Genomic DNA, 227,950 nt, shown 5'->3' with positions numbered 1-227,950 from the left:
TCTTCATCAAGGGAGTAAGTGAGTAGGGGAATAAGGGAGTATGTTGGCAAAAACCTGTTCCCCTACTCACTTACTCCCTTACTGCCCTATTGCCTTACCTGATCCTCGGCAGCTGTTCCCACTGGTGGAACGGCGGCGGTGAGGAAAGCTGCCATTCCAGCGTCGTCGCGCCTTCGCCCCATGGATTGGCTCCCGCCTCGCGCTTCTTGGCGAATGCCTCGAACACACCGTAGAGGAAGATCAGCACCGCGAAGCCGGAGATGTAGGAACCGTAGGACGATACCAGATTCCAGCCGGCGAACGCATCCGGATAATCGATATAACGGCGCGGCATGCCCGAAAGTCCCAGGAAATGCTGCGGGAAGAAGACCAGGTTCACGCCGATGAAAGTGACCCAGAAATGCAGCTTGCCGACGAATTCGTTGTACATGTAGCCCGACATCTTCGGGAACCAGTAGTACCAGCCGGCGAAGATGGCGAAGACGGCGCCGAGCGACAGCACATAATGGAAGTGCGCGACGACATAATAGGTGTCATGCAGGGCGCGGTCGAGCCCGGCATTGGCGAGCTGGACGCCCGTGACGCCGCCGACGGTGAAGAGGAAGATGAAGCCGATTGCCCAGACCATCGGTGTGCGGAAGGTCAGCGAGCCGCCCCACATGGTTGCGATCCAGGAGAAGATCTTGATGCCCGTCGGAATCGCAATCACCATCGTCGCGAAGACGAAATAGCGCTGCGTGTCGAGCGAGAGGCCAACCGTATACATATGGTGGGCCCAGACGATAAAGCCGACGACGCCGATGGCGACCATCGCATAGGCCATGCCCAGATATCCGAACACCGGCTTGCGCGAGAAGGTCGAGATGATGTGGCTGACGATGCCGAAGCCCGGCAGGATGAGAATATAGACTTCCGGATGGCCGAAGAACCAGAACAGGTGCTGGAACAGGATCGGATCGCCGCCGCCATCAGGCGCGAAGAAGGTCGTGCCGAAATTGCGGTCGGTGAGCAGCATGGTGATGGCGCCCGCCAATACGGGGAGCGACAGCAGCAGCAGGAAGGCGGTGATCAGCACGGACCATGCGAAGAGCGGCATCTTGTGCAGCGTCATGCCGGGGGCGCGCATGTTGAGGATCGTGGTGATGAAATTGATCGCGCCGAGGATCGACGAGGCACCGGCGATATGCAGGCCGAGGATGACGAAATCCATCGCCGGTCCGGGCTGGCCGGATGTCGAGAACGGCGGATACATCGTCCAGCCGCCGCCCGCTCCCCATGCGCCGGCGGGGCCCGGCACGAACATGGAGATGATGACGAGCAGCAGCGCCGGGGGCAGCAGCCAGAATGAAACGTTGTTCATGCGCGGAAACGCCATATCAGGCGCGCCGATCATGAGCGGGATCATCCAGTTGGCGAAGCCGCCGATCAGCGCGGGCATGACCATGAAGAAGATCATGACCAGCGCGTGCGCCGTGGTGAACACGTTGAACATCTGCTTGCCGGCATCAAGCGCCGCGTCGGCACTGACGCCGTACACCATGGAGGCGAGGCCCTGGAAAATCTGGATGCCGGGCTCCTGCAGCTCGGCTCGCATGGCGATCGACAGCGCGCCGCCGATGATGCCCGACATGATCGCGAAGATCAGGTAGAGCGTGCCGATATCCTTGTGGTTCGTCGAATAGACCCAGCGGACCCAGCCATGCGGCTTGTGGTCGTCGTGGGCCGCGTGAGCAGCAGTGCCTGCCATGAGATCGCTCCCGTTTTCTCTATTTAAAGGGAGTAGGGGAATAGGGGAGTAAGGGAATATGTTTTTTGCCCCCTTACTCCCCTACTCCCTTATTCCCCTATTCCCTTCTATGACAGCCGGATCAGTTGCCGGCCACAGTCACGTTCTTGTTCGCCTCGACGGAGGCCATCAAAGCCTTGTTGGCGCCCTGCAGATCGTTGCGGGCAGCCGCCAGCCAGGTGTTGTACTGGTCCGGAGAGACGACGCGCACGGCGATGGGCATGAAGGCATGGTCCTTGCCGCAAAGCTCCGAGCACTGGCCGTAGTAAAGGCCGGGCTTGTCGGCCTTGAACCAGGTTTCGTTGATGCGGCCGGGGACGGCGTCCATCTTGACGCCGAAAGCGGGCATCGCCCAGGAGTGGATGACATCGGCGCCCGTCACCAGAAGGCGAACCGTCGTATCGATGGGAACCACCACCTCGTTATCCACAGCCAGAAGGCGCGGATAGACAGCGCGATCTTCCTTGCCGGCGCCGGCGCGGTCGGCATCCTGCAGCAGCAGCGAATCGAAGGTCACAGGGTTGTCGACCTGATATTCATAGCCCCAGTACCACTGGTAGCCCGTCGCCTTGACGGTCAGACCCGGCTCATCGGGAGAATATTGCGCGGTCAGAAGCTGGAAGGAAGGGATGGCAAGGAACAGAAGCACGATCACCGGGCCGACGGTCCAGACGATTTCGACCAGCGTGTTGTGGCTGACCTTGGACGGCTCGGGATTGGCGCCGGCGCGATAGCGCGCGATGCACCAGAGCAGAAGCAGAAGGACGAGAACCGTTATCGGGACGATGAACCAGAGCGTATAGCGCTCGAACCAATGGATCTGCTGGGCAATGCCGGTGGCCGCATCCTGAAACCGGTATTCCCAGGGCTTCGGCTGGTCCGCATGGGCGGCCTGGCTGGTAAAGAGCACCGCGAGAGCGCTCCCCAAAGCACTCATCGACGTGACAATATTCTTATTCACCTGGATATCTCCCGATTGCAGGCCTTGCTTCCATATCGTCTCGCTGGGCGCCACTCCTCACGCCCAGTTTACCTTGCCGTGTTCAAACCACACATTATCCCGCGCCGCAAGGAAGGCGAACATGATCCCATGCGGCATTTTTGCGCGTTTTGTTGTGCATGAGGATGGCGGGACTTGCCCTCCCCCTTGCGGGGAGGGTCGGCGCGGAGCGCCGGGGTGGGGTGGTGAAGGATAGAGTACAATCGTCACCACCCCCATCCGCCCGCTCCGCGGGCACCTTCCCCGCAAGGGGGAAGGAAATGCATCAGCCCATAATCCAGCCATGTTTTGCCCGCACGGGCTAATCAAGTGTCTTCTTTCCATACCCGGCGCAGCGCGTTAACGTCTCAAGTGATTCGACCTGGAGCTTTCATGACCCTTCGTACCTTTGTCCTGCGTCTTGCTGCGGCCGCAACGCTTCTCACGGCGATCGCGCCGATAACTGCTTTCGCCCAACAGAATCAGCCAGCCACCGCAGCCGCGCCGCAGCAGAAGGGCACCATGCGCTCGCAGCATGGCGCATGGTCTATCCTGTGCGATACGCCGGCGGGCGCCAAGACAGAGCAATGCGCCCTGATCCAGAACGTGGTTGCCGCCGACCGGCCGGAAGTGGGCCTCTCGGTGGTGGTGCTGAAGACGGCGGATAACAAGGCGCGCATCCTGCGCGTTCTGGCGCCGCTCGGCGTGCTGCTTCCCAACGGGCTCGGCCTCAATGTGGACGGCAAGGATATCGGCCGCGCCTATTTCGTGCGCTGCTTCGAGGATGGCTGCTATGCGGAAGTGATCCTGGAAGATCAGCTGATCCAGACCCTGCGCACCGGCAAGGCCGCCACCTTCATCGTCTTCCAGACGCCGGAGGAAGGCATCGGCATTCCGGTAGAGTTGAACGGGTTCGGCGAAGGGTTCGACAAGCTGCCCTAAGCTTGGCACCCTCCTTCCCCCTTGCGGGGAAGGTGCCCGCGAAGCGGGCGGATGGGGGTGGAGACGATTGCGCTCCATCCTTCACCACCCCCACCCCGGCGCTCCGCGCCGACCCTCCCCGCAAGGGGGAGGGTTGCCCCAACCGTCCCAACACCTTACATCCGCTCACAACGACAAGAACGGATGAGCCCCATGAAAAGCCTGATCGACAGTTTCGACGTCTCCCCCGACGATATCCGCAAGACCGTGGCTGATAGCCTCAGGGGCAGCGACGACGGGGAACTCTTCGTCGAATATCGCGAGGCGGAATCGCTCGTTTTCGACAATGGGCGGCTGAAGACCGGCTCTTTCAACCAGGAACAGGGTTTCGGCCTGCGCGCGGTTGCGGGCGAAGCGGTGGGCTATGCCCATGCGGGCGAACTTTCTCTCGCCGCGCTGAAGCGGGCGGCGGATGCGGCCTCGGCGGTCGCGACGGGTCATTCCGGCGTCTATGCCGCCCCTCCCCCCGGCACCAATCGCAGCCTTTACGGCGACGAGAACCCGCTCGGCAGCCCCGGCTTCGAAGCCAAGGTGAAGCTGCTGCAGGAAATCGACGCTTATTTGCGCGCCAAGGACCCGAAGGTCCGGCAGGTGTCCGTGTCGCTCGGCGCATCGTGGCAGCATGTGGAGATCCTGCGCGCCGACGGTCATTTCGTGCGCGACATCCGCCCGCAGGTGCGCCTTTCAGTTTCCGTGGTGGCGGGCAATGGCGATCGGCAGGAATCGGGCTCCTACAGCATGGGCGGGCGCAAGGGTTTCGGCGATTTCATCGCCAGCGACAGCTGGCGCCATGCCGCCGACGAGGCGCTGCGCCAGGCATTGGTCAATCTTGAAGCGATCCCCGCCCCCGCCGGCACCTTCGACATCGTGCTGGCCAATGGCTGGCCGGGCGTGATGCTGCATGAGGCGGTGGGGCATGGGTTGGAAGGCGATTTCAACCGCAAGAAGACCTCCGCCTTCGCCGGACTTCTCGGACAACAGGTCGCGGCCAAGGGCGTCACCGTGGTCGATGACGGAACATTGGCTGAGCGGCGCGGATCGCTGACGGTCGATGATGAGGGCACCCCCTCCAACCATACGGTGCTGATCGAGGACGGCAAGCTCGTCGGCTATATGCAGGACAGGCAGAACGCCCGGCTGATGGGCATGAAGCCGACTGGCAACGGACGGCGCGAATCCTACGCCCATGTGCCGATGCCGCGCATGACCAACACCTATATGCTCTCCGGTGACAAGACACCGGAAGAGATCATCGCTTCGGTCAAGAACGGCATCTACGCCGTTTCCTTCGGCGGCGGGCAAGTGGATATCACGTCGGGCAAATTCGTGTTCGGCTGCACCGAGGCCTACATGATCGAAAACGGCAGGATCGGCGCGCCGCTGAAGGGCGCGATGCTGATCGGCAACGGCCCGGACGCCATGCACCGCGTTTCGATGGTCGGCAACGACATGAAGCTCGACACCGGCACCGGCAATTGCGGCAAGGGCGGCCAATGGGTGCCAGTCGGCGTCGGCCAGCCGCATCTGCGCATGGATCAGATGACGGTGGGCGGCACGGCGGTTTGAGGGGCGGCTGTATAAGTAAAACCAGAAATTACATATACCGGGTGCGCGCCAGATTTTCACAGCCTCTTAAGGTTACAGACAAAAAGCCGTTTACTGTCTGTAACCTTTGTGTTACAGACAATAATCCGATTTTTGTCTGTAACGATATGAAGCCGATATCACCGACCATCCAGACGCTCTATCAGGATCTCGTCCAGCAGGTGCACGCTGCGAACGAGCGCGCTGGCTCGCTATATACCAGAAGCATCAAGAACATTGACTATGTCTATTTGAAACGTACGGTTGGCAGCGCACGTCGCGACATATTCATCGGGCGGGCGGATGCCCCAGAAGTACAAGCTCGCACAGAACAGATCCGGCAAGAAGCGATCCGCGCCAAGGAACGCCGCAAGATCGTCAGCACGCTTAAAGCGGCAGGTGTTCCAGTTCCCACCTATGCGCTGGGCGCCGTTCTGGATGCCGTGGCGGATGCCAGCCTTTTAAGGCAAGCCGTCGTTGTCGGTACAGCCGCCTACCAGTGTTTTTCGCCGATTGTCGGATTTTCGCTGCCCTCGGCGGCCTTGATGACCCAGGATGCCGATTTGGCTACGGCGTCGCTTGCTTTGGCAGGCGACGATACAACCGAAACCATGGAAACCATCCTTCAACGCGCCGATCCAACTTTCAAGCCAATACCTGGGCTCAGCCCAAAGGCGCCGCCTTCAAGCTTTCGCGCTGCAAGTGGTTTTGTGGTCGATCTTTTGACGCCCCAGTTGCGGCGCAACGATACCAATCCGATGCCGCTACAGAATCTTCATGCGGGCGCCGTACCCCTTCAACATCTGCGCTGGCTTATTACCGATCCTATACCAGCCTGTGCGCTATACGCTTCCGGCATCCCTCTCCGGGTTCCGATGCCCGCACGTTTTGCAATACACAAATTAATTCTCGCCCAGAAAAGAACCGGAGATCGGTCGAAACGGACCAAGGATCTTCTGCAGGCCAAAGCACTTATCGAGGCACTTCAATTTTCCGATCCATGGGCATTGGCCGATGCCTATGAAGAAGCTTGCGCACAAGGCATCGGTTGGCGACAACCGATCGAAAGGTCGCTACAAGAGCTGAAAATCAATGCCGCACCGTCCGCATCCTTCGGATGATGCGAGTTATACATTTTTTGCAAATTATGTATAACCGCCCTTCCTCTACCGTCCCTTCGACAACAGCGCCACCGCCTCCACATGCGATGACCAGAGGAACTGATCGATCGGGACCACCTTGTCGATGCGGTAGCCGCCTTCGACGAGGATCGCGAGATCGCGGGCGAGCGTTACCGGGTTGCAGGAGATGGCGGCGACTTTTGCGACGGTTGATTTGGCGATTTCCTTTGCCTGCGCCTCGGCCCCGGCGCGCGGCGGATCGAAGACGAGGCCGTCGAAGCGGTTGAGTTCCTTCATCGTCAGCGGGCGGCGGAAGAGGTCGCGACGCTCCATCGTGATCGGCTTCAGCCCTTGCGTGTTGCGCGCGGCGTGATCGAGCGCGGCGAGCGCGGCGGCATCGCTTTCCACTGCGTGGACGGCCATCTTTTCTGCCATGCGGAATGTGAAAGCGCCGGAGCCGCAAAAGAGATCGGCGGCGCGTTTGGTCCTGGCGAGATGGCTCATCACCAGCGCAGCCATGGTTTCTTCCGCCTCGACAGTCGCCTGCAGGAAGCCGCCCGGCGGCACCTGAACCGCGACCTTGCCGAAATGCATGAGCGGCTTCTTCGGCTCAAGGATGATTTCGCCTTCGCATGTGAGGCGGGCGAAGCCCTTTTCCAGCATGAATGCCGTCAACGCCCGGCGCTTACCCGCCTCGGGCAATCCGCAGCCCGTGGCGGCGATGTCGAGACCGGATGCCGTTGATGTCACCGTCAATTTGAAGGGCTTGGTTCCCGTTGCAACCAGCGTTGCCAATTGGCGCAAATCGCCGAGACGGCCGACTATGGCGGGCACCGTTACCGGGCATTCGTGGATATCGATGATCTCGTGGCTCTGGTGGCGGTTAAAGCCGAAGAGCATGCCCTGCTCCGACCGGCGCGCGGCAAAGACGGCGCGGCGGCGCGTGTGGGGCAAGCAGGGCACCAGCGGCTCCAGCACGAAATCGAGCCGGCGTCCCGTCAGCGCATCGTTTACCAGACCGCGCTTCCAGGCTTGATAGGCATCCGCCTCCCAATGCTGGAGCGCGCAGCCGCCGCAGGCCTCGAAATGGTCGCAGGCGGGGTCGATGCGCTCAGGCGAGGCCTCGATGAGCGCCATCAGTGTGCCGCGGTTCTTCTCGCGCGCGATGTTCGCCACCTCGCCCGGCAGGGTGAACGGCACGAAAACCTGGCCATCCGGCAGATTGGCGACGCCATCGCCGCCCGCGCCCATCGAAGTTATCGTCACGCGCGTGGTCATTGGTCTTTTATCCCTGCTAGAAGAAATTCGCGGTTGCCATCGCCGCCTTCGATTGGTGACGGGCAAAGCCCCAACACGCGCCAGCCGGGCATCGTGCCAAGCCATGCCGCCAGATCGTCCGCCACGCGCTCGCTTATTGCGGGATCGCGCAGCAGGCCGCCCTTGCCTATCGCCTCACGCCCGGCCTCGAATTGCGGCTTTACCAAAAGAACGCAGTGGCTGCCCGGCTCGGCCAGCGCCAGCGCGGGCGGCAGCGCCAGCTTCAGCGATATGAAGCTGACATCCGATACGACGAGGTCGATCTTATGGCCTTGGAGGTGGCTTGCATTGAGCGTGCGGGCGTTGAGGCCTTCGTGATTGGTTATGCGGAGATCATCGCGCAGGCTTTGATCCAATTGGTCATGCCCGACATCGACGGCAATAACATGCGCCGCGCCATGTGTCAGCAGAACCTGTGTAAAGCCCCCAGTCGAGGCGCCGATATCGAGCGCCGTGCGCCCTTTTGCATCGATAGCGAAATGGTCCAGTCCGGCGATGAGTTTCAGAGCGGCGCGCGAGACATAGGCGCTTGCGGGGTCATCGACCACGATCTGCGCATCGATGGAAACGGACATGCCCGGCTTCGTGGCCGGTTTGCCATCAACCTGAACAGTACCCCGCGCGACAGCATCCCGCGCCCGCGAGCGGGTGGCGAAAAGGCCGCGATCGACGAGGAGTTGATCGAGGCGGGGGCGGGAGGGGGTGGGGTTATCGTGCATCGCGTTTTCATGAAGGAGTGGGAGATGAAGGGCAAGCGGGGAATGTCTTGATGGAAACGCTGCCGCGACTCGCGCCTTCCCTCCCCCCTGCGGGGGTCCGAAGGACGGGCGAGACCCGTGGCTCGCCCCGGCAAGTGGCCCGAAGGGTCGGGTGGGGGTGGTAACGTTTGCGCAATGGTCTCCAGCAGAGGTGTAAGCGTCACCACCCCCATCCGCCCGCTCCGCGGGCACCTTCCCCGCAAGGGGGAAGGAGGGCGCATCCCCTCCTATGCCCGCGACGGCGCGGCAATCCGTTCCTGCCCCAGCGCCGCAAACACTGCCTGCACTATCCCCGCGCTGTCCAGCCCGGCGCGCTTGTACATCGCCTCCGGCTTGGCATGGTCGAGATAGACATCCGGCAGCGTCAGCGGGCGCACGCGCAGGCCGCCGTCGAGCAGTCCGTCATGCGCCAGGAAATGCAGGACATGGGAGGCGAAGCCGCCGATGGCTCCCTCTTCGACTGTAACGAGCACTTCGTGTTCGCGCGCGAGGCGGCGGATCAGGTCCTCATCGAGCGGCTTGGCGAAGCGAGCATCGGCAACGGTGGTGGACAGACCCGCGGCATCCAGTTCCTCGGCGGCGGCAAGGCATTCAGCCAAGCGCGTGCCGAAGGAAAGGAGCGCGACCTTGGTGCCTTGCCTGACGATGCGACCCTTGCCGATGGCAAGCACCTCACCCCGCTCGGGCATCTCGACGCCGACGCCCTCGCCGCGCGGATAGCGGAACGAGATCGGGCCTTCGTCATATTCGGCCGCCGTGCGCACCATGTGGCGCAGTTCCGCCTCATCGGACGCGGCCATCACCACGAAGCCGGGCAATGCGGCAAGGAAGCCGGTATCGAACGAACCGGCATGGGTGGCGCCATCGGCGCCGACAAGCCCCGCGCGATCGATGGGGAAACGCACCGGGAGGTTCTGTATCGACACATCATGCACGACCTGGTCGTAACCGCGCTGCAGGAAGGTGGAATAGATCGCCGCAAAAGGCTTCAGCCCTTCGCTCGCCAGCCCCGCCGCGAAGGTGACGGCGTGCTGCTCGGCAATGCCGACATCGAAGGTGCGGTCCGGGAAGACCTCGCCGAAGAGATCAAGCCCGGTACCGCCCGGCATCGCCGCCGTGACCGCGACGATGCGCTCGTCATGCCGAGCTTCCTCAATAAGGCTCGTCGCGAAAACTTTGGTGTAGCCCGGAGCGTTGGCCGGCGCCTTGGCCTGCGCGCCGGTGATCACATCGAATTTGTTGACGCCGTGATATTTGTCGGCGGCGGCTTCTGCCGGGGGATAGCCCTTGCCCTTTTGCGTGATGACATGGATCAGCACCGGGCCGTCTATCATATCGCGGACATTTTTCAGGACAGGCAGCAGATGTTCGAGATTATGCCCGTCGATGGGGCCGACGTAATAGAAGCCCAACTCCTCAAAGAGCGTTCCGCCCGTCCAGAAGCCGCGGGCATATTCCTCCGAAAGCCGCGCCTTTTCCTGCAGAAATTTCGGCAGGCGCTGGGTCAGCTGCTTCGCCGTCTCGCGCAGCGTGCGATAGGTGGGGCCGGAAACGAGGCGCGCGAGATAGGCGCTCATCGCGCCCGTGGGCGGCGCAATGGACATGTCGTTGTCGTTGAGGATGACGATCAACCGGGCATCGAGCGCGCCGGCATTGTTCATGGCCTCATAGGCCATGCCCGCCGACATGGCGCCATCGCCTATGACTGAAATGACGTTGCGCTTGACGCCGGTCAGCTCGCTCGCCACGGCCATGCCGAGCCCGGCGGAAATGGAGGTGGAAGAATGCGCCGCGCCGAAGGGGTCGTAGTCGCTTTCGGAGCGCTTGGTGAAGCCGGAAAGCCCACCCTCCTGCCGCAGCGTGCGGATGCGGTCGCGCCGCCCGGTCAGGATCTTGTGCGGATAGGCCTGATGGCCGACATCCCAGATGACGCGGTCATGCGGCGTGTCGAAGACATGGTGCAGCGCGACCGTGAGCTCGACCACGCCAAGACCCGCGCCCAGATGCCCACCGGTGATCGAGACAGCATCTATCAACTCGGCGCGTAGCTCGGCAGCCAGTTGCGGCAGATCGCTTTCAGGCAGCTTGCGCAATTCGGCCGGCGTCGGCGCACGATCAAGCAGCGGCGTCACGGGTCTCGATGTCAATCTGGTCTCCCTTTGTAAGACGGTAAGGCAGTAGGGCAATATGTATTGCTAAATGGGCTGGCAAGCCAATTAAAACGTACTTCCCCACTGCCCTGCCCTATTCCCCCTTCGCAATCCCCACAAGTGCGGCGATTCTATAACGCAACCAGCAGGCTGGGAAGCCGAACCGAAAAGCCTTTTTTAATATCCGATTTACGCTCTTTCCTAAAATGGATTGCGCTCGCATATCAATGTATGCACCTTTTGCGTGTATTATTTATATAAATACACGTAGCAATATATTCACTCCCAACGCTGAAAGGCGACAATTATGTCAACAACCGCGACTTTTCTTCCCGATCCGACCAATCCGCTTACGAAGCTCTATCAGGGCCAGAAGCTGCTGGTTACGGTGAATTTAACTTCAACGACTCCTCTTTCCAATGGTATGTTCGTGAGGCTCATCAACCTCGGAGGGGGATTTCTCTATGATCAAAGCGCCGCTCAGCCCAATTATGCCAATCCGAGGCCGATAACTGTAAATCCCAACGACAACAAAACTGCTTACGTGGAGTTTGTCCTGGATGTTGTGCCGAATGCGCCTACGAATTCGGCCACGAACCTGACGTTCACTGCCTACTCGGACTCCCCGGGAATCGGGCTGCCAAGAACAACCGCGAACTATAAAATTCTGGCTCCCCGGATCAATCCCACCTTCGTGGGTCCAACTCCAGGGACGGTGCCAATACCGCCGACGACTTTACCTACCCCCCTCACGCCGGCTGAAGGCCCCGGATATACAGTTTTCGTGTCAACCACGATGACGGATGACACCAACACCCCTGTCCAGTATTGCGTCATAGACTGGGACCAGTATGTCCCCGTTGTACCGAAGCTTTACACAACCGAGGTTTATACCTATCTGAATAGTACCGACACTGTACCGATCCAAGACAATCCCAGATTCTACTGGCCGAATGGCCCTCTTAGCTATGGTCCCGACGGTCATCAGTTCATCCGCACGATAACCGGCAGCGACGGCGTCGCGCGCCTCTATCTGGTTGGAGACAATCAAAACCCGCAAGGGGGAGCCGCCAGCGGCAACATCCAAACATGGAATTGGTATGATTTCGCCTCTGGTGCCGGACCATTTTCCGTCGGCTAGTTCCATGCACTGGCTCGTTTAAAACATTGGCTCATTTAAAACAGAGCGCAATCAAGTTGGGCATCCCAAAACGAACCACCCCCTCGATGGATTTTTCACCGAGGGGGTGGTTATCTCCAGACCTGTTAAATTAGCCTAGCTCTGGAACATCTTCGCGACGTCCTGCTCGCTCGGTATCTGGCCGTTCTGCGTCAGCTTGTCGACGACGCCGGGCAACGCCTGCGAGAGTTGCGTCAGGAGATCAGGTTCGCTCAGGCCGGATTTCTGCGCCAGATCGCTGACTGTCTGCGGCCCGAGGGCCTGGCCGAGATGCGAAGGATCGATTGGCGCGTTCGGGCCGTTGCCGACCCAGGAACTCACCGCATCGCCATGGCCGGCATTGCTCAGCTTGTTCAGCAGGCCGCTCAGGCCGCCGCCCGAACCGGCAGCTTGCCCGTCCGATGTATCCGAAGAAGAAGCGGAGCTGCCGCCGCTCAACATATGACCGACGAAAAGCGCGCCAAGGGCGAGGATCAAGGGTTTCGCGAGCCCGCCGCCCGGAACCGCCTGGCCCGATGCACCGTCAAATAGTCCCATAGGAATCTCTCCTTAAAATAATTACCCGTCCATATACTTATAGTTATCAATACAACAGTATTTGGCAAGCATGTCTCCTTGCCAAATACGTCACAGTATGAAAATATATTTAATGTTATGCATAGGAGAGGGTTCCAAATGGGCTTTTTAAGCTGGATACTACTTGGTCTTATTGCCGGTTTCATCGGAAGCAAGATCGTGAACAAGAGCGGTCAGGGCATGTTTCTCGACATCGCTCTTGGCATTTTCGGAGCGATTATCGGGGGACTGGTGTTCAGTCTTTTCGGGGCAACAGGTATCACCGGTTTCAACATTTACAGCCTTATCGTTGCAGTGATCGGCTCGGTTGCGGTGCTTTGGATATATCATGCAATCACCGGCCGCAGCAGCATCGGGTAGCGTGATTCTTGACATGGCGTAGACTGCCCTATGCGTTCCAAACGGACGCATGGGGCTTTTTTTTGTCGCGTTCTTTTTTGTTTGTCGGTTTCAGGGGGAGCGGGGACCCGTGCATCTGATCCACTCTTATATTGTCACCTATGGCGCAATTGCGCTCTTCGTCATCATCTACTTCGAATCGCTCGGCGCGCCGCTGCCTGGAGAAAGCGCGCTCATCGCCGGTTCAATCCTGGCGCTGCATGGCGATTTGAATCTCTATCATATGCTGATTGCCGTATTCTGCGGCGCGGTGCTTGGCGACAGCACGGGCTATCTGATCGGCCATTTCGGCGGGGTCAAACTCATTGCCCGCTATGGCTACCTGGTGCGCCTGACGCCCGAACGACTGCAGGAATTTGAGAACATCTTCAAGAAAAAAGGGCCATATATCGTTGCCACCGCGCGGTTCGTGCCCATCTTGCGGCAGTTGAACGGCATTGTCGCCGGCTCGTTGAAGATGCCATGGCCGCATTTTTTCATCGCCAACGCAGCCGGCGCGGCGGCCTGGACATTGCTATGGGGCGCTGGACCCTATTTCTTCAGCGGGTTTTTTCATCCGATTTATGAGAAGATGAGGGAGTAAGCAGTGAGCGATAAGCAGTGAGCTAATTACATTACTGCTTACTGCTTACTGCTTACCGTTTACTGCTCACCGTCCAACGGCTCTACCCCCACCGGCTGTCCATCCCGTCCGAGCCTGATCTTCTCGACCTTGTCTTCAGCCGCCTTCAGCAGCGTGTCGCAATGCTTCTTCAGCGCTTCGCCGCGCTCATAGATGCGGATCGACTGGTCGAGCGGCACATCGCCACGTTCCAGATCCTCCACGATCCGTTCAAGCTGTTCCAGCGCCTGCTCGAAGCTCATCGCGGCGATGTCGGCATTGGCTTTGTCGTCGACCATGATTCACCCTTTCATCAAACGGGTAATATGCGCTGCGGCGGACCCAGACAAGCCCTGAAGATCATAGCCGCCTTCGAGAACGCTGACGAGACGGTTGTTTGCAAACCGCCCTGCCCTGTCCATCAGCTTGCCCGTCGCCCAATCGAAATCGCTTTCGTCGAGATTAAGCTCAGCCAGAGGATCGCGGTGGTGCGCGTCGAAGCCGGCGGAGATGATGATGAGATCAGGCCGGAAATCATCGAGCGCCGGCAGCACCCGGCTGGTGAAAGCCTCGCGGAACTCACGACCACCCCCGCCTGAAGACAGCGGCGCGTTGACGATATTGCCGACGCCGGTCTCGTCCTTTGCTCCAGTGCCGGGATAAAGCGGCATCTGGTGTGTCGAGCAATAGAGCACGGTCGGGTCGGCCTCAAAGATATCCTGCGTACCGTTGCCATGGTGCACGTCCCAATCGACGATGGCGACCCGCTCGGCGCCATGCTTGCGCTGGGCATGGCGGGCGGCGATGGCGGCGTTGTTGAAGAGGCAGAAGCCCATGGCCTTATCGCGCTCGGCGTGGTGGCCGGGCGGGCGCGAGGCGACAAACACATTGTCCGCCTCGCCCTTGAAGACCGTATCGATGGCGGCATTGGCCGCGCCGATGGCGGTCAGCGCCGCGTCCCAGCTCTTCGGACTGACGAAGGTATCTTCATCGATCCGCATTAGTTCCAGCTGTTCGCTTTCCTTGGGGATCGCCGCCTTGATCCGCTCCACGAGGCTTTCGCTATGGGCGTAAAGGATCGTCGCCTCGTCACCCATCGGCGCTTCCACCCGATCGAGACGATAGAACTCCTCGCCTTCGATGGCGCCGTGAAGCGCGCGCAGGCGATCCGGCCGCTCGGGATGACCGGGCGGCGTCAGATGCTCGAGGTAGATGGGGTGCCAGTAGAGCCGGGTTGTCATGGTGGGGATATTAGGGCGCGATGCAGAAAAGTGTAAGGGAATTTTGCGCGATCACCCTCCCTCCCCCCTTGCGGGGAAGGAGACGCCCAGCCCTCACAAAATCTCCGTCTTCACAATCCTGATCCCGAACCCTTCCAGCCCGACATAATGGCGCTCGCGGGAAGCCAGCAGGCGGATGGAGGCGATGCCGAGATCTTTCAGGATTTGCGCGCCAAGGCCGATCTGCCGCCATTCTTCCTCGCGGGCGCGGGCTTCGGCGTGGTCTTCCTTCTCTCCGGGAATCGCGTCGCGGGCGCGGGCATCGCTTTTCTCCTGGCGGACGCCGACGGAGCCTTCGCGCAGATATACGAGCACACCGCGCTTGGCCTCGGCCATGCGCCTCAGGATCGCGTCCACGCTGCACTCACCGCCGAATACATCGGCCAACACGTCCTCGCGCTGGAGGCGGACGGGCACATCCTCGCCATCGCGGATATCGCCGAAGACGATGGCGACGTGCTGCATCGGCTCCCAGGGCAGCTGGTAAGTATAGGCCTTGGCCGGACCGGCGGAGGTTTCGACAGATGTCTCGCTCAGCCGTTCGACCAGCGTTTCCTTGCGCTGGCGATAGGCGATCAAATCGGCGACGGTCACCGTTTGCAGCCCGTGCTGCCCGGCAAAATCGTTTATCTGCGGACCGCGCATGACGGAGCCATCATCGTTGACCAGTTCGCAGATGACCCCGATGGGCGGCAGGCTGGCAAGCTTGCAGAGATCGACCGCTGCCTCGGTATGCCCCGAACGCATCAGCACGCCGCCCTCGCGGGCAACGAGCGGAAAAATATGGCCGGGGCGGGTGAAATCGGACGCGCCGGCGTTGGGATTGGCGAGGTTACGCACTGTCAGCGTGCGATCGTCGGCGGAGATGCCGGTCGTGGTGCCATGCTTGTAATCAACTGTAACGGTGAAGGCAGTGGTATGCGCGGAGTCGTTTTCCGCCACCATAGGCGCCAGATTGAGACGTTTGGCCTCTTCGCGCGGCATGGGCGCGCAGACGATGCCGGACGTATGGCGGACGATGAAGGCCATCTTTTCCGGCGTGCAATGCACCGCCGCGACGATCAGATCGCCCTCGTTCTCACGCCCATCGTCATCCGTGACGACCACGATCTCGCCGCGTTCGAAAGCGCGGATCGCGTCCACGACTCGTTTTTGATCGAAGGCCATGTGGGTACCTTGTAGTGAATGGTGAATGGGAAAATGGTGACGAGTGAAACGGGCAGAGTGAATAGCGAATGTTCCATTCACTATTCACCATTCACCCCTTCCCCGTCTGGCCGCGATGTCTCAGATAATGATCGGCGATGGCGCAGGCGACCATCGCCTCGCCGATGGGAACGGCGCGGATGCCGACGCAGGGGTCATGCCGCCCCTTGGTCATGATATCCACTTCCTTGCCATCGGCATCGATGCTTTTGCGCGGCGTCAGGATCGATGAGGTCGGCTTGACGGCGAAACGGGCGACGACAGGCGCGCCCGTGGCGATGCCGCCAAGGATGCCGCCCGCATGGTTGGAGAGGAACACTGGCTTGCCGTCTGGTCCCATGCGCATCTCGTCGGCGTTTTCCTCGCCGGTCAGGCGCGCGGCCTCGAAGCCATTGCCGATTTCCACGCCCTTCACGGCATTGATCGACATCAGATAGCTGGCGATATCCTGGTCGAGCTTGGCGTAAATCGGCGCGCCAAGGCCGGCCGGAACGCCCTCCGCGACGATCTCGATGATCGCGCCCACGGACGAGCCCGCCTTGCGCAGGCCGTCGAGATAGGTGGCGAAGGTTTCGACCGAACCGGCATCGGGCGTGAAGAACGGGTTGTTGTCCACCTCATTCCAGTCCCAGCGCGAACGGTCGATATCGTGGATGCCCATGGCGACGAGCGCGCCGCGCACTTCGAGACCCGGCACGACCTTGCGGGCGATGGCCCCTGCGGCGACTCGCGCCGCCGTCTCACGCGCCGACGAGCGGCCGCCGCCGCGATAATCGCGGATGCCGTATTTGACGTCATAGGTATAATCGGCATGGCCGGGGCGATATTGGCGGGCGATCTCGCCATAATCCTTGGAGCGCTGATCGGTGTTCTCGATCATCATCGAAATCGGCGTGCCGGTGGAAACCATGGTCACGCCATCATCTTCCAGCAGCACGCCGGAGAGAACCCGCACCTGATCGGCCTCGCGGCGCTGGGTGGTGTATTTGGATTGGCCGGGCTTGCGCTTGTCGAGATAGGACTGAATCTCCGCCTCGCTGAAGCGGATGCCGGGCGGGCAGCCATCGATGACGCAGCCCAGCGCGATGCCATGGCTTTCGCCCCAGGTGGTAACGCGAAACAGATGGCCGAACGTATTGTGAGACATGGCAAAACCCTTCGGGCAAAGAGAACCGGGTTTTATTGGGGTTTTGGCCGCCGGTCAAATCCGTGCCGCGTCCGTTCGAGGAAATTCCTTGGTATAAAGCAATTTCCATATTTCTTTTGACATATTCCGCTGACTATTCTTCACTGGAGTCTGTGAATCCTTATCAGGGGAAGACCGTCATGCGCATTCTCATTACCCTGTTCTTCATTCTTTCCACTCTCTTTTCATCCGTCGTCATGGCCGATGACGTCCAGGGCAAGATCACCCGCATCGACGAAGAAAACAACACGATCACGCTCGATGACGATGAAATCTATAAGCTGCCGGGCGAATTCGACTATAGCGCCATCAACGAAGGCATGAAGGTCGCAGTTTCATTCGATGTGGTGGACAAGGACAAGTTCATCACTGATATCGAAGAGGCGGATTAGGCTATCAAAGGCTCAAACTACATGGTCCGAATCGCGATCAATTGAAGCCGCCCATCCGCCGGCCGATGCCTTCCGCGAGCAGAGTGGTCACGAGCATATTGAGTGACACACCTTCACGCTCGGCTCTGCGAGCCAGCGCGGCATGAAGCGATTTCGGAACACGTTGACGCCATTGCCCGCCGTAGACCTCACCGCTTGCAGGAATGGGGCGACCGAGTTCCTGCAAGGTGTCCAGATAGGATTTCAAGGCATCCACGCCTTCTTTCATAGCCTCTTCCGGGGTCTCCCCGTCCGCTATGCAGCCAGGATATTCAGGAAATTCAATAAGGTAGCCTCCCCCTTCCTCTTCCGAGAGAGGGCGCATTTCAAAGCGGGGCAACGACATTTCAATCGCCATCGTCTTCTCCTATGCGGTCGATGTCTTTCCTGCTGGCCAGTATTTTCAGAGCCTGTCAGACCTCAATGAAACGCCGATAAGTGATGGCGCATAGTTCTGCCGTCATTCTCGGGCTTGTCCCGAGAATCTGCCATAAGAAAACGATAAGCGATTACCGTCCTGACAGATTAGGCCACGGTAGATTCTCGGGACAAGCCCGAGAATGACGGCGTGCACTGTAAAGGTTCAATGATACCTAGGGCGCGCAGTGGGCAAAACGAAATGAAGTGTTTCAGAGCCAGGTCAGCCGGCCATTCTCAAGCCGCAGCAATTGGTCCTGCGGGATGGATAGATTGGCTGCCTCGTGGCCGGGCATCTTCTCGATGAGATAGAACAGCGTGCGGATGCAGCCGCCATGGGTGACGCAGACCGTCGGCTGTTTCACATGTTTCAGCCAGTCTCCCACGCGGTCCGCCAGCATCATGTAGCTTTCCGCCGTCTCGCCGGGCGGCACGAAATTCCACTTGTCGCGGGCGCGCGCCTCGACGAGGTCGCGGCGCTCCTGAGCGATATCGTCGAGCATGTAGCCCTGCCAATCGCCGAAATTGACTTCCATCAGCTCGGGATCGGTGCGGTAGTCGTAGGGGTCGAGGCCCATCCGGGCGCGGATGCGCTCCATGGTTTCGCGCGTCCGCCTCAGCGGACTGGCGACGAAATCGAAGCCTGCCCCCTTGCCGATCAGCGATTTCAGCTTGTCGCCATTGCGGTCCGCCTGGGCGCGGCCATTGGCGTTGATATCGATATCGATCTGCCCCTGGATGCGCTGCGACACGTTCCAGTCCGTCTCGCCGTGACGCGAGAAATAGATAAGTTTCCCTGCCACCGCGCGAGCTCCGCTATTCCTTGACCACGGATATATCCGGCGCATCGACGGCTTTCATGCCGACGACGTGATAACCGGAGTCCGCATGATGCACCTCGCCCGTCACCGAACGCGACAGATCGGAGAGGAAATAGAGGCCGACATCGCCCACTTCCTCGATCGTCACCGTGCGGCGTAGCGGCGCGTTATATTCGTTCCACTTCAGGATATAGCGGAAATCGCCGATGCCGGAGGCCGCCAAAGTCTTGATCGGCCCGGCGGAAATGGCGTTGACGCGGATGTTCTGGGGCCCGAGATCAACGGCGAGATATTTGACGCTCGCCTCAAGCGCAGCCTTTGCAACGCCCATGACGTTATAGTTAGGCATCACCTTCTCGGCGCCGTAATAGGTCAGCGTCAGGATCGAGCCGCCACCGGCCATCAGCTTTTCGGCGCGCTTGGCGATGGCCGTCAGCGAATAGACCGAGATCAGCATCGTCTTGCAGAAATTGGCTTCCGACGTATCGACATAGCGCCCGGTCAGTTCCTCCTTGTCGGAGAAGCCGATGGCATGGACGACGAAATCCAGCTTACCCCACTCTTTCTCGAGCGCGTCGAAGACGGCGTCGATGGTGGCGGCGTCAGAGACGTCGCAATGGCCACAGACGAAAGCGCCCAGTTCCTCGGCCAGCGGCTCTACGCGCTTCTTCAGCGCATCGCCCTGATAGGTGAACGCAAGCTCCGCGCCTGCGTCATGCGCAGCCTTGGCGATGCCCCACGCGATGGAGCGATTGTTCGCGACACCGAGGATCAGGCCGCGTTTTCCCTGCAACAAACCAGATTTGGCGGTCATTATTTTACCCGACCCTCGTCAAAATTGTTCTGAAGCGACATAAGCGCCCTATCGCACAGGCTTGAACAGGCTTCAAGCGGAGCGAGCAAAAAAGCCGGATTTATCAGAAACTTGATATATCTATTTGTAACTTGGGCTCTAAATTTGGAGGTCGCATGATCTTATCCGAAAAGTCTACAACTTTTCGGGACCATGCTCATGCCGCCCGCTGCTTCTCCATCAAGGCCTCCAGTTCCGGATCGCCGCCCTCGGGAAGCATCACGCGGACATGCACGAAGAGATCGGCGCGCTCACCCGCTTTCACCGGCAGGCCCTTACCCTTCAACCGCAGGACGCGGTCGGAGCTTGACCATGCCGGAACCTTGACCGCCACCCTGCCATCCAGCGTTTCCACCTCGATGCGGGCGCCCAGCACCGCATCGGCAAGCGAAACCGGCAGATCGAGGTGCAGATCGCGGCCTTTCAGCTCGAAGCGCGGGTGATTCCGGATATGAATCGTCACCATTGCGTCGCCCGGCGTTCCGCCAGGCATCGCGTCGCCCTGCCCTTTCAGGCGGATTGTCTGGCCGTCCTCGACATATTTCGGCAGCTTGATCGCCAGCCGTTTGCCATTGGGGAAGACCGCCTCGACCTTTTCCGCGCCGACCGCCTGCTCAAGCGAGATTTCGATGGAGGCCATGAGATCGGCGCCCTTGGCCGGGCGCGCGCGGGCTCTGGCACCACCAGCGCCGCCGCCAAAAAGATCGTTCAGGATGTCTTCCGCCCCGGCAAACCCGCCCTGGCTGAAGCTTCCGCCCGGCCCGGTACGGAACTCGAAACCGCGACCGCCAGCCCGGCGCGCGTAATCGGCAAAGGGATCGCCCGTACCGCCTGCGCCGCCCGGATGGAACCCCTGCGGATTGAACCCCGCAAACGCGGGCTTGCCTTCCGCATCGATCTCACCGCGGTCGAACTGCGCCCGGCGCTCCTTGTCGCCCACTATGTCATAGGCCTGGCTCGCCTCGGCGAAGCGTTCCTTCGCCTTGGGATCATCCGGGTTCTGGTCGGGATGAAACTTCTTGGCGAGCTTGCGGTATGCCGATTTTATCTCTTCGGGCTTCGCCGTCTTGGCGACGCCCAGCACGCTATAGGGATCGCGCATCATGTTCCTCTTTGCCGAAGAAAACAGCCGGAAAACTCAAAAATCGTCTCTCATATGCGTATTTTCCGGCGGAACTTCCAGATTTGCCGTGGAGAATCCGCTGCTTAGAGTTACTTTGACTGACGCAGCGCCAAGCGCCCTCGCCCTTCGAGGCTTCGTTTCGCTTTGCTTCACTACGCACCTCAGGATGAGGGCTACTGAAACGCCGGCGCTCTTCCATCCTCATGGTGAGGTGCGAGCGTAGCGAGCCTCGAACCACGAGGATGGAGGGAGGATAGTTCGCCACCGTTTCCAACTCAAAGCGGCGCGAATGATTTCAACATCCATGCGCCGTCCTTCTCCAAGCAGGTTTCGCCGCGATAGAGCGAGACGCCGTCAAAAGCCTCGCGCGAGGTCTGGAAGCGGCGGCAGAGCCCGGTATCCGTCTTGCTCTCCGCCACGGTTGTGATGGTGCCCTGGCTGCCCGTCTCCGGGTTGGCCCAGGGAATCGGCGTTTCGCCCCATTTGCGGAAGTCGAGCGCGGAAATGACATTGCGGACAGTCGCCTGATCGGACAGCTTGCCCTTGTCGGGCTCGCCCTGTTGCGCGGCTGAAACGGACCCGGTAATGGTCGCATCGTCGGGAACTGCATCCTCGATACTGAAACCCTTCATGGCACAACCGCTCAGGGCACCAAGCATCAACACCGCTGACAGGCGGATGGCTGAGAACTGTCGGGCGGTGCGCGCATTTTTAGATGCCAATGCCTTTCCCTTTTGCTTGAGCACGGTCCAAAAAAGTTGCAGACTTTTTGGATAAGGTCATGCTGAAATTTGCTGACGAGGCGGAACTATGAGCGATATCGAGTTAACAAGCAGTGACTTTACGCAGGCGCAAGAGCCGTTTCAACTCTTCGCCGAGTGGCTTTCGGACGCGGCGAAATCAGAACCGAACGATGCAAACGCTCTAGCGCTCGCGACGGTCGATGAAAACGGCATGCCCAACGCCAGAATGGTGCTTTTGAAGGACTTTGACGAGCGCGGGTTTACCTTTTACACAAATTATGAAAGCCAGAAAGGGCGCGAGATACTGGCTTCGCAAAAGGCCGCCATGTGCTTCCACTGGAAATCGCTGCGCAGGCAGGTGCGGATACGTGGGCCGGTGGAGCAGGTGAGCGATTCGGAGGCCGATGCCTACTACGCCTCGCGCCCGCGCGGCAGCCGCATCGGCGCCTGGGCCTCGAAGCAATCGCGCCCGCTGGAAGGCCGCTTTGCGCTGGAAAAGGCCGTCGCCGAATATACGGCGCGCCATGCCATCGGCGAGATTCCTCGCCCGCCGCATTGGTCCGGCTTCCGGCTACGCCCCGTCTCGATCGAGTTCTGGCATGACCGTCCTTTTCGGCTGCACGATCGGGTGGTGTTTACGCGGGAGACGTCCGAGGGGGGGTGGGAGAAGGCGCGGCTTTATCCGTGAGGCAGTGAGCAGTGAGCAGTGAGCAGTGAGCAGTTTCCCACACTATCTCACTGTTCACTATCTCACTGTTCACTATCTCACTGTTCACTATCTCACTGTTCACTATCTCACTGTTCACTAAACCACTGGCTTCAATGCCACCCATAACGTCCCGAGCACCAGCCCCAGGAAAATCAGCCAGCCGACCATATTGTTCGACTTGAACAGCCGGAGGCATTCGGACGGATTGTCGATATCGAGTGTGGCGATCTGGCGATACATATGCGCGCCGGCGGCGAGCAGGCCGGCGATTGCCGGGAACGGCACATCCGCCGTGGCGAAGGCGGCGAGGAATAGCCCCAGCGCGCCGCCATAAAGCACGAGCAGCGCTTCCTTCGTCCGGGTGCCAAACAGGCGGGCGGTGGAGCGGACGCCGACCAGCGCGTCGTCCTCCTTGTCCTGATGCGCGTAAATCGTGTCGTAGCCGATAGTCCAGAGGATCGCGCCGGCGTAAAGCAGGAGCGGCGGGAGGGCCAAGCTTCCCTTGTCGGCGGCCCAGCCCATGAGCGCGCCCCAGGAGAAAGCGAGTCCCAGCACCAGTTGCGGCCAGTTGGTGATCCGCTTCATGAAGGGATAGGCCGCGACGATCAGGAGCGAACTGACGCCAAGCACAATTGTGAACAGGTTGAACTGCAGGAGCACGGCGAGGCCGATAAGCGCCTGCAGGACGAGGAATATCTTTGCCTGGCGGCGCGTCACCTGCCCTGACGGCAGCGGGCGCGAGCGGGTGCGGGCCACCTTGTCGTCGATCTCCTGATCGATGAGGTCATTATAGGTGCAGCCCGCGCCGCGCATGGCGATTGCGCCGATGAGGAACAGGACGAGATGCCATGGCGAAGGGATGAGCGACCAGTCGCTTACCCCAGGCCTGGTGGCTCCCGCCGCCGCGACCAGCGCGACCGACCACCAGCAGGGCCAGAGCAGCAATTGCCAGCCGATCGGCCTGTCCCATCGCGCCAGCTGCGCATAGGGCCACAGCCTTTGCGGCAATGCGCGGTAGACCCAATGGCCGGAGGGCGCATCCATGACGCGGCCTTGTGCATTGCGCGACTGAATCGTTCCGTGTAGTTCGTCCTGCGCCATGACGGTTCCTTCAATTTCGACCATTTCCTATTCTTCTAACGTAGATGGAGCAAGGCCCATGAAAGTCCTGTTGATCGGTTCAGGCGGACGCGAGCACGCGCTGGCATGGAAAATCGCGGCCTCTCCGGTTCTGGAACAACTCTATTGCGCGCCGGGCAATCCGGGCATTGCCGAGGTCGCGACCTGCGTTGCGCTCGATGTTGCCGATCATGCTGATGTCATCGCCTTCTGCAAGGAAAATGCCATCGATCTCGTCGTCGTCGGCCCGGAAGCGCCGCTCGTTGCCGGCATTGCCGACGATCTGCGGGCGGCTGGCATCAAGGTGTTCGGCCCTTCCAAGGCGGCGGCGCAGCTTGAGGGCTCCAAGGGCTTCACCAAGGATCTCTGCGCCCGCTTCGACATCCCGACCGGGGCCTATGGCCGCTTCAACAATGCGCCGAAGGCGAAAGCCTATATCCGCGAGCAAGGCGCGCCCATCGTCGTCAAGGCGGATGGGCTTGCCGCAGGCAAGGGCGTGGTGGTCGCCATGACGCTGGACGAGGCGCTCGATGCGGTCGATGCCTGCTTCGAGGGCGCGTTCGGTTCCGCCGGGGCGGAGGTGGTGGTCGAGGAATATCTCGACGGCGAGGAAGCAAGCTTCTTCTGCATCTGCGACGGCAAGACGGCGCTGCCCTTCGGCACCGCGCAGGACCACAAGCGCGTGGGCGACGGCGATACCGGCGCCAATACCGGCGGCATGGGCGCCTATTCGCCCGCGCCCGTGATGACGCCGGAAATGGTGGATCGCACCATGCGCGAGCTGATCGAACCGACCATGCGCGGCATGGCGGAAATCGGCGCGCCTTTCTCCGGCGTCCTCTTCGCCGGGCTGATGATCACGAAGGATGGCCCGAAGCTCATCGAATACAACACCCGTTTCGGCGATCCGGAATGCCAGGTGCTGATGACGCGGCTGAAGGACGACCTGCTGCTCCTGCTCAACGCCGCCGCCGATGGGATGCTCGACCAGATCTCGATCCGCTGGAGCGATGATCCCGCGCTGACCGTGGTGATGGCGGCGAAGGGCTATCCGGCCTCGCCGGAAAAAGGCAGCGTGATCAAGGGGCTGGATGAGGCTTTGAGCCTGCCCGATGTGCAGGTTTTCCATGCAGGCACGGCGATGAAGGACGGCGAACTCGTCGCCAATGGCGGTCGTGTGCTCAATGTCACCGCTACGGGCAAGACGGTGGCGGAAGCGCAGGCCAAGGCATATGCCGGCGTTAACGCCATCGATTGGCCCGGCGGCTTCTGCCGGTCAGATATCGGCTGGCGGGCGGTGGAGCGGGAGAAGGCGGACAGCTGACGCTTAGATTTTGTCAGAACAGCCTCGCTCTGGCCGTCATTCTCGGGCTTGTCCCGAGAATCTACCGAGGGTTGATCAGTCAGGACGGTAATCGCTTATCTTTTTCTTATGGTAGATTCTCGGGACAAGCCCGAGAATGACGATAGGACAATTGACGTTTACGTAATGAGCCGATAGCTCTTTTCCTGGAACGACCGGAGGAGAATTCATGTATCGCGCGCCCATCAAGGATATTGCCCATACGCTGAAGCAGGTTGCCGGGCTGGACGAAGCGCTTGAGGAAAAGCGCTTTGGCGAGCTTTCCGCCGATCTTGTCGATGCCATTCTGGAGGAGGCGGCGAAATTTGCCGGTGAGCGGATCGCGCCCCTGGCTGAAACCGGCGACAAGCATGGCACGAAGCTGCAGGATGGCGTCGTCACCACCGCGCCGGGCTGGAAGGAACTCTACACCGACTGGGCCGCGGGCGGCTGGAATGCGCTGACGGGCGATGAGGCCTATGGCGGCCAGGGGCTGCCGGCGATGCTTTCCGTCGCCGTATCGGAGATGTGGAACGCCGGTTCCGTCGCCTTCGCGCTGGCGCCGACGCTCACAATGGGCGCGGTCGAAGCGCTGGAAAAACATGCTTCCGATGAGTTGAAGGCGCTTTACCTGCCAAAGCTCATCTCCGGTGAGTGGACCGGCACGATGAATTTGACGGAGCCGCAAGCGGGCTCCGATCTTGGCGCACTCAAGGCGCGCGCGACGCGCAATGGCGACGACACATACAGCCTCTTCGGCCAGAAGATTTTCATCACCTATGGCGAGCACGACATGACGGACAATATCGTCCATCTGGTGCTGGCAAGGCTGCCCGACGCGCCCGCGGGGACAAAGGGCATATCGCTGTTTCTCGTACCGAAGTTCCTGGTAAATCCCGATGGCTCGCTTGGACCGCGCAATGAGGTGTTCTGCGCCGGCATCGAGCACAAGCTCGGCATTCACGCCTCCCCCACCTGCACCATGATCTATGGCGACGGCACATCCGGCGAAGGCGCGAAGGGCTGGCTGGTGGGCGAGGAAAATCACGGCCTCGCCTGCATGTTCACGATGATGAACAATGCCCGGCTGCTTGTCGGCATCCAGGGCGTGGCGGTGGCGGAAGCGGCCTACCAGAAGGCGCTGGCGTTTGCCCGCGAACGGCGGCAGGGCCGCGCGCCAGGGGCTAAGGCCGGCGGCGAGATGAGCCCGATCATCGAGCACCCCGATATCCAGCGCACGCTGCTGACCATGAAGGGGCTGACGCAAGGCGCGCGGGCCATCGCCTATGCCTGCGCCCATGCGCTGGACATGGCGCGCGTGAGCGAAGGCGACGAGGCCCGTCATTGGGCCGACCGCGCCAGCCTGTTGACCCCGGTGGCGAAGGCTTTCGGCACGGATGTCGGAATGGAGGCCGCTTCGCTCGGCATTCAGGTGCATGGCGGCATGGGCTTTATCGAGGAGACCGGCGCGGCGCGGCTCTGGCGTGACGTGCGCATCACGCCGATCTATGAAGGCACCAACGGCATTCAGGCGATCGATCTGGTGCAGCGGAAGCTGCCGCTTGGCAATGGCGAGCATGTGAAGGGCTATATCGCGGAACTCGTCGCCATTGCCTATCAGGCGGCAGCGAGCAATCGCCCGGAACTGGGCGAAACCGCCAAGTGCCTTTCGGCAGCGCTTGCCGATCTCGAAGAGGCGACGCTGTACCTGCAAAAGGCCTTGGCCGAAGGGCAACTTGCCGAAGCGCTTTGCGGCGCGACGCCTTATCTGAGGCTTTTCGGACTTGCCGCCGGGGGCGCTTATCTTGCCAAGGGCGCGCTTGCCGACGGTGATGCCGCGCGTTCCGCGATTTGCCGTTTCTATGCGGAAAATCTCCTGAACGAAACGACGGCGTTGAAACATCGCGTCATGCATGGTGCTGAGAGCCTCATGGCCGCCGGTGCGGCATTGCAGGATTGAACTCCTCCCTCCCCCTTGCGGGGAGGGTGGCCCGAAGGGTCGGGTGGGGGTGGAGACGTCTGTGTTACGATCTTTGTTGTAAGCGCGCACGTCACCACCCCCATCCGCCCGCTAACGCGGGCGTTCGTCGCTGGAAAAGCCAAATCGTTGGCTTTTCCTCGGCCTGCGGCCGAACGCTCCTCAACCCCGCAAGGGGGAAGGAGGGCGCAATAGCCGGAATCGACGCATTAAGGAGTGAACTCGAGTGTCCGAACACATCATCATCGAACGCATCAAATCGGTACAGGTCATTCGCATTGCGCGTCCCGAAAAAAAGAATGCACTCACCCGCGCCATGTATGCGGCGATGGCCGAGGCGCTACGCACGGGTGACTCCGATGAGACTATTCGGGTGCATGTTTTTCTAGGTCAGCCCGGCGCATTTTGCGCCGGCAACGACATGCAGGATTTCATGGTGGCGGCGAGCGGCGGCTCGCTTGGAGCCGAAATTCTGGATTTTCTCCATGCGCTATCAACCGCGAAGAAGCCGGTCGTCTCCGGCGTGGACGGCCTCGCCATCGGCATCGGCACCACGATGCATCTTCATTGCGACCTGACCTTCGCCACGCCGCAATCCCTGTTTCGCACGCCTTTTGTCGATCTGGGGCTCGTTCCGGAGGCCGGGTCGAGCCTCCTCGCGCCCCGCTTGATGGGTCACCAGAAGGCCTTCGCGCTGCTGGCGCTGGGGGAAGGGTTTTCGGCAGATGCTGCCAAAGAGGCAGGGATCGTTTACCGCATCGTCGAGCCGGCGGAACTGGAATCCGCCGTGCTGGAAGCGGCGCAAGCCATCGCCGCCCGCCCGCCGGAGGCAATGCAAATCACCAAGGCGCTACTGCGCGGCCCAGATGAGCCGGTCAGCGAGCGCATCGCGCGGGAGGCAAAACATTTCGGTGAACGTCTCACCTCGCAGGAAGCCCGCGAGGCGGTGATGGCATTTTTGACGAAGGGCAAGGCAGTAAGGCAATAGGGCAGTAGGGCAGTATGTTAAAAAGAACACATATTGCCCTACTCACTTACTGCCCTACTGCCCTAATCTTACCTCCGCGCAATAATCTCCGCGCCTGAGATCACCAGCCGGACACCCAGCGTCCCGGTCTTGCGGCGCGCCAGGAAGCGCGGGCGGCGGCGGCGGGGTTCCTGGCCCTGGCGGCGCGGCTGGGGCGTGGAGACGCCGACAGGGCCAGTGCTTTCGTCCAGCGGACGGGCGACGCCGTCTTCCTCCACCAGCATCATCGGCAGGTTGAAAGCCGCGGACCAGGCGCGCCAGTCGGCGGCCACATCGTCGAGATCATGCGCAACGAGCAGCGGAACAGAAAGCTGCGGGTCCGTGTGCATCAGTTCCAGCGTCACGGTGATCTCGCCAAATTCATCCTCCACCGCGCGGGCCGTGACGCCCTGGAAGGCGCGGGCGGGCAGCGCGATGGACATTGGTATCCCGCTTTCCGGCAAGATGCGCCGGATCACCGCGCCACGCTCGTTGATGGTGAAGGTGATGTCACCCTCCTCATCGCGCGTGGCATAGGTCACCACCTGCGGAAAATGAAATGGATCCAGCCGCAATTCGCGGCCCGCCCATACTGGCTTAAGCCCTTGGTTCATCATGTTCTAGACGCCTCTGTCTCTCCTGAGAGCCGGTATTCCGGTCTCCCTGCCGTTCAGGAGCCGGTGTTCCGGTCTCCCGTCTTTTTCGGGCCGTTTCCGGCCTCGTTGGAGATGACAATAGGCCCGCTTTATTACCGTCGAGCTTAATTAGTTAGGTTAAATTTTCCTGATTTGGCAGATGGTTAGCAGAGTGGAACTATTGGGGTAAGGTTTTGGAAAGAAACTGCTTAACACTTTTATTAAACTTGCTCTAATGTCACGAAATCGAGAGCGGAAGCAGCATGCGTCAGGAGCCAGCCCTGACGCGCTGGCGAAGATGGGCTGCGCCAGCGCAGGCGAGCGCCTCGCCTTCGAACGGAGTGAAAATGATGAGCATAGCCATCAGGATCACGCTGACGATAAAGAAAACCCGCACGGGCTGGCAAGCTATCGTGCGGGTCCAATTCTTTATCTAGCGAAACGAACCGGGGGAGAAATCTCCCGGTTCACTCTGGTAATTTACTACGAGCCATGCGTAATTTCAAGATCAGCCTACGCACCACGCGTCGTTTCCAAATTCCACCGAACCAAAGCTCAAATCACCTTGCCCGGATTCATAATCCCCGCCGGATCGAAAGCGGCCTTTATCTTCTTCATCAGCGCCAGCGCCACCGGGTTCTTGAAATGCTTGAGCTCCTCGCGCTTCAACTGGCCGATGCCATGCTCGGCGGAAATCGACCCGCCATAGCTTGCGACAATCGTATGAATACGATGGTTGAGTTCACCCCAGCGGACGAGGAAGGCCTGCTTATCGGCCCCTACCGGCTGCGAGATGTTATAATGCAGATTGCCGTCGCCCATGTGGCCGAAGCAGACGATGCGGGCGCCTGGGATCATCTCCAGAACCGCCCTGCCCGCCTCATCGATGAAAGCGGGGATGGAGGCGACCGGCACGGAGATATCGTGCTTGATCGAGCCGCCTTCCGGCTTCTGCGCCCACGACATCTCCTCGCGCATTTTCCAAAACATCTTTTCCTGCGCCACACTTTCGGCAATTGCGGCGTCCTGCACGAGGTCGGCTTCATAGGCCTCGGTCAGGATCGTCTCAAGGATGGCGCGAGCGTCGTCGGATGAGCGCGAGGAGGAAATGTCGATCAGCGCATACCATTCATGCGGGCTTTCCAGCGGATCGCGCACGCCCTCGACGTGTTTGGCGGTGAATTCGACGCCGATGCGCGGCATCAGCTCGAAACCGGTCAGCGCGGGGCCGGCATGTTCGGTGGCAAGGCCCAGGAGCTTCAACGCATCGGCTGGGGTCTTCAGACCCGCATAGGCGACGCCCTTGCCCTTCGGCTGCGGATAGAGTTTCAGCACCGCCGCGGTGATGACGCCAAGCGTGCCTTCCGCGCCGATGAAGAGGTCCTTCAGATCGTAGCCGGTGTTGTCCTTCTTGACGTAGCGCAAATCCTCAAGGATTTCACCGGTCGGCAGCACCACCTCCAGCCCAAGGCAGAGCTCGCGCATATTGCCATAGGCGAGAACCGCCGTGCCGCCGGCATTGGAGGAGAGATTGCCGCCGATCTGGCAGGAGCCTTCCGCGCCGAGCGACAACGGAAAGAGCAGACCCACCTCCGCCGCCGCGTCCTGCAGGTTTTTCAGCACGACGCCGGTCTCCACCGTCGCCAGATTGCCTGCTGTGTCGATGGAGCGGATGCGGTTCATGCGCGACAGGGACAGGATGATGGCGCGGCCGGTTTCATCCGGCTGCTGTGCCCCGACAAGGCCCGTATTGCCGCCCTGCGGCACGATGGGCGTGCCGGTTTCGGTGGCGAGTTTCAGGATTTGCGCGATTTCCTCAGTCGAGCCGGGACGCAATACCAGCGCGGCGCGCCCGTGATAGAGGTCGCGCTGTTCGATGAGATAGGGCGCGATATCGCCGGGTGTGTGCAATGCGTTCTTTTCGCCAACAATGGCGGCAAAGCGGTCGAGTACGGTCTTATCGGGACTTGCCGGCTGTATCGTCATGGCGTTTGCTTTCTCTTTCCGGTGCGGAGATCACCCCCCTCTGTCCTGCCGGACATCTCCCCCTCAAGGGGGGAGATTGGCCTTCATTAATGGCGGCTTCCATCCTGCAACGCCGGCAATTAGCGGCGGCGCTTATGACAGCCTGATCTCCCCCCTTGAGGGGGAGATGCCCGGCAGGGCAGAGGGGGGTGTTCGTATCGGGCTTTCATCTAAAACTATTCCCTCGGAGAGGCGGCGCGGGCGAGCCGGTCGTTGATCGCCTCGCCCAGCCCTTCATGCGGGATCGGCTCGACGGCGATGGTGGCGACGCCTGCCGCATCGAGCCGCTTCATATAATCGAAAAGATGCACCGCCGCCTCGCGTAGGTTTCCCGTCTCGCTCAAATTGAGCTGATAGGAGACGTTTTCCGCGTCTTGGGCCCGGATAGGCCCGAAAGCGAGCAGCGCCTCGCCGGGTTGGACTTCGCGCACGTCAAGGCGCATGGCGGCGCGTGGTGCGTAGTGCGAAGCGAGCATCCCCGGCGCCTGAATGGCGGCGCGCTGGTCGAGACGCTTGAGCGGCATACCGGTCAGCGCCTCGATCTCTTCCGCCGCCAATCCGCCGGGGCGAAGCAGGGATATGGTATCACCCTCGACCTTGACGATGGTCGATTCCAGCCCGACCGGGCATGGACCGCCATCGAGGATCAGATCCACCTTCGCGCCCAGATCATCAGCCACGGCTTCCGCCGTCGTGGCGCTGATGCGGCCGGATGTGTTGGCGCTGGGGCCGGCAAGCGGGCGATCGAGCATGGTGATCACGTCTCTCGCCACGCCTTGCGGCATGCGGAGCGCCAGTGTGGAAAGTCCCGCCGTTACCAGCGGATGCACCGGCGCGTTTTCCTTGATGGGCAGAACAAGCGTCAGCGGACCCGGCCAGAAGGCATCGATCAGGCGGCGTGACAGCGGATCGATCTCGACGTAGCGCTCGGCCATGGCGATGCTCGATACATGGCAAATCAACGGATTGAAGCGCGGACGGCCCTTGGCCTCGAAAATGCGCGCCACCGCCTCGCCATTGGTGGCATCGGCGGCAAGCCCGTAGACCGTCTCGGTGGGGATGGCGACCAACCCGCCCTCGCCCAGAACCTTGACTCCACGGGCCAGCGCCTCGCCGTCTATTTTCGAGATATCCGCCAAATCCATTCTCCTTCGGGCAAAAGGCCTACACAAGGGAATTACAAGGCGCAAGCATTGCGCGGGATCGTTAAAATTCGAGCGGTTGTCGAGACGGGATCGCAAGGTCCGGATGCTAGGGTTTCCCTGGTTTTAGACGCATGATCTTATCCAAAAAGTCTGCAACTTTTAGGGATCATGCTCTGATTATGCGGGGAGTGAATGATGTTATCTCGATTCATCGCGATTTTTGTTCTGGCGCCGGGCTTCATCGCGCCGGCTTATGCGGGTTCCATAGAGACGCCGACGGAGCCGCGACAGGTTCGTTCCATCGATTATGTCGGCTATGACGGCGTGGATACGGCGGGAAATCCGATCTGCCGGGTGTGCGAAGCGGACAAGGCGGCGGGGGCGGCACGGCGCATGGCGCTGGAGGAGCGGCGCAAGCGGGCGCGGGCTTATATGGCGCGGATGCAGGGACAGACGGCGGGGCCTGTGGATACGATGCCGGTCGGCGCGCTGACGGACGAGGCGCTGGGGGATGTAAAGCTACGGACGAGGGTGGAGTAGCCCCAAGTTAATTCAGGTCGGTGGGGCACTTCACCCCCCTCTGGCTTGCCAGCCATCTCCCCCTCAAGGGGGGAGATTAGCCTGCATCGATGAAGGTACTTATTCTGCAACGCTGGCGATTGGCACCGGCATTCATGAAAGCTTAATCTCCCCCCTTGAGGGGGAGATGGCTGGCAAGCCAGAGGGGGGTGAAGTGCCCCACCGACCTGGCCAGTCGCTCACCCGGCAATCTTCGAAAAATCCGCCACCTTACCCGTCGCCTCGCGAATACGCGCTAACAGCGCCAGGCGGTTGGCCCGGACCTTCTCATTCTCATCATTCACGAGCACTTTCTCAAAGAAAGCATCGACCGGCCCGCGCAGTTTGGCGAGCGCCAGCATGGCGCCGGAGAAATCTTCCCGTTCAATCGCCTCGCCCGCATCCTTTTCAGCCTCACCGATAGCGGCAAAAAGCGCCCTTTCCTCGTCTTCGCTGAAGAGCGCGGGATCGACGCTATCGGCCACCCGTGTGCCCTTCTTTTCCTCGGCGGCGAGGATGTTGGCGGCGCGCTTGGTGCCGGCGAGGAGGTTTTTACCGTCCTCGGTGTTGATGAAATAGATCAGCGCCTCGACCCGGCGGGCGATGAGCAGCAGATTATCGGCATCGGGCGACAGCACCGCATCGATGGCATCGTAGCGCGCGCCTTCGTCCTTGAGGTAGACCTTCAAGCGGTCGTGGAAGAATGACAGGAGGTCGGCACTCGAAGCTGATAGAGCTCGCAAACTACCAATTGGTACAAAATTTTCGCGTGTTTTATCTTGCCGCTCAATCAAAGCGAAATCGTTGTTCCACCCATAATTGAAATCAACATCGTTCATCGTCTCTGGGTTGAAATTAGAGCGAAGTGCTAGATAGTGCTCTTGGAAAGAGCCAAATAGCAAACTTGCTGCTCTTTCTGTTATCTCAGCCAAAGGCAACCGCACATCATTCTCCAGCACCAGCCGGATTACACCCAACGCCGCGCGGCGCAGCGCGAACGGGTCCTTCGAGCCGGTCGGCTTTTCGTCGATAGCCCAGAACCCTACCAGCGTGTCGAGCTTGTCTGCCAAGGCAACCGCAATCGATACGGGATCGCGCGGCACGGCATCCGATGGGCCTTGCGGCTTGTAGTGCTCTTCGATGGCGGCGGCGACGGAGGGATGTTCCCCCTGCAACAGCGCATATTTGCGGCCCATGCCGCCCTGCAATTCGGGGAATTCGCCTACCACTTCGGTTGTCAAATCCGCCTTGGCGAGCAATGCCGCGCGTTCCGCCAAGTCGGGGTCAGCGCCGACGAGCGGGGCGATTTCCTGCGCCAGCCGGCGGATGCGTTCGATGCGTTCGCCTTGTGTGCCGAGCTTGGCGTGGAAGGTGACGCCAAGCGCATCCAGCCGCGCCATGCGCTGGTCGAGCGGCTTTTTGAGATCGAGGGCGAATTTTCCCGCCGAGGCTTCAAGCTTTTCCACATCGGGCAAATCAGCCTGATCGGTCTTCCAGAAATAGAGCGCGTCGGAAAGGCGGGCGCGGACTACCTTGCCGTTGCCATGAGCGATTTCCTTGCCACCATCCTTCGCCTCGATATTTGAGATGAGGATGAAGCGGTTGGAGAGCCTGTCGGTTTCGCCCTGCTTGCGGGTGACGAAGCATTTCTGGTTGGTGCGGATGGTCAGGCGGATCACTTCGGGCGGGATGGCGAGGAATTCTTCCTCGAACGCGCCCATCAGCACCACCGGCCATTCGACAAGGCCGGAAACCTCTTCCAGCAGCCCCTCATCCTCGACCAGTTCGAGGCCGGAGGCGAATGCCAGATTGCGGGCGTCGTCCGATATCATTTCCTTGCGCCGGTCGGCGTCGAGCACGACCTTCACCTTGTCGAGCTTGGTGACGTAATCATCGAAGCGGCGCACGGTGATCGGCTTGCCATCGCTCATGAAGCGGTGGCCGTAGGTGACATTGCCGGAGCGGATGCCGTCTACCGCGAAATCGACCACCACGGGCTCTTCGGTTTCGGGGCCGAAGGTGCAGAGGATCGATTGCAGGGGGCGCACCCAGCGCAATGAGCCGGGCTTGCTTGAGGCCGCGCCCCAGCGCATCGATTTCGGCCAAGGGAAATCGCGGATCACCCTTGGCATCAGCTCGGCGATGATCTCTTCCGCCGCACGGCCCGGCTTGACGATATGGGCGACGTAGAAATCGCCCTTCTTCGGGTCGCTGTGGACATGGGCCTGCGAAACGTCGGTCAGGCCAGCCTTGCGCAGAAAGCCCTGAACGGCCTGATCCGGCGCGGTTACGGATGGCCCTTTGATATCCTCTTGCACATCCTTGGAACGGATGGTCAGGCCCCTGATATCGAGCGCCAGCCTGCGCGGCGTCCAGTATTCGCGCGCGGCCTCATAGGTCAGTCCTGCCTCGACCAACCCATCGGTAACGAGCTTCTTCAAATCGCCTGCAGCCTTGCGCTGCATGCGAGCAGGTATCTCTTCGGAGCGTAGTTCAAGAAGAAGATCAGGCATCACGCAGCCTCGTTTTTATAGTTGAAGCCGCCCGCATCGGTCTTGAGGAACGCCTCGCCGCATTGGCGGGCGAGGTTGCGCACACGCAGGATGTAGCTCTGGCGCTCGGTGACGGAGATGACGCCGCGGGCATCGAGAAGGTTGAAGGCGTGGGAGGCCTTGATGCACTGGTCATAGGCCGGGAAAACCATCTTATGGAGCGATGCATTCGCACCCGCCGCCGGCGCGCCGGCTTTCAGCAGCGCCTCGCATTCGCGCTCGGCATCCTCGAAATGCCGGAGCAGCACATCCGTATTGGCGTGTTCGAAATTGTGCCTCGAATATTCCTGCTCGGCCTGCAGGAAGACGTCGCCATAGGTGACCTTTTCGTCGCCTTCCAGCCCGTTGAAGTTCAGATCATAGACGTTATCGACGCCCTGCACATACATGGCGAGGCGTTCCAGCCCATAGGTCAGTTCGCCGGAAACCGGTGAGCATTCGATGCCGCAGACCTGTTGAAAGTAAGTGAACTGCGACACTTCCATGCCGTCGCACCAGCATTCCCAGCCGAGGCCCCAGGCTCCCAGCGTCGGGCTTTCCCAATCGTCCTCGACGAAGCGGATATCGTGGAGCAGCGGATCGAGGCCGATGGCCTTGAGCGAACCCAGATAAAGCTCCTGCAGGTTCGGCGGCGACGGCTTTATGATCACCTGATATTGATAATAATGCTGCAGCCGGTTGGGGTTTTCGCCATAGCGTCCATCCTTCGGGCGGCGCGATGGCTGGACATAGGCCGCCTTCCATGGCTTCGGCCCCAGCGAGCGCAGCGTTGTTGCCGGATGGAATGTGCCGGCGCCGACTTCCATGTCGTAGGGCTGGAGAATGATGCAGCCGTGCTGCGCCCAATAATTATGGAGCGTCAGGATCAGCCCCTGAAAGGAGCGGGTCGGATGCATGTGGTCGGGTAGCGTGGCGGACATGGGGCGCCCTCATGGGAATTCAGGATGCCACGTCGTAGTTTGTCGGGATTGCGGGGTCAAGGGTTGCGGCGGTGGCGGGCGTTGGTGCGCTTCATCCCACCCCCCTCTGCCCTGCCGGGCATCTCCCCCTCGCGGGGGGAGATTGGCTGACATGAACTATGCTGCTCATCTTTCAACGTCTGCGATTGGTACCAATCGTCATGAAGGCGTAATCTCCCCCCGCGAGGGGGAGATGGCTGGCAAGCCAGAGGGGGGTGGGATGACAAGCACCCACACCTGCGCCCTACTCCTTCACCTCCGCCTTGCGCGTAGCATCGGCGGGGAGCCCGGTTTTCAGCTTTTCCTCGATCTTCGCCAGTTCTTCCGGCTCTGGCTTCGCGGTGATCGCGTGGTGCCATTGGAAGGTCGCCTCCAGCTTGCGGCCCGCGCGCCAGTAGGCATCGCCCAGATGGTCGTTAATCGTCGCATCCTCGGGGCGCAGCTTTACCGCCTTTTCCAGCTCGGTGACCGCCTCGTTATAGCGGCCGAGGCGATAATAGGCCCAGCCCAGCGAATCGACGATATAGCCATCCTGCGGGCGCAGCTCGACCGCCTTGCGGATCATGTCGAGTGCTTCCTCAAGGTTCTTGTTCATGTCCACCCAGGAATAGCCCAGATAGTTCAGCACCTGCGGCTGGTCCGGATAGAGTTTCAGCGCCTCGCGAAAGTTCGGCTCGGCTTTGTCCCATTCCTTGAGGCGTTCATAGGCGATGCCGCGCTGATAGAAGAGGCCCCAATCGTCCTGCTCCGGCGTGCCGATCGTCTTGACCGCCGCGTCATAGGTTTCAGCCGCGTTGCGGAAATCCTTTTTCTGGGCGTAAACCGCGCCTAGCGCCAGATAGGAGCGGACGTCGGACTTGTCCTGATCGACCAGCACCTTCAAATGCTTGATCGCCTCGTCGGTCTTGTCGGTCTCGGCGAGATTGAGGCCCAGCTGCATTTCCGCGTCGCGGCGATAGACCGAGTCCTTCGGAACAAGGCTGTAATATTCAATGGCCTTTTGCGGCTGCTGCAGCTTGGCGGCGATATCGCCCAGCTGGAACAGCGTGGCATCGTCATTGGGACGTAGCGGCAAGGACATCTGGAGATAGAGCTTGGCGAAAGCCTCCGCGCCGCCGCGGTTGATCGCGGTTCCCAGCGTATAGAGCACCTCAGCCGCGCCCTGTTGCGGCGTGGCTACGAGGGGCTTCAACCTGTCACCCTTTTCCAGCTTCGCCCTGAACTCGCGCAGCGCCAACCGGCCGGAAAGCAGTTCCTGCGCCTGATCGAGCAGTTCTATCGCGCCCTGCCGATCGCCATTGCGCGCCTTGAAAGAGGCATAGGCTTCGACGATGCGCTCATAAGTATCGGGCGCAGCGCCGCCGCCGGAACGGTCGTCAAAGGCTTCCTGATAGAATTTGGCCGCGGTCTTCTTATCGCCCGCCGCATCGCTCATGAGCGCGGCGTTGTACACCTTGAACAGATTGTACCAATCCGGCCCTTCCAGCTTTTCGATCTTATCCAGCGCATCCCTGGTCTTGCCTTCGCCTGATATCGCCCAGGCGGACATCAGTCCGGACGATAGTCGGTCCATATCCGATTGGAGCGAAAGCATCAGGAGCGGACCGGCCTTGCGGTATTGCTTTTTCGCGATGGCATCGATGGCGAGCGCGACGCGGGAGAAACGCTCCACCTCCGGCACGTTCTTCAGCTCTTCCGCCAGCGGCAGCGCATCGGCGAACTTGCCGTCCGTCAGAAGCGTGATGAGCAGATCCTGCTTCATCGACTGGTTAGCCGGATCGAAAGCCAGCGCCTGGCGATAATAAGAGACGGCAGCGCTCAAATCATTATCGCTCTCGGCAATCCGGCCCGCGAGATAAGCGCCGGCGAACGAACCCGCGCGGAGGGGAACCAGCGCATCGTTGGCGCGGGCAAGCGCCTCGGACGCCGGCAGCGCCATGCTGGCGGTTGCGGCAAGAAGTAAGCCAGAGAGGGGACCGTAAATCGGGCTCAGCCGCATTCCGCTATTCCTTTTCAATCGTTCGAAATATTATCACCGACAATATTCGCAGCATGACCATTTAAACAAGGCACAAGGAAGATCAGAAGGGCTAGTTCACCCGGCTGATGCAGAAATCGATCACGTCGAGAAGCGCGTTCTTTTCCGGCGTCTGCGGCAGGGGCGCCAGCGCATCGCGGGCGATCTCGCCGAAATGGCGGGCGCGCTGCACCGTATCGCTAATGGCGCCATAACGCGTCATCAGGCCGATTGCCTTTTCAAGCGAGGCATCGTCGCTCGCCCCCTCCTCGATCGCCTTTTTCCAGAAGGCACGCTCCGCAGCTGTTCCTCTGCGATAGCTTAGAAGCAGCGGCATGGTGATCTTTCCCTCGCGGAAATCGTCACCAATATTCTTGCCCAGATCGCGGGCGCTGCCGCCATAATCGAGCGCATCATCGACGAGCTGGAAGGCAAGGCCGAGATTGAGACCGTAGGAGCGCAGCGCCACGCGATCCGCGCGAGCCGCGCCGGCGATGATCGGGCCGACTTCGGCGGCGGCGGAGAAGAGCGCCGCGGTCTTGGCCTTGATGACGGCGAGATATTCATCTTCCGTCGTTTCCATGTTCTTGGCGGCAGCAAGCTGCATCACCTCGCCCTCGGCAATGATGGAGGCGGAGGTTGCCAGCACATCCAACGCATCGAGCGAGCCGACATCGACCATCATCTTGAAGGCCTGGCCCAAAAGAAAATCGCCCACGAGAACGCTTGCCTGGTTGCCCCAGATCATGCGCGCGGTGCTTTTGCCGCGCCGCAGATCGCTTTCATCCACCACATCGTCGTGCAGGAGCGTGGCGGTATGCATGAACTCCACGCTGGTGGCGAGCTTGACATGGCCATCGCCTTTGTAGCCGCACATGCGCGCGGCTGCCAGCGTCAGCATCGGACGCAGGCGCTTGCCGCCGGACGAGATCAGATGATTCGCCACTTCCGGGATCATCTCAACATCCGATCCCGCCTTGGACAGGATCAGCTCGTTGACGCGGCCCATATCGGCTTTCGTCAGGTCGATCAGCGGCTGGATCGATCCTTCATGCTTTTTCTTCTCGTCGAGGCTGAGAACCACACCCAATGCTGCACTCCCTGGAACGGCGACCGCTCCATGCTGATTACCCGCATGACCTTATCCGAAAAGTCTGCAACTTTTCGGGATCATGCTGTTGTTTTCCGCATGACCTTATCCGAAAAGTCTGCAACTTTTCGGGATCATGCTGTTGCTTTGCGCATGACCTTATCCGAAAAGTCTGCAACTTTTCGGGATCATGCTAGTCAAATTTGCCGCCACATTATTGGAGCGGGCCTTCATGCTCAAGCCGCAAATGGTCACAATCCGTTCCGCCCACAGAACCTGATCTTGCCAACATCGGCACAAACTGCATTCTATAGATATGATCGAGATGATGCGAACCAACGACCTTGTTCTGATTTCCTTTGCCGAGGCGCTTTTGACGGAAGCGGGCATCGGCCATTTCGTCGCCGATTCGAACATGAGCATCATCGAGGGATCGCTGGGCGTCCTCCCTCGCCGGCTGATGGTGGACAAGCAGGAAGCAAGGCGCGCTCATCGAATTCTTACCGATGCCGGCCTGGAGCATGAATTGCGGCCTACCGCACGTCCAATTGGACGCGCGGGGGATACGGTATGAGCATTCTGCCAGAATCCGAAACCCTCGACGCGTTTCATCGCGGCGCGTTCCATCTCGTGCAGCCTGCGCTCAAGGGCCACCGGGCCGGTGTCGATGCCATGGTTCTGGCAAGCGCCGTGCCGGACGGTTTTTCCGGAAGACTGGCGGATCTGGGCGCCGGAGCAGGCGCGGCGGGGCTTGCAGTGGCGGCGCGCTGCCCGGCTTCAACCGTGACGCTGGTGGAGCGCTCTGCTTTCATGGCCGGTTTCGCCCGAAAGACGCTGGCTCATCCGCTCAACGCCGATATTTCGCGGCGCGTGAGCCTTGTCGAAGCCGATGTGACGCTGACGGGACGGGCGCGTGTGGCCGCCGGTCTGCCCGACAATGCCTTCGATTTCGCGATCATGAACCCGCCCTTCAATGCGGAAGGCGACCGGCAAACGCCTGATGCCGTGAAGGCGGAGGCGCATGTGATGCCGAAGGATATGTTCGAGCAATGGATCAGGACGGCGGCGGCAATGGTCAAGCCCGGCGGCGGCATAGCCATTATCGCGCGGCCAATCTCGATCGGGGAAATTCTAACCGCGCTCTCAGGGCGTTTCGGTGGCCTGACGCTTGTTCCCGTCCAACCGCGTGGCCATGAGGCGGCGATCCGCATCGTGGTGCGGGGCGCACTCGGAAGCCGCGCCAGGCTGACGCTCGCGCCCGCGCTGGTGCTGCATGGGGAAACAGGGAATGCTTTCACGGAACGCACTGAGGCCATCGGCAACGGTCTAAAAGGGCTATTATAGGGCGTGGCGGTTTCCCGTTTCACCCGATCTGTGATAGTTCCGGCCTGCGAACACTCGGATATCGCCGCCGCGTGACGATCGGGTTCGAGGTGGCGGCTGATGTCGTGAATATCATTGGCGTTTTTTATGGCGGCCAGGACTATGAAGCAGCCTTGCAGGACAATGAAGAATAGAGTGCACCCATGAACATAGCCTTGAACCGCCCGCCCTCCGTCCTGCGCCGTTTTCTGGAAAGCGAGGCTTCCGGCGGCATTGTATTGATGTTTTCCGCCGCGCTGGCGCTTCTCGTCGCCAACTCGCCCTTCGCCGAGACGTATTTTCATACGCTTCACGTCAAGATCGGGGGCTTAAGCGTTCTGCACTGGATCAATGACGCGCTGATGGTTCTCTTTTTCCTGCTCGTCGGGCTGGAAATCAAACGCGAGTTCCTCGACGGGCAATTGGCGAGCTGGTCCAACCGGATGCTGCCGGGTATTGCGGCGGCGGGCGGCGTGGCGGTTCCGGCGCTCATCTATTTCTACATGAACGCCTCCAATCCCGGGACCATTCGCGGCTGGGCTATCCCATCGGCGACCGACATCGCCTTCGCGCTTGGCGTCATCTCGCTTCTGGGATCACGCGTGCCCACGAGCCTCAAGGTTTTTCTGGCGACCCTCGCCATTCTGGATGATCTCGCGGCGGTGGCGATCATCGCGGTCTTTTATACCTCGGATATCGCCCTGCCCTATCTGGGCGCCGCCGCAGTCGCGACGCTGGTGCTCATCGCCTTCAACCGCATGGGTGTGATGAAGCTCCTGCCCTATCTGATCGTCGGGTTCATTCTCTGGTATCTCGTGCTGCGCTCCGGCGTCCACGCGACGGTCGCCGGCGTCATCCTGGCGATGACCATCCCGCTCAAGCCTGCTCCAAGCAGGCCTGACGACATGACCTCGCCGCTGCACAAGCTGGAGCACGCGCTCTCAGGCTGGGTGTCGTTCCTCATCGTGCCGATCTTCGGCTTCGCCAATGCGGGCGTATCGTTTTTCGGGCTCGATACCTCGATTTTCCGGGATACGCTGACGCTCGGCATCGCGCTTGGCCTGTTCCTGGGCAAGCAGATCGGCGTTTTCGGCGCCGCGTGGCTTTCGATCAAGCTGAGATTGACCGCCATGCCGATGAACGCAAGCTGGATGCAGCTTTACGGCGTCGCGCTGCTTTGCGGCATCGGCTTCACCATGAGCCTATTTATCGGCCTGCTTTCATTTCCATCCGAGCATTTGCAGGATGCGACGAAGATCGGCGTACTCACCGGGTCCGTGCTTTCGGCCATTTGCGGCTATCTGCTACTGCGGTTCTGCGGAAGAAAGACAACGATAGGGCAGTAGAAAGATCATTGAGCACAGGCAGAAAAGCAATATAAACATAATGCCTTATTGCCATACTGCCCTACTGCCCTTTGTTTCGGAGATCGCCCGTGGAGTTTCAACTGGAGTTGCGAATGCCAAAGTTTCTTACTCGGCTCGTACCGCGCCGTTTCCGGGGAAGCAGCGTGGAAATTCCCGTGGTGCGCCTCAATGGCACGATCATGCCGGAAAGCGGCGGCATGTTCCGCTCCGCCTCGCTGTCGCTCGCGTCCGTGGCCGCCGTGCTGGACAAGGCTTTCAGCGACAAGGCGGCCCCGGCGGTGGCGATTTCCATCAACTCGCCGGGCGGATCGCCGGTGCAGTCGCGGCTGATCTACCGGCGCATCCGCGACCTGGCGGAGGAAAAGAACAAGAAGGTTCATGTCTTCGTCGAGGATGTGGCGGCATCGGGCGGCTACATGATCGCCATCGCGGGCGATGAAATCATCGCGGATCCATCTTCCATCGTCGGTTCCATCGGCGTGGTTTCCGCCGGATTCGGCTTTGAGGAACTGATCAAGAAGATCGGCGTGGAGCGGCGCGTGTTCACGGCGGGCAGGAACAAAATGATGCTTGACCCGTTCCTTCCGGAAAAGAAGGACGACGTCGAGCATCTCAAGGCCCTGCAGATCGAGGTGCACGAAACCTTCATCGATATCGTCAAGGAGCGGCGCGGAGCAAAACTCACCGACGATCCAGACCTCTTCACCGGGCTTTTCTGGACGGGGGTAAAGGCAAAATCGCTGGGGCTTGTCGATGGGCTTGGCGACATGCGCTCGCATTTGCGTTCCATCTATGGGCCGAAGACCGAACTGAACCTGATCGAGCCGTCGCGGAGTATGTTCGGCTTGCGCGCCTCCCCCGCCGGGCTTCACAAATCCGACACATTGGCGCAAGCTGCGGCAGGTGCTACGCAGGGGCTGATTTCAGCCATCGAAGAAAAGACGCTCTGGTCGCGCTACGGGCTGTGATTACCGGCGCAAGCCAAGTTTCAGGGATTTGAGGCCAAGGATAGAAGGCAATGCCGTCAGTCATCTTTTTCATCGTCGTCATTCTGGCAGGCTGGTACGGCTACCGCGCCTTCAAGCGGGAGGCCGCGCGGGTTTCGCAAGAGGTGCGTCAGGCCGAAAAGGAAGCGCAGAACCGGGCCAACGGCACCTTGGTGCAGGATCCTAAGACGGGTGAATATCGTCTGCGCAAGGATTGAGATCTGTGCTTGATGCCCCCTCCGTCGGTCCTACCGGTTTCCGGTTAAAGCCTTTCACATCCCTTCACCCCCGTCCTTCGAGGCTCGCTTCGCTCGCACCTCAGGATGAGGGTGAAGGGCGGCGGCGCTCCAGTAGCCCTCATCCTGAGGTGCGGAGTGGAGCGAAGCGAAACGGAGCCTCGAAGGACGAGGGCGCTTGGCGGGGCACCGGTCCATGAACCATCACGCCCCTGCAAGCGAAACCATCTCCCTCCTGGCCCCCGCCAAGATCAATCTGGCGCTGCATGTCACAGGCCGGCGCGATGATGGCTATCACTTCATTGAAAGCCTTGTGGCGTTTACCGCGTTCGGTGACCGGATCGATGTTTCGCCTGATTCCGAGGACCATTTCACGATGACCGGCCCGTTCGCCGCTGCCGTGCCGGCGGATGGCGCTAATCTCGTGCTCAAGGCTCGCGATGCGCTGCGAACACGATTTCCCGGACATGCGACTCCGGTCGAGATCAGGCTGGAAAAGAACCTGCCTATCGCATCCGGCATCGGCGGCGGATCGAGCGACGCGGCGGCGACGCTGATCGCGCTCAACAGATTGTGGGGGCTCGGCCTCGACATGCCGGCGCTAAACGAAATCGGTCTGGCGCTCGGCGCCGACGTGCCGATGTGCCTGCATGGCCAACATTCCCGCTCTCCCCTCATCGCCCGCGGTATCGGCGAGGCGCTCGATGCCCTGCGCCGGTTTCCCCGTCTGCCGATCGTGCTTGCCAATGACGGCACGGGGCTTTCGACGCCGCAGGTATTTCAGGCGCTCGCACGGCGGGATAACCCGCCGCTGCCCTCCCCGCCTGAGTTTGCCACCATCGAGGCGGTTTGCAGCTATCTCAAGCAGACCCGCAATGACCTCTACGCCGCATCGCTGACGCTTGCGCCTGCCCTCTCCCATATGCTCGATCTTTTCACTGAAACCGGCGCTTCCTTCGCGCGGATGTCGGGATCGGGCGCGACCTGCTTTGCGGTTTTCCCGGACAATGCGGCAGCGGAAGCAGCGGCGGCATTTATCAAACAGCGTCACCCGCAATGGTTCGCGGTGGCAACAGAGACGAGGTCCTGAGCGCAATGGCGGCTGAAAAACGTCCCTTCATGCCCATCGGCATCGCGGTGTTGACGGTCTCCGACACCCGGACGCTGGCCGACGACAAATCCGGGGACACCCTCGCCGGGCGCATAGCCGAGGCAGGTCACACGCTCGCCGCCCGCGATATCGTGCCCGACGATATGGGACAAATCCGCGACAAAGTGCTGTTCTGGTCGCGCGATCCACAGATCGACGTCATCATTACCACCGGCGGCACCGGCTTTACCGGGCGCGATGTGACACCGGAAGCGCTGGAGCCTATCTTCGACAAGCGCATGGACGGTTTTTCGGCGGTCTTCCACCGCATATCGTACGAGAAGATCGGCACGTCCACCATTCAGTCGCGGGCGACGGGCGGCGTCGTCAACGCGACCTTCGTCTTCGTGCTGCCGGGCTCACCCGGCGCCTGCCGCGATGCCTGGGACCACATTCTACGGCTCCAGCTCGATTATCGCCACATGCCCTGCAATTTCGTGGAAATCATGCCGCGGCTGGGGGAACATTTGAGAAGAAGAGTGAGCAGTGAACGGTGAGCAGTGAGCTGGCAATTCTTCTGCTCACTGCTCACCGTTCACTGCTCACTATTTCCGCCTTTAATTGCCGCATTGCGAGGCCACGCGCCAGATCGCTTGCGCCATAACCCGGCTTCATGAGCGCGATTGCCTGGCGCTTCGATATCAGCAGACCGTCGCCCAGCGGATCATTGCCGCCGAAAATCCGCTTTAGAAATGGCGGCCTGTTGATGCGCGAACGCGTGAAGCGAGCCGGTCCCGGCGACACCTCGACATGGTCCCGCACCGCCTCGGTCCAGCCTTCGAACAAGCGGGAACCCGGCTCCAGCAACAGGAGCCATTCGCCCCTCGCTTGGCCGAGCGCATCGGCAAACACCCCGTTTTCAAGGAAAACACAGCCTGCCGCATCGGCGATTTCGCGCGTGTGATCGCTCGACCCGTGATCGACGATAATGACGTCCCGAACCAGTCCCACCACCGCGCCATTGACCAGCCCCGCCAGGGTGCGGGCCAAGGCTTCCTCGTCGTTTCTGGTTTCAATGACCACGGATACCATGACTTTCGCTTAATACATGTATGTGGAAAATGCCACATTTCCTTCATATAAATTAGTTCCCTTTTTGTTTCAAAAAGTTCTTGCTTCGTTCCAAATCTCCGCATAGGTATGGATTCATCTCAGGGTGATCGTTCACGCATCGCCAACAGGAGAAGACAATGGATGCCATTCACCATGCCGACAGGGCAGCGTTTTCGGAAGGCCGGGCGGAACAGGCCAATGCGCTGATCGAGGACGCGGGCTTGCGCATCGACCACGGGCGGCGGCGCGGGCGTGGCGCGGGCATCAACCCGACCGGGCGCTTCGAGCCGACGACCCGGCATGTCTTCGACGACGGCTGGAATTCGCTGGAGGAGCTGCCGCCCTTCCAAACCGACGTGCAGATCGAAAAACCGCGTACTATCATCACGCGCAACGATTCTCCCGATATCAGCTTCGACCGCTCGATCAATCCCTATCGCGGCTGCGAGCATGGATGCATCTATTGTTTCGCCCGTCCGACCCACAGTTATATGGGTTTGTCTGCGGGGCTTGATTTCGAAGCGAAGCTCTTCGCCAAGCCGGACGCGCCGCATCTTCTGGAGCGTGAGCTGTCGAAGCCGGGCTATATGCCGAAGACGATTGCCATCGGCACGAACACCGACCCCTATCAGCCGATCGAGAAGAAATGGCGCATCATGCGCGAAGTTCTCGAAGTGCTGGAAGCGGCCAATCATCCCGTCGGCATCGTCACCAAATCCGCCATGGTAACGCGCGATATGGATATTCTCGCCCGCATGGCCGAAAAGGGTCTAGCCAAGGTGGCGCTCTCGGTCACGACGCTCGATGCAAAGCTCGCCCGCACCATGGAGCCGCGCGCGTCGACGCCGACGCGGCGGCTGGAGGCGATCCGCGCGCTTACCGAGGCGGGCATTCCGACGGCAGTGATGATGGGGCCGGTCATTCCGGGCATCAACGATCATGAGATCGAGCGTATCCTCGATTCAGGCCATGCGATGGGCGCCAAGAGCGCGGGCTATGTTCTCCTGCGCCTGCCGCTGGAAGTGGCGCCCCTCTTCAAGGACTGGCTGTTGCGAAATTATCCTGATCGCTACCGCCATGTGATGTCGCTCGTGCGCTCCATGCGCGGCGGCAAGGATTACGATGCCGAATGGGGCAAGCGGATGCGCGGTGAAGGCCCTTATGCCTGGCAAATCGGCCGCCGTTTCGAAATCGCCGCCAAGCGGCTCGGCATGAACGGGCAGCGTGAGAAGCTAAGAACCGATCTCTTCACGCGGCCGACGAAGTATGGAACCCAGCTCTCGCTTTTTTGATCCATGAAAGGGAACCTTGCAGCGCCATCAATGATTTTAAGGCCCGGACCTAAACCTTTGATTTCCCATCAGGCGCCCGAGCCCCGCGCCTGAAGGTCTCCTGCCCTTCCCCTCGGCAGGAGGTCTTGCGGAGAATCGGTAGCAATGCGACTGTCGCCGCACAATGACTCGCGCGCTTACCGATTCTCCGCTTCTCTTCGATATTCCGCTCATCCCGGATTTTTCCTCCGAGCTGCGCCTTATGAAAAGAGGCGTGCGGCCTATTGCCGGCCTGGACGAGGCGGGACGCGGGCCGCTGGCCGGGCCGGTCGTGGCGGCGGCGGTGATTCTTGACGCGGAACGTTTGCCGAAAGGGCTTGACGATTCCAAACGGCTGACGGCGGCAGCGCGTGAAAAGCTCTTCGAGATCATTCTTGCAAAAGCGCTCGCCGTATCGGTGGCGAGCCTCAGCGCGCCAAGCATCGACCGATCGGATATCCGCAAGGCATCGCTGGAAGCCATGCGGCGGGCGGCGGCAGGGCTGACGCTCGCGCCCTCACATGCGCTGATCGATGGCTGCGATGTGCCTTGGGGTCTTCCCTGCGAGGGCAGCGCGCTTGTAAAGGGCGACCAGCGCTCGATTTCCATTGCCGCGGCCTCGATCGTCGCCAAGGTCACCCGCGACCGGATTATGCGACGCGCCGCCACTTTGCATCAGCATTACGGATTTGAAGCGCATGTGGGCTACGCCACCGAGCAGCACCGGGTGGCGATTGAAATCCACGGCCCCCTGCGCGGCCTGCACCGCTTCACCTTCTCGCCAATCAAGGGACGTTTTCCGGCGGAGTGAATTACAGGTCGAGTTGTGAATGCGAACCGAGCCGCGCGAGGATCAGTCTATCTTCACCAATGAGGCGATAGATCAGCACCAGATCGGGCCTTATATGGCAATCCCGATAGTCCTTCCAATTGCTGGTAAGCGCATGGTCGCGATGACGCGGTTCCAGCGGCGTATCGGTTGCCAGCGCCTCGATGATTTTCCGGACATCCGTGTTAAGAAGCTTGCGGTGCGGCCCGCTCGCTATCCGTTTAAAATCGCGTTTGAACGCCGTTGTACGCTCAATCTTCCGCATTGAGGTCATCGAACAGGGCATCGACAGAATCGAACTGCTTGAGATCGCCGCGCTCGACCTCGGCGAAGGCTGCCAGTGTTTCCGCGTTCGGTTGGAATAGCGCCGACGGAATAGCCTTGTCCTGCGCAATACGGGTCATCAGCACCCGTACGACATCGCTGACCGTCAGGCCAGAAGCCTGGATGACCTGATTGGCTGCATCCTGAATGTCGCCCGGCACACGCGCCTGAACCATACGGCTGGTAGCCATAGTGCCATCCTTCTATGTGTATTTCACTGCAATACATATAGAGATAAGGCGCTCGTTTGTCCAGTTCGCCAACAACATACCCCAAACAAAAACGCCGCCTTGCGGCAGCGTTTAGAGCGGTATGCAATTAAGTTGAATCGGGGCATACCGCTTTAAGTCTTTGATTTAGCGGCACGATCTTATCCGAAAAGTCTGCAACTTTTCGGAATCATGCTCTAATTTATCCGGCAAGATGGGACCAGCTCAGTTGAGTCGCGACCCAACCTCGTCGACCGATTTCTTGAACAGTTCGTTCGCGGTCTTCGGGTCGAGCTTGCCGGCGATGAGCTTGCCTGCGGCGGCCACCGCGATATCCACGGCGGAGGAGCGCACCGCATTGACCGCTTCCGTCTCAGCCTGGGCGATCTTCTGCTCGGCAAGCTTGTTGCGGCGGACAACGTAGTCGTCCATCTTCTGCTTGGCGTCCTGGAGAAGCAAGGCAGCCTCGCGCTCAGCGGCGGTCAGGATATCCGCTGCCTCCTTTTCGGCCTCCCGGCGCTTTTGCTGATACTCAGCCAGCAGCGCCTGGGCTTCCTCACGCAGGCGGCGGGCATCGTCCAGTTCCTTGCCGATGCGCTCGGCACGCTCGTCCAATGAGCGGGCGAGCATTCCCGGCACCTTCATATAGACGACGATGCCGATGAAGATCACAAGAGCGATGAAAGCCCAAAATGTAGCGTCCATGTGGTGCTCCTTCAGCTTGCCGCTTTGACCGCGGCGGATACGGACGCCTTGTCCGCAATGCCGCCAACGAGATGTTCAACGATATCAGCGGCTGTGCCCTCGGCAATGCTGCCGACATCCTGCATGGCCTTTTCCTTGATCGCGGCAATGCGCGCTTCGGCTTCGGCAAGCTTCGCCTCAAGCGAAGCCTCAACCGTTGCCCGCTCGGCATCCGCCTTCGTCTTGGCCTCGTCGCGCGCCTTGCCCGCAATGCGACCGGCCTTCATGCGCGCCTCGGCCAGCTCCTGCTCGTAAGCCGCGATGGCATTATCGGCATCTTCCTTCATGCGGCCGGCATGGTCGAGATCCTGCTCGATCTGCCCACGCCGGGCCTCGATCACCCCGCCAAGACGGGGCAGAGCCACGCGTGACAGGAAGAGATAGAAGGCGCCGAAGGTGATGGCCAGCCACAGAAGCTGGGAGGCGTAATAAGTGGAATCGAACGGAGGAAACACGCCGGTGTGGCCGGCATCGTGCGGCACGCCCGTTTCGGTGTGCAAGGTCTCAGGCGCCGCTCCGGGCGCACCATGTTCAACCGCCTGGGTTTCAGCCGGCTGAGAGTGGGTTTCGCTTTGGGCAAACGCCGCGGACACGAACATCCATCATCCCCTTATAAAACTTTTATAGGCATGACCTTATCCAAAAAGTCTGCAACTTTTTGGGATCATGCGCTAACGCCGACGGCGGCAACACCAAGAGGTTCCCGCGCGCCGGCGATTTTCAGGTTCGTCGATTTAGACGGCGCATAATCTTGTCCGAAAAGTCTGCAACTTTTCGGGATCATGCTTTAGACGGCGAACAGAAGCAGAAGCGCGATGAGCAGCGAGAAGATGCCCAGAGCTTCCGTCACGGCGAAGCCGAACACCAGGCGGCCGAACTGGCTGTCAGCGGCGGACGGGTTGCGCAGGGCGCCGGAGAGATAGCTGCCGAAGATGTTGCCGAGGCCGAGGGCCGTACCGGCCATACCGAAACAGGCGAGACCGGCGCCGATGTACTTTGCTGCGATGGGATCCATGATTAGCTCCTTTTGGATAATAGCGCGGATTTTTTGTTCTGACGGTCGCCCGCCGGTTTGAACTTCTTAAACCGTCCTCAGTGCCCTTAAACCGCATGATCTTGTCTGAAAAGTCTACAACTTTTCAGGATCATGCTCAGTGCCCCGGATGTACCGCGTCGTTGATGTACATGCAGGTGAGAACGGTGAAAACATAGGCCTGGAGGAAAGCGACCAGGAATTCGAGAGCGGTGATCGCGACCGTCATCAGAAGCGGCAGAACCGCGCCGCCGATGCCCCAGACGCTGCCAAGGGCGGAGAGCGTAACCACGAAGCCCGCGAAAACCTTGAGCGTGATGTGGCCGGCCAGCATGTTGGCGAAAAGACGAACCGAGAGGCTGACGGGGCGCGAGAGGAAGGAGATGATCTCGATCAAAACCACCAGCGGCACGATGACAGCGGGAACGCCGCTCGGCACGAAAAGCTTGAGAAAACCGAAACCGTGCTTCCAGAAGCCGTAAATAATGACCACGCCGATGACGAGAAGCGCCAGGGCAAAAGTGACGATGATCTGGCTCGTCACCGTATAGAAATACGGGAAAAGGCCGAGAAAATTGGCGACCAGCACAAACATGAACAGCGAAAAGACGAAGGGGAAGAACTTCATCCCCTGCTGCCCCGCCGACCCGCGCAAGGCCCCCGCCACGAACTCATAGGCCATTTCGGAAACCGACTGCAACCGGGATGGCACAAGGCCACGGTTCATCGAGGATAAATAGAGAAAGGCGGAGGCGGCCACGACCGTCAGCACCATATAGGCCGAGACATTGGTAAAGGACAAATCCAACCCGCCGGCATGGATGGGAATCCACCTGGCGACCTGAAACTGATGGATCGGATCGTTAGCCACCTTAACCTCGTCTGTCGTCCCTGCCCGAAGGCGTTTCAGTGTCCGGCCCTTGAGGGCCTTTTTTGTTTTCGCCCGGCGCTCGCCCGGGCTGAATGCCGCCTTCGGCGACATGCCCCATGGAGCGCAGAATATTGAGCACGCCGGCGCCGAAACCGAGGAGAAGGAAGACGATCAACCCCCACGGCGACGTTCCGGCGAAGCGGTCGATCACCCAACCGATCACCGCGCCGACCAGAATACCGGCGATGAACTCGCTCGACAGTTTCATGGCCTCCGCGACCCCGGCGGATGTATCCGGCCGCTCTTCCGGAGAGCTTGACTTCTTCCGCACACCCTTTTTGGCCAATTCGGCTTCAAGACGGCGGCGGCGTTCATCCAGCTCTTCGGGAAGCAGGTCCGGCTCTACACCGCCCGCGCGAGATTTGCGATCCGGCCGATCGGGCTTCTTTCCCGTTGCCATAACGCCTCCTGACACGCGTTGGTGCAAGGCTTCAGCCCCGCTTCAAAGTCGCGCGCAACATATTGTCAGGCCGCCTGCTAGTCAAGGCGCTGCAACTATCCCTTTCAAAGGATTTTTCTTATTTCAAATCAGAGATTTAAGAGAAATTACACTCCAAAGTCCCGGCAATTGTCCACGACAGTGCGCCAATGAGGCGCAGACAATTGCTGGATGATCTATGGATTGCGGAGGATTATCGGGCGGTATGGGCCGCAATAAGGCCATCCCAGGCGGCCATGGCGGAATCGGCGACCTGCAAAAGCACCTCTCGCGTAGCGCCATCGCGCGCCTGAAACGACATGCCCTGCTGCACGGTCATGTAGAACGAAGCCAGCGCGCCGCAATCCAGCCTTTCCGGTAATTCACCCTCCTTGACCGCACGCTCGAGTCTTGCCTGCAAGACGCACAGATTGCCCAAGCGATGCTCTCGCAGCATCCGCATGGAGCGGCTATTATCATCATCCTCGTGCAGGATGCCGAGGACAACCAGACATCCGCGGGGCTTGTTGCCCGAAGTGTAGGATAGCGCGCTCGACCGCAGGAGATACTCCACACCAGCCTTTGCCGTCGGCGAATGCGCTATGCCCTCCCACAGGCTCGCGCCGCGCGCGGTGTAGAGATCGACCGCCTCGCGGAACAGCGCCTCCTTGCAGCCGAATGCGGCATAGAGGCTGGGCGAGTTGATGCCCATGGCCTTGGTCAGATCCGCGATTGCCGCGCCATCATAGCCCTTCTCCTCGAACACCTCCATGGCGCGTTCGAGTGCTGCATCCCGGTCAAACCCGCGCGGACGGCCCCTTTCGGACATGTGCATTCCTTTCTGTATTACCCGATACATAAATCGCTTGACGCCGCCGGGCAAGCCTGAAATGTTTCTGTATCGATCAATACAGAAAGGATTCGATATGAGTGGGTTACAAGGAAAAGTGGCTTTGGTGACAGGTGGAAGCCGCGGAATGGGCGCTGCGATCGCGCGAAGGCTGGCGGCGGATGGGGCCGATGTGGCGCTGACCTATGCGCGTTCGCCGGAAAAGGCGACGAGCGTTGCCGCGGATATCCAGAAGATAGGCCGGCGCGCGCTGGCGATTCAGGCTGACAACAGGGATGCGGCGGCAATCGAGGCGGCTGTGGCGAAGACCGTGGAAGAGCTCGGGCGGCTCGACATTCTTGTCAACAATGCCGGTATTTTTTCGGTCGCGCCGATCGAGGACGTGACACTTGAAGCCTATGACGAGATGATGGCGATCAACACACGCGCCGTTTTCGTCGCGATCAAGGCGGTGGTCCCGCACCTGCCGGAGGGCGGACGGATCATCACCATCAGCAGCAATCTCGCCGAGCAGGTGCCCTTTGCCGGGGTAAGTCTCTATGCCGCGAGCAAGGCAGCGCTCACCGGGCTCACCAAGGGCGTCGCGCGCGATTTGGGGCCAAAGAGGATCACCGTCAATCTGGTCCAGCCCGGCTCAACCGATACGGACATGAACCCCGCCGACTCGGACCACGCGGACGCACAGCGCGAGCGGATGGCCATCCAAAGCTATTCGACCCCGCAGGATGTCGCCGGTCTGGTGGCATGGCTTGCGAGCGAGGAGGCCCGCTTCGTGACCGGGGCGACGCTTGTGATTGATAGCGGGGCGAATATTTAGGGCAGTAGGGCAGTAGGGCAGTAGGAAAGATTTACCGGGCGGCGAAGGCAATACATATTGCCCTACTGCCTTATTGCCCTACTCCCTGAACTCAACTCCAGCCGCCCCCTTGGGTGCGATAGAAGATATGCAGGCCGATCTTCTTGACGCGTTCCATGGCGGAGGCCCAGCGCGGTTTGACATAGGCCGCATGATAGTGCGTGGCGGAGCCGACTTCCGGCAGCCAGATCTGGCCGGAGGATACGGCTTTCGCCACTTCCTGCGCGGTGCTCCAATGTTCCGGCTCGGTCACGCGCTGGCGGCGGCCGTCACAGGCGAACGAGAACTGGCAGCGATTGCGCCAGTTGTCGTTCTGATAGACCACGCCGCAGACGGTTTTTGGAAAGGCCGGGTTGCGGACGCGGTTGAGTATGACCTGCGCGACCGCTGCCTGCCCTTTGATAGACTCTCCGCGCGCCTCGAAATAGATGCCTTCTGCGAGGCACTTCTGCTCCTTCGCGGTGAAGACCTGCGCCGGCAGCGGTGCCGCCGCCCAGGAATGATCCCCAGGCTTGAGCGGCGGCGTGAAGCGGCCTCCGCTTCCGTCTCTCAGGATGCTCGCGAAAGGCGAGACCTTGGTATAGTCCGGCTCGACCGGTGCATAGCCCGTTGCCAGAATATCAGGATTGCCGTTGTTGATAAGCTTCGCCAATTGAACCGGCATAGCGGGCGCGGGTTTCGGCGGCGCGGCCTTGTGGAAGGCGAGCGCAATGTCGATCTCCTTGCGCCGTGACTTCGACGGCACGAAAGCCATCTTCACTTGCCGGGCCTCGACGGGCTGCAGCAACATGCTGGAGCGTTGCAACACCGAGCCGGCATTGAAGGATTTCGGCGGCGCCTTGGGCAAAACCGAGACGAGACGCCCCCCCTTATCTGCTCGGTTGACGCGGCTTTCATCAGGGTTCGGATCGTTTATGCCAAGCTTTTCACCCTGCCCGCTTCCCGAGGCGAAAGCGACGCGCGCCCTGCCCGCCACATCAATGCCGCCGGTCGTAAACGACGGATCAACGAAGGGCTTTTCCGCGCGGTGAACCGAGCCGGCGGCAACCAGGCTCGCCATATCCTGATGGGCGGCAACTGTAGGATTGAAAAAATAGATCGCCGCACCCAGAAGGGCGGGAGCGGCCAGGCCATGGGTTTCCCGCAAAGTAAAATGGCGCCGTTCCAAAGACGACAAGACCGGACGGACGAACAAGGTCCGCAAAGACGCAAGGCGCACCTGACACTCCACTCGAAACACGCTGACCGAATGGTGTGACAATGAAGCATTAACCTTGATGGATTCTTAACGACCGGATGGCAACGGGAGCGCATGCCTCTTTTCTTCGCTCTGTAAAATATGGATATTATGGATATTACGGAAATCGACCGGCTGACGCGTGGCGGCAAATAACAGGGAAATACGATGATCGGCTATATAATGGTGGGAACCAACGATCTCACGCGCTCGCTCGCGTTCTATGATCCGATCTTGGAGGCGATGGGGCTTGAGCAATGCTGGCGGGATGATCTTTCCGCATCCTGGGGCAAAAGGAATGATGAAACCATTCCCCGTTTTTTCACCGGCTATCCTTTCGACGGAAAAGCCGCCTGTGTCGGCAATGGCGGCATGACTGCGTTTCAATTAAAAAATGCCGCGACTATTGACCGGCTTTACGATTTGGCGATGCAGAATGGCGGCAGCGACGAAGGCAAGCCCGGCTTCCGCCCGCAATATGGAGAGGGATTCTACGGCGCTTATGTCCGCGACCCCGACGGCAACAAGATTGCTTTTGTTTGTTTTGATGTGAGAATAGCGGGTTGATATATTTGCGCGAGGGCTACCCCCCTCTGCCCTGCCGGGCATCTCCCCCTCAAGGGGGGAGATTACGCCTTCATATACGCCCGGCACCAATCGCCGGTGCTGCAGAAAAAAGGCCGAGGGCAGTGTCAGCTAATCTCCCCCCTTGAGGGGGAGATGCCCGGCAGGGCAGAGGGGGATAGGCCTTGCGATTCCGTCAAACATGAATCGCGCTAACGCTTCTTCTTCGCCCGCCCGGCAAACGGATTGTCCGATGTCCTCAGTGACAGCCGGATAGGAACGCCGGGCATGTCAAAGGTCGTACGCAATCCGTTGATCATATAGCGCAGGTAGGATTGCGGCATGGCGTCCGGCCTGGAGCAGGAGATGACGAAGCCCGGCGGGCGCGTTTTTACCTGCGTCATGTATTTGATCTTGAGCCGGCGACCCGAAACAGCGGGGGGCGGGTGATGCGTGAGGATGCCTTCCAGCCAGCGATTGAGCTTGCCGGTCGAGATGCGGCGGTTCCATATCTCATGGGTGGAAAGGACATTTTCCATGAGTTTGTCGATACCCTGCCCGGTTTCGCCCGAAAGCGTGACCGCACGAATGCCGCGGATCTGGGGCAGCAGCCGCTCGGTCTTCTCGCGCAGTTCCGCCAGAACTTCCTGGCGGTTCTCGATCAAATCCCATTTGTTGAAGGCGAGAACCGGGGCGCGGCCTTCGCGCACCACGAGATCGACGATCTGCAGATCCTGCTTCTCGAAGGGGATCGTGGCATCGAACACGATGATGACGATTTCCGCGAAGCGGATGGCGCGAAGGCCGTCGGCGACCGACAGCTTTTCCAGCTTTTCCTGTACGCGCGATTTGCGCCGCAGCCCCGCCGTATCGAACAGCTTGATGCGGCGGCCGTGCCATTCCCAGTCGACCGAGATCGAATCCCGTGTGATGCCCGCTTCCGGGCCGGTCAACAGGCGATCTTCGCCCACCATGCTGTTGATCAGCGTCGACTTGCCGGCATTGGGGCGCCCGACAATGGCAATGCGCAGCGGCTTCGAGGTGTCGTAGGCCGGAATGTCGTCGGCATCAGGATCGTCGATGTCATCGCCGATCAATACCGTATCCGGCATGGAAATGGCGGGGCGATCCTCGGCTTCCTCGTCATCCTCATCCGGGCCGAAGGCAAGCTCCTTGCCTATCGCCTCAACGATCGCATCGCGCAGGTCGGGAATCCCCTGCCCGTGCTCGGCGGAAAGCGCGCAAGGCTCACCAAGGCCAAGCCGGTATGCATCGTAGAGACCCGCTTCCGCACCGCGGGCTTCGGATTTATTGGCCACGAGAACGACGGGCTTTCCGGATTTGCGAACCAGATCCGAGAATGTAATATCGGCGGGCGTGATGCCGGCCTTGGCATCGATCATGAACAGGATCACATCGGCTTCGGCGATGGCGATTTCTGTCTGGGCGCGCATCCGGCCTTCCAGCGTCTCGCTGCCCACCTCTTCAAGACCGGCGGTATCGACCACCTGGAATCTCAAATCATAGAGCTTGCCGTCATGCACGCGACGGTCGCGGGTGACGCCGGGCGTATCATCGACAAGCGCAAGCTTCTGCCCGGCAAGCCGATTGAAAAGCGTAGATTTGCCGACGTTCGGGCGCCCGATAATGGCGAGTGTAAAACTCATGATGGTCTTTCTCACGCAAGTCCGGACGGAAAACCGGTTCCCACTTTTCCTGGACTTGCTTATTTGGTCGCCACAGTACCGTGGATCAGATCGAGCATGACATTGGCGCGCTGGCTGATATCGGCGGGTGCGCCGGAATCATCGGCCAGCTGCTGGAAGAGGCGCAGTGCATCGTCTGTGCGACCGGCCTTCCAGGCCGCAAGGCCCAGCACTTCCCGCGCGGAAAACCGCATCGGGTCGCCATCCGCGGTGATCGGCTCGACGCGCTTGGCGACATCGTCATAAGAGCCGGTATCGACCAGGATAAAAGCGGCGCGCAAGCGCGCGATATCCTGGATGGCGGGAGGCACCGAATTGTCGGCTGCGATCTTATCGAAGGCGGCGACGGCGCCCGCGGAATCACCTTTCTGGAAGATCAGCGTTGCCGCGCGCATCCGCGCCAGCACGGGATATTCGCCGTAGCCATCCTTTTCCAGCGCACTCAACGCGGCAAGCGCCTCGTCGTTCTTGCCCTGATCCGCCAGATCGAGTGCGGACAAATATTTGTCGCCGGATGTCGATGCCTGCGAAGCGCTCCAATGACGATAGACTACCATTCCCGCGGTGCCGACCACGATAGCGACGGCGGCACCGATGAGCAGAGGACCGAACCGTCGCCAGACGGCCTTCGCCCTATCGGAGCGGATTTCCTCATTTACCTCGCGGAAGAAGCTATCGTCTGCCATGGACCCTGCCGTCAATGATGATTTTTCCCATTGCCCGCCACTCTCGGCGCACAACCTATTCATGTGCTTTTAGTAGGAATCTGGGCCGGATGTAAGGCCCGATATTACAAATAACAGCGAGATCATGAGCTTATCGAGTCCGACCCTTGCCACATTCAGGCCAACTTTTCTGGATCATGCTCCAGCCCCTGTTATAACCGCATGATCTTATTCGAAAAGCCTGCAACTTTTCGGGATCGTGCTTCATCTGGAATTCATGCGCATTTTTTCCCGTTCCATTATTACAGCCATTTTCGCTTTCCTGCCCTTGGGATCCGCTTTTGCCACGCAGTCAAACGGCGGCAAGCCATCGCCGCAATATGTGCTGATTTCTTTTGACGGCGCACATGACAACAAGCTCTGGCAGCGGAGCCGCACGCTGGGGCGGAAGACCGGCGCCCGCTTCACTTATTTTCTCTCCTGCGTGTTCCTGATCGAGCGCTCTGAGCGGGCGCGTTATCACCCGCCGCGCATGGCGGCCGGCCGCTCCAATGTGGGCTTTGCCTCCAGCCGCGAAGAAATCGCGGAACGGCTCGACAATATCTGGGGCGCTCATCTGGAAGGCCATGAGATGGCCAGCCATGGCTGCGGCCATTTCGACGGGACGGACTGGAGCACTGCGGACTGGGACCAGGAGCTGAAAGCATTCCGCCGGATCGTCGCGGACGGATATTCGGCGAACGGCATCTTCGGCGAACCGCAAGGCTGGCGCGCGCTTGCCGAACAAGGCATCACCGGTTTTCGCGCGCCTTATCTCGCCACAGGCAAGCCGGTGCAGGAAGCGCTCAAGGCCAACGGTTTCCGCTATCAGGCAAGCGGCGTGACCCAAGGACCGGAACTGCCGCAGCGCGACGGCGAGCTTGCGAGTTTCGGCCTGCCGATGATCCCGGAAGGGCCAATGCCGCGCCCGGTCATCGCCATGGATTACAATCTCTACGTCCGCCATTCAGCCGGTTTTGAGAAGCCATCGCGCTCCCGGGAATTCGAGGAGCGAACCTACCAGGCATTCAAGGCGGCCTTCGACAAGCAATATGCGGGCAGCCGCATTCCGCTGCAGCTTGGCTTCCATTTCGTGGCGATGAATGCCGGCGCCTATTGGCGGGCGCTGGAGCGCTTCGCCGGCGAGACCTGCACCAAGCCGGACGTGCGGTGCGTCACCTATAGCGAATATCTGGCGAATACCGCCCCGGCGGAGCGGCACGCCGAGCAATAAGCGTTTGCTCCCATCAGATCGCGGCGGGCTGCGTTTCGAGATATTCCTGATCGATTTGCGGCAGCGGCTCGCCATCAATGGCCGCCTCGAACGCGCGCAACCGCTTGTAGATCGAGAGGAGCTCGACGATGGTGGACCATGAATTGGCCAGATATTGAAACGAACCGCTGACCTGACTGAAGACATTTTGTATCTGGTTCAGCAACCCCAAGGTCAGCCGCCCCATCGCGATCGCGGGGATAAGGATAACGAGGGCAAAAATATTGTCGGCCTGGAGATAGAGAATCCGGGCGATATTGAAATAGGTATAGTGGAAATAGAGGCGGAAATAATTGCGCCGCACATTATCGAACAATTCCGCCAGCGTTATGGGATGGGCCCGCTCCGCATAGTCTTCGCCATAGACCAGTTCCTTGCGGTAGGCCGCTTCGACGCGCTGGTTCTTGAAATCCAGGCCCGGCAGCTTGATCCCGACCAGCGCAAGAAAAGTCGTTCCGAAAAGCGACCATAGAATAGCGGCAACCACCAGCGCATGCGGCACCGTGCCAATCAACGGCAGCGCAGTGACCTGCTTGGAGAATGTAAACAGAACGGGCAGGAAGGCAATCAGCGTCATGACCGAGTTGACCAGATTGAGACCGAGGCTTTCCACCGTGGTGGAAAATCGCATGGTATCTTCCTGCACACGCTGCGAGGCGCCTTCAATATTCCGCAGCTTATCCCAATGGCTTATATAATATTCATTCATGGCGGTGCGCCAGCGGAAGATATAATGGCTGGTAAGGAAAAGCGTGAGGACGGCGATCGTCACAGCCACGAAGGCGATGCCGGCAAAACTAAGCAGGCTCTCATATAGCTGCGGCGCAGTTACAGACCCGGTTTTTGCCAATGCCTCCTGAATGAGATTGTAGAACGGCCCATACCACGCATTGACCGCCACGCTGACCTGTACCTGAAAATAGGTGGCGAAAAGGAGCACCGCCGATCCGAAGATCGACCAGCGTCGCCATTTATGCGGCGCGTAAAGGGCCCAGAAGGCATAGAAGGCGCCTGCGGTCACCGCAAAATAGATATAGAACCACAGGAACGGCGCGGACCAGAAAACCGACACGCCGATAATCGGCGCGCTACCCGGCGCTGCCGGCGGCAGGCCGAACCGGGCGCCCAGCCCCTCGCCGCCAAAGAACCAGGCGAAGACCGCAAGCAGACTCCAGAGAATAGCGGAACTGAAGAACAGCTTCGGCTTGGGGAAAAAGGAAACGAACACGGCATACCCATTCACTGATCGGCGGCCCCTCCCGGCCGGGATAGCAGCAAGACGCAGCGAACCGGAAATTAAGTTGCATAACATTTTCGGGAGATCCGCCCCTCTCCCAATTTGGCGGCGCTCTACGCTTGCGCCACGCGCCGGCTCTGATATCCGGCGAAGAGCGCTATCGCTGCGGCAAGCACGAGGGTGGCGGCGGCCAGAAGGCTTGCCGACCGGAACGAACCCGAGACGCTCGCCATATAGCCCGCCACCAGCGGACCGACGATCTGCCCTATGCCGAAGCAGGCCGTCATCGTCGCCATCGCCCGGCGGGGTGATAGCGGCGCAAGCGACCGCCCCGCTTGAAGCCCATAAGCGGTGATGACCATGAAGGTGCCCCCCAACAGAACTCCGGCCGCCAGCGGTCCCACCGGCAATGGCAGCATGACACTCACGGCCACGCCCGCCGCCTCAATGAAACAGGCGATGGCGAAGCCGGCGAACAGGCCGATGCTGCGAACGACGGACGATCCGAGCCAGATCGATATCGCCGCAGTCAGCCCGGTCGCCACCCAGACGGCGGCTTCCAGCCCCTGCCCGCCATGGCCGTTACGGACGATTGCGATCAGGAAGGTTGCCGTTATGACATAGCCGAAACCAAAAATGCCATAGGCCAGCGCAAGCGCCAGAAAGGCTGGCGAGCGCGGCAGCGGCGGCTCGCGCAATTGCGACCCATTGCGCAGCGGACCTTCCTTGATCAGCGGCACAACAGCCAGTAGCCCGCCGAATGAGAGCAGCCCCGCGCCGATCCATTCGGCGCGCCAGCCGAGATTAAGGTTTCCGATAAGCGCAACGAACAGCGCCGAAAACGCTATCCCAAAGCCGACGCCCCCGAAATGCCAGGCGTGCAGATCGTCCCGCTTCATCGCCGCCAGATGGCTGAATACGATGGTTGTGCACATGAGCATGGCGAAGGCGCTGGCGATGCCGGCGAGGAAGCGGACCGCCGCGAAGGCCCAGACGCTATCGGTCAGCCCCATGGCGAGGCAAAGCGCGGCGCTTGCGGCCAGCCCGCCGAAGACAACCAAGCGCTCGATGCCCGCCGCCCAGCCATAGCCGGCAACGACCGCCCCGATGAGATAGCCGACATAATTTGCCGAAGCGATGAAGCCTGCATCGGCGGGCGATATATTCAGCCCCGCCATCATGCCGGGAAGGATCGGCGTATAGATGAAACGTCCGATCCCCATGGCCACAGCCATGGTGACGAAACCGCCGAGAGCGAAACGGAAAGCGCTGTGCGAAGAGGTCTGCATGCGGCGCACAATAGAAGCGCGATGCATTGGCACAATTGAATTTATTTGATGGATTTATCGGATTTGCCGAAGGTTACTTTGCATCGTGAAAAATGATGCCGACCGTATGCCTGATGCCGGAACGAAGCCGGCTGACGCCATGGCGCATGTTGACCCGGTAGTCGCCTCGCGTTCCCGCCACCGGACGATTGTGCACGGCGAAGATCACGGCATCGCCCTGCCTGAGCGGCACCACCTCGGCCCGGCTCTGCATGCGCGGGCGCTGCTCGGTGAGCACGAATTCGCCGCCGGTGAAATCCCTCCCCGGCTCGGAAAGCAGGATCGCCACCTGCAGCGGAAACGCCAGATCGCCGTAAAGATCCTGATGCAGGCAATTGAAATCTCCGGGCACATATTGGAGGAGCAGCGGCGTCGGACGAAGCTGGCCCGCCTCGTGGCAGGCCTTTAGAAAATCCGCGTGTTGCGCGGGATAGCGCGTATCGTCGTTCAAGCGCTCGTTCCAGCGATTGGCTATGGGTGCCAAGCGCGGATAAAGCGCGGTGCGAAGACCGGCTATAATATCCGGCAATGGATATTTGAAGTAGCGATACTCGCCCTTGCCAAAACCATGCCGCGCCATGTGAACATGGCTGCGGAAATGCTCCTCATGGGGATAGAGTGCGGCGATTGCCCGGCATTCTTCGGGCGTGAGCAGCTTCTCGATGGCCGTCGAGCCATGTTGATCGAGGTCGGCGCCAAGCGATACCCAGTCATACCGGCTGATGCGCTTCTGCGCTACCGCGGAGGCGGGTTCATGAAATGGGGCGATAGCGGAATTCATCTTTTCATCCTCGGATGTTGATTTTTCCTGCTATCGCATCGGCTGATTATCGGCACTCCGATGCTTGCTTTCAAATCCGGTTTGGATGGTTATTCCTCAGGACGGATCATCCCCTCGCCCCTTACGCGGATGGTGGGGGCATCGTCGAGTTGCGGCTCGGTCTGGCTTGAGGAAAATGGCGGGCCCTCGGGCTGGGGCGGCTCCTGCGGGTTGGGAGCACCTCCTGCGGTCAGCACCTCGCGCATCAGCGCCTTGGCTTTTGCAACGAATGCATCGCGCATATCGGGCTCGGCCGGTTCCCCCATGCCGAACCCTTCATAGAGCGTAACCGCCACAAAGGTTTTGCCCCGACGGCGAAATTCCACCGTGTAGGCACCAACGCGACCGTCAGTACCGACGATCGCAGGTCTTATCCGGGTTTCAAAATCCTGCATTTCCGCCTGCCTCGCTTCGGAAAACGAAACTCGCCAAGCGGAAATTGGTTCCCCTAACCCACTCAGATCGGGCGCGGGTAATCGCGGTGGATAGCCGCGATTTCAGCCAGATCATCTGCCGTAAGAATAATATCGGCGGCGGCTATATCGGCCTTCAACTGATCGAGCGAGGTTGCGCCGATGATGACCGATGTCATGAATGGTCGCGACAGGCTGAAGGCAATGGCGAGGTCGGCGGGGTCAAGCCCGTGTTCGCGAGCGAGATCGACATAGCGCCTCACCGCCGGCTCGGAATGGCTGCTTTTGCGCCAGAAGCCATCCTTGGCAACAGTGGCGCGCGATCCCGCCGGGATTTTTCCATCCAGATATTTGCCGGTCAACACACCCGCCGCCAAGGTGGAATAGGCAAGCAGCCCGACATCTTCATGATGGCACAGCTCGGCCATGTCGAGATCGAAATGACGCTGCAGCAGGCCATATTCATTCTGAAGCGAGGCCATGCGCGGCAGGCCCTTCTGTTCGGCCAGTCGAAGCCACTGCATGGTGCCCCAGGCGGTCTCGTTGGAGAGGCCGACATGACGGATCTTACCTTCCTTCACCAGAGCACCGAGGCTTTCCAGCACCTCTTCCATCCGGGCGAGGACTTCCGCCCGGTCGGTCTGCGTCGGGTCATAATTCCAGGAATTGCCGAAATTATAATGCGGGCGCGCGGGCCAATGGATCTGATAGAGATCGATGTAATCGGTCTGGAGGCGCTTCAAGCTGCCTTCGAGGGCAATCCGCACGGTTTTGGCGTTCGGCGCGCTGCCGTCGCGAATCCAGTGCTGTCCGCCACCGCCGGCGATCTTGGTGGCGAGAACGATCTTGTCGCGCTTGCCCGGCCTCTTCAACCAATTGCCGATATAGGTTTCCGTCTTGCCGTAAGTCTCCGGGCCGATCGGTACGGCATAGGCTTCCGCCGTATCGATGAAATTGATGCCCGCATCGATGGCGTAATCGAGCTGCGCATGCGCCTCGGCTTCCGTGTTCTGCACACCCCAGGTCATGGTGCCCAGGCAGATTTCGGTGACATTGATGCCGGTACGGCCAAGCGGTTTCATTTTCATGAGATCATCCGGTTCGATATGGGGAAACTTTTACGGTAGGAAATTGAGCGGCGCACTTTAACGCGCTCTACGAAAGATGCGAGCCGCTCACGAAGATTTTTCGGAAGCCTTTGTATCGCCGCATGATCTTGTCCGAAAAGTCTGCAACTTTTCGGGATCATGCTTCAGAACGACGCGCCGCAATTTCGGCGCCGTGCTTCTTGCCCCAGTTCGCCAGCGGTTCGAGGGCGTTGTCGAGCGAGATGCCCAGTTCGGTTGCGGAATATTCCACTCGCGGCGGCATCTCGTGAAACACTTCCCTGCGGATCAGCCCGTCCGCTTCCATCTCGCGCAAATGCTGGATCAGCATTTTCTCACTGACATCAGGCACCAGCCGTTTCAACTCGCCGAACCGGCGCGGCTGCAGATGCAGCAGCCACAGCAGCAGCCCCTTCCATTTACCGGCAATCACCTCGAAGGCCGGCCCCAACCCGCAGCTCTCAGGCTTGACTTTCTTTCCCATGAAAACCCCAATTCTTACCTAAAGGTGGGTATCCTACATTATTGTAAGTACTTGATAAATATTCGATATTCGCCAATTTGCCAGAATGGAGCGGCGGCGATTAAGTCAAACACTTAAACGACCGCCCTTTCTTATCCCAGAGATTTTTCATGGAGTTAAAAAATGGAACCTGTGCTTTTCTACGGTGTGCCGCATGGCTGCTCCTTCGGGTCGATCGTGGCGCTGGAATGGCTCGGCCAGCCCTACCGCCTCGTGCGCATCGATATGCTTTCGAAGCCCGATAGCGATATATTTCGCCGCGTAACCCCGCTCGGAGCCACGCCGGCGCTTCTTCTTGATGATGGCGAGGCGCTGACGGAGAGCTTTGCGATCCTGCACAACATCGCCAAGCGCGATCTTGGCCGAAAGCTGGGCTTCGCGCAGGACACGCGGGAATTCGACCGGTTGAACCGGATGCTCTCCTTCCTGCATACGGATTTTCACTCGGCCTTCGTACTGGCCTGGAATGCCTACAAGCTTGCCGAAGATGATCCGAACCGGGAGGTTTTGCGGGCAATGGCGAGGGAGAAGGCGGCCCGCTGCTACCGCTATCTCCAGGAACTGATCTCCAGCCGCGAATGGCTCGTGGGCGAGGACAAGACCGTGGCGGACGCCTATTTCATCGGCATTGCCCGGTGGGGCGAGGACCTTGGCCTCTTCGATCTCAAGGCCGAGTATCCGCGCCTTCATGAATTCCAGCAGAAGCTGGAAGCGGACAAGGCCGTGATTTTCGCCCACGCCATCGAGGAAGGCTGGCCGGCGCAATCGAGCGGCGGGTTCCTGGGGCATATCGAACTCGACGCACTCAGCCCGCGTCTGGCGGCCTAGAGCTGCCCCTCACCCTTACCCTCTCCCCGTAAAGAACGGGGAGAGGGAGGCATAGACCTTGCCGCTCCGCCCTTCTCCCCGTTCCTTTACGGGGAGAAGGTGCCGGCAGGCGGATGAGGGGCATCCAGTCAGATCAGCATTTAATTTATGCAACCAGCCTGCCCATGGCCTCTGGTTGCGCGTAAGCCTTGCCGAAGCGGTTCGCCAGGAACGCATCAAGCGGGATTTCTTCCTGTTTGACGAAGCCCTTTTGCGGCAAATCGCCATTCGCCAGCATATCGAGCACCGCGCAGATGGCCGACGCAGTGGTGATCTGGATGGCGCTGCGTGTCATCATGCCGATGCGGCGGCTATAGATCTTGTTGGCATAGGTCTCCTGCATCAGGCGGCCGTTCCTGCGTCCGCTGACGGTGACGAAGACGATAACGACATCCTGCAACGTCGCAGGCAGCGCATTTTCCAGAATATCCTTCAGCACGTCGCGGCGATAACGCAAGCCCAGATCGTTGAGCAGCGCCTTCATGACCGCGGCGTGGCCTGGATAACGGATGGTGCGGTAATTAAGCGTGCGCACCCTGCCCTTCAGGGTCTCGCATAGGGTACCAAGGCCGCCGGAGGTGTTGAATGCCTCGTAGATCACGCCATCGAGCGAGAATTCCTCGCGCTCCTCAAGTGGCGGCACCTCAATCACTTCGCCCTCGACGATGGCCTCGCAGGGCTCGCAATATTCATTGATGACGCCGTCGGTGCTCCAGGTCAGGTTATAATTGAGCGCATTGGAGGGGTATTGCGGCAACGCGCCGACCCTCATCCGCACGCTATCGAGCGTATCGAAGCGCGAAGCCAGATCGTTGGCGACGATGGAGATGAAGCCCGGCGCCAGGCCGCATTGCGGGATGAAAGCAGTCGTAGCGGTGGCCGCCAGTTCCCTGACCCGGCGGGTGCTCGCCACATCTTCGGTCAGATCGAGATAATGGACGCCCGTTGCGGCAGCCGCTTCGGCGATGCGCGTAGTGAGATGAAAGGGGGCGGCGCTTAGAACGGCGAATTTACCCGCGAGAACCGCCTTCAGCGCGGTTTCATCTTCAATATCGACGCATTGCGTCCTGATCACGCCGGTCGCTTCCATCGTATCGAGGTGCTGCTGCGATCGGTCGACGACCGTGACGAGGTAATCGCCCGTATTCCCCAGGAGATCGGCGATGGCGGCTCCGATCTTTCCTGCGCCGACGACGACAATCTCTTTCTCTTTCATGACATTCCCCTTTGTGAAACTTGTAATGGCAGAAGATTCGCCGGTTTCGTCGTCGGATAGAAGCCTCTGTTATGACGAAATCACCCTGTCATTTTAGCGAAACGACGCCTATATATGGCATTATGACGACAGATGCCGATCACCAGCTTCTCGCCCTCCTGCGCGAGAACGCCCGCGCCTCGACAGCCGAACTCGCGCGCCGGCTTGGCGTGTCGCGCACGACCGTGCAAAGCCGCATTGAACGGCTGGAGCATCGCGGCGTCATCAAGGGCTATACGGTGCGGCTTGCCCCAGAGCACGAGCGCAATCTGGTCAAGGCGCATGTGCTGGTGACGGCGCTTCCGAAGCTCGCCCCAAGGGTGGAAAGCGCATTGCGCGGCATGATGGCGGTCCGGACGCTGCACTCCGTCAGCGGAAATTTCGACATGATCGTCATCATCGAAGCGCCGTCGATCCGGGAGCTGGATGTGGTGCTGGACGCCATCGGCGCGCTCGAAGGGGTGGAGCGGACGATGTCTTCGATTATTTTGTCGACGCGGATTGAGAGGTAGCGCTAAACTTGCCAAGGAAAGTCGCCATATCATATGATGCCTCGTAGTTTGACGCGAGACTCAAGATATGGCGAAGCAACAAGACAAGCGCCTCGGCAAGACGATCTCTGGCGGTATGCGCAATGGCATCCCGCTCCTGTCGCCATGCCCCGGCGTACCGCCTATTACGCTTGAGACAGTCAATACATTGCGCGATGAATTGCCCGGATGATTAAGGGAGCGCGTTTTTTTACGCACACTCCCCTATTCCTTAATTCAGCCCCAGTGTGCCCCTCAGCGTCGAGAGATCTTCCGCTAGCGTCGTTACCGGGCCGGCCAGCGCCTTGCGGTCGTCGTCGGTCAGCTTGTCATAAGTCTCGAAGCCGTCCGCCGTCCTGTATTTGGCGAGAATACCATCGACGGTGGCGAAATTGGCGTCCACCTTCTTGAGCAAATCCGGATTTTCCTTCCCGACCAGCGGCTTGAACAGCGTGACGATTTCCTGCGCGCCGTCGACATTGGCCTGGAAGTCCCAGAGATCGGTGTGGCTGTAGCGGTCCTCCTCGCCGGAAATCTTGCTGGCGGCGACTTCTTCCATCAGCGCCGCGGCGCCGCCCACCACCTTTTCCGGAGGGACGGTCAGATCCTTGACCCGCTTTTGCAGTTCCAGCACATCGGCATAGAGCTTGTCGGCAATGGGAGCCAGGCCCTCCGTCGAATTCTGGGCAAAGAGCCCATATTCCAGACGATGGAAACCGATGAAATCCGCCGATTTCTCCCCTGCCTCATGATCGTCGGCTCGGGAATCGATCGAGGCGTCGAGATCAGCGAACAATTCGGCGATCGGCTCCACCTTTTCATAAGGCATCCGCGAAGGCGCATAGAGCGCCTTGGCCTTTGCCAGATCGCCCGCCTTGACGGCGTCGGTGAAAGCCTTGGTGTCCTTGACCAGGAGATCCAGGTTCTGCTGGACATAGACCTTGTAGTCGGCGATCGGCTGGACCAGATCGAGCGGCGAGACCTCCGCGCGGGCGGGACTGAGGGCGGCGGTGAGCGCCAATATGGCGACTGATGCGAGCATATGTGGTTTCATGTGTGTCCTCTCCTTGAGTGTACTAAAAAAGAAACGCTGGCGGAACAGCGCGCGTGCCGGATAGGCTAGCGCCCTCCCTCCCCCTTGCGGGGAGGGTGACCCGAAGGGTCGGGTGGGGGTGGCGACGTTTGCGCAAGGTCGCCGGCAGATGCGCAAACGTCACCACCCCCATCCGCCCGCTAAGCGGGCACCTTCCCCGCAAGGGGGAAGGAGGGCGCTCACATAACTCATGCCGTCGCTTCCAGAAGCGTCCGACCAAGATAATCCTTCTCATCCTTCACACCAGGCAATGCGAAGAAGAAGCCGCCGCCGACGGGTTTGATATATTCCTCCAGCGGTTCGCCATCGAGCCGCTTCTGGACGGTGATGAAACCCTTTTCCAGATCGGCCTGGAAGGCGATGAACAAGAGACCCATCTCCAATTGGCCGGACTTGCTGATGCCGTTGGAATAGTTGAACGGGCGGCGCAGGATGAGGTGCTGTTCGGCGGTCTTGTCGCGTGGATTGGCAAGCCGGATATGCGCGTCGAGCGGCGTGACCTTGCCGTCTGGATCGGCGGCATAGTTGGGCACGTCGGCCTCCGTCTTGCCATCGAATGGCGCGCCGCTCTCCTTCCTGCGACCGAAGATCGTTTCCTGCTCCTGCAGCGGCGTGCGGTCCCAGCGCTCGACGAAATTGCGGATGATGCGAACCACCTGGTAGGTGCCGCCCGCCGCCCAGTCCGGCTCGCCGCTTCCCGGTTGCACCCAGACGACCCGGCTCATCAATGCGTTGTCGCCAGCGTCCGGATTGGCGGAGCCATCGCGGAAGCCCAGGAAATTACGCGCGCTTTCATCCGCCCGCTTAGGCGGCTGCACCGGCACGGTGCCCTCCTGCTTCCAGCGCAAGAGAAGCAGGCTCGGAGTGTTTTTCACTATATCGCGCAAAGCGTGAATATTGGTGTCGGGGGTGTTGGAACAGAACTGTATGAGGAGATCGCCGTGGCAAAGTTCCTTCTCCAGCGCGTCATTGGGAAACCGCTTCATGCGGGTGAGGCGCAATGGCTTCGCCGGCTTCAGGCCGAAACGATTATCGAACAGACTATCGCCCAGCGCCACCGTCACCGTCAGATTGTCGGGGATGATATCCGGCCCCAATATGCCGGAATCGGGCGGCGGAAACTTGGGATCGAGTTGCGACGCCTTGCCGCCCTGCATGAGGAAAGCGATGCGCTCGGTCAGCGTATGCAGCAATTTTTCCAATTCGCTCCGGTCACGCGCCAGCACATCGAATGATGCGATCATGCCTGCGGCCGGGCGCGGCGTGAGGATGCCGGGCTGATGCGGTCCATAGAAGGGCTGGCGTTCCTGCGTCTTGTCGCTTTCCGGGGCGTTGGTGACGGCGTCACCAGGAAGTTCCGAGGCGGCCAGCGCTTGAGCGGCGGCGGACGCGGCCTGCGGCATGAAGGGACAGCCGGCGGCGGCGATAGCGCCTACGCCCGCGCCTAGCAGCAGCCTGCGGCGGCCTGGAGAGATCGGCGCGTTTCGGTCATGCGATTTGTTATCTTCTTCCATCAATTCAGTCTCATCAATCCAGTCCAAGGGCGTCGCGCAGCTTGCCAAGATCGGCAGCAAGGGTCGCGGCTTCCTTCTTCAATTGCGCCTTGTCGGCTTCGTTAAGCTTGTCATAGGCGGTGAATCCCTCTCCTGCCCTCATCGTATTCATCGTCGCGTCGAGCGCCTTGAAATCCTTGTCGATCGCCGCGACCTGAACGCCATTTGCCTTCATCGCCACCGGGCGGATGAGATCGACAATCTCCCGCACGCCGGCGAGATTGGCCGCGAATGAATCGAGGTCGGTATGCGCATAACGGTCCTGCTCGTGGCCCGGCGCCTGCGTGGCGAAGCGGTTGATGAGCGAGGCCGAGCCGCCGATCATCTTTTGCGGCGGAATGCGCATGTCATGGATGCGGCCCTGCAGGCTCGCGACATCGGCGACGAGTTTGTCGGCGACGGGTGCCAGCCCTTGCGTGCTGTTTTGCGCAAAAAGCCCGTACTCGATGCGGTGGAGCCCGCCGAAGGCCGGATCGGCCTCATGCTTTTCGAAATAATCGGCGCGAGCATCGATTGCAGTGTCGAGGTCGGAGAAAACCTCCGACACCGGCGCGATGCGGGCATAAGCCGCGCGGGCGGGCTCATAAAGCCGCTTCGCCTCATCGAGATTGCCGGATTTGATGGCGGCGGCCAGATCACCCACGGCCTTGGCCAGATCGCCGGTTTGCGCTGCCAGATAGAGCTTGTATTCAGCCAGCGCGCCGATGAAGGCCATAAGCTGCGGACGGGCGCTATCTGCGGAACCTGCCGCCGATGGCGTGACGATCAGCTTGCCGCGCGGATTGCTGAGAAGGCCGCAGGTCATCTGGTATTCACCGGGCTCCAAGCGGGTGGTGAGCCTCTGGCTGAAGCCCGGCGCGATGTTCTCGCGCTCGTCCACCACCATCACGCCATCGAGAATTTCCCATTCGACCGCCCGTTCGGAACGATTGACGATCTCGAAGGTAGCGCGGCCAGCGGGCACGCTCAGCTCATTGGGGTTGCAGGACTTGTCCGTGATGGTGACACGCGCCGTATCGCCTGATGTCACGCGGCGTTCCTCGTTCGCCCGTTTCGACGCATAGTAGAAGGCGACACCGGCGCCGATGAGCAGCACCAGCGCCAGCCCCAGACCGGCGCGGATGATGAGTCGCGGCATGGGATCGATGGTCTTCTTTTCCGACATTTTCGCCTGACCTTTTATGAACCTTGGCCTACGCGCGCCGCTTTCGGCGCGCCGGAAGGCGGAGCCAGGAAGAAGACGAGCGCGGGGATGATGAACGCCACATAGGCCGTAAGTTCGCTCACCGTCGGCGTGTCGATATAGCCGAACATGCCTGACAGCAGCGAACCGAGCGGGCTATCGAGCGGCAGGAGATTGCTCATGTCGAAGACGACTGTTTGCAGATGATTCCATAGCCCCGCCTCATGCAGCGCCTTGACGGAATTGGCGAGGATGCCGGCGGCGACGAAGAGAATGAAAACGCCCGTCCAGCGGAAGAAGCGGCGCAGATTGAGTTTCAACCCGCCGATATAGATGCCATAGCCGATGGCGATGGCGGCGATGACGCCCAGAAGCGCGCCGAGCGGACCGGCCATGCCATCGCTCTGCTGGAAGGCGGCGAGCAGGAAGAAAACGGACTCCAATCCTTCACGCGCGACGGCGAAAAACACCATGAGAATCAGGCCCAGCCCCCTGTTGGTGGAGGTCTCAAAGGCGGCATCGATGGATTGGTGCAATTCGGCCTTGATGGAGCGGGCCGCCTTGCGCATCCAGAACACCATCGACGTCAACACGCCCACGGCGACAATGCCGATCACCGCCTCGAAAAGCTCTTGAGTCTTCTGCGGAAACTCCGCGCTCGCGAACTGCAAGGCGGCGCCTACGGCAAGTGACAGGGCAAGCGCCAGGAGAATGCCGATCCAGACGACCGGCATCCACGCGCCGCGCCCCGTCTGCCGCAAATAGCTCGCTATGATGCCGACGATCAGGGCAGCTTCCACGCCTTCACGCAGCATGATGAGAAAAGGTACGAACATTCGATCCAATCCAAGCCGTATTAGAGCGGCAGCGCGCCCTTTCATCTCGTGGCGCACAAAACCTTCGTTATTTTCTCATCTTTTAGCGAGGCCGGCTGTGCTTGCCAAGAAAATTGCGCGCGGTTTGTTCAAACCTAATGTGATCGGGAGTTTATCTAGATTTGATCGGGTCAAACAACATTTGGTACAGCTAATATAACCCGCCGATGCCTTCAGTATTGCCCGAAAGGTGACGGCAGCGGACCAGACCGCGCTGCACAAAAATTTTTCACCTGAAGGCTTGAAGATGACAAAACCCTTCGCCATATCAGGGCAGCTTGCAGGCGCGTCTCCTCCCATTGCGCGCGGCAAGTGTTCCCCTCTGGAGGTTTTGCCCATATGGGCACCTTCATAACTTGAAGCCGGGCTTTTCCAAGTCCGGCTTTTTTTTGCCTTGAAATTTCCCGATGCCGCAGTTTGCAGCCCTATTGCGCCGCAACACCCATTGCGCGAGAGCGATGATGACAAAAAGATGTCCGAAAACAGTGGCTTCTCAGCATTTCCTGCAAGGCAGCCATGCAAATTTGTCTCTGCACATTTTTGCGATGCGGGAATATATCTAGCTTCCAAGAAAACAAATAAATAAATCTAGGTGAGAGAAATGAACCTGATCCGCTCCTACAACAATTGGCGCCGTTACCGCGCCACCGTGAATGAACTGAGCCGCCTGTCGAACCGCGAGCTGAATGATCTCGGCATCCTCCCCGCCGAAATCCCCTACGTCGCCCGCAAGGCCGTCGCCCGCTAAGGCGCGCAAGGATGCGCGGCCTTGCGTCCAGGGTCGCGCTCATGATTTTCAGAGATATCGCCGGGGTCCCTCCTCCTCCCAGATCCCCGCGATAAAAGACCGGCTCCTCCTCCTCCCAAGCCGGTCTTTGCAAAATAGCACCCGCCGCACCTCCTCCCGCGGCGGGTGTTGTTTTTTGAGGTATCGCTATCCCCTTTCCGACATCGGGTCTCCGACGATTGGCGTGAACCCTCCATAGATCATGCGCTTGCCATCGAAGGGCATGCCGCCGTCGGGCATTTTCATGCCCGGATCTTCCATGACTTTCTTGTTGCCCTCATCGCGCACCGCGCGCGAGGGCCAGACAATCCAGGAAAAGCACACGATCTCATCCGGTTGACACTTCACCGCCATGGGAAACGAGGTGACTTCACCGTCCGGCACGTCATCGCCCCAGCATTCGACAACACTCAACGCGCCATGCTTCTTGAAGATTACCGCCGCGTCCTCAGCGAGCTTTCTAAAGGCCTCGCGGTTTGCCTTCGGTACCGCCAAAACAAAACCATCGATGTATGACATGATCTCTCCTTCTCCATGATGTTGCGGTTTGCGGCGCTGAAGTTAACGCTCATCCCGTGCTTCGCGAAGTAAAACCTCTGATGGAGTATGTTTTCGCCCGGCAGTCAGCTTGCGCAATTCTGCAGCCAGCTCATCGAAAGTCGCTGTCTTTTCCTCAATCGCCTGCCGCAGGGCTTCAATGCGCTTATCGAGAGACATCATAGCTTCAACTCTTGGCACCGTTTCGAACAATAGCATTATTGATTCCCACCAACAAAATTACCACCTTTCATTCAACTGAACCATTCAACGCCTGATGCGTTTGAATTATTGAAATACCAGTTTCGGAGGTGTGACATGCCCGCGAAATCACAAAGCCAGCAGGAAGCAGCCGCCGTTGCCCTTGCCGCCAAGCGCGGCGACAAAAAGGTGAGCGAGCTGAAAGGCGCGTCGAAGTCGATGTATGAATCAATGACGGAGAAAGAACTCGAGGAGTTCGCCTCAACCAAGCGCAAGGGCCTGCCTGACCACGTCAAACACTAGATCTGGAGCCTCAAGAGGTTGTCCCTTCGGTCCGGGTCGGGAAAGCTGAGGTTGTAGCGACAACCGCCATTTTATTCATCGGGCGCGGGGTTGCCGAAAAACCCGACTCAGCGCAGGGAACGACGCCGGGCGCATCGGAGGATGCGCCCGGCTTTTATCGTTGGGCGGTACGAGGTTCGCAAAAATAGCTTCGATCTATTTGCTTCGCTGCGACGCCAATGCATCTTGATATTAATTAATTTATATACCAAAATAATTTAAATTTAACTTCCAGTAGAATCAACTTCAAGAAGAGAGAATACATGGCTAGACTTGCAGGTACCCCGCGTGAAAAGTTTGTTGCTTTTACGCTGACTGTTCTGGCGCTGGTCGCAACGGCCGGAAGCGCGCTGGTGCTTACCGGCACGAAGCCGGCTCCGGCGCAAGCCGAGGGACCGAGCGCGCTTTCCGAAACGTTCGGGGACTGGATGGTCAATTGCCAGCCCGCAGCCGATACCAAAAAGCGCGTTTGCCAGATGACGCAGGAGCAAGTCGACGGCAAAACGGGGCAAAGGGTGCTGATGATCGCGCTGGGCGTCCCCGACACCAAGACCGGCGTCGCATCCTCCACGCTGGTGCTGCCCTTTGGGCTCGATTTTTCAAAGGGTATCGGGATCAAGGTCGACGACACGGATCTTGCCCGGGCCAATGTCAGCACATGCGTACCGCAAGGCTGCATCGCACCGCTTAGCTTCGATGGTAAAGCTTTGGCCGCACTGGCAAAAGGCAAGCAGGCCGTCATCAACATGACCGCGTTCAACGGCGGCAAGGATGTGACCGGCAATCTCTCGCTCAAGGGCTTTTCCGCCGCCTCGACGCGACTCGCAGCATTGGCGGCATCGTAAAATTAGTAAGATAGTGAACAGTAAACAGTGAGATAGATTTTGCTATCTCACTGTTTACTATTTCACTGTTCACTTTTTCGCTTCGTCTGGTCGTCCATCAACTCATACCACATGGCGTTGAGGACGGCGAAGGCCACTGCCAAAGGCAGTCCTAGAAGCCAGGAAAAATACCACATCGTTTGGTCTCCTATTTTTAAGGCAGTAGGGCAGTAAGGCAGTAGGGCAATATGTTGTTTGTCCTAAAACATACTGCCCTACTGCCCTACTCCCCTCAATACGAATGGCTGTTCTTATCCAGCACGCCCGCCTCGTCCACCTTGCCCCACAGCACATGGTAGACCCAGCTCGTATAGGCGAGGATCAGAGGCAGGAAGATTGCCGTGCACACCAGCATGATGAACAGCGTCACATGGCTGGAGGACGAATCCCACACAGTGAGGCTCGACTTCGGATCGATCGACGACGGCAGGATGAATGGAAACATCGAGACGCCCACCGAGGAAATGATGCCGAAAATGGCAAGTTTTCCGATGAGGAGCGGCAGGATTTCCGCCTTGCTGCGCAGCGCGAAGAAGACGCCGAGCGGACCGAGCACACCCAGCGCCGGCGCAATCATCAGCCAGGGATGAGCGGCGTAATTGACGAACCAGGCGCCATGCTCCGCCACGACCGTCTTCAACAGCGGATCGGACGGGCCGGAGGGATCGATCGGGCTGGTAATGCGGTAGCCGCCGATATGCGTCCATAGCACCGCGCCCGCCACGAGATAGAACAGGATGGTGAGAAGCGCGGCGATGCTACCGAAACGGCGCGCCCGCCCCGAGACAACGCCGCTCGTCTTCAGCGCCAGCCAGGCGCTGCCATGCATGGCGAGCATCATGACCGACAAGAGACCGCAGAGCAGCGCATAGGGATTGAGAAGGCCCAGGAACGAGCCTTCATAGATGATGCGCATATCCTCATCGAAGCGGAACGGAACGCCTTGCAGCACATTGCCGACGGCGACGCCGAAGATGAGCGCCGGCACGAAGCCGCCGATGAACAGCGCCCAGTCCCAGGTCGAGCGCCAGCCCTTATGCTCGCGCTTGCTGCGATATTTGAAGCCGACGGGACGCATGATCAGCGCTGCCAGGATCAGGAACATGGCGAGGTAGAAGCCGGAAAAGGACACCGCGTAGAGCGGCGGCCAGGCGGCGAAAATGGCGCCGCCGCCAAGGATGAGCCAGACCTGATTGCCTTCCCAGACCGGGCCGACCGTGTTGATGACGACGCGGCGTTCGACATCGCTCCGGCCCACGAAGGGCAGAAGCATGCCGACGCCGAGATCGAAACCATCCATGGCGGCGAAGCCGATGAGCAGCACACCCAAGAGAACCCACCAGATGAGGCGCAGGGTTCCATAGTCGATCAATTCACTGAGGATCATGATTTCTTACTCCGCCGCAACGAGATGGGGTGAAACGAGGATCGCTTCGGGATCGCGGTCAGGTTCCGGACCGTGCTTGATGGCCTTGATCATCAGGCCCATCTCGACGATGAAGAGCACGGTGTAGATGGCCACGAAGCCAGCGATGGTCGCCAGCACGCTTGCCGCGCCGAGATCGGAGACGGCGACCGCCGTCGGCAGGACGCCTTCGATGATCCAGGGCTGGCGGCCGAATTCCGCGACGAACCAGCCCGCCTCGATGGCGATCCAAGGCAGCGGGATGGCCCAGAGCGCGACGCGCAGCAGCCATGGATGACGGTCGAGCGAGCGGCGCGCCGAGAGGACGAAGAAGGTGCCCGTCAGCAGGATCAGGAACATGCCGATGCCCACCATGATGCGGAAAGACCAGAACAGCGGGAAGACCTGCGGCACCGTATCGTTGGCGGCCTTGGTGATCTCAGCCGGCGTCGCCTTGCCCGGATCGTCGACATAGCGCTTCAGAAGCAGCGCATAGCCGAGCCATTTTGAATTGTCCTCGAAGGCCGCGCGCGTCTCGGGCGAGACCTCGGTCTCCCTGCCTGCCGCGCGGATCTTCTGAAGCGCGTCATAGGCAACGATGCCTTTTACGATGTGTTCCCGCGCGGCCATTACCTGCTGGTTGATGCCGGGGATCTGGGTATCGAGCGAGCGGGTGCCGATCATGCCCATGACCCATGGGATATGCACGGCATAATGCGTTTCGCGCGCCTGCTGGTCGGGGAAGCCGAAGGCGGTGAAGGCGGCGGGGGCTGGCTCGGTGTTCCACATCGCCTCGATCGCCGCCAGCTTCATCTTCTGATGCTCGGTCGAGAGATAGCCGCTCTCGTCCCCCAGCACGACGACCGACAGCGAGGCGGCGAGGCCGAAGGAGGCGGCGACCGTCATCGAGCGCTTGGCGAGTTCGCTGTGTCGACCTTTCAGAAGATACCAGGACGAGACGCCCAGCACGAAGACCGATGCCGCGACATAGCCCGCCGAGACGGTATGGACGAATTTGGCCTGCGCGACGGGATTGGTCACCACGGCGAAGAAGTCGGTGATCTCCATGCGCATGGTCTGGGGATTGAATCTGGCTCCGACCGGGTTCTGCATCCAGCCATTGGCGATGAGGATCCAGAGCGCCGAGAAGTTGGAGCCGGCGGCGACGCAATAGGTGGCGACGAGATGGCCGACCTTGGAAAGCCTATCCCAGCCGAAGAAGAACAGGCCGACGAAGGTCGCCTCCAGGAAGAAGGCCATCAATCCTTCGATGGCGAGCGGCGCGCCGAAGATATCGCCGACATAGTGGCTGTAATAGCTCCAGTTCATGCCGAACTGGAATTCCATGACGATGCCGGTGGCGACGCCCATGACGAAGTTGATGCCGAAGAGCGAGCCCCAGAACTTGGTCATCTGGCGCCAGATCTTGCGCCCCGTCATGACATAGACGGTTTCCATGATCGCCAGCAGGACCGAGAGGCCGAGCGTCAGCGGCACGAAGAGGAAGTGATAAAGCGCCGTTATCGCAAATTGCAGGCGTGACAGCGTGACAATGTCGAATTCCATCGGGTTTTTCGCCGGGTCCGCCGGCGCTCCTTCTTAGTTTTTCGCAAGTCCGGACGGAAAACCGCTTCACACTTTTCCTGGACTTGCTTTGTGCGGTTCACTCCTCCCGCAAACTCGAAATCATGTGCCGGAAGGCCGGATCAGCCCTCCCGGCTATTGCGACAACCCTTCCCTTCTCCAGCATGACAATGCGATCGGCGCGCTCCGCCTCGCGCCGCTTGTGCGTGGCAATGACAAGCGCGCGGCCTTGCGCCTTGCGTTCCAGACGGGTCAGCACGTCCCGCGCGGTCGCCGCGTCCAGCCCCTCGGTCGGCTCATCGAGCAGCCAGAGCGGCGTGTCGCGCAGGAATAGCCGGGCGAGCGCCAGACGGCGGGACTGCCCCCCCGAAAGACCGAGGCCCCCCTCCCCCAAACGGGTGCCAAGGCCATGCGGGAGCGCCGTTATCGTCTCGCTAAGTCCCGCATCTTCCAGCGCCGCCCACAGAGCGCCATCGTCCGCGGCGGGATTGGCGAGCATGAGATTTGCCCGTACCGTGTCTTGGAAAAGCTCGGTGCGCTGGGTGATGAGTGTTGCCGGAAGCGCTTCGACAATGCCGGTTACGGGCGCGATTTCACCGGAGAGCAAACCAAGAAGCGTCGATTTTCCCGCTCCGCTTATACCCGCCAAGGCGAGCTTTTCGCCTTGACGAAGGTCAAGAAAGATATCGCGCAGCACGGGCTTGCCAGAGCCATGATGGCAGGCAGTAGCCGCGGCAAGGCGGCCGGCCGTGTGGGCTCCAAAATGCCCCTCACCCTTACCCTCTCCCCGCAGGCGGGGAGAGGGAGACATCAGCGTTTGCGCCTCTTTTTTCGTCCCCTGCACCTGGCAGCGAGGAGAAGCGGCTACGTTTATGTCCCCCTCGCCCCGTTTACGGGGAGAGGGTAAGGGTGAGGGGCAATTTGCGCGCTCATCCGCGCCAAGACGCGGCCCAAGCCTTTGCGCGGCCAGCGCGGTGCGGCCAAGCTCCATCGCGCCGCGCCGCAAGGCGGCGAAGGGCTCCATCGCGGCCATTGCCACGAGAAGGCCGAGAGCCGCGACTGGTGCGCCGATCATGCCTTTTTGTGCGAGCGCCGCCATGGCGATAAGCGTGCCGGCGAGTAGCAATGCACCGCCCAGGCCAAAGCCAAAGGCGACGCCCGCGTCGATCCGGTTGAGCCGGTCATCGGCTTCGGCAAGCTTATTGTCGGCATAGGCAATAGTTTCCGCCTTCGCGCCAAGGCGTCCAGTCAAGACAAGTTCCGTTTGGCCGGCGACGAGATCGATGGTGCGCGCACGCAGCGCTTCAACCGCCTTGGCGCGGCGGCGCATCGGCTTTTGCGCGATAATGGCCGCGATGATCGGAAGGCCAAGCCCCACCAGCAGAAGCGAGATAGCTATGGCAAGCCCCAGGAACGGCGACATAAAATAAAAGGTAAGGCCTGCCGCGATGGCCGTAACAAATGCGGCACCCGCCGGCACCAGAACCCGGAGATAGAGCGAATCCAGCGCGTCGATATCGGCGGTCAGGCGGAACAGGAGCCGTGCCGGGCGCATGAGGAGATCGTGCGCGGCGGCGGGCGCGGCCCAGGCGCGGAACAGCTTTTCCCTTAAAGACGCCAGCACGGCCAGCGTCGCATCATGGGTGACGAGTCGCTCGCCATAGCGCGCGCCGGTGCGGGCCAGCGCCAGGAAGCGGATGCCTGCGGCGGGCGCGAAGACATCGAAGGTGAACGCCGTTGCGGCGGATAACCCTGCTATAGCCGTGGCGGTGATGAACCAGCCGGACAATCCCAGCAGCGCGATGCCGGCCAGAACCGTGGTGGCGGCGAGGACCGCACCGCCAAGCATCATGCCGCGACGCTCACGGTAGAAAAGCGCCAGGATGGGGCGCAGATGACGCAAGGTGTGCATCGATCAGGCCCTTCCCGTATTCTCGAAATCGAGCCGGACGATCCGGTCCATGCGGGCTGCCAGCGCCTGGTCATGGGTGGCGACGATCAATGTCCGGCCTTGCGCCAGCGTCAGCAGGCTTTCGTTAACCTTCGCCGCCGTTTGCTCGTCCAGATGCGCGGTGGGTTCATCGGCCAGAATAATGGCGGCTTGCGTGTTGAAGGCCGCGCGGGCAATGGCCAGACGCAACGCCTCGCCACCGGAAAGGCCGATGCCGTTTTCTCCGAGCGATGCGCGGGCCTCAATGACATCGGTGAGCGCGGCCACTTCCAGCGCCGCCTGAACCTGCGCCTTGCTTCCCCCTCGCCCGAGCGTGACATTGGTTTCAACCGAGCCGGCGAAGACATGCGGCTTCTGCCCCACCCAGGCCATGCGCTCCCGCAACTCCGCCGCAGTGTCGGGAAGAAGCGGCACATTGCCTATCGTGAGGTGGCCTTCTTCAGCGGTGACAAGCCCCGCCATCAGCGCCAGCAGGCTCGACTTGCCGCAGCCGCTCGGGCCGAACAGGGCGATGTGCTCGCCGGGCGCGATGGAGAGGTTGAAGTCGTCGAAGAGCAAATTGTCACTGCCGGCATGGCGGAAGCGGAGGTTGGAAAGCTCAACAGCCAGTGGAGCATACCCCTCATCCAACCGCGCCGCGCCCTCCTTCCCCCTTGCGGGGAAGGTGCCCGCGGAGCGGGCGGATGGGGATGGCGACGGTTGCGCTCGATTCTGAACCACCCCCACCCCCGCCCTCCCCGCAAGGGGGATGGAGCGCGAAGCGTAGATCAACGGCGCGCCGTCCTCACCCAGCGCCTCGAGTGCCTTCATCGCCGCCTCGCCCGAGGCGCGGTCGTGCCAGACGGCGGAGAGATCGCGCAGGGGTTCGAAGAAGGCGGGCGCCAGGAGGAGAATGAAGAAGCCATCGGAAAGCGAAAGCTTGTCGCCCCATGCGCCGAAATCGAGCGACCCCAGGAGATGAAAGCCGATATAGACGGCGACCATGGCGACGCCCAAGGCGGAGAAGAGTTCCAAGACTGCCGACGAGAGAAAGGCTATGCGCAGGACGGCCATCGTGCGCTTGCGCAAGCCTTCCGCATTGTCGCGCAGGCGGCGGGCGGTCAGATCGACGGCGTCGAAAGCGCGGATGGTGGCGAGGCCGCGCAGGCGGTCGAGCAGGAAGCCGTTCATGCCGCCGAGTTCCGCCAGTTGCGCCTCGCTCGCCGCCTTCGCGCGCCAGCCGATGAGCGCCATGAAGACCGGGATGAGCGGCGCCGCAAGCAGCAGAACCAGCGCCGCCACCCAGGAGAACCACAGGACCGCCGCGAGGAAGACCAACGGCACCACCGTCACGCGCAGCCGCACCGGCTGAAAACGCGCCAGATAGGGAATGATCGCCTCCGCCTGTTCGGCGATGACGCTGGCAGCCATGCCCGATGCCGGGCGCCCGCTATCGAGCGGGGATCTGGAGCCGAGCGCGGCGACCGCGCGTTCACGCATAAGGCCAAGGGTTTGCCGCGCCGCCTTGAAGGCGATCCGGCTTCCGGCAGCATCGAGCGCGGCGCGCAGAATGCCGAAGCCGAAGACCGCGGCGGCGATCAAGATGATCCGCCGCATCGCGCCGTCATTCATGATGATGCCCAGCGCATAGGCGAGAAGCCCCGCTTGCGGCAGCCAGAGCAAGGCGGCAACGGCTTGTAGCGCCGCGCCCGCCCTGGGAGACGATTTTCGAGAGGTTGCTGTTTTGATGGAATCGCCAAGCGCACCCCCCTCTGCCCTGCCGGGCATCTCCCCCTCAAGGGGGGAGATTACGCCTTCATGAACGCTCGGCACCAATCGCAAATGTCGCAGAATGGATGCGGAGAGCCGTGTCAGCCGATCTCCCCCCTTGAGGGGGAGATGCCCGGCTGGGCAGAGGGGGGTACTGCCCAGCAAACGTTTCCAAGCAACAGTGGTCACTCGATTTCACCCTCATGCCTGCGCGACTTCCGTCCTTTGCCGAACGAGACAATCTTGTCCTTCGTCTCCAAGAGGCGCGTCACCTTCGCGCCAAGCGCCAGCAGGGTCGCCAGCCGGTCAGTTTCAAGCTTTTTCACGTCGTCGTACCAATTGGTCAGCTGTTCGATGAGGCCGTACATGTCGGACATGCGGCTTTGCGCATATTGCTCGGTCTCGCTGGCGGGACGCTGCATCAGGATTTCGCGCAGCACGGTCATGGTGGGGTCGATTTCACGCTTCTTGCGCTCCTCCGCCAACGTGCGCAGGATCTGCCAGACATCGTCAGGCGTGGTGAAGAAATCGCGCCGGTCATCCGGCAAGTGCTTGAGCAGGACGAGATTCCAGCCCTGCAATTCGCGCAGGCCCATCGACACGTTGGAGCGCGAAACGCCCAGCGCCTCGACGATCTGGTCGGCGCAAAGCGGCTCCGGCGAGACGTAGAGCAGCGCATAGATCTGCCCGACCGTGCGGTTGATGCCCCAACGGCTGCCCATTTCACCGAAATGCAGCACAAAGGACTGAACGATGGGAAGAAGCTCCATAACACTCTCTTCTGAATTTTCAGTAATTTCTGAAATTACAGTACGTGTGAATTTTTCCCGGATCAAGCGGATTGCGAAAAGGTCGGGGTGGGTTGCGGCGCCACGCCGCATGGGGGATGATTCCGCAGCCGGACGGACACGCCGCTGCGATCCCCTTCTCCTGGACTTTTCTAGTATTTTAGAGCCGGGAGATATCGCCGTCGCGACGTTGCTGACAAATCACGGGTGTTCACGATTGGCAGAAGCCGATACGCCGCCCGCTGCTCGTTTGAGAACTGCTCCACTCATGATAAATCCCCAAGCTACCCATTTCCACGATAACGCGAGTGCCGGGAATCGCAAGGCAGGCCTATCCGCTTCGTTTGCGCCTCTTTCGAACCCTTGCGCGCTTCTCCGGTGGATCGCGATGAAGCGCGGCGCGGGTGAGCAGCATCAGCGTTACCGGCGTGGTGATCATGATGAAAATGCCAAGCAGCACGTCGTGCAAGGCGAGCCTTCCATCCCGCGCGCTGAAGAAGATGATCGACGCCGTGAGGACACCGCCCGCGCCCAGGCTCGTGCCCATGGCCGGGGCGTGGAGACGCTCGTAGAATGTCTTGAAGCGCAAAAGGCCGATCGCGCCCATCAGCATGAACGCCGCGCCGGCAAGGAGGAGGAGGCTTATCAGAAGCGCCGCCCAGAGCGGCAGGCCGGCCACATCGTTCATTCGATCACCTCCCCGCGCATGAGGAACTTGGCCGCGGCCAGCGTGGAAACGAAGCTCAGGAGAGCGATGATGAGCGCCGCCTCGAAGTAAAGCGTGCTGCCGGTCCTGATCCCGAACGTGACCAGGAGGAGCATGGCGCCGATATAAAATGCATCCATGGCAAGGACACGGTCTTCCGCGCGGGGACCGAGGATGAGCCGGACGACGGCAAGCGCCATAGCCGTGACGAGCATCAGCTGGGCAATCAAAAGCGACCAGAAGAGAATGACCACGCTCATTCGCCGATCTCCCCGAATATTTCCCGCAAAGGCTGCTCATAGCGCTTCTTGATCAGTTCGCGCCAATAGCGCCTGTCATGCATGTCAAGCACATGCAGCAGCAGTTCGCCGCTGCGGGCATTATATTCGATCCATGCGGTGCCCGGCATCGCGGTGAGGATCACGGCCAGCGCGCTGAGCCCTGTGGGATCGCGCAAGGCAAGGCGAATGCGCAGGAAGGCCGACCTGGGGCGTTTTCCCGGAATAAGAATCAGGCGCGCGGCGTCGATATTGGAGCCTATGACGTCGATGAAAACCCGGACGAAAAGCACCGGGATCATACGCCAGCACCTGATGCGCGGCTTGGAGGGTTTGAGCGCCCGCATGGACCATGACGCGAAAATGGCGACGAACCATCCAAGCGCGAACTGCCCGGCGGAAACGCCATTGAGCAATAGCCACATGACCAGCAGCGACAGCGACAAAAGCGGATATGGCAAAAGTCGCGTCATGGGCCTGCGTCCTTTACCCGCGCAGCATCCATAACGCTGCCGATATAGTCCCTGGGCGCATGGAGCGACTGCGCCGTTTCCTGCATGTAAGCCATCATCGGCCCCGCCCCCGCCATCAGCGCAAGGCAGAGCATGAGCAACCCGGCGACGGGCGCGATTTCGACCAGCAGCACGCGCGGCACGTCGCCATCGGGGGATGCCCAGAAGATGCGGATGCCCATGCGCGTGAGCGCAATGAGCGCCGCCAGCCCGGCGATGGCGATCAGCGCGATGAGCGCCCATGCGCTACCGGATACGGGCAAGGGGTGCCCCAGCCCCTTCGGGTTAAGGATGGAAGCGATCAGGAGAAACTTGGCGACGAAGCCCGAGAAAGGCGGCATCCCGATCAAGACAATGGCGCAAATGGAGAAGCAGGCGCCAAGAATGGCGAGCGTGGCCGGAATGGCCAGCCCCACCTCCTCTTCAATCGCCTCTTCATCGTCCTCGCCGTAGAGCTCCATCGTCACGGCAAGCATATTGGCGGCGGTATCCTGGCTGCGCCCGATAAGCTCTGCCAGCAGGAAAAAGGCGGCGACGGCAAAGGTGGAGGATGCCATGTAATAAAGCGCCGCGCCGGTCGTCTGCGTTCCTCCAATGCCGATGGCGGCAATGAGCGTGCCGGATGAAACAAGGACAAAATAGCCCGCGAGCCGGTCCATCGCCTGCGACGCCAGCACGCCGATGAGGCCGAAAGCCAGTGTCGCCATGCCGCCAGCGATGAGCCATCCGCCACCGAAACCGGCGAAAGCGCCGGCGCCGGAGAGCAGAAGCGACAGTCGCAGAAGCAGATAAATACCGACCTTGCTCAGGATTGCGAACATGGCCGCAACGGGCGCGGCGGCGGCGGCATAGGCGGGGACCAGCCAGAAGCCGAGCGGCCACATGCCGGCCTTGACCAGAAAGGCGACGCCCAGAATGGCTGCGCCCGCCTCGACGAACACGCGATCCCCCGGCGCAACCAGCGGAAGCTGCCTTGCGAGGTCGGCCATGTTGAGGGTGCCGGTGATGCCGTAAAGCAGGCTGACGCCGATCAGGAACAGCGCCGAGGCAGCCAAATTGAAGGCGATATAATGCAGCCCTGCCCGGACGCGCCTGGGGCCTGATCCGTGGAGAACGAGGCCATAGGAGGCCGCCAGCATCACCTCGAAGAATACGAACAGGTTGAAGAGATCGCCTGTCAGGAACGCGCCGTTCAGCCCCACCAGCAAGAACTGGAAGATGGTATGAAAATGCGGTCCGGCGCGATGCCAACGCGCCAGGGCGAAGACGAGCGAGGCGATGGCGAGGATGGCGGTCAATACCAGCATCAGGGCCGAAAGCCGGTCGAGCACCAGAACGATGCCGAATGGCGCGGGCCAATTGCCCAGGAGATAGACGCTCGCCGCCGGGGCGACCGCGCCGGCCAAGACCAACAACGCGACCGCAACGCCCAACAGCAAAATAGCGGAGGCAAGGCTGGTTACGGCTTTCAGTGTATGCCGGCGCTCGTCGAAAAGCAGCATCAGCGCACCCGCCACAAACGGCAACACGATCGGCGCGATAATGAGATTGTGGAGCCAGGGGGCCGTCATCGCTGCTCCCTGCCGTCGACATGATCCGTCCCCGTCAGCCCGCGAGAGGCGAGCAGGACCACCAGGAAAAGCGCTGTCATGGCAAAGCCGATGACGATTGCCGTCAACACCAACGCCTGCGGCAGCGGATCGGCATATAGGCCGGGCTCGCCGACGCCCGGATGGCGCAGCACCGGCGGGGCATTCACCCGAAGCCGCCCCATGGCGAAAATGAACAGGTTGACGGCATAGGAGATGAGCGACAGGCCTGTGATGACCTGAAAGGTGCGAGGCCTGAGCAGCAGCCATATGCCCGATGCGGTGAGAATGCCGATCGCGAGGGCGACGACGAGTTCCATCAGCGCTCCTCCCCCGAAACGGCCCGATGCCTGCGGATCGACTGGTGCGCGAGCGCGATCAGCACCAGCACCGTGGCGCCGATGACAAGCAGGAACACGCCCAGATCGAACAGGAGCGCGCTCGCCATTGGCACCTTTCCGATGAGTGGCAAATTGGCATATTCGAAACGCGAGGTGAGAAACGGGTAGCCGAACGCCCAGGACCCCATGCCGGTAGACGCTGCGATGAGAAGACCTGTCGCGATCCAGCGTAGCGGCAGGATGCGCATATGGCTCTCGACCCAGCGGGTACCGGCGGCCAGATATTGCAGGATAAAGCCTATCGCCAGCGCGACGCCCGCCGCGAAGCCGCCGCCCGGCAGATCATGCCCGCGCAAAAACAAGTAGATGGCGAAAACGACGATGACGGGGAAAAGCCATTGCATGATGACGGAGGGGACGGCGAGATAATCGCTCAGCGTATCACCCGGCCGGCGATCCGCTCGGGCCTCGTCACTGGCATCCTGGATGTGCTGCTGGAGGGGCGCGCCGATGCTTTCCGCCGCGGGGCGGAAGCGGCGCAGAAGGGCGAAGACGCTCAAGGCCACGACGCCAAGCACGGCGATTTCGCCGAACGTGTCCAGGCCGCGAAAATCCACCAGAATGACATTGACGACATTCCTTCCGCCGCCTTCCGTATAGGCGTATCGGACGAAGTAATCGCCGATATTGCGCGTATCCGGCCTGGTCATGACCGCGTATGCGAGAAAGGCCATGCCCCCTCCGCCTGCGACCGCCAGAAGAAAATCGCGAAGGCGCCTCATGCGGGGGCCGGTCTCCATCGGCATCTTTTCCAGCCCTTCCGGACGCTTCGGCAGCCAGCGGAGGCCGAGCAGGATGAGAACCATCGTCACGATCTCAACCAGAAGCTGGGTCATGGCAAGGTCCGGCGCGGATGCCCATGCGAAGGTGATGCAGACGACGAGGCCGGCGCAGCCGAGCATGACCAGCGCCGCCAGGCGATGGAACGTGGCGTTCATCGCCGCTCCCACGGCGCAAATGCCGCCGAGCAGCCAGAGCGCCACGAACACCGGATCGACAGGGAGCATCGGCACCGTGCCTGCGGATGCATCCGCATGATAGAAGGGCAAAGCGCCCGCGACGACCCCGATAAGAACCAGCAGCCGCAATTGCGGCTGGAGGCGGCGCGTGCCGGCCCAGGATCTGGCAAGGCGCGCCCAGCGCCAGGATATCGTGACGAGGACGCGGTCAAAAATGCGTCTGCCGCTGATATGGCGGAACCAGGGAGGCCCGTTTTCGCTGGTTGCCAGATAATTTTCGAGCAGGAAATAGAGCGCCACCCCGACCGCCAGCGCGATCGCACTCATCAGCATCGGCAGGTTGAACCCGTGCCAGATGGCGAGGCTATAGGGCGGCGTTTCGATGCCCAGAACGCCGATTGCCGCCGTGCGCAGATATGGACCGACCGAGCGGGCGGGAAAAATGCCGATGACAAGGCAGGCGAGCACCAGGAATGCGATCGGAATATACATCCAGTGCGGCGGCTCGTGCGGATCGCGCGGCAGATCGCGTCGCGGCGGCCCGAAGAAAACGCAATGAATGAAGCGTGTGGAATAAGCGACGCTGAATATGCCGGCGAGGATGGCGAGATAAGGGGTGACGATATCGAGAATGTTGTCACGGTGGGTTTCGACGGCCTCGGCAAAAAACATCTCCTTGGAGATGAACCCATTCAACAGCGGCACGCCGGCCATCGCCGCGCTCGCCACCATGGCAAGCGTCGCAGTGATGGGCATGAAGCGGAAAAGGCCGCCCAGACGCCGCATGTCGCGCGTGCCGGTCTCATGATCGATGATGCCGGCGGCCATGAACAGCGAGGCCTTGAAAATGGCATGGTTGAACATGTGAAAGATGGCGGCGACGGCGGCGAGCGGGCTGCCTAGGCTCAGGAGCACGGTGATGAGGCCGAGATGGCTGATCGTCGAATAGGCGAGAAGGCCCTTGAGGTCCTGCTGAAAAAGGGCGAACCAGGCGCCCAGTATCAACGACGCAAGGCCGGCTATTCCAAGAATCCAGAACCATTCCCGCGTGCCGGAGAAAACCGGCCAGAGCTGCGCGAGAAGAAATACGCCGGCCATCACCAGCGTCGCCGAATGGAGGTAGGCCGAGACGGGCGTTGGCGCGGACATGGCATTGGGCAGCCAGAACTGGAACGGAAACTGCGCGCTTTTGGTGAGCGCGCCGAGCAATATCAGGAGTATCACCGGCAGGAAGAGAGGATTGCGACGAATGATACCGCTGGAGGCCAGCACCTGATCCAATTCGTAACTGCCGACGATATGGCCGATAATCAGGATGCCGAGCAAAAGCGCGATGCCGCCCACCCCGGTGACGATCAACGCCATGCGCGCGCCATCACGCGCGCCTGCATTCTGATACCAGTAGCCGATGAGCAGAAAGGAAAAAATGCCGGTCAGCTCCCAGAAGATCGCAAGCAGGACCAGGTTTCCCGAAAGCACCAGGCCCAGCATCGAGCCCATGAAGGCAAGGAAAAAGCAGAAGAAGCGCGGCACGGGATCGGCGGGCGACATATAATAGCGCGCATAGATGATGACGAGCAGGCCCATGCCCGTCACCAGGATGGCAAACATCCAGGCGAAGCCGTCCATCCGCAGCCCGAAATTCAGCCCGTAAGCCGGTAGCCACGCGATCTCCTCACGCACCACTCCGCCACCGGCAACGCCCGAATAGAGCAGAACGGCGAGGCTCAGGGCAGCAATCGCGACCGCACTTGCGAAAATAGCCTCGACATTATGGGCGTTCGACCGAAAGAAGGCGACGACAATGCTGCCTGCGAAAGGGATAAATACCAGCAGAAGCAACAGGCCGCCATTGGTTATCATCCGCCGTCACGCCTTTCTGAGTGAGATAGTGAGTAGTGAGCAGTCCGATAGTAAAAAAATAACTGTCCGCCGTGCAATACTTACCAGCACACTGCTTGCTGCTCACTGTCCTCCCTATTCACTACCTTACTTTTAAATGGAGCCAAAATGAGAAAGATCATCGTAGGCGCGTTTACCAGCCTCGACGGCGTGATGCAGGCGCCGGGCGGGCCGGAGGAAGACCCGACCGGCAATTTCAAATTCGGCGGCTGGGTGCCGCATTATTTCGACAAGACACTGGAGGATATGGTCGGGGAAATGTTCTCCAAGCCGTTCGATTTGCTGCTTGGGCGCAAGACCTACGATATCTTCGCCGCGCATTGGCCCTATGCGCCGGAGGGCGATGCAATCGGCCCGTTGTTCAACCGCATCAACAAATATGTCGCTACCCGTAACCCCAATCTGAAGCTCGACTGGCAGAACAGCCACGTCTTGCGCCCCGATGCGGTCAGCGCCGTCAAGGCGCTGAAGGACGGCGACGGGCCGGACCTGCTCACGCAAGGCTCGACAGATTTTCTCAAGACGCTGTTTCAGTACAATCTCGTCGATGAGATCAATGTCGCGGTCTTCCCGCTTATCCTCGGCCAGGGAAAGCGGCTGTTCGGCGACGGCGCGTTCCCGCATGGCTGGAAGCTCGTCAGCTCGAAGGCGTCGGATAACGGCGTGACCATCAACAAATATGCCCGCGGCGGCGAGATCGTCACCGGGTCGTTCGCATTCGATGAGCCGACCGAGGCGGAATTGGAGCGGCGGCGAAATTTGACATGACATGAGCGATAGCGAACAGGACCACCGCGTCGCTCACGGAATGTTGTCAAACTGACATATGCGTCCGCTAATGAACGTTATCTGACATTTTGAATGTCCGAATACGATCATTAGCAGTGGGGCATATTATGCGGAAAAATAACAGCAATTTCATGACAGCCGCCAGAATCGGCGCGGCTGTCGGAGCCTTTGTGGCTGGGACTTCGCTCGCACAGGCGCAGGAGACCGGTAAAAAAAGCCATTCCCTGACGATCATGGGCTTCAATATCTGGAATGTCAGGAATGACTCGAAGATATGGGACCCCGCCGAACTGGCGAAGGGCAATTTCGTTTACAACAAAACGATGCAGGATCTCCTGCGCGGGGTCGCCCCGGATGTTCTCGTCATGCCGGAGCTTTACAACAACAGCGAGACGAAGACTCAGCCAAACGTCATCGGAGACCATGTCCGGAACACGCTCGATATCCTGAACGGCCTTCCGGGCAAGTCCGGCAGCTATCAGAAGAATCCGGATTTTGGCGACCGCGAGGGCAGCGGCATGGTTTTCGCGGGCGGAAACACGCAGAATCTAGGCGGCAACACAGTCCGCGTGAACCCCGGCAACGGCTTCTCGGATGTCGTCATAGAAGGCCGTCATTTCAACTATCAGGATGAAGCAAGCAGCCGGACGGCACAGGCCAAGGAACTGGTTGAAGCCGCCCGGGGCCGCGCCCTTCCGACGATCACGGTCGGCGATTTCAATGCAGGCGATCTTTCGGAGCGCGGCCTGCTCAGCATCGACGCCCAGATTCAGGTCATCCAGGAGGGCAGCGACAGCCCGCTCTACAGCTCTCTTGCCGAGCAATACATGAAAGCCGGTGACGAGGCCAAGGCCCGGCAGGTGATCGAGGAAGCCTACCCGGGCAAGGATTTCGACAGCCTGACCTGGAAGGAAAAGGGCGACGCCCTGAAAGCCGCCTATCTGGCGGGCAAGGATATCGGCCTCAAGGACGAAACCTATGCGGTGGCAAGCAACCAGCCCCTGACGTTGAATATCCTCAAAAAACAGTACCAGTTGATGCAGCTCGATCGTAATCGCGAATTGTTCAAACCCAGCCAGATGGGCGACGGGCGCGCCACCTGGACGAGCGATGGCGAGGACGCCACGAATACCTGGACGAGCTGGGACCGCGTGAATATCGACCATATCATGGTGTCCCGCCCCTATGCGAAATGGGTGGGCCTTGCCGACAACGGAAAATGGTCCGGCACGCTCACCGAAGGGGCGAGCCTGCCGGGCGGCGGCTCCCTTTCCGACCACGAGCCGGTGGCGCAAGAGCTGATCTGGAACGGCCCACGCGTGGAAGAGATGGAAGGCGGCAAGGTGCGGCTCACCTTCGACAACGGGGCCAGCGGCTTCGACGGCGCGGGCGAGTTCAAGCTTTCGCGCAACAATAAGCGCACGGATGCGTTTCTAGGACAATTGTCCGATGAAAACGTGCAGCCGATTTACCAGAACCCGGATTTCGTTCCACAAGGAAAAAAAGAAATCACGCAGGACGAGTTGGCTGTGATGGTTTCCTACGCGATCTATGACCGGCACGATATCACCAAGTATCTCGCTGAATTGAAGCCATTCATTCCCAAGGACAAGATGGAGGCTTTCAATCAACGCCTGGCCGGATTGCTCGTTGGAGCTGACACTGGCAACGGAGCTTTCCGCAAGGTTATCGACGATTATTTCCAGGCGCATCGCGACGAATTCCCTGACATCAGCGACTACACCAAGATGAGCTGGAAGCAATGGGGTTATATCCTCATAGACCATTTGAAGACGGACCTGACGTTCAATACGGTTGCGCCGGATATCGACCCTGACGTTCTGGAAGCAATCAAGAAAAACTGGAACGAACTGCGTGCCACGCTCGGCCTCGATGACCCGGCCACGCGGGCTCGCCTCTCCCAACTCACCGGCATCGATTTCGAGAACGATCCCAACGCGCCGCTGAAGCTGCAGCTCGCTTGCCTCGACAAGCAACAGCTGTCGCTGCAGGGCGCCAGGGAGATGTGCGTCGATGATCACAGCCGCTTCAAGGATATCGTGATCGCCGACGGCAAGACCGTGGCGATCGATGAGAGCGAGGCGCTGGGTTCAACCGACGGCACCATCACGCTCGCCGATGGCGGCATCCGCACGGCGGGGCCGGATGACAAATGGGCAAGCTGGGTTGATCCGGTGACCAAGATCGACAAGGCCGTCCGGCTCGAGGGTCTGGGCTGGATTGATATCTCGCATCCCACCGTTCCGGTCGCGATGATGCAGGCGATTTCCGGGAAGGGAACGCTCGAAAAGCGGGGCGCGGGTACGCTCAACCTCATGGCCGCCAACAGCTATACCGGCGGCACGATCGTCACGGCGGGCACATTGCGCGCCGGTGTGGCGGGCGCATTCGTTGACAATACGGCCTATGCGGCCAATGGCGGCGTGCTCGATCTCAATGGCTTCGATCTCACCATGTCGTTCCTGACCGGCGCGGGCGGGACGGTTAGAACCGGCGGCGCAGCGCTCGATATCGGCACGCTCGCGCCGGGAGGCGACGGCATCGGCACGCTGACAATCGATGGCGATCTCACACTCAAGGCTGGTTCAACCTATCTTGCCGATATCGCGCCTGATGGCAAGAGCGACAAGGTGGCGGTGACGGGGAAGGCAGCGCTCGAAGGGGGAAATGTCTATATCTCCAAGCTCGCCGGCACTTACATGCCGGGGCAGCGCTATACGATCCTGACGGCCGATGGCGGCATTACCGGCACGTTCGGCAATCTTAGCCAGAACATGCCGTTCGTCGATCTCGGCCTCACCTACGATCCGCGCAATGTCTATCTCGACATCGCCCGCAATGATGTCGCCTTCGCAGGCGTCGGCGAGACGCGCAACCAGAAGGCAACCGCCGCAGCCATCGAGGCGCTGGGCGCCGGCAATAAGGTGTTCGACACCGTGGTGCTGCAGGACAGCGAAGCGGATGCGCGCATGGCCTTCGACCAGCTTTCGGGCGAAATCCATGCTTCGGCAAAAACCGCGCTCATCAACGACAGCCGGCTCATCCGCGATGCGGTCAATGACCGGCTCAGGGCGGCCTTCGATGATGTGGCGGCAAGCGATGTGCCGGTCATGAGCTTCGGCCCGGATGCCAAGCCGCTTGTGAAGGGCGACGCGCCCACCATGGCGGCGTGGGGGAAGGCCTTCGGCACCTGGAGCGAGACGGAAGGCGACGGCAATGCCGCCAGTCTCGACCAGTCGACCGGCGGCTTCGTCACCGGCTTCGACGCGGCGGTGGCGGGCGACTGGCGTCTCGGCGCGATGGCCGGCTACAGCCGCACCAGCTTCGATGCAAAAGGTTCCGGCAACAGCGATAATTACCATGCCGGCGTCTATGGCGGAGCAAAGTTCGATGCGCTCTCGTTCCGCTCCGGCCTTGCCTATAGCTGGCATACCATCGAGACGTCGCGCTCGGTCGCCTTCCCCGGTTTCGAGGACAAACTCAAGGCCGATTACGATGCCGGAACGTTCCAGGCCTTCGGCGAGCTGGGCTATCGGATCGACATGGAGCGCTTCGCCTTCGAGCCTTTCGCAAACCTCGCCCATGTGCGGTTGAAGACGGACGGCTTTAGCGAAAAGGGCGGCGCGGCGGCGTTGACGGCGGAAAGCGAGACGACGGGCACCACCTTCACAACGCTGGGTCTTAGGGCCTCCGCGCCGTTCACGCTCGGCACCGTGGACGCGGAAGCGCGCGGCACCATGGGCTGGCAGCACGCCTATGGCGATACGGCGCCGGTCTCGACGCTGGCCTTCGATGGCGGCAACGCCTTCACCATCGCCGGCGCGCCTTTGGCTGAGGATACCGGCCTTGTGGAAGCCGGATTCGACGTCAAGCTCAGCAAGCGCACCACGCTGGGCATGAGCTATACGGGCCAGTTCGGCTCGGAAGTGAAGCAGAATGGGGTGGATGCGCGGTTTAGTGTGAAGTTCTGATGGTGTGACTGTCTGAAGGTAAAGTCCGGGCGCTCAAAAGGCGTCCGGGCTTTTTCGCTGTATATCGGATGCTGCGGGAGGGCCAGCTAGACTTAATCATTCCCAATCACTATGATTAGTTTTGAATCGGCGAGGTTTTTTGATGGAAACAAAAGTCTTAACGGCTCACGTGCCGCGACCGCTGGCGGAGAAAGTGGATGAAATCGCTGCCCGGTTGGAACGCTCCCGCGGCTGGGTTGTCAAGCAGGCGCTGTCTGCCTGGGTTGACCAGGAGGAAGAGCGCCGGCGCATGACGCTGGAGGCTCTGGCGAACGTGGACGAGGGCCAATTTATCGATCACCAAGCCGTCGAAACCTGGGCCGCCAGCCTCGATAGCGATAAGCCTCTGAAGCGGCCCCTATGATGGAAATCAAATGGACGACCGAGGCGGTTTCGGACCTCGGTCGCCTGCATGATTTTCTCGCACCGGTCAATCGCTTGGCTGCAGCGCGGACAGTCCAATCATTGACTGCCGCGCCAAAGCGCCTGCTCGAACACCCGCGTCTTGGCGAACGGCTTGAGGAATTCGAGCCCCGAGAAATCCGGCGAATTCTCGTTGGCCATTATGGGATACGCTATGAAATCCGGCAGTTGACGATCTACGTATTGCGCATTTGGCATACGCGCGAAGATCGCTCCAACCCTCCGAGATGACGTTCCATCACATTCGGCGGATGGGTGCCGGATACCTAGCGACCGTCTCGTCCAGGGTCAGAAGCGTAATGCCTTCCACGATTGATTGAGCGATGAGGAGCCGGTCAAAAGGATCTTTGTGAATGGGTGGCAACCCATCCACCGCGACAGCGTGCTCACTTGTAACGGGGAGTTCGAGATAGCCGTTATCGATTAGGCCCCGGCGCAGCAGACGGGGATCAATGGTAAAGTCCGCACGGCCAAGTCCGCGTTTGATGGCCACTTCCCAAAGGCTCGCAGCGCTAAACAGAAGTTCATTGTCGAGGTTTTCGATTTCGGAGCGCGCCGCAGGCGGCAGTTTTTTGGATTTCGCAACAGCCCAAAGCAACAGATGCGTGTCCAGTAGAAACTTCATTCCTTGCCGCCGAATAGTTCCTCGATATCCTCACGCCCCATATCATCGAAATCGTCCGGAATGGAAAAATGACCATCCAAGAACCCGACACGACGGGTTTCACTGGTGGCGGGGGCATTGATGGCGACGACCTTCACCATAGGCTTCCCCGATTTGGCGATGATGAAAGGCTCGCCTTTAGCTGCTTTATCTATGAGGCGCGAAAGATGCGTCTTGGCCTCGTGGATATTGACGGTCTGCATGGTATGATCCTGACTTAGTTTGCTAAACTTAGTCTATTTTTTGCCCGTTATCAAGTGTGTTAACAACAGCAGCACCAAGAGGCTATATCCCCTCCCCCTCCTTCACCAGCGCCGCTTCCTGCGTCAGCGTGGCGATGAAGCGCTTGGTGCGTTCGTGCTCGGGATTGCTGAAAAGTTGCCGCGCGGGGCCTTTTTCCACCACCACGCCACCATCGAGGAAGACCGCTTCATGGGCGGTCGTCTTGGCCAGCCGCAGATCGTGCGTGGCGATGACCATGGTGGTGCCTTCGCTCGCCAGTTTGCTCAGCACATCCACCACTTCCTGCGCCAGTTCCGGGTCAAGCGCCGAAGTCGGCTCATCGCACAGCAGGACCTTAGGTGACATGGCGAGCGCGCGGGCGATGGCGACGCGCTGCTGCTGGCCGCCGGAGAGCGTTGACGGCCAGGCATCGGCCTTGTGCGCCATCCCGACCTTTTCGAGCAGCATCATCGCATGTTCGCGGGCGCGGGCGACCGGCCATTTCAGTACGGCAACCGGGCCTTCCATGACGTTTTCTATCGCGGTGCGATGCGGGAAAAGCTGGAAATTCTGGAAAACCATGCCGGTCTGGCGGCGAATGCGCTGGATATCGGCGGTGGCGGGGCGCTTGCCCGGCTGGAAATCGATCCGGTCGTTACCAATGCGCAATTCGCCTGAGGTCGGGATTTCGAGCAGGTTGATGCAGCGCAGGAGGGTGCTCTTCCCCCCGCCGGAAGGGCCGACCAGAGCGGTGACGCTCCCCTCGTTCATGGCGAGGGTCACCCCTTTCAGAACGGTCAGGTCGCCGAAATTCTTTACGATATTTTCCAAGCCGATCATGACCGCGCCTCAATGAAACCGCCATAGCGCCCCAGCCGCTTTTCGAGCCGGACCTGCAGATGGGAAAGAACAGAACTCATCGCCAGATAGATGATCGCGGCCTCGATATAGAGGATCAGCGGCTCATAGGTGGTGGCGACGATGCGCTGCGCCGCCATGAACAGCTCCGGCACGGTGATGGCGGCGGCGAGCGACGTGTCCTTGACCAGCGAGATGAAGGTATTGGAAAGCGGCGGCACGGCGACGCGCGCGGCCTGCGGCAGAACCGTGCGGCGCATGGCCTGCGACCACGTCATGCCGATGGAATAGGCCGCTTCCCACTGGCCCTTCGGCACCGAGCTGATCGCGGCACGGATGATTTCCGACGTATAGGCGCCGACATTCAGCGTGAAGCCGATGAGCGCGGCGGGAAAGGCGTTCAGCACGATGCCGGCGGCGGGCAGGCCATAGAAGATCAGGAAAAGCTGCACCAGCAGCGGGGTGCCCCTGATAATCCAGACATAGAAGCGCACGAGCGCTACCAGCGGGCGCGGCCCGAACAGGCGGATGAGCGCGACGACCAGCCCCAGGGCAAGCCCCAGGGCGAAGGAAAGGAGCGTCAAGGGGGCGGTAAACCACAAGGCCGCCGACAAGAGCGGCCCGAGCGATTCCAGCATGAGCTGTAGCCAGTTAGGCAAGGACGTGATCTCCAGTGCTCCGTAGAACGGCTCCTGATGGAATCGCTCCCTATATTAATCTGAACCGTGTTCCGGTGGTAATGTCGAGGCATGGATTCCTGTGACAAGCACAGGAATGACGGATTTGGATATATCGCTACCCCAGACGATTGGCCATTTACAGCCAAACTGTCGTCATTCCTGTGCTTGTCACAGGAATCCATGCCTCTACGCTGCCACAGCCTCTACATAGAAAAACCGACCAGTCCATAAAACCGGCCGGTCTCTCATGCGCAAACCCGAACTTACTTCGAAACGTCCTGTCCGAAATATTTATCGGAAATTTTCTGGTACGTGCCGTCGGCCTTGATCGCCTTGATCGCCTCATTGAGGGCGGCGAGCAGTTCCGGCTGGTTCTTGTTGATGATCACGCCGGAATAATCCGCATTGGCCTCGGTGGCGACGATCTTCACATTGGCATCGGGCTTGTGCTTCTTGAAGTCGAGGAAGGAGAGGCTGTCATTGACGGTCGCATCGGCGCGGCCGTTGAGAACGAGCTGGATCGACTGGTCGAATCCATCCGTACCGACGAGCTCGGCGCCGTTGGACGACGCCAACTTGCCGAAATTGCTGGTCAGCGACTGCGCCGCCTTCTTGCCCTTCAGATCGGCGAAGCTCTTGATATCGGTGTTATCGCCGCTGACGATCAGGACCGCCTTGGAGGCGATGTACGGATCGGAGAAATCATATTTCTTCTTGCGCTCGTCGGTGATGCCCACCTGGTTGATGACGGCATCGTAGCGGTCGGCATCAAGACCTGCGATAAGCCCGTCCCAGCGGCCTTCCAGGAACTGCGCCTTGACGCCAAGCTGCTTGGCGATCGCCTCGCCGATCTCCACGTCGAAACCGACGAGCTTGCCCGTATCGTCATGATAGGTGAAGGGCGCATAGGTGCCTTCGGTGCCGATGCGGAAAACGCCCGAAGATTTGATCTGGGCGAGATCGGCGGCGGAAGCGGGAGAGAGCACCAGAACTTGCAAGGCGCCGGCGACGAGCAGCGAAATCAAGCGTTTCATAATTTGCGATCCTGAGAATTTCGGCTTGTGAGGAGCCGGTTCAATTGCATGGAACCCAGAAGATGACAAAACCATAGCAGGAAGGAAACGCGAATGGTTTTCTAATCACACCAAAAATTGGAATTTGAATCGCTTTACTTGTTTAATTAGAGAAAAAATTTCTCCACTCCGCGATGAGGCGGTGACATGGCGGAAAAACCTGTTCGAGAATTCCCAGCAGAATGGGCATGGAACCCGCCGGATGGCAAATCGTTCTTTCGATAAACCAACCCTAAAAAGGAGAATTGAGATGAACTGGGATCAAATCGCAGGGCAATGGAAACAGGTTCGGGGCAAGGTCCGCGAACAATGGGGCGACCTTACAGACGACGACATCGACCGCATCGCGGGCAACCGCGATCAGCTGGTTGGCCGGATTCAGGAGCGTTACGGAATAGCCAAGGAAGCGGCCCGGCAGCAGGTGGACGACTGGTCGAAATCCCAGCAGTGGCTGTGAGCCTATTCAGACGGTCAGGCCGCGAGGATCGTCTCCGCTTCCATCATATCAAGGCCGAGCGCTTCCGCCACGGGGCGATTGGTGATGCGGCCCTTATGCACATTGAGGCCGTTGCGCAGATGCGGGTTGTCGACCAGCGCCTTGATGCCGCGATCCGCCAGTTGCAGCCCGTATTGCAGCGTGGCGTTGTTGAGCGCCTGGGTCGACGTAACCGGCACGGCGCCCGGCATATTGGCGACGCAATAATGGATGATGCCGTCGACCTCGTAGATCGGCTCGGAATGGGTCGTCGCGTGGGATGTTTCGAAGCATCCGCCCTGGTCGATGGCGACATCAACGATGACGGCGCCCTTTTTCATGCCTGATAGCATTTCACGCGTGACGAGCTTGGGCGCCGCCGCGCCGGGAACCAGCACGGCCCCGACAACGAGGTCGGCTGAGAAAATTTCCTCGTCCAGCGCTTCGATGGTTGAGTAACGGGTGTGGACGCGGCCACGGAAGAGGTCATCGAGTACGCGCAGCCGCGGGATTGAGCGGTCGAGAATGGTGACGTCGGCGCCAAGACCAGTCGCCATCATGGCCGCATTGATGCCGACGACCCCGCCGCCGATGATCGTAACCTTGCCGGGGAGAACGCCCGGCACGCCGCCCAGCAGGATACCGCGCCCGCCATTGGCCCTCTGCAGAGCCGTCGCGCCGGCCTGTATCGCAAGCCGTCCGGCGACCTCGGACATCGGAGCGAGCAGCGGCAGGCCGCCATGGTCATCGGTCACGGTTTCATAGGCGATTGCGGTGACGCCCGATGCGAGCAGCCCCTTGGCCTGTTCGGGATCGGGAGCCAGGTGCAGGTAGGTATAGAGTATCTGCCCTTCGCGCAGTTGCGCCCACTCCGATGGCTGCGGCTCCTTGACCTTCACGATCATGTCGGACTGCTTGAAGATTTCTTCGGCGCTCCTGACCACCTTTGCGCCCGCCGCCTTGTAGGCATCATCGTCGGCACCAATTCCCGCTCCGGCACCGGACTGGACGATGACCTCATGGCCATGCGCAACATATTCGCGCACGGCCCCCGGCGTGAGGCCGACGCGATATTCATGATCCTTGATTTCCTTGGGGCAGCCGACGCGCATCACGTCTTCTCCTTGTCGTTCTTCAGAGGGATTTCCTGATTAGAAAGATAGGAGCAGCGGCGGAAGTTTCCAATAATGCGCGCTGGGCATGAACTAGCCCCTCACCCTTACCCTCTCCCCGCAAGCGGGGCGAGGGGGACGTCGACGTTGCCGCTTCTTCCTTCTCCCCGTATGCGGGGAGAAGGTGCCGGCAGGCGGATGAGGGGCATTCCGAGCCACCGCTTCCGTCAGATGCCCTGGCCGCCGGACACTTCGATGCGCTGGGCATTGATCCAGCGATTATCCTGCGTGAGCAAGCTTGCGATCATAGGGCCGATATCTGCAGGCACGCCCACCCGTCCAAGCGCCGTCATTTCGGCGAAGAGCTTGTTAAAATCCGGCGTATCGCGAACGGCGCCGCCGAAGAAATCGGTTTCGATCGCCCCCGGCGCCACCGTGTTGACGGCGATGCCGCGGCTGCCCAGTTCCTTCGCCATGTAGCGGCTCAGCACCTCGATAGCGCCCTTCACCGCCGCATAGGCGGACCAGCCGGGCGCGGTAATCCGGGTCAGTCCGGTGGACAGATTGACGATGCGGCCACCATCCGCGATCAGCGGCAACAGCGCCTGCGTCAGGAAGAACACGCCCTTGAAATGAACGTCGACCAGCCGGTCGAACTGTTCTTCGGTGGTTTCGCCGATGAGGGCGAAATCGCCATGGCCGGCATTGTTGACCAGATGGTCGAATGTCTCGCGGCCCCAAGTTTCGCGCAGCGCGACGCGCAGGCGCTCGGCAAAGGGCGCGAAGGCGGCGACATCGCTCATGTCCAATTGGAAGGCGAGCGCCCGGCGGCCCATGGCCTCGATTTCCGCGACGACGCTATCGGCATCCTCACGCCGGCTTTGATAGGTGATGATGACATCGCCGCCGCCGCGCGCAATGCTGAGCGCGGTGTTGCGGCCAAGGCCGCGGCTGGCGCCGGTGATGAGAGCAATTTTGGTCATGCTGGAACTCCTGTCGAGCATGATCCCAAAAAGTTGCAGACTTTTTGGATAAGATCATGCGGTTGGAAAAGAATGCAGGACTCCTATCGACCATGCGCGCCGCGCTTTGTTGCCGAAACCTCGCCATTCCTTGCCTAATCCTCCAAAGCAGGTGCATTGCCGGCAGCGGTGGGGTAAGCTTGTTTCATGACCATGCTGCTCGATACCGCTCGCCGCTATGCCGAAACCCATGCCGACAGCGCCGGCATCGCGCGAACGCCGATCCCCGGTTTGATGCTCGTGCGGGCCACCATCCCAAGCGGCCTCGAATACGCGGTTTCCCGCCCCCTCGCCTGCCTCGTGCTGCAGGGAGCCAAGCATGTCGCGATGGGAGCGCAGGCATTTGCATTTTCCGCCGGGGATTCATTGCTGATCGCGGCTGACGTGCCGACGGTGAGCCAGATCACGCGGGCGAGCCCCGTCGCGCCCTATCTCTCGCTGGTGCTGGAGCTCGATCCGGCTGTTATCGCGGATCTGATGGCGGAGATGAAGGCCGTGCCCGAACAAGCCGGCATGTCGCCCGTGCAGGTGGAGCCGACCGAGGCGGACGTTGCCGACGCGGCGTTGCGCCTGATGCGGCTTATCGACCGCCCGGCATCCATTCCGGTATTGCAGGCACAATTGGTGCGCGAGATGCACTATTGGCTGCTGGCCGGACGGCATGGAGCGGCCATCCGGCGCCTTGGGTGGCCGGATGGCCATGTGCAGCGCGTGGCGCGCGCGGTTGCAATGCTGCGGGCCGAATTCGCTCAGCCTTTGCGGATCGAGCGTCTGGCGGCGGTGGCCGGGATGAGCCCCTCCTCCTTCCACCAGCATTTTCGCGCCGTGACGTCTCTTTCACCGCTGCAATTCCAGAAGCAATTGCGCCTGATCGAGGCAAGGCGGCTGATGCTGGCTGAGCAGATGCCGGCAAGCAGCGCGGCCTTCACCGTCGGCTATGAGAGCGTGCCGCAATTCACCCGCGAATATGCCCGCATGTTCGGCCTGCCGCCGGTGCGCGATAAAAGGGAAGCGAAAGCCACGATGGCGACTGTGGCTTGAGCCATCAAGCCGTAAGGCGCTCATCCCATGCCGAGGCCGTGTCCTGAACGAAATGGCCCGGCGATACTTCCTGGTAAGTCCGCTTGGGCGGCACGTAGTCGAAGGGGCGCAGCGGGCTTTTGATTTCCTCGCTTAAAAGTGGGCGCGCCATGGCGCGGCGCGACGGATCGGGGATCGGCACGGCTGAAATCAGGCGCCTCGTATAGGGGTGTTGGGGATTGTCGAAGATGGCGGCGCGTGGGCCGATTTCGACGATTTCACCCAAATACATGACGGCGACGCGATGGCTCATGCGCTCCACCACCGCCATGTCGTGCGAAATGAACAGATAGGAAAGCCCGTGCTTCTCCTGAAGATCGAGCAGCAGGTTGGAAACCTGCGCCTTGACCGAGACGTCCAGCGCCGACACAGCCTCGTCCGCGACGATGAGTTTCGGCTCCAGCGCGAGAGCGCGCGCGATGGAAATGCGCTGGCGTTGGCCGCCGGAGAATTCATGCGGATAACGATCAGCGACTGCCCCTGAAAGCCCGACTTGCTCAAGAAGCGCGGCCACCCGCTCCCGCGCCTCGCGCTTGCCCGCCAAGCCGTGGGAAAGCATCGGCTCGGCAATGGCGGAACCGATGGTGATGCGCGGGTTGAGCGAGGCGAACGGGTCCTGGAAGATCATCTGCGCGTGACGGCGAATGGCCCGCAGCTCTTTCGTGCCAGCCGATGCCACATCCTGTCCATCGATGACAACAGAGCCGGCGCTGGCATTCACCAGCCTCAGAACCGCGCGGCCCGTTGTCGATTTTCCGCAGCCGGATTCGCCCACCAGCGACAGCGTCTCGCCGGGCTTCAGATCGAAGGACACGTCCTCTACCGCATGGACGCGCCCGTTCGGTGCGTCGAATCTGACGGCGAGATTGGCGACTTTCAGGATTGGGGCGCTCGTCTGCGCGACATCCTCCATTTCGCGACCGTCAACGGCCTCGCCGGTTTTCGCATCGACTTCCGGGAAGCGTCGGGGCGCTTTTGCCTCTCCCATCGTTCCAAGACGCGGGATCGAGGCGAGCAGCGATTTGGTGTAGACTTCCTTTGGCGCGGCAAATATCTGCCCCGTGGGTCCGCTTTCGATCATATCGCCCCGGAACATCACCACCGTGCGGTCGGCGACCTCAGCCACCACGCCCATGTCATGGGTGATGAACAGGACGCCCATGTTCTCTTCCCGCTGCAATTCGCGGATCAGGTAGAGGATTTCCGCCTGAATGGTCACGTCGAGCGCCGTTGTCGGCTCGTCGGCGATGAGGAGCTTGGGCCGGCAGGCGAGCGCCATGGCAATCATCACGCGCTGGCGCATGCCGCCAGAAAATTTGTGCGGATACTCATTGAGCCGCGCCTTCGCGGCGGGAATGCGAACACGCTCCATCAGCCGGACGGCCTCGGCTTCCGCCGCGCTCCATGAAAGGTGCTGGTGGATGACCAGCGCCTCGGCGATCTGGTTGCCGATGGTGAAGACAGGATTGAGGGAGGTCATCGGCTCCTGGAAGATCATGCCGATGGAGCCGCCGCGAACCGACCGCATCTCGGCTTCGGAGGCTTTGAGCAGATCCTTGCCTTCAAGCAGAATGCGCCCCTCGCACCGGGCTTTGCCTGAAGGCAGGAGGCGCAAGGCGGAAAGCGCGGTCACGCTTTTGCCCGAGCCGGATTCGCCGACGATGGCGACGGTTTCGCCGGCATTCACGCTCAGGCTGATATCGCGGATGACGGCGCGCCAGCCTTCAGCCGTCTTGAACGAGGTGGTCAGATTCTCGATTGCCAGTACGGGTGCCATGGTCAGCTTTCCTTCGCAAGGCGCGGATCGACCAGATCGCGCAGGCCGTCACCCAGCAATTGCAGCGAGAGGACCGAGAAGACGATTGCCAAGCCCGGAAACACCATCAGCCAGGGGGCATTGTTCATGTATTCGCGCCCGGAGGCGAGCATGGTGCCCCAGGTCGGCATATCGGCGGAAACACCGACGCCCAGGAACGACAGGCTTGCTTCCGCCAGCATGGCGGAGGCGAAGACGAATGTCGCCTGCACGAGGATCGGCGACGCCAGGTTGAGCAGCACATGGCGGGTGAGGATCTGCCAGGTGGGCAGGCCCATCGCGACAGCGGCTTCGATATAGGGTAGCTCCCTCAGAACGAGGGTAGACCCCCTGACGATACGGGCCAGACGGGGGGCATAGGTGATGCCCAGCGCGAGGATGACCGTAGCAAGCGACGGCCCCAGCGCCGCGACCAGCGCAATGGCCAGAAGGATATCCGGAAAGGACATCATCGCATCGAGCAGGCGCGAGATCGGCGCATCGAGCCTGCGGAAATATCCGGCGGCGACGCCAAGCACGATGCCCAGCACGGTGGAAATACAGACCACGCCCAGGCTGACGAGCAGCGAGGCCCGCCCGGCGAAGATCGCGCGGGAGAAGATGTCCCGGCCGAATTCGTCCGTGCCGAAGATGTGAGACAGTGACGGCCCCTTGAGCTTGTTCACGATCGAAAGCTTGTTCGGCGCGTAAGGTGCGATCCATGGCGCAAGAAGGGCAGCCAGCACGACGGCGGCAAGAATGATCGCTCCGGCCAAAATGGCGCGATTGCCGAAAAGACGCCTGAGGCTTGCGGCATAGGGCAGCGTGAGAGAGCTTAACGTCACAGGCGCACCCTCGGATCGGCAAGCATATAGAGAATATCCACGATGAAGTTGATGAGCACATAGATCGCCGCGACGACCAGCAGTGCGCCCTGGATCACAGGATAATCGCGGCGCAGGACCGCCGAGACCACCAGGTTGCCGATGCCGGGCAGGCCGAACACGGTTTCCGTGACAACCGCGCCAGCAATCAGCATGGCGATGGAGAGACCGATGACGGTGATGATCGGGACCATCGCGTTCTTCAGCGCGTGCTTGAGAATGACCCGGCGCTCAGTCGCGCCCTTGGCGCGGGCGGTGCGGACATAATCTTCGCCAAGGACGTCGAGCATCGCCGCGCGGGTAAAGCGGATGATCAGCGCCGAATTGACGACGCCAAGCGCCACCGCAGGCAGAACGAGGTGATGCAGCCTTTCAAGAAAAGACGTGTCGGGACCGCCATAGCCGGAGGCCGGGAACCAGCCCTGTCCCACCGCCAGGGTCTGGATGAGCAGGAGGCCGAGCCAGAAGCTCGGCACGCTCGCCGCCACCATGGTGAGCGTGACGACGATCTGGTCAAAGAGCGTACCGCGGCGTACGGCAGAGAATATGCCCACCGGCAGCGCAATCGTCACCGCGATGAGGATAGAGAACAGCGTCAGGAAGAAGGTGGGCTCCGCCCGCGCCGCCAGAGCTTGCGTCACGGACTGGCCGAGGAAGATCGACTGGCCGAGATCGCCCTTCAATATGCCCAGCAGAAACTGGAAATATTGCACCAGAAGCGGCGCATCGAGCCCCATCTTGGTGCGGAGTTGCGCGATATCCTGCGGCGTAGCATCCGACCCCAGCATGACCGCAGCCGGATCGCCCGGCGTCACCCGGACGATGACGAAAACGACCGTCGCGACAAGGGCAAGCACAACCACCATGCCGCCAAGCCGTTTCAACAGCGCCAGAGCGAGCTTGGTCATGGTTTTGGAGCTTTCAGATTATGGAAAACGAAGGCACCCCCCTCTGCCTTGCCAGGCATCTCCCCCTCAAGGGGGGAGATTGGCTGACATATCCCTCCGCCATCATTCTGCAACATCTGTGATTGGTGCCGAACATAGATGAAGGCGTAATCTCCCCCCTTGAGGGGGAGATGTCCGGCAGGACAGAGGGGGGTAAATAGCGCCAACGCTTCCATTTGATATTTCAGCGCCTCACTTCGGCGTCACATTCCAGAAATGCGGCCAGTAGGTCGGCATATAGCCTGAAACCCCTGTCGCAACGCCGGTCAGCGCATTGAAGTTGCCGGCCTTGAACAGCGGGGCGTCGTCATAGATGACGGTCTGGATGCCTTCCCATGCCTTGAACTTCGCCTCGTCGCTCGTCGCGTCCATATAGGCTGCAACCGCCTTGGCTTTCTGATCCGACACGTACCAGCCCGGATAGGTATCGGTGATGGTGTTGATCGTGGTCGGATCGCCAGGGAAATTGGAATGGGTGATGAAGATATCCCATTGCTTCGGGTCGGCGCGGCGGGTGGTGAGCGTCGCCCAATCGACCACCTGCAGATCGACCTTGAAGCCGGCGGCTTCGAGATAGGCCTTGGCCACTTCGCCGATCTTGTAATGAAACTCGTACTGGCGGCTGGTCATCAGGCGGATCGGCGTGCCGTCATATCCGGCCTCCGCAATCAGCTTCGCCGCCGTTTCCGGGTCGCCCTCGCCGTAGCGCACAACGCCTGCTTCCGTGTGCCAGAAGGACCCCTTGGGGAAGATCGAGCCATCGACCGAGAAGAAACGCTTGTCGGAAAACGCCGCCAGCATCATGTCGGATGGGTTGAGCGCGGACTGAACGGCCTGGCGCAATGCCTTCTTGGTCAGCAAGCCTTCCTTCATGTTCATGTTGAGCGAAGCCCATCCGGCATTCTCATAAATGACGGGCTTGGCCTTGCCGCTCGCCTCGACGCGCTCGAAAGCGCTGACCGGCAGGGAATCGGCAAAATCGAACTGGCCGGAAATCAGGCCCTCGACGCGGGTATTGGCATCAGGCACCGGCACGAAGCGGATTTCCTTGGCGATGGCTTCCCGCTTACCGGCATAGTTGCTGGGTTCGCCGTCCGGCGACTTGTAGTCTTCGAAGCGCACAAGCTGCGTATACTGGTCTGGCTTGCGCTCCTTCAGCGCATAGGGGCCGGTGCCGACGAATTCGGTGAGCGTATCGGCGATCTTTTCGGAAGGCAGGATGATGGAGGCCTGCGACAGCGTGGCGAGCAGCGGCGCGTAACGCGACTTCAGCTTGATGGTGACGGCATGGTCGCCGTCCTCAGCGATGCTGTCCACGACGCCGGCCACCTGCTTGCCCTTGGAATTCACCGCCATCCAGCGCGTGAGCGAGGCCACCACATCCTTGGCGTCGAAATCGCTGCCGTCGTGGAATTTCACGCCTTCACGAAGCGGGATGCGATAGGTCAGCCCGTCTTCGGAAATCGTGGGCTGGCTTGCGGCCAGCAACGGAACGGACTTCCATTTGATGTCATAAGTGAAAAGCGTCTCGAAAATGTGCTGGTCGATCATCAGCACGATGTCGGTCGGCGTCTGCATCGCATCCAATGTCGGCGGCTCGCCGATGGTCGCCACCGTCAGCACGCCATCGGTCTTGGCTTGCGCGATGGCGAGGCTGCTCGTGCCGGCCATTGCGGCCAATGTCATCAAGAAAAGAGCATTTTTCATTTTTCATTCCCCTTTTTGTTTTGACGATTCATGACTCTAATCCCAGCGGATCGGCGACGCGCGGCCATAGTTCAAGGCTCGCCTTGCGGTAGGGCGTTGTCGCCGGGTCAACTGGATAAGACGTGGGCGCGGCGATATAGACGATCTCGGAAGCGACCGGCTGGAAGCCTGCATGGAAATGGTTGGTCGACTTGACCAGAAGAAACGCCTTGGCGGCGAAATCGATGCCCTGATTGGAAAAGATATCCGGCTCGTAGGTCTGCGTGCGGCTGGTGATCAGCACGATATCGATGGAGGTTCCAAGCGGGCGAACCACCGCCGCGCGGCCCAGCGTCACGCGGCTGTTGCGGAAGCTCTGCCAGCCGGTCTCGAAGACATGCGTCACGACGACACGCAGGTCGAGCGGCGCACCGCCATGCGGGCTGGACTTGCCGCCGAGGCGCAAATCAAGTTCCGCCCCCTCGCCCGCCGCATGGCAGAACGTGACGGCAATCGGGTCCCAGATCGTCGCGACGGCAATATTGTCAAGGCCGCGCTCCATCATCCGGCGCAGGATATGGGTGGCGTCACCGGCCACGCCGCCGCCGGGATTGTCCCAGACATCGGCGATGACGACAGGCCTGTCGGGATTCGCGGCGCAGACCGCGATTGCGTGATCGAGCCCGCCTTCGGTATCGAACATCGGCATGGCCGTGTGCCTGCGCATGCCGTAGAGTTCATGGCCAAGCGATTGCGCCAAAGCATCGCCCCTGGCCTTGTCGTTATCGGTCACCACGACGATGCGGGTGCCCATATCAGGCACGTCACCGGCCATGAAGCCGTGAATGACCGAAATCGAAAGGATGCCGTCCTTGCCCTCCATCGCCTTGAGGCGATCGACGAAGGATCGCATCGGTTCGCGGCTGGTCGGGTAGATGGTGATCATCCGGCAATCGAAAACCGATATCTCCGGCTTGATTTCACCCCTCAGCGCACGCAGCGCCAGTTCCACCACATGCTCGCCGCGCTCCTCGAAATCCGTGTGCGGAAATTCCAGAAACGCCGCCATGAGATCGAGATTGGCGACGCGAAGCGCCGTCAGATGGCTGTGCGGGTCGAATTCCGCCGCAATCAGCACATCCGGCCCGACAAGCGCCCGGACGCGGGAGAGGAAATCGCCTTCCGGGTCGTCATAACCTTGCGCCGCCATGGCGCCATGCAGGCCGAGGACAACGCCATCGACGGGCATGGCGGCTTCAAGTTCGCCAAGGATCCGGTCGCGGAGCGTTTCATAGGTCTGCCGCTGGATGAGACCGGCCGGTTCCGCCCAGCACGAGGTGCCCTCGATCACGGTAAAACCCCCCGCCCGCCCGCGGCGGCGCAGGATCGGTACGACGGAGGAGCACAGCGTCGGGGTATCCGGGTGCTCGCCCGGCTCCGCATAGAAAGCCGCCTTGAATGCATCGATATCCGTTGGAACGGGAGAGAATGTGTTGGTTTCCGTCGCGAGCGACGCCGTGAAAATGCGCATGCGGGTCTGAATTTCCAATTTTGTTCGGGCCAGCAGCCCACCGAAATCGGGGGAGATTTTCGGTGGGCTGCGGCCCGCAACGGCTTTGGCCCATAAGGCGCAAGTAGCCGCTATCTTCATTTCGAGAAGAGTTATCCGTTTGAGCTGTTCCCTATATCGCCGCTTCGAACGATGTAATTTATTTTCTCGATAATGCGATATGGGTAGCCAAAGTCAACGAAGATTCCGGTGTGCGACAATTTTTCTGTAAATGATTTACGTATGTAGCGCCCTCCTTCCCCCTTGCGGGGAAGGTGCCTGCGGAGCAGGCGGATGGGGGTGGTGACGATTGTGTTCAATACTGAACCACCCCCACCCCGGACCTACGGTCCGCCCCTCCCGCAAGGGCAGGGCAATCGCATATGACGCGGCTTGCCCCTCACCCTTACCCTCTCCCCGTAAAGACGGGGAGAGGGAGACGCCAGCGTTGCCACCTCTTCCTTCTCCCCGCGTGCGGGGAGAAGGTGCCGGCAGGCGGATGAGGGGCTTTTCAGTGCCATATGCAATTGCCCTGACCCGCGCGGGGGGGGGGGGGGGGGGGGGGGGGTAAGGCAGTCACCAGACGGTCCCGCGCGCATCGACGATTTCAACCCGCGTCACGATGCCATTGCGGTGAAACACCATGCGGTCGAAGAGATTGCTCACGACGCATGTGTGATTGGGGACGATTTTGACCATCTGGCCGACGTCGGGAAAAGCAATCCGGCAATCCTTGAGATCAACCGTTGCATGTTCCTCCGATAGCGAGACGATGCGGGCGCCTTCGAAGCCTTCGATCATGCCGTAATCGCTGAAGCCGAGCAGGTCGGAGGTCAGCGCCTTCGAACCGGCATCGAGGATAGCGCGATCCGGTGCGGGCTTTGAGACGACGGTGGCAAGAATGTGCATCGCCAGATCATCGGTTGTGCAATGGCCTGATCGCACCATGCTGCGGTCGTTATAGACATAGGTTCCGGCGCGGTGCTCGGTCGCTGATGGCACGAGATGCGCCGAGAACAAATCCGGTGATCCGCCATTGGAGCGGATGGGGCAGTCCATGCCCTTCGCCGCGAGCAACTCCATGGTGCGGACGATGAACGTCTCCACCGCAGCGGCCCCGCCGATCGCCGGATAGGTCAGGATGCCGGCGAAGCGCAAGCCCGGCGCGGCGGCTATCTTTTGCGCAAGTATCGCGGCTGCTTCCGGCGTCTGCACACCGCAGCGCTTGCCCCCCGTATCGCACTCAACCAGCACGGCAAGCGGCTTCGCCGGATCGAACGTTGCCGCAAGCCCTTGAACGACCGCCTCGCTATCCGCCACCACGGAAAGCCGCGCCACCCGCTCGTGCAGTTCCCGCAGGCGCTTGAGCTTCGCCGCGCCAAGGATGTTGTAGGTGATCAGGATGTCCTCAAACCCTGCATCGGCAAAAACTTCCGCCTCGCTGACTTTCTGGCAATTGATGCCGACCGCGCCCGCCGCCAGTTGCTGACGAGCGACGGCGGCGATCTTGTGGGTCTTGATATGAGGGCGGAACGCCTTGCCGTGTTGGTTGAAATAGGCCTGCGCTTTCGCGATGTTGGCGGCGAGCCGGTCCTCATCGATAACCGGCATGGGGGTGACGACCTGATCGAGCGGCGTGCCGGCTTCCGGCCAAGGATAGTTCATGGGGTGACACCTCCTGGTATTATGGGTATGGGAAAATACCCCAAGAAATTTATTTTCATAGAATGCACTCATGGATCTTTTTCACGCTCTTTCCGACGAAGACGGCAAGTTTTCCGGCCTTGAAAAGAAGCTCGCGCAGCTCGTGCTCGATGACGTGGATTTCGCCGTCAATTCCTCGATCCTCGATCTTGCCGAACGCGCCGGGGTTTCGCCCCCGACGGTGACGCGCTTCTGCCGCAGGCTGGGATGCCAAGGGTATTCGGATTTCAAGGTCCAACTCGCCAAGATGACCTATGTCGGCCTGCGCTATCTGAAGCCCGAAACGCCGACGGCGACGCCCGCGGAAGTGGCCGAGGATATCGTCACCAAGGCGCAGAACGCGCTGTTCCAGCTTCACCGCCAGCTCGACATCGATGTGCTGGACAAGGCGGCTCATCTCCTGCGCGGCGCGGAGTTCATCCAGGCTTTCGGCGCAAGCGGCAATTCGGCGATGATCGTCAACGAGCTGCACAACAGGCTTTTCCGGCTGGGTTGCCGCATCAATGCCTCCAATGACCACAATATGAACATGATGCTCTCCGCCGCGGCTGGGCCGGGCACCGTCGTGTTCGGTTCGTCCTTCACCGGGCGGGATCAGGGCCTTGTTCACTGCCTCGAACTCGCCCGGCAACGGGTCATTCCCACCATCGTCATCACCCAGAGCAATTCGCCGGTTGCCCGCGCGGCGGATGTGGTGATCGCTATCGACTTGCCCGAGGGCAAAAATATCTTCCGCCCCACCTCGACGCGCTATGCCTATCTGGCCGCGATCGACATTCTGGCCAATCTGGTGGCCTATGCGGACCGCAGCCGGGCCCTCAAGGCCCTGCGCAGCATCAAGGAAGAGTTGGTGAGCCGCCGGGATGGGGATGACCGGCAGCTGCTGGGGGATTAGGTTATTATATTTGAACGGATCGGCCTTTCGATCTCACCCCCCTCTGCCTTGCCAGGCATCTCCCCCTCAAGGGGGGAGATTGGCTGACGCTACTGTCCACATCCATTCTGCAAGGTTCGCGATTGGTGCGAAGGCCCATGAAGGCGTAATCTCCCCCCTTGAGGGGGAGATGGCTGGCAAGCCAGAGGGGGGTGAGATCGGGAGGCTGAACGCTTCAGCATTACCCAACCGGCTTATAAGCGATGACATCCATCTCCACCTTCGCATCGACCATCAGCGGCGACTGAACGGTGGAGCGCGCCGGCGGGTGGTTGATGAAATGCTTCTCGAAGACGGCGTTGAAGCTGGAGAAATCACGGGCATCGTCAAGCCAGACATTGACCTTCACCACATCGGCGATCGTGCAATCGGCCAAGGCCAACACGCTCTTGATATTGGCGACGACCTGCTCGGTCTGGGCGACGATGTTGCCCGCCACGACCTCGCCATCGACGGTCGGCACCTGGCCCGACACATAGACGAAATCGCCTGCGCGAACGGCCCGGGCGAAGGGGCGGCGCTGACCGCCCGCCTGATTGTCGGCGACCTCGAAACGGATCAGATTTTTGTGGCTCACGAGCGCATCCTGTAATTTATTTTCATAAACGATATTACAGGCGCTGAATTACCCGATGATCGGCGTGAAATCCATAAAGAGTTGAAAATTATTTATAACCACAGGCGGTTTTCCGCCTGTGGATAAGAGAAGACGCATAGTCCTGGTGGCGAGAGGGAGCGCCGTTTCAAGGGGACCATGCTCCAGGTCAGCCTTCCCCAAAGATCGGATCCTGTGTGAACTGGCCGCCTTGATAGAGCGCGAGCGGATCGGTCGGCGATGGGCGCCCAATTTCGGCATCGAGTTCGGCCCGGAAGCGCTCGGCATTGTCTTTCGGACGCCAGCCCAGATAGGCGGCGTGGGAATTGTCCCACCACTTGCTGTCATTATCCGAAATGCCCCAGATGATCGGGCAACCAAGCATCGGGGCGCGGAAAACGCAGTCGATCATCGACGCGAAATCGTCGTACGACATCCAGGTGGACAACATGCGGTGATTCTTCGGCTTCTCCATGCAGCTGCCGATGCGCACCAGCGCCGTCTCCTGGCCGAACTTCTCGAAATACATCCGCGCCAGCGCCTCGCCGAAGCACTTGGACACGCCATAAAGCCCATCCGGCCGCATCGGCGCCGTCGCGTCGATATGTTCGTCCTGACGATAGAAGCCGACGGTGTGGTTGGAACTGGCGAAAAGGATGCGCGGCTGGCCATGGGCGCGGGCGGCCTCGTAGAGGTTATAGAGGCCAAGCAGGTTGGCGTTGAGGATTTTGGAGAATTTGTCCTCCACCGAGATACCGCCAAGATGCAGGATGCCATCGCAGCCTTCGACGAGCCGGTTGACGGCGTCCGCATCCCCCAGATCGCAGGTCACCAGTTCCTCATGCGGCGCCGCCTCGCCCAGATCGGTGATGTCCGACAGCCGCAGCACTTCGGCAAAACCCTCAAGGCGCGGACGCATGGCCCGGCCCAGCCCCCCGGCGGCGCCGGTAATCAACAATCGCTTCATTTCATTTTCCTCCGACTTCATGACTGAACGGCGCTGGCGCATCCGTTGAATATATCAAATTCATCATACAGGTTGACGAAACCGGGTCAATAAGTCGTATATGGGATGGGGAGCCATTCGACATCTGGAGGAGAAGGGACCTGATCGGCGAACAATCGATCAGGCACCAAGCAGGAGGGATCGATGAGCATTGAGACAAAGACGGAAGCAGGTCCCGCGGCAAATACCACGCTGACGACGCGCCTCGCCGATACATTGCGCAAGGCGATTGCCAACGGCCAGTATCCGCCCGGCAGCAAGCTGCCCAGCGAAGCGCAGCTGACGGAAACTCATGGTGTCAGCCGCACCGTCGTGCGTGAGGCGATCGCCGAGCTGCGCGCGGATCAGCTGGTTGAGGCGCGTCAGGGGTCCGGCGTCTTTGTCCTTGAAGGCAGGGTGCAGCCACCGGCGCAACTATCGCTGCGAAACGTCGATCATGCCCGCGTTTCCTCGATGATCGAGCTTCTGGAACTGCGAACGGCCGTGGAAGTCGAGGCTGCGGGGCTTGCGGCATTGCGCCGCTCGCCCGCGCAAGAGGAAGTGATTCTTGAGCGGCACTATGCCGTGCGCCTCTGCCTGGAAGCCGGCAGGCCGACCAGCGAGGCGGATCTTGCCCTGCATCTTGCAATTGCCGAGGCGACCAACAACCCGCGCTTTCGCGAGTTCCTGGCGATGATCGGCAGGAACGTCATACCCCGTGCGGCGCTGCATAATGACGATTCGGAAACCGACCAAGGCGTTTATATCGATCTCCTTCTTCGAGAACATGAAGAGATCGTCCAGGCGATTTCCAGCGGCGATGAGGACGGCGCGCGCGAGGCGATGCGGCGTCATTTACGCGGCAGCCAAGGGCGCTATCGCGGGCTGCTGCGCGAACAGCGCAAACATGTATGATGGGTGATTGACAGCTATTTGCGAAAAACATATGACAAGTTTGCCTGGGAAGAGGACCCGGGACGGAATGGGAGGAAATACTTAGAATGACGCCGCAAGAGATCAAGGCAGCGCTCGGCGCGGGCCTGCTATCGTTCCCCGTGACGCATTTTGACCGGCAAGGCGAATTCCAGCCGGAAAGCTATCGCCGCCACATCGAATGGCTGTCGGGCTTCGAAGCTCCGGTTCTCTTTGCCGCCGGCGGTACCGGCGAATTCTTCTCGCTGTCGCCTCAGGAAATTCCCGGCATCGTCCGCGCCGCCAAGGAAGCCGCCGGCAAGACGGCGATCGTCTCAGGCTGCGGCTTCGGCGCCCATGTCGGCGTGGAGCTGGCGCGCGAGGTCGAAAAGGCCGGCGCTGACGGCATCCTGCTTCTTCCGCACTACATGATCGACGCCCCGCAGGAGGGGCTTTACCACCACGTCAAGCGCATCTGCCAGTCGGTCGGCATCGGCGTGATGGTTTATAACCGCGATAATTCGGTGCTTACGGTGGATACGCTGAAGCGCCTCTGCGACGAATGCCCGAACCTGGTCGGCTTCAAGGATGGCACGGGTGATATCGGCTCCGTGCGTCAGATCACCGCGACCATGGGTGACCGCCTCACCTATCTGGGCGGCATGCCGACGGCGGAACTTTTCGCCGAGGCTTATCTCGGCGCGGGCTTCACCACCTATTCCTCCGCCGTCTTCAATTTCGTGCCGCAATTGGCAGTCGAATTTTATACAGCCCTCCGCGCGGGCGACCGCGACCGCTGCGAGACCATCCTGCGGGATTTCTTCTATCCCTTCATGGCGATCCGCAACCGCCGCAAGGGCTATGCCGTTTCGGCCATCAAGGCCGGCGTACGCCTGCAGGGCTTCGATGCCGGCAAGGTGCGGCCTCCGCTCGATGATTTGACGGCGGAAGAAGAGGGAATGCTCGAAGCCCTTATCGCACCGTGGAAGCGCTGAGGCTCAGATGAAGATATCAGCGGTCCGCACTCATCTCCTTGAATACCGGCTGCAAGTGCCGTTTGAAAGCGCGTCCATGCGCTTCGATCGCCGTGCGCATGTGCTGGTCGAGATCGAGTGCGACAACGGCCTGACGGGCTGGGGCGAGTGCCTCGGTCCGGCTCGCGCCAATGCGGCGGTGGTGGCGAGCTACACGCCATGGCTGATAGGCGCTGACCCGCTTGAGACAGAAAAGATCTGGGCGCGGCTCTACAATGCCCTGCGTGACCAGGGCCAGCGCGGGCTGACGGTGACGGCGCTGTCGGGCATCGACATCGCGCTCTGGGATATCAAGGGCAAGCATTTCGGCGTCCCCGTCTCGACGCTCTTAGGCGGACGGTTCCGCGAAGAGGTGCGCGCCTATGCCACCGGCGGCTTCAAGCGTGAAGGCGTCGACCGCGTCGCCGATAATGCCGCCGATGCGGCGCGCTATAAGGCGGAGGGGTTCCACGCCACCAAGATCAAGATCGGCTTCGGCGTTGAAGAAGACTTAGCCGTCATCCGCGCCGTGCGCGAGGCGGTCGGGCCGGACATGCGGCTGATGGTCGATGCCAACCACGGTTACGACGTGCTTGAGGCCGTCGAGTTTGGCCGACGCGCGGCGGAGCTTGGCATCGACTGGTTCGAGGAGCCGGTGGTGCCTGAGCAGCTCGACGCATACCGCGCGGTTCGCGCCGGCCAGCCGATCCCGGTTGCCGGAGGCGAAACCTGGCATACGCGCTGGGGCATGAAGGAGCCGGTCGAGACGCGCGCCGTCGATATTGTCCAGCCCGATCTTGCCGGCGTCGGCGGCTTCACCGAAGCCAAGCGCGTTGCCGACATGGCGGCGCTGCATGGCGTACGCGTCGTGCCGCATGTCTGGGGCACGGCGGTGCATATCGCAGCGGCGCTGCAGTTCATGGCGGCGATGGTGCCGAACCCGGTGCGGGTAAACCCCATCGAGCCGATCCTTGAATTCGACCGCACGGACAATCCGTTCCGGCAGGCGGTGGTCAAGACGCCAATTGAACATGTTCGCGGGGTGGTCAAAATCCCGGATGGCCCCGGGCTCGGCATCGAGATTAATCGCGATGCGCTTGCCGAGTTCCGGATGAAGGATGATTGAGATGCTGGTCAGAACGCTTTCCGGAAAAGCCCCGAAGATGACACTGCCGAAAGGCGCGGTCGATACGCAGATGCACATGTATCTGCCCGGCTTCCCTGCCCTGCCCGGCGGTCCGCCGCTCCCGGCAGGCGCCCTCCCCGATGCGGACCAGTATCGCCAGTTCATGCGCTGGCTCGGCATAGACCGGGTGATCATCACCCAGGGCAACGCCCACCAGCGCGACAATTCCAATCTCATCGCCTGCCTCAACGAAATGGGCGACATCGCCCGCGGCGTCGCCGCAATCGATGGCGACACGCCGGAAACCGAACTCGACGCGCTTGCCGATGCAGGCGTGGTTGGTGTGCGGATCATGGATCTGCCTGGTGGCGCTGTGGGTCTCTCGGCGCTGGAAGCCGTCGATGATCGTGCGGCTTCCCGCGCGTGGATGCTTGCCGTGCAGTTCGACGGCAGCAATATCCTCGAACACGAGCCGCGCCTCAAAAAGCTCAAATCCCGCTGGGTGCTCGATCATCACGGCAAGTTCTTTTCCGGCGTCACGCCGGATAGCCAGCAGATCGACGCCGTCAAGCGGCTGATCGACGGCGGCAATTGCTGGTTCAAGTTCGCCGGCGTCTACGAATCATCGAAGAGCGGCGCGCCGGATTACGAGGATGTCGCGGCGGTTGCCCGCGCGCTCGCCGCCCATGCGCCGGAGCGGATCGTCTGGGGCAGCAACTGGCCCCACAATCTGGCGAAGACCCAAACAGAATACCCCGACGATGCGGCTTTGACCGACACCGTGCTGTCCTGGATACCGGATGAAGCCGGTCTCAGGCTCGCCCTCGTCGAAAACCCCGAACGCCTCTACGGCCTCAAGCCGTTCGCCAGCAAGGAACAGTAACCCAAACCGGGACGGGGCGAGGAGGCTCCGCCGGAACCATCCAAGGAGGAGGATACCATGAAGATTGCAAAATCACTTTGCCTCGCGCTGGGGCTTACGCTCGCCTCGGGCACCCTGCATGCGCAGGAAATCACGCTGCGTTCGGCGGACATCCATCCGGATGGCTACCCGACCGTCGATGCGGTGAAATACATGGGCGACCTGGTGTCGGAGCGCACCAAGGGCCGCATCAAGATCAGCGTCTCGAACAACGCCTCGCTCGGCACCGAAAAGGACACGATCGAGCAGACCCGCTTCGGCGTCATCGACATGAACCGCGTCAATGCCGCGCCGTTCAACAATCTCGTGCCGCAGACCGTCGTGCTCGGCCTGCCCTTCCTGTTCCGCGATACCGAACATATGCACAAGGTCGTTGACGGCCCGATCGGCGATGAAGTTCTCGCCGCTTTCGAACCGCATGGCCTCGTCGGCCTCGCTTTCTATGATTCCGGCGCGCGGTCCTTCTACACGACCAAGAAGCCGATCGAGAAACTGGAAGATTTGAAGGGCCTGAAAATTCGTGTCCAGCAGTCCGATCTCTGGATTGCGATGATGCAGGCCTTCGGCGCCAATGCCACCCCGATGCCCTTCGGCGAAGTCTATTCGTCGCTTGAGACCGGCGTCGTCGATGGGGCCGAAAACAACTGGCCTTCCTACGAGTCTTCGCGCCATTTCGAAGTTGCGAAGAACTATACCCTCACCGACCATTCGCTGAATCCCGAAATCCTCGTCATGTCCAAGATCAGCTGGGACAAGCTCTCGCCTGAGGACCAGAAGGTCATCAAGCAGGCCGCGAAGGATTCGGTCGGCAAGATGCGCGAACTCTGGCAGGCCCGCGAAAAGACATCCGAAGAGAAGGTGCGCGCGGCTGGCGTCAACGTGATCAAGGTCGACAAGACCCCGTTCGCGGATGCCATGAAGCCGGTCTATGACAAGTTCATCACCGACCCGCAGATGAAGGACCTGGTGGAGCGCATCCGCGCCATCAACTAAATGAGTACCAGGCCGGCCCGGACAAATCCGGGCCGGCCTTTGCATTTCAGGGCTGCCATCGCGCAGGCCCGAGCCTCTGGAGGAAAGGCAATGTCGCATTTCATGCAAACCGTCCGGCCCACGCTTGCCTGGCTCAGCCGAGCGTCTCTCTATACCGCCGGCGCTGGGATCGTCGCCATGACGGCGATTGTCGGCTGGCAGGTTTTCGCCCGTTACATGCTCAACGACACGCCCAGTTGGGCAGAGCCGCTGTCACTGCGGCTGATGTCGTGGTTCATCATGCTGGGCGCGGCCGTGGGTGTACGGGAAAGCGTGCATCTTGGCCTGGATTTCGTCCGCCACGCCGCCTCCCCGGCGATACAGAGGATCATGGATCTCATCGGACTCGGGTTAATCATCCTCTTTGGGCTGGCCATGACCTTTTATTCGGTCAAGCTCGCCGCCGGGACCTGGACCGCGACTATCCCTGTGCTCGGCTGGCCGGGTGGCGTTGACTTCTTCCCGATGATCATAGGTGGCTTGCTGATTTCGCTGTTCGCCGCCGAACGCTTCGCTGATGTGGCCGCCGGTTCTCAGGCCGTTGCCGCCAATGTAATTGTGCAGGAGGCCGCGTGATGGCTTATACGGTTCTCTTCGGCACCTTCGTCGCACTGATGGCCTTCGGCGTACCCATCGCCTTTTGCCTCGGCATCGCCTCGCTTGCGACGGTTCTGTACCTGGGCCTGCCGCCCATCGTCGTCTTCCAGCAGATGAACTCCGGCATGAGCGTGTTCGCCATGATGGCGATCCCGTTCTTCATCTTCGCCGGCGATTTGATGGTGCGTGGTGGCATCGCTGATCGCCTTATCCGTTTTGCCGCCGGCCTCGTCGGGCATCTGCGCGGCGGGTTGGGCCAGGTCAACATCGTCGCTTCGACGCTTTTCGGCGGCATCTCCGGCTCGGCCGTCGCCGATGCCTCCGCCGTGGGCGGCCTGATGATCCCGCAGATGGCGGCGCGCGGCTACGACCGCAGCTATGCCGTCAACGTCACGGTCAACGCCGCGATCATCGCCCTGATGATCCCGCCTTCGCACAACATGATCCTCTATTCGATCGCGGCCGGCGGTAACGTCTCGGTCGCCGACCTGTTCACCGCCGGCGTCGTGCCTGGGCTGCTGCTCGCCGGAGCGCTGATGGTAACGGCCTATATCGTCGCCCGCCGGCGCGGCTATCCTTCGGAGCCATTCCCAGGCTTCAGCCGCCTCGGCTATTATCTGCTCGCCTCGTTTCCGGGCCTGCTCCTGATCGGCATCATTTTCGGCGGCGTTCGCTCCGGCATCTTCACCGCCACGGAAAGCTCCTGCATCGCGGTGTTCTATGCCCTGCTGGTGGCGCTCTTCGTCTATCGCGAACTGGACTGGCGCGGCTTCGTCGAAGCGGTCCTCGGCGCTGTACGCACAACGGCGATGGTGCTGCTCGTCATCGGCGCGGCTGCCTCTTTCAGCTGGCTGATGTCGTTCCTGCAGGTGCAACAGGTTCTGGTCAGTGTAATCGGCGCCGTCTCGGACAATCCGATCATCGTGCTGCTGCTCATCAACATAGTGCTGTTGATGCTCGGCACTTTCATGGACATGGCGCCGCTCGTCATCATCTCAACGCCGGTGCTTCTGCCGGTGGCCAAGGCTTTCGGCGTCGATCCGGTGCATTTCGGCGTTGTGATGATCCTTAACGCAGGCATCGGCCTCAACACCCCGCCGGTCGGCACAGTGCTGTTCGTCGGCTGCGCTGTCGGCGGCATCACGATCCGCGAAGCGATGCGCACCATCTGGCCCTTCTTCGGCGCAAGCGTCGCGGTGCTTCTGCTCGTCACTTACATACCGGGCCTGTCGCTTTGGCTACCGAGCCTGTTCAAGTAAGATAGCCTAAAACCGTGCGCCCCATGGGCGCACGGTACTCTACGGTCTTTAGAGCGGTTCATGTTTTGATGGAATCGCCAAGCGCCCTCGCCCTTCGAGGCTTCGTTCCGCTTCGCTTCACTACGCACCTCAGGATGAGGGCTACTGCGGCGTCGCAACCCTTCACCCTCATGGTGAGGTGCGAGCGTGAGCCAAGCCTCGAACCACGGGGGTGAAGGGCGCATAGGTGTTTCCGTGTAAAAATGAAATGCTCCAACTGCCGGTTAGACGACATCCAGCCTATCTTATCCGCGCACCTGACGCTTCAAAGATGCGATGATCGGCGGCGGCACAGCTAAGCCCGATCCTTCTTCCTGCCTCGATCGGCGCACCGGCCCTATATTCCGCAACGAGCGGCTGGCCGTCATCGAGCTGGCAATAGAGATATTGAGTACCGCCCAGATATTCGGCAAAATCCACTTTTGCCGGGATCGCCTCTCCGGAATTTTCAACGACGGCCAGATTTTCAGGCCGAATGCCGAACGTGATCTTCTCCCCGTCCTGCAGCCTCTGCGCCATGAGCGGCGATGCGATCTTGCCGCCGGCCAATTCAATATGATCGTTTCCGATCCATTTGGCATCGAGAAGGTTCATGCGCGGCGAACCGATGAAGCCGGCGACGAAGGTGTTGGCGGGATTTTCATAGACCTCGCGCGGGCTTCCCTGCTGTTCGATCCGGCCATTGCGCAGCACGACGATATTGTCGGCAAGCGTCATCGCCTCCGTCTGGTCGTGGGTGACATAGATCATCGTGTTGCCAAGCTCGCGATGCAGCCGGGCGATCTCGACGCGCATGGAGACGCGCAGTTCCGCGTCGAGATTGGACAGGGGCTCATCGAAGAGGAACACATCGGGCTTGCGCACGATCGCCCGACCGATCGCGACGCGCTGGCGCTGGCCGCCCGAAAGCTGTCCCGGGCGGCGGTCGAGAAGGTGGTCGATCTTCAGGATGGAGGCAGCGGAATTGACGCGCGCCTCGATCTCCTCGCGCCCAGTCCGTGCCATCTTGAGGCCAAAGGCGAGGTTTTCCCGCACGCTCATATGCGGATAAAGCGCATAGGACTGGAAGACCATGGCGATGCCGCGCTCCGATGGATCGAGATCGGTGACATCGCGCCCGTTGATTTCGATCTCGCCATCGCTGACTTCCTCAAGCCCGGCGATCATGCGAAGGAGCGTGGATTTTCCGCAACCGGAAGGGCCGACGAAAACCACGAATGACCCCTCCTTTATGGCGAGATTGACGCCATGGATGACATCCACATTGCCGAAGCTCTTGCGGATATCCTTGAGTATAACACCGGTTTCGGCCATTTTATCCACGGTTCAAATTCCCCGCCCGCATCCAGACAAGCATTTCGCCGGGCGCCCGGTTGTCCCAGAAAGGATAGGGGACAAAGCGCGCCGTCGTCTCCTGGTTTTCCGGCGGAGCGGCGCGATAGAGCACATCGCCCCAATCGGCCTTGTCGCGCGTGGCCGGGACATCCAAGGCGACCGCGCCGCGCAATTCGGGGATTTCGGCGGTTTCCGCATTCGCGACATCACCGGTCAGTTCAATGGCATTGAGGCCTTCGCCATTGTCGACGCCTTCCGCGCAATAGACCAGCGGCCCGCGCATCAGCGCGGCGCGGCCCGCATTCTGGCGCACCAGCGGATTGGTGAAAAGCGCGCGCGGAATGAGAGGGATGTCGAGATCGATGTGGTCGCCAGTCTTCCATTCGCGTTCGATGCGCGCATAGCCCTCGACCGTTACCGACGAAAGATCGAGCGTCTCGCCATTGATCTTGATCGAGGCGCCGTCCGCCCAGCCGGGGATGCGCAGCGACAGGGCGAAGCGGGCGGGTCTGTCCGTCGAAATCTCGAACCTTATGGCGCCATTCCAAGGATAGCGCGTCTTCTGCGCCAGCTCGACCTTGGCACCTCCGATCTCGAACTTGGCCTTGCTTTCCCCGTAAAGATGCACGGCGATCTCATCCTCGGCCACGGCATACATATAGGAACCGATGGAGGCCAGCAGGCGCGCGATGTTCGGCGGGCAGCAGGGGCAGTGATGCCAGGTCCAGCGGTGATGCTTGCCGGCGCTTTCCAGCGGGTTTTCATAAAAGAAGGTTTTGCCGTCGAGCGACAGGCCGGCCATAGCGCCATTATAGAGCGCCTGCTCCATGATATCGGCATAGCGCCGGTTTGGCCCGCGTCCAAGCATCCGGTTGGCCCAGAAGACGAGGCCGACGGAAGCGCAGGTTTCCGCATAGGCGCTTTCGTTGGGCAGGTCGTAATAATCGGTGAAGCCCTCGTTCGAGGCCGCCGGGCCGATGCCGCCGGTTATGTACATCTGCTTGGTCGTCAGGTCGTCCCAGAGCGTATCGAGCGCGGAGGTCAGGCTGTCGTCATTATATTCCGTGGCGATATCCGCCATGCCGGAATAAAGATACATGGCGCGGACGGCATGGCCGACGACCTTTTTCTGCTCGCGCACCGGCAGATGCGCCTGGCCGTATTCATAGGTCTTCTGGATGAAATCCTCAGGCTTGCGACCATCGCGAGCAGCCTCCTCATCGAAGAAATGCGGCTGCGTTCCACGCTCGTCGATGAAGAATTTGGATAGGTCGAGATATTTCTTCTGCCCCGTCACGCGGGCGAGCTTGACCAGCGCCAGCTCGATTTCCTCATGGCCGCAATAGCCGCGAAGCTGCCCTTCGCCATGGCCGAAGACGGTGATCAGGTAATCGGTGTAGCGGCACATGATATCGAGCAGCTTGCGCTTGCCGGTCGCTTGAAAATAAGCGACCGCGCCTTCGATCAGATGGCCGCCGCAATAGAGTTCGTGATGATCGCGGAGGTTGGTCCAGCGGCGGTCGGGCTGCACGCGCTGGAACCATGCGTTGAGGTAACCGTCCTCGTCCTGCATCTGCTCATACTTGTCGATGATCGCGTCTACACGGGCTTCCAGAGCGGGATTCGGCCTGCGGTACAGCGAATAGGCGACGGTCTCGATGGATTTTCCGAGATCGCTGTCCCAAAACATCTGCGTCGTGCCGCCCCATGGCTGGATGGGGATGACGATGCCGGGGCTAGGCTGGCTCATGTCGATTGCGTCCACCATGCCCGCCTCGACGCAGCGGTCGAGAAGCGTTTCGGCGGTCGACTCGCAGATGGCATCCTGCCGGTCGCCGAACAAGCCCGCAATCTCGACGTTCGGGACGGGCAAGGGGCGGAACTGGCGGTCTCTTTTCAGCTTGGTCATGGCTTGTCCATTTTATTCGAGAGTTATTTGACCGCGCCGGCCATGAGCCCGCGCATGTAATAGCGTTGCAACGCCAGGAAAACGATGAGGCAGGGGATCGTCATGACGGCGACGCCCGCCTGCACCGCCCCCCAGTTGATCGCGCCCAGACGCCCTGCGCGCACCGCCATCATCAGAACGGGTAGCGTATATTTCTCATTGCTCGACAAGAGCACGAGGGCGGCAAGGAACTCGTTCCAAGCGTTGAGGAAAGCGAAGATCGCGACGGTCGCCACGCCCGGCAGCACCAGTGGCAGCAGGACGCGGACGAGCAGCATGAGATCTCGCGCGCCGTCGATCCGCGCCGCTTCCTCGATCTCCTTCGGCACGGCATCGAAGGCGTTGCGCATCATGAAGACCGAGAAGGGGAGTTGCAGCGTCACATAGACGAGCGTCAGCCCAACCAGCGAATTATTGAGGCCGAGCTTGGCGAGGATGATGAACAGCGGCGTCAGGATCGACTGGAACGGGATCATCAGCGTTGCGATAACAAGCACGAACAAGACGTTCTTCAGCGGGAAGCGATAGCGCGAAAAGCCATAGCCCGCGAGCAGGCTGACCGCGACCGTCAGCACCACTGTCGCCAGTGACACGGCAAGCGAATTGACCGTGTGCTGCCAGACGCCAGCCCCGAAACTATCGAGCGAACGATAGGAGTCGAGGCTGAAGCCGTTTGTCGGCCAGGGCGGAATCGCCGGCTGGCGCGCTTCCGTGCCGTGCCTGAACGAGGCGAGCAGGGTGACGGCGAGCGGCGCGAGGAAGAAGAGCGCGATGGCAAGACCCGCGCCGTGATAGGCGAAGTTTTTGCGCAGTGTCTTAGCCCTTTTAAATCGGAGCCAGGCGCCCTCGTGGTTCGAGGCTTCATTCCGCTTCGCTCCATTTCGCACCTCACCATGAGGGCTACTAAGGCGCAGCTGCCCTTCACCCTCCAAGGTATTTGAGCGCCGCGCCCCTTCACCCTCATCCTGAGGTGCGAGCGAAGCGAGCCTCGAAGGACGCGGGTGAAGGGGATCGTTCATGCTTTTGTTGCTCATGGCCGTTCCTCCCCGATCTTCAGGAGCCGGAGCTGAGCGATGCTGATCAGCATCAGAATGACCAGAAGCGCGATGGAAAGCGCCGCGCCATAGCCCAGATTGAACGACACGAAGGACTGGTTGAAGATGTAATAGACGACGGAGATCATCCGGTTCTGCGGGCCACCCGATGTCATGATATAGAACTGGTCGAAGGCGAGGATCGAGCCTGTCACTGAAATGATCAGCGCCAGCGCGATCGTGCGGCGCATCAGCGGCAGGGTGAGATGGCGGAAGCGCTGCCAGCGCCCCGCGCCATCGATCCGCGCCGCTTCGGTCAGCTCGACCGGTATCGCCTGCAGACCAGTCAGAAGGATGATCATGGTGAAGCCGGCGATCTTCCATACCACCATGATGATGATCGTGAGGAATGCGCTGTCAAAGCTTGCCAGCAGGTTCGGGCTGCGCTCGACGAGACCAAGCGCCTTGAGGGCAGGGCCGATGAAGCCGCTATCGACATTGGCGAGCCACACCCAGAGGAGCGATGCTGTGGCAAGACCGATGACGACGGGCAGGAAGATGATGGTGCGATAGGTGCCGACGAAACGGCGTTGCTTTTCCACGAAGATAGCGAGCGGAAAGGCGATGGCGAAAATGGCGATGGTGACGATGATCGTATAGTAGGCGGTGAAGCGCAACGCCGACATGAAGCGGGCGTCGTTGGCCATGCGGATGTAATTGTTAAATCCGATCCAGCGTTGCGTGCCCATCAGCGGCCAGTTGTGCAGGCTCATCCATCCGGTGAAGAGAACCGGCACCACGAAGAAGACGATGACGAGCGCCATCGCCGGGGCGATGTAGAGCAGGCCTCGCCATTGGGTGGCGCTCCGGCGTTTGCGGGTGGATTGGTTTTGACCGGGATCGGTCATTTGATGCTCCGGGTGGGTTTCGCGCGCTCCCTCCCCCTTGCGGGGAGGGTGGCCCGAAGGGTCGGGTGGGGGTGGTGACGTTTGCGCGACGGTCTTCAGCAGTGGTGTAATCGTCACCACCCCCATCCGCCCGCTCCGCGGGCACCTTCCCCGCAAGGGGGAAGGAGGGCGTCGGCGTTACGTCACTGCCCGCTATCGATGATCGCCTGCATCTCGCCCTGGGCATTCGCGAACGCGCCATCCACGTCGTCGCCATAGATCGCGGCGTTGGTGAACGTCGCCCATGGCCCGTTGGCGCTGTTGATCAGGTCGTTGAACTGCAGCGTGTAGGGCGTCCTGGCGACAGCAATCGCCTTGAGGCCAACCTGCATGCGCGGATCGAGGCCCTTCAATGCCTCCTCCGCAATATCGCCGCGCGTGGGCAGGCTGCCATATTTCGCCATCACCTTCTGGCCTTCAAGCGAATAGACATATTCGAGGAATTCCTTCACCGCATCGAGCTTTTTGGTGCCCTTGGTGATGACGAAATTATCCCCGCCGGCAAAGGAAGACGTGCCGCCATCGATGCCGGGAATGAGCGTGACGCCGAAATCGATGTCGGGGTATTCTGTCACCAGCGTGCCGATGGCGAAGGCGCCGAGGCTTTGCTGGCCGATCTTGCCATTATTGAAGCTGAGGAAGTTCGTGCCATTGTCGGTCGCGGCACTTGGCGGAACCAGGTCCTTCTTGACCATGCTGCGATAGGCATCCACCGCCTTGCGCATCTGCGGCGTGTCGAGCGTCGCCGTCTTGCCGTCGGCGGAGAGAATATCCGCGCCCGATCCCCAGACCAGCGGCGTGAAGGTGAAGATCATGCAGCCGCCGCAAGCGCCGCCGGAGAAATAGAAGCCATAGGTATCGTCGCCAAGCTTGCGGATTTTTTCCGCATTGACCTCGATCTCCTGCCAGCTTGCCGGTGCCTTTTCAGGATCGAGCCCCGCCTGCTTGTACAGGCCCTTGTTCCAGGCGAAAACCGAGGTCTCCACAGAAAGCGGCAAGCCGTAAATGCGATCCTGATAGGTGCCGAGCTTGACGTGGGACGGCGACAGCGAATTGAAATAGGGAAGCTGCTTGGCCCAGTCGGTCAAGTCTTCCAGCTGGCCCGCAGCGGCGAAGGCCGGCGTATAGATCAAATCCATCGAAAGCGCATCGGGCGCCTGACCGCCGGCGATGGCTGTTGCATATTTCTGCACCAGCTCGGAAAAGGGCACTTCCGTCGCCGTGACCTTGTTTTCGTGGCTGGCGTTGTAGGCCTCCACCACCTTCTTGAAGGAATCGCCGACGCCGGTGCGAACCCACATTTCTATTGTCTCGGCGGCTGATGCCCCCGACATGAAGCAAAAAGTTGCGACGGCACTCGTCGCCAATAAACGCTTGATCATTGATATTCCCTCCCAAAATGGCGCGCCTCCCGCGCCAAACCATATTCCTCACGCTGCCTGCTATTTGCCCCTCACCCTTACCCTCTCCCCGTGAAGAACGGGGAGAGGGAGGCATCGACGTTGCCGCCTCCTCCTTCTCCCCGCACGCGGGCAGAAGGTCCGGCAGGGGATGAGGGGCATTCCAGCGCACGCAGCGCTAATCCTCCAAACTACCTCCACACGACTCCCGCACCACGAGATGGCACGGTAGTTTCCTCACACCCGCCTCCACCGGCTTTCCTTCCGCCAACGCAAGGATGGTCAAACCCGCCTCGCGCCCCAGCGCCTTCAATCCCATGTCCACCGAGGTCAGCGGCGGTCGCGTTTGTTCCGCCATGATCTCCCAATTGTCGAAACCGACGACCGACACATCCTCCGGCACCCGGATGGCCCGTTCACGCAGGGCATCGATGACGCCGCGGGCGATCTGGTCATTGCCGCAGAAGATGGCATCCGGCTTTTCGCCGCTCCTGCTCCAAATCTGCGCAACCGCCTCCCGGCCCCAGCTTTCCGCCCATATCCCGTACATCACCGGCTCCGCATCGCCCGCGATTTGCGCGTAGGCGCCGGCGCGCTCGCGCACCGAGAAGAAGCTCTCCGGCCCGGTGATGTGGGCAATGCGGCGGCGCCCAAGCTTCACCAACCATTCGACCGCGAGCCGCGCACCCTGCGCATCGTCCGAGCGGAAGATCACGCTATCCGGCGGCCCTTCGGTATAGGCATAGACCACCGGCACCGGCAGGTTCGAGAGGTCGACCGGAAGGGACCTATCGAGCCGCTTGCCCGATGCGATGATGCCGTCCACCTGCTTGTCGAGCATGGCTTCGACATGGATCTGGCCCAGCGCCGGATCATCCTCGATGGCGCACAGAAAGACTGAAACGCCGTGATCGACGAGCGCTTCGGAAATACCGGCCATGACAGGCAGGGTGAAACGCCCATAAGTGTCGTTGGTCAACAGGCCGATGGTGAAGCTGCGCTTGCTGAGAAGGCCCCGCGCCAGCGCATTGGGCCGGAAGCCAATCTCCCTTGCGACGCGCTTTACCCGCTCCCGGGTTTCCTCGCCCATGCGACCGATACCGTTGAGCGCCTTCGACGCCGTCGATATGCTGACACCCGCAGCGGCGGCAACGTCACGGATGGTGATCCGTCCCTTTTTCCCTTCCTCCAGATTCAGTCCTGCCTCCATCAACTTATGGTGAGAAAACCTTTTCTCTGAGCGCATGTCAAGTGAGAAAAGGTTTTCTCTGCTCCTCAACGCGGCATATCGAAGAGAAGCGCTTTACCGTCCGTCAGCCATTCGATTTCCGGAACGGTCGCATCGGCAATCTGGAGCCCGTCGCCGGTTCTCAAGTCCTCATCTCCGATCCTTGCCAAGCCTTCGACGATATGAACGAAGACGAGCCGCCCGGCGGCGACGGGGATGGTGCTCATGTCGCCGTCTCTTGGATAGGCGATCGACACCCTGCTGTCGGAAAGAAGGGTAAGCGGCGCCTCGCCGGAGCGGCCGCCGGCGATCAGCGTCCAGTCGCGAGCCTCTTCGATATCAGGCAGGCGGATGTGCTGATAGTGCGGCGCCCGGTTCACAACATCAGGAATGAGCCAGATCTGCAGCAAATGCGCCGTCTCGCTCTGTGACGCGTTCATCTCCTGATGGCGCAGACCTGATCCCGCCGACATCAACTGCATTTCACCCGGCTCGATGGTCGAGACATTCCCCATCGTGTCCCGGTGCTCCAGCTTTCCCTGAAGGACCATGGTGAGGATATCCATGTTGTCGTGCCCATGTTCGGAAAAGCCCGAACCGGGCGCGATCCAATCTTCATTGATGACACGCAACGGACCGAAGCCCATCCGGGTGGGGTCCTGAAAGCCTCCGAAGGAGAATGTGTGATAGCTGTCGAGCCAACCCTTCGTCGTGTGGCCGCGGCTCATGTTTTCGTGGATGAGGATCATGGGGAAACTCCTTGCGAGATTGAGAACGGTTTATGTTTTGATGGAATCGCGAGGCACACCCCCCTCTGTCCTGCCGGACATCTCCCCCTCAAGGGGGGAGATTGGCTGTGATAACCGCTTTCGCTAAACCGTCACCGTTGCAGAACGAAGCGCCGTCATCGATGAAGGCCAATCTCCCCCCTTGAGGGGGAGATGCCCGGCAGGGCAGAGGGGGGTTACTGTCCCGCCGGCATTTCAATATGAATCGAACAACTCTACCGCGTCAGAAATGCCTGCAAATCCGAAAGCTCGTTCTGGCGAATCTCATGGCCGCCGGAATGCAGGCTAAGCTCGACGGTAGCCTCCTGCTGCGTGAAATAGCCGGCCAGCGCCTGGGTGAGTGGCAGCGGACAAATCGGATCGCGCTCGCCGGCGGTGATCAGTATCCGCCTCCCCTTCAGTCCCGCTTGCGGTTCGGGCGTCCACGGAATGAGCGGATGCATGAGCGCCGCCCGGTCGAACAGTTCAGGATGCTTGAACAGGACGGAGGCCAGAATGTTGGCGCCGTTCGAATAGCCGAGGCCGTAGACCGCACGGTCCGGATATTGCGCCTTGTGGGCGGTGATGAAGCCGGCCATTTTCTCGGTGCGGAGCGTAAGGTCATCCATGTCGTAGACGCCCTCGCCCGTGCGGCGAAAAAAGCGCTGCGCGCCGAACTCCGAAACATCGCCCCTTGGCGAGACGATGCCTGCATCCGGCAGAATTTCTCCCACCAGCTTCGTGAACTGGAACTCGTTGCCGCCAGTGCCGTGGAATGTGAACACCAGCGGCGCTCCGGCGGCGGGTTCCTTCCTGTAAGCTTCGTAAGAATTGATCATGGCTTTGTCTCCAGCGGACGAGGCCAATCGGCCCCGCCGCTTGTCGTTCGAAACGGTCGGTCAATCCTTGATCGGTTCGAGCAACTGCTCGATCTTTGCCCGATGCGGCTCGTAGCGCGCCGGCAATTTCAGCGCTTCGCCGAGATGCGCGGTGTCTTCGTCGCGGTCGAACCCCGGTTCGTTGGTGGCGATCTCGAACAGCACGCCGCCGGGTGTGCGGAAATAGATCGCCCAGAAATAATCGCGGTCGATGACAGGCGTGACCTGGTATCCGGTATCGAGCAGCGCCTTTCTCACCTCCAGTTGTGCGGCGCGGTCTTCCACGGCAAAGGCGATATGGTGGACGGACCCGGCACCCTCACGGGCATAGCCGGCCTGCGGCACCGTTTCGAGATCGATGAAATCGGCGCCATTGCCGCCCGGAATCGCAAAGCGCGACCAGTTGTCCTTGCTGTCCACTTTCTCGTAACCCATGAAACCGAGGAGCTCACGGGTGGCGCCGTCATCCTTCAGGCGCATGCTGGCGCCATGAAAACCCTTGATCGCTTCCGCCGCGCCGATTTCATCATGCAGCCAGCCCTCGCGGCGATCGTCATCGGTTTCGACCAGCGAGAACCCGTCACTATCCGGCCCATGAAAGCGCAGCCGCTTTTCGCCGAACACTTCGGTTTCCTGCAACCCTTTCACACCCAGCGTATCCAGCCGGCCCTTCCAATAGCCGAGCGATCCCCTGGGAATGGCGAAATAGGTTTCTCCCACTTCTCCAGCCCCCGGACGGCCGGCAGCGATATGCGGAAAGGGGAAATAGGTCATGACCGAGCCGGGCGTGCCCACTTCGTCGCCGTAATAGAGGTGATAGACATCCGGAGCATCGAAATTGACGGTCTTCTTGACGCGCCTGAGACCAAGCGTCCTGGTGAAAAAATCGCTGTTCACTTGCGCGTTGGCGGCCAGCGAGGTGACGTGGTGCAGGCCCTTGATCTGTGTGAGCATGGTTGTGTTCCTTCAATTTCCGGCGCGCTTCACCCTTGTTCTGGCGCCTTGTTCTGAGCCTAAAATGGGGGAACACCGCCGCGAAGAGAATAGAAATAATATTGACGATATAATTGCAAATCGTGCAATAATAGGCCGATGAACGATTTGAACGATATCCGGGTATTCCTCACGGTCGCCAAGCAGGGAAGCTTCGTCGCGGCCGCACGGCAGCTCTCAATGACCGCTCCGACGGTCACCCGCGCGGTCGGCGGTCTCGAAGAACGGCTCGGCGTGCAACTGCTCTTGCGCACCACGCGGCAGGTCTCGCTGACATCGGCGGGCGCGGTCTATGCGGCGCGTGTCGAACCGCTGCTCGAAGCCTTCGACGCGGCGGCGGAAGAGGTCCGGGCGGAGGAAGGCGAAGCTGCGGGGTTGATCAGGCTCAACGCGCCGCTATCGCTCGGTCAGCGAATCCTGCCAGACGTGGTATCCGGTTTTCGCGCCGGGCATCCGGGCATCGCGGTGTCGGCGACATTGACCGACCGCTTCATCGATATCGTGAACGACAGTTTCGACCTTGCGGTGCGCATTTCGGAGCCGCCGCGCGACAAATCCACCATCTGGCGCAAGATCTGCCGCGTGCGCCGGATGCTGGTGGCCTCTCCGGGATATCTCGCCGCCAACGGCACGCCGGAGACCCCTGACGATCTCAACGAAGCCGCCTGTATCGCTTACGATGAGGAGGCGCTTGCGGAGACGTGGGAGCTTTCGCATGCCGGAAGAACGCGCAAGGTGCGGGCCGGCAAGGTGCTCGCCGGAAACAACGGCGACCTGATCGCACGGCTTGCGGAAAATAGCGAAGGCGTGGCGCTGCTGCCATTCTTCATCGTCGAGGAGGCCGTCACCGCCGGCCATCTCGTGCCGATCCTTAACGGTTGGCAGCCGCCCGAACTGTGGCTGACGCTCTATTACCCGCCCTATGAAAAGCTTCCCATACGGGTGGCGAGGTTCTCGGACTTCTTCGAGACCTATGTGACGACGATCCGGCCGCTTTGATAGGCAGGGCATCACGTAAGTGTCGGATAGACGGCCCCAAGCCGATAATCTAGATAGCTGCAATCGGTCTCACAAAGGCAACAGGCATGAAAGCGCATCGGCAATCGCCATCCGGCAGCGGAATCGGCAGGACGCCCCTCTTCGCCATGGCGGCGGCGTGCGGCATTGCGGTTGCCAATCTCTACTACAACCAGCCGATGCTGGGGCTGATCGAGGCTGATTTCCATGGCCAGCCGACGACAGCGCTCATTCCGACGGCGACGCAGCTTGGTTATGCGCTGGGGTTGTTCTTCCTGGTGCCGCTTGGCGATCTTGTCCAGCGTCGCAAACTTATCGTCGTACAGTTCATCGTGCTGGCTGTTGCCCTTGCCATAACAGCCATGGCGCCATCGGCCGGATGGCTTGTGTTCGGCTCGCTGATTGTCGGCGTCGGCGCCACCGTAGCCTCGCAGATCGTCCCCTTCGCCGCAACTCTTGCCATGCCTGAAAGACGCGGGGCAGCCATCGGCACGGTCATGGCCGGCCTGCTTACAGGCATTCTCCTGAGCCGGACATTGTCGGGCTTCGTCGGCGAACATGCGGGCTGGCGTGAAATGTTTTGGCTCGGAGTGCCTCTCGCCCTCATCGCGGCCGGACTGATGTTCGTGACCTTGCCCGTTCATCGCTCCGCCTCGCGCATGCGCTATCTTACCGCCCTCAAATCGCTTGCCCATCTGTGGAACCGGGAACCGTTACTCAGAACCGCGACCATGGTGCAGGCGGCGCTCTTCGGCGCGTTTTCGGCCTTCTGGACGATCCTTGCGCTCTATCTGCAAAGTCCGCACTTCAAGCTCGGAGCCGATGTCGCCGGCCTGTTCGGCATCGTAGGCGCCGTCGGCATATTCGCCGCGCCGCTTGCCGGACGGATCGCGGACCGCCGCGGGCCCCATTTCGTCGTCTGGATCGGCGCCACGCTGACGCTTGTCGCTTGGGTGATATTCGGTATCTGGGGCTCGCTCATTGCGCTGATCGCGGGCGTGATCATACTTGATTTTGGCGCGCAGAGCGCGCTCGTCTCGAACCAGCATATTATCTATGCGCTCGATGCTGAAGCCCGCAGCCGGTTGAACACGGTGTTCATGACCGGCATGTTCCTGGGCGGCGCAACGGGATCGGCGCTCGCAACCATTGCCTGGCAGTACGGGCAATGGCCCGCAGTCTGCATCCTTGGCGGCCTCTTTGCCATTGTTGCCTTATGCGTCAAGGCGCTCTCTCGCCGGACACATGCAGCGACTTGAGCGTAAGGGATGCGATGCAGTCCCTGAACCATCGCTGGGCGGGATGAACGTCGTTTCGCCGATGCCATGACAGGACGAACTGGACTGGTTCCAGGTCGAGCGGCGGCGGCAGGATGACGAGATCGTCTGCGTGCCCGGATGCCGATACCACGCCGCCCATCAAGGTTGCGATCATATCGGAACGGGCAATCAACACGGGCGCCGCATACATATGCGGAAGGGTCAGCGCGAGACGCCGCTTCAACCCCTGTTTCGCCAGCGCCGCATCGACCATGCCAAACCGGTCGTTCTCGGGTGAGACCAGCAGGTGAGAGAGACGGAGAAAAGCGTTGATATCCAGCGGCGCTTCAGCGGCTGGATGTCCCTTGCGGACAATGCAGACGAATTTTTCCTGGAAAAGCGGGCGGTTGAGAATTCGTCCCGTCGGTGAAGGCGGAACGCCGATGGTGAGATCGACTTCACCGGAATCGAGCATGGCGATGGCGTCATCCCGCGCCGTGAAATTGTGGATACGCAATGTTATCCCCGGCGCCTGCTCGCGCAGGGCCTCAAGCAGACGTGGCAACAGCACAAAAGTTGGGTGATCGGAGAGTCCCAGGGAGAAACTCATCGTCGAGGTTGGCGGATCGAAACCTTGGGTGAATTGAAGCGTCCGCTGAATTTCGGCAAGCGCATGGCTGAGCGGCTCGGCCAAATCGAGCGCGCGCGGCGTCGGCTGGAGACCGTTCGGCCCGCGAATGAACAACTCGTCCTTCAAGAGGTTTCGCAGCCGCGAGAGCGCGGCGCTCATGGCAGGCTGCGTCCGCCCGATCCGCGCACCGGCGCGGGTCACGCTTCGCTCGGCCATCAGGGCATCGAAGGCGACGAGCAGATTGAGATCGATGCCATGTAAATCCATGACGTGGATGCTTGCACATATCGCATATCGATTTCAAGCATGACGCACGATCCGGTAAATCCTTCCCATCGCCTCACTTCAAGGAAAGCCATGATGGAAAGTGCCGAACATCAACCGAAAATATTTGGCCTTAGGCCGGAAGAGCAACGCGCGGTGGAGACGCTTTACCGCGCGTTCAGCGAGGGGAATCCGGATCTTCTCGACGAAGCCGTAACGGCCGATTGGCAGGATATTCCGCTTGCCCCGCACCAGCAGCCGGGCCGCGATGGCATGAAGCCGCTTATCCGGGAATTTGTCGCGGCCTTTCCAGACATCAATATCCATATCCATGAGATCATCGGCGCGCCGGGCCGCGCCGCCGTGCGCGCCGTCATTACCGGGACGCATACCGGCGAATGGTTCGGCATCTCGCCTACCGGCAGATCATTCGAGATGCCGATCCATGAATTTCACTATATCGATAATGGCAGGCTTACACATACCTGGCATCTCGAAGATTGGTTCGGCTGGCTGTTCCAGGTCGGCGCATGGCCTGTCCAATCGGAGGAGGCAGCGTGATGAAAGCGTTCCGCATTGCTCATTATGACGCTGCGCCGGTTGTTGATGACATACAGATGCCGGATGTAGGTCCCGACGAGGTTCTCGTCCGCGTCAGGGCGGCGAGCCTCAATCCGCTCGATGTGAAGATGCAACGCGGGTTCATGCACGCATACTTCCCGGTCAATTTCCCCTATACCCTGGGGACAGATCTTGCGGGCACGATCGAACGCACCGGTAGCGATGTCACGGGCTGGCACAAGGGTGACCCGGTCGTGGCGCGCCTGGACCCGACAAGCGGCGGGGCATTGGCCGAATTCGCGGTCGTCAAAGCCGGCTATCTGGTCAGCGCTCCGACATCCCTCTCGCTCGAAGACGCGGCGGGCATTCCTACGGCGGCAGGAACCGCCTGGCAGGCACTGTTTGAAATCGCGGATTTCAAGCGTGGCCAGAGCGTTCTTGTCCATGCCGGCGCCGGCGGCGTCGGTAGTTTTGCCATCCAGTTTGCCCGCGCCATCGGCGCCCGCGTGATTGCAACGGCATCGGGAACGGGGATCGATATCGCCCGCCGGCTCGGTGCGGACCAGGTGATCGATTATCGATCGGAGAACTTTGCCGACAAACTATCCGATATTGACGTCGTGCTCGACACGATCGGCGGCGAGACCCAGCAGCACTCGTTCAACGTTCTGCGTTCCGGCGGATATCTGCTTGCCACCTCGTCGCCGCCGGACGAAGCGCTCGCCAAGGCGCATAATGTTGCGGCGACCTTTGTTTTCCATATGTCGGATGGAAGCCGTCTTGGAAAAGTCATCGACGCGATTGACGCCGACTCGCTGAAGGTTCTCATCGACCGGAAAGTGCCATTGTCCGGCCTTTCCGGCGCGTTTGAGCATCAGGCATCAGGTCGCGCACGCGGCAAGATTATCATCACAACCGATTAAGCAGGGCGACGCCACAGCAATGCCGCAGTGGCGTCGTTCGATTTTTTCCGCCTAGATTCCGATACCGCCGGCCATATTCACGGCCTCACCGGTGATGTAGCCGGCATGGGGTCCGGCGAGGAAGCAGACGGTTTCGGCCACCTCTTCAAGGGTTGCGATGCGGCGGATCGGATGCATGTCGAGGATAGCGTCACGGTTCGGAAGCTCACCGGCAACCTCCGCCGCCATGTCCGTGGGCATGATGCCGGGCTGCACGACGTTCACGGTGATATTGCGGGGGCCAAGATCGCGCGCGATGCCCTTCGCGTAGCCGGCGAGCGCCCACTTGGTTCCGGCATAGTCGGCGACTCCAGGAAAAGGCACGACTGAGCCAAGGCGAGAGCCGATGAAAATGATGCGGCCACCGTCGGTCAGTCTGGGCGCCGCCGCCCGCGTGATGGCGATGCTGCCCATCACGTTGACCTGCCATTGGCGATTGTATTTGTCTCCATCAAGTTCTGGATCGTCCACCATGTGCCCCTGGATCGCGATGCCGGCATTGTTCACGAGGATGTCGAGCTTACCAAATTCGGCGATGACCTTATCGATCAGAGGCTTGGCGACCGTGAGGTCAGCCTGGTCGGCCCTGATCGCAATGGCGCGAACGCCCTTCGCCTTCAGCTTCTCAACCACGGCTTCGGCCTTCTCGCCCGACGCGGCGTAGCTGATCGCAACGTCCGCCCCCTGGTCGGCAAGCGTCTGCGCTATGGCAGCGCCAAGCCCGCGCGAGCCGCCGGTAACAAGCGCGACCTTGCCCTTCAATATTTTCGACATGAGAATCCGTCCTTTGTACCAATGTCATTATCGTAACGTTCGTTACTATAATGATCGGTATGAAATTTGACATCGACGGTCAAGCGTTTTAATAATGATCATTATGAAATAAAGTTGAGGCGGAGTTGATGGGACGCCATCGCGAATTTGACGTGGAGAAGGTGCTCGACGCCGCGCTATGCGTCTTCTGGCGCAAAGGCTATGAGGGCGCGTCCTATGCCGACCTGACAGAGGCTGCGGGCGTCGAGAGGCCCGCCCTCTATTCCGCATTCGGCAACAAGGAAGCGCTCTTCCGCCAAGTCCTCAATCGCTATTACGAGCGTTATCTGACCTATTTTCCCGTGGCGCTTCAGCTACCGACAGCGCGGGAGGTTGCCGAGCGCATCCTTTACAGCGCGATCGACCTCAACACACGTTATCCTGATCATACGGGATGTCTCGGCATCAACGGGGTTCTGGCCGGATCCGATGATGCGGAGCCTGTGCGGCAAGCGCTGATCGATGCCCGCGCGGCTGGCGAGGCGCAGCTTCGTGAACGCTTCGAGCGGGCAAAGGCCGAAGGAGACTTGCCGGAGACGGCCAAACCCGATGCGCTCGCGGCATTTCTGCTGGCTGTCCTTCACGGCATGGCGGTGCAGGCGAAAGCCGGCTTCAGCCGTGACATGCTGGAGGCAATTGCCGAACAAGCGCTTTCAACGTGGCCTGTCGACGTCAGTCGCGCGTAATGGACAGCCCCGTAAGAAGCGGAGCGTAGGCGGCAAGCCTGCGGGATATGAACTCCGTGAAGAGCCGTACGCGCTTCGTCGTGCGTATCTCCCCCTGCGTGAGAAGCCAGAGCGTTCCGTGCATATGCAGATCGCTGCCCGGCACCCTCACCAGCAGGGGGTCGGCATCTCCTACGAAGCACGACAGTGTCGTGATCCCGAGCCCTTGCCGTACTGCCGCGATCTGCGCCTCGCCGTCCGTGGTCTTGAACGGAACCGCCGTGGTGCGAACCTCACCCTCGCTGGCCCAGTCCGGAATTCCATGCATGCTTATGACGATCCACCGGATCGGATCCGGCGCGCCCGCACGCCATGCGGCCAGTAAATCGCGGGACATGTAGACGCCGCCGAACAAATCCGGCCCCTTCAAGGCATGGAGATTAAGCGGCAGAGTCTTGCGGTCGTAGACGACGCGGATCGCCACGTCGGCCTCCCGGTTGGTCAGATTTGCCAGCTCGCCGGACGACACGATTTCCATCTCGATCTCGGGATGCAGACGCGCGAAATCGGCGAAGTCCGGCATAAGCAGGTGTGCCGTGAGGGTCGGCGCCAGCGTCACCCGCAGAAGCCCGCGCACGCTCTGGTCGCGCCCGAAGACTCGTGTCTCCAGCTGGTGCGACGACGCTTCCATCTGGTTCGCGAGCTCGAGAACCTCCTCGCCCGCAGCCGTCAGGCGGTAGCCCGAAGGCAGCTTTTCGAACATCTGCGCGCCCAAGCGTTCCTCGAGCTGTGCGATGCGCCGCAGCACGGTCGAGTGATTCACTCCAATGCGTCCGGCTGCGGCCCGCACCGAGCCTCCGCGCGCCACGGCAAGAAAATAGCGAACATCATCCCAGTCGATCATGGTGCATTCCCGCGCCGCTCGGTGCGGCTTCCAAAGCCCGTATCTAACGCATCGTACGGCAGTACGAAAGGTTATCATAGCTTATGCCGACGAGCACGGCCCAATTCCAAGCGGCGCGCACCAACCGTCGGCGGCTGGCGTCAGCCGGCCAGCCGGATCGATTTTGCACCACCGATGTGCGCGCTTCCGCACTCAATGCCTGACTCCGGCGGACCTATGTAGAGGTCCTCGGGGCCGTTCCCGAACTACCAAAGACAAAATGAAAGAGAAATCATGGGAAAGCTTGAAGGTAAGGTTGCAGTCATCACGGGTGGATCGAGCGGCATGGCGCTGGCGAGCGCCAAGCGGTTCGTTGAAGAAGGTGCGTATGTCTTCATCACGGGCCGGAGGCAGGAGGCGCTGGACGAGGCCGTCAAGCTGATTGGCCGGAACGTGACCGGTGTGCGCGGCGACGCATCCAATCTCGACGACCTCGACCGCCTGTTCGATACAATTAGCCAAGAAAAGGGCAAGATCGACGTCCTGTATGCGAGCGCCGGCTGGGGCGAAGGCGTCCCACTGGGTGAGATTACTGAGCAGCATTTCGACGCGACCTTCAACCTGAATGCGCGCGGCACGCTGTTTACAGTTCAGAAGGCGTTGCCGCTGTTCAACGATGGCGGATCGATCTTCATGACCGGGTCAGTTGCTTCGCACAAAGGTTTTCCTGGCTACAGCGTGTATGCGGCGAGCAAGGCGACGTTGCACGCATTCGCACGCGGTTGGCTCAACGAACTCAAGGGCAGAAATATCCGGGTGAACGTACTGCATCCGGGGCCGATCGCCACGCCGATGCAGGACCAAGTTCTCACCGAAGAGGCGAAGCTGATGTTCGAATCCCTGATCCCGCGGGGAAAGATGGGGCTTCCCGAGGAAATTGCGGCGGTCGCGCTGTTTCTTGCGTCAGACGATTCGAGCTTCGTGAACGGGATGGAGCTGAATGTCGACGGCGGCTTCTCGGCCATCTGAATTCGCGCCGGATCGCTGAAAGCGACTGGCCGGCGAGAACCATAGTGAAACGGCTTCCGCGCTGAACGGTCACAGTCCGGCTACGCGAAAGTCGTTCCTCCTACGCGAAGATCGCCACGTAGCGAAACGTCTAACCCAGCGCCGTTCAGTGCCGGGGAAATCAATATCAACACGGATCGGAGAAATATTATGAGCTATGCGATTATAGGATTCGGCAAGGCCACGCCCTCGCCTAAGCATTCGCCCGTAAGTCCCGAGAATCTGCCATAAGAAAGAGATAAGCGATTACCGTTCTGACAGCCACGGTCGGGATAGGCCCGAGAATGACGGCGAGAGGTGTGCTGATCTAGTTTTGGCGTAGGATTCGCTCGAGTGTCCTCTGCTATCGCAGTACTCCTCTTTACTCCCACTCGATGGTCCCAGGCGGCTTGGACGTCACGTCGTAGACGACGCGGTTGATGCCCTTAACCTCGTTGATGATGCGGGTTGCCACGCGGCCGAGGAATTCCATGTCGAAATGGTAGAAATCGGCGGTCATGCCGTCGACCGAAGTGACGGCGCGCAGGGCGCAGACGAATTCGTAGGTGCGGCCGTCGCCCATCACGCCCACGGTCTGGACAGGGAGAAGCACGGCGAAGGCCTGCCAGATGACGTCGTAAAGGCCGGCCTTGCGGATTTCGTCGAGATAGACGGCGTCGGCATTGCGCAGGATTTCCAGCTTTTCGCGGGTGATGCCGCCGGGGCAGCGGATGGCGAGACCGGGGCCCGGGAACGGGTGACGGCCGATGAAATGCTCAGGCAGGCCCAGTTCCTTGCCGAGCACCCTCACCTCATCCTTGAAGAGCTCGCGCAAGGGCTCCACCAGCTTCATGTTCATGCGTTCCGGCAGACCGCCGACATTGTGGTGCGACTTGATCGTCACCGAAGGACCGCCGGTGAAAGATACCGACTCGATCACATCGGGATAGAGCGTGCCTTGCGCCAGGAAATCGGCGCCGCCGATCTTTTTGGCTTCCGCCTCGAAGACTTCAATAAACAGGCGTCCGATGGTCTTGCGCTTCTTTTCGGGGTCGCTCTCGCCTTCCAGCGCGCCGATGAAGAGATCGGCGGCATCCACATGCACCAGCGGGATGTTGTAATGCTCGCGGAACATGGCGACGACTTCCGCCGCCTCGTTCTTGCGCATCAGGCCATGGTCGACAAAAATGCAGGTGAGCTGATCGCCGATGGCCTCGTGGATCAGCACGGCGGCGACGGAGGAATCCACCCCGCCGGAGAGCCCGCAGATGACCTTGCCTTTGCCGACCTGCTTGCGGATGGTTTCGATGGCCTGTTCCTTATAGGCCGCCATCGACCAGTCGCCCCGGATAGCCGCGATCTTGTGGACGAAGTTCTGCAACAGCTTAGCGCCATCGGGAGTGTGAACCACCTCGGGGTGGAACTGGACGGCGTAGAACTTGCGCTTTTCGTCGGCAATCGCCGCGAAAGGCGCTCCATTCGACGTACCGATGACGCGGAAGCCATCGGGCAGCGCGGTTACGCGGTCGCCATGGCTCATCCAGACCTGATGTCGCGTTCCCTTGGCCCATACGCCCTCGAAGAGCGGATTGTCGGCCTCGATATCGAGGAAAGCACGACCGAACTCGCGATGATGGCCACCCTCCACCTTGCCGCCAAGCTGCGCGCACATGGTCTGCTCGCCATAGCAAATGCCCAGCACCGGGATGCCGGCCTCAAACACCACCTGCGGCGCGCGCGGGCTGCCGACCTCGGTCGTGGAGGCGGGGCCGCCCGACAGGATCACCGCCTTGGGCTTGATGCGGTGGAAGGCTTCCTCGGCGGACTGAAAGGGAACGATCTCGGAATAGACGCCAGCCTCGCGGACGCGGCGCGCGATAAGCTGCGTGACCTGGCTGCCGAAATCGATAATAAGAACGGTGTCGGGGTGTGCTGTGGTGCTCATGCGGAGCGTCTAGAGAAAAAGCCCGATCATTGCAACGGGCAAAGCGCGCTTCCTGACAGGGAACGTCAGGAGGCGACGGCTGTTACGGGGCTCAACAGTCCATCCGCCAGCGCCTCTTCCAGTTTGCCGACGGCAAGTGCCAGCTTCTCATCGATGATGTGGAGATATTCCGTCCAGTCATCTATGTGATGCAGTTCGGCGACGCCGTCGGAAATGCCGCGCAGGCCGATGAGCGGCACGGCAAAGCGCTGGCAGGCGCGTAAGGCCGCGAAGGTTTCCATATCGACCATATCGGCGTTTATCCCGTCATAGGCCGCGCCGGAAACGATGTTGCCGCCGGTGGAGAGCGATGCTTGCCGGATTCCGGGAATGCTATAGGGCAGCGGCACGATGGCGGGCAGATCGAGAAACGGCGTTCTCCCCTTTTCGAAGCCGAGCGGCGAGGCGTCGATATCGCGATAGGAGACGCTCGTTGCCTGATAGACTTCCGCCTGTTCCAGGCGGCGCGAACCGGCGGAGCCGAGCGAGACGACCAGATCCGGCAGTTCGCCTGATGCCGCCAAGGCAGCCAGTGTCGCGGAAAGCGCCACGGCGGCTTCCACGGGGCCGACGCCTGTCATCAGCGGCTGGAAAAGCCGGCGCAGGTGCGGGCCATATTCCGCCTCGACGGCCATGACGAACAGAACATTCTTGCCGGCAATTCGTGTTACTGGCGCGATCATCCTTGCAAACCTTTCCGATCCTGAACAACCATCAGCGTGGCGGTCATGGTGGCGATGAGCTTCACCTCGGTGTCGCCCACGGCAAACGCTTGTCCGTCGCTGACCATGATGGTGCGGCCGGGCTTGGTCACCTCGCCGCGGAACAGGAAACGCTCGCCCTTGCCCGGTGCAAGCAGATTGACCTTGAACTCGATTGTGAGGACGGCTGAGCCCTGCGGCATCAGCGAAAAGGCGGCATAGCCGCAGGCCGCATCGAGCGCGGCGGAAATGATGCCGGCATGGAGAAAATTGTGCTGCTGGGTGAGATCGTCGCGAAACGGCAACTCGATCTCGACGATGCCCGGCTCGCATAGCGTCAGATCGGCGCCGATCAGTTTCATCGCCGCCTGGCGCGCGAAACTCTCCTCGACCCGCTCACGAAAATCCGGCTCTGCTATGCGCGCCTCTGGCATGTGCCCTCCTTTTGAACCCATGCCAGCATAGCGCCAGTTTTCCGCACGGCAATATCAGCCGGCTTTCTTCAATACGCTGATGAAGAAGCCATCGGAGAATGTTCGCTCCGGCGAAAGCACCATGCCGTGCGAGGGGAAGATGGGCGCGATTTCTCCTGCGCCCGGCACGGCGGCTTGCCAGAGCGGCTTTGCGTCAACTTCAGAATAATCGGGATTTTCTCGCAGAAACGCCTCGACCTGGAGATTATTCTCGGAAGCGAAAAGCGAGCAGGTGACATAGACGAGACGGCCGCCCGGTTTCACATAGCGCTTCGCGGCATCGAGCACCTCGCGCTGTTCGATTTCTCGGCGCTCGAGCTGTTGCGGCGACAGGCGCCACTTGGCGTCGGGACGCCTGCGCCATGTCCCGGATCCGGTGCAGGGCGCGTCGGTGAGGACAATGTCCATCTGGCCTTCGAACTGAACCAGATCCTCCGGATTGGCGTGAACTTGCGTGTTGCGGACGCCGGCGCGTTTGAGGCGGTCGAAGATCGGCGCTAGCCTTGGCTTTTCCGCGTCGAAGGCATGGATCTGCCCGCGATTTTCCATCATGGCCGCGAGCGCCAGCGTCTTGCCGCCGGCGCCGGCGCAATAATCCAGCACCTGCTGGCCCGGCTCAGCGCCTGCAACAAGTCCAGCGATCTGCGAGCCCAGATCCTGTACCTCGAACCAGCCCTTCTGGAAGGCCGGTTCGGCCTGAACATTCGGGTGGCGCCCGAGAGCGCGCAGCGGCGGGATGCGGACGGCTCCGGCTAGAAGCGGCGCTTCGGCTGCCCCTGCCCGCGCGAGTTCCTTCAGCACCTTGGCGCGGCTGGCCTTCAGCGTGTTGACGCGCAAGTCCACTGGCGGACGGGCCGCAAGGGCCGCGCCTTCGCGCACCCAATCATTGCCGAAAAGCGCTTCCAGATGAGGGGCGCACCATTCCGGCACATCCGCGCGGATATGATCAGGGGCTTCGGCAAGGTCTCGGCTTTCCCATGCGGCGAGACGTTCGGCATCGAGCGGCGCGGGGGCGAATTTATCGTCAGCCAGTTCGGCGTTTATTGCCTCGGCGCTCATCTCGGCATCGGAAAGCAATGCGCCATAGGCGATGTCGCGCGCGTCCGCGCTGTCCATGCGCCAGGCGATGGAGAGTTTGCGGCGCAGCGCATCATAGACGATATTGCCGATGACCGCGCGGTCCCCTGCCCCGGCGAAGCGATGGGCAAGACCCCAATCCTTCAGCGCATCGGAAGCGGGACGCTTCCGCGTCTCGATATCGTCAAGAATTTCAATCGCCGCCTGAAGGCGTCCGCCCAGCCGCATGTCTTTTCCTTTAATGTTCTTTGTTGTTCCGCATACCCTCCCCTGCGGATAAAAGAAAGCCGGGGTTTGCGCCCGGCTTGATGCAGCTTATGTCCTATTGAGCGTTGGCGGGCCAGTACCCCCCTCTGTCCTGCCGGACATCTCCCCCTCAAGGGGGGAGATTGGCTGAGAGGACCGCCTTCGCCAATCGTCAACGTTGCAGAATGAAGCACAGTCATCGATGAAGGCCAATCTCCCCCCTTGAGGGGGAGATGCCCGGCAGGGCAGAGGGGGGTATCCCGGCCCGCTGTGTTTTAAACTGACCTACTCCGCCGCATCCGCCTTTTCCTCGTTGGAAATAGCGGTCGCCTCATAGCCGTGCGCTTCCTTAAGCGCCCCCCGCACGCCCACTTCATACTCCCAGTGAACCAACCTGAAATGGACAAGCTGGCGCTCGATGATTTCGCCCGGCACGCCGTTCATCGCGGCGGCGATGTTGGCGAAGAGGCGCGCCTTTTGGCCGGCGTCGAACAGGTTGAAGAGCGCGCGCGGCTGGGCGTAATCATCATTGCCGATGCGGTGGTTGTAGCGGGCGGCGTCGCCCGAAATCCTCAGCGGCGGCTCCATGACGGACGGCTTCTCCGCTGCACCGGAGAACGAGTTCGGCTCGTAATAGGCCTCGGCACTACCAGTCTTTTGGCCGAAGAAATTCATCGAGCCATCCTTGTGGTAGTGATGGACAGGGCAGCGCGGCGCGTTGACCGGGAGCGCCTCGTAATGCGTTCCGAGCCGATAGCGGTGCGCGTCGGCATAGGAAAAGACGCGCGCCTGCAGCATTTTGTCGGGGGAATGGCCGATGCCGGGGACGACATTCGACGGAGAGAAGGCGACCTGTTCGATTTCGGCAAAGTAGTTTTCCGGATTGCGGTTCAGTTCCAGGATGCCGATGTCGATCGGCGGGTAGTCGGCATGGGGCCAGACCTTGGTGAGGTCGAACGGGTTATAGGGCGTCTTGTCGGCGTCGAGTTCGGGCATGATCTGCACCTGCACCTTCCACCTCGGGAATTCTCCCTTCTCGATCGCGCCGAACAGCTCTTCCTGATAGGTTTCGCGGCTCTTGCCGATCACCTGCTCCGCTTCCGCGTTGGTGTAGTGCTTGTGGCCCTGCAGCGTCTTGAAATGAAACTTCACCCAGAAGCGCTCGCCGGCATCGTTCCAGAACGAATAGGTGTGCGAACCGTAGCCATTCATGAACATCGGCGCGACCGGCAGGCCCCGATCCGACATCAGGATCGTCACCTGGTGCAGGCTTTCCGGCGACAGCGACCAGAAATCCCACATCGCCGTGGCGGAACGCAGGTTGGTCTTGGGATGGCGCTTCTGCGTGTGGATGAAATCGGGGAACTTTAGGGGATCGCGGACGAAAAAGACCGGCGTGTTGTTGCCGACCAGATCCCAATTGCCCTCTTCGGTATAGAATTTGACGGCGAAGCCGCGCACGTCGCGCTCGGCATCCGCCGCGCCCAGCTCTCCGGCAACGGTGGAGAAGCGCAGGATCAGCGGCGTTTCCGCGCCCGGCTGCAGCGCTTTAGTGCGGGTGTATTTGGAAATATCGCCTGTAATCTTCAGCGTGCCGTAGGCGCCCCAGCCCTTGGCGTGGACGACGCGCTCGGGGATGCGCTCGCGGTTCTGGTGCGCGAGTTTCTCGATGAGATGATAATCCTGCAGCAGCACGGGGCCGCGCTCGCCCGCGGTCAGCGAATTCTGGTTGTCGGAAACCGGCGCTCCCGAGGTCGTGGTCAATGTGGGACGGTCAGCCATGGGAATATTCTCCGTTGGTGCTTGAAAGGGCTAGCCGGGCAGATTGGCCCGGCGCTGTGCCGCCAATATGGAATTATTCTAATTATAACTTCCAATTGAATTCGATGTGATTTTTGATAAGCATTTCCTATCATGTTCACTGTCAGGCAAATGCGCTATTTCGAGGCGCTGGCAACCACGCTGCACTTCCGGAAGGCGGCGGAGATGGCGCATGTCTCGCAACCCGCGCTTTCCGCGCAGATCGCCGAGATGGAGCAGATCATCGGCGCGCAACTTTTCGAGCGGACGCGGAAATCGGTGGTCTTGAGCGAGATGGGACAGCGGCTCTTGCCGCGCATCCGCAGCATATTGGGCGAAATTCGCGCGCTGGAGGAGATCGCGGCGCAGAAGCGCGGCGTGCTGCAGGGACGCGTCCGGCTCGGCATCATCCCCACCATCGCGCCCTATCTCGTGCCGGTGCTGATCCCGATGCTGCGCGCGCGTTATCCGGCGCTGACGGTGGAGCTGAAGGAAGCGGTGACGTCGAGACTGATCGAGGACTTGCGTGTCGGAGAACTCGATGCCGTCGTGGCGGCGCTACCCATCGAAGACGACATGCTGATGGTGGAGCCGGTGTTTCACGACCGTTTCCTGATCGCCACTTCGACAAACGACCACGACATCCTCGCCTCGCCGATGACGCAGGAGAATGTGGCTGTGGAGCGCCTGCTGCTGCTTGAAGAAGGCCATTGCCTGCGTGACCAGGCGCTGGCGGTGTGCTCCGCCACGAGACAGCGGCAACTCGTCAATTACGGCGCGACCAGCATGGCGACGCTTTTGCAGATGGTCAGCCATGGCATGGGGCTGACGCTGATACCGGAAATCGCGGTGCGCGCCGAAGCCGGCCGCATGAAGATGCGCATCGTGCCGTTTGCAGGAAGCGAGCCCCGCCGCGAGATCGGCCTCCTCTGGCGCAGGCAGAGCGAGCGGCGGCAGGATTTTCAGGCGTTGGCGGAGTGTATCAGCGAGAGCGCGGGGATGTTGCGGCTCGGTTCAGATGAATTATCGGAATTGATGCGATAGGGGTATCAAAGCCGCAACAGCCACACCGCCAACCAGACCCACAACAGCGCGTTGATGGCGAAGCCGGCGAGGAACAGGGGGCGGCGCAGGCGCAAATCGTTCGAGGTGACATGCACGGCGGCGTGCAGGATGCGGGTGATGACGAAGGCCCATGCCAGAAGAACGGCGATGAGTGTTGCGCCGTTCAGCACGTAGAGCGAGAGGCAGACCACGTAGAACAGCACCGGCAGCTCAAACTGGTTCGCCAGGCTGCGGATCGCGGTGGCGCTCGGCGCGGGTTCGGTGAAGGGCAGCTTGAAGTCCCCCGCCCGCGCGGCACCGCTCTTGACGGCGCCAAGGCGGCGGACGGAAGAGAGGTAATAGATGACGTAGATCAGTCCTGTTTGGACAATCATCGGCCAGAAAATTGCGGTTTGTGACATGTGTGGTTTCCCCGTCTTGATTAATAGAAGCGCGCTGCCTCTCACCCCCCTCTGCCTTGCCAGGCATCTCCCCCTCAAGGGGGGAGATTGGCCTGCATTGATGACGGCACTCATCCTGCAACGTTTGCGATTGGGTGCCGAACTATGAGAGCTTAATCTCCCCCCTTGAGGGGGAGATGGCTGGCAAGCCAGAGGGGGGTGAAGTGCCCCGCCAACGTTTCAGAGAATTCACATATTCCCCGGATAATTCGGGCTCTCCCGCGTGATCGTCACGTCATGCGTGTGGCTCTCGCGCAGGCCTGCATTGGTAATGCGGACGAAGGTAGCCTTCTCGCGGAATTCCTCAAGGTTCTTCGCGCCGACATAGCCCATCGATGCCCTGAGGCCCCCGGCAAGCTGGTGCAACACCCCGGAAACGGGGCCCTTATAGGCCACCTGCCCTTCGATGCCTTCGGGAACCAGCTTCAGCTCGTCGCGCACTTCCGCCTGGAAATAGCGGTCGGCCGAGCCGCGCGCCATTGCGCCGACGGAGCCCATGCCGCGATAGGCCTTGAACGAGCGGCCCTGATGCAGATAGACCTCGCCGGGGCTTTCCTCGGTGCCCGCGAGCAGCGAGCCTGCCATGGCGGCGGAGGCGCCTGCCGCCAGCGCCTTGGCGAAATCGCCCGAAAACTTGATGCCGCCATCGGCGATCACCGGAATGCCGGATTTGTGGGCGGCTTCCACCGCCGACATGATGGCCGACAATTGCGGAACGCCGACGCCCGCGACGATACGCGTGGTGCAGATGGAGCCAGGACCGATGCCGACCTTGACGGCGTCCGCGCCGGCGTCGATGAGCGCCTGCGTGCCTGCCGCCGTCGCCACATTGCCGGCTATGATGCGCACGGCGTTCGACAGTTTCTTGGCGCGCGTCACCGCGTCCAGCACGCGCTGCGAATGACCGTGTGCGGTATCGATGACAAGCACATCAACGCCGGCATCGATCAGCCGTTCGGCGCGCTCGAACCCGTCGTCACCCACACTGGAAGCGGCGGCCACGCGCAGGCGCCCTTGCGCGTCCTTGGCCGCATTTGGGTTCAGCTGCGACTTTTCGATATCCTTGACGGTGATCAAACCGACGCAGCGGCCCTCATCGTCGATGACCAGCAACTTCTCGATGCGGTGCTGGTGCAGGAGCCGCTTGGCCTCTTCCTGCTCGACGGTCTCGCGGACCGTGATCAGGTTCTCCCGCGTCATCAGTTCGTGGATCTTCTGCTTGGGGTCCGAGGCGAAGCGCACGTCGCGGTTGGTGAGGATGCCGACGAGGCGGCCGGGGCGATTTGTGGCGCCCTCGACCACCGGAATGCCGGAAATACCATGCGCGCGCATCAGCGCCTGCGCCTCGGCAAGCGTCGCGTCCGGGCCGATGGTGACCGGATTGACGACCATGCCGGATTCGAACTTCTTGACCTGCCGCACTTCCTCGGCCTGCCGGTCCAGCGAAAGGTTGCGGTGAATAACGCCGATGCCGCCGGCCTGCGCCATGGCGATGGCGAGCCGCGATTCCGTCACCGTGTCCATGGCGGCGGAAAGCAGCGGCAGGTTCAACTCGATATCGGCGGCGATCTTGGTGCGGATGTCGGTCTGGCCGGGCATGACTTCGGAATGGCCGGGCTGCAACAACACATCATCGAAGGTGAGCGCCAGAAGTCCGGTGGGCGATTCAATGATACGTGCCATGGCCAATTCCTAGTAAATGAAGAAAACGCCGCTCCCGGCTCGGGGCGACGAGTTCTTTGCGTTTCGATGAATTGGCACGGGCTGGTAACATGGGTTTGTCCGGATGGAAAGGGCAAAAAACGCGTTATGGTGTTTTCATTCACCTTATCCGTGTTAAACCGGGCGTGAGGGACACGCGGTAAAATACAAGGAAGACCGATCGTGCATTCCGCTTATAGACGCGCTTACAAACGCGTTCGCCTGCTCAGACGCTCTCATGTCCTCTGGACGCCACGGCTGTGGAAACCCCGGCTCGTGTTCTGGGCGGGCGCGCTGGCGATCGGCATCATCAGCGTGGTTTTCGCCTATGTCGCGGATCTGGCACAGAAGCTTTTCCAGGGCATTACCAGCGGCGGCGCGGGATACGAATGGCTGCCGCTCATCATCACCCCGCTTGGCTTCGTCTTCTGCGCCTGGATGGCGCGCAGCTATTTTCCGAATTCGGAGGGCAGCGGCATTCCGCAGGCCATCGCTGCCCGCCACCTGAGCGATGAGGAAGACCGCGAAGGGCTCCTGTCGCTGCGCATGACGATCGGCAAGATCTTCCTCACGATCATCGGGCTCTTTTCCGGCGCATCTATCGGACGCGAAGGGCCGACCGTGCAGGTCGGCGCATCCATCATGCTCCTTTCGGCGAAGATCGGCGGCATGGAACAGGCGCGCGGGCTGATCCTCGCCGGTTCAGCGGCAGGCATCGCAGCCGCGTTCAACGCGCCGCTCGCCGGCATCGTCTTCGCCATCGAGGAGATGGGGCGGTCCTATGCGGCGCGCACCAACGGGCTGGTGGTTTCCGCCGTCATCCTCGCCGGCATCGCCTCGCTTGGCCTCGTCGGCAACTACACCTATTTCGGCACCACAAGCGTGACGACCTCCGGCGCTGAGGATTGGCTGCTGGTGCTCGTCTGCGGCGCGGTCGGCGGGCTGGCGGGCGCGATCTTCAGCGCCTTCGTGCTTCAGGCATCCCGCCGCATCAGGCGGCTCATCCAGCCTTGGCCACTCGGCCGCGCGCTGATGATCGCCGCGGGCTGCGGCATTGCAGTGGCGCTGATCGGCGTCCTTTCCGGCGGCGAGACCTTCGGTACGGGATACACTCAGGCCAGAAGCGCCATCGAGGGCACGCCACTGCCGCCGTTCTTCTTCCTGGGCAAATTCATAGCCGGGGTATTTTCGACGATATCGGGCATCCCCGGAGGCATCTTTGCGCCGTCGCTGGCGGTCGGGGCCGGATTGGGCAGTTCGCTCGGCCTCCTCTTCGGCGCCAATGCCAGCCTTGCCGCCGTGCTGGGCATGGCGGGCTATTTCGCCGGCGTGGTGCAGGCGCCGATGACGGCTTTCGTCATCATCCTCGAGATGACCGGCAACCACAACAATGTCATTCCGCTGATGTGCGCCTCGATGATCGGCTATGGCGCCGCGCGGCTCATCTCGCATGAACCACTCTATCATGGTCTGTCCCGGCTCTATCTCGCCGATGCGCTGCGGCTGAGAAGGGCGAAGGGGAGAGAGGGCGAGGGCAATAGGGCAATAGGGCAATAGGCTTTTGCCGCGTCTCCTGCGAGAACTTGCCGGGAACAAACTTCTTTGTCGTTCCTTTAAGAATGGCTGAATATGCTCGTGTTAAGAAGATAAATCACCCGATTGTGAGATAAAATGTATCGGGATTGTCGTAAATAACGCCTGCTAGAGCATGATCCCGAAAAGTTGCAGACTTTTCGGATAAGATTATGCGGCTAAAACAAAGATTTAGAGCGGGATGCCCGATTCAACTTAATTGCATACCGCTCTAGCGCCGCAATTTCCTCTCCGCCATGATTGGACTTCAATCGTGAACCGCATCATTCCACTGGTCCTGGCCGTCGCGCTCTTCATGGAGCAGATGGATTCCAGCATTATTTCCACATCGCTCCCGGCAATTGCAGTCGATATAGGCACAAGCCCCATCGCGCTGAAACTGGCATTCACTGCCTATCTCGTCTCGCTTGCGGTGTTCATTCCGATAAGCGGCTGGATGGCCGACAGGTTCGGCGCGAAGAATGTCTTTCGCGCGGCGATTGCAGTCTTCGTTGTCGGGTCCATTGCATGCGCCGTTTCGAATTCACTGCTTGCCTTCGTAGCATCGCGCTTTCTACAGGGCGTTGGCGGCGCGATGATGACACCGGTGGGCCGGCTGGTGCTGGTGCGCTCAACGCCGCGGCACGAACTCGTCTCGGCCATGGCATACCTCACCATTCCAGCACTTGTCGGCCCGCTGATCGGCGCCCCGGTCGGCGGCTTCATCACGACTTACCTCACCTGGCACTGGATCTTTATCATCAATGTACCGATCGGTATCCTGGGGATCTGGTTTGCTACCCGTGTGCTGCCCGACGATACGGAACGTTCGCTCAGGCCGCTCGACTGGCCGGGCTTCATCTTGTCCGGCCTCGGCATGTCGGCCATCATTTTCGGGCTCTCGGTTGTGAGCATGCCATATATCTCCCCGGTCATCGGGCTGACCACCATTGCGACCGGCATCGTGGCCAGCATCCTATATGTATGGCATGCAAAGAAGACGCCTCACCCGCTTCTCGATCTTTCGCTGTTTAAAAACCGGACGTTCAACACGGCGGTCGTCGGCGGCGGCATCTTCCGGCTTGGCGTGGGCGCAATGCCGTTTCTGCTGCCGATGATGTTTCAGATCGGCTTTGGCCTGAATCCGTTCCAGTCCGGCATGATCACCTTCATCATAGCGGTCGGCGCGATGAGCATGAAGTTCGGCGTGAACCGGATCTTCGCCCGGTTCGGCTTCCGCCACATTCTGATCATCGGCTCCCTCGTTTCCGCCGGTCTCATGGCGATAAACGGCCTGTTCACACCCTCGACGCCCTATTTGCTGATCATGCCGCTGCTGCTCTTGAGCGGGCTCGTTCGCTCGCTTTTCTTCACCGGGGTCAACGCGCTGGCATTCGCGGAAATTCCCGACGCCCAGACCAGCCAGGCAACGCCGATCACGGCGGTGGCGCAACAGATATCAATCGCGCTTGGCGTTGCGCTCGCCGGCGTCGTGCTTGAAGTCAGCACCACGATCCATGGCGGCCCGTTGCGGCTGGAAGACTTTCACATCGCCTTTTTTGTCGTGGCGTTCGCTTCGGCACTCTCGTTTTTTCTTTTCGTGCGGCTGTCGCCGAACGCGGGGCACGAACTGCACACGCGGATCGAAAAAAAGCCGACGGAGGATGGCGCACCGCCGATTACAGGGGAATAGGAACGCAGCGGTCAGGCGGCTTTCGCCGACAGCGTGATGTCGATATGCAGTTCATCGTAGGCTAGGATCACACCGCCTTCGGGAGCGCTATCGATCAAACCAATGAGACGCATGGCATTAAGATCGGTATGGACCCCCTTGAAATCGCGACCGACAAGCCGAGCCACTTCCCGCATGGAAAGAGGTCCCCTGCCCTTCATCGCATCGAGAATGGCGATCCGCTTCGGGGTAAGTGCGCGGTGCAAGTCTTCGTAGGTGAGGAATGTATAAAAGTCTTCCTTTGCTTCGACGCCGGATTTCACGCGGCGCACAACATCAGCTTTGATTTCGTCAATCGAGGCAACATCAATTATTAGCACCGTCATAGTTCATCCTTTCCACTTCCGCGAAAAAATCATCCAGCAGTGTGTCGACATCGACAAAATCATAGGAAAATTCTCTTCTTCCAACATGCTTGTGGTCGCCTTTTCCCACCTCGTTGTCATATCGCATCACACAAACTTTCGACACGACGTAGGCCAGGCGGTATTTAAAACTATGTTTCGATCCAGCGAGAGGCTTCGGCACCTCAAAAACGGATAGCTCCACAAACGAATCTTCCGTCAGGTCGATCCGCCTCTTAATTATTTTTCTCGCTGCCCCCATGCCGACAAATTACATCAACTGGCCGATGTAGTCAATTCCATCACCCCTTGAAATCCCGCGCCAGCAGGTAAAGCTCAACCGATTCCGCGCGCGAGGCAGGTGGCTTCACATGATGGACGGATTTGAAGTTCTGCTTGAGAATGGTCAAAAGCTCGTTTTCCGTACCGCCCTGGAAGGTCTTGGTCAGAAAATGGCCGCCGGGCTTCAACACTGAAATGGCGAAATCCACCGCCACTTCACACAGATGCGCGGTGCGCAGATGATCTGTGCGCCGATGCCCGGTGGTGGGTGCGGCCATGTCGGAGAGCACCACGTCAGGGCGCCCGCCAAGCGCCTCGATCAGCTTTTCGGGTGCTTCCTCATCGAGAAAATCCATCTTCAAAAGCGTGACACCCGGAAGCGGATCGACATCGAGATAATCGATGCCGACGACGTGCGGGTCGTCATTGGTCGAGCCGACGATGCCGGCCGCGATCTGGCTCCAGCCGCCGGGCGCGGCGCCGAGATCGATGATCTTCTGGCCCTTTTTCAATATCTTGTAGCGGTCGTCGATCTCGATCAGCTTGAAGGCCGCGCGCGAGCGGTAGCCTTCCTGCCTGGATTTCTGCACGTATGGATCATTCAGATGGCGCTCGAGCCAGCGGCGCGAGGATTCCTTGATCGTGCCCGCCTTCTTCTTGACGCGCGTGTGCAGGCCGCGCGTGCCAACGCCACCCCTGCCCCCAGTTTTGGTTCCGCCCGGTTTTTTCATCAATGCCTGCCGTTTGTTGTGGAATAATGACGCTCACGCCAGGCGCCATCCCTAGACATGAGTTCCGTCAATATGCCTTCACGCAGCCCCCGATCGGCGACGCGCAGCTTCTGGCTCGGCCAGACGTTGCGGATGGCGTCGAGGATGGCGCAGCCCGCCAGCACCAGATCGGCCCGGTCCGCGCCGATGCAGGGATTGGCGACGCGTGCGTCGAAATCCCAGGAAAGGAGCTGGCTGGTCATGCTGGTCACATCGTCCTTGTCCATCCACATGCCATCGATACGCCTGCGGTCGTAGCGCGGCAATCCCAGATGTATGCCGGCCAGGGTCGTGACCGTGCCGGAGGTGCCGATCAAGTGAAAGCGCGGGCTCTTGGCCAATTCGCCCAGCTTATGCCGGTCGGTGAAAGCCTCGATCAGTTCCGCGACATGGCCGACCATGGCGGCGAAGCTTTCGCGCGTCACGTCACGCCCCCCGAAGCGCTCGGCAAGCGTAACCACGCCGACGGGCAACGAGGTCCAGGCGATGATGTGTTCCGCCAGACGCGGCGAGCGGCGGCGCGAGACATCGATGAGCGCGATCTCGGACGAGCCGCCGCCGATATCGAACAGCACGATGGCCTCCGCATCGCGGTCCACCAGCGTGCCGCAACCGGAAACGGCGAGACGCGCCTCGGTCTGCCGGTCGACGATTTCAAGCTCCAGCCCGGTCTCCTCGCGCACGCGACTTAAAAACTCCGCGCCGTTCTCCGCCGCGCGGCAGGCCTCGGTGGCGATCAGCCGCGATCTGCTGACCGTTCTTGAACCAAGCTTATCGCCACACACTTTAAGCGCCTCAATGGCACGGCCCATGGCCTTGTCGCCAAGCCTGCCCGTCGCGCCCAGCCCCTCGCCCAACCGGACGATGCGCGAGAATGCATCGACGACGCGGAACTGGCCTGGCCGTGTCGGCGAAGCGACCAAAAGGCGGCAATTGTTGGTGCCAAGATCCAGCGCGGCATAGAGCGGTGGCGTATCCCCCCGTGCGGAAACGGCACGCGGGCGCTGCTCCGCCTGTGGTTTTGGCGCTGCCCCCGATGCGATGCGGATTTCCGGCGTGACATCCGGCGGGAGCGCGGCCCGGCCCTGCCTGCCACGCTTCGAGCGGCGGTGGTGAGCGGATTTAGCCGGCGCCGAGGATGACGCAACCGTAGCATCGGCGGCCGCCACCTGCACCGTGCTTCCATGCGCTTTCGCCTTGCCTCGCCGGCGACGGCGCGCGCGCTTTTTCTGTTCTCCATCGGGACGTCCCGAATCGGCAGCCGGACGCGGCTCGGCCGATGCGGTCCTGGGCCGGCGGTTTTTCCGCCTGCCTTTTGCGGGAGAATTGCGCACATCATCATGCGCAGAATTCCCACCGGACGCCCCGTCACGCGAGGCAATGCTCGCGTCTTCCTCGGGGTTCTTCAAGTTCTTGTCCTCAAAGCACCGCGCGAGCCTTTGAAAGGACGCAAGCAGGCGCTGTCACTCTTTATGTTGCGTCCAATGTAACAGCGCTCTGTAAAATAACCAAGGACCTTCCGAAGGGAGATTTAATCTTGCGTCGCGCGGGCAAGCAAATGACCCATCCAGCCGGCGGCAAGCGACAGGATTACTACCGTCAAAAGATAGAAAATAGCCCGCAGCGGTTCGCCGCGGAGGATAAGCAGCAAAGTATCGAGGCTCATGGCGGAAAAAGTGGTGAATCCACCGCAGACGCCGCCCATAACAAATTGCCGCCCCACCGAGCCGACCGGCCAGCGCCCGTCCGGGCCAACGATTGCGGCGAAGAACACGATGGCGAAGGAACCGGAAATATTGACGAAGGCTGTGGTCCAAAGTCCGCTTTCAACGAGCCCGGCGACAGCCAGCCCGCACCAGAACCGCAACAATGCGCCCAGGCCAGCACCAAAGCCGACAGCAAGATAAAGCACCACAGTTTTCGAGGAGCGTTTCTTCATCGTCTCCTCATGCGGCGAGCGCGAAACCGGCAAAGGCGGCAACGACACCGAATATAGCGGAGGCAGCAATATAGATCAGCGTCAGCCTCATCTCACCCTCTCTTGCCAGACCGTGGCTCTGCAGAACGAAGGACGAGACGGTGGTATAACCGCCAAGCACACCGATCATGAGAAAGGCGCGAACCATCTCGCTTGAGAAAAGACTGCCCGTGGATTGAGCCAATCCGGCAAGAACCCCCGCAAGAAACGCGCCGCTCAAATTGACCGCCAGTGTACCCCACGGAAAGGCATTCCCGGTTTTCCCGTCGACGAAACGGGCAAGGCCAAAACGCGCGATCCCGCCGATGAAACCGCCAATCAACACGAGAACAGAGGCTTCGATATTCAAAGCAGATTCCGCCTTCCAAGAGCCTGATAAAGGTGGCATCGATTGCTCTAGCACCAGTTCGGCATTCATGAACAGACAGGCCCTTCAGCGACCCCGGGATTTTGCATATATCGGATATTGAGGGCTTGATTGCGCGGGGAAATATGCTAGAAGGCGGCACCGAACGAAAGCATTCAATGGCTTTCATTAATGGGTTTTGGGGAATAGGTTAACGGTAGACCCACGGACTCTGACTCCGTTAGTCCTGGTTCGAATCCAGGTTCCCCAGCCACTCCTGTTTACACCCGATGCGCCGGCGATCTCGGCTTCGATGTCTTGGCGCGAAGCGCGATAGGTATCGCTCCGGTCAGGCGGCAGGCTCCACCTTTTCCCAGCCGAGCAAGTGTTCATTCCGGTCCAGCCATTCCTTGCGCTGCTCCCAATCCGGCAAGATCGATCCAACCAGGCGCCAGAATTCCGGCTCATGGTTGCGGTGCCGCAAGTGGCAAAGCTCGTGGACGGCGGCATATTCGAGGACTGCCCGGGGAGCGAAAACCAGATGCCAGTTGAGATTGATCCGACGATCCTGACCGCAGCTGCCCCACATATGTTTCTGGTCTTTGATCTGCACACCGCGCGGCTTCAATCCATGCCTTTCCCCACATTGCCGGACGATCAGGTGAACATCGTCACGCACCCGCCGCTTCAGCCACAGGCGCAAAGCGCTTTCGATCACCGCATCGGCGACATCAGGCAATAAATCGGCGGGCTTTCGGATAAGGAAGCCGTTTCGAAAACCGACCTCGACCAGCGAGCCGTCGAAGGGCTCGACAGTCAGTTTCGTCATCCGCCCGCGATAAGGAATCTTGGCGCCCGAGACAAAGCGGTAGACCCTCGCCTGGGATTTCGCACGCTCCTGCATTTTCTGCACGGTTTCGAGTATCCACGCCCGACGGCGGTGGAGCACGGCGTGGATCTGTGCCTCCGTCGCCGCCTCGGGCACCACGAGTTCGAAAGACGCCGGCGTCACCGTAATGCGGGCCGTCTTCGCGCTGGGTGAACGCTGTAATGTATAATCAAATTCTTGTTTTCCGATCCGGAACACGGGCATGATCACTGTCCGGCGAAATGCTTCAGCGCGAAGGCTTCCACCTGATCGGGTATCTCTTTCAGCTGGGTGAGGCCAACAAGATGCGCCATGGAGCGTACCTGCTGGCGCAGGCTCTTTCGCAGCCCGTCTTTTTCCCACCAGCCGGCCGGTGCGGTCGAGGGGTCTGTGTAGAGGCTTTCCAGCCGAATCGCGAGATTTTCGCTGTCGGGGCCGAACCCGTTGAGGATTTGCAGGATACCATAGGCGCCGGGAGAGAGGCCTGCCGCGACATGCGCCTCGTCCTCGGCGGAAATATCCTTCGCCAGCTCCTCGGCACCCTTCAGCTTGTCAGCCCAGCTCATCTGCGCGCTTTCAAGCTTTTCCAGCAGCTGGCGCAGGCGATCGGAAAACTTGCCGTATTGATGCGGATTGCCGTCAATCCGCTCGCTGACTGTCTTTCTGAGCTCCGTCGTCTTGCGGATCGCGGCCGTCATCAGGTCTTCTTCGGTCTTGCCGCCGGTGTCGAAGTCCTCCCAGAAGGCCGGATCGGTGATGTGGCGCAGCTTGACCGTTACGCTGAGCCCCGTCGCCTCCAAATGCTTGTCCAGCATCTCGCGGATCTTTTCGCTGTAATCCATCTGGTCGAAGGCCTGCCGCTTCTCGAAGACCTGCGTGCCGTAGAGCAGAAAATTCGCCACCCATTTGAGATCGGCTGTAAACTCCAGAACGCTGGGATCCGGGCTCAAGGTCTCATAGAGCGCGATGAAGCTTCGCGCCCGCACCTTGAACTCGAACCATTTGTCCTCGCTGCCCAGCACTTTGACGAATGCGTCATATTCCGCCTTCAGCCCTTCCCTGTCACCCGCCTTGCGCTTTACCGGTTTCATCATCATCGCGACGACGGCGTGGGCAGTGCGCAGCTGGTTGCGCAGATCATCGAGATCGCGCATCGCGTTCCTCACATCATCGGCGCGATAGGTCGCGAGCGCTTCATCCAGGTTGGCCGATACGCCGATATAATCCACGATCAGGCCATTGCGCTTCCTGGTGTCGCTGACGCGATTGGTGCGGGCGATTGCCTGCAACAGCCCGTGTTCCTTCAACGGCTTGTCGAGATACATCACGCTCTCGATCGGGCAGTCGAAGCCGGTCAAGAGCTTGTCGCAGACGATCAGGAATTGCGGGTTATCACCCTTGCGTCCGAACGCCTTTTTCTTCTTCTTCTCGTCTTCGGCATCGACATAGTGCGCCCTCAGCTCGTTCCGGATCGCCTGCTTGTGGGCGTCCTCGCTCGGCTTGCCGTCTTCCTGGTTGATCGAATAGACACAAGCCGACATGGCATTGGCGCTCGCCAGAGCCTTGTCCGCCTCCATGCCCCCGGCCCGCAAATCTTCGGCGATCACCTTGGTCAGCGCCTGCTTGTAGAGGATCACCGCCTCGCGATCGATCGCGACGATCTGCGCCTTGAAACCATCCGGCCGCGCATATTCCTTGAAGTGCGTCCAGATATCGTAGGCGATGAGTTCGATCCGGCGCGGATGCCTGACGAGATCCTCGATCCGCACGCCGCGCTTCTTGATTTCGTTCAGCTTGTCATCGTCGAGTTCGGCAAACCAGGTGTCGAACAGGATGTCGATCTTGGCCTCGTCGATATGCCAGTCGGTCTTGCGGCCGGTATAGTAGATCGGCACGGTCGCGCCATCGGCCACGGCGTCGTCTATGCCGTATTTGTCGAGATAGTTCTCACCGGCGACACCGAAATTGTTATAGGTGTCCTTTTCGTCCTTCTTGACCGGCGTGCCGGTGAAACCGAAGAAGCGCGCTTCCGGCAATGTCGCGCGCAGAGAGGCGCCGAGATCCTTTTCCTGGGTGCGGTGGGCTTCATCCACCATGACGATCCAGTTCCCGGAGTTCTCGATCGGCTCCTTCGAGCCTTGAAACTTGAAGATGGTGGAAAGCGCGGTGTGCCCATCCTTGGCGCTGCCGATCAGCGCCTGCAAATCCTTGATGCTGTCAATCGGCGTCGGGTTCGGCAGGCCGCAGGCGACGAAGGTGCCGCTGATCTGGGTGTGCAGGTCGATACGATCCGTCAGAACCAGAATGTTGGGGTTGGTCAGCGCCTCGGACTGGATCGTGCGGTGCGTTTTCAGCTTGAGCGCGGCAAAGACCATGGTCAGCGATTTGCCGCTGCCCTGCGTGTGCCAGATGAGCCCTTGCCGGTGCTTGCCCTCCAGCACGCGCTCGACAATGCGATTGACGGCCCGGAACTGCTGATAGCGGCAGATCTTCTTGATCGTGCCGTCCTCGGTTTTCTCGAAAACGATGTAGTGGGCGATCAGGTCAAGCAGCCGCGAGGGCTCCAGCAAGCACCAAAGCCCCTTGGCAATGCGGTCCGAAAAATCGGCATCGGCCTTCGGCCAAGGGTCGCGCCATTGCGCATAATATTTTGAGCCCGAGCCGGTCGCGCCGTAGAGCACCAGCGCGCCGTCGGTGACGATGTTGAAGGCGTTGGAAAAGAACAGGCGCGGAATATCCCGCTCATATTGCCTGATCTGCTCGAATGCCTCGCCGGTCTTGTCCTTCACGTTGAGTGGGCTCTTGGCCTCGATGACAACCAGCGGTATGCCGTTCACATAGACGATGATATCCGGCTTGCGCGTGTGCTCCGCCTGGACGCGCAACTGATGCGTGACCGTGAACCTATTGTTCTCGGGTTTCAGAAAATCGATGACCCGAAGCGTCAGCCGCGTGTCATGGCCGGAAACCTTGCGGCTATAGTCGCCGCGCAGCACCTTCAACCAGGCCTCATTATCGCCGATGCCGGCAAGCTCGACAAAAGCGGCCTCAGCCGATGCCTGGTCGATGCCATTGATGCGCATGAGCGCCTCGACCAGATGCGGGCGGAACAGCACCTGATTATCGCCATCGCGCAAGGCAGAGTGCTCGGCCATCGGCACGAAACCGTAGCCCATGGCTTGCAGGTGCTCGATGGCGGGACGCTCGGCAAAATGCCATTCCGGGCCGGTGGTCATGGTGTTTCCTATTCGGCAGCCATGGGAAGAGTGTCGGTTACGCGCTTGCGACCGGTGAGAAGGTCGGACATGAGGGCGGATTTGAGTGTTTCCAATCCACCCAAAGCTCCCGAATTTTCATTCACCGATTGATCGAGTGCTCCGAGCATTTTTGCGATAACCAATTGCTGCTCCATTGGTGCAACAGGAATTGGCAAATCACGGACGTCTTTTACCCTTAGGTGTCCAACGGTCGAGCCGCCAGCTCGGCGGAACATTTCCTTTTTCACGGAAGCGGATTGAAGTGCATAAACTAAGTATGCTGACGTAATCTTATTAAGATCGGGCCTCAAGAACATCATGCGCTGACCTAAACAAAACTCCATAACCGGTGCGAGGCAAACCTCGCCATAAGGTGCTTCACGCGTGAACAAAACGTCGCCGCTCTTAGGCAGCCCCCTCGCTGTCCATTCCCGAAAGCTATCCGGATCGGTGAACTGAAGACCAGCAGAATGGAACCGTCCATTCCGAACATTTGGCGTCCGCACGACAGCGTATCCACGTTCAACCAAAGGCGGGGTCCGATTCTTGCAGTCAATTATGTCTGTGCAGACATATGATGCAGGTGAGATTTTCCATCCGTTAAAATGACCACTTCCAGTGGTCGAATCCTGATCCAGTTCCAGTTCCAGTGGGAACTGCGAGGCGAGTAATTCGGACCTTACCTTTTTCGTCTGCTCAATCACCGCCCGCGTTGCCGCGATGGCCTCATCGACGCTGGACAGGATTTCGGCAATCCGGCGCTGTTCGTGGAGTGGGGGGAGCAAAAAATCGTAGGCTTCGACGTCGCTTGCCGTGACCGCCGGATAGTTCGAGCCTTTCATCCTCGGAGTCAGATGCTTAACAAAGGAGTCTCCTAGAACGTGCTGATATAGGAAGTCGCCATCGACGTTTGTTTTCGAACGCAGAACGGCAAACGCCGTTGACGCCACGAGATTTGAATCCCTCAAAGACACTTTGCAGAAAGAACGCAGGTATGGGCGAACGGTAGAAACCAATATGTCGCCCTGTTGTACCTTCTTGCGTGCCCGACTGGGTGCTTCAGCAAACGCAATCAGGCGTGGTTCCGACATCACCGATGGCCCACCAACTGTAGCTACATCAATATATTTTAATAAGAAATCTGAAGCGGTGTTCGCTGCGAGGTTCTCCGGATTTATATCAGCCACCTGTCCAATGGTGACTTGCTGCCACCCCTCCGGCACTTCACGCGACATAGCCAAGCTCCCGCAAAAAGCCCATCATCCGCGTTTCCGCCGCATCCCGCTCGCCCTGCAGGGCCACCAGCTTTTCCACTTCCGCCGCGACATCCACCTCTGCCGCCTCTTCGCCCAGATGAACATAGCGGCTGATGTTGAGATTGAAATCATTGGCCTCGACCTCGCTCACCGGCACCACCCGCGCCAGACGCTCGGCATCGGCAAAATCGTCATAAGCTTTCGCAAGTGCGGCCAGATTGGCATCCGACAGATGGTTCTGCGCCTTGCCTTCAACGAATTGCTGCACGCCGTTGGCGATGAGGATTTTGCCGCGCCGGTCCGCGGGCTTCTTCTTGCGCAGGATCAAAACGCAAGCTGGAATGCCCGCGCCATAAAACAGGTTCGGTGCCAGGCCGATCACCGCCTCGATCAGATCATCGCGGATCAGCCCCTCGCGGATGCGGCCTTCCGCGCCGCCTCGAAACAGGATGCCGTGCGGCAGCACCACGCCGCAGACGCCGCCTTCCCTGAGGCTCGCCACCATATGCTGCACGAAGGCGAGATCGCCGTAGCTTTTTGGCGGGCAGCCATAGCGGTCGCGGCCATAGGCATCACCCTTAATCCAGACATCATGGCCCCAGCTTTTCAGCGAGAAAGGCGGATTGGCCAGCACCCGGTCGAAGGTGCGGATTGCCTTCACGCTCTCGCCGGTCAGATGCTTCGGCTCCCGCAGCGTATCGCCGCGCGCCACCTGGGCGTCGTCGATATCATGCAGGAAGAGGTTCATCTGGCAGATCGCCCAGGTATTGAGGTTCTTCTCCTGCCCGAACAGGGACAGGCTCTTGGGGTTCTTGCCCTGCCGCTCCAGATGATGCACGGCCTCCAGCAACATGCCGCCCGAGCCGCAGGTGGGGTCATAGATCGACATGCCCTCTTCCGGCTTCAAACATTCGACGATCAACCGCACGACCATCTTCGGCGTATAGAACTCGCCGCCCTTCTTGCCGGCATCATCGGCAAACTGCGCGATCAGATATTCATAGGCCTGCCCCAGCACATCCGGCTCGACATCGCGGTTGCGCAGGCGGTGGGTCTCGAAATGCTGGAGCAGCTTTTCCAGCATCGCATCCGGAAAACGCTCCTTGTTGTTGAAATCAACATCCTGAAACACGCCGCGCAGCTTCATATTCGCGTCTTCGATCGCCCGGAAGGCTGAATTCAGATGCGTGCCGATATCCGTGGTGTGCTTGCGCACATCCTTCCAGAAATGCCCTTTTGGAATATCGAAGCGGTGCTCGTCGGAATCCGCCGCCAGCTGCGCGTCGTGATAGCGCGCCAGCCGTTCCTCATACTCCTCCTCCCAAACGTCCGAGAGGCGCTTGAAGAACAGAAGCCCGAAAATGTAGTGCTTGTAATCGCCGGAATCGATCGATCCACGCAGGATATCCGCCGCCCGCCAGAGATGGGTTTCCAGCTGCGCTAGGCTCAATGTCGGCATATGCATTTCCCTCAAATCTGCCGCAGCCGATTTTGATCAAATCGGCGCTCGCCGGCAAATTATCCGGACAAAGGCGACAAAGCGAATGGAAATTTCGCCCTGTGAGACGCCCCCTCTGGCTTGCCTGCCATCTCCCCCGCATGGGGGGAGATTACCATTTCACCTTCACCCCCAATTTGCCGTTCAGCTCGTAGCTATCGGCGAAGTGGTCGAGGCTGGTGTCGATGGTGGCCTCGCCGTAGAGGGCATATTTCCCATCGGCCCAGCTATAGGTGCCGCCGCCTCCGATGCCGCCCCAATAGCGATCGTTCGCAGTGGCGAAGGGAACGCCCGCCACTTCGATCTTGCTCGCCTTGCCGAACTCATAAGTGAGATTGGCGATGGCATAGACATTGGCCCGCGTGAGCCGGCCTTGCGCGTCACGCCAGGCCTGCCCGTAATCCGCGGCAAGCCCGGCCCGGCCTTTCAGACTGCCGGTCTCGTCGTGGCTGACATGCGCGCCGAACGTATCTTCGAAACCATCGAACTTCACCGCCGACCAGACGAGTTGCGCCTGCGGAATGATCGCCCATTCCGGTGTGACCGCGACCCGCTTGCCTGCTTCAAGGCTGAGGGCATAGCCGAAGCCGTCGATATCGCCGGCGAGCGAGCGGCGCGCCGTGTCCGAATTGAGGTCGTTGCTATACCATGTCGTCTGCGCCACGGCATCGGCATAGAGCCCATCATCGCCATACCAGGTGAGCGTGCCGCCGAAGCCGTAGCCGTTGGCATCGATGCTGCCCTGGCCATGGACGGAGCCGATATCGGCCTTGGCATAGCCATAATGCGCGGTGATGCCGCCGATCACGCTGCCCGCCGCCGTCTCGTAGAGCTTGCCGTCGAGGCCGGCCTCGAGGCCATAGGTGTCGACATCATACTGCGTGGCGCTGGTGGAATAGCGCGGCTCGTAGCGGCCATGCGAACCTTTGACACGGCCCCAGACATTGGTCGCCGCGTCGAGATAAGCACCCGCTTCCGGCGCGGGCGCGGCTTCCGCCGTTCCCGGCCCGTCGCCCTCATTGAGCACCGGATTGGCCGCGCCGCTCCAGTAGCGGTTGCCGACGCGCTGGCGCAGCGTGCCGATGGCGTTCAGCTCCTGCAACACCGAAGAATAGGCCTCGTAGACCGGCACGCCGGCCTGATAATGGGGCGTTGGAGGCGGCGGGCAGTCGCTGCCCTGGCAGGGCGGCGGGGGCGGCGGCGGAGGGGGTGGCGGTGGCGGCGCCGGCATCAGCACCGAGCGCAGATACCAGTCGCCCGGTTGCGGGCCGCCCTTGAAGAGCCGGTAGGCATAAGCACCGCCGACCACCGCCGGATCGCCCTGATAGGTATAGTCACCGACAAGCGTGAAGACACCATTCGAAACGCCATCGACCTGGATAACCCGAATACCGTCAGTGGTCAGCGCGCCCTGCCCGCCATCCTTCTTCACCGCCAGCATTGAAGTGCCCGATGTGTCGCCCTGGACGATGAGGCGGTCGGTCGGCGAATTGTCATCGCCGAGCGCGGTGTTGATGCTGACGGTTCCGCCCTGTCCGGTATAATTTCCGGTAACGGTCAGCTCGGTTCCCGGCGCGGCCCCGCGCAAAGTGACATTGCCCGCATTGGCAAGCGACGCAATCGCCTGGTTGAACCCTGCGGCGTCGAGCGTGCCATTCTGCCCGACACTGAAGGCGGAGGACGGGCTGAATACATTGGCCGCGCCTGCCTGAAGCGTACCATCCGTTACATTTGTCGGGCCGGCATAGCTGCTTGCCAGGAGAATCCGCAATTTGCCGCCGCCCGTCTTCGTCAAGCTTCCGGGACCGGAAATGGCGCCGGGAACCGTCAGATCGGCATCGGTCTTGAAGGTGCCGCCACCGGCATCCAATGTTACCGCGCGCGTGGTGGTCGAAAAAGCGATGGTATTTTCCAGCGTGCCGCCATTGAAGGTAAGCGCGCCGGATGGATCGCCGAGATTGGCATTGGCGGAAACGGAGAGAATGCCGGCATTAATGTGAGTGCCGCCCTGATACTGGTTGGTCCCGCTCAGCGTCGTCTTGCCGCTGCCCTTCTGCGTAAGGCTGCCGGTGCCGGTGATGGTACCGGCAAGAGCGGTCGCGCCATTGTTGTTCACCACAAGGCTTGCATCATCGACGATATCGCCCGTGATGGAACCATCCGTCGTGCCATCGCCCAATTGCAGCACACCATCGGAGATTGTCGTGCCGCCGGCGTAATTGCTGGTTCCCGTCAGGATCAGCGAAGCACTGCCAATCTTCGTGAGGCTTCCGGCGCCGGTAATTCCCGATACCGTCAGATCGTCATCGGTCTTGAAGGTACCCCCGCCGGCATCCAGCCGCACCGCGCGCGTCATCGTAAAAGCAGCGGTATTTTCCAGCGTCCCGCCATTGAAGGTGAGCGCGCCGGCTGTGGCGCCGAGTGCGCCGTCGGCACCAATGGAGAGTATACCGGCGGTCAGCGTCCACGGCGTTACCGCGGTGGTGGTATTGGCCAGCGTCCACACGGTCGCCGGTGCCGCTGCATTCAATGTAAAAGAAGTGAAATTCGTATATTTCGTAGGATTTGTCGACTGTGCGCCGATTTGGGAGGCGTCCAGAGTTGCAATGGCGGCACCGCCGAGAATCAGACTGCCGCCAGCCGCGCCGCCATCTATTTGGCCCACGAAACTATACCCGAACTGTATTTCCAGACTGGCATTGGTTCCCACCAATTGTACGGCATAGCCCGCAACTCCGTTCGTCGCGCCAGTCCCGGCTTTTCCCCCTGCAATCGAGCCGCTATTGATCACATGGTTTGCGTAAACACCATAACCGCCATTGCCGCCAGCCGTAGTACCATTCGTGCCATTTCCCCCTGCAATCGAGCCGCTATTGGTCACCTGGTTTGCGTAAACACCATAGCCGCCATTGCCGCCTGTACCCGCATTGCCACGCCCTCCGTTTCCGCCAACGACTCCATGAGTGATTACACCGTTGCCCGTGCTTTCATTGATAAACGTCGCGGTGCCACCAGTATCGGAAAAGCCTGCGCCGCCATTGCCGCCTGCTATACCCACCGCGCCATTGCCACCAGCATCTCCGCCAGGGCCTCCCTGCATGACCGCATTTGCGGCATTGGTGATGGTGCCGGTGGTGTTGAAGACCATACCAAATCCGCCATCACCACCCTTTCCGGGAAGATTACCCGTAACGGCTCCGGTTCCCTCCTGCCCGCCAGAACCACCCTTGCCACCAGTGATCGTTCCGGTGTTTTTGAAATCAAGATTGCTGGCAGGAGCAATCATAAAAAAACCAGACCCGCCATTGCCCCCGTCGCCGCCGCTGCCACCGGTATAGGCTCCGGCGGACGCATCGCCTCCGCGCCCGCCCGCACCACCATCACCGCCGAGTAAACTGCTGGAATTGGAGAGCGGACCGCCAGCAACCCCCGTCAATATACCGCCGTGGCCGCCGCCACCACCACCGCCGCCGCCGCCGCCATATCCGTCCGCAGTTGGGCTGGCCCCCTCGCCCCCTCCCTGACCCGCGTTACCGCTGGTCGGCGCTATATTGCTCGAGTTATTGCTAAAATCCATCCCCATAGCGCCGGCATTACCGCCGCCGCCGCCTGAGCCACCGCCGGTAGGGCCGGCCGAACCGGGCTGGCCCGGCCCCACCCCGAGCTGACTACCAAGATTACCGCTGCCGCTCGTTCCTCCCGATTGCACAACGCCACCATTAGATAAGTCCATCCCGGCGCCGCCCCCGCCCCCGCCGGAATTGGCGGCATCAACCGCGCCACCAATTCCCGGCCGCCCCGGCCCCTGCTGTTCGCCAGTGCCGCCGCCGCCGCCGCCATTAGTCTGGCCAGCCGCAACCTGCCCCGCATCTCCGCCCTTCCCCCCGCCATACTGCGGAGGCGGCGGAACGGCCTGAGAAAAGGCCGGGAGGACGGACAAAAACAGGCCACCAGCTGCATATACAGTGGAAACCAGAAGCCTCTTGCGGTTATTCTGGTTGGATTTATTTCCATGTGCATCAGTTATCGCCAGATGACGCATGTATTTTCCAATTCACTTAAAATACAAATCGAGGAAATATTATAATAATTTCAATTGGCGTCAATCTTATGGTGAATAATTTATTGCCAGATACAGATTCATTTACCTAAAATACTAATACTTTATCATTATTGGATGCAAGTTGCGGTCGCCATCCACCAGAGCTTATCGAATCAACACTTGCGTAGCGCCTTTCAGAAACCGCTTGCCTAAGCTCGTATAAGTTGTTATTTGCATCCAATAGTAGAATTTTTAATGGATAGCGGTACAATGACAATAATCACATCCGATAATAGCCAGAACGTACAGATTCCTGAGAAAATCGTAGTCAATTCGGGCGGCGGTTCCGGCGGCAAGGGACCGGGCGGCAATGGCGGCGCAGGCGGCGGCAGCGAAGGCGGCGGCACGGGCGGCAATGCGGGAACGGATGCCGGATTGGCGGGAACGCTGCAAGGCGGCGGGAATGGTGGCGGTGGGGCGCTTGCCGGCGTGGGCGGCCATTTCGGCGAGACCTACCCCAGAGGCGGAACGGTCCCTTTTGACGTCAAGGGCGCAACCGGCGGTGCGGGCCAGAATGGCGGTGTGCTTGGCGGTGGCGGCGGCGGCGGCGGCGTCGGGGTGAGCGCAAGCGCCATGCTCATTGTCAGCGCGACAGTCACCGGCGGAGATGGCGGCCACGGCGGAGTCGGCGCCAGCGGCATAGCGGGCGGCGGAGGCGGCGGCGCCGGGGTGGTTTTCACCGGCCCGGGCAATGTCACCGTCAATCCATCTTCCGCCACGATACGCGGCGGCGGCAGCAGCGGCGACGGCGCACATGGCGGCGGCGGTGTCGGGCTTTATTTCCGGGGCGACCCAACCGGGAGCGACACCCTGGACAACAGCGGTGCTATCGCCGGCGGACAATCTGTCGGCGGGGGCGGCGGCGCTGGCGTGGTGCTCGCCGGAAATGTGACCCTGAACAATAAAGGATCGATCAGCGGCGGCAACGCACATGCTGCGTTTGCAGGCGGAAAAGGCACCGGCGGCGCGGGCGTTCTGGTTCTGGGCGACAACAATACGATCAATCACACCACTGCCGGCAGCCGGATCGATGGAGGCGAAGCGCCTGATGGCACGGTTACCATTCCTCCGGGCATTCTTGTCGAGGGCAACAACAATAAAATCATCACGGCGAGCGCGATTTCAGCCGGCACAAACCTGCAAGACAAGGAGCCGGGGCCCAATGCAGTTGTCATCGGCGGCAAGAACAATACGCTTGAACTCCGGCGTGGATATTCGTTCTCGGGTAATGTGATTGGCGCCGGAACTGGCAATGTGGTTGGCGCCGGCCGCGGCAATAGTCTTGTGCTGGGCGGTTTGCTTGATGAGGCAAATTACGATCTGTCCGCGTTTCAGGGCTTTGATCAGTATCTGGTGACCGGAGGCATCTGGAATGCAACGGGGGTTACCGCAGATAACAAACCATGGACAGTTGAAGCCGGCGAACTGCAGTTGAACAATGGCACCATTGAAGGGTATCAGGCGGATTGCACGGTGAACGGCGGCCAGTTGGTGATGCACGATAGAAGTAAGATCAATGGTCGAGTTTGGCTGAACGGTGGCGAGCTGTCAATGAAAGACAGCCTAATTTATAACACTATTATGATGAACGGCGGTCTGCTTTCTATGATTGGCAGCGCATCTCCCAATGGTATTTCTATAAACAGCGGCGTGGTTTCCATGGTCAATAGTACGGCCTATAATGGGATTGATGTGAGCAACGGCAGTATAGTTGTGAACAATTCTAGCAGCGGAAATGGCCTTGTGATCGGGAATGGCGGCTCTGTTGCCGTCGCAAGCCAAGGCTTTACCGTGGCTAGCGACATTGACCTAAGGGCAGGCACACTTGGCATAGGCGGCAAAATTCTCATCACCGATGGCGGAAGTTTTTATAGCGACGATTCCAGCAACATTCGTTACGACTTCTCCGAAGCAAGCATCAATAGCGCCGATGCGCTGATGATGGAAGCCAGCGACAGCGCGACCCTCAATGATGTCCGCGTGGATGTTATCGGCGATGTCGCAATGGCCCCAGGCGTTTATGGGCTCATTCAGGCATCCATGGGCATCAGCGGCACCCCCACGTCAGGGACCTTGCCGCCGAATTCCACATTGAAGATAAGCAGCGACCTCACTCGCCTTGATCTTATTGTATCCAGCTGATTTACGAGGCATCACTAAATATTATTGCGCCATATCCCCAAATTTTATCAAAGCACGTGGAATAATTTATTTAAAAAGCAAGTAATACTCATTAATTGATAACAATGCCAAAGAACATTGTTATCCTATTCGACGGAACCTCCAATGAAATATCAGCCGACCGGACCAATATTCTTCGTCTCTATGGAATGCTGGAGAAGAGCGAGCGGCAATTGGTTTATTACGATCCCGGCGTCGGCACGCTCGGCGCGGAGAATGCGTGGCTGAGTTTCTGGAGCAAGACGGTTGAAGTCTGGGGCATGGCGACCGGGTGGGGTCTCGACCAGAATGTCAAGGCGGCCTACCAGTTTCTGGTTGAGAATTACGACAAAGGCAGGCGGAAAGGGGAAGGCCCGAGCGGGCGGGATACGATCTATCTCATGGGGTTCAGCCGGGGCGCCTATAGCGCGCGGGTGCTGGCCGGGTTCATCCACGCCATCGGCCTGATCAAAAAGCCAAACCTCAATCTGGTCGACTATGCCTATCGCGCCTACAAGCGGATAGGCCGGCGGAACGAAGGGAGCTTCGCGGAAGTGCGGCTTTACGAGCGCATTCTCGACCCGGACCGCCCGCCCATCCGCCTGCTCGGCCTTTTCGATACGGTCGCCTCGGTGATCGAGAGCGGGCCCTACATACCCCGCCTCGCCTCCACGGCCTTTACGCAAAAGAACCGCAGCGTTGAATCGGTTCGCCACGCGGTGGGTATCGACGAACGGCGCACGATGTTTCGCCCGCTGCTTTGGCCCGAGGGCGAGGAATATTGGGGCAACCCTTTCAATCGCGGCGCCGCCAGACGGCAGGATGTACGCGAAGTGTGGTTTCGCGGCGTCCATGACGATATCGGCGGCGGCTTGCCGGAAGACAAGAGCGCGCTTGCGAAAGTTTCGCTTCAATGGATGATGGAAGAGACAATGCCGATGGGCCTCATCTATCGCACCCAATCGGTCAACGAGATCCTTTACGGAAAAAAGCCCGCAAGGCACCATGTGGCGCCGGACCCGCTGGCGCCTATACACAATTCGATGAACTGGGCGTGGGCGATCCTGGAATTCCTCCCCTCCCGCCGCCCGCAAGGGTCCAGGCGGCCCGCCTTGTTCGGGTGGACTCTTCCCTTGTTCGAGCGGCGCGTGATCCCGGACGACGCCTTTATTCACGCTTCCGTACTGGAGCGCGCCGAGGTGACGGGCGCGTTGCCGGAAAATATGCCGGCGGAATTCAGGGTTGAAGGACCATAAAACCCGCGTTGCACATTTCACACATTGTTTACAATTTTCACAATCCCGTGTGGCGGCATTCCTTTTGGGTTGCGTGAGCGATAACGGCTTGTTACATTGTGTAACCGTTCGCCAAATCGCGTCGGGCTTGGGCGGGGGCGCCCGGTTGCCGCGGCATCGCCAAAAAGGCGGTGCGAAGATTCACTGAGATAGGGCGTTATTGCGCATTTTGAGCGTAACGCACTAGGAGGTTGAAATGAGCGAGATAACGAGAAGCGCCATTTTTTATTCGATGATGATCATCACCCTGAATGTGGCGATTGCCGTCAGCGTGATGGGACACGATGTCCTGTTGCGGTAAAGATTTAGAGTAATAGTGCAAAAGGGCAGTAGGAAAATAAGGTCATCGTCCGACCTTGTTCTCCTACTGCCCTTTTGCTTGGTGCGAGGCGCGCGCATGGTCGTCATTCTCGGGCTTGTCCCGAGAATCTGCCATAAGAAAAAGATAAGCGATTACCGTCCTGACAGATTAGGCCACGGTAGATTCTCGGGACAAGCCCGAGAATGACGGCGAGAGGGGAACTGCTTCAAGCTAGTTCTGAAACGCCTTAGAGCGGTATGCAATTAAGTTGAATCGGGCATTCCGCTCTAAGCCTTTGTTTTAGCCGCATGTTCTTATCCGAAAAGTCTGCAACTTTTCGGGATCATGCTCTAAACCCTCATCTGACTCTTCGGATCGAAAAACACCGCCTTGTCGAGATTGAAGGCGAGTCTGGCCTTCTGCCCCGGCGCGATGTTGGCGTCGGCGCGCAGGCGGGCCACTACTTCCTTGCCGCCGAGACGCGTGACGGCGAAGGTATCCGAACCGGCTGGCTCCACCACCTCGATCAGGCAATCCCCTTCCGCCAGTGATTTCGCCTTGCGGTCGGCACCGTCAGGATCGGTCAGCGCTTCCGGGCGGATGCCGAAGATGATTTCTTTTCCCTTATAGGCGGCAAGACTGCTGCCGCCCGCGCCATTGACCGGCAGGACCAGGGGTTCATCCTGCGGGCGAGCGAGCGAAACGCTCAGGCCCGACGGGCCGTCCTCAACCTTCACCTTGAGCAGGTTCATCGCCGGCGAGCCCATGAAATCGGCGACGAACATGTTGGCCGGGCTGTTGTAGATTTCCGCCGGGGTGCCGAACTGCTGCAGCACGCCATCCTTCAGAACCGCGATCTTGGTGGCGAGCGTCATCGCCTCGATCTGGTCATGAGTGACATAGACGATGGTGGTCTTCATGCGGTGGTGCAGGCGCTTGATCTCCGTGCGCATGTCGACGCGCAGCTTGGCGTCGAGGTTGGACAGCGGCTCGTCGAAGAGGAAGACCTGCGGATTGCGCACCAGCGCCCGGCCCATGGCGACGCGCTGGCGCTGGCCGCCGGAGAGCTGGCTCGGCTTACGATTAAGCAGATGGCCGATCTGCAGCATCTCGGCGACGGATTTGATCGCTTTCTCGCGCTCGTCCTTCGGCACACCGCGGATTTCCATGCCGAAGCCGATATTTCCGGCCACCGTCATGTTGGGATAGAGCGCATAGGACTGGAACACCATGGCGATATCACGCTGCGACGGGTGCAGCCCGGCGACGGATTTGCCATTGATGAAGATTCCGCCTGACGTGATCGGCTCCAGCCCGGCAATGCAGTTGAGTAGCGTTGACTTGCCGCAGCCGGACGGGCCGACCAGAACGAGGAAGCCGCCCTCATCGATCTCGATGTTGATATCCTTGAGGATCGGCACGGTGCCATAGGACTTGGAAAGATGCTTGATGGCCAGAAACGACATGACTATCCCTTGACTGCGCCGGACATCAGGCCACGCACGAAGTAGCGGCCGGCGACGATATAGACGATGAGCGTGGGAAGGGCGGCGAGGATCGCGCCCGCGAAATGGACGTTATATTCCTGCACGCCCGTGGAGGAGTTCACCAGATTGTTGAGTGCCACCGTCATCGGGATGCTGTTCGCATTCGAAAACGACGCGCCGAACAGGAAGTCGTTCCAGATATTGGTGAACTGCCAGATGACCGAGACGACGATGATCGGCCCCGAGGACGGCAGCAGGATGCGCCGGAAAATCTGGAAGAAGCTCGCGCCGTCGATCTGCGCCGCGCGGACGAGCTCGGTCGGGAACGCCGCGTAATAATTGCGGAAATAGAGGGTGGTGAAGCCAAGGCCATAGATCACATGGACGAAAATCAGGCCCGGTATCGAGCCCGAAATCTTCATCCACCCCAAGACCCCCGCCATCGGGAGCAGCACGATCTGGAACGGGATGAAGCAGGAGAGCAGCAGCATGCCGAACAGGATATTCGATCCGCGGAACGCCCATTTGGTCAGCACATAGCCATTGAGCGCGCCCAGCACGGTGGAGATGGCGACGGCGGGGACCACCATCAGCAACGAGTTGATGAAATAGGGCTTCACGCCGGTCGGCTGGACGCCGATCTGCGCGGTCGACCAGGCGGAGAGCCATGGCGCGATCGTCCACTGATGCGGGAAGGCCAGCATGCCGCCCTGGCGGATTTCCTCCAGCGGCTTGAAGGAATTGACCAGCATCACATAGAGCGGCAGCAGGTAGAAGACGACGAAGACGATCAGCACGGCGTAAATGAGCCCGCGCGTCAGCCTGCCGTGGTTGATGACATTATCGGGGCTGTTGGCGCTCATTGGCTCTTCTCCCCGCGCAGTTCCGAATAAAGATAGGGGACGATGATCGAGAAGATCATGATCAGCATGATGATGGCCGACGAGGCGCCGATGCCCATGGAATTGCGGGCGAAGGTGTAGGAATACATGAAATTGGCCGGCAGCGTGGTCGCCTGCCCCGGTCCGCCGCCGGTCATCGCCACGATCAGATCATAGGATTTGATGGCGAGATGGGCGAGGATGACGAATGCCGAGAGGAACACCGGGCGCATCAGCGGGATGATGATGCGCCGATAGATCGTCACGGTCGAAGCGCCGTCGATCTGGGCCGCCTTGATGATTTCGTTATCGACGCCGCGCAACCCCGCCAGGAACATGGCCATGACGAAGCCAGAGGATTGCCAGACCGCGGCGATGACGATGGTGTAGATCGCCATTTGTGGGTCCTTGATCCAGGTGAAGCTGAAGCTCGTCCAGCCCAGCTGGTGCATGGTGTTTTCCAGCCCGATACCCGGATCGAGGAACCATTTCCAGGCCGTGCCGGTGACGATGAAGGACAGCGCCATCGGATAAAGATAGATCGGGCGCAGCAGGCCTTCGGCGCGGATCTTCTGGTCGAGCAGGATGGCGAGGCCAAGCCCGATGGTGACCGAAAACAGGATATAGAGCGAGGCGAAGATGGCGAGATTCTCGATCGCCGTCCACCATTGCGGCAGCATCCAGAGCTTGCGGTAGTTCTCCAGCCCCACGAAGCCATAGGAAGGCAGCATCTTGCTGTCGGTCAGCGAGAGATAGCCCGTATAGAGGATAAATCCGTAAACGAAGATCAGGATCAGGAAGAAGCTCGGACTCACCACGAGCTTCGGCAACCAATCCTGCATGCGGTTACGATAGTTCATACGCCTCACCTTGGCGCATGAGCGCCTTATTCTTTGATATTTTCGACTAATTCCACCCCCCTCTGCCCTGCCGGGCATCTCCCCCTCAAGGGGGGAGATTGGCCTTCATCGACGCCCGGCATCAATCGCATACGTTGAAGGATGCGCGGCGAAGACCGTATCAGCCAATCTCCCCCCTTGAGGGGGAGATGCCCGGCAGGGCAGAGGGGGGTGTATTACAAGGATATCCCTACAAATATCAGACCGCCGGAGTCAAAGACCCCGGCGGTCACTTCTATGTTTACTGGGCCGCAGCCACAGCCGTGACCAGTTCCTTCACCGCCTGCTCCGACGTCAGCTCGCCGTTGAACTGGCGGGTGACGACGTCGTAGATGGCGTTCTTTACTGCAGCCGGGTCGGCATAGCCGTGCGCCATCGAGCCCAGCATACGCCCATCCGCATTGGCCGCCTTCACGTCGGCGATGGCCTTCTTGCCGCAGGCGTCGAACTTCTCGTCGGACACATCCATGCGCGCGGGGGCCGCGCCCTTGACGGTGTTGAAGGCAACCTGGAATGCCGGGCTCATGATGGCCGAAGCCATGGCCATCTGCGCCGGAACCTTGTCCTTGGCGACGTTGAACATGGCGAACATGTCGGAGTTGAAGGTCACCGCGCCCTGCGTTCCGGGATAGCGGGCGCAGACGAAATCCTTGCCCGGCACCTTGCCGGCCTTCAAGAACTCGCCCTTGGCCCAATCGCCCATGAACTGGACGCCGGCCTTGCCGTCGATCACCATGGCCGAAGCCAGATTCCAGTCGCGGCCGGAGAAGTTCGGGTCGACATAGGTGCGCAGCGTCGTCATGCGGTCGAAGACCTGCTTCATCGTGTCGGAGCCGAGCGTGGCCGGGTCCAGATCGATGAAGGCCTTCTTGTAGAAATCATCGCCGAAGGACAGCGCGACCGCTTCGAAAACCGTCGAATCCTGCCAGGGCTGGCCGCCATGGGCAATGGGAACGATGCCCTGCTTCTTGAAATTGTCGAGAAGCGCGATCAGCTCGTCCCAGGTCTGCGGCACCTTGCCGCCGGCCTTGTCGAGCGCGGCCTTGTTGATCCACATCCAGTTCGTCGAGTGGATATCGACCGGAGCGGCGATCCAGTGGCCGTCATATTTGGCGAATTTCTGCAGCGCATCCGGGACGACCTTGCCCCAGCCTTCCTTGTCCGCCACGGAATCGAGATTGCCGAGCACGCCCTGCTTGGCCCAATCGATGATGTCGAAGCCCAGAAGCTGCACCGCCGTGGGCGGATCTCCGGCGGTGACGCGGGCGCGCAGCACCGTCATGGCCTGAACGCCGCTGCCGCCGGCAACCGGCATATCGACCCAGCCGATGTTCTGCTTTTCCAGATCCTTCTTCAGAACGTTGAGTGCCGCGGCCTCGCCGCCCGACGTCCACCAATGCAGAACCTCGACGCTCTGCTTTTCCTGAGCCTGAGCAAACGAAACCGTGCCGGCCATCAAGGCCGTAATCACGGCTGTCGATAAAAACTTGCGCATAAGAGTACTCCCTGTTGTAAGGCCCCAAAAGCATGATCCCGAAAAGGTTTCGGACAAAATCATGCGAATAATGCCAGGCCCGAGGTCACCTCGACCCCGGCCCTTCCTCGCCTCCGGTAACGACCATAATTGATTGATTTGATAATATCGATTGAATTTTTTGCCCGTGATGAAGGGAGGGTTAGCGCCGGAAAAGGCGATCTCGTGCCTCAAGTATTGGCGCCAAGCACTTTTCATGCCGCCAAACATTTCATATTGTGCGAACCAAGGAACAGTCGCAATCGTTTTAGCCGCATGATCTTATCCGAAAAGTCCAACTTTCGGGATCGTGCTCAATCCCAAGGAAGCACAAAATGGACATCCGCCAGATCGACGACACTTTCTCCGTCACCGGCCAAATCTCTCCCGACGATATCCGCGATATCGCCGCCGCAGGCTACCAGACACTGATCTGCAACCGCCCGGACGGTGAAGGCCCCGACCAGCCCCCCTTCGCGGAAATCGCCAGCGTGGCGGAAAAGGCGGGAATTCCAGTGCATTATGTGCCCGTCGTGCCGGGCGGGCTGACGCAGGCCGATGTCGACGCCATGGCGGCGGCGCTGGAGAGCGCGGCAGGCCCGGTGCTGGCTTATTGCCGGTCTGGGGCGAGGTCGGCCAATGTTTATGGGCTGGCGCGGCAGATGAGGGGAAAGTGAGGGCATCCCGCCTAAGCACCCGCAAAAATCCCAGAAAACAAGAGCTTTGAGCCATCGAATTGGTATTGTGTGTACCAACGCTGCGCATCGCTTTTTAATGATTGAATGCACGGAAAGTCAAAGGCTTTGCTGATAAGCCTATCGAGGCAGAGGGGCTCGCAATCTCACGCCGGGACCGCCGCCATTTTCCGGAATGAATTCTATACCGGCACCCTCCAAGGTTATCATAATCAGTTTCAGATTTGCTGCGGTAATTGATGGTAATCCATCTTCTGCCTCCGCACGGCGTATAGTCGAAAGACCTACGCCTGCAGCATCCGCAAGATTCTCAGCGGTCCATCGAACCAATGCCCTTGCCGCACGAATCTGCGCCCCCGTTATCGCATTCATGTTTGCCCCTACTTCGAGCCTCGCAATCTCACGCCAGGACCACCGCCGTTTTCAGGGATGAATTCTATTCCGGCGGCTTCGAGCGAGAGCGCAATAGCTTGGATGATTGATGCTGAAGCTGCCTTTTTACCACGCTCGATCTGCACGATAGTTCGCAAACTAACTTTCGATAAATCTGCCAGCGCCTGCTGAGAAATATCGAGCAGCCCCCGCGCTGCGCGGATTTGTGCAGGAGTTATTTCCATTTTTCACATCGCCCCATTGCACAAAAAGTGCAAATATGCCTATTATGAGAAATAGCTGCTGATGGCGTCGTAACCGCCGTCAGCAGCCTGACCAAAATCAAGCTGGTGAGAGCTCGGATCATGGGTGATTCTGAGGATAGCAGAACTTTGCCTGCCGTCACCCGCCTGAAATTGTGGATTATCTCAAAAACAGGTGGGGAAAAATGACGTTACAGACAGAAGAAATTTCGACCTCGCTCGATATGCCGTCCGCCGAGGAAGGCCGCACCCTCATTCAGGCCTTCCTTCGGATATCAGACCCGGCGAAACGAGAAGAAGCAATGGCGCTTGTGAAAGCGCTCGCGGAAGGTGAGCGGAAATCGGAAGCATAGGAGTCGTGCTTGATCTCATCCACGGCCTATTGTCCGTCGTGTCCATTGGACTGACCATCGCCACCGTTGCCGTCTGGATCGGTGTGCTGCTGAGGTCGGACCGACCGTCCTCCTTCGACAACGATTTTCAATAGTATGAATAATGCTAAGTCCGAGTGAGATTCATTCGGGCTTCCGCTCGTCATCCGGGCCCGATTCCAGGATCACGATTTATCGAGCCGCAGGCGAAGTCACCGAGTTCTAGCAACCGCAAGCCGACAGCCTCTGTTCATGTCTTCAAGCCACCCCATAGTTAAAAGCAATCGACGCGAACCGCCGCCTCCGACAACCCGCTCGCCAACGCCCGGAACGCCTCCACTGCCTTCGATGCTCATTTTCAAATACGGATCGTATATGAGTTGACATACGGGCCGTATGTTTCTATCTCACATACGCAGCGTATATCAGATGTTCACGATGATGAACAGACGCTGAGCGAACAAAGGATTTAAAGACATGACCCGCAATGCCGTTTTTCCCGCCAACCGTCACGCCCTTTACGAGGAGCACGGCTATTCCGCCGCTATCCGCTCTGGCGATTTGCTGTTCGTTTCGGGTCAGGTCGGCAGCCGCGCCGATGGATCGCCGGAGCCTGATTTCCGCGCCCAAGTGGAACTGGCGTTCGAAAATCTGGAAGCGACGTTGAAGGCAGCGGGCTGCACGTTTGACGATATCGTTGATGTGACCACGTTTCATACCGATCCTGAAAGCCAGTTCGGTACAATCATGGAGGTGAAGAACCGGATTTTCAGCCAGAAGCCTTATCCCAACTGGACGGCAATCGGCGTCAACTGGCTTGCCGGGTTTGATTTCGAGATCAAGGTGATCGCGCGGATTCCGAAGGCGGCTTGAGGCTGTGGCAGCGGAGCGGGCTTTACGACGCCCGCTCCGGAAACGTCCTTACTCCCGTCCGAGATAATCCAGCTTGCCGAGCGGCACGCCCTTGTGGCGCAGGATGTCGTAGGCGGTGGTGACGTGGAAGTAGAAATTGGGGATGGCGAAGCCCAGCACGTAGTCGCGGGCGGTGAAGGTCTTCGAACCCTGGCTCGTCCGCAGTTCCACTTCCGCCTCCTCGCGCCCGTCCATCGCATGGGCCGGCACCGCCTTCAGGAAGGCTACGGTTTTCGCGATGCGCGCCTGCAAATCGTCAAAGCTCACCTCGCTGTCCTCCATCGACACAGTCTCAACTTGCGCGACGCGGACGGCGGCGAATTTGGCGGTGTCGCTGGCGCGCTGGATCTGGGCGGTGAGCGGCGCCATGTCGGGGAAGAGCCGCGCTTCGAGCAGGTCGGCATGGGGGATGCCCTTCTCTTCCGCGAATGCGCGGCCTTTTTCCAGGATTTCGCTCAAGTTTGCGAACGCCCGCAGGAAGACGGGGACGGTGATGTCATAAAGCGACAGGGACATGCTCATTCTTTCGGTTTGGGAGGAATCCTGGAGTGACGGCGCCGACCAATAGGCCGGGCGGCGCGCCGAATGAATATGTGATCGGTTCGTTTCAGGAACAAGGCTTGCGGGATCCGATCATTCGGTGTCATTGCGGGCGTCAATGAAGATATCTTTGAAGGAAACCCCATGACAGATGTTCAAGGATTGACCCAACTGGGTACGAAGGCCGAGATTGCATCCTCGCCCGAGGAAGCCGTGCTGGAAACCGTTCCCTACACGCGCCGCGAAGGACCGCCGGCGATCGTGCGCTTTACCTGCCCGGAATTCACCTCGCTCTGCCCGATGACCGGGCAACCGGATTTCGCGCATATCGTCATCGACTATGCGCCAGATGAGCGGCTGGTGGAATCGAAATCGCTGAAGCTGTTCCTGTTCTCGTTCCGCAATCACGGCGCGTTCCATGAGGATTGCACGCTTGAGATCGGGAGAAGGATTGTCGAGGCGACAAAGCCGTTGTGGCTGCGTATCGGCGGCTATTGGTATCCGCGCGGCGGGATTCCGATCGATGTGTTCTGGCAGACGGGCACGCCGCCGGTGGGGGCATGGGTGCCGGAGACGGGGGTGCCGTCTTATCGCGGGCGGGGGTAGCAGATTTTAGATAGGAAAGAATGGCGGGCAGCGCGGCTCGCGCCCTCCCTCCCCCTTGCGGGGAGGGTGGCCCGTAGGGTCGGGTGGGGGTGGTAAAGGCAGCGCGTATGATTGCCGATGGTGCGCAACCGTCACCACCCCCATCCGCCCGCTAATGCGGGCACCTTCCCCGCAAGGGGGAAGGAGGGCGCCAGCCCGCAGGAAAACCCGCTTCAAAGCCTTCCCTTTCCGCCCTCCCGCGAATCCGCCTATAAGCTTCCCATGACGATCCGGCAATTAAGCGAAACCATCATCAACCAGATCGCGGCGGGCGAGGTTATCGAGCGGCCTGCCAGCGTGGTGAAAGAGCTTGTCGAAAACGCCATCGATGCCGGGGCAACGCGCATCGAGGTGGTGACGGCGGGGGGCGGCAAGACGTTGATCCGCGTCACCGACAATGGCGCGGGCATTCCGGCGGGCGAATTGCCGCTGGCCGTCTCGCGGCATTGCACCTCGAAGCTCACCGACGATGTGCACGATATCCGCGCGCTCGGCTTTCGCGGCGAGGCGCTGCCTTCCATCGGCTCGGTGTCGCGGCTGTCGTTGAAATCACGGACGCAGGAAGCGGAATCGGGGTTCGAGATCACCGTCACCGGCGGGCGCATGGATGGGCCGCGCCCGGCGGCGCTCAACCAGGGCACCATCGCGGAGGTGCGCGACCTGTTCTACGCCACCCCGGCGCGGCTGAAATTCATGAAGACCGACCGGGCGGAAGCCATGGCAGTCGGCGATGTGGTCAAGCGGGTCGCGATTGCATTTCCACATATCCGCTTCGCGCTTGCGGGCAGCGACCGCACGCCGCTGGAACTCCCCGCGACCGGGGTTGGCAGCGAGGGGATGCTGGAGCGAATCGCGCAGGTTCTTGGGAAAGAGTTTTCCGAGAATGCCATCGCCATCGATGCAGAGCGCGACGGGGTGCGGCTGGCGGGGTTCGCGGGCATCCCGTCGTTCAATCGCGGCAATGCGCTGCATCAGTTCGCCTATGTCAACGGGCGGCCCGTGCGCGACAAGCAGATATGGGGCGCGATCCGCGGCGCTTATGCGGATGTCATCGCCCGTGACCGCCATGCCGTGGCGGTGCTGTTCCTGACGCTCGATCCGGAACTGGTCGATGTCAACGTGCATCCGGCGAAGGCGGATGTGCGCTTCCGCGATCCGGGGCTGGTGCGCGGGCTGATCGTCGGCGCGATCAAGCAGGCGCTTTCGCAATCAGGCATCCGCGCGGCCACCAGCGGGGCGGAGGCGATGATGCAGGCTTTCCGGGCGGAAGGGTTCGGCGCGGGAGACGCGCCTTCCCCGCAGGCCGCGCCTTATCGAGCCCCGGCTTATCAGTCCGGCAATTGGAGTGCCCCTCCCCGGCCACGCACCGAATGGTCGCCGGCCACGGCGCCCTATCGCCCGCTCGAAATGGACATGGGTTTCGGCGAAAGCGCGCAGGCTGCGTTTGAAGGCGTGGCGACGCCCAGCGCCGATGCGCGGGCAATGATCGAGGAGGCCCCGGCGGACCTCCTTGCCGCGCCGCTGGGTGCGGCGCGGGCGCAGATCCATGCCAATTACATCGTGGCGCAGACGGACGACAGCCTCGTCATCGTCGATCAGCATGCGGCGCATGAGCGGCTGGTCTATGAGGCGCTGAAAAATGCGCTGCATTCCCGGCCCCTGCCCGCGCAGATGCTGCTCATCCCCGAGATCGTCGATCTGCCGGAAGAGGATGCGGAGCGGCTGGCTGCTCATGCGGAAACGCTCGCGCGCTTCGGCCTCGGCATAGAGCTGTTCGGTCCGGGCGCGATCATGGTGCGCGAGACGCCGGCCATGCTGGGCGAGACGGACACGCAGCAGCTCATCCGCGATCTCTCGGACGAGATCGCCGAGCACGACACCTCCGACGGGCTGAAAGCCATGCTCGACCATGTCGCCGCGACCATGGCCTGCCATGGCTCGGTGCGTTCGGGGCGGCGTTTGAAGCCGGAAGAAATGAACGCATTGTTGCGCCAGATGGAGGCGACGCCGGGCTCCGGCACGTGCAATCACGGGCGTCCGACTTATATTGAACTGAAACTCAACGATATCGAGCGCCTGTTCGGGCGGCGATAGCTGATAAACAGAATAAAGAGGCAACGAAAAACAATGAACAGATTTGAAGGTCCACGTTCCCAGGAAGCGCGGCTGCGTTATCTCGATGGCGACTTTCAAGTTCTCAGCCCCGGCGCCTATGTCGTCTGCGCCGTGACAGCCGAACGGATTCCGCTGGACGAGCTGAAATATTGGAGCGTCGCGCGCCAGGAACCTTATGCCGATGGCGTGATTTCATACCAGCGCGAGCTGGAGTGCAATCCGGAATTGCGAAAGCGGAACAAGGGCTGATCAGCCCTTTATACGCTGGTGGTAGCGTTCCCGCGCCGCCTCGATAATCCGCCCTGTGATATCAGACTGATCGAAAACCAATTCGATATCGATAACGCGGAGCTTATCCAAAAATCGTTGAGGCGTGCCGGGGGCTGTGACAAGGCGAACATGGTCCTTGGCCGTAGTCACCAGCTCCAGATCGCCGGCAGCGGCAGTTTGCATCAGTTCGCCGATCTCATCCTGCGTATAAGGATGGTGATCGGAAAAGCTGCGGGTCAAGGCCGGAACGCCGCCCATTTCGCCGAGGCTGGCAAAGAACTTGTCCGGATTGCCGATGCCGGCGAAAGCCAGAAAGCGCCTGCCGGAAATCCTGGCTGTCGAGCTTGGGCCGAGCCGCGCGGTGTAAGCCGGCTTGCCGATTTTCGCGGCTTGCTGAAATACTTCGGCGGCGGCGTTGCCCGCGCCTATTTTCAGAAGCGCGTCGGCCTTGCGCAATTGGTCGGCGAGCGGCGCACGGAGTGGCCCCGCCGGGATGACCCGGCCATTGCCGATGCCGCGGGTCGTATCCACAACGAGCAGCGCATAGTCGATATATAGCCTGGCGCTCTGGAAGCCGTCATCCATGATCAGGAAATCGCATCCCTCGCTGATTAAAAGCCTGGCGGCGGCGGCGCGATCAACGGAAACCGCCACCGGCGCGTGGCGGGCGAGCAGCAAGGGTTCGTCGCCGGTGAGCGTGGCGGTGTCATTGGAGGGATCAACGCGGTGGACGCCGGAAAATGCGCCGCCGTAGCCGCGCGAGACGATGCCGGGCGTAAGCCCCAGCGCCTGCGCCGCCTTGGCAAGGGCAATCGCCGTTGGCGTCTTGCCGGCGCCGCCCACGGTGAAATTGCCGATGCAGAGCACCGGCGCCGGCATTTCAGGCGGGACGGCGTGCAGCAGCCTGCGCCGGGCAACGGCGCCATAAAGGGCGGAAAGCGGCGAGAGCGCCAAGGCGCGCCAGTCCGGCTTTTTCCACCAGAAGGCTGGGGCCTCGCTCATCGCGGATCCTGTGTTCCGGTTAGAGCAGGATGCAATTTAGCTGAATCAGGCATCCTGCTCTAACCCTTTGTTTTAGCCGTATGATCTTATCCAAAAAGTCTACAACTTTTTGGGATCATACCTTGTTTTAGCCGTATGATCTTATCCAAAAAGTCTACAACTTTTTAGGATCATACCTTGTTCTAGCCGTATGATCTTATCCAAAAAGTCTACAACTTTTTGGGATCATACTCCAGTTGCGCCTGGACCATCAGCGGCTGGATGAAAGGCTCAAGGGCAACCAATGTGCGCTCGAGCGAGCCGCGCATATCGCCTACGGTGCGGGCGGCTGCGGCGATCATATCCTGGCGCTGCGCCTCGTTGTTGAAGAGGAAGTTGACCGCGCCCGCCAGCATGTCGCGGTCCCGGACGAGCCTTGCGCCGCCATTCTTGATCAGCCGCTGATAGGAATCGCGGAAATTCTGGACGTTGCGGCCCGAGAGAATGGCGGTGCCCAGCATGGCCGGTTCCAAGGGGTTCTGCCCTCCCTCGCCGGTAAGCGATTTGCCGACAAAGGCAATCTCGGTGAGACGCAAATAAAGCCCCATCTCGCCGATCGTATCGCCGAGGAAGACATTGGTTTCCGGCGTGATTGGATCGTTGCGGCTCCTGCGGGCCACAGCAAAGCCACGCGCGGTCATCATCGTCTCGAGCGCCGCCGCGCGGTCGGGATGGCGCGGAACGATGATCGTCAGGATATCCTTATGGCGGGTCTTGAGCATTTCATGCACTTCGACGGCGATTTCCTCCTCGCCTTCGTGCGTGGAGATCGCCGCCCATGTCTTGCGCCGCCCAATTTGCTCCCGCAGGGACGCGACCAAATTATCATCGGCGGGCGGGGCGCTGGTATCGACCTTCAGATTGCCAGAGACGACCACCGGGCGGGCGCCGAGCGCGCGGAAGCGTTCGCCATCCACCTCCGATTGCGCCACCACGAGCGAGAGGTTTTCGAGCAGAGCCTCAGCCAGCGAGGCGCGCTTTGTCCAGGCGGCGAAGGAGCGGTCGGAAAGCCGCCCGTTGACCAGCACCTGAGGCACGCGGCGCGCACCCAGCTGCAAAATCGTCATCGGCCAAATCTCGGATTCGCAGATCACAGCCAGATCCGGATGCCAATGGTTCAGGAACCGGTTGACCGCCGGGCGTAAATCGAGCGGCACATATTGATGGATCACCCGTCCCTGCAAGCGCTCTTCAACAAGCCGGGCGGAGGTCACCGTGCCTGTCGTGAGCACCACATGAATGCCCATGGCTGCGATGCGCTCGATAAGCGGAATGATCGCCGTGGTCTCACCGACGCTTGCCGCATGCACCCAGACCAGAGGCCCTTGAGGACGCTGGACGCTTGCCTTGCCATAGCGCTCGCGGCGACGGGCATGGTCCTCCTTGCCGCGCGAGGCGCGGAACGCAACATAGGCGCCGACGGCGGGATAGGCAGCGGCTCCAGCCCAGCGATAGGCGGTGAGGATCGTGCGGGCCCACCGTTCGCTCATTTGGCCTGCTCCAGGCGCATGTAGGCCTCCGCCGTCACGGCGTTGAGCTTTTCGGTCAGTTCGTTCCGCTTGAGTTCCAGCATGGCGTCATCGGCATCCATGGGTACGAGCACGGGCTCACATGAAACCACGACAGACCTGCCGAAAGGCAGCGGGATGGCGGTTTTGTCCCAGCTTTTTTCCAATATCTTGCGCCGGGAAAAGGCATAACCTATCGGCACGATGGGGCGGCCCGACAGTTTGCCCAACAGAATGACACCCTGGCCTGCTTCACGCGCCTTGCCATGGGCGATATCGGCGATGATGGCGGTCGATTTTCCCTGCCGCAACGCATTCTTCAATGCAAGCAGCGCCCGCGCTCCGCCTTTCTCCAAGCGGCTGCGCGAGCCGCGCCCGCCGGAGCCGCGCACGGTCTCAAGTCCGAGCCGTTCGCCGACACGGGCATTGAGTTCCGCGTCAGCGCTGCGCGAGAACATAGCGACCAGGTCCATCCCGTCGGGCCGCAGAAACGGCGCCATCAGATGCTGGCCATGCCAGCAGGTGACGATCATCGGATGATAATCGCGCTGAAGCTCACGCGGGTCCTGCGAGCCGGGAAGACGCGGATTGGTGGCATGGACGAATTTCAGATAGGCGGAAATCAGCCGCACCAGCGCCGTCCGCACCATATCGGAGCGCGCCAGAGGGCCACGTATACTGCGCCAGACAGCTTTGGCCGCGCTCTGTTTTCGCGGCCCTGGAGGCGCGGTTTTAGCGTTTTCCACCATCGTTTCCGCCGGGGGAAGCGGACCCGTCAAACCGCTTTGCCCGAGGCAGCCGCGACGGCAGCCGTGGCGGGGCCAAGCAGGCGGTGCAGATGCACGATGAAATAGCGCATATGCGCGTTGTCGACGGTCGCTTGAGCCTTTGCCATCCAAGCAGCCTTGGCCGAATCATAATCCGGGTAGATGCCTACGACATCGAGCTGATCGAGATCACGAAACTCCATGCCGGACAGGCTCTTCAATTCTCCGCCGAATACCAGATGAAGCAACTGTTTCTTGCCTTCGCCGTCCGTGCTCATGATCCCAAAATCCCATTTCTTTGCTTTTTCGTAAATCCGGACGGAAAACCGCTTCGCACTTTTCCTGGACTTACTTTAACTGAATGTACTGTTGCGGCATGATTAGCCGAACGCGGTTTGCGCCACAACACCCAACATTTCGTCGAGCAAAATGCCGCTTCCGGCCACAAGCGCGCCCTGTTTGCGGGTAGGGCCGCCATAGATGAGCCGTCTCCCATCCGTGGTGACGACCGCGCCGCCTGCTTCGGCCAATATAAGATCGGCGGCGGCCAAATCCCAATCATGGGAGTTTGGCCGCACAAAAGTTCCATCGACCTCGCCGCGCGCCACCATGGCGAGACGGTAAGCGAGCGAGGGCACGTAAGGGTAAGGCTCCACGCGAGCGCGGAAAGTCTCCGGCATGAGCGCCAAGGCCTGACGCGCCATGGAAATTTTCAGCGGGCTTCCTGGATCGGAAAGGGCAACGCTTATGGTATCGCCGTTCTGGCGCGCGCCGCCGCCAAGGCTTGCCTCGATCATTTCGCCGCGCGCGGGACACTCCAGAACGCCGGCCAGCGGGCTGCCGTCCTCGACAATGCCGATGCTGATACACCAGCGATCGTCACCGGCGATAAAGGCGCGGGTACCGTCGATGGGGTCGACCACGAAGAAACGTTTACGCGCCGCTACGGCGCGATCATCAAGGGTTTCTTCCGAAATCCAGCCATAATCGGGGCGCGCCGATAGAAGCGCATCCTTCAAAAAGGCATCGATGGCCATGTCGGCCTCGCTCACCGGCGACTGGCCTTCCTTCAGCCAAACCTCCGGGCTCTGGCCGAAATAGCGCATGGCGATGCGCCCGGCTTCCTCCGCAACGCTACGAACCAGCGCCAGCTCGGCTTCGGGTGAAGCGAGTGTCTCAACTGCTTTCTCAGCTTCCGGCAAGGGTCATGCCTTCTATGACAAGGGTCGGCGCGGCGGTGCCGAAATTGCGGTCGATATCGTTTGCAGGCGTCAGATTGAGGAACATGTCTTTCAGGTTCGACGCGATGGTGACCTCGCTCACCGGATAGGCAAGCTCGCCATTCTCGACCCAGAAACCGGATGCGCCGCGGCTATATTGGCCCGTCACCATATCGACGCCCTGGCCGAAAACCTCCGTCACGTAAAAGCCGGTGCCGACGTCCCGGATCAAATCTTCCGGCGATGCTTCGCCGGGCTCGATGGCGAAATTGGTGGACGCGGGAACGACCGTCGAGCCCGAGCGGACACCGCGCCCGTTGGTCTCCAGGCCAAGCTCCTTCGCGGTCGAGGACGAAAGGAACCAATGCTTGAGCACACCGTCCTCCACCATTACGAGCTTTTGCCCCTCGATGCCTTCGCCGTCAAAGGGCCTCGACGCGGGCCCCCGCACACGCAGCGGATCATCGGTGGCGTTGACACCGGCTTTCAGGATTTGCTTCCCCATGAAATCTTTCAGGAAGCTCGTCTTACGGGCAATCGAAGCGCCGTTGATCGCGCCCGCCAGATGCCCGGCCATGCCGCGGGCGACACGCGGATCGAACACCACGGTGACGGGGCCGGTCTTCACCTTGCGCGCGCCAAGGCGGCGGACCGCCCGCTCGCCGGCTTTACGACCGATGGTGGCGGCATCGTCAAGGGCTGAGAAATGCTGGCGCGAGGTGAAATCATAGTCGCGCTCCATCCCTGTGCCGGTTCCGGCAATGGCGCTCGCCGATATGCCGAAATGGGTCGCCTCATAATGGCCCATGAAACCGTCCGAGGTGACCAGCACCATGCCGCCAAGCCCGGCCCAGCTTGACGCGCCACCTGAATTGGTGACGCCGTTGACGGCTAACGCCGCCTCTTCCGCCGCCAGGGCATTTTCACTTAAGCGAGCAGCGCTGACTTCAGTCGGATCGAAGAGATCGAGGTCGCGCGGGCTGCCGACAAGGTTTTCCCGCAGCGCCAAGCCCTCATAAGGATCCTCCGGCGAGACTTTCGCCATGGCAACGGCGCGTTCCGCAAGCCTTGCCGGATCGGCATCGGCATTGGCCGAAATGCTCGCTACCCGCCTGCCCACGAAAACCCGCAGCGCGAATGCGTCGCTTTCGGAGGCCTCCGTTTCCTCGACCTTGCCCATCCGGGCGGTGATGGACGTCGAGCGCGAGCGATGAACCACCGCATCAGCGCTATCTGCGCCGGCGCGCCGCGCCGCCTCGACGAGCGAAGCGGCCTTTTCGGCCAATTGTCCGGGGTTTGCCTGAATGTTCATGATTTTTCCGGTTGGATTTTTTATTCTTCGCAAGTCCGATGGGAAAGCTCTCGCTTTTCCCGAGAAAGCCGCTTCACACTTTTCTTGGACCTGCCAGCGCACCAAAAAGGCGAAGAATTATTCTTGGGCGGAATTAATTTCGCCCACACTTTATCCTATATGGTGCAATATCGGGTGCATCAAGGCGATTGCCAAGATTCCTTTTCAAATCAATATTCAGGATCGCATATGGTCGCGGAAGGCGGAACGCTCTATTTCCAGTCGCTCTTATTGCTTGGGGGCTCGATTATCGCTGCCCCCCTGTTCAAAAGACTGGGGCTTGGGACAGTGCTTGGCTATCTGGCGGCGGGCATCGTCATCGGCCCAGTGGCGCGACTGATCAGCGACGGGCAGAACTTCCTGCACTTTTCCGAGCTGGGCGTCGTCTTCCTGCTTTTCATCATCGGTCTGGAACTGAAGCCCTCGCGGCTCTGGTCGCTCCGGCATTCGATCCTCGGCCTCGGTTTCATGCAGGTGCTCCTGACCGGCACCGCCTTGACATATCTCGGCCACTATCTGGCCGGCCTTGAATTCGAGGCAGCAACAATCATCGGCTTCGGACTGGCGCTCTCCTCCACCGCCTTTGCCATGCAGGTGCTGGAAGACCGCGCCGAGACGAACCGGAAGCACGGGCAGCGCGCCTTTTCCATCCTGCTCTTCCAGGATCTGGCCATCGTGCCGATCCTGGCGATGATCCCCGTGCTTTCGCCGCACGCGACCCCGCAGGGGGAAAGCGGGTTTGAGCTTGCGGGCGCCCTTATCGCCGTCGTGGCGCTCATCATCGCCGGGCGGTATGTGCTCAATCCGATGTTCCGCATCATCGCAAATACGGGTGCGCGCGAGATCATGATCGCGGCGGCGCTCTTCGTCGTGCTGGGCGCGGCGATGCTGATGCAGTCGGTTGGCCTTTCCATGGCGATGGGCGCCTTCCTCGCAGGCGTGCTGCTGGCTGAATCCTCCTACCGGCATGAGCTGGAAGCCGATATCGAACCCTTCCGCGGCATTCTGCTCGGACTGTTCTTCGTCGCCGTCGGCCTGTCGCTGAACCTGACCGTCGTCATTGAGAACTGGCAGGCCATTCTTCTGGCTGTACCCATCTTCATGGCGGTGAAGGTCGCGATCATCTATATTCTTTGCCGGGCCTTCCGCATGAGCCATAATGATGCGGTTCGCGTCGCGTTTCTGCTGCCGCAAGGCGGCGAATTCGCCTTCGTGCTGTTCTCTGCCGCATCCGCCGCGGCGATCATCACCTCTTCGCTTGCCTCGGAGCTTGTCGCCGTGGTCACCATTTCCATGGCGCTCACCCCCCTTTCCGTCGCGCTCGGCAACCGCTTTCTCGCTGTCGACAAGGAGGAAGTGCTGGAGGAGAATTTCGACGGCGCAGGCGCGGACGTGCTGATCATCGGCTTCTCGCGTTATGGACAGATCGCCGCGCAGATATTGCTCGCAGGCGGCATCGACGTCACCGTCATCGACGTGTCGGCCAACCGCATCCGCGCCGCCGGCAAATTCGGCTTCCGCATCTATTTCGGCGATGGCACGCGCAAGGATGTGCTGGAGGCGGCGGGCATCCGGCGGGCCAAGATCGTCGCCGTCGCAACGCAGAAGAAGGAAGTGACGAACCGGATCGTCGACATGATCCAGTCGGACTTTCCCGACGTGAAGCTTTTCGTTCGCTCCTATGACCGCGAGCATACGCTGCAATTGCGCGCGAAAGAGGTTGATTACGAGCTGCGTGAAACCTTCGAATCCGGCCTCAGGTTCGGGCAAAAGACCTTGGAAGCGCTGGGGGTGAGCGAAGACCTGGCCGCCGAGATCACCGAGGATGTCCGCAAGCGAGACGAGGCTCGCCTACGTGTTCAGGCAACCGAAGGCATCCTCGCCGGGCGCCACCTGCTCTTCAACAAACCGGTAACGCCGGAACCGCTGACGAAGCCCGTCCGCGAGGCGAAGCCGCTCGACAAGGTGACGGAGGAGACGCTGGCACCCGCACTGGCGCCGGATTTGGCGGCGGAAGGAGAGCTGGAGCCGGCGGAGTAACCTTGCGCTTTATTGGCGCTTAGGCTGCTGACAGCGCCCGCTGAACGGCCTCCGGCTCTTTCTCGATGATGGTGAGAAGGATACGAGACGGTGCATCGATGTTGGAACGGCCCTGCTCCCAATCACGAACACGGCCAAAGGAGAACCCGTATCGGGCCGCGAAGGCCTTTTGGGATAATCCTTGCTTCTGGCGAATGGCGCGAACGTCAACCTCCGGCGGAATATGGATGCCGTATTCCGTGGTGTCGGACCCGCCTTTGGCATAGCTAAGAGCTTCTCGCGCGCCCTGCAAAATCCTTGATCCTGCCTTGCTCATTTTCGACTCCTAAGTTTCTTCACCTGTTCGCTGATGCTTTCCCGCCAGGCCTGTGGGAGAGCTGTCAGAATTTTTCTCAACTCGTTACGCTCCGCCTTCGAAAGGTTCTCCTGGGTGTCCTTGCTGTAGATATCCAGTAAAAACACAGGAATGTCTTTGTCGGCATAAAAGGTGATGATCCGATAACCGCCACTCTTTCCTTTGCCGCGACCACCGAACCGCATCTTGCGCGCTCCACCTGTACCGGCCATGACATCACCCGCATCAGGGTTTGACGCGAGGAAGGACACAATCTCGTTGCGCTCGTCCTCCGTCACATTCTCATCCTTGGCGGATGCGAGATAAGCAGGCGTCTCAATGACCGTGTGCATGGGAATTTGGTACTGAATTTCCGCACACTTGTCAATGATGGGGAACACTACCCAGGACAGGTTGATTAAATACGGAACCTAGCGCACTCAAGCGCTCTTCCGGTCTCCAGTAAAAGTCACCGCCGCATCCACCGCGCGTTTCAGTTCCTCTTTCACCCCAGCGGTTTCAGTCAATATCTGCTCGACGCGCATGAAGTCGAGGACGCCGAAGTGCGAGACGGGGGGGCGGAGGAGGATGACGGGGCGCACGACCTTGAGTTTGGTTTCGATGATCGACTGCATCATCAATTGCGTCGCGCCGAACATGGCGTCGATGGAGGACGGCATCCGGCTATCATCGCCCATGGGGCCGCCCACCACATCAATGGCGATGACGATATCCGCCCTCTCCTCCAGAAGTTCGAACGGCACCGGATTGCAGATGCCGCCGTCGATCAGGATGCGCCCGTCTCGCGTGACGGGCCGGAACAGCGCCGGAATGGCGGCGGAGGCGGCGAGCGCGGAGAAGAGATCGCCGCTTTCGAGAATCGCCCCCTGCTGGCCGTAAAAATCCGTGGCGGTGACGGCGAGCGGGATTTCCAGCTCCTCGAAACTTGCCGGCAAGCGCTCCGGCAGGAACGCGCGGAGTATTTTCTCAATATTGAATTGTGCGACGCGAATGCCGCCATTGAGGATTTCGGCAAAGCTCGCGGGCCGGGTTTTCCACATGCGACCGGCGATTTCGCCGCGCTGGCCAAGCGTCGCGCTGCAATAATCCCGGATTTCCCTGCCGCTCATGCCCGCTGCCATGCCGGCGCCGATGATCGCGCCGATGGATGAACCCGCAATCGCCACGGGGTGGATGCCCAACTCATCAAGCGCCTCGATGACGTTGACATGAGCAAGCCCCCGCGCCCCACCCCCGCCGAAGGCGACCGCGACACGCGGGGTGGATTGCGCGGTTTTCACGTTCGAGAATGTCATTGTCACCTGCATTCCCCTTGTTCGTGTTTCCTTGCCAAGCGCCCTCGTGGTTCGAGGCTCATTCCGCTACGCTTCGCTCACACCTCACCATGAGGGGCTACTGGAGCGCTGCCGCCCCTTTCACCCTCATGGTGAGGTGTGAGCGAAGCGAACCTCGAACCACGAGGGTGAACGCACGCACTACTTTGGCGCCGGGCCGACCATGAGAATCGCCGGGGCGGGGTCGAGCAGCCTTTTCGCCACTGCTTTTACCTGATCCAGCGTGACAGAATTTATAAGGGCGGCGCGTTTGTCGATATAATCGCGGCTGAGACCCTCCTGCTGCAGCGCCACGAGCGTGCGTGCGATGCTGCCGGAGCTGTCAAGATTGTTGATGGCATAGGAGCCGATCACATAGCTCTTGGCCGCCGCCAGCTCTTCCGCGGTCGGGCCGTCATCCGCCATTCGCTTCACCTGATCGCGAATAATTTTAAGCGCCTCCTGCGCGCGGTCCGGGCGGGTGGCTGTCGATATCATCAAGGCCTGGGCGTGATCGCGATTGATGAGCGAGGAATCAACTGAATAGGCGAGCCCGCGCTTCTCGCGCACTTCCTTGTAAAGGCGGGAGGAAAAGCCGTCGCCTAGAATATAGTTCATGAGATGGGCGGCGAAGAAATCCGGGTCCTTGCGCGCGATGCCGGGATAGACGAGCGCAAGGGTGGTCTGCGGCAGATCGTAATTGATGCTGGTTGTGGCGCCCAGCGCCAGCTTCGCATCGGGTATGGGCGTCAGTTCCGCCTTCTCGGGCAGGCCGGCGAACACCTTGTCGAGGAGCGGCGCCAATTCTTCCGGGCTGATCGCCCCGACCACGCCGATGGTGAGATTATCGCGGGCGAAGTTCTTGCGGTGAAACGTCAGAAGATCGTCACGCGTGATGGTCATCAACGATTGTTCGGTCCCCTGCTCACGGCGGGCATAGGGATGGTTGCCATAGAGCACCTCGGAGAATTTTTGCGCGGCGATGGTGCTTGGATCGCGTTCCGAAGCCTTGATATTGGCGATGACCTGCTGGCGGATGCGATCAATCGGCGCTTGATCGAAGCGCGGCTTGTTGACCGCGAGCGCCAGAAGATCGAAGGCCGCATTGCGGTTTTCGTTGAGCATGCGCATCGAACCGCTGATATCATCCGGCGTTTCCGAAAAGCTCATTTCGGCGCCGATATTATCAAGCCGCTCCTGATAGGCATCCGATGGAATATCACCGGCGCCTTCATCGAAGAGCCCGGTCATCAGATTAGCGAGCCCTTCCTTGCCGACGGGGTCCTGCGTCGAGCCCCCCTTGAAGGAAAACCGGATGGAGACCAGCGGCACGAAATTATCCTGCACCAGCCAGGCGCGGACACCCTTGGGCGAGACGACTTCCTGAATGGTGACGGCCCCGGCCGGCAAGGCACAGAACAGGGTGAGGAACAGGGCTCCGGCGAGCGAACCCATCTGACGGCGAAACACGGAAACCGGCATATTCACTGCTTCACTCCCTTTGTTCCCTTTTCCACTGTAGCAGGCTTGAGCGGCACGACTTTTTGGGCAGCGCCATCCGATTTCGCCGTTTCCGGCTCTGCCGCGGGCGGCAGGAGATAGCTTGTCACCGAGCGCGCATCGACGAGATCGCGGACGGCGACATCCTTGACCTGCTCCTTCGTCACCGCGCGAATACGGTCCGGCCATTTCTGGATATCTTCAACCGTGCCGCCGACGGCGAGTGTCGAGCCATAGATGCGGGCCATGCCCGCCTGGCTGTCACGCGAGAAGACGACGCTTTTCAGGAAGCGGTTGCGCGCCTGCGCCAGTTCCGTATCAGTGACGCCATCCTTGACGATGCGGTTTATTTCGCCATCGACCGCCGCCTCGACCTGATCGAGCGAGGCAGTTCCGCGCGGCGCGCCATAGACGGAGAAGGTTCCGTCATCGAGCGCATCGCCGGAATAGTCGGCGCCTGCGCTGGCGGCGATGCCCTGCTTGACGACAAGCTCCTGATAAAGGCGGCTGCGGATCGATCCGCCAAGGATTTCGCTCAGGATATCGAGCGCCTCGGCGTCTCCCGGCTTGGCATTCTCATAGGATGGGACAACCCAAATCTTGCGGAAGCTTGGCTGCGTGACCCGCTCGTCATTGAGCGTGGCGGTGCGCTTGGTGCGCTGCTCCGGCTCTTGCGGGCGGATACGCGGGCCCGGATCGGCGCGGCGCGGAATTTTGCCATAGGTCTTTTCGGCAAGCGCCAGCACCGCCTGAGGGTCGACATCGCCCGAAATGACGAGCGTCGCATTGTTGGGCGTATAGAAGCGCTGGTAAAAATCGAGCGCATCCTTGGTGTTGAGTTTCTCGATTTCCGGCTTCCAGCCGATGACGGGAATGCGGTATGGGCTGTTGAGGAAAAGCGCGGCGTTGGTCTCTTCCGCAAGAATCGAGCCCGGATCGCCATCGACGCGCATCCTGCGTTCCTCAAGGACCACGTCGCGTTCGGTATTCACCACATCGTCGGTCAGAACCAGGTTTTCCATCCGGTCCGCCTCGTAGGTCATCACCATTTCCAGCGCCTGCGGCGAGACCTGCTGGTAATAGGCGGTGTAATCATAAGAGGTGAAGGCGTTTTCCTGCCCGCCGATCGCCGCCACCTTGTTGGTGAATTCGCCCGCCGGATAGGTCTTGGTGCCCTTGAACATCAGATGTTCGAGGAAATGCGCGATGCCGGACTTGCCGGGCGGCTCATCCGCGGAGCCGACATGATACCAGACCATCTGCGTGACCACGGGGGCGCGGTGATCGGGAATGACGACCACCTGCATCCCGTTGGCCAGCGTGAAATCGCTGACGCCCTCGGTGGTGACAAGGCTCGGCTTTTTTGCCGCGGGCTCCGCCGGCGCGCGGCCTGGCGCCAAGGTATCAGCTTGAGTTTCAGCGGGTTTTTCCGGCGCGGACGTTTGCGCGCCGGCGGAGGATACCGGCGGAAGGCTGAACGCGGCAAGCGCCATCGTGGAGAAGAGCAGATGTCGGATCATGGAACCTGGCACAGAAAGCATCCTTCGCATGAGGGTCAGGTCGGTGTTCGATAAGTCTTTGTTTTACCGTATGATCTTATCCGAAAAGTCTGCAACTTTTCGGGATCGCGCTTAGAGTTTTACCGCATGATCTTATCCGAAAAGTCTGCAACTTTTCGGGATCGTGCTTAGATTACGCACACCCTCTTTCAAGACGGTTTACGCTCTCTTTGTTTAACCGCATGATCTTATCTGAAAAGTCTGCAACTTTTCTGGATCATGCGAGTGCAATCAAACGGATGATCGTTCCGCCATATTCGCGCTCGTCACACACTTCAAACCGGCTGTCGAGCGCGAGCATGGCATCCGCCTCCTCTTCAAGCACCAAAAGTGCGTCAGGATTAAGCCAACCGCCCGTTAACGCTGAAAAAAAAGCCTTTTCGCCCAAGCCTTTGCCATAGGGAGGGTCAGCGAAAACGAGATCGAAAGGCTCCATGTTGCCGATCGGGCCCAGATTGCAGGCATCGCGCCTGAATATCTTGGTCTGGCCTTGAAGCCCGAACGCCTCGATGTTCCGGCGCAGCAAGCCGCGCCCCTCCACCGATTCCTCGACGAAAAGGCCGAAGCGCGCGCCGCGCGACATGGCTTCGAGGCCCAGCGCGCCCGTTCCCGCGAAAAGATCGAGCACACGCCCGCCCTCCAGCTTTTCCGGGAAGCGGTGCGCCAGAATGTTGAACAGGCTTTCGCGGGTCCGATCCGTGGTAGGGCGAATTGCGTTTGACGAAGGTGTCGCGAGCGAGCGCCCGCGCAGCCTACCGCCGACGATCCGCATTGCCACCGCCCCTTGGCTTATTTCCCGAACCACCCCTGAACGGCCCCTTGCCGGGTCCATCATTCCGGGGGCCGTCCTTGCGTGGGCCAGCACCGCCCGGTCCCTTGCCACGCGGCCTGTCGTCGGAACGTGCCGGACGCTTGTCGGCAAATGAACGTGCGCCGCCGCCAGTGCCCTGGCCTGCACCGCCGCGTTCGTCCCGCTCGCGGGCCTCGGCGCGTTCACGCTTGCCGACGCGGGGCGGACGCGGCGGGCGTTCGCCTTGCGACCTCTCCCCTTCCGGACGCTCCCTGCGAGGAGGCCTCGCCTCCCCGTCCGGCTTCTTTTCCCAACGCGGAGGCCGCGCCTCGCCGTCCGGTCTCTTCTCCCAACGGGGTGGCCTCGCCTCGCCTTCCCTCACGCGTTCCGCCGGGGCGGACGCAGCTCTTGGGCGGAACGGCTTGTCTTCCCGGCGCGGGCGCTCGGCGCGTTCCTCGGGAGCGGATTTCTTGCCTTGCGGCCTTGCGCCGGGCGCCATCCAGACATTGGCGCCACGGGATTTACGCGGCTCGACCGCCTGTTCTTCACGCCCCTTCGCAGCGCCGCCCCTCATTGGGCCACTCCGAGATGCACCACGGTCACGCGGGGCCGGGCTGGTGCTCCATCGTGACAGCGCATCCTCGCGCTTTTCATCCTTGGAGCGGCGCGGGCCTCTTGCCTTGCCTGAGTTGCCGGCGCTGGCGGGGCTGGCGGAAATCCATTCCGGCGAGCGGCGCGGGCGCTCGCGGGCTTCGGCTGGAACCTCCGCTCCCCGTACAGGCGCATTCGAAAATTCATTGATAACAGGCGCATCGAAATCCGCGCCCGATTCCTCGATCAGCTTTTCGCCCAACTGGTCACGCAGGATGCGGCCACGGATCTCCTGGACCGCGCCTTCCTCCAGCTCGCCCAACTGGAATGGGCCGAAGGAAATGCGGATGAGGCGGCTGACGGTCAAGCCCAGCGCACCCATCACGTTCTTGACTTCGCGGTTCTTGCCCTCGCGCAGGCCCACGGTGATCCAGACATTGGACCCCTGCTCGCGCTCCAGGGCCGCCTCGATGGCGCCATAGAACACGCCATCGACCGCAATGCCGTTCTTCAAGCCGTCGAGCTGTTCCTGCGTGACCTTGCCATGGGCGCGGACGCGGTAGCGCCGGAGCCAGCCGGTGGATGGCAGTTCCAGGATACGCGACAACCCGCCATCATTGGTGAGAAGCAGGAGGCCTTCGGTGTTGATATCGAGACGTCCAACCGAAAGGACGCGCGGCATGTCTTCGGGAAGCGCCTCGAATACGGTGGGGCGGCCTTCCGGGTCGCGGTTGGTCGTCACCAGCCCGGCAGGTTTGTGGTAGAGCCAAAGCCGTGTGCGCTCGGTCTGGCGCAGCGGCTTGCCGTCGACCTCGATGCGGTCGGAGCGCAGCACGTTGACGGCGGGGCTGGCCAGCACCTTGCCATTGACCGAGATGCGACCAGCGGCGATCATCGTCTCCGCCTCGCGGCGCGAGGCGATGCCCGCGCGCGCCAGCCGCTTGGCGATGCGCTCGCCCTCTTCCGGGGCGGTTTCCGCTTCGGTTGCGCGCGATCCGGCTCTTGCCGGGCGCTTATCGCCGAAGGAAGGCTTGTGCTTTGCGGGGAAAGGCCTGTCACTCGGCCGGCCCGGTCTATCGCTCGCTTTGTCAAACGGGCGCTTGCCGAAAGGGCGTTTCGGGCGTCCGCCCTCTTCATTATCACTGGTCATCTGGTATTTGCCTTTCAGCGGCGGTAACTAGAGCGGGATGCGTTCCAGTCATTGACTGGCCGCGTGATCATGCCCGAAATGTCTGCAGCTTTTCGGGATGCTCTAACAAATCGAATAGCAACGCGCGAGCGAAATTTCCCTGAAAGACCCCGCAATGAAGAGAGACATCTCAGTTCCAATGCAGATTGCGCTCGATGAAGCGCGGTTGGCGGCGGCGCGCGGCGAGGTTCCGGTCGGCGCGGCGATCATCCGCGATGGCGAAATCATCGCTCGCGCGGGCAACCGGACGCGCGAGATGAATGACCCGACGGCGCATGCGGAAATATTGGCCATTCGCGATGCCTGTGCCCTGCTCGACGACGAACGGCTAACCGGCTGCGATCTTTATGTGACGCTGGAGCCCTGCGCCATGTGCGCGGCCGCCATTTCATTCAGCCGGATCAGACGGCTCTATTACGGGGCATCCGACCCCAAAGGCGGCGGCGTGGAACACGGCGCCCGCTTCTATGCGCAACCGACCTGTCATCATGCGCCGGATGTTTATCCGGGGTTTGCGGAGAAGGAGGCGCAGATGTTGCTGAGGGAGTTTTTTAGGGGGAAGAGGGTTTAGGGCAGTAGGGCAGTAGGGTAATGTCGGAGCGCAGGCGCCAAGGCAATAAACATACTGCCTTATTGCCTTACTGCCCTACCCTCTATTCTTACCACGGCATATATTCACGCCAGCTCTTCGAGCCGCTGGCGGCGGCTTTGCGCTCGCGTTCTTTTCTCGCCTCGTCGGCACCCAGATCGCCCGTCGGCGCGGAGGCGGCGGCCTGCCGGTATTCCAGGGGCGGCTCGCTCAAATATTTCCGCGTCGTCGGAGATCCGGTTTTGGACTGCTGACGGCGCTTCAAAAGCTCTGCCGATTCCTCTGCCGACAAATTTATGCCGCGCGACGCGCGGTCGGCGGCGCGGCTGTTGGGCGAGGCAAGATCCGTGCGCGACCAGGCACTGGGGGCTGGGCCCTCACCGGCGATAGGCGAAACGTAATTCGGATTATCCTGATTGGCTGTCGCCTCGTCGCGCAGGCGCTTGCGGCGCGCCTCGGGCGATTCCGGCCAATTTCCGCCCGACTGGGCCACGCTTTCCTGCGGAGCCGGCAAGGTGGCGGCACGTCCGGCGGGCTTCACCAATTCAGGACGCGGCTTATACTCGATCCGTTCCTTGTTGCGGGAACCGAAGGAAGCGATATTAGACATGTCGTCGATTAGCTGCGCGCTTGCGGTTTTGTCCGTGCCATAGGTGGGAGCGGAAACGCAGCCCGAAAGCGCGACGCCCGCAAGGATTGCCCCGAAAGCCAGAAACTGTCCCTTAATCTTCATTATCGCCACTTCTCATCCCTACAGCGCCATTTAGCAGCCCTGCCGCAAAATTCCGGCAACTCCATGGCAAGCCTTGTATATGAGTGTTAATAAGGCGGCAATCGGGGATATGTGGGTTATCCGCGATTGGTTTGATGATTAGATTGGTTGGAGATCTTCGCGAGACAGCGCAGCTCGCGCCCTCCTTCCCCCTTGTGGGGAAGGTGTCTGCGGAGCAGACGGATGGGGGTGGTGACGTCTACACCATACTCTCAAGCAAAAGCGCAAACGTCACCACCCCCATCCGCCCGCTAACGCGGGCACCTTCCCCGCAAGGGGGAAGGAGGGTGCGAACCTAAACCCGCCCCAACGCCCTCAGCTCCCGCAACGCCGCCGCATCGCGGGCGGAAACGTCGGGGAATTCCGGATCGCTGCCGACATCATGGGTATAGCGCCAGGAGCGGGCGCATTTAATGCCCGTCGCGCGCGCAGGCACCACGGCCACGCCTTTCACATCGTCCAGCGTGAAGGCGCTTTCCGGAGCGCCCTCTTCCGTCACCGTGATATCGCTGGTGATGCAGATTTCGGCGAAGTCGAGTCCTTCGATGGCGTCTCTAAGCGACGGATCGGTAATGTGAACGATTGGCGCCGCTTCCAGCGAAGAGCCGATGCGCTTGTCGGCCCGCTCCAGCTCCAGCGCGCCGGTGACGACGCGGCGGACGCTGCGCACCTTGCGCCATTTTTCCGCCAGTTCCTCGTCGCGCCATTCAGCAGGCGTTTCGCGGAACTGTTCCAGATGCACCGATTGCGCATCCGGGTAGCGGTCGAGCCATGCCTCCTCGGTGGTGAAGGGCAGCATGGGCGCGAGCCAGGTCGTCACGCGGTCGAAGATGTGGCGCACGGTCTGCAATGCCGCCTTGCGCTTGATACTCGATGGCGCGTCGCAATAAAGCGCATCCTTGCGGATATCGAAATAGAAGGCCGAAAGCTCGACATTCATGAAATCGATGAGCGCGCGGGCGATGCGCTTGAAATCGAAGGCGTCGTAGCCCGCGCGGACGATCTCATCCAGCTCCGACAGCCGGTGCAGCATCAGCCGTTCCAGTTCGGGAAGATCGGCATAGGAGACTTCCCCGCCGTCGTCATGGGCGAGCGTACCCAGCATCCAGCGGATGGAGTTCCTGAGCTTGCGGTAGGCGTCGATATTGGTCTGGAGGATGCTCTTGCCGAGGCGCTGGTCCTCCCAATAATCCGTCGTCATCACCCAGAGCCGCAGGATATCGGCGCCCGAATCCTTGATCACGTCCTGCGGCGTCACGGTATTGCCGAGCGACTTGGACATCTTCTTGCCCTGCTCGTCCATGGTGAAGCCATGGGTGACGACCGTATCGTAAGGCGCGCGGCCGCGCGTGCCGGCGCTCTCCAGCAGCGAGGAATGGAACCAGCCGCGATGCTGGTCCGAGCCTTCGAGATAGACATCCGCCGGCCATTTCATGTCCGGGCGATCTTCCAGCGTGAAGGTGTGGGTGGAGCCTGAATCGAACCAGACGTCGAGGATATCCTTCACCATGGTCCACGGCTCGTTGGCGCGGGAACCGAGGAAACGCTCGCGCGCGCCTTCGGCAAACCATGCATCGGCGCCCTCAAGCTCGAAGGCATCGAGGATGCGCTGGTTGACGGCCTCGTCCTTGAGGATGTTGCCGTCCTCATCGGCAAAGACGGCAATCGGCACACCCCAGGCGCGCTGGCGCGACAGCACCCAATCGGGGCGGTCCTCGATCATGGCGCGCAGGCGGGTTTGGCCGGCGGCGGGGACGAAGCGCGTTTCGTCGATGGCGGCAAGCGCGCGGTTGCGGAGAGTATCGGGGCGCGGCGAAGCGGAGCCCCCCCCCTCCGTCTGCTCCGCAGGTAGCGCTTCGCTAGGGCTTCGCGCGTTCGTCGCTGGAAAAGCCAAATCGTTGGCTTTTCCTCGGCCTTCGGCCGAACGCTCCTCACCCCCCGCAAGGGGGGAGGAAGGCGCGAGGCCGTAACCGCCCAGTTCCTTGTCCATATAGACGAACCATTGCGGCGTGTTGCGGTAGATAACCGGCTTTTTCGAGCGCCAGGAATGCGGATAGGAATGCTTGAGCCTTCCCCGTGCGAAGAGCATGTTGCGCTCGATCAGCGCATCCATGACCGCCTTGTTGGCGTCGCCCTTCTTGCCGTTGTCGTCCATGACGCGCGCGGGACCACCCTCGCGATCCGGCCCAAAGCCCGGCGCGTCCTTGGTGTAATAGCCCGCATCATCGACGGGGAATGGGATGGCGGTATCGATGCCGCGTGCTTCCAATTCACGCGCGTGCTCCATCCAGACATCAAAGTCCTCGCGGCCATGGCTGGGCGCGGTGTGAACGAAGCCCGTACCGGCATCGTCTGTGACGTGGTCACCAGCGAGGAGCGGGATGGCGAAATTGTAGCCGCCGCCGAGGCCCTTAAGCGGGTGGGCGCAGAGAATCCCAGCGAGTTCTCGCGGGGACACATCGGCTAAGCGTTTATATTCTAGCTTGGCCTTCTTGAAGGACTCCTCAGCCAAGGCATCCGCGAAGATCAGCTTTTCGCCTGGTTGTGGGCCAAAATCATTCTCCGCTGCCGTGACCTCATAAAGGCCATAGGCGACACGAGGAGAATAGGCGATGGCGCGGTTGCCGGGGATCGTCCATGGCGTCGTCGTCCAGATGACCACCGACGCCTGCATAAGATCATGCAATTGAACTCCCGCGCTTGCCAAGTTCTCATCCGAATTACCAGAGCCATCCAGACGGCTGCTTCCAAGCCGGGCAGAAGCCACCGGAAACTTCACCCAGATCATGTCGCTTTCGACATCGGCATATTCGACTTCGGCCTCCGCCAGTGCCGTCCTTTCCACCACGCTCCACATCACCGGCTTGGAGCCGCGATAGAGCTGGCCGGACATGGCGAATTTCAGCAGTTCGCCGGCGATGCGGCTTTCGGCGTGAAAATTCATCGTCGTATAGGGATTGTCGAAATCACCCAGCACGCCGAGGCGCTTGAATTCGCCTGACTGCACCTTGATCCAGTTCGCGGCGAACTCACGGCATTCCCTGCGGAATTCGTTGATCGGCACTTCGTTTTTGTCCAGGCCCTTGGCGCGATACTGTTCCTCGATCTTCCATTCGATCGGCAGGCCGTGGCAGTCCCAGCCCGGCACGTAATTGGCATTGTAACCGCGCATCTGGAACGAGCGCGTGATGACATCCTTCAGGATCTTGTTTAGCGCATGGCCGATATGGATATTGCCATTGGCATAGGGCGGCCCGTCATGCAGCACATAGAGCGGGCGGTTCTTCGCGTCTTCGCGCAGCTTTTTATAAAGGTTCATCTCCTCCCACCGGGCGACGAATTGCGGCTCGCGCTCGGGCAGCCCGGCGCGCATGGGGAATTTCGTCTCGGGCAGGTTGAGGGTCTTCGAATAATCGATCTTGGCGGTCGTATCGGTCATGATTGGCTTGTTCCAGAGCCCGCTGGACAAGCCAAGCGGACAGATTCGAATAAAACGGTGAAATGCCGTGAAAAGCGCAGCCGGTCGTTCCCGGACCTTCCCGCTCAAGCGGCGCGGAAGGCCGGGCCAATAATTCGTATAGCCGATATGAAAAGCCGGAACACAGTCATAATGACGCTTTTAGCAATGACGCGCCGAGGAATAAAGGGGCGAGCGTGAGAAACTTGATCGCCTAGCGCCCTCCTTCCCCCTTGCGGGGAAGGTGCCCGCGTTAGCGGGCGGATGGGGGTGGCGACGGTTGTGCTCAATACTGAACCACCCCCACCCGACCCTTCGGGCCACTTACCGGGGCGAGCCACGGGTCTCGCCCGTCCTTCGGACCCCCGCAAGGGGGAGGGAAAGGAAGTGGGTTATTACAGCGAGAAATCGAAACGATAGGTCGCCGACGCGCCGAAGGTGAACTGGTCGCGCGAGCCGCGTTCCTTGACGAGGCTCGAATCCGCCGCCGGGCCCTGCAGGCGGGCATATTCGGCGAAGAGGCTGGTGGTGACCTTTTCGGTCGTCTTCCAGGTGATCGCGCCGCCGACGCCCGCGGACTTGAAGCCGCCGCCCGGACTATACTGGCTGAGGCCGGAAGCGACCGCCGCTTCCGCATCGACGCCGTAATAGGCCTCGAAATATTCCTTGGTGGCGAAGGAGGCGCGCGGGCCGCCCGAAACGCGGATGGTCGGCGTCACATCGAAAAAGGCATCGGCGGCGACCTCACCCACCACGCCCTTGTGGGCGCGAATGCCCTGGCGGACTTCGGCGCGCAGGCGCAGCCAGTCAGTCGGGTAGACTTCCGCGAAACCGCCCAGCTCGCCGCCGAAGCGCACGGGATCAAGGCCTTTCAGCTCATCGGCGGTATCGCCATCGCGCTCGAAGAGCAGCTTGCCGTTGATACCGGCGCGGAACCTGTCATTATCGATCAAGGCGAAGGACGGGTTGTCGATGCGCGAGGAAAAGCGCGTCGTGGAACCGGCGCGGCCAAGCGAAATCATCGGCGTGCCGCTGAAGACGCGGCTCGATGATCCTTCGAAGCGCGGCGCGGCAAAGCCTGCGGCGCCGACGGTCAAGTACCAATCCCCGGACCAGAAATGCTTTCGGGGTTCCTGAACTTCTACAGCCGGAACAGGATCCGAGGCCGAAGAGAGGTCCGCAGCGGAAGCGAAATTAGCGAAAAGAACCGCGCCCGAAAGGACGCCAAAAGAAGAAATACGCACAATGGAACTCCAGAATCGCCTGCCCACCGATGGGGATGGTAAACAATGCTTGCAGCGAAACCAGTAAAAATTGCTTAAATTCGGAAATGAAAATATTCGATCGGGTTCACATCCCCTTCATCCTCGTGGTTCGAGGCTCGTTCCGCTTCGCTACACTCACACCTCACCATGAGGCTGAAGGCGTCGGCGCCCCGTCGTCCTCATCCTGAGGTGCGAGCGGAGCGAGCCTCGAAGGACGAGGGCGACGGAACGCTTAATTCTCAAAATTGAGCGCCTGATCGAGCACTGACAGCGGCTGCACACCGGCCAGCACCGCGCGCGCTTCCTCCTCATCCCGGCGTATCTGCACCATCAGCGCATCGAGACCGTCGAACTTCTCCTCGCCGCGCAGCCATGCGAAAAAGGACACGGCACAGGTCTCGCCATAGAGATCGCCGTTGAAATCGAACAGGAAGGTTTCCAGCAGCGGCGCGCCGTCGGTTACGACTGTCGGGCGGCGACCGAAGCTGGCGACGCCGTCATGCAGCGAGCCGTCGGCGCGGCGGAAGCGCACGGCATAAATGCCATGCTTGAGATTGGTCTGCGGCGGCAGCGCCATGTTGGCGGTCGGGAAGCCCAGCGTGCGGCCAAGCTTTTCGCCGCCTATAATTTCACTCTCCACCATATAGCGATAACCGAGCAGCGCGGCGGCTCCGGCCACATCGCCCTCGCTCAAATCCATGCGGACCCGGCTCGACGAGACGATTTCGCCGCCCTCGTCGCGGAAGGCATCGACCAGCGTGACCTTGAAACCCAGCCGCTCGCCGGCATCAATCAGGAAAGCTGGGCCGCCCTGCCTGCCCTTGCCGAAATGAAAATCGAAGCCGGTGACAACGCGATGTGCGGCAAGCTTATCGACGATGATCGATTGGACGAAATCCTCCGCAGAGTTCTCAGCGAAAGCGCGGGTGAATTCCTGTTCCACCACGGCATCGAAGCCAAGCGCTTGCAGCAGTTCAGCCTTTTCGGCAGGTGGGGTAAGCCGGTCGACCGGCTCATCCGGCCTGAAAACGCTGCGCGGATGCGGCTCGAAGGTCAGCACTACCGCCGGTCTCCCCTCCTCCCGCGCCAATTCAAGCGCGCGCTCCAGCACGGCCTGATGGCCACGATGCACGCCATCGAAATTGCCGATGGCGACGACCGCGCCTTTCAAGCGAGCGGGCAGATCGGATGGGCTTGCGAGGCGAAGAAAGGGGTGTTCGGGCATGGGCAAGGCGCTCAAGCGAGATGGTGCATGGTGGCGACGGGATTGCTGCCATGCTTTTTGAGAAACTCAAGCAGCCGTTCCACGTCCACGATACCGGCGTCGGCATAATCGTTGGCGTGGATACCGCCGGATATATAGAGCACATCGATACCGAACTGCTCGGCGCCCTTCACATCGGTCAACATGCCGTCACCGATCGCCAGCACGCGGGCCTTGTCCACGGCCTGTCCACGCACTTCACCGGCAGCGGCGAGCGCAGCCTCGTAGATCGGGCGATATGGCTTTCCGGCAATCAGCGTGCGGCCCCCGAGTTGGCCGTAGTCCCGCGCCAGAGCGCCCGCGCACCAGATCAGGCGGTTGCCGCGCTCCACCACGATATCCGGGTTGGCGCAGATGAAAGGCAGATCGCGCGAGCGGAAGCGCTGGAGCATTTCGGCATAGTCTTCAGGCACCTCGACCTCATCGTCGAACAGGCCGGTGCAGACCACGCCCGCGGCCTCGAATTCCTCGACAAGCTCGACATCGAGCCCTTCATAAAGGGTCAGGTCTCGATCCGGGCCCAGATGAAACAGGCGGCGCGGGCCGCTGGCGATCAGTTCACGCGTTACATCGCCGGAAGTGACGATCCGGTCGTAAGCCTCATCGGGAACGCCCAGCAACGACAATTGCGCCGCGATCAGCGGCGCGGGACGCGGCGCATTGGTGACCAGGATGACTGTCAGCCCGGCCTCGCGCGCGCGCTGCAAGGCGGCCTTGGCCGGGACGAATGCATGAATGCCATTGTGCACGACGCCCCAGACATCGCAGAAAAGCACGTCGTAGCGGGACATCAATTCATCGAGGCGTTCGATCTTGGGAAGGTTGAACATGGGGTGTCCTCTTTCGCATCCGGCGCGCCCGGATTAGCCCAACCTGCCCGGCATGTCATCTGCTTTCGGCTTCATTCAAATTTTACCTGTCATCGTGACCGACTGTTAGAGCCCGCCTGCTATGAATTTGCCGAATTCTTCCATCGTGGGGCACGGAAGATTCCCAGGGGGCGGGGAAAATGAAAGCGGGACATTCATCTGATATAGCGAGAGTCGTCGCCGGTTTCCGGCATGACGAGAGCGGCAATTTCGCGATCATGGCGGCCATCATCGTGGCGCCATTGCTGCTCGCCGGCATGGCTGCCATCGATACCACCAATCTGATGCGGACGCGGACCAATGTGCAGCAAGCGCTAGACGCGGCGGCGCTGGCAGTGGGGCGGCAATATGGCGGCGGCGCTTCCGAAGCGGTGATGCGCGAATATGGCCAGAAATATTTCGCCGCGAATTTGAAAGCGCTCGACCCGGCGCGGGTTCAATTCAACATCGTCCCGCCAGTGGCCGCCGACCCAAAAAAGAAGGTCTCGGCCACGGCGGATTTCACCTATAATTCTGTGTTCGGCACGCTTGCCCGCTCGCTCACGGGGGAAGACTGGAAGTTCAACTACCACATGGTTTCGGACGTGCGCGTGAAGAACACCGTGGAGGTGGCGCTGGTTCTCGATAATTCCGGCTCGATGACTCAGAATGGAACCGGCTCGGGCGAGGACCGCATAGTCCTGCTTAGAAGAGCGGCAACGCAGCTGGTAAACAGTATGGCCACACAGGCCGCGTTGATGACGCAAATCGACAAACCTGTGCAGTTTTCCATCGTGCCTTTCGCGGGATCGGTGAACGTAGGTAATCAACATGATGATGCCGCGTGGATGGATACCGAGGGGCGCTCCTCCATCCATTATGAGAATTTCGATGTTAGCGAGGAGATCACGATCAGCCCGAACAAGCGGCTCAAATTTTCGGATGATCAGCTCAAAAGAGATGGGACCGGCTGGCCGGTGGAGGAGCGGGGTAAACCCTACACCCGGTTTAATCTGTACGATGAGTTGAAGATTTCCAACGGCAGGACGCCAAAACCATTCGCCAATTGGCTTGGCTGTGTCGAGACGCGGCCAGGAGGCTACAATCTGGACGACACGGCTCCGGACGCGGCGGTTCCAGATACGCTGTTCGTGCCAATGTTCGCGCCCGACGAAGATAATTATTCGCAAAACAGTTGGTGGACCGACGGCAATGCCGACGTCAAACACCGCGATATAAGGAAATATTTTCTGCACGCCACCGCCAACACCCGCCCATTGGTGAATGTTTACGATAAGGGGCCGAATTATAGCTGCACGACCAATCCGATTACCCCCCTTACGGACGTCTCCCCCGCCGACGGACTGAGCAAAATTATAGACGCAATTGACGAGATGGATCCAATATCAACGGCAACAACGAATGTTCCGGAAGGAATGGCCTGGGGTTGGCGAACCATTTCGCATGGCGAACCTTTTACGGAGGGCCGCTCAGAGACCCAGCGCGGCAACGACAAGGTCGTCATCGTACTGACCGATGGCGCCAACACATATTCTTCCAACAAATATGCCGCGTTTGGCTATCCGAGGCAAATCACGAAGCCTTCCACCATACCGCGCATTTTCCAGAACACGAGCATAGTCGTCCCCACTGTTCACACCAACGACAATTATACGGCGGCGATGAACGAGCAGTTCGCGACGCTATGCAACAATGTAAAAACCGCCAAAGTCATCGTCATGACGATAGCGCTCGATCTCAACGAAAGCGATGACGAGGAAAGGCAGCAGATCGAAGCCCTGAAAGCCTGCGCGTCGGACTCGCGCACGCGCAGCGACCCTGATGACGCCGGCAAACCGGCGAAGCTCTTCTGGAACACAAAGGGCGAAAATCTCGCGGAAACCTTCCGCCAGATCGGTGACGAACTCTCCAATCTGCGGATTGTGAGGTAGGCCGAACGCTTTAAGCAGCGGCTTCCCTGATTGCCTCAGCGACCCATTCCTTGTTTCTTCCCTGGAGAGCGCCCATATCCCTGAATTCCGTGTCGCTCGCGACGCTCCGGAATGGCGAAATCCTTGATGTCTTACCGCCGTTTCCCTTGACAATCCGCCCCTGAAAATTTATCTCCATGGCGCTGTTAGCACTCTCCCAACGAGAGTGCTAACGAGAGTTCAAACCATCCATTTTTTTATCGCAACTAAGGGTTCAAACCATGGCCAACACCAAGTTCCGCCCGCTTCACGACCGTGTCGTCGTCCGCCGGGTCGAATCGGAAGCAAAGACCGCTGGTGGCATCATCATTCCCGATACCGCCAAGGAGAAGCCGCAGGAAGGCGAGATCGTCGCCGTCGGCACGGGCGCCCGTGACGAAGCCGGCAAGCTCGTTCCGCTGGATGTCAAGGAAGGCGATCGCATCCTCTTCGGCAAGTGGTCGGGCACGGAAGTCAAGATCGGCGGCGAAGACCTGCTGATCATGAAGGAATCCGACATTCTCGGCATCATCGGCTGATCGGCCGATCACCGTTTTTTCTTTTTATTCGCATGAGCCTTGTCCAAAAAGTCTACAACTTTTTGGGGTCATGCGTTGAATTTCACCATAGATCAAACCGGGTTTAACTCCCAGGAGAGACACAAATGGCTGCTAAAGAAATCAAGTTCGGACGTACCGCGCGCGAGAAAATGCTGCGTGGCGTCGATATCCTCGCCGATGCCGTGAAGGTCACGCTCGGTCCCAAGGGCCGCAACGTCATCATCGACAAGTCCTTCGGCGCGCCGCGCATCACCAAGGACGGCGTTTCCGTCGCCAAGGAAATCGAGCTGGAAGACAAGTTCGAGAACATGGGCGCGCAGATGGTCCGCGAAGTTGCTTCGAAGACCAACGACATCGCCGGTGACGGCACCACGACCGCGACCGTGCTGGCCCAGTCGATCGTTCGCGAAGGCAACAAGGCCGTTGCCGCCGGCATGAATCCGATGGACCTGAAGCGCGGCATCGATCTCGCTGTCGGCGAAGTCGTCAAGGATCTGGCCGCCAAGGCCAAGAAGATCTCGACCTCGGAAGAAGTCGCGCAGGTCGGCACCATCTCCGCAAACGGCGACAAGCAGGTTGGCGCGGATATCGCCGAAGCCATGCAGAAGGTCGGCAACGAGGGCGTCATCACGGTTGAAGAAGCCAAGACCGCCGAGACCGAACTCGAAGTCGTCGAAGGCATGCAGTTCGACCGCGGCTACCTGTCGCCTTACTTCGTCACCAACCCGGAAAAGATGGTTGCTGACCTGGAAGACGCCTACATCCTCCTGCACGAGAAGAAGCTCTCGAACCTCCAGGCCATGCTGCCGGTGCTCGAAGCCGTCGTCCAGACCGGCAAGCCGCTCGTCATCATCGCCGAGGACGTCGAAGGCGAAGCCCTTGCAACGCTCGTCGTCAACAAGCTGCGCGGCGGCCTCAAGATCGCTGCCGTGAAGGCTCCCGGCTTCGGCGACCGCCGCAAGGCCATGCTCGAAGACATCGCCATCCTCACCGGTGGCCAGGTGATCTCCGAAGACATCGGCATCAAGCTCGAAAATGTCACGCTCGACATGCTGGGCCGCGCCAAGAAGGTGTCGATCACCAAGGAAAACACCACCATCGTCGATGGCGCCGGCCAGAAGGCCGAGATCGAAGGCCGCGTTGCCCAGATCAAGGCGCAGATCGAAGAGACCACCTCCGACTACGACCGCGAGAAGCTGCAGGAACGCCTTGCCAAGCTCGCCGGCGGCGTTGCCGTCATTCGTGTCGGCGGCTCGACGGAAGTCGAAGTGAAGGAAAAGAAGGACCGCATCGACGACGCGCTCAACGCGACGCGCGCTGCCGTTCAGGAAGGCATCGTGCCGGGCGGTGGCGTGGCACTGCTTCGCTCCTCCACGAAGATCACCGCCAAGGGCGCAAACGACGACCAGGAAGCCGGCATCAACATCGTTCGCCGCGCCCTCCAGTCGCTGGTTCGCCAGATCGCTGAAAACGCTGGTGACGAAGCCTCCATCGTCGTCGGCAAGATCCTCGACAAGAACGAAGACAACTACGGCTACAACGCCCAGACGAGCGAATATGGCGACATGATCGCCATGGGCATCGTCGATCCGGTCAAGGTTGTCCGCACGGCCCTGCAGAACGCCGCTTCGGTTGCCTCGCTGCTGATCACGACGGAAGCCATGATCGCCGAGCTTCCGAAGAAGGATGCAGGCATGCCCGCAATGCCCGGCGGCGGCATGGGCGGCATGGGTGGCATGGACTTCTAAGAAGTCCTGTTTCCAGAACTGGAAAGGCGGGCCTCGTGCCCGCCTTTTTTATAGCTCGCGCCTTACCTTGGGTCAGGTAACCAAGCCTTAACCATGCTCCGCTAATCGAGTGTTGAACAGTCTGTTTGTTAGAAAGTTCTGATTGACTGGGTTTGGCAAACATGGTCAACCGCTTGACAGGGCTTGCTAATACCAGATGGACTTCTCATTGCCCCCGCTTTAGGGAAGTCCTGTCTCAGGCAACAGGAAAGGCGGATCCCCATCCGCCTTTCCACCCCTCCCCCTCTCAGTTATTCAGCGGCTTCGCTCAAATTTCTCTCAGGCCCGAACGGCTCCGATACCGCACCTTGCGCCGCATCGAAGCGATTGCGCGCGGCGAGTACGCGATCATGGTTGGAGACCGCCCATGCCCCCAGCGCGCGGACGGGAACGAGCAGCTCACGCCCCAGATCCGTCAGCTCATATTCCACCCTTGGCGGAATAGTTGGAAAGATCGTGCGCGTAACGAAGCCGTCGCGCTCCAGCCCGCGCAGCGTGGTCGTCAACATCTTCTGCGAAATGCCGGAAACGGTGCGCCGCAACTCGTTGAAGCGCATCGCGCCATTGCCGAGGTAGCTGACGACCAGCACCGTCCATTTGTCGCCGACGCGCGACAGAATTTCATTCACCATCGTGCATTCGGAGGTTACGTGGAAGTGATCCGGTTTCAAAAAAGTGCCTCCTTGCGCGTTTGTTTGGTCGCCAATTATATAGCGCTGGTTTCTTTTGGTTACCACCCTTCATGAAGAGAGGCTCATGCATATGACAAAACCGAAAATCGCCGTCATCATCGGCTCGACCCGCGGATCGCGCTTTGCCCCCGTCCCCGCCAAATGGATCGCCGGACTTGCGACCCAGCGCGGTGACCTCGACGTGGAAGTGGTCGATCTCATCGACTATCCCATGGCGTTCCTGGGTGAAGAACGCACCACGGAAGCGCAGAACGAGACGGCGGAGCGCTGGAAAAAGAAGATGCGCGAGTTCGACGGCTACATCTTCACCGTCGCCGAATACAACCACGCGCCGACCGCCGTCTTGAAGAACGCCATCGACATGGGCGAATGGATCCAGAAGCCGTTCGGCTTCGTCGGTTATGGCGGCGTCGGCGGCGCCCGCGCTGTGGAGCATCTGCGGTTGATCGCCGTGGAGATGCAGGCGGCATCGGTGAAGACAGGTGTGCACATCCTCTTTCCGGAATATCTCGCAGTGGTGAAGGGCGAACAGCAGCTTGGCGACTATCCGCATCTTGCCGACGCCGCCACGGGGATGCTCGACCAGCTCGTGTGGTGGGCCAAGGCGCTGAAGGCCGCGCGGTAAGCGTGAGGCTTTGTTCTTTCTGATGCTCGGGGTATAACTCACGCCACAAAGAAGACACCCCCCTCTGCCCTGCCGGGCATCTCCCCCTCAAGGGGGAGATTGGCTGATATGGCTCGCTGCATACATTCTGGTACACCTGCGATTGATGCCGGACATTGATGAAGGTGTAATCTCCCCCCTTGAGGGGGAGATGCCCGGCAGGGCAGAGGGGGGTGAAATTCCAGCGAAGAGCGGAGAGAATGACATGACCAAAACCCGCACGGAAACCGATACGTTCGGCCCCATCGACGTAGCTTCGGATCGCTACTGGGGCGCACAGACGGAACGATCGCTAAACAACTTCAAGATCGGCGGCGAGAGGCTGCCCCTGCCCCTCATTCACGCGCTGGGCATCGTCAAGCGGGCGGCGGCGGAGACCAATATCGCGCTTGGCAGGCTCGATCCGGTGATCGGGCGCGTTATCACCGTGGCGGCGGCGGAAGTGAGCGAAGGCAAGCTCGATGTGCATTTTCCACTCGTTGTCTGGCAGACCGGCTCGGGCACTCAGTCCAACATGAACGCCAATGAGGTGATTTCCAATCGCGCCATCGAATTGCTCGGCGGCGAGATGGGTTCCAAGAAGCCGGTGCATCCGAACGACCACGTCAATATGAGCCAGTCGTCCAACGACAGCTTCCCGACCGCGATCCACATCGCGACGGCCATCGAGACCACACATCGGCTCTTTCCCGCGCTCGATCACCTGATCGGCGCCTTGAGGGAGAAGGAAGAGGCTTTCGCCGGCATCATCAAGATCGGCCGCACGCATACGCAGGACGCGACGCCCGTGACGCTGGGCCAGGAGTTTTCCGGCTATCGCGCCGCGCTGGAATATGGGCGCAAGCGCATCGAGGACGCGCTTTCCGACATCTTCCTGCTCGCGCAGGGCGGCACGGCGGTGGGCACGGGCTTGAACGCGCCTGAGGGATTCGACACGGGGTTTGCCGATGCGGTGTCGGAGATTACCGGCCTGCCGTTCAAGACCGCGCCCAACAAGTTCGAGGCGCTGGCGAGCCATGGCGCGATCGTCAATTTTCACGGCAGCCTCAACGCCCTTGCCGCCGACCTGTTCAAGATCGCCAACGACATCCGCTTCCTCGGCTCCGGCCCGCGTTCGGGTCTTGGCGAACTGAAATTGCCGGAAAACGAGCCGGGCTCATCGATCATGCCGGGCAAGGTCAATCCGACACAGGCGGAAGCGCTGACGATGGTGGCGACGCAGGTGTTCGGCAATCAGACCACCGTGACGGTGGCGGCGAGCCAGGGCCATTTCGAGCTTAACGTGTTCAAGCCTGTCATCGCTTATAATGTGCTGCAATCGATCCGGCTTCTCTCGGATTCGATGGTGTCGTTCGCCGACAATTGCGTCGCGGGCATCGAGGCCGACGAGGCGCGCATCAAGGATCTGCTGGAGCGCTCGCTGATGCTGGTGACGGCGCTGGCGCCGGCAATCGGCTATGACAACGCCGCGAAGATTGCCAAGACGGCGCATAAAAACGGCACCACTCTGCGCGAGGAAGCGCTGGCGAGCGGGCTGGTTTCGGCGGAGGACTACGACAAGCTGGTGCGGCCGGAGCGGATGATTTCGCCGGGGTAAGCTCCAGATAGATCTCTACGATCGATCACCCCCCTCTGTCCTGCCGGACATCTCCCCCTCAAGGGGGGAGATTAGCCTTCATCAATGTGCGCATCAATCGCAAACGTCGCATTGTGAGCACGGGGAGCCGTATCAGCCAATCTCCCCCCTTGAGGGGGAGATGTCCGGCAGGACAGAGGGGGGTGAGATGCAGCGCAACAACTCAAAACAGTCGGCTCGTCTCACATTCGTGAACGATGTGTCATGAACAATGCGGCTTTCTTTGACAAAGCCATGTGGTTATCTGCCATGATCGCAACCCTTTGGAGCATCATTCCATGTCAGGCATCGCAACTTCCAGCAATTCATACGGCAATCTGATCGGCCGTATCCTGCTGTCCTCGCTCTTCATCCCCGCCGGTTTCAGCAAATTGACCGCGCTCAGCGGCACGGCGGGTTATTTCGGCAGCATCGGCATGCCCGCGCCGATGGTGGTTGCCGTTCTCGTCGGCCTGCTTGAACTCGTGGGCGGACTTGCCGTTCTCGTCGGCTACAAGACGCGTATTGCGGCCATCCTGCTCGGGCTTTTCGCTATCGCATCGGCTTTCGTGGCCCATATGGATTTCGCCAATCAGATGCAACTGATCAATTTCCAGAAGAACCTCGCCATTGCCGGCGGTTTCTTCGTACTGGCTGCCATGGGCGCGGGTGCGCTGTCGCTGGATGCCAAGCTAAGGCAGTAAGGCAATAGGGCAGTAGGGCAATATGCTGAGGCAGTAACATACTGCCCTACTGCCTTACTGCCCTATTCCCCTAATTCGCTCCGCGATTTCCCCCACGCGCGCATTGCCATGGCTGCGACGGGCCGACACCAGGCAGGCCTGCGAGCGCAGGATGACGCCATCCTCCAGCACCTTGAGGCGGTTGGCTTTTAGCGTCGAGCCGGTCGAGGTGATATCGACGATGATATCGGCGGAACCCGCTGCGGGGGCGCCCTCGGTCGCGCCGAGGCTTTCGACGATGCGGTAGACCTGGATGCCGTGCTTCTGCGAGAAGAACTGCTGCGTCAGGCGCCAGTATTTCGTGGCGATCCGGAGCCTTCGCCCATGACGCTGGCGGAAATCGGCGGCGACGTCGTCGAGATCGGCCATGGTGGTGACATCATGCCAGACCTCCGGCACGGCGACCACGACATCGGCATGGCCGAAGCCCAGCGGCGTTTCGATGGCGACACGTTCATCGGCATGGCTGAGCGTCTCGCGGATCAGGTCTTCGCCGGTAACGCCGAGATCGACGCCGCCATAGCCCAGTTCCCGCGCGATTTCCGAGGCGGAGAGGAACAGAATGTCGAGATCATCCTCGCCCTCGACGCGCGCGCGATAGTTGCGGTCGTCATCCGGCAGGATGACGGTGTATCCGGCCTGCGCCAGAACAGCGAGCGCCTGTTCCTTGAGGCGGCCCTTGGAGGGCAATGCAAGCGTGACGGTCATCGCACCCTCCCGGCAAGGTCTTCCAGCCGGTCAAGCCAGATGGAAAAGCCGACGGCGGGAATGGGTTGATCCGCGCCAAGCAGTGTCAGAAGCCGGTCGAAGCGACCGCCGCCGACGACCGCTCCGCCGCCCAAGGCAGAGCGGATTTCGTAAACGAGGCCGGTATAATAATCGAGCGGGCGGCCGAACGCGGCGTCGTAATGGACTTCGCCCAGATCGATTCCGGCTGCTTCGATCGCCTCGGCGCGGGCGGTGAAAGCCTGCAACGCGGAACCAAGATCGAGCTTATTTTTCGCGGCAAAATCACCAAGGCGCTGCGTTGCGCGGTCGAGCGGCTCCCGGATGGCGAGGAAGGCTTCGAGCGCGGCGGAGGCTTTTTTCGACAAGCGAACCGAGGCGAGGCTTTCCTTCTCGATGAGGCGACGAGCGATTTCAACGGGCGCGCGGCCTGCGCCGGGGGAAATGCCTGCCTCGCGCATATCGTCTTCCAGAAATGCCGCGAGCGCCGCTTCATCGCCCGCGGCGACCAACCCGGCCAGCGGCTCCAGCAACGTGCCATTCTCGCGCGGCGAGGAGAGGCCGGCAAGCAGGCTCTTCAATGCCTGGGGGTTGCCGAAAGCACGCGCCAGCTTCTTCTGCCAGCCGCGCGGCAGGCCAAGCGCGGCAAGCACCGCCTCGAACATCGCCTGATCGCCCAGCACGATTTCCAACGCCGCATCGGGAGCCGCGACACGGACGCAAGCCAGCGCATCGGCGAGCGAACGGGCATCGGCGCGCGCTTCATCAGCGTCGCCCAGATCCTCTATGCCCGCCTGATAGAATTCCGTGCCGCCCTCGCGGCGCTGACGGAAGACCTCGCCCAGATAGGCATAGCGCTTCGGCGTCGCGGCATTGAGGGCGATATGATTGCGGCAGACCGGAATGGTGAATTCCGGGCGCAGGCAGAGGCTGTCGCCGTTCTCGTTCTCGGTGAGAAAAATGCGGCGGCGCAAATCCTCGCCCGCCATGTCGAGAAACGGATCGGCGGGCTGGATGACGGGGATGTCGACGCGTTCAGCGCCGCGCGCGGTGAGACAGGCGGAGAGGTCTTTGGCGAAGGCGGGGGGGCGGGAGGGGGTCATACGCGCCGAGCCTGACTGGTCGGGCCGGGGATACCCCCCTCTGCCCTGCCGGGCATCTCCCCCGTCCTCACCGTCATCCTCGGGCTTGACCCGAGGATCCACGGCAAGGGGGCACAAAATTTTCCATGGTCTCGGCGCGTTCCAGCAAGAAGACGCCGCTCGATATTGCACCCGCTAAATTCATAATCCCGTTGCGGACGATAATAGCGTTTTCGCTCCCTTGCCGTGGATCCTCGGGTCAAGCCCGAGGATGACGGTGATAGAGGAGGGAGATGCCCGGCAGGCCAGAGGGGGGTGTTCAAGCGCAAACGTAACATAAGTTTACGCTCCCACAGCCCGATCCGCCGCCTGCTCGTCAAGCATCCGCTTCACCGCCGCCACCAGATCCTCTTCCTTCACCGTCACCTGCGCCGGGCGGCTGGAGCGCCATTCCTCGTTGCTTTCGATCTCTTCGGAAAGGCGCTTGCCCTCGATCAGATCCTTGATCTGGACTTGCGCATTCGCCCGCTCATCCGCGCCCTGGATGATGGCGAGCGGGGCGCCGCGGCGGTCGGCATATTTCAGCTGGTTGCCGAATTTCTTCCAGTTACCTTGGTACATCTCGGCGCGGATGCCGGCGGCGCGAAGCTTCTGGGTGAAATCCTGATATTTCCCCATGGCCTCCATGTCGCCATCCATGACAGTGACGAGAACAGGCGCGAGCACATCGCCTTCGCCCAGCTTGCCGAGATTCTTCAAGGCGGTCATCAGACGCGACACGCCGATGGAAAAGCCCGTCGCCGGAACCGGCTGGCCACGGAAGCGCGAGACGAGACCATCATACCGCCCGCCGCCGCCGACCGAGCCAAAGCGCACGATCTCGCCTTTCTCATTGGGGATTTGGGCGGTGAGTTCGACTTCGAAGACGGGGCCGGTGTAGTATTCGAGGCCACGCACGACGGAGGGGTCGATGCGGATGCGGCCATCATCATATCCGCCCGCGACAACCATATCCCAGATTTGCTGAAGCTCCGTAGCTCCTTCAAGACCACGCGCACTACCTACTAGATTGTGCAGCAGGCCACCGAAAATCCCTTTTGTGCGTATGTCTTCCGCTTTGCGGGCGTCAATGATACCGCTCTCAACCCCCTCGGTGTAATGAGAATTGCTTGCACGCGCTTCTGCGGCAAAATCCTCGATCTTGAAAAGAATTAGGACTTTATCAATCTGCCGCTCATTGAGCCCCGCGCCCTTGGTGAAATCGCCGCTTTCATCCTTGCGACCCGCACCAAGCAGTAGTTTCACCCCTTCGAGACCGAACTTGTCCAGCTTGTCGATGGCGCGGAGAATGGTGAGCTTCTGCCCCTCCTCGGTAACGCCGATGGCCTCCATCACGCCATCAAGAACCTTGCGATTATTGACGCGCACGACGTATTCGCCGCGCTTTATCCCCACCGCTTCCATCACATCGGCCATCATCATGCACATTTCGGCATCCGCCGCGACGGAGGGCGCGCCGACGGTATCGGCGTCGAACTGCATGAACTGGCGGAAGCGGCCCGGACCCGGCTTCTCGTTGCGGAACACATAGCCGGCGCGGTAGGTGCGGTAGGGAAGCTGGATCTCGTTGAAATTCTCAGCCACATGACGCGCCAGCGGCGCGGTCAGGTCATAGCGGAGCGACAGCCATTGCTCGTCATCGTCCTGAAGCGAGAACACGCCCTCGTTGGGCCGGTCCTGGTCGGGCAGGAACTTGCCCAGCGCATCGGTATATTCCAGCATCGGCGTCTCGACCGGATCGAAGCCGTAGCGCTCATAGACCTCGCGGATCGCCGCCAGCATCTTGTCGGTGGCGCGAATGTCGGACGCATGGCGATCGACAAGCCCGCGCGGAAGCCGTGCTTTTACCTTGTCAGCCTTGTTTGCCATGATGTTTGTCCGATGCTTGGATTTCACGTAAAAAATCAACTGAATGTGGAAAATCAACATTCAGTTGACCATGCGCGTTCCTAGCCCAGACGCTAGAATGTGGCAAGCTTACTGTCGCGTCGCGATAGCCGCCGCCGCACCGGCCATTACCGTGGCGCTGCTGCGGTTGGCGATGCGCATGGCGCGGGCGCTTCTGAGAAAGCGCTTGGCCTGCGCGGCGAGCGCAATCCAGAACACATCGACCGTGATGAGCACCAGCACCATGACGGCGATCAGTTCCGCCCAGCCAAGCACGGTGACATGGCCGAGATCGATGATCGTCGGCAGAAGCGCCATGTAGAACATCATGATCTTGGGGTTGCCGAGCGTCACGGCGAGGCCGGTCACGAACAGCTTTCCGGCGGAGTTCTCCTTCGGCAAAGCGCCGTCATGTACCTCGACGGGCGCTGTCCACATCTTCCATGCAAGAAAAAGCAGATAGGCGACGCCGGCATATTTGATGATGGTAAAGACGAGATGGAAGGTCTGCGCCACCACGGCGAGGCCCCAGACGGCGAATGAAAGCCAGATCGCCTCGCCGATCCACATGGCGAGGAGGAAGGGCAGGACATCCTTGTAGCCACGGCTGATGACGCGGGCCACCAGCGCACCGATGCTCGGCCCCGGCGAACCCGCCGCTACAAGCAGCGCGCCAGCGAAAATCAACAGCGATGCGATAGTCATGAGGGGCCTCCTGCAATTTTCGAGGTTTATTGCAGGTTTTGCAGGCCGGTTCAATAAAGCGGAAGCGCCCCTCACCTCGGCCGTTTAAAATTTCGCCGCAACTCTTCTACCTCCCCCCGGCAGCAGCAGCCCTCGATATGGTCGTTGACGAGGCCCATGGCCTGCATATGCGCATACATCGTCGTCGGCCCGACGAAGCTCCAGCCGCGCTTTTTCAGGTCCTTGGACAAGCGGATGGATGTCGGTGTCGTCGGATTTGCCCGGAGCGTCTGGTAATCCATGATGGCTGGCCGTTCCTCATCGCCCGGCTCGAAGGACCAGAAGTAAGCGGCCAGCGAGCCCTTTTCCGATGCCAGGTCGATGGCGCGTTTGGCGTTGTTGATGGCAGAGACGATCTTGCCGCGATGGCGGATGATGCCGGCATTGCCGAGCAGCCGCTCGATATCGCTCTCGCCGAAGCGGGCGACGCGCTCGAAATCGAAGCCTTCGAAGGCATCGCGGAAATTCTCCCGCTTGCGCAGGATCGTCAGCCAGGACAGGCCGGACTGGAAGCCTTCCAGGCATATTTTTTCGAACAAGCGCTTGTCGTCGGCGACTGGTCTCCCCCATTCATGGTCGTGATAATGGAGATAGTCGGGCAGAGTGCCGGGCCAGAAACAGCGCGTCTTGCCATCCGCGCCTTCGACAAGCCCCGTTTTCACGAGCGTTTCCTCGGTCATCATCTACCTCTTGGCGTGTTCTATCATCATCATGCGAAACCGGGCGTTAACCACAAAAACAGTTGCCGAGAAGAATCGTATTTTTATTGAATTCGATTCACTTTTTCTATTCCGGCTCCACCCACAATCCCTTGTGACGACACTGCCATGCCCTCTCCTGCCAGCGTCCTGTCAGGAGCCGGGGCGTGATCCGCAAAGGGCATTGGGGCCAAAATCATGAAACCACGCCATCTTCTTCTTATCACCGCCGCTATGGCTGTCACCATTTCCGCGTTTTCCGCAACCGGGGCCTGGAGCAGAGACCGCTATGCGACCAGCGCGCCGGTGGAACTCTCCCCGGATCTCACCGCGCCCTGGGTCACGCAACTTGAGGAGCGCCCGATCCATTCCGATGGAAGCGTGCGCTATTATTATTCCGGCCAGCGCCGCGTCTACATTTCTCCATCCCAGGCGCAACGCCGCGTCTACGCCGCCGCGCCAACCGGGCAGCGCCGCGTGGTGCGCTATGCGCCGATGATGGCAGAGCAACCGCCGCGCTACCGCCCAAAGACTTACCAGCAAGTAGGCTATACGCGCTCCGCCACTCGCGTGGCGCCGCGTCGCGAGACTAAAGCGCAGCGCCGGATGAACCCGATCTACCTGCCGCAGTCGGTCGCATATAAAAGCAAGCACAAACCCGGCACCATCGTCGTCGATACGGCGAAAAAGTTTCTTTATCTCATCGAGCCGAACGGGAAGGCCATGCGCTATGGCGTCGGTGTCGGCAAGGAAGGTCACAGTTGGAAGGGCACGAACCCGATCACGCGCAAGGCGGAATGGCCGGACTGGCGTCCGCCGGCGGAAATGATCGAGCGCGAATTGGAGGAGAAAGGCCGCATCCTGCCCGTGCATATGGAAGGCGGACCGGAAAATCCGCTCGGCGCCCGCGCGCTTTATCTTGGCTCTACGCTTTACCGCATCCATGGCACGAACGCGCCCTGGACCATCGGCACGGCGGCTTCTTCCGGCTGCATCCGTATGCGCAACGAGGACGTCACCGACCTCTACGACCGGGTGAAAATCGGCACCAAGGTTGTGGTGATGTAAAGCCGCGGAAACCCGCAAAACAACCGAAAAGGGCAGCGGGGAACACCCGGCTGCCCTTTTCGTTTTTGCTCTATTCGTTTTGATTAATCGCTCTTGTCCCGGACAGCCTTTTCCTATGATATTCCGAAAGTAAGAATAAAGGAGAGGATGACCATGACGATGCCCAGGATAAAGCTCAATGACGGCCACGAAATCCCGCAATTGGGTTTCGGTGTCTGGCAAGTGAGCAATGACGAAGCGGCCGGCGTCGTCGGGAAAGCGCTCGAAACGGGCTATCGGCACATCGATACCGCCGCGGCCTACGGCAACGAGGAAGGCGTGGGCAAGGCGCTGAAGCAGTCCAGCCTGCCGCGCGGCGAGATTTATCTTACGACGAAACTCTGGAACACCGACCAGGGCTATGATTCCGCGCTCAAGGCGTTCGATGCCAGCCTTAAGCGGCTTGGCGCGGACTATGTCGATCTCTATCTGATCCATTGGCCGGTGCCGGCGCAGGACCGCTTTCCCGATAGCTGGCGCGCCCTGATCAAGCTCAGGGAAGACGGCCTCGTCAAATCCATCGGCGTGTCGAATTTCCGCATCGCCGATCTCGAACGTATCATCAAGGAAACGGGCGTCACGCCGGTGCTCAACCAGATCGAACTGCATCCGCAGTTCCAGCAGAACGAGCTGCGCGTCTTCCACGAGAAAAAGGGCATCGCCACCGAGGCATGGAGCCCTCTCGGGCGAGGCACGATATTGGAAAACGCGGTCCTGAAGCAGATCGCGGCCAAGCACGGCAAGACGACGGCACAGATCGTCCTGCGCTGGCATCTCGACATCGGCAATATCGTCATCCCGAAATCCTCGACGCCCTCGCGCATCCAGGAGAATTTCGACGTGTTCGATTTCAGGCTCAGTTCCGGGGAGCATGATACGATTTCGGACCTGAATGCCCATGACGGGCGGATAGGCCCGCATCCGGATAGTATGTGAGGGGTTGGGGGTGGGCCGGGAAACCGGCCCTTTCTTTATGAAATTGGGGGCATTTCATGAGCGGCAACGAAACGACGAAGCTATCCGATGCGATAAAGGAAAAGATCAAGCTGCAAGCGACATTCATCAATGGATTGGCTATAGGCGTTCTGCTGATTGGAACCTTTACGCCCATTACCCGCGTAGCGTATGATCCAACGGTTCGCCCTGAGGCCTTTGTTTCCATGGTCCTCACGGCAATCATTTGCTTCATGCTTGGATTCGTCCTACATTATTATGCATCGAGGCATCTCAAAGGACTGGATCAATGAATATCTACGCTTACCTGACGCTGGCCATTCCGGTTGTCATGATGATCGGCGTGATAGTCTTTGTTCATTTTATGCCCCTGGATAGCTCAAAGCGCCCCCGCCGCTAAATTCTGCAACGAAGCAGCATCTGAACGGACTGGACCGATGACTATTTATACTTACCTAACGCTGGCCCTTCCGGTGGTCATGATGATCGCCGTTGTGATTGCTGTTCATTTCATTCCCTTGGACACCCCCAAGGGTCCTCGCCGCTGAACCATCACGAAGTCACGCCCTTATCCGGGCATGTCCCAGCCCTTCTATCTCCGGCCCGCCATAGGCCCAATCTAGCAACTCTACTGTATGCACAATCGGCAGCTTTGATCCCGAGGCGATCTGGGTAATGCAGCCGATATTGCCGGTGGCGATGAGATCGGCGCCCGTGGCCTCGATATTCCTCACCTTGCGGTCGCGCAGGCGCCGGGCGATTTCCGGCTGCATGATGTTGTAGGTGCCGGCGGAGCCGCAGCACAGATGGCCTTCCGCCGGTTCCTTTACGATGAAGCCTGCCCGCGCCAAGAGCGCCTTCGGCTGACGGGTGATCTTCTGGCCGTGCTGCATGGAACAAGCGGAATGGTAGGCGACGGTGAGGCCGGCTGGCTTTTCCGGCGCGGGCAGGTCGAGATCGGCCAGATATTCCGTGATGTCCTTCGCCAGCGCTGAAACCCTTTCCGCCTTGTCCTTATAGGCAGGATCGAGGCGCAGCATATGGCCGTAATCTTTGATCGTCGTGCCACAGCCGGATGCGGTGACGATGATCGCGTCGAGACCGCCATTGTCGATCTCGCGGGTCCAGACATCGACATTGCGCCGGGCGTCGCTTAGCGCCTGTTCCTCGCGCCCCATATGATGCACCAGCGAGCCGCAGCAGCCCTCCCCTTTCGGCACCACCACCTCGATGCCGACCCTCGTGAGCAGCCTGATCGTCGCTTCGTTGATGCCGGGGTTCAGCACGGGTTGCGCGCAGCCGGTCAACAGGGCGACGCGCCCGCGCGGCGCGGCATTGGGCTTGTGCGTTCCCGGCCCGGCGGAGGCTGATTTTGCCGGGAGGACGCGCGGGGCTAGGTCCAGCATGGCCGCCAACGGTTTTAATGCAGGCACGGACCGAAACAGGCCGGCGAGAGGACGGCCCAGCTTCGCCGCGGCAAGGGCTGCACGGAATCGCGTGGGATGAGGCAGCACGAAGGCGAGAACCGCTCGCGTCAGCCGGTTCATCAGCGGGCGCTTGTAGGTCTTTTCGATATGGGCGCGCGCATGATCCACCAGATGCATATAATTGACGCCGGAGGGACATGTGGTCATGCAGGCAAGGCAGGACAGGCAGCGGTCGATGTGCTTGACGGTCTCAGCATCCGCCGGACGGTCGTTTTCCAGCATGTCCTTGATGAGGTAGATGCGCCCGCGCGGGCTATCGAGCTCGTTGCCCAGCGTCACATAGGTTGGGCAGGTGGCCGTGCAGAAGCCGCAATGGACGCAATTGCGCAGAATCTTTTCGGATCCTGCTATCGCAGGATCGCGCAGTTGCTCGGGCGTGAAAGTGGTCTGCATATCTAAAACCTTGTTCTCTGCCGCATGATCTTATCCAAAAAGTCTGCAACTTTTTGGGATCAAGCGGTGATACGGCCCGGATTGAGAATGCCCTTCGGGTCAAACTGGTGCTTGAGCCGTTGCGACAGGGCGGCGAGCGCCGGCGGCTGTGGCTGAAACACCTCGATGCTTGCGCGCATCCCGGGAGGCGCGCGCACCAGCGTAGCATGGCCACCGCCGAAATGGGCGATCAGGCGGCGCAGCGCCACCGGCTCAGGATCGGCCTCCATGCGCAGCCAGACAAGGCCGCCCTGCCAATCATAAAACGCATCGACGCCGGCACCCAGGCGCAGATTCGCGACCATCTTATGCGCCTCCATCGGCGCCATCGAGACGCGCCAGATGCAGCGTTGGGTGCCATCGGCGAAGGGCAGGCAATCGCGGATCTCACGCCAGAGACGACGTGATTGCGCTTCCGTGATTTCATCGATTTCGCCCGCCGGATGCAGAAGCGCCTTGAGCTTTTCCGCGCGGTCCTTGACCGAGGGCGCGAAGCCCTCCAGCCGCAGCAATGTCGAGGCCTTCCCCGACAGTGCGCCGCCGATCACCTTGCCGGTGACGGTAACAGGCAGATGGGCGGCAGCCGAAACCTCGCCGCTCGATCCAAGAGCAATCGCCATGGCCCGTGCCGCCTCCTCCTCTTCAAGGCCCCGGATGGCGAGCGTCGTCTCAGTCTCGGACGCAGGCAGCACCTTGAAGGTGACTTCGGTCAAGATGCCAAGCGTGCCCCATGAGCCGGCCATGCCTTTGGAAAGGTCATAGCCGGTGACGTTTTTCACCACGCGTCCGCCGGATTTGAAGATCTCGCCCCGGCCCGAGACGACGCGTACGCCCAGAATATGGTCGCGCGCCGCGCCGCTCTTCAATCGCCGCGGGCCGCTTGCGTTCGTGGCGAGAACACCGCCGATCGTTCCCCTGCCCGCCTCGCCGCCCAGAAGCGGACCGTAATCCATCGGCTCGAATTGGAGGCACTGACCGTTTTGGGCCAGCAACGCCTCAATTGCAGCAAGCGGGGTTCCGGCTTTTGCCGAGAGGACCAGTTCTTCCGGCTCGTAGAGTGTGACGCCGGAAAGGCTGGAGAGATCGATGATGTGTTCGGTCTGCGTGGGCCTGCCAATGGCGCGCTTGGAGCCATGGCCGATTATTTCCAGCGGGGTTTCTTCCGCCAGAGCCCGTTGCACCGCTTCGAGGACGGCTGCTTCGGTTGTAGGGGCGGAGGTGGTCATATTGCCCCCTTTGGGAGCCTTTCGATCTCACCCCCCTCTGCCCTGCCGGGCATCTCCCCCTCAAGGGGGGAGATTAGCTGATACGGCCTCTGCGGCTCATTCTTGAATGTCGGCGACTGATGCCCGCATTGATGAAAGCGTGATCTCCCCCCTTGAGGGGGAGATGGCTGGCAAGCCAGAGGGGGGTGGGATGACAGAGAAACCACGTTCAAAACCTCGGAATATCCGGAAACGCCACCTGTCCGCGATGGATGTGCATCCGGCCCAGTTCGGCGCAGCGGTGGAGTTGCGGGAAGACCTTGCCCGGGTTGAGGAGGTGCTTCTCATCGAAGGCGCATTTGACGCGGATTTGCTGGTTCAGGTCGGTTTCGTTGAACATTTCCGGCATCAGGTCACGCTTTTCGATGCCGACGCCGTGCTCGCCGGTGAGAACGCCGCCGACTTTCACGCAAAGCCGGAGAATGTCCGCGCCGAAGGCTTCGGCTTTCTCCAGTTCACCCGGAATATTCGCATCGTAGAGGATGAGCGGGTGCAGATTGCCGTCGCCTGCGTGAAAGACATTGGCGACGCGCAGGCCGTATTTTTCCGAGAGCTCGCGCATCCCGGCCAACACCTTCGGCAGTTCCTTGCGCGGAATCGTGCCATCCATGCAGTAATAATCGGGCGAAATGCGCCCGACCGCCGGAAAGGCCGCCTTGCGACCGGCCCAGAACGCCATGCGCTGTTCTTCCGATTGCGACACGGTGCAGGTCGCCGCTCCATTCTTCGCCGCGATGTCCTCGACCATGGCGATCAGATGATCGACCTCCACCTGCGGACCATCCAGCTCAACGATCAGCAACGCCTCGACATCAAGCGGATAGCCGGCATGGACGAAATCTTCCGCCGCGTGGATGGCTGGGCGGTCCATCATCTCCATGCCGCCCGGAATGATGCCGGCGGCGATGATATCGGCGACGCATTGCCCCGCCGCCTCGCTGGAGGGGAAGCCGATGAGCACCGCGCGCGCCGTTTCCGGCTTTTGCAGGATGCGAACGGTGACTTCCGTGACGACCCCGAGCAGCCCTTCCGAACCTGTCATCAGGCCGAGCAGATCATAGCCCTCAGCGTCCAGATGCTTGCCGCCCAGCCGGATCACCTCGCCATTCATCAACACCATCTCGATGCCTAGAACATTGTTGGCCGTCAGCCCATATTTCAGGCAGTGCACGCCGCCGGAATTTTCCGCGACGTTGCCCCCGATGGAGCAGGCGATCTGCGAGGAGGGATCGGGGGCATAATAAAAACCCTCGTGCTCCACCGCGCGGGTGATGCCAAGATTGGTCACGCCCGGCTGCACCACCGCGACACGGTTAGCGAAATCGACTTCCAGAATGCGGTTGAAGCGCGACATGACCAGAAGCACCGCGTCCTCCAGCGGCAGCGCGCCGCCGGACAGCGAGGTGCCGGAACCGCGCGGCACGACGCGAATGTCATGATCGTGGCAATATTTGAGAATGCGCGAGACCTGGCGCACGGTCTGGGGCAGGACGACGACCAGCGGCAATTGCCGATATGCGGTCAGCCCGTCGGACTCGAACACGCGCATTTCATTGGTCGCATCGACAACGCCCTCGCCAGGTACGATATCGCGCAACTCGGCGACAATCTCGGCGCGACGCGCAAGCGTGGCGCTGTTTGCCTTCGGCAGCGTCAATCCGGACATGTTTCCTCCCGCATTGTCGTGCGCTTCACCTCCCTCATGGAGAGGTTGCGGAGCGAAGCGGAGCCTCGAACCACGAGGGCGCTTGGCACGAATTCCATAAGAAACGCGCTAAATACAGTTAGCTCTTGGCTGCCAGACTTGTAAACATTTCATATCGGGCAGACGGTTGAAGCCGTTTCCCTTTTCTGGGACAAACGACAAGCGGATGTTGCCGGAATTATTGCGAGCGTGTGCTCGCCGCCCTACCCGGTCCAGGAGGCGACGCAGCTTTTCATCAATTATCTCGCTGATCTCTATGGCCCCATTCCTTATTGGGAAAAAGGTCGGCCCTATTTGGGAAAAGGGCGAGAGACCCGAGGGGCGATAAATCAATGAAAATTGGAGGAGACACCGTATCCATCGCTGGATGCCTGATGGCCGCCGGCATCGACAGTGAATATGCCGGTCGCCATGAAAAGGATCGCGGAGAGCATGAGAACGGTAAGGAGCGTGGCGCCCTTGGCGGTCATTTGGTAGTGTCTCCACAGACGGCGATGATATGATTGCGTCGAAGCAGCAAGCCCGATACGCGTCCGGTCAGTACACATGGAATTTCTTACAGACAACTAAACAGCTCTTTCGGGATTCCAAATATCCACTGATTAAACGGCTTTGGCCATTTGCCGTAGCAAAAATGCAACATTTGTTCCGCACGACTGAAAAAGCTCCGGCTTGACCACGCGGCCCTTGCTCTGTCATCGGTTACGGTATGCGTGCAAACTACAGAATGCAGAGACTGTTCATCAATACCCCGCTTACCGCCGGCAGCCATGTCGAGCCGCCAGCGGAGGCAGCGCATTATCTGACAAACGTGCTGCGGATGAAGAATGGGGATACCGTCCTCCTCTTCAATGGGGCGGACGGTGAGTGGAAGGCGACGATCCACCTCGAGGGAAAAAAGCGCGTCAGGCTCGGCGTGGTCGAACAGACCCGGGCGCAGACTTCACTGCCGGATCTCATCTATTGCTTCGCGCCGCTCAAGCAGGGGCGGCTGGATTACATGGTGCAGAAGGCCGTAGAGATGGGCGTGGGCGTGCTGCAACCTGTCATCACCCAGCACACGCAGGTTCCAAAGATCGGCATCGAGCGCATTCGCGCCAATGCGGTTGAAGCCGCCGAGCAATGCGGCGTATTGAACCTGCCGGAATGCCGCGAGGCGGCGAAACTCGACCGGCTCATCGATGAATGGGATCCCTCCCGCCGGCTGATCTTCTGCGACGAAGCGCACGAGACGGACAATCCCCTGCCGATCCTGCAGTCGCTTCAGCCGGGACCGCTCGGCCTACTCATCGGCCCGGAAGGCGGGTTTTCCGAACAGGAGCGCGCCCTCCTCAACCGCCTGCCCTTCGTCACGGCCATTCCGCTAGGGCCCCGGATACTCCGCGCCGATACGGCAGCCGTGGCGGCGCTGGCGCTGATGCAGGCGACGGTAGGGGATTGGGGAGCTTAGGGCTATGACGATGATTTTTCCATTGCGACCATTTTGGTCTCGTCCTATAATAAAGCCATGAGAATTATCGCCCGGCGCACCTTGAGAGAATTCATCGCGGGTCTGGCGAGCCAAAAGGATCAACCGGCTGTCAAGGCCGCGCTCGACGCATGGTTCGATGAAGTAAGCAAGGCTGAGTGGACGAGCACAGCCGATGTGAAGCGGCTTTATGCGACGGCGAGCATCGTCAGCGCTGAGCGGATCGTTTTCAACATCAAGGGTAATGACTATCGGCTTGTCGTGTCGGCGGATTTTGAAAAGAGCATCGTCTGGATCAAGTGGATCGGAACGCATAAAGCTTATGACAAGATCGATGTGAAGGAGGTTGAGCATGGCGAATGATGTGAAGCCGATTCGTACGGAAGCGGATTACGATGAGGCTTTGACCGAGGTGGAGCGGCTGTGGGGCGCAAAGAGTGGCACGCCGGAGGGTGACCTGCTCGACGTGCTGGCTACGCTGATTGACGCCTACGAGGCGAAGCATTACCCGATGGACACTCCTGATCCCGTGGAAGCGATCAAATTTCGCATGGAACAACAAGGACTCACGCGTAGAGATCTCGAGCCGATGATTGGACCGCGCAACCGCGTCGCGGATGTGCTGAACCGTAAACGCAGCCTATCCATCGAGATGATACGGAACCTGCATGACCAACTTGGTATATCCGCGGAAGTGCTGATCCGTCCGAGCCGCCTGGACAAAGTTGCTTGATAAGCGTCCTGCATAAGCCAAGCTCTTAATCAATTTCCATTGATTGCCCTATAAATGAAATTCACTTGCGTGATTTGACAAAACCGTCCAATCACCAACCAAAACGGTTATCGGTTTATCCGCATGATCTTACCTGGAAGTCTGCAACTTTTGGGGATCATGCTCTAGGGCTAGGGCAAAAAATGGCGCGCGATACGACGGATGAAACGCCGATTTCCTCAACCGACGAGCTGGTGGCCTATCTGGCGGCGGGCAGCAAACCGGCGGATAAATGGCGCATCGGCACCGAGCATGAGAAGTTTCCGTTCTATACTGCGGACCACAGCCCTGTCCCCTATGGCGGCCCGCGCGGCATCCGCGCCATTCTGGAGGGCATGCAGGCCACGCTCGGCTGGGATCCGATCCTGGACGAGGGTAACATCATCGGGCTTGTGGAACCGACCGGACAGGGCGCGATCTCGCTGGAGCCGGGCGGCCAGTTCGAACTTTCAGGCGCGCCGCTTTCCACCATCCACCAGACCTGCCGCGAGATGAACGCGCATCTGGCGCAGGTGCGCGAGATCGCCGATCCGCTCGGCATCCGCTTTCTGGGCGTGGGCGGCAGCCCGAAATGGACATTGGCGGAAACGCCGCGCATGCCGAAATCGCGCTATGCGATCATGGCGGACTACATGCCGAAGGTCGGGCATGAGGGGCTCGACATGATGTACCGCACCTGCACAGTCCAGGTTAATCTCGACTTCGCATCCGAAACCGACATGCGCCGCAAGATGCAGGTGTCGATGAAGTTGCAATCCATCGCGACGGCGCTGTTTGCAAGCTCTCCCTTCACCGACGGCAAGCCGAACGGCCTTCTCTCCTGGCGCGCCAATATCTGGCGCGATACGGACAACCAGCGCTCAGGGCTCCTGCCCTTCGTCTTCTCGCCGGATTTCGGCTTCATCGATTATGTCGACTGGGCGCTGGACGTGCCGATGTATTTCGTCCTGCGCGACGGCCATTATCATAACGCCACGCATGTCACCTTCCGCCAGTTCATGAACGGCGCGCTGCGCAACGAAATTCCGGACGGGATGCCCAATATGGGCGACTGGACCAATCATCTCTCGACGCTTTTCCCGGATGTGCGGCTGAAACGCTTCCTCGAAATGCGCGGCGCCGATGGCGGCCCGTGGCGGCGCGTCTGCGCCCTGCCCGCCTATTGGGTGGGGCTGCTTTACGATGCCGAAGCGCTCGACGCCGCCGAGCAACTCACCCGCGATTGGCAGTTTCAGGAAGTGCAGGCCCTGCGCGACGCGGTGCCGGCCTATGCGCTTCACGCGCCTTTCCGTGACCGCACCGTGCGTGAGATTGCCCGCGAAACGCTGGATATCTCGCGGCTTGGCCTCAAGAACCGCAAGAAGCTCAACCGCGAGGGTTTCGACGAGACGCACTACCTCGCCCCGCTCGAAGAAATCGTCGCCCGCGGCACCACGGATGCCGAAAAGATGCTCAGCCAATATTGCAGCGTCTGGGGCTGTTCGATCGAGCCGATATTTCTGGAATATGCTTATTAGTGAGCAGTGAGCAGTGAGCAGTGAGCAGTGAGCAGAAATATGTTACCTGCTCACTGCTTACTGAACACTGCTCACTAAAAAAAACCCGACCGTGTCTCCACGGCCGGGCAAGGTGGCAGGCGAAAGCCGGGAGGGGATTCCGGCTTATGAATGGGTGGCGCCTGCCTTGGGACTCTGGAACTTTCAATAGGTGCTGCGGGTCGCCTCCTGTTTGGCGCGGGCATCGACGAGCGCGGCGCTCGGATCGCGCAAATAAGAGCGTTGGACAACGCGCAAATCCGAACGGCTGATGCCGATATCTCGCAACAGATGATCGTCGAGGTCACCCAGATGCCGGATCGCCGCACGGCTTCGGTACACGGCGAAAAACTTAACCACCCAATAATAGGAACGCGCAGCCGTTCGGGTCATAGCCGCAAGGCCGGTTGCAGCAGGCATGGTTATCGTCTTCGCCGTCGTCATCGCCGTTCTCCTTAGGGGCGTATGGACAAAAATATCCCGTCCGCGCGGAAATCATTTCCGCGCAAACCGTCCGTCCCGCTCCATTGCGGGCCGCACAACTTTTTGTGAGCATGGACGTTATGAAGCGGGCTTATTGATTATTCAAACGAATGTTTCTAATGCTATTGTTCAAAATTGATGATGGGTGATCTCATGACCGCGCCGCTCGATCTCGACCAGTTGCAAACCTTCATCGCCATTGCCGATACGGGCAGCTTCACACGAGCGGCGGATGCCGTGTTCAAGACGCAATCGGCGGTTTCCATGCAGATGCGGCGGCTGGAGGAACGGATCGGCAAGCCGCTGTTCGAGCGCGACGGGCGCACCAACCGGCTGACGGAAGACGGCGAGCGACTGCTTTCCTATGCAAGGCGGATGATTCATCTGAACAGCGAAACCATCGCCGCCTTCGACGACACGCAACTCGAAGGCCATGTGCGCATCGGCACGCCGGATGATTATGCCGACCGTTTCCTGCCCGAGATCATGGCGCGGTTCGCCCGTTCCAACCCGCGCGTCGAGCTTTCCATCGTCTGCGAGCCGACGGTCAATCTCGAAGAGATGGTCAGGCGGGGAACACTCGATATCGCGCTCGTCACCCAGCGCGATCGCCGCTCGGAAGTGGTGCGCAGCGAGCCCTTGCTCTGGGTCACCTCGGCAAACCACGCTGTACACGAAGAAGCGGTGCTGCCGCTTGCCGTCGGGCGGCCTACCTGCATATGGCGGAGCGTCGCGATCGATGTGCTTAACGAGATGGGGCGCGACCACCGCATCCTGTTTACCAGCTGGTCCGCGACCGTACTGGCGGCATCGGTGCTTGCCGGGCTGGCGGTTTCGGTCCTGCCGGAATGCGCCCTGCGCCCCGGCATGAGGGTATTGAGCGAGGCGGACGGCTTCGGCAGGCTGCCGGAATTCGGCATCGGCATCCTGCGCGGCCACAGCAAGCAGACCGCCATCATCGACGCGCTGGCGCAACATATCGTGGAGAGCCTCGACAATATCTCCTCGCCTGCGCCCACGACGCTTGGCACCGCCGATATCACGCAGCTTGCCCATGTGCGGACGCGCCGGGTGCGGTCAAGCGAGCTTGTGCCGGGCTGGTAGATCACCCGTTCGTTAAAACCTGCTCTATACTCACCACCGTATGGTTGGTCAGGGTCTTCGGTATCTCGGCCGCCACCCGGACGCTCACTTCCTTATGCAATTCCCTGCGCAATGCGCCCAGCACCTGCGGCGGGGCAATGAGGACGATCTTCTTGAATCGGCCGCGATGGGCAAGCCTGTAGAGCCAATCGGAAAGTTGGCCGGCAAAGCGGTCTTTCTCCAGGCGGTGCCAGTCGGTTTCCTCGAAGCTGCTCTTGTGCGCACCTTGCGGATCCGCGTACCGGCCGGGCGCATCCGTTCCCTGCTCGCGGGTGGGCGGGTTATCATCATGAATCTCATGCACCACCTCCAGGTTCGGATATTCGGCATCTCCTTCGTTGCGCAGGAAAAGCGCCTTTTCCCCGTCCGCCACCAGAAGCCAGATGTCGTGCTCAAGCCGGATCTCAGCCATCTCATCCCTCCATTCGCGATTTGCATTGATGAGTGCCAAACGTCTGGAGTCCCGCAACGTTCCGGGTTTATTTCTTCCCGCGGATAACGAAGAGATTGCCGGCGAGCACCAGAGCCAGCCCGATGACGGCGAACACCGTCCATTGGTAGCCTTCGAAGATTG

General features: G+C 60.5%; 221 protein-coding genes, 1 tRNA gene and 3 pseudogenes (1 of these 225 running past the window's edge). 81 read left to right on the top strand and 144 right to left on the bottom strand.

Annotated features, from left to right (window positions below):
- Positions 1-94 precede the first annotated feature (94 nt).
- Together ctaD and coxB are read right to left on the bottom strand one after the other, a co-directional pair.
- The gene (gene ctaD / locus C7477_RS01430; RefSeq protein WP_110748017.1) at positions 95-1,747 is read right to left on the bottom strand and encodes a cytochrome c oxidase subunit I; all 1,653 of its coding nucleotides are present in this window, start codon (positions 1,745-1,747) and stop codon (positions 95-97) included.
- Between the two features lie 121 nt (positions 1,748-1,868).
- Entirely contained in the window at positions 1,869-2,723 is an 855-nt protein-coding gene (coxB, locus tag C7477_RS01425) for a cytochrome c oxidase subunit II (RefSeq protein WP_483474996.1), read from the bottom strand.
- Positions 2,724-3,158: 435 nt separating this feature from the next.
- On the opposite strand from coxB, the gene C7477_RS01420 reads away from it, so the two are divergent.
- The 3 genes from C7477_RS01420 (at position 3,159) to C7477_RS01410 (ending at position 6,451) form a co-directional block, all read left to right on the top strand.
- Positions 3,159-3,707, top strand: coding sequence for an invasion associated locus B family protein (locus C7477_RS01420; protein ID WP_110748014.1), 549 nt, complete (start codon positions 3,159-3,161; stop codon positions 3,705-3,707).
- Positions 3,708-3,899: 192 nt separating this feature from the next.
- Positions 3,900-5,312: a metalloprotease TldD gene (gene tldD / locus C7477_RS01415; protein WP_110748012.1), complete on the top strand. Its 1,413-nt coding sequence runs from the start codon at positions 3,900-3,902 to the stop codon at positions 5,310-5,312.
- Positions 5,313-5,458: 146 nt separating this feature from the next.
- On the top strand, positions 5,459-6,451 hold the full coding sequence (locus C7477_RS01410) for a GSU2403 family nucleotidyltransferase fold protein (protein ID WP_110748009.1): 993 nt from the start codon (positions 5,459-5,461) through the stop codon (positions 6,449-6,451).
- 45 nt (positions 6,452-6,496) lie between these two features.
- Here the strand turns inward: C7477_RS01410 and C7477_RS01405 are convergent, their stop codons facing one another.
- The 3 genes from C7477_RS01405 to dxs all read right to left on the bottom strand — a co-directional run bounded on the left by C7477_RS01405 (position 6,497) and on the right by dxs (position 10,673).
- Positions 6,497-7,729, bottom strand: coding sequence for a class I SAM-dependent RNA methyltransferase (locus C7477_RS01405; protein WP_110748007.1), 1,233 nt, complete (start codon positions 7,727-7,729; stop codon positions 6,497-6,499).
- On the bottom strand, positions 7,726-8,487 hold the full coding sequence (locus C7477_RS01400; protein WP_110748004.1) for a TlyA family RNA methyltransferase: 762 nt from the start codon (positions 8,485-8,487) through the stop codon (positions 7,726-7,728). The genes C7477_RS01405 and C7477_RS01400 overlap by 4 nt, the downstream gene beginning before the upstream one ends.
- 266 nt (positions 8,488-8,753) lie before the next feature.
- Positions 8,754-10,673 carry a 1-deoxy-D-xylulose-5-phosphate synthase gene (gene dxs, locus C7477_RS01395; RefSeq protein ID WP_110748001.1) on the bottom strand — a complete coding sequence of 640 codons (1,920 nt, stop codon included), beginning with the start codon at positions 10,671-10,673 and terminating at the stop codon, positions 8,754-8,756.
- Positions 10,674-10,983: 310 nt separating this feature from the next.
- Between dxs and C7477_RS01390 the strand changes: the two genes are divergently transcribed.
- Positions 10,984-11,817, top strand: a complete 834-nt coding sequence (locus C7477_RS01390) for a hypothetical protein (protein ID WP_110747997.1) — start codon at positions 10,984-10,986, stop codon at positions 11,815-11,817.
- 135 nt (positions 11,818-11,952) lie between these two features.
- Here C7477_RS01390 and C7477_RS01385 read toward each other — a convergent pair whose 3' ends face one another.
- Positions 11,953-12,393: a YidB family protein gene (locus C7477_RS01385; RefSeq protein WP_110747994.1), complete on the bottom strand. Its 441-nt coding sequence runs from the start codon at positions 12,391-12,393 to the stop codon at positions 11,953-11,955.
- Positions 12,394-12,531: 138 nt separating this feature from the next.
- On the opposite strand from C7477_RS01385, the gene C7477_RS01380 reads away from it, so the two are divergent.
- Together C7477_RS01380 and C7477_RS01375 are read left to right on the top strand one after the other, a co-directional pair.
- Positions 12,532-12,792, top strand: coding sequence for a GlsB/YeaQ/YmgE family stress response membrane protein (locus tag C7477_RS01380; protein WP_110747991.1), 261 nt, complete (start codon positions 12,532-12,534; stop codon positions 12,790-12,792).
- A 109-nt stretch (positions 12,793-12,901) separates the two neighbouring features.
- Complete coding sequence (locus C7477_RS01375) at positions 12,902-13,414, top strand: DedA family protein (protein WP_181418308.1); 513 nt, start codon at positions 12,902-12,904, stop codon at positions 13,412-13,414.
- Between the two features lie 59 nt (positions 13,415-13,473).
- Here C7477_RS01375 and C7477_RS01370 read toward each other — a convergent pair whose 3' ends face one another.
- From C7477_RS01370 to aroC, 4 genes are all read right to left on the bottom strand, one after another.
- The gene (locus tag C7477_RS01370) at positions 13,474-13,731 is read right to left on the bottom strand and encodes an exodeoxyribonuclease VII small subunit (RefSeq protein WP_110747983.1); all 258 of its coding nucleotides are present in this window, start codon (positions 13,729-13,731) and stop codon (positions 13,474-13,476) included.
- Positions 13,732-13,734: 3 nt separating this feature from the next.
- Positions 13,735-14,673, bottom strand: coding sequence for a histone deacetylase family protein (locus tag C7477_RS01365; RefSeq protein WP_110747981.1), 939 nt, complete (start codon positions 14,671-14,673; stop codon positions 13,735-13,737).
- 93 nt (positions 14,674-14,766) lie between these two features.
- Positions 14,767-15,879, bottom strand: coding sequence for a 3,4-dihydroxy-2-butanone-4-phosphate synthase (ribB, locus tag C7477_RS01360; protein ID WP_110747978.1), 1,113 nt, complete (start codon positions 15,877-15,879; stop codon positions 14,767-14,769).
- A gap of 91 nt (positions 15,880-15,970) precedes the next feature.
- Positions 15,971-17,065: a chorismate synthase gene (gene aroC, locus C7477_RS01355; protein WP_110747975.1), complete on the bottom strand. Its 1,095-nt coding sequence runs from the start codon at positions 17,063-17,065 to the stop codon at positions 15,971-15,973.
- A 179-nt stretch (positions 17,066-17,244) separates the two neighbouring features.
- On the opposite strand from aroC, the gene C7477_RS01350 reads away from it, so the two are divergent.
- Positions 17,245-17,496, top strand: a complete 252-nt coding sequence (locus C7477_RS01350; protein WP_110748143.1) for a DUF1344 domain-containing protein — start codon at positions 17,245-17,247, stop codon at positions 17,494-17,496.
- A gap of 37 nt (positions 17,497-17,533) precedes the next feature.
- On the opposite strand, the gene C7477_RS01345 is transcribed toward C7477_RS01350, so the two are convergent.
- The 5 genes from C7477_RS01345 to C7477_RS01325 form a co-directional block, all read right to left on the bottom strand.
- Positions 17,534-17,893 carry a toxin-antitoxin system HicB family antitoxin gene (locus C7477_RS01345; protein ID WP_210206120.1) on the bottom strand — a complete coding sequence of 120 codons (360 nt, stop codon included), beginning with the start codon at positions 17,891-17,893 and terminating at the stop codon, positions 17,534-17,536.
- A 271-nt stretch (positions 17,894-18,164) separates the two neighbouring features.
- Positions 18,165-18,755, bottom strand: coding sequence for a histidine phosphatase family protein (locus C7477_RS01340; protein ID WP_110747971.1), 591 nt, complete (start codon positions 18,753-18,755; stop codon positions 18,165-18,167).
- A 13-nt stretch (positions 18,756-18,768) separates the two neighbouring features.
- Entirely contained in the window at positions 18,769-19,587 is an 819-nt protein-coding gene (gene fabI / locus C7477_RS01335; RefSeq protein WP_110747968.1) for an enoyl-ACP reductase FabI, read from the bottom strand.
- A gap of 196 nt (positions 19,588-19,783) precedes the next feature.
- A complete protein-coding gene (locus C7477_RS01330; RefSeq protein WP_110748138.1) occupies positions 19,784-20,728 on the bottom strand; it encodes a DnaJ C-terminal domain-containing protein in 945 nt (314 codons plus the stop codon).
- Between the two features lie 296 nt (positions 20,729-21,024).
- Positions 21,025-21,381: an RT0821/Lpp0805 family surface protein gene (locus C7477_RS01325; protein WP_110747965.1), complete on the bottom strand. Its 357-nt coding sequence runs from the start codon at positions 21,379-21,381 to the stop codon at positions 21,025-21,027.
- Between the two features lie 178 nt (positions 21,382-21,559).
- Here C7477_RS01325 and pdxH point away from each other — a divergent pair, with 178 nt between their 5' ends.
- Together pdxH and C7477_RS19460 are read left to right on the top strand one after the other, a co-directional pair.
- Positions 21,560-22,180: a pyridoxamine 5'-phosphate oxidase gene (pdxH, locus tag C7477_RS01320; RefSeq protein ID WP_110747963.1), complete on the top strand. Its 621-nt coding sequence runs from the start codon at positions 21,560-21,562 to the stop codon at positions 22,178-22,180.
- A gap of 18 nt (positions 22,181-22,198) precedes the next feature.
- Positions 22,199-22,327, top strand: coding sequence for a pentapeptide repeat-containing protein (locus C7477_RS19460; RefSeq protein WP_110747959.1), 129 nt, complete (start codon positions 22,199-22,201; stop codon positions 22,325-22,327).
- Here C7477_RS19460 and ubiA read toward each other — a convergent pair.
- Complete coding sequence (gene ubiA, locus C7477_RS01310) at positions 22,298-23,302, bottom strand: 4-hydroxybenzoate octaprenyltransferase (protein WP_110748135.1); 1,005 nt, start codon at positions 23,300-23,302, stop codon at positions 22,298-22,300. The two genes, C7477_RS19460 and ubiA, sit on opposite strands and share 30 nt — an antisense overlap.
- Positions 23,303-23,360: 58 nt before the next feature.
- Between ubiA and purD the strand changes: the two genes are divergently transcribed.
- From purD to C7477_RS01295, 3 genes are all read left to right on the top strand, one after another.
- Positions 23,361-24,644, top strand: coding sequence for a phosphoribosylamine--glycine ligase (purD, locus tag C7477_RS01305; protein ID WP_110747956.1), 1,284 nt, complete (start codon positions 23,361-23,363; stop codon positions 24,642-24,644).
- 208 nt (positions 24,645-24,852) lie between these two features.
- Positions 24,853-26,622 carry an acyl-CoA dehydrogenase family protein gene (locus C7477_RS01300; RefSeq protein WP_110747952.1) on the top strand — a complete coding sequence of 590 codons (1,770 nt, stop codon included), beginning with the start codon at positions 24,853-24,855 and terminating at the stop codon, positions 26,620-26,622.
- A gap of 244 nt (positions 26,623-26,866) precedes the next feature.
- Positions 26,867-27,628 carry a crotonase/enoyl-CoA hydratase family protein gene (locus tag C7477_RS01295; RefSeq protein ID WP_210206119.1) on the top strand — a complete coding sequence of 254 codons (762 nt, stop codon included), beginning with the start codon at positions 26,867-26,869 and terminating at the stop codon, positions 27,626-27,628.
- A 68-nt stretch (positions 27,629-27,696) separates the two neighbouring features.
- On the opposite strand, the gene C7477_RS01290 is transcribed toward C7477_RS01295, so the two are convergent.
- The 3 genes from C7477_RS01290 to C7477_RS01275 all read right to left on the bottom strand — a co-directional run bounded on the left by C7477_RS01290 (position 27,697) and on the right by C7477_RS01275 (position 31,445).
- On the bottom strand, positions 27,697-28,263 hold the full coding sequence (locus tag C7477_RS01290) for a DUF6101 family protein (protein WP_110747949.1): 567 nt from the start codon (positions 28,261-28,263) through the stop codon (positions 27,697-27,699).
- A gap of 573 nt (positions 28,264-28,836) precedes the next feature.
- On the bottom strand, positions 28,837-30,267 hold the full coding sequence (locus C7477_RS01285) for an FAD-binding oxidoreductase (protein ID WP_110747946.1): 1,431 nt from the start codon (positions 30,265-30,267) through the stop codon (positions 28,837-28,839).
- 215 nt (positions 30,268-30,482) lie between these two features.
- A complete protein-coding gene (locus C7477_RS01275) occupies positions 30,483-31,445 on the bottom strand; it encodes an L-threonylcarbamoyladenylate synthase (protein WP_425373484.1) in 963 nt (320 codons plus the stop codon).
- Between the two features lie 198 nt (positions 31,446-31,643).
- On the opposite strand from C7477_RS01275, the gene C7477_RS18670 reads away from it, so the two are divergent.
- Positions 31,644-31,991 carry a hypothetical protein gene (locus C7477_RS18670; protein ID WP_146226043.1) on the top strand — a complete coding sequence of 116 codons (348 nt, stop codon included), beginning with the start codon at positions 31,644-31,646 and terminating at the stop codon, positions 31,989-31,991.
- A gap of 218 nt (positions 31,992-32,209) precedes the next feature.
- Here the strand turns inward: C7477_RS18670 and C7477_RS19455 are convergent, their stop codons facing one another.
- The 5 genes and pseudogenes from C7477_RS19455 to C7477_RS01245 form a co-directional block, all read right to left on the bottom strand.
- Entirely contained in the window at positions 32,210-32,647 is a 438-nt protein-coding gene (locus tag C7477_RS19455) for a DALR anticodon-binding domain-containing protein (protein WP_425373487.1), read from the bottom strand.
- A gap of 54 nt (positions 32,648-32,701) precedes the next feature.
- Positions 32,702-34,474, bottom strand: a pseudogene (gene glyS, locus C7477_RS01265) (glycine--tRNA ligase subunit beta); the annotation flags it as partial.
- Between the two features lie 47 nt (positions 34,475-34,521).
- A complete protein-coding gene (locus tag C7477_RS01260; protein WP_110748132.1) occupies positions 34,522-35,457 on the bottom strand; it encodes a glycine--tRNA ligase subunit alpha in 936 nt (311 codons plus the stop codon).
- 307 nt (positions 35,458-35,764) lie between these two features.
- Positions 35,765-37,519, bottom strand: a complete 1,755-nt coding sequence (locus C7477_RS01250) for a tetratricopeptide repeat protein (protein WP_110747930.1) — start codon at positions 37,517-37,519, stop codon at positions 35,765-35,767.
- Between the two features lie 91 nt (positions 37,520-37,610).
- The gene (locus tag C7477_RS01245; RefSeq protein WP_110747927.1) at positions 37,611-38,627 is read right to left on the bottom strand and encodes a polyprenyl synthetase family protein; all 1,017 of its coding nucleotides are present in this window, start codon (positions 38,625-38,627) and stop codon (positions 37,611-37,613) included.
- A gap of 316 nt (positions 38,628-38,943) precedes the next feature.
- On the opposite strand from C7477_RS01245, the gene C7477_RS01240 reads away from it, so the two are divergent.
- The 8 genes and pseudogenes from C7477_RS01240 (at position 38,944) to moaB (ending at position 44,225) form a co-directional block, all read left to right on the top strand.
- A complete protein-coding gene (locus tag C7477_RS01240; RefSeq protein ID WP_110747925.1) occupies positions 38,944-39,201 on the top strand; it encodes a putative signal transducing protein in 258 nt (85 codons plus the stop codon).
- A complete protein-coding gene (locus C7477_RS01235) occupies positions 39,198-39,971 on the top strand; it encodes a tRNA1(Val) (adenine(37)-N6)-methyltransferase (RefSeq protein WP_245411681.1) in 774 nt (257 codons plus the stop codon). The genes C7477_RS01240 and C7477_RS01235 overlap by 4 nt, the downstream gene beginning before the upstream one ends.
- Positions 39,972-40,012: 41 nt before the next feature.
- A pseudogene (locus tag C7477_RS01230) lies at positions 40,013-40,144 on the top strand (type II toxin-antitoxin system RelE/ParE family toxin); the annotation flags it as partial.
- A gap of 9 nt (positions 40,145-40,153) precedes the next feature.
- Positions 40,154-41,335 carry a Na+/H+ antiporter NhaA gene (gene nhaA, locus C7477_RS01225; RefSeq protein ID WP_110747922.1) on the top strand — a complete coding sequence of 394 codons (1,182 nt, stop codon included), beginning with the start codon at positions 40,154-40,156 and terminating at the stop codon, positions 41,333-41,335.
- A gap of 113 nt (positions 41,336-41,448) precedes the next feature.
- Positions 41,449-42,324 (top strand): S49 family peptidase, encoded by an 876-nt coding sequence (locus C7477_RS01220; RefSeq protein ID WP_110747919.1) that lies wholly within the window; start codon positions 41,449-41,451, stop codon positions 42,322-42,324.
- Between the two features lie 50 nt (positions 42,325-42,374).
- A complete protein-coding gene (locus C7477_RS01215; RefSeq protein ID WP_110747915.1) occupies positions 42,375-42,560 on the top strand; it encodes a hypothetical protein in 186 nt (61 codons plus the stop codon).
- 214 nt (positions 42,561-42,774) lie between these two features.
- Positions 42,775-43,668, top strand: a complete 894-nt coding sequence (locus C7477_RS01210) for a 4-(cytidine 5'-diphospho)-2-C-methyl-D-erythritol kinase (RefSeq protein WP_110747913.1) — start codon at positions 42,775-42,777, stop codon at positions 43,666-43,668.
- A gap of 5 nt (positions 43,669-43,673) precedes the next feature.
- Entirely contained in the window at positions 43,674-44,225 is a 552-nt protein-coding gene (gene moaB / locus C7477_RS01205; protein WP_110747911.1) for a molybdenum cofactor biosynthesis protein B, read from the top strand.
- A 31-nt stretch (positions 44,226-44,256) separates the two neighbouring features.
- On the opposite strand, the gene C7477_RS01200 is transcribed toward moaB, so the two are convergent.
- A complete protein-coding gene (locus C7477_RS01200; RefSeq protein ID WP_110747908.1) occupies positions 44,257-44,760 on the bottom strand; it encodes a glycosyltransferase in 504 nt (167 codons plus the stop codon).
- A 158-nt stretch (positions 44,761-44,918) separates the two neighbouring features.
- On the opposite strand from C7477_RS01200, the gene C7477_RS01195 reads away from it, so the two are divergent.
- Entirely contained in the window at positions 44,919-46,073 is a 1,155-nt protein-coding gene (locus tag C7477_RS01195) for a PA0069 family radical SAM protein (protein WP_110747905.1), read from the top strand.
- A gap of 163 nt (positions 46,074-46,236) precedes the next feature.
- Positions 46,237-46,902: a ribonuclease HII gene (locus tag C7477_RS01190; RefSeq protein WP_110747902.1), complete on the top strand. Its 666-nt coding sequence runs from the start codon at positions 46,237-46,239 to the stop codon at positions 46,900-46,902.
- A gap of 1 nt (position 46,903) precedes the next feature.
- Here the strand turns inward: C7477_RS01190 and C7477_RS01185 are convergent, their stop codons facing one another.
- The 8 genes from C7477_RS01185 to C7477_RS01150 all read right to left on the bottom strand — a co-directional run bounded on the left by C7477_RS01185 (position 46,904) and on the right by C7477_RS01150 (position 51,408).
- On the bottom strand, positions 46,904-47,185 hold the full coding sequence (locus C7477_RS01185; protein WP_110747899.1) for a type II toxin-antitoxin system YafQ family toxin: 282 nt from the start codon (positions 47,183-47,185) through the stop codon (positions 46,904-46,906).
- Positions 47,172-47,435, bottom strand: coding sequence for a type II toxin-antitoxin system RelB/DinJ family antitoxin (locus C7477_RS01180; protein ID WP_110747896.1), 264 nt, complete (start codon positions 47,433-47,435; stop codon positions 47,172-47,174). Before C7477_RS01180 ends, C7477_RS01185 begins: the two co-directional genes overlap by 14 nt.
- 243 nt (positions 47,436-47,678) lie before the next feature.
- Positions 47,679-48,158 carry a F0F1 ATP synthase subunit B gene (locus C7477_RS01175; RefSeq protein ID WP_110747894.1) on the bottom strand — a complete coding sequence of 160 codons (480 nt, stop codon included), beginning with the start codon at positions 48,156-48,158 and terminating at the stop codon, positions 47,679-47,681.
- An 11-nt stretch (positions 48,159-48,169) separates the two neighbouring features.
- Positions 48,170-48,796, bottom strand: coding sequence for a F0F1 ATP synthase subunit B (locus C7477_RS01170; protein WP_110747891.1), 627 nt, complete (start codon positions 48,794-48,796; stop codon positions 48,170-48,172).
- A gap of 188 nt (positions 48,797-48,984) precedes the next feature.
- The gene (locus C7477_RS01165) at positions 48,985-49,212 is read right to left on the bottom strand and encodes a F0F1 ATP synthase subunit C (RefSeq protein WP_110747887.1); all 228 of its coding nucleotides are present in this window, start codon (positions 49,210-49,212) and stop codon (positions 48,985-48,987) included.
- 136 nt (positions 49,213-49,348) lie between these two features.
- Positions 49,349-50,101, bottom strand: coding sequence for a F0F1 ATP synthase subunit A (locus C7477_RS01160; RefSeq protein WP_110747884.1), 753 nt, complete (start codon positions 50,099-50,101; stop codon positions 49,349-49,351).
- Position 50,102: 1 nt separating this feature from the next.
- A complete protein-coding gene (locus tag C7477_RS01155) occupies positions 50,103-50,561 on the bottom strand; it encodes an AtpZ/AtpI family protein (RefSeq protein ID WP_110747881.1) in 459 nt (152 codons plus the stop codon).
- 232 nt (positions 50,562-50,793) lie between these two features.
- On the bottom strand, positions 50,794-51,408 hold the full coding sequence (locus C7477_RS01150) for a TetR/AcrR family transcriptional regulator (protein ID WP_110747878.1): 615 nt from the start codon (positions 51,406-51,408) through the stop codon (positions 50,794-50,796).
- A 97-nt stretch (positions 51,409-51,505) separates the two neighbouring features.
- Here C7477_RS01150 and C7477_RS01145 point away from each other — a divergent pair, with 97 nt between their 5' ends.
- A complete protein-coding gene (locus C7477_RS01145; protein WP_110747875.1) occupies positions 51,506-52,246 on the top strand; it encodes an SDR family NAD(P)-dependent oxidoreductase in 741 nt (246 codons plus the stop codon).
- Between the two features lie 91 nt (positions 52,247-52,337).
- Here the strand turns inward: C7477_RS01145 and C7477_RS01140 are convergent, their stop codons facing one another.
- Entirely contained in the window at positions 52,338-53,504 is a 1,167-nt protein-coding gene (locus C7477_RS01140) for a cell wall hydrolase (protein WP_425373483.1), read from the bottom strand.
- Between the two features lie 186 nt (positions 53,505-53,690).
- On the opposite strand from C7477_RS01140, the gene C7477_RS01135 reads away from it, so the two are divergent.
- Positions 53,691-54,089, top strand: a complete 399-nt coding sequence (locus C7477_RS01135; protein ID WP_110747871.1) for a VOC family protein — start codon at positions 53,691-53,693, stop codon at positions 54,087-54,089.
- A gap of 209 nt (positions 54,090-54,298) precedes the next feature.
- Here the strand turns inward: C7477_RS01135 and der are convergent, their stop codons facing one another.
- Both der and C7477_RS01120 read right to left on the bottom strand, forming a co-directional pair.
- On the bottom strand, positions 54,299-55,753 hold the full coding sequence (gene der, locus C7477_RS01125; RefSeq protein WP_110748123.1) for a ribosome biogenesis GTPase Der: 1,455 nt from the start codon (positions 55,751-55,753) through the stop codon (positions 54,299-54,301).
- A gap of 59 nt (positions 55,754-55,812) precedes the next feature.
- Positions 55,813-56,478, bottom strand: a complete 666-nt coding sequence (locus tag C7477_RS01120) for a tetratricopeptide repeat protein (protein ID WP_110747866.1) — start codon at positions 56,476-56,478, stop codon at positions 55,813-55,815.
- Positions 56,479-56,734: 256 nt separating this feature from the next.
- Between C7477_RS01120 and C7477_RS01115 the strand changes: the two genes are divergently transcribed.
- Positions 56,735-57,730 (top strand): polysaccharide deacetylase family protein, encoded by a 996-nt coding sequence (locus C7477_RS01115; RefSeq protein ID WP_110748121.1) that lies wholly within the window; start codon positions 56,735-56,737, stop codon positions 57,728-57,730.
- 13 nt (positions 57,731-57,743) lie between these two features.
- Here the strand turns inward: C7477_RS01115 and sbmA are convergent, their stop codons facing one another.
- The 6 genes from sbmA to C7477_RS01085 all read right to left on the bottom strand — a co-directional run bounded on the left by sbmA (position 57,744) and on the right by C7477_RS01085 (position 63,157).
- The gene (sbmA, locus tag C7477_RS01110; protein ID WP_110747862.1) at positions 57,744-58,997 is read right to left on the bottom strand and encodes a peptide antibiotic transporter SbmA; all 1,254 of its coding nucleotides are present in this window, start codon (positions 58,995-58,997) and stop codon (positions 57,744-57,746) included.
- Between the two features lie 122 nt (positions 58,998-59,119).
- On the bottom strand, positions 59,120-60,295 hold the full coding sequence (locus tag C7477_RS01105; protein WP_110748118.1) for a YbfB/YjiJ family MFS transporter: 1,176 nt from the start codon (positions 60,293-60,295) through the stop codon (positions 59,120-59,122).
- 73 nt (positions 60,296-60,368) lie between these two features.
- Positions 60,369-61,115, bottom strand: coding sequence for a 2OG-Fe(II) oxygenase (locus tag C7477_RS01100; RefSeq protein WP_110747859.1), 747 nt, complete (start codon positions 61,113-61,115; stop codon positions 60,369-60,371).
- An 89-nt stretch (positions 61,116-61,204) separates the two neighbouring features.
- Positions 61,205-61,549 carry a hypothetical protein gene (locus tag C7477_RS01095; RefSeq protein WP_110747856.1) on the bottom strand — a complete coding sequence of 115 codons (345 nt, stop codon included), beginning with the start codon at positions 61,547-61,549 and terminating at the stop codon, positions 61,205-61,207.
- Between the two features lie 62 nt (positions 61,550-61,611).
- Positions 61,612-62,655 (bottom strand): aldo/keto reductase, encoded by a 1,044-nt coding sequence (locus C7477_RS01090; protein ID WP_110747853.1) that lies wholly within the window; start codon positions 62,653-62,655, stop codon positions 61,612-61,614.
- 157 nt (positions 62,656-62,812) lie between these two features.
- Positions 62,813-63,157, bottom strand: coding sequence for a winged helix-turn-helix transcriptional regulator (locus C7477_RS01085; protein WP_110747850.1), 345 nt, complete (start codon positions 63,155-63,157; stop codon positions 62,813-62,815).
- Between the two features lie 162 nt (positions 63,158-63,319).
- Here C7477_RS01085 and C7477_RS01080 point away from each other — a divergent pair, with 162 nt between their 5' ends.
- Positions 63,320-64,024 carry a glutathione S-transferase family protein gene (locus tag C7477_RS01080; RefSeq protein WP_110747846.1) on the top strand — a complete coding sequence of 235 codons (705 nt, stop codon included), beginning with the start codon at positions 63,320-63,322 and terminating at the stop codon, positions 64,022-64,024.
- 145 nt (positions 64,025-64,169) lie between these two features.
- Here the strand turns inward: C7477_RS01080 and C7477_RS01075 are convergent, their stop codons facing one another.
- Positions 64,170-65,279 (bottom strand): saccharopine dehydrogenase family protein, encoded by a 1,110-nt coding sequence (locus C7477_RS01075; RefSeq protein WP_110747843.1) that lies wholly within the window; start codon positions 65,277-65,279, stop codon positions 64,170-64,172.
- 122 nt (positions 65,280-65,401) lie between these two features.
- Between C7477_RS01075 and C7477_RS01070 the strand changes: the two genes are divergently transcribed.
- Entirely contained in the window at positions 65,402-65,830 is a 429-nt protein-coding gene (locus C7477_RS01070; protein ID WP_110747840.1) for an Lrp/AsnC family transcriptional regulator, read from the top strand.
- A gap of 67 nt (positions 65,831-65,897) precedes the next feature.
- Positions 65,898-66,041 (top strand): hypothetical protein, encoded by a 144-nt coding sequence (locus C7477_RS18850; protein WP_181418307.1) that lies wholly within the window; start codon positions 65,898-65,900, stop codon positions 66,039-66,041.
- A gap of 39 nt (positions 66,042-66,080) precedes the next feature.
- On the opposite strand, the gene efeO (C7477_RS01065) is transcribed toward C7477_RS18850, so the two are convergent.
- From efeO (C7477_RS01065) to efeU, 4 genes are all read right to left on the bottom strand, one after another.
- Positions 66,081-66,902: an iron uptake system protein EfeO gene (gene efeO, locus C7477_RS01065; protein ID WP_110747837.1), complete on the bottom strand. Its 822-nt coding sequence runs from the start codon at positions 66,900-66,902 to the stop codon at positions 66,081-66,083.
- Positions 66,903-67,129: 227 nt separating this feature from the next.
- On the bottom strand, positions 67,130-68,455 hold the full coding sequence (efeB, locus tag C7477_RS01060; protein WP_110747834.1) for an iron uptake transporter deferrochelatase/peroxidase subunit: 1,326 nt from the start codon (positions 68,453-68,455) through the stop codon (positions 67,130-67,132).
- A 13-nt stretch (positions 68,456-68,468) separates the two neighbouring features.
- Positions 68,469-69,659 (bottom strand): iron uptake system protein EfeO, encoded by a 1,191-nt coding sequence (gene efeO / locus C7477_RS01055; RefSeq protein ID WP_110747831.1) that lies wholly within the window; start codon positions 69,657-69,659, stop codon positions 68,469-68,471.
- A gap of 14 nt (positions 69,660-69,673) precedes the next feature.
- Complete coding sequence (gene efeU / locus C7477_RS01050; RefSeq protein WP_110747828.1) at positions 69,674-70,513, bottom strand: iron uptake transporter permease EfeU; 840 nt, start codon at positions 70,511-70,513, stop codon at positions 69,674-69,676.
- 640 nt (positions 70,514-71,153) lie between these two features.
- On the opposite strand from efeU, the gene C7477_RS01045 reads away from it, so the two are divergent.
- The gene (locus C7477_RS01045) at positions 71,154-71,300 is read left to right on the top strand and encodes a DUF1127 domain-containing protein (protein ID WP_110747825.1); all 147 of its coding nucleotides are present in this window, start codon (positions 71,154-71,156) and stop codon (positions 71,298-71,300) included.
- Between the two features lie 186 nt (positions 71,301-71,486).
- Here C7477_RS01045 and C7477_RS01040 read toward each other — a convergent pair whose 3' ends face one another.
- A complete protein-coding gene (locus C7477_RS01040) occupies positions 71,487-71,858 on the bottom strand; it encodes a DUF1428 domain-containing protein (protein ID WP_110747822.1) in 372 nt (123 codons plus the stop codon).
- A gap of 42 nt (positions 71,859-71,900) precedes the next feature.
- Positions 71,901-72,095, bottom strand: a complete 195-nt coding sequence (locus C7477_RS01035; protein WP_110747819.1) for a hypothetical protein — start codon at positions 72,093-72,095, stop codon at positions 71,901-71,903.
- Between the two features lie 99 nt (positions 72,096-72,194).
- On the opposite strand from C7477_RS01035, the gene C7477_RS01030 reads away from it, so the two are divergent.
- Together C7477_RS01030 and C7477_RS01025 are read left to right on the top strand one after the other, a co-directional pair.
- Positions 72,195-72,380 (top strand): DUF3008 family protein, encoded by a 186-nt coding sequence (locus tag C7477_RS01030; protein ID WP_110747816.1) that lies wholly within the window; start codon positions 72,195-72,197, stop codon positions 72,378-72,380.
- Between the two features lie 302 nt (positions 72,381-72,682).
- On the top strand, positions 72,683-73,264 hold the full coding sequence (locus C7477_RS01025; RefSeq protein WP_110747813.1) for an invasion associated locus B family protein: 582 nt from the start codon (positions 72,683-72,685) through the stop codon (positions 73,262-73,264).
- A gap of 62 nt (positions 73,265-73,326) precedes the next feature.
- Here the strand turns inward: C7477_RS01025 and cydX are convergent, their stop codons facing one another.
- The 12 genes from cydX to C7477_RS00960 form a co-directional block, all read right to left on the bottom strand.
- Positions 73,327-73,440 (bottom strand): cytochrome bd-I oxidase subunit CydX, encoded by a 114-nt coding sequence (cydX, locus tag C7477_RS01020; RefSeq protein ID WP_110747810.1) that lies wholly within the window; start codon positions 73,438-73,440, stop codon positions 73,327-73,329.
- 95 nt (positions 73,441-73,535) lie between these two features.
- Positions 73,536-74,690: a cytochrome d ubiquinol oxidase subunit II gene (gene cydB, locus C7477_RS01015; RefSeq protein ID WP_110747807.1), complete on the bottom strand. Its 1,155-nt coding sequence runs from the start codon at positions 74,688-74,690 to the stop codon at positions 73,536-73,538.
- A gap of 6 nt (positions 74,691-74,696) precedes the next feature.
- Positions 74,697-76,274 carry a cytochrome ubiquinol oxidase subunit I gene (locus C7477_RS01010; RefSeq protein WP_110747803.1) on the bottom strand — a complete coding sequence of 526 codons (1,578 nt, stop codon included), beginning with the start codon at positions 76,272-76,274 and terminating at the stop codon, positions 74,697-74,699.
- A gap of 97 nt (positions 76,275-76,371) precedes the next feature.
- The gene (locus tag C7477_RS01005; RefSeq protein WP_110747800.1) at positions 76,372-78,204 is read right to left on the bottom strand and encodes an amino acid ABC transporter ATP-binding/permease protein; all 1,833 of its coding nucleotides are present in this window, start codon (positions 78,202-78,204) and stop codon (positions 76,372-76,374) included.
- A 3-nt stretch (positions 78,205-78,207) separates the two neighbouring features.
- Positions 78,208-80,010, bottom strand: coding sequence for a thiol reductant ABC exporter subunit CydD (gene cydD / locus C7477_RS01000; protein WP_110747798.1), 1,803 nt, complete (start codon positions 80,008-80,010; stop codon positions 78,208-78,210).
- Between the two features lie 167 nt (positions 80,011-80,177).
- Positions 80,178-80,762, bottom strand: coding sequence for a GbsR/MarR family transcriptional regulator (locus C7477_RS00990; protein ID WP_110747794.1), 585 nt, complete (start codon positions 80,760-80,762; stop codon positions 80,178-80,180).
- A 349-nt stretch (positions 80,763-81,111) separates the two neighbouring features.
- The gene (gene mnhG, locus C7477_RS00985) at positions 81,112-81,468 is read right to left on the bottom strand and encodes a monovalent cation/H(+) antiporter subunit G (RefSeq protein ID WP_110747791.1); all 357 of its coding nucleotides are present in this window, start codon (positions 81,466-81,468) and stop codon (positions 81,112-81,114) included.
- Complete coding sequence (locus C7477_RS00980) at positions 81,465-81,746, bottom strand: K+/H+ antiporter subunit F (protein ID WP_110747787.1); 282 nt, start codon at positions 81,744-81,746, stop codon at positions 81,465-81,467. The genes mnhG and C7477_RS00980 overlap by 4 nt, the downstream gene beginning before the upstream one ends.
- On the bottom strand, positions 81,743-82,237 hold the full coding sequence (locus C7477_RS00975) for a Na+/H+ antiporter subunit E (protein WP_110747784.1): 495 nt from the start codon (positions 82,235-82,237) through the stop codon (positions 81,743-81,745). Before C7477_RS00975 ends, C7477_RS00980 begins: the two co-directional genes overlap by 4 nt.
- Positions 82,234-83,847, bottom strand: coding sequence for a monovalent cation/H+ antiporter subunit D (locus C7477_RS00970; protein WP_110747781.1), 1,614 nt, complete (start codon positions 83,845-83,847; stop codon positions 82,234-82,236). The genes C7477_RS00975 and C7477_RS00970 overlap by 4 nt, the downstream gene beginning before the upstream one ends.
- Positions 83,844-84,185, bottom strand: a complete 342-nt coding sequence (locus C7477_RS00965; RefSeq protein ID WP_110747778.1) for a Na+/H+ antiporter subunit C — start codon at positions 84,183-84,185, stop codon at positions 83,844-83,846. Before C7477_RS00965 ends, C7477_RS00970 begins: the two co-directional genes overlap by 4 nt.
- Complete coding sequence (locus C7477_RS00960) at positions 84,185-87,088, bottom strand: monovalent cation/H+ antiporter subunit A (RefSeq protein ID WP_110747775.1); 2,904 nt, start codon at positions 87,086-87,088, stop codon at positions 84,185-84,187. Before C7477_RS00960 ends, C7477_RS00965 begins: the two co-directional genes overlap by 1 nt.
- A 147-nt stretch (positions 87,089-87,235) precedes the next feature.
- Here C7477_RS00960 and C7477_RS00955 point away from each other — a divergent pair, with 147 nt between their 5' ends.
- The 4 genes from C7477_RS00955 to C7477_RS00940 all read left to right on the top strand — a co-directional run bounded on the left by C7477_RS00955 (position 87,236) and on the right by C7477_RS00940 (position 92,601).
- Entirely contained in the window at positions 87,236-87,895 is a 660-nt protein-coding gene (locus C7477_RS00955; RefSeq protein ID WP_110747772.1) for a dihydrofolate reductase family protein, read from the top strand.
- Positions 87,896-88,047: 152 nt separating this feature from the next.
- The gene (locus tag C7477_RS00950) at positions 88,048-91,908 is read left to right on the top strand and encodes an autotransporter domain-containing protein (RefSeq protein ID WP_146226042.1); all 3,861 of its coding nucleotides are present in this window, start codon (positions 88,048-88,050) and stop codon (positions 91,906-91,908) included.
- Positions 91,909-92,050: 142 nt separating this feature from the next.
- Entirely contained in the window at positions 92,051-92,311 is a 261-nt protein-coding gene (locus C7477_RS00945) for a CopG family ribbon-helix-helix protein (protein ID WP_110747766.1), read from the top strand.
- Entirely contained in the window at positions 92,311-92,601 is a 291-nt protein-coding gene (locus tag C7477_RS00940; protein WP_110748115.1) for a type II toxin-antitoxin system RelE/ParE family toxin, read from the top strand. The genes C7477_RS00945 and C7477_RS00940 overlap by 1 nt, the downstream gene beginning before the upstream one ends.
- 7 nt (positions 92,602-92,608) lie before the next feature.
- Here the strand turns inward: C7477_RS00940 and C7477_RS00935 are convergent, their stop codons facing one another.
- From C7477_RS00935 to C7477_RS00915, 5 genes are all read right to left on the bottom strand, one after another.
- Positions 92,609-92,995 (bottom strand): type II toxin-antitoxin system VapC family toxin, encoded by a 387-nt coding sequence (locus C7477_RS00935; protein WP_110747763.1) that lies wholly within the window; start codon positions 92,993-92,995, stop codon positions 92,609-92,611.
- Entirely contained in the window at positions 92,992-93,237 is a 246-nt protein-coding gene (locus C7477_RS00930; RefSeq protein WP_110747760.1) for a type II toxin-antitoxin system Phd/YefM family antitoxin, read from the bottom strand. The genes C7477_RS00935 and C7477_RS00930 overlap by 4 nt, the downstream gene beginning before the upstream one ends.
- 82 nt (positions 93,238-93,319) lie before the next feature.
- The gene (locus tag C7477_RS00925) at positions 93,320-94,096 is read right to left on the bottom strand and encodes an amino acid ABC transporter ATP-binding protein (protein WP_110747757.1); all 777 of its coding nucleotides are present in this window, start codon (positions 94,094-94,096) and stop codon (positions 93,320-93,322) included.
- Positions 94,093-94,773, bottom strand: coding sequence for an amino acid ABC transporter permease (locus C7477_RS00920; protein WP_110747754.1), 681 nt, complete (start codon positions 94,771-94,773; stop codon positions 94,093-94,095). Before C7477_RS00920 ends, C7477_RS00925 begins: the two co-directional genes overlap by 4 nt.
- 284 nt (positions 94,774-95,057) lie before the next feature.
- Positions 95,058-95,828 carry an amino acid ABC transporter substrate-binding protein gene (locus C7477_RS00915; RefSeq protein WP_110747751.1) on the bottom strand — a complete coding sequence of 257 codons (771 nt, stop codon included), beginning with the start codon at positions 95,826-95,828 and terminating at the stop codon, positions 95,058-95,060.
- A gap of 289 nt (positions 95,829-96,117) precedes the next feature.
- Here C7477_RS00915 and C7477_RS00910 point away from each other — a divergent pair, with 289 nt between their 5' ends.
- Positions 96,118-96,324 (top strand): CsbD family protein, encoded by a 207-nt coding sequence (locus C7477_RS00910; protein ID WP_110747747.1) that lies wholly within the window; start codon positions 96,118-96,120, stop codon positions 96,322-96,324.
- A 14-nt stretch (positions 96,325-96,338) separates the two neighbouring features.
- Here C7477_RS00910 and ald read toward each other — a convergent pair whose 3' ends face one another.
- Positions 96,339-97,454, bottom strand: coding sequence for an alanine dehydrogenase (ald, locus tag C7477_RS00905; protein ID WP_110747744.1), 1,116 nt, complete (start codon positions 97,452-97,454; stop codon positions 96,339-96,341).
- Between the two features lie 227 nt (positions 97,455-97,681).
- Positions 97,682-98,437: an SDR family oxidoreductase gene (locus C7477_RS00900; RefSeq protein ID WP_110747741.1), complete on the bottom strand. Its 756-nt coding sequence runs from the start codon at positions 98,435-98,437 to the stop codon at positions 97,682-97,684.
- A 186-nt stretch (positions 98,438-98,623) separates the two neighbouring features.
- Between C7477_RS00900 and C7477_RS00895 the strand changes: the two genes are divergently transcribed.
- A complete protein-coding gene (locus C7477_RS00895; protein ID WP_110747737.1) occupies positions 98,624-99,517 on the top strand; it encodes an AraC family transcriptional regulator in 894 nt (297 codons plus the stop codon).
- Positions 99,518-99,521: 4 nt separating this feature from the next.
- On the opposite strand, the gene C7477_RS00890 is transcribed toward C7477_RS00895, so the two are convergent.
- The 6 genes from C7477_RS00890 to C7477_RS00860 form a co-directional block, all read right to left on the bottom strand.
- Positions 99,522-101,333 carry an ABC transporter ATP-binding protein gene (locus tag C7477_RS00890; protein ID WP_110747734.1) on the bottom strand — a complete coding sequence of 604 codons (1,812 nt, stop codon included), beginning with the start codon at positions 101,331-101,333 and terminating at the stop codon, positions 99,522-99,524.
- A 2-nt stretch (positions 101,334-101,335) separates the two neighbouring features.
- Positions 101,336-102,196, bottom strand: a complete 861-nt coding sequence (locus C7477_RS00885; protein ID WP_110747731.1) for an ABC transporter permease — start codon at positions 102,194-102,196, stop codon at positions 101,336-101,338.
- A complete protein-coding gene (locus C7477_RS00880) occupies positions 102,193-103,143 on the bottom strand; it encodes an ABC transporter permease (protein ID WP_110747728.1) in 951 nt (316 codons plus the stop codon). The genes C7477_RS00885 and C7477_RS00880 overlap by 4 nt, the downstream gene beginning before the upstream one ends.
- Before the next feature lie 231 nt (positions 103,144-103,374).
- Complete coding sequence (locus tag C7477_RS00870) at positions 103,375-104,889, bottom strand: ABC transporter substrate-binding protein (RefSeq protein WP_110747722.1); 1,515 nt, start codon at positions 104,887-104,889, stop codon at positions 103,375-103,377.
- 28 nt (positions 104,890-104,917) lie between these two features.
- Positions 104,918-106,399: a M81 family metallopeptidase gene (locus C7477_RS00865; protein ID WP_110747719.1), complete on the bottom strand. Its 1,482-nt coding sequence runs from the start codon at positions 106,397-106,399 to the stop codon at positions 104,918-104,920.
- Between the two features lie 594 nt (positions 106,400-106,993).
- The gene (locus C7477_RS00860) at positions 106,994-108,082 is read right to left on the bottom strand and encodes a D-TA family PLP-dependent enzyme (protein WP_110747716.1); all 1,089 of its coding nucleotides are present in this window, start codon (positions 108,080-108,082) and stop codon (positions 106,994-106,996) included.
- A gap of 70 nt (positions 108,083-108,152) precedes the next feature.
- Between C7477_RS00860 and C7477_RS00855 the strand changes: the two genes are divergently transcribed.
- Positions 108,153-109,016 carry a MurR/RpiR family transcriptional regulator gene (locus C7477_RS00855; protein WP_110747713.1) on the top strand — a complete coding sequence of 288 codons (864 nt, stop codon included), beginning with the start codon at positions 108,153-108,155 and terminating at the stop codon, positions 109,014-109,016.
- Between the two features lie 220 nt (positions 109,017-109,236).
- Here C7477_RS00855 and C7477_RS00845 read toward each other — a convergent pair whose 3' ends face one another.
- Both C7477_RS00845 and C7477_RS00840 read right to left on the bottom strand, forming a co-directional pair.
- Positions 109,237-109,632, bottom strand: coding sequence for a RidA family protein (locus C7477_RS00845; protein WP_110747710.1), 396 nt, complete (start codon positions 109,630-109,632; stop codon positions 109,237-109,239).
- Positions 109,633-109,819: 187 nt separating this feature from the next.
- On the bottom strand, positions 109,820-110,617 hold the full coding sequence (locus C7477_RS00840; protein ID WP_110748113.1) for an NAD-dependent epimerase/dehydratase family protein: 798 nt from the start codon (positions 110,615-110,617) through the stop codon (positions 109,820-109,822).
- A gap of 183 nt (positions 110,618-110,800) precedes the next feature.
- Here C7477_RS00840 and C7477_RS00835 point away from each other — a divergent pair, with 183 nt between their 5' ends.
- From C7477_RS00835 to C7477_RS00805, 7 genes are all read left to right on the top strand, one after another.
- Positions 110,801-111,550, top strand: coding sequence for a FadR/GntR family transcriptional regulator (locus tag C7477_RS00835; RefSeq protein ID WP_110747707.1), 750 nt, complete (start codon positions 110,801-110,803; stop codon positions 111,548-111,550).
- Between the two features lie 86 nt (positions 111,551-111,636).
- Positions 111,637-112,542, top strand: coding sequence for a 5-dehydro-4-deoxyglucarate dehydratase (kdgD, locus tag C7477_RS00830; RefSeq protein ID WP_110747704.1), 906 nt, complete (start codon positions 111,637-111,639; stop codon positions 112,540-112,542).
- A gap of 7 nt (positions 112,543-112,549) precedes the next feature.
- Positions 112,550-113,686, top strand: coding sequence for a mandelate racemase/muconate lactonizing enzyme family protein (locus C7477_RS00825; RefSeq protein ID WP_110747700.1), 1,137 nt, complete (start codon positions 112,550-112,552; stop codon positions 113,684-113,686).
- Position 113,687: 1 nt separating this feature from the next.
- Positions 113,688-114,569 carry an amidohydrolase family protein gene (locus tag C7477_RS00820; protein WP_110747696.1) on the top strand — a complete coding sequence of 294 codons (882 nt, stop codon included), beginning with the start codon at positions 113,688-113,690 and terminating at the stop codon, positions 114,567-114,569.
- A gap of 57 nt (positions 114,570-114,626) precedes the next feature.
- Entirely contained in the window at positions 114,627-115,601 is a 975-nt protein-coding gene (locus C7477_RS00815) for a TRAP transporter substrate-binding protein (RefSeq protein WP_110747693.1), read from the top strand.
- Positions 115,602-115,691: 90 nt separating this feature from the next.
- On the top strand, positions 115,692-116,216 hold the full coding sequence (locus tag C7477_RS00810) for a TRAP transporter small permease (protein WP_110747690.1): 525 nt from the start codon (positions 115,692-115,694) through the stop codon (positions 116,214-116,216).
- Positions 116,216-117,496, top strand: coding sequence for a TRAP transporter large permease (locus C7477_RS00805; protein ID WP_110747687.1), 1,281 nt, complete (start codon positions 116,216-116,218; stop codon positions 117,494-117,496). The genes C7477_RS00810 and C7477_RS00805 overlap by 1 nt, the downstream gene beginning before the upstream one ends.
- Positions 117,497-117,775: 279 nt before the next feature.
- On the opposite strand, the gene C7477_RS00800 is transcribed toward C7477_RS00805, so the two are convergent.
- From C7477_RS00800 to C7477_RS00755, 9 genes are all read right to left on the bottom strand, one after another.
- A complete protein-coding gene (locus C7477_RS00800; RefSeq protein WP_110747684.1) occupies positions 117,776-118,849 on the bottom strand; it encodes an ABC transporter ATP-binding protein in 1,074 nt (357 codons plus the stop codon).
- 1 nt (position 118,850) lies between these two features.
- Positions 118,851-120,779: a glycoside hydrolase family 127 protein gene (locus C7477_RS00795; RefSeq protein ID WP_110747681.1), complete on the bottom strand. Its 1,929-nt coding sequence runs from the start codon at positions 120,777-120,779 to the stop codon at positions 118,851-118,853.
- Positions 120,780-120,802: 23 nt separating this feature from the next.
- Complete coding sequence (locus C7477_RS00790) at positions 120,803-121,852, bottom strand: carbohydrate ABC transporter permease (RefSeq protein WP_245411679.1); 1,050 nt, start codon at positions 121,850-121,852, stop codon at positions 120,803-120,805.
- Complete coding sequence (locus tag C7477_RS00785; protein ID WP_110747678.1) at positions 121,849-122,760, bottom strand: carbohydrate ABC transporter permease; 912 nt, start codon at positions 122,758-122,760, stop codon at positions 121,849-121,851. Before C7477_RS00785 ends, C7477_RS00790 begins: the two co-directional genes overlap by 4 nt.
- A gap of 182 nt (positions 122,761-122,942) precedes the next feature.
- Complete coding sequence (locus tag C7477_RS00780) at positions 122,943-124,181, bottom strand: ABC transporter substrate-binding protein (protein ID WP_110747675.1); 1,239 nt, start codon at positions 124,179-124,181, stop codon at positions 122,943-122,945.
- A 196-nt stretch (positions 124,182-124,377) separates the two neighbouring features.
- Positions 124,378-125,409, bottom strand: a complete 1,032-nt coding sequence (locus C7477_RS00775) for a LacI family DNA-binding transcriptional regulator (RefSeq protein ID WP_245411678.1) — start codon at positions 125,407-125,409, stop codon at positions 124,378-124,380.
- A gap of 65 nt (positions 125,410-125,474) precedes the next feature.
- On the bottom strand, positions 125,475-126,176 hold the full coding sequence (locus tag C7477_RS00770; RefSeq protein ID WP_110747668.1) for a pirin family protein: 702 nt from the start codon (positions 126,174-126,176) through the stop codon (positions 125,475-125,477).
- Positions 126,177-126,430: 254 nt separating this feature from the next.
- A complete protein-coding gene (locus tag C7477_RS00760) occupies positions 126,431-127,033 on the bottom strand; it encodes an alpha/beta hydrolase (RefSeq protein WP_110747665.1) in 603 nt (200 codons plus the stop codon).
- A gap of 60 nt (positions 127,034-127,093) precedes the next feature.
- Complete coding sequence (locus tag C7477_RS00755) at positions 127,094-128,026, bottom strand: VOC family protein (protein ID WP_110747662.1); 933 nt, start codon at positions 128,024-128,026, stop codon at positions 127,094-127,096.
- A 138-nt stretch (positions 128,027-128,164) separates the two neighbouring features.
- Here C7477_RS00755 and C7477_RS00750 point away from each other — a divergent pair, with 138 nt between their 5' ends.
- On the top strand, positions 128,165-129,064 hold the full coding sequence (locus C7477_RS00750; protein ID WP_110747659.1) for a LysR family transcriptional regulator: 900 nt from the start codon (positions 128,165-128,167) through the stop codon (positions 129,062-129,064).
- Positions 129,065-129,150: 86 nt separating this feature from the next.
- A complete protein-coding gene (locus C7477_RS00745) occupies positions 129,151-130,341 on the top strand; it encodes an MFS transporter (protein ID WP_110747656.1) in 1,191 nt (396 codons plus the stop codon).
- On the opposite strand, the gene C7477_RS00740 is transcribed toward C7477_RS00745, so the two are convergent.
- A complete protein-coding gene (locus tag C7477_RS00740) occupies positions 130,304-131,239 on the bottom strand; it encodes a LysR family transcriptional regulator (RefSeq protein ID WP_110747653.1) in 936 nt (311 codons plus the stop codon). The genes C7477_RS00745 and C7477_RS00740 overlap by 38 nt on opposite strands.
- Before the next feature lie 90 nt (positions 131,240-131,329).
- On the opposite strand from C7477_RS00740, the gene C7477_RS00735 reads away from it, so the two are divergent.
- Together C7477_RS00735 and C7477_RS00730 are read left to right on the top strand one after the other, a co-directional pair.
- Positions 131,330-131,797, top strand: a complete 468-nt coding sequence (locus C7477_RS00735) for an ester cyclase (RefSeq protein WP_342633254.1) — start codon at positions 131,330-131,332, stop codon at positions 131,795-131,797.
- Positions 131,797-132,720, top strand: a complete 924-nt coding sequence (locus C7477_RS00730) for an NADP-dependent oxidoreductase (RefSeq protein WP_110747647.1) — start codon at positions 131,797-131,799, stop codon at positions 132,718-132,720. The genes C7477_RS00735 and C7477_RS00730 overlap by 1 nt, the downstream gene beginning before the upstream one ends.
- Positions 132,721-132,771: 51 nt before the next feature.
- Here the strand turns inward: C7477_RS00730 and C7477_RS00725 are convergent, their stop codons facing one another.
- Positions 132,772-133,533, bottom strand: coding sequence for an SDR family NAD(P)-dependent oxidoreductase (locus C7477_RS00725; protein ID WP_110747644.1), 762 nt, complete (start codon positions 133,531-133,533; stop codon positions 132,772-132,774).
- A 128-nt stretch (positions 133,534-133,661) separates the two neighbouring features.
- Between C7477_RS00725 and C7477_RS00720 the strand changes: the two genes are divergently transcribed.
- Complete coding sequence (locus C7477_RS00720; RefSeq protein WP_110747641.1) at positions 133,662-134,258, top strand: TetR/AcrR family transcriptional regulator; 597 nt, start codon at positions 133,662-133,664, stop codon at positions 134,256-134,258.
- On the opposite strand, the gene C7477_RS00715 is transcribed toward C7477_RS00720, so the two are convergent.
- Positions 134,245-135,141 carry a LysR family transcriptional regulator gene (locus C7477_RS00715; RefSeq protein ID WP_110747636.1) on the bottom strand — a complete coding sequence of 299 codons (897 nt, stop codon included), beginning with the start codon at positions 135,139-135,141 and terminating at the stop codon, positions 134,245-134,247. The genes C7477_RS00720 and C7477_RS00715 overlap by 14 nt on opposite strands.
- Positions 135,142-135,414: 273 nt before the next feature.
- Between C7477_RS00715 and C7477_RS00710 the strand changes: the two genes are divergently transcribed.
- On the top strand, positions 135,415-136,149 hold the full coding sequence (locus C7477_RS00710) for an SDR family NAD(P)-dependent oxidoreductase (protein WP_110747633.1): 735 nt from the start codon (positions 135,415-135,417) through the stop codon (positions 136,147-136,149).
- Positions 136,150-136,549: 400 nt separating this feature from the next.
- On the opposite strand, the gene guaA is transcribed toward C7477_RS00710, so the two are convergent.
- The 5 genes from guaA to katA all read right to left on the bottom strand — a co-directional run bounded on the left by guaA (position 136,550) and on the right by katA (position 142,430).
- Positions 136,550-138,112: a glutamine-hydrolyzing GMP synthase gene (gene guaA, locus C7477_RS00705; RefSeq protein WP_110747630.1), complete on the bottom strand. Its 1,563-nt coding sequence runs from the start codon at positions 138,110-138,112 to the stop codon at positions 136,550-136,552.
- A 65-nt stretch (positions 138,113-138,177) separates the two neighbouring features.
- Positions 138,178-138,834, bottom strand: coding sequence for a 5'-methylthioadenosine/S-adenosylhomocysteine nucleosidase (locus tag C7477_RS00700; RefSeq protein ID WP_110747626.1), 657 nt, complete (start codon positions 138,832-138,834; stop codon positions 138,178-138,180).
- Complete coding sequence (locus tag C7477_RS00695) at positions 138,831-139,286, bottom strand: PaaI family thioesterase (protein ID WP_110747623.1); 456 nt, start codon at positions 139,284-139,286, stop codon at positions 138,831-138,833. The genes C7477_RS00700 and C7477_RS00695 overlap by 4 nt, the downstream gene beginning before the upstream one ends.
- A gap of 54 nt (positions 139,287-139,340) precedes the next feature.
- On the bottom strand, positions 139,341-140,630 hold the full coding sequence (locus tag C7477_RS00690) for an RsmB/NOP family class I SAM-dependent RNA methyltransferase (protein ID WP_110747619.1): 1,290 nt from the start codon (positions 140,628-140,630) through the stop codon (positions 139,341-139,343).
- A gap of 303 nt (positions 140,631-140,933) precedes the next feature.
- Entirely contained in the window at positions 140,934-142,430 is a 1,497-nt protein-coding gene (gene katA, locus C7477_RS00680) for a catalase KatA (RefSeq protein ID WP_110747613.1), read from the bottom strand.
- A gap of 132 nt (positions 142,431-142,562) precedes the next feature.
- On the opposite strand from katA, the gene C7477_RS00675 reads away from it, so the two are divergent.
- Positions 142,563-143,492, top strand: a complete 930-nt coding sequence (locus C7477_RS00675; RefSeq protein ID WP_110747610.1) for a hydrogen peroxide-inducible genes activator — start codon at positions 142,563-142,565, stop codon at positions 143,490-143,492.
- Positions 143,493-143,497: 5 nt separating this feature from the next.
- Here the strand turns inward: C7477_RS00675 and C7477_RS00670 are convergent, their stop codons facing one another.
- Together C7477_RS00670 and guaB are read right to left on the bottom strand one after the other, a co-directional pair.
- Positions 143,498-143,914, bottom strand: coding sequence for an MAPEG family protein (locus tag C7477_RS00670; protein WP_110747607.1), 417 nt, complete (start codon positions 143,912-143,914; stop codon positions 143,498-143,500).
- 228 nt (positions 143,915-144,142) lie between these two features.
- On the bottom strand, positions 144,143-145,636 hold the full coding sequence (guaB, locus tag C7477_RS00660; RefSeq protein WP_110747604.1) for an IMP dehydrogenase: 1,494 nt from the start codon (positions 145,634-145,636) through the stop codon (positions 144,143-144,145).
- Between the two features lie 201 nt (positions 145,637-145,837).
- Here guaB and C7477_RS00655 point away from each other — a divergent pair, with 201 nt between their 5' ends.
- Together C7477_RS00655 and C7477_RS00650 are read left to right on the top strand one after the other, a co-directional pair.
- The gene (locus C7477_RS00655; RefSeq protein WP_245411677.1) at positions 145,838-147,211 is read left to right on the top strand and encodes a chloride channel protein; all 1,374 of its coding nucleotides are present in this window, start codon (positions 145,838-145,840) and stop codon (positions 147,209-147,211) included.
- Positions 147,212-147,500: 289 nt separating this feature from the next.
- Positions 147,501-148,919, top strand: a complete 1,419-nt coding sequence (locus C7477_RS00650) for a DHA2 family efflux MFS transporter permease subunit (protein ID WP_110747601.1) — start codon at positions 147,501-147,503, stop codon at positions 148,917-148,919.
- Positions 148,920-148,930: 11 nt separating this feature from the next.
- Here the strand turns inward: C7477_RS00650 and C7477_RS00645 are convergent, their stop codons facing one another.
- The 6 genes from C7477_RS00645 to crcB all read right to left on the bottom strand — a co-directional run bounded on the left by C7477_RS00645 (position 148,931) and on the right by crcB (position 152,681).
- On the bottom strand, positions 148,931-149,284 hold the full coding sequence (locus C7477_RS00645) for an HVO_A0114 family putative DNA-binding protein (RefSeq protein ID WP_110747597.1): 354 nt from the start codon (positions 149,282-149,284) through the stop codon (positions 148,931-148,933).
- The gene (locus tag C7477_RS00640) at positions 149,265-149,564 is read right to left on the bottom strand and encodes a toxin-antitoxin system TumE family protein (protein WP_110747594.1); all 300 of its coding nucleotides are present in this window, start codon (positions 149,562-149,564) and stop codon (positions 149,265-149,267) included. The genes C7477_RS00645 and C7477_RS00640 overlap by 20 nt, the downstream gene beginning before the upstream one ends.
- A 40-nt stretch (positions 149,565-149,604) precedes the next feature.
- A complete protein-coding gene (locus C7477_RS00635; protein ID WP_110747590.1) occupies positions 149,605-150,315 on the bottom strand; it encodes an RlmE family RNA methyltransferase in 711 nt (236 codons plus the stop codon).
- Complete coding sequence (locus tag C7477_RS00630; protein ID WP_110747588.1) at positions 150,315-151,763, bottom strand: Ppx/GppA phosphatase family protein; 1,449 nt, start codon at positions 151,761-151,763, stop codon at positions 150,315-150,317. Before C7477_RS00630 ends, C7477_RS00635 begins: the two co-directional genes overlap by 1 nt.
- 122 nt (positions 151,764-151,885) lie before the next feature.
- A complete protein-coding gene (locus C7477_RS00625) occupies positions 151,886-152,293 on the bottom strand; it encodes a CrcB family protein (RefSeq protein WP_110747585.1) in 408 nt (135 codons plus the stop codon).
- 7 nt (positions 152,294-152,300) lie between these two features.
- Complete coding sequence (gene crcB / locus C7477_RS00620) at positions 152,301-152,681, bottom strand: fluoride efflux transporter CrcB (protein ID WP_110747582.1); 381 nt, start codon at positions 152,679-152,681, stop codon at positions 152,301-152,303.
- 197 nt (positions 152,682-152,878) lie between these two features.
- Between crcB and C7477_RS00615 the strand changes: the two genes are divergently transcribed.
- Positions 152,879-152,952: transfer RNA gene (locus tag C7477_RS00615), tRNA-Gln, on the top strand.
- A gap of 75 nt (positions 152,953-153,027) precedes the next feature.
- Here the strand turns inward: C7477_RS00615 and C7477_RS00610 are convergent.
- The 5 genes from C7477_RS00610 to C7477_RS00590 all read right to left on the bottom strand — a co-directional run bounded on the left by C7477_RS00610 (position 153,028) and on the right by C7477_RS00590 (position 163,497).
- Positions 153,028-153,771: a M48 family metallopeptidase gene (locus tag C7477_RS00610; RefSeq protein WP_110747579.1), complete on the bottom strand. Its 744-nt coding sequence runs from the start codon at positions 153,769-153,771 to the stop codon at positions 153,028-153,030.
- Positions 153,772-153,773: 2 nt separating this feature from the next.
- A complete protein-coding gene (locus C7477_RS00605; RefSeq protein ID WP_110747576.1) occupies positions 153,774-156,782 on the bottom strand; it encodes a type I restriction endonuclease subunit R in 3,009 nt (1,002 codons plus the stop codon).
- 8 nt (positions 156,783-156,790) lie between these two features.
- Positions 156,791-158,038, bottom strand: coding sequence for a restriction endonuclease subunit S (locus tag C7477_RS00600; protein WP_110747573.1), 1,248 nt, complete (start codon positions 158,036-158,038; stop codon positions 156,791-156,793).
- Positions 158,028-159,518: a type I restriction-modification system subunit M gene (locus C7477_RS00595; protein ID WP_110747570.1), complete on the bottom strand. Its 1,491-nt coding sequence runs from the start codon at positions 159,516-159,518 to the stop codon at positions 158,028-158,030. Before C7477_RS00595 ends, C7477_RS00600 begins: the two co-directional genes overlap by 11 nt.
- A 151-nt stretch (positions 159,519-159,669) precedes the next feature.
- Complete coding sequence (locus C7477_RS00590; RefSeq protein ID WP_181418306.1) at positions 159,670-163,497, bottom strand: autotransporter family protein; 3,828 nt, start codon at positions 163,495-163,497, stop codon at positions 159,670-159,672.
- Positions 163,498-163,869: 372 nt separating this feature from the next.
- Here C7477_RS00590 and C7477_RS00570 point away from each other — a divergent pair, with 372 nt between their 5' ends.
- Positions 163,870-165,801: a hypothetical protein gene (locus tag C7477_RS00570; protein WP_181418305.1), complete on the top strand. Its 1,932-nt coding sequence runs from the start codon at positions 163,870-163,872 to the stop codon at positions 165,799-165,801.
- A gap of 104 nt (positions 165,802-165,905) precedes the next feature.
- Positions 165,906-167,075, top strand: coding sequence for a DUF2235 domain-containing protein (locus tag C7477_RS00565; RefSeq protein WP_110747553.1), 1,170 nt, complete (start codon positions 165,906-165,908; stop codon positions 167,073-167,075).
- A 690-nt stretch (positions 167,076-167,765) separates the two neighbouring features.
- Here the strand turns inward: C7477_RS00565 and C7477_RS00560 are convergent.
- The 4 genes from C7477_RS00560 to C7477_RS00540 all read right to left on the bottom strand — a co-directional run bounded on the left by C7477_RS00560 (position 167,766) and on the right by C7477_RS00540 (position 172,177).
- Positions 167,766-168,881 (bottom strand): ABC transporter ATP-binding protein, encoded by a 1,116-nt coding sequence (locus C7477_RS00560; RefSeq protein ID WP_110747550.1) that lies wholly within the window; start codon positions 168,879-168,881, stop codon positions 167,766-167,768.
- 2 nt (positions 168,882-168,883) lie between these two features.
- A complete protein-coding gene (locus C7477_RS00555) occupies positions 168,884-169,765 on the bottom strand; it encodes a carbohydrate ABC transporter permease (protein WP_110747548.1) in 882 nt (293 codons plus the stop codon).
- Positions 169,762-170,643 (bottom strand): carbohydrate ABC transporter permease, encoded by an 882-nt coding sequence (locus tag C7477_RS00550; RefSeq protein WP_110747545.1) that lies wholly within the window; start codon positions 170,641-170,643, stop codon positions 169,762-169,764. The genes C7477_RS00555 and C7477_RS00550 overlap by 4 nt, the downstream gene beginning before the upstream one ends.
- A gap of 280 nt (positions 170,644-170,923) precedes the next feature.
- Positions 170,924-172,177, bottom strand: a complete 1,254-nt coding sequence (locus C7477_RS00540) for an ABC transporter substrate-binding protein (RefSeq protein ID WP_110747539.1) — start codon at positions 172,175-172,177, stop codon at positions 170,924-170,926.
- 353 nt (positions 172,178-172,530) lie between these two features.
- Here C7477_RS00540 and C7477_RS00535 point away from each other — a divergent pair, with 353 nt between their 5' ends.
- Positions 172,531-172,872, top strand: coding sequence for a protein tyrosine phosphatase family protein (locus C7477_RS00535; RefSeq protein ID WP_110747536.1), 342 nt, complete (start codon positions 172,531-172,533; stop codon positions 172,870-172,872).
- A gap of 138 nt (positions 172,873-173,010) precedes the next feature.
- On the opposite strand, the gene C7477_RS19110 is transcribed toward C7477_RS00535, so the two are convergent.
- Positions 173,011-173,262, bottom strand: coding sequence for a helix-turn-helix transcriptional regulator (locus tag C7477_RS19110; protein WP_110747533.1), 252 nt, complete (start codon positions 173,260-173,262; stop codon positions 173,011-173,013).
- A gap of 8 nt (positions 173,263-173,270) precedes the next feature.
- On the bottom strand, positions 173,271-173,507 hold the full coding sequence (locus C7477_RS00525) for a helix-turn-helix transcriptional regulator (protein WP_110747528.1): 237 nt from the start codon (positions 173,505-173,507) through the stop codon (positions 173,271-173,273).
- Between the two features lie 203 nt (positions 173,508-173,710).
- Here C7477_RS00525 and C7477_RS18845 point away from each other — a divergent pair, with 203 nt between their 5' ends.
- The 3 genes from C7477_RS18845 (at position 173,711) to C7477_RS00520 (ending at position 174,769) form a co-directional block, all read left to right on the top strand.
- Complete coding sequence (locus C7477_RS18845; RefSeq protein ID WP_181418304.1) at positions 173,711-173,878, top strand: hypothetical protein; 168 nt, start codon at positions 173,711-173,713, stop codon at positions 173,876-173,878.
- Positions 173,879-173,883: 5 nt separating this feature from the next.
- A complete protein-coding gene (locus tag C7477_RS19335) occupies positions 173,884-174,012 on the top strand; it encodes a hypothetical protein (RefSeq protein WP_281032491.1) in 129 nt (42 codons plus the stop codon).
- A 361-nt stretch (positions 174,013-174,373) separates the two neighbouring features.
- Complete coding sequence (locus C7477_RS00520; protein WP_110747525.1) at positions 174,374-174,769, top strand: RidA family protein; 396 nt, start codon at positions 174,374-174,376, stop codon at positions 174,767-174,769.
- A 48-nt stretch (positions 174,770-174,817) separates the two neighbouring features.
- Here C7477_RS00520 and C7477_RS00515 read toward each other — a convergent pair whose 3' ends face one another.
- Entirely contained in the window at positions 174,818-175,324 is a 507-nt protein-coding gene (locus C7477_RS00515; protein ID WP_110747522.1) for a DUF1993 domain-containing protein, read from the bottom strand.
- A gap of 168 nt (positions 175,325-175,492) precedes the next feature.
- On the opposite strand from C7477_RS00515, the gene queF reads away from it, so the two are divergent.
- The 3 genes from queF to C7477_RS00500 all read left to right on the top strand — a co-directional run bounded on the left by queF (position 175,493) and on the right by C7477_RS00500 (position 178,357).
- Complete coding sequence (gene queF, locus C7477_RS00510) at positions 175,493-175,954, top strand: preQ(1) synthase (RefSeq protein ID WP_110747520.1); 462 nt, start codon at positions 175,493-175,495, stop codon at positions 175,952-175,954.
- A gap of 261 nt (positions 175,955-176,215) precedes the next feature.
- Positions 176,216-178,087 (top strand): DNA mismatch repair endonuclease MutL, encoded by a 1,872-nt coding sequence (gene mutL / locus C7477_RS00505; protein ID WP_110748105.1) that lies wholly within the window; start codon positions 176,216-176,218, stop codon positions 178,085-178,087.
- 33 nt (positions 178,088-178,120) lie between these two features.
- Positions 178,121-178,357 carry a DUF2093 domain-containing protein gene (locus tag C7477_RS00500; protein WP_110747517.1) on the top strand — a complete coding sequence of 79 codons (237 nt, stop codon included), beginning with the start codon at positions 178,121-178,123 and terminating at the stop codon, positions 178,355-178,357.
- Here C7477_RS00500 and lpxK read toward each other — a convergent pair whose 3' ends face one another.
- The 6 genes from lpxK to C7477_RS00470 all read right to left on the bottom strand — a co-directional run bounded on the left by lpxK (position 178,358) and on the right by C7477_RS00470 (position 184,226).
- Positions 178,358-179,380, bottom strand: a complete 1,023-nt coding sequence (gene lpxK, locus C7477_RS00495; RefSeq protein ID WP_110747514.1) for a tetraacyldisaccharide 4'-kinase — start codon at positions 179,378-179,380, stop codon at positions 178,358-178,360.
- A 209-nt stretch (positions 179,381-179,589) separates the two neighbouring features.
- Positions 179,590-180,909, bottom strand: a complete 1,320-nt coding sequence (gene waaA, locus C7477_RS00490) for a lipid IV(A) 3-deoxy-D-manno-octulosonic acid transferase (RefSeq protein WP_110747511.1) — start codon at positions 180,907-180,909, stop codon at positions 179,590-179,592.
- The gene (locus C7477_RS00485; protein WP_110747508.1) at positions 180,906-181,676 is read right to left on the bottom strand and encodes a lysophospholipid acyltransferase family protein; all 771 of its coding nucleotides are present in this window, start codon (positions 181,674-181,676) and stop codon (positions 180,906-180,908) included. The genes waaA and C7477_RS00485 overlap by 4 nt, the downstream gene beginning before the upstream one ends.
- 26 nt (positions 181,677-181,702) lie before the next feature.
- Positions 181,703-181,972, bottom strand: a complete 270-nt coding sequence (locus C7477_RS00480) for a DUF4170 domain-containing protein (protein WP_110747505.1) — start codon at positions 181,970-181,972, stop codon at positions 181,703-181,705.
- A gap of 102 nt (positions 181,973-182,074) precedes the next feature.
- On the bottom strand, positions 182,075-182,896 hold the full coding sequence (locus C7477_RS00475; RefSeq protein ID WP_281032489.1) for a 3'(2'),5'-bisphosphate nucleotidase CysQ: 822 nt from the start codon (positions 182,894-182,896) through the stop codon (positions 182,075-182,077).
- The gene (locus tag C7477_RS00470; RefSeq protein WP_110747502.1) at positions 182,883-184,226 is read right to left on the bottom strand and encodes a TldD/PmbA family protein; all 1,344 of its coding nucleotides are present in this window, start codon (positions 184,224-184,226) and stop codon (positions 182,883-182,885) included. The genes C7477_RS00475 and C7477_RS00470 overlap by 14 nt, the downstream gene beginning before the upstream one ends.
- 228 nt (positions 184,227-184,454) lie before the next feature.
- Here C7477_RS00470 and C7477_RS00465 point away from each other — a divergent pair, with 228 nt between their 5' ends.
- Positions 184,455-186,305: a monovalent cation:proton antiporter-2 (CPA2) family protein gene (locus C7477_RS00465; protein ID WP_110747500.1), complete on the top strand. Its 1,851-nt coding sequence runs from the start codon at positions 184,455-184,457 to the stop codon at positions 186,303-186,305.
- Between the two features lie 19 nt (positions 186,306-186,324).
- Here the strand turns inward: C7477_RS00465 and C7477_RS00460 are convergent, their stop codons facing one another.
- From C7477_RS00460 to C7477_RS00430, 7 genes are all read right to left on the bottom strand, one after another.
- Positions 186,325-186,621 (bottom strand): helix-turn-helix domain-containing protein, encoded by a 297-nt coding sequence (locus tag C7477_RS00460; RefSeq protein WP_110747497.1) that lies wholly within the window; start codon positions 186,619-186,621, stop codon positions 186,325-186,327.
- Entirely contained in the window at positions 186,618-186,992 is a 375-nt protein-coding gene (locus C7477_RS00455; RefSeq protein WP_110747494.1) for a type II toxin-antitoxin system RelE/ParE family toxin, read from the bottom strand. Before C7477_RS00455 ends, C7477_RS00460 begins: the two co-directional genes overlap by 4 nt.
- Positions 186,993-187,079: 87 nt before the next feature.
- Positions 187,080-187,955 carry a patatin-like phospholipase family protein gene (locus tag C7477_RS00450; RefSeq protein ID WP_110748098.1) on the bottom strand — a complete coding sequence of 292 codons (876 nt, stop codon included), beginning with the start codon at positions 187,953-187,955 and terminating at the stop codon, positions 187,080-187,082.
- 180 nt (positions 187,956-188,135) lie between these two features.
- On the bottom strand, positions 188,136-189,455 hold the full coding sequence (locus C7477_RS00445; protein ID WP_110747491.1) for a M16 family metallopeptidase: 1,320 nt from the start codon (positions 189,453-189,455) through the stop codon (positions 188,136-188,138).
- 2 nt (positions 189,456-189,457) lie between these two features.
- Positions 189,458-190,993: a M16 family metallopeptidase gene (locus C7477_RS00440; RefSeq protein WP_110747488.1), complete on the bottom strand. Its 1,536-nt coding sequence runs from the start codon at positions 190,991-190,993 to the stop codon at positions 189,458-189,460.
- Between the two features lie 256 nt (positions 190,994-191,249).
- Positions 191,250-191,804, bottom strand: a complete 555-nt coding sequence (gene rsmD, locus C7477_RS00435) for a 16S rRNA (guanine(966)-N(2))-methyltransferase RsmD (RefSeq protein WP_245411676.1) — start codon at positions 191,802-191,804, stop codon at positions 191,250-191,252.
- Positions 191,785-193,563 carry a pseudouridine synthase gene (locus C7477_RS00430; protein ID WP_110747482.1) on the bottom strand — a complete coding sequence of 593 codons (1,779 nt, stop codon included), beginning with the start codon at positions 193,561-193,563 and terminating at the stop codon, positions 191,785-191,787. The genes rsmD and C7477_RS00430 overlap by 20 nt, the downstream gene beginning before the upstream one ends.
- A 154-nt stretch (positions 193,564-193,717) precedes the next feature.
- Between C7477_RS00430 and C7477_RS00425 the strand changes: the two genes are divergently transcribed.
- The gene (locus tag C7477_RS00425) at positions 193,718-194,173 is read left to right on the top strand and encodes a nucleoside deaminase (protein ID WP_245411675.1); all 456 of its coding nucleotides are present in this window, start codon (positions 193,718-193,720) and stop codon (positions 194,171-194,173) included.
- A gap of 88 nt (positions 194,174-194,261) precedes the next feature.
- Here C7477_RS00425 and C7477_RS00420 read toward each other — a convergent pair whose 3' ends face one another.
- The 5 genes from C7477_RS00420 to C7477_RS00400 form a co-directional block, all read right to left on the bottom strand.
- Positions 194,262-194,924, bottom strand: a complete 663-nt coding sequence (locus C7477_RS00420) for a hypothetical protein (protein WP_110747476.1) — start codon at positions 194,922-194,924, stop codon at positions 194,262-194,264.
- A 334-nt stretch (positions 194,925-195,258) separates the two neighbouring features.
- A complete protein-coding gene (gene ileS / locus C7477_RS00415; protein ID WP_110747473.1) occupies positions 195,259-198,402 on the bottom strand; it encodes an isoleucine--tRNA ligase in 3,144 nt (1,047 codons plus the stop codon).
- Between the two features lie 413 nt (positions 198,403-198,815).
- Positions 198,816-199,667, bottom strand: a complete 852-nt coding sequence (locus C7477_RS00410; RefSeq protein WP_425373486.1) for a MipA/OmpV family protein — start codon at positions 199,665-199,667, stop codon at positions 198,816-198,818.
- Positions 199,668-199,917: 250 nt separating this feature from the next.
- A complete protein-coding gene (locus C7477_RS00405; RefSeq protein ID WP_110747470.1) occupies positions 199,918-200,910 on the bottom strand; it encodes a bifunctional riboflavin kinase/FAD synthetase in 993 nt (330 codons plus the stop codon).
- Positions 200,911-200,921: 11 nt separating this feature from the next.
- Positions 200,922-201,779 carry a TIGR01459 family HAD-type hydrolase gene (locus tag C7477_RS00400; RefSeq protein WP_110747467.1) on the bottom strand — a complete coding sequence of 286 codons (858 nt, stop codon included), beginning with the start codon at positions 201,777-201,779 and terminating at the stop codon, positions 200,922-200,924.
- Between the two features lie 179 nt (positions 201,780-201,958).
- Between C7477_RS00400 and C7477_RS00395 the strand changes: the two genes are divergently transcribed.
- The 3 genes from C7477_RS00395 to groL all read left to right on the top strand — a co-directional run bounded on the left by C7477_RS00395 (position 201,959) and on the right by groL (position 206,075).
- Positions 201,959-203,749, top strand: coding sequence for a pilus assembly protein (locus C7477_RS00395; protein WP_110747464.1), 1,791 nt, complete (start codon positions 201,959-201,961; stop codon positions 203,747-203,749).
- 260 nt (positions 203,750-204,009) lie between these two features.
- Positions 204,010-204,306: a co-chaperone GroES gene (gene groES, locus C7477_RS00390; RefSeq protein ID WP_110747461.1), complete on the top strand. Its 297-nt coding sequence runs from the start codon at positions 204,010-204,012 to the stop codon at positions 204,304-204,306.
- 125 nt (positions 204,307-204,431) lie between these two features.
- The gene (groL, locus tag C7477_RS00385; protein ID WP_110747458.1) at positions 204,432-206,075 is read left to right on the top strand and encodes a chaperonin GroEL; all 1,644 of its coding nucleotides are present in this window, start codon (positions 204,432-204,434) and stop codon (positions 206,073-206,075) included.
- 290 nt (positions 206,076-206,365) lie between these two features.
- Here the strand turns inward: groL and C7477_RS00380 are convergent, their stop codons facing one another.
- Complete coding sequence (locus C7477_RS00380; RefSeq protein WP_181418303.1) at positions 206,366-206,785, bottom strand: winged helix-turn-helix transcriptional regulator; 420 nt, start codon at positions 206,783-206,785, stop codon at positions 206,366-206,368.
- Positions 206,786-206,876: 91 nt separating this feature from the next.
- Between C7477_RS00380 and C7477_RS00375 the strand changes: the two genes are divergently transcribed.
- The 3 genes from C7477_RS00375 to C7477_RS00360 all read left to right on the top strand — a co-directional run bounded on the left by C7477_RS00375 (position 206,877) and on the right by C7477_RS00360 (position 209,789).
- Complete coding sequence (locus tag C7477_RS00375; RefSeq protein ID WP_110748092.1) at positions 206,877-207,431, top strand: NADPH-dependent FMN reductase; 555 nt, start codon at positions 206,877-206,879, stop codon at positions 207,429-207,431.
- Between the two features lie 244 nt (positions 207,432-207,675).
- Entirely contained in the window at positions 207,676-209,067 is a 1,392-nt protein-coding gene (gene fumC, locus C7477_RS00365; RefSeq protein WP_110747452.1) for a class II fumarate hydratase, read from the top strand.
- 317 nt (positions 209,068-209,384) lie between these two features.
- Positions 209,385-209,789 carry a DoxX family protein gene (locus C7477_RS00360; protein WP_110747449.1) on the top strand — a complete coding sequence of 135 codons (405 nt, stop codon included), beginning with the start codon at positions 209,385-209,387 and terminating at the stop codon, positions 209,787-209,789.
- A gap of 54 nt (positions 209,790-209,843) precedes the next feature.
- Here C7477_RS00360 and hisG read toward each other — a convergent pair whose 3' ends face one another.
- The 5 genes from hisG to C7477_RS00335 all read right to left on the bottom strand — a co-directional run bounded on the left by hisG (position 209,844) and on the right by C7477_RS00335 (position 215,007).
- Complete coding sequence (gene hisG, locus C7477_RS00355; protein ID WP_210206118.1) at positions 209,844-210,536, bottom strand: ATP phosphoribosyltransferase; 693 nt, start codon at positions 210,534-210,536, stop codon at positions 209,844-209,846.
- Entirely contained in the window at positions 210,533-211,657 is a 1,125-nt protein-coding gene (locus tag C7477_RS00350; RefSeq protein WP_110747446.1) for an ATP phosphoribosyltransferase regulatory subunit, read from the bottom strand. The genes hisG and C7477_RS00350 overlap by 4 nt, the downstream gene beginning before the upstream one ends.
- Positions 211,658-211,978: 321 nt before the next feature.
- Positions 211,979-213,565, bottom strand: coding sequence for a histidine--tRNA ligase (gene hisS, locus C7477_RS00345; RefSeq protein WP_110748086.1), 1,587 nt, complete (start codon positions 213,563-213,565; stop codon positions 211,979-211,981).
- A 108-nt stretch (positions 213,566-213,673) separates the two neighbouring features.
- Entirely contained in the window at positions 213,674-214,288 is a 615-nt protein-coding gene (locus C7477_RS00340) for a LysE family translocator (RefSeq protein WP_110747443.1), read from the bottom strand.
- A gap of 71 nt (positions 214,289-214,359) precedes the next feature.
- Complete coding sequence (locus C7477_RS00335; RefSeq protein WP_110748083.1) at positions 214,360-215,007, bottom strand: DNA-3-methyladenine glycosylase I; 648 nt, start codon at positions 215,005-215,007, stop codon at positions 214,360-214,362.
- A gap of 216 nt (positions 215,008-215,223) precedes the next feature.
- Here C7477_RS00335 and C7477_RS00330 point away from each other — a divergent pair, with 216 nt between their 5' ends.
- The 3 genes from C7477_RS00330 to C7477_RS00320 all read left to right on the top strand — a co-directional run bounded on the left by C7477_RS00330 (position 215,224) and on the right by C7477_RS00320 (position 217,379).
- Positions 215,224-216,093 carry a L,D-transpeptidase gene (locus C7477_RS00330; protein WP_110747440.1) on the top strand — a complete coding sequence of 290 codons (870 nt, stop codon included), beginning with the start codon at positions 215,224-215,226 and terminating at the stop codon, positions 216,091-216,093.
- A 153-nt stretch (positions 216,094-216,246) separates the two neighbouring features.
- Positions 216,247-217,068 carry an aldo/keto reductase gene (locus C7477_RS00325; protein WP_110747437.1) on the top strand — a complete coding sequence of 274 codons (822 nt, stop codon included), beginning with the start codon at positions 216,247-216,249 and terminating at the stop codon, positions 217,066-217,068.
- A 56-nt stretch (positions 217,069-217,124) separates the two neighbouring features.
- Entirely contained in the window at positions 217,125-217,379 is a 255-nt protein-coding gene (locus tag C7477_RS00320) for a hypothetical protein (RefSeq protein ID WP_110747435.1), read from the top strand.
- Between the two features lie 267 nt (positions 217,380-217,646).
- On the opposite strand, the gene glcF is transcribed toward C7477_RS00320, so the two are convergent.
- The 4 genes from glcF to C7477_RS18840 all read right to left on the bottom strand — a co-directional run bounded on the left by glcF (position 217,647) and on the right by C7477_RS18840 (position 222,445).
- Positions 217,647-218,966, bottom strand: a complete 1,320-nt coding sequence (gene glcF, locus C7477_RS00315; protein WP_110747432.1) for a glycolate oxidase subunit GlcF — start codon at positions 218,964-218,966, stop codon at positions 217,647-217,649.
- 59 nt (positions 218,967-219,025) lie between these two features.
- Entirely contained in the window at positions 219,026-220,231 is a 1,206-nt protein-coding gene (glcE, locus tag C7477_RS00310; protein WP_110747429.1) for a glycolate oxidase subunit GlcE, read from the bottom strand.
- 208 nt (positions 220,232-220,439) lie between these two features.
- Positions 220,440-221,936 (bottom strand): FAD-linked oxidase C-terminal domain-containing protein, encoded by a 1,497-nt coding sequence (locus C7477_RS00300; protein ID WP_110747425.1) that lies wholly within the window; start codon positions 221,934-221,936, stop codon positions 220,440-220,442.
- A gap of 368 nt (positions 221,937-222,304) precedes the next feature.
- On the bottom strand, positions 222,305-222,445 hold the full coding sequence (locus C7477_RS18840) for a hypothetical protein (RefSeq protein ID WP_181418302.1): 141 nt from the start codon (positions 222,443-222,445) through the stop codon (positions 222,305-222,307).
- A 239-nt stretch (positions 222,446-222,684) separates the two neighbouring features.
- On the opposite strand from C7477_RS18840, the gene C7477_RS00295 reads away from it, so the two are divergent.
- The 4 genes from C7477_RS00295 (at position 222,685) to C7477_RS00280 (ending at position 225,732) form a co-directional block, all read left to right on the top strand.
- Positions 222,685-223,425, top strand: coding sequence for a 16S rRNA (uracil(1498)-N(3))-methyltransferase (locus C7477_RS00295; protein WP_110747421.1), 741 nt, complete (start codon positions 222,685-222,687; stop codon positions 223,423-223,425).
- A gap of 57 nt (positions 223,426-223,482) precedes the next feature.
- On the top strand, positions 223,483-223,806 hold the full coding sequence (locus C7477_RS00290) for a type II toxin-antitoxin system HigB family toxin (RefSeq protein WP_110747418.1): 324 nt from the start codon (positions 223,483-223,485) through the stop codon (positions 223,804-223,806).
- On the top strand, positions 223,796-224,176 hold the full coding sequence (locus C7477_RS00285) for a helix-turn-helix domain-containing protein (protein ID WP_110747415.1): 381 nt from the start codon (positions 223,796-223,798) through the stop codon (positions 224,174-224,176). The genes C7477_RS00290 and C7477_RS00285 overlap by 11 nt, the downstream gene beginning before the upstream one ends.
- Positions 224,177-224,358: 182 nt before the next feature.
- Positions 224,359-225,732, top strand: a complete 1,374-nt coding sequence (locus tag C7477_RS00280; RefSeq protein ID WP_110747412.1) for a glutamate--cysteine ligase — start codon at positions 224,359-224,361, stop codon at positions 225,730-225,732.
- Positions 225,733-226,002: 270 nt separating this feature from the next.
- On the opposite strand, the pseudogene C7477_RS19450 reads toward C7477_RS00280, so the two are convergent.
- Positions 226,003-226,080 (bottom strand): annotated as a pseudogene (locus tag C7477_RS19450) (YjiS-like domain-containing protein); the annotation flags it as partial.
- A gap of 306 nt (positions 226,081-226,386) precedes the next feature.
- On the opposite strand from C7477_RS19450, the gene C7477_RS00270 reads away from it, so the two are divergent.
- Positions 226,387-227,337, top strand: a complete 951-nt coding sequence (locus C7477_RS00270) for a LysR substrate-binding domain-containing protein (protein ID WP_110748080.1) — start codon at positions 226,387-226,389, stop codon at positions 227,335-227,337.
- Between the two features lies 1 nt (position 227,338).
- On the opposite strand, the gene C7477_RS00265 is transcribed toward C7477_RS00270, so the two are convergent.
- Together C7477_RS00265 and C7477_RS00260 are read right to left on the bottom strand one after the other, a co-directional pair.
- Positions 227,339-227,788 carry a host attachment family protein gene (locus tag C7477_RS00265; RefSeq protein WP_110747406.1) on the bottom strand — a complete coding sequence of 150 codons (450 nt, stop codon included), beginning with the start codon at positions 227,786-227,788 and terminating at the stop codon, positions 227,339-227,341.
- Positions 227,789-227,855: 67 nt separating this feature from the next.
- Positions 227,856-227,950 carry the final stretch of a DMT family transporter gene (locus tag C7477_RS00260; protein ID WP_245411673.1) on the bottom strand. 820 nt of this gene lie beyond the right edge of the window, so only the last 95 of its 915 coding nucleotides appear in the window; its start codon lies off the right edge, out of view; the stop codon is at positions 227,856-227,858.

Origin of the sequence: Paramesorhizobium leguminum, assembly GCF_003217235.1 — a bacterium.
Lineage (GTDB): Bacteria > Pseudomonadota > Alphaproteobacteria > Rhizobiales > Rhizobiaceae > Paramesorhizobium > Paramesorhizobium leguminum.
Note: the sequence above shows the minus strand (reverse complement) of the source record. Positions and strands in the feature narration are given on the sequence as shown.

Coding starts and splice junctions, on each gene's coding strand:
- ctaD (WP_110748017.1), bottom strand. CDS start 1,747: ATGGCAGGCACTGCTGCTCACGCGGCCCACGACGACCACAAGCCGCAT.
- coxB (WP_483474996.1), bottom strand. CDS start 2,723: ATGAGTGCTTTGGGGAGCGCTCTCGCGGTGCTCTTTACCAGCCAGGCC.
- C7477_RS01420 (WP_110748014.1), top strand. CDS start 3,159: ATGACCCTTCGTACCTTTGTCCTGCGTCTTGCTGCGGCCGCAACGCTT.
- tldD (WP_110748012.1), top strand. CDS start 3,900: ATGAAAAGCCTGATCGACAGTTTCGACGTCTCCCCCGACGATATCCGC.
- C7477_RS01410 (WP_110748009.1), top strand. CDS start 5,459: ATGAAGCCGATATCACCGACCATCCAGACGCTCTATCAGGATCTCGTC.
- C7477_RS01405 (WP_110748007.1), bottom strand. CDS start 7,729: ATGACCACGCGCGTGACGATAACTTCGATGGGCGCGGGCGGCGATGGC.
- C7477_RS01400 (WP_110748004.1), bottom strand. CDS start 8,487: ATGCACGATAACCCCACCCCCTCCCGCCCCCGCCTCGATCAACTCCTC.
- C7477_RS01390 (WP_110747997.1), top strand. CDS start 10,984: ATGTCAACAACCGCGACTTTTCTTCCCGATCCGACCAATCCGCTTACG.
- C7477_RS01385 (WP_110747994.1), bottom strand. CDS start 12,393: ATGGGACTATTTGACGGTGCATCGGGCCAGGCGGTTCCGGGCGGCGGG.
- C7477_RS01380 (WP_110747991.1), top strand. CDS start 12,532: ATGGGCTTTTTAAGCTGGATACTACTTGGTCTTATTGCCGGTTTCATC.
- C7477_RS01370 (WP_110747983.1), bottom strand. CDS start 13,731: ATGGTCGACGACAAAGCCAATGCCGACATCGCCGCGATGAGCTTCGAG.
- C7477_RS01365 (WP_110747981.1), bottom strand. CDS start 14,673: ATGACAACCCGGCTCTACTGGCACCCCATCTACCTCGAGCATCTGACG.
- ribB (WP_110747978.1), bottom strand. CDS start 15,879: ATGGCCTTCGATCAAAAACGAGTCGTGGACGCGATCCGCGCTTTCGAA.
- aroC (WP_110747975.1), bottom strand. CDS start 17,065: ATGTCTCACAATACGTTCGGCCATCTGTTTCGCGTTACCACCTGGGGC.
- C7477_RS01350 (WP_110748143.1), top strand. CDS start 17,245: ATGCGCATTCTCATTACCCTGTTCTTCATTCTTTCCACTCTCTTTTCA.
- C7477_RS01345 (WP_210206120.1), bottom strand. CDS start 17,893: ATGGCGATTGAAATGTCGTTGCCCCGCTTTGAAATGCGCCCTCTCTCG.
- fabI (WP_110747968.1), bottom strand. CDS start 19,587: ATGACCGCCAAATCTGGTTTGTTGCAGGGAAAACGCGGCCTGATCCTC.
- C7477_RS01330 (WP_110748138.1), bottom strand. CDS start 20,728: ATGCGCGATCCCTATAGCGTGCTGGGCGTCGCCAAGACGGCGAAGCCC.
- C7477_RS01325 (WP_110747965.1), bottom strand. CDS start 21,381: ATGAAGGGTTTCAGTATCGAGGATGCAGTTCCCGACGATGCGACCATT.
- pdxH (WP_110747963.1), top strand. CDS start 21,560: ATGAGCGATATCGAGTTAACAAGCAGTGACTTTACGCAGGCGCAAGAG.
- ubiA (WP_110748135.1), bottom strand. CDS start 23,302: ATGGCGCAGGACGAACTACACGGAACGATTCAGTCGCGCAATGCACAA.
- purD (WP_110747956.1), top strand. CDS start 23,361: ATGAAAGTCCTGTTGATCGGTTCAGGCGGACGCGAGCACGCGCTGGCA.
- C7477_RS01300 (WP_110747952.1), top strand. CDS start 24,853: ATGTATCGCGCGCCCATCAAGGATATTGCCCATACGCTGAAGCAGGTT.
- C7477_RS01290 (WP_110747949.1), bottom strand. CDS start 28,263: ATGATGAACCAAGGGCTTAAGCCAGTATGGGCGGGCCGCGAATTGCGG.
- C7477_RS01285 (WP_110747946.1), bottom strand. CDS start 30,267: ATGACGATACAGCCGGCAAGTCCCGATAAGACCGTACTCGACCGCTTT.
- C7477_RS18670 (WP_146226043.1), top strand. CDS start 31,644: ATGATGTTATCTCGATTCATCGCGATTTTTGTTCTGGCGCCGGGCTTC.
- C7477_RS01260 (WP_110748132.1), bottom strand. CDS start 35,457: ATGCATCCGACCCGCTCCTTTCAGGGGCTGATCCTGACGCTCCATAAT.
- C7477_RS01250 (WP_110747930.1), bottom strand. CDS start 37,519: ATGCGGCTGAGCCCGATTTACGGTCCCCTCTCTGGCTTACTTCTTGCC.
- C7477_RS01240 (WP_110747925.1), top strand. CDS start 38,944: ATGATCGAGATGATGCGAACCAACGACCTTGTTCTGATTTCCTTTGCC.
- C7477_RS01235 (WP_245411681.1), top strand. CDS start 39,198: ATGAGCATTCTGCCAGAATCCGAAACCCTCGACGCGTTTCATCGCGGC.
- nhaA (WP_110747922.1), top strand. CDS start 40,154: ATGAACATAGCCTTGAACCGCCCGCCCTCCGTCCTGCGCCGTTTTCTG.
- C7477_RS01220 (WP_110747919.1), top strand. CDS start 41,449: ATGCCAAAGTTTCTTACTCGGCTCGTACCGCGCCGTTTCCGGGGAAGC.
- C7477_RS01215 (WP_110747915.1), top strand. CDS start 42,375: ATGCCGTCAGTCATCTTTTTCATCGTCGTCATTCTGGCAGGCTGGTAC.
- C7477_RS01210 (WP_110747913.1), top strand. CDS start 42,775: ATGAACCATCACGCCCCTGCAAGCGAAACCATCTCCCTCCTGGCCCCC.
- moaB (WP_110747911.1), top strand. CDS start 43,674: ATGGCGGCTGAAAAACGTCCCTTCATGCCCATCGGCATCGCGGTGTTG.
- C7477_RS01200 (WP_110747908.1), bottom strand. CDS start 44,760: ATGGTATCCGTGGTCATTGAAACCAGAAACGACGAGGAAGCCTTGGCC.
- C7477_RS01195 (WP_110747905.1), top strand. CDS start 44,919: ATGGATGCCATTCACCATGCCGACAGGGCAGCGTTTTCGGAAGGCCGG.
- C7477_RS01190 (WP_110747902.1), top strand. CDS start 46,237: ATGACTCGCGCGCTTACCGATTCTCCGCTTCTCTTCGATATTCCGCTC.
- C7477_RS01185 (WP_110747899.1), bottom strand. CDS start 47,185: ATGCGGAAGATTGAGCGTACAACGGCGTTCAAACGCGATTTTAAACGG.
- C7477_RS01180 (WP_110747896.1), bottom strand. CDS start 47,435: ATGGCTACCAGCCGTATGGTTCAGGCGCGTGTGCCGGGCGACATTCAG.
- C7477_RS01175 (WP_110747894.1), bottom strand. CDS start 48,158: ATGGACGCTACATTTTGGGCTTTCATCGCTCTTGTGATCTTCATCGGC.
- C7477_RS01170 (WP_110747891.1), bottom strand. CDS start 48,796: ATGTTCGTGTCCGCGGCGTTTGCCCAAAGCGAAACCCACTCTCAGCCG.
- C7477_RS01165 (WP_110747887.1), bottom strand. CDS start 49,212: ATGGATCCCATCGCAGCAAAGTACATCGGCGCCGGTCTCGCCTGTTTC.
- C7477_RS01155 (WP_110747881.1), bottom strand. CDS start 50,561: ATGGCAACGGGAAAGAAGCCCGATCGGCCGGATCGCAAATCTCGCGCG.
- C7477_RS01150 (WP_110747878.1), bottom strand. CDS start 51,408: ATGTCCGAAAGGGGCCGTCCGCGCGGGTTTGACCGGGATGCAGCACTC.
- C7477_RS01145 (WP_110747875.1), top strand. CDS start 51,506: ATGAGTGGGTTACAAGGAAAAGTGGCTTTGGTGACAGGTGGAAGCCGC.
- C7477_RS01135 (WP_110747871.1), top strand. CDS start 53,691: ATGATCGGCTATATAATGGTGGGAACCAACGATCTCACGCGCTCGCTC.
- der (WP_110748123.1), bottom strand. CDS start 55,753: ATGAGTTTTACACTCGCCATTATCGGGCGCCCGAACGTCGGCAAATCT.
- C7477_RS01120 (WP_110747866.1), bottom strand. CDS start 56,478: ATGGCAGACGATAGCTTCTTCCGCGAGGTAAATGAGGAAATCCGCTCC.
- C7477_RS01115 (WP_110748121.1), top strand. CDS start 56,735: ATGCGCATTTTTTCCCGTTCCATTATTACAGCCATTTTCGCTTTCCTG.
- C7477_RS01105 (WP_110748118.1), bottom strand. CDS start 60,295: ATGCAGACCTCTTCGCACAGCGCTTTCCGTTTCGCTCTCGGCGGTTTC.
- C7477_RS01100 (WP_110747859.1), bottom strand. CDS start 61,115: ATGAATTCCGCTATCGCCCCATTTCATGAACCCGCCTCCGCGGTAGCG.
- C7477_RS01095 (WP_110747856.1), bottom strand. CDS start 61,549: ATGCAGGATTTTGAAACCCGGATAAGACCTGCGATCGTCGGTACTGAC.
- C7477_RS01090 (WP_110747853.1), bottom strand. CDS start 62,655: ATGAAAATGAAACCGCTTGGCCGTACCGGCATCAATGTCACCGAAATC.
- C7477_RS01085 (WP_110747850.1), bottom strand. CDS start 63,157: ATGGGAAAGAAAGTCAAGCCTGAGAGCTGCGGGTTGGGGCCGGCCTTC.
- C7477_RS01080 (WP_110747846.1), top strand. CDS start 63,320: ATGGAACCTGTGCTTTTCTACGGTGTGCCGCATGGCTGCTCCTTCGGG.
- C7477_RS01075 (WP_110747843.1), bottom strand. CDS start 65,279: ATGAAAGAGAAAGAGATTGTCGTCGTCGGCGCAGGAAAGATCGGAGCC.
- C7477_RS01070 (WP_110747840.1), top strand. CDS start 65,402: ATGACGACAGATGCCGATCACCAGCTTCTCGCCCTCCTGCGCGAGAAC.
- C7477_RS18850 (WP_181418307.1), top strand. CDS start 65,898: ATGGCGAAGCAACAAGACAAGCGCCTCGGCAAGACGATCTCTGGCGGT.
- efeO (WP_110747837.1), bottom strand. CDS start 66,902: ATGAAACCACATATGCTCGCATCAGTCGCCATATTGGCGCTCACCGCC.
- efeB (WP_110747834.1), bottom strand. CDS start 68,455: ATGGAAGAAGATAACAAATCGCATGACCGAAACGCGCCGATCTCTCCA.
- efeO (WP_110747831.1), bottom strand. CDS start 69,659: ATGTCGGAAAAGAAGACCATCGATCCCATGCCGCGACTCATCATCCGC.
- efeU (WP_110747828.1), bottom strand. CDS start 70,513: ATGTTCGTACCTTTTCTCATCATGCTGCGTGAAGGCGTGGAAGCTGCC.
- C7477_RS01045 (WP_110747825.1), top strand. CDS start 71,154: ATGAACCTGATCCGCTCCTACAACAATTGGCGCCGTTACCGCGCCACC.
- C7477_RS01040 (WP_110747822.1), bottom strand. CDS start 71,858: ATGTCATACATCGATGGTTTTGTTTTGGCGGTACCGAAGGCAAACCGC.
- C7477_RS01035 (WP_110747819.1), bottom strand. CDS start 72,095: ATGCTATTGTTCGAAACGGTGCCAAGAGTTGAAGCTATGATGTCTCTC.
- C7477_RS01030 (WP_110747816.1), top strand. CDS start 72,195: ATGCCCGCGAAATCACAAAGCCAGCAGGAAGCAGCCGCCGTTGCCCTT.
- C7477_RS01025 (WP_110747813.1), top strand. CDS start 72,683: ATGGCTAGACTTGCAGGTACCCCGCGTGAAAAGTTTGTTGCTTTTACG.
- cydX (WP_110747810.1), bottom strand. CDS start 73,440: ATGTGGTATTTTTCCTGGCTTCTAGGACTGCCTTTGGCAGTGGCCTTC.
- cydB (WP_110747807.1), bottom strand. CDS start 74,690: ATGATCCTCAGTGAATTGATCGACTATGGAACCCTGCGCCTCATCTGG.
- C7477_RS01010 (WP_110747803.1), bottom strand. CDS start 76,274: ATGGAATTCGACATTGTCACGCTGTCACGCCTGCAATTTGCGATAACG.
- C7477_RS01005 (WP_110747800.1), bottom strand. CDS start 78,204: ATGCACACCTTGCGTCATCTGCGCCCCATCCTGGCGCTTTTCTACCGT.
- cydD (WP_110747798.1), bottom strand. CDS start 80,010: ATGCCCGGCAGGGCAGAGGGGGGTGCGCTTGGCGATTCCATCAAAACA.
- C7477_RS00990 (WP_110747794.1), bottom strand. CDS start 80,762: ATGGAGCTTCTTCCCATCGTTCAGTCCTTTGTGCTGCATTTCGGTGAA.
- mnhG (WP_110747791.1), bottom strand. CDS start 81,468: ATGAACGATGTGGCCGGCCTGCCGCTCTGGGCGGCGCTTCTGATAAGC.
- C7477_RS00980 (WP_110747787.1), bottom strand. CDS start 81,746: ATGAGCGTGGTCATTCTCTTCTGGTCGCTTTTGATTGCCCAGCTGATG.
- C7477_RS00975 (WP_110747784.1), bottom strand. CDS start 82,237: ATGACGCGACTTTTGCCATATCCGCTTTTGTCGCTGTCGCTGCTGGTC.
- C7477_RS00970 (WP_110747781.1), bottom strand. CDS start 83,847: ATGACGGCCCCCTGGCTCCACAATCTCATTATCGCGCCGATCGTGTTG.
- C7477_RS00965 (WP_110747778.1), bottom strand. CDS start 84,185: ATGGAACTCGTCGTCGCCCTCGCGATCGGCATTCTCACCGCATCGGGC.
- C7477_RS00960 (WP_110747775.1), bottom strand. CDS start 87,088: ATGATAACCAATGGCGGCCTGTTGCTTCTGCTGGTATTTATCCCTTTC.
- C7477_RS00955 (WP_110747772.1), top strand. CDS start 87,236: ATGAGAAAGATCATCGTAGGCGCGTTTACCAGCCTCGACGGCGTGATG.
- C7477_RS00950 (WP_146226042.1), top strand. CDS start 88,048: ATGACAGCCGCCAGAATCGGCGCGGCTGTCGGAGCCTTTGTGGCTGGG.
- C7477_RS00945 (WP_110747766.1), top strand. CDS start 92,051: ATGGAAACAAAAGTCTTAACGGCTCACGTGCCGCGACCGCTGGCGGAG.
- C7477_RS00940 (WP_110748115.1), top strand. CDS start 92,311: ATGGAAATCAAATGGACGACCGAGGCGGTTTCGGACCTCGGTCGCCTG.
- C7477_RS00935 (WP_110747763.1), bottom strand. CDS start 92,995: ATGAAGTTTCTACTGGACACGCATCTGTTGCTTTGGGCTGTTGCGAAA.
- C7477_RS00930 (WP_110747760.1), bottom strand. CDS start 93,237: ATGCAGACCGTCAATATCCACGAGGCCAAGACGCATCTTTCGCGCCTC.
- C7477_RS00925 (WP_110747757.1), bottom strand. CDS start 94,096: ATGATCGGCTTGGAAAATATCGTAAAGAATTTCGGCGACCTGACCGTT.
- C7477_RS00915 (WP_110747751.1), bottom strand. CDS start 95,828: ATGAAACGCTTGATTTCGCTGCTCGTCGCCGGCGCCTTGCAAGTTCTG.
- C7477_RS00910 (WP_110747747.1), top strand. CDS start 96,118: ATGAACTGGGATCAAATCGCAGGGCAATGGAAACAGGTTCGGGGCAAG.
- ald (WP_110747744.1), bottom strand. CDS start 97,454: ATGCGCGTCGGCTGCCCCAAGGAAATCAAGGATCATGAATATCGCGTC.
- C7477_RS00900 (WP_110747741.1), bottom strand. CDS start 98,437: ATGACCAAAATTGCTCTCATCACCGGCGCCAGCCGCGGCCTTGGCCGC.
- C7477_RS00895 (WP_110747737.1), top strand. CDS start 98,624: ATGACCATGCTGCTCGATACCGCTCGCCGCTATGCCGAAACCCATGCC.
- C7477_RS00890 (WP_110747734.1), bottom strand. CDS start 101,333: ATGGCACCCGTACTGGCAATCGAGAATCTGACCACCTCGTTCAAGACG.
- C7477_RS00880 (WP_110747728.1), bottom strand. CDS start 103,143: ATGACCAAGCTCGCTCTGGCGCTGTTGAAACGGCTTGGCGGCATGGTG.
- C7477_RS00870 (WP_110747722.1), bottom strand. CDS start 104,889: ATGAAAAATGCTCTTTTCTTGATGACATTGGCCGCAATGGCCGGCACG.
- C7477_RS00865 (WP_110747719.1), bottom strand. CDS start 106,399: ATGCGCATTTTCACGGCGTCGCTCGCGACGGAAACCAACACATTCTCT.
- C7477_RS00860 (WP_110747716.1), bottom strand. CDS start 108,082: ATGAACTATCCTTGGCCGGAAGCCGGCACGCCGCTCGATCAGGTCGTC.
- C7477_RS00855 (WP_110747713.1), top strand. CDS start 108,153: ATGGATCTTTTTCACGCTCTTTCCGACGAAGACGGCAAGTTTTCCGGC.
- C7477_RS00840 (WP_110748113.1), bottom strand. CDS start 110,617: ATGAAGCGATTGTTGATTACCGGCGCCGCCGGGGGGCTGGGCCGGGCC.
- C7477_RS00835 (WP_110747707.1), top strand. CDS start 110,801: ATGAGCATTGAGACAAAGACGGAAGCAGGTCCCGCGGCAAATACCACG.
- kdgD (WP_110747704.1), top strand. CDS start 111,637: ATGACGCCGCAAGAGATCAAGGCAGCGCTCGGCGCGGGCCTGCTATCG.
- C7477_RS00825 (WP_110747700.1), top strand. CDS start 112,550: ATGAAGATATCAGCGGTCCGCACTCATCTCCTTGAATACCGGCTGCAA.
- C7477_RS00820 (WP_110747696.1), top strand. CDS start 113,688: ATGCTGGTCAGAACGCTTTCCGGAAAAGCCCCGAAGATGACACTGCCG.
- C7477_RS00815 (WP_110747693.1), top strand. CDS start 114,627: ATGAAGATTGCAAAATCACTTTGCCTCGCGCTGGGGCTTACGCTCGCC.
- C7477_RS00810 (WP_110747690.1), top strand. CDS start 115,692: ATGTCGCATTTCATGCAAACCGTCCGGCCCACGCTTGCCTGGCTCAGC.
- C7477_RS00805 (WP_110747687.1), top strand. CDS start 116,216: ATGGCTTATACGGTTCTCTTCGGCACCTTCGTCGCACTGATGGCCTTC.
- C7477_RS00800 (WP_110747684.1), bottom strand. CDS start 118,849: ATGGCCGAAACCGGTGTTATACTCAAGGATATCCGCAAGAGCTTCGGC.
- C7477_RS00795 (WP_110747681.1), bottom strand. CDS start 120,779: ATGACCAAGCTGAAAAGAGACCGCCAGTTCCGCCCCTTGCCCGTCCCG.
- C7477_RS00790 (WP_245411679.1), bottom strand. CDS start 121,852: ATGAGCAACAAAAGCATGAACGATCCCCTTCACCCGCGTCCTTCGAGG.
- C7477_RS00785 (WP_110747678.1), bottom strand. CDS start 122,760: ATGACCGATCCCGGTCAAAACCAATCCACCCGCAAACGCCGGAGCGCC.
- C7477_RS00780 (WP_110747675.1), bottom strand. CDS start 124,181: ATGATCAAGCGTTTATTGGCGACGAGTGCCGTCGCAACTTTTTGCTTC.
- C7477_RS00775 (WP_245411678.1), bottom strand. CDS start 125,409: ATGGAGGCAGGACTGAATCTGGAGGAAGGGAAAAAGGGACGGATCACC.
- C7477_RS00770 (WP_110747668.1), bottom strand. CDS start 126,176: ATGATCCTCATCCACGAAAACATGAGCCGCGGCCACACGACGAAGGGT.
- C7477_RS00760 (WP_110747665.1), bottom strand. CDS start 127,033: ATGATCAATTCTTACGAAGCTTACAGGAAGGAACCCGCCGCCGGAGCG.
- C7477_RS00755 (WP_110747662.1), bottom strand. CDS start 128,026: ATGCTCACACAGATCAAGGGCCTGCACCACGTCACCTCGCTGGCCGCC.
- C7477_RS00750 (WP_110747659.1), top strand. CDS start 128,165: ATGAACGATTTGAACGATATCCGGGTATTCCTCACGGTCGCCAAGCAG.
- C7477_RS00745 (WP_110747656.1), top strand. CDS start 129,151: ATGAAAGCGCATCGGCAATCGCCATCCGGCAGCGGAATCGGCAGGACG.
- C7477_RS00740 (WP_110747653.1), bottom strand. CDS start 131,239: ATGGATTTACATGGCATCGATCTCAATCTGCTCGTCGCCTTCGATGCC.
- C7477_RS00735 (WP_342633254.1), top strand. CDS start 131,330: ATGATGGAAAGTGCCGAACATCAACCGAAAATATTTGGCCTTAGGCCG.
- C7477_RS00730 (WP_110747647.1), top strand. CDS start 131,797: ATGAAAGCGTTCCGCATTGCTCATTATGACGCTGCGCCGGTTGTTGAT.
- C7477_RS00725 (WP_110747644.1), bottom strand. CDS start 133,533: ATGTCGAAAATATTGAAGGGCAAGGTCGCGCTTGTTACCGGCGGCTCG.
- C7477_RS00720 (WP_110747641.1), top strand. CDS start 133,662: ATGGGACGCCATCGCGAATTTGACGTGGAGAAGGTGCTCGACGCCGCG.
- C7477_RS00715 (WP_110747636.1), bottom strand. CDS start 135,141: ATGATCGACTGGGATGATGTTCGCTATTTTCTTGCCGTGGCGCGCGGA.
- C7477_RS00710 (WP_110747633.1), top strand. CDS start 135,415: ATGGGAAAGCTTGAAGGTAAGGTTGCAGTCATCACGGGTGGATCGAGC.
- guaA (WP_110747630.1), bottom strand. CDS start 138,112: ATGAGCACCACAGCACACCCCGACACCGTTCTTATTATCGATTTCGGC.
- C7477_RS00700 (WP_110747626.1), bottom strand. CDS start 138,834: ATGATCGCGCCAGTAACACGAATTGCCGGCAAGAATGTTCTGTTCGTC.
- C7477_RS00695 (WP_110747623.1), bottom strand. CDS start 139,286: ATGCCAGAGGCGCGCATAGCAGAGCCGGATTTTCGTGAGCGGGTCGAG.
- C7477_RS00690 (WP_110747619.1), bottom strand. CDS start 140,630: ATGCGGCTGGGCGGACGCCTTCAGGCGGCGATTGAAATTCTTGACGAT.
- katA (WP_110747613.1), bottom strand. CDS start 142,430: ATGGCTGACCGTCCCACATTGACCACGACCTCGGGAGCGCCGGTTTCC.
- C7477_RS00675 (WP_110747610.1), top strand. CDS start 142,563: ATGTTCACTGTCAGGCAAATGCGCTATTTCGAGGCGCTGGCAACCACG.
- C7477_RS00670 (WP_110747607.1), bottom strand. CDS start 143,914: ATGTCACAAACCGCAATTTTCTGGCCGATGATTGTCCAAACAGGACTG.
- guaB (WP_110747604.1), bottom strand. CDS start 145,636: ATGGCACGTATCATTGAATCGCCCACCGGACTTCTGGCGCTCACCTTC.
- C7477_RS00645 (WP_110747597.1), bottom strand. CDS start 149,284: ATGACGGTGCTAATAATTGATGTTGCCTCGATTGACGAAATCAAAGCT.
- C7477_RS00640 (WP_110747594.1), bottom strand. CDS start 149,564: ATGGGGGCAGCGAGAAAAATAATTAAGAGGCGGATCGACCTGACGGAA.
- C7477_RS00635 (WP_110747590.1), bottom strand. CDS start 150,315: ATGAAAAAACCGGGCGGAACCAAAACTGGGGGCAGGGGTGGCGTTGGC.
- C7477_RS00625 (WP_110747585.1), bottom strand. CDS start 152,293: ATGAAGAAACGCTCCTCGAAAACTGTGGTGCTTTATCTTGCTGTCGGC.
- C7477_RS00610 (WP_110747579.1), bottom strand. CDS start 153,771: ATGCCCGTGTTCCGGATCGGAAAACAAGAATTTGATTATACATTACAG.
- C7477_RS00605 (WP_110747576.1), bottom strand. CDS start 156,782: ATGACCACCGGCCCGGAATGGCATTTTGCCGAGCGTCCCGCCATCGAG.
- C7477_RS00600 (WP_110747573.1), bottom strand. CDS start 158,038: ATGTCGCGTGAAGTGCCGGAGGGGTGGCAGCAAGTCACCATTGGACAG.
- C7477_RS00595 (WP_110747570.1), bottom strand. CDS start 159,518: ATGCCGACATTGAGCCTAGCGCAGCTGGAAACCCATCTCTGGCGGGCG.
- C7477_RS00570 (WP_181418305.1), top strand. CDS start 163,870: ATGACAATAATCACATCCGATAATAGCCAGAACGTACAGATTCCTGAG.
- C7477_RS00565 (WP_110747553.1), top strand. CDS start 165,906: ATGCCAAAGAACATTGTTATCCTATTCGACGGAACCTCCAATGAAATA.
- C7477_RS00560 (WP_110747550.1), bottom strand. CDS start 168,881: ATGTCGTTTCTGGCCATCAAGCATCTTTCCAAGTCCTATGGCACCGTG.
- C7477_RS00555 (WP_110747548.1), bottom strand. CDS start 169,765: ATGAGCGCCAACAGCCCCGATAATGTCATCAACCACGGCAGGCTGACG.
- C7477_RS00550 (WP_110747545.1), bottom strand. CDS start 170,643: ATGAACTATCGTAACCGCATGCAGGATTGGTTGCCGAAGCTCGTGGTG.
- C7477_RS00540 (WP_110747539.1), bottom strand. CDS start 172,177: ATGCGCAAGTTTTTATCGACAGCCGTGATTACGGCCTTGATGGCCGGC.
- C7477_RS00535 (WP_110747536.1), top strand. CDS start 172,531: ATGGACATCCGCCAGATCGACGACACTTTCTCCGTCACCGGCCAAATC.
- C7477_RS19110 (WP_110747533.1), bottom strand. CDS start 173,262: ATGAATGCGATAACGGGGGCGCAGATTCGTGCGGCAAGGGCATTGGTT.
- C7477_RS00525 (WP_110747528.1), bottom strand. CDS start 173,507: ATGGAAATAACTCCTGCACAAATCCGCGCAGCGCGGGGGCTGCTCGAT.
- C7477_RS18845 (WP_181418304.1), top strand. CDS start 173,711: ATGACGTTACAGACAGAAGAAATTTCGACCTCGCTCGATATGCCGTCC.
- C7477_RS00520 (WP_110747525.1), top strand. CDS start 174,374: ATGACCCGCAATGCCGTTTTTCCCGCCAACCGTCACGCCCTTTACGAG.
- C7477_RS00515 (WP_110747522.1), bottom strand. CDS start 175,324: ATGTCCCTGTCGCTTTATGACATCACCGTCCCCGTCTTCCTGCGGGCG.
- queF (WP_110747520.1), top strand. CDS start 175,493: ATGACAGATGTTCAAGGATTGACCCAACTGGGTACGAAGGCCGAGATT.
- mutL (WP_110748105.1), top strand. CDS start 176,216: ATGACGATCCGGCAATTAAGCGAAACCATCATCAACCAGATCGCGGCG.
- C7477_RS00500 (WP_110747517.1), top strand. CDS start 178,121: ATGAACAGATTTGAAGGTCCACGTTCCCAGGAAGCGCGGCTGCGTTAT.
- lpxK (WP_110747514.1), bottom strand. CDS start 179,380: ATGAGCGAGGCCCCAGCCTTCTGGTGGAAAAAGCCGGACTGGCGCGCC.
- waaA (WP_110747511.1), bottom strand. CDS start 180,909: ATGAGCGAACGGTGGGCCCGCACGATCCTCACCGCCTATCGCTGGGCT.
- C7477_RS00485 (WP_110747508.1), bottom strand. CDS start 181,676: ATGGTGGAAAACGCTAAAACCGCGCCTCCAGGGCCGCGAAAACAGAGC.
- C7477_RS00480 (WP_110747505.1), bottom strand. CDS start 181,972: ATGAGCACGGACGGCGAAGGCAAGAAACAGTTGCTTCATCTGGTATTC.
- C7477_RS00470 (WP_110747502.1), bottom strand. CDS start 184,226: ATGAACATTCAGGCAAACCCCGGACAATTGGCCGAAAAGGCCGCTTCG.
- C7477_RS00465 (WP_110747500.1), top strand. CDS start 184,455: ATGGTCGCGGAAGGCGGAACGCTCTATTTCCAGTCGCTCTTATTGCTT.
- C7477_RS00460 (WP_110747497.1), bottom strand. CDS start 186,621: ATGAGCAAGGCAGGATCAAGGATTTTGCAGGGCGCGCGAGAAGCTCTT.
- C7477_RS00455 (WP_110747494.1), bottom strand. CDS start 186,992: ATGCACACGGTCATTGAGACGCCTGCTTATCTCGCATCCGCCAAGGAT.
- C7477_RS00450 (WP_110748098.1), bottom strand. CDS start 187,955: ATGACATTCTCGAACGTGAAAACCGCGCAATCCACCCCGCGTGTCGCG.
- C7477_RS00445 (WP_110747491.1), bottom strand. CDS start 189,455: ATGCCGGTTTCCGTGTTTCGCCGTCAGATGGGTTCGCTCGCCGGAGCC.
- C7477_RS00440 (WP_110747488.1), bottom strand. CDS start 190,993: ATGATCCGACATCTGCTCTTCTCCACGATGGCGCTTGCCGCGTTCAGC.
- rsmD (WP_245411676.1), bottom strand. CDS start 191,804: ATGCGGATCGTCGGCGGTAGGCTGCGCGGGCGCTCGCTCGCGACACCT.
- C7477_RS00430 (WP_110747482.1), bottom strand. CDS start 193,563: ATGACCAGTGATAATGAAGAGGGCGGACGCCCGAAACGCCCTTTCGGC.
- C7477_RS00425 (WP_245411675.1), top strand. CDS start 193,718: ATGAAGAGAGACATCTCAGTTCCAATGCAGATTGCGCTCGATGAAGCG.
- C7477_RS00420 (WP_110747476.1), bottom strand. CDS start 194,924: ATGAAGATTAAGGGACAGTTTCTGGCTTTCGGGGCAATCCTTGCGGGC.
- ileS (WP_110747473.1), bottom strand. CDS start 198,402: ATGACCGATACGACCGCCAAGATCGATTATTCGAAGACCCTCAACCTG.
- C7477_RS00405 (WP_110747470.1), bottom strand. CDS start 200,910: ATGCCCGAACACCCCTTTCTTCGCCTCGCAAGCCCATCCGATCTGCCC.
- C7477_RS00400 (WP_110747467.1), bottom strand. CDS start 201,779: ATGTTCAACCTTCCCAAGATCGAACGCCTCGATGAATTGATGTCCCGC.
- C7477_RS00395 (WP_110747464.1), top strand. CDS start 201,959: ATGAAAGCGGGACATTCATCTGATATAGCGAGAGTCGTCGCCGGTTTC.
- groES (WP_110747461.1), top strand. CDS start 204,010: ATGGCCAACACCAAGTTCCGCCCGCTTCACGACCGTGTCGTCGTCCGC.
- groL (WP_110747458.1), top strand. CDS start 204,432: ATGGCTGCTAAAGAAATCAAGTTCGGACGTACCGCGCGCGAGAAAATG.
- C7477_RS00375 (WP_110748092.1), top strand. CDS start 206,877: ATGACAAAACCGAAAATCGCCGTCATCATCGGCTCGACCCGCGGATCG.
- fumC (WP_110747452.1), top strand. CDS start 207,676: ATGACCAAAACCCGCACGGAAACCGATACGTTCGGCCCCATCGACGTA.
- C7477_RS00360 (WP_110747449.1), top strand. CDS start 209,385: ATGTCAGGCATCGCAACTTCCAGCAATTCATACGGCAATCTGATCGGC.
- hisG (WP_210206118.1), bottom strand. CDS start 210,536: ATGACCGTCACGCTTGCATTGCCCTCCAAGGGCCGCCTCAAGGAACAG.
- C7477_RS00350 (WP_110747446.1), bottom strand. CDS start 211,657: ATGACCCCCTCCCGCCCCCCCGCCTTCGCCAAAGACCTCTCCGCCTGT.
- hisS (WP_110748086.1), bottom strand. CDS start 213,565: ATGGCAAACAAGGCTGACAAGGTAAAAGCACGGCTTCCGCGCGGGCTT.
- C7477_RS00340 (WP_110747443.1), bottom strand. CDS start 214,288: ATGACTATCGCATCGCTGTTGATTTTCGCTGGCGCGCTGCTTGTAGCG.
- C7477_RS00335 (WP_110748083.1), bottom strand. CDS start 215,007: ATGACCGAGGAAACGCTCGTGAAAACGGGGCTTGTCGAAGGCGCGGAT.
- C7477_RS00330 (WP_110747440.1), top strand. CDS start 215,224: ATGAAACCACGCCATCTTCTTCTTATCACCGCCGCTATGGCTGTCACC.
- C7477_RS00325 (WP_110747437.1), top strand. CDS start 216,247: ATGACGATGCCCAGGATAAAGCTCAATGACGGCCACGAAATCCCGCAA.
- C7477_RS00320 (WP_110747435.1), top strand. CDS start 217,125: ATGAGCGGCAACGAAACGACGAAGCTATCCGATGCGATAAAGGAAAAG.
- glcF (WP_110747432.1), bottom strand. CDS start 218,966: ATGCAGACCACTTTCACGCCCGAGCAACTGCGCGATCCTGCGATAGCA.
- glcE (WP_110747429.1), bottom strand. CDS start 220,231: ATGACCACCTCCGCCCCTACAACCGAAGCAGCCGTCCTCGAAGCGGTG.
- C7477_RS00300 (WP_110747425.1), bottom strand. CDS start 221,936: ATGTCCGGATTGACGCTGCCGAAGGCAAACAGCGCCACGCTTGCGCGT.
- C7477_RS18840 (WP_181418302.1), bottom strand. CDS start 222,445: ATGACCGCCAAGGGCGCCACGCTCCTTACCGTTCTCATGCTCTCCGCG.
- C7477_RS00295 (WP_110747421.1), top strand. CDS start 222,685: ATGCGTGCAAACTACAGAATGCAGAGACTGTTCATCAATACCCCGCTT.
- C7477_RS00290 (WP_110747418.1), top strand. CDS start 223,483: ATGAGAATTATCGCCCGGCGCACCTTGAGAGAATTCATCGCGGGTCTG.
- C7477_RS00285 (WP_110747415.1), top strand. CDS start 223,796: ATGGCGAATGATGTGAAGCCGATTCGTACGGAAGCGGATTACGATGAG.
- C7477_RS00280 (WP_110747412.1), top strand. CDS start 224,359: ATGGCGCGCGATACGACGGATGAAACGCCGATTTCCTCAACCGACGAG.
- C7477_RS00270 (WP_110748080.1), top strand. CDS start 226,387: ATGACCGCGCCGCTCGATCTCGACCAGTTGCAAACCTTCATCGCCATT.
- C7477_RS00265 (WP_110747406.1), bottom strand. CDS start 227,788: ATGGCTGAGATCCGGCTTGAGCACGACATCTGGCTTCTGGTGGCGGAC.